Source organism: Staphylococcus sp. GDY8P54P (assembly GCF_017892645.1).
Taxonomy (GTDB): domain Bacteria; phylum Bacillota; class Bacilli; order Staphylococcales; family Staphylococcaceae; genus Staphylococcus; species Staphylococcus ureilyticus.
On the sequence record NZ_JAESLN010000008.1, the window covers coordinates 1 to 230686 of the forward strand.

The following is a 230686-nucleotide window of genomic DNA, read 5'->3' on the forward strand; positions in this document are numbered from 1 at the left end:
AACCAGGTACTGGAGAAGAACCAGGTACGGGAGAAGAACCAGGTACAGGAGAAGAACCAGTTACAGGTGAAGAACCAGGTACGGGAGAAAACCCAGGTACGGGAGAAAATCCAAGTACAGAAGGAAACTCAAATACTCAAGAACCGAAATCAGGAGAAAGTTCAGATATAAGCCAACCATCTAAACGCGATCATATTTCAGAGTTAGAACAAAATCAAACTTCAAAAATAGTAAATGATCGTTCCGATAACTCTAGAAAAATTAATGATAATAGATCTGAATTACCTGAAACAGGAAAAGATGAAATTAATAAAGGTACTTTATTTGGTTCATTATTTGCAGGTTTGGGTGCGTTATTACTAGTTTTCAAACGTCGTAGAAAAAATGAAGAAGATAAATAATTAATAAATTATAAAAATAGTATTAAATCAAGAAACCTGAGACATGTGCAGTCTCAGGTTTTTTTACTATCTAATTATTGTTTAAATAAAACTGATTATAAATTGAGTTTGATTTATTATGAATAGTTTATTAATTGTGCGTAATGTGTATATACTAATTATAGATATAAAAAATTAAAATGGGGTTTCTGTATGTATATCATCGTTCAATATAGCAGAGGTAACACACTATTTTACTTGCGTAATAGAAATCAAGAACCAATCAATTCAAAAGTAGTAGCAATTTCTAAAACCAAATATAATGAAGGATTGTTACAACACATCTATAGGATACTTTCTCAAACGAATCATAGTGTTAAAGAAATAGACTTTGTAGTAATAGAAATGAATGACATAGAATCAATAAAAATAAATGCAGTTTGTGAAGTGAGTAGGTATTTAGAAGCGCAGCTAAATAAAAATATCATTGTAACTAATAGTATAGAAACTTTTAATTACAATGAATATTTGAAAAAATATAAAACGACATGAGTAAGAATATAAATGCAATAAAGTGACACTTTATATAAACATATTTGATAAATTTATTGAATTTCACCTGCATTGAGCAAGTACATATAGTGTTTGATGAACGTAAGGCATTTCGCTCACAATGTCAGTTAGATTGTCATATATTACGATAAAATAAATTCATAATAATTTTCACCAAGGATATTTTTGGCTGTGTAAATTGAAGGACTCAAATTTTGTTCAACGAAATTTGGTACTTCGCCTTGCGCAATATCATACATAATTTCAATTTCTTTAGAAAATAAACGATGTTGTTTTTTTAAATATAATTCTAAATCTGGCAATGGTTTTGAAACGGTTTTTCCATTATTGTTAAGTTTTTTAAGTGTATCTATATAAACATTTAAATCTCTAGCACCTACAATTTTGGTACCTTGGTTATCATGATTTACTATGACAACTGTAGGGAAACCTCTGACACCTAATTCTCGTACTAAGTTAAAATCGTTTGAAAGTAGTTGCTGGCCTTGCGTACTATTTGCTAAATCAAAAATAGTTTCAATATTTATTGTTTTATTGTTTTTATATAAAGTTTGTACAATTGATTTAAGTATTTTGTTATCAGAAATATTTTGGTTAAAGACGAAAACAGCTTCCCTCACTAATCTAATAAATTCAATAGCAGAAGTCGGGGAATCTAATTGCTGAATCGCTTTATACAATCGAGATGCTGGGTATGAAGATTGCACAGGATCTAATTCCATAACTGTACCATCGATAGGCATGCGTGAATATTGACCTACTTCTTGCCAATGTGGTGTCACATCAGCTGGTTTATAAATGCCATTAGCAGGATCAATAGGACCATCCCCCCAAGCTTCTAAAAGACCACCCATAATCATTTGAAAATTAAACAAATGACCGTACTGAACTAACAGTTTATTTAAAATTGGTTCGAAAGCCCAACAATGTGAACACATAGGATCAGTTATATAATATAAAGTTAAATTAGGACTTTGGTTGTTCAAGTTTATGTTTTCTACTTCATTTTCTTCACTCGGTTTGCAAACACCCGAATACATATCACATACCATATTTTTTTCCATAATTGTACCTCCGTAGTTTAATTAAATTGATATACTCTTATGATAAGTAGTAATATGAATAATAAGTACCAACAAATTGTAGAAAATGTTGAATATTCAACATCCAGAATTAAATGTTGGGAGAAAATGAGGGAGTCGAATGGTACAATCAAAATCAGACTTGCGCGTCATTAAAACGAGAAAATCTATCATGCAAGCTTTTATCAAATTGTCTGGTGTTAAAGATTTTAAAAGTATAACTGTAAAAGATATTACACAAGAGGCACTTATCAATAGAGCTACGTTTTATTATCATTTCAGTGATATCTATGATTTGTTAGAAAAAGCGCTTGCTGAGGAACTATTAATTAATTTAAATTATGAATATTTTGAATATAAACCAATGAGTGAAAATACAATTGTCGACATTTTTAAAGTAGTGGCAGAGTTTCAATTGTCTTTAAATAGAAGATGTCATAGGAGTTATCCTGAGACAATAGACCATATTGTTCAAGAACATATTGCAAATGTATTGTATAAATTGTTGAATGATATTGACTTTGAAGAAGATAGTACACGACAATTGGCTGCAAACATGATAAGTGCAAGTATCTATAAAGCAGCTGAAACATGGTACCAAAAGGATAGTGAGATGTTACCTGAAAATTATATTAAACGCATTACGCCTTATATGATTTCTGGTTTGCTAGCGTATGACTAAGATAAAAATGAAAAGGGGTCGTTAAAATGAGTATTATTATCATTATATTGCAAATAATTTTGGGGATATTTTTTATCATGACAGGATCAAAAATTCTATCTGGTGCAATGAAACAAGATTTTGCGCGTCTTGGTTACCCACCTATTTTTAATCAAATTACAGGAATTTTTGAATTTGTAGGTGGTCTGGGGATGTTGATAGGTGTGTTGTATAATGTAATTGCTTTATTATCAAGTATATTACTAGGTGCAACGATGTTTGTTGGTGCAATTTCATTGATTTTCTTAGGCAAGGATCCAGTTAAAAAAGCGATTCCAGCTATTGTACTTTTTTTATTGAACTTTATAGTATTCATTTATTATATTTAAAGTATTTTCTGACTTTAATTGTCCCCGTACAAACGATAGATTGAATTGTTTGTACGGGGATAATTATGTGTAGATTATGCTAAACCTTGAATGCTTAAAACAATTTCTGCTACAAGGGCAGAACCTACGTATGTACTGAGCAATATTACAGTTCCTACGACAATTGTTTTCCAACCTAACTTAGCAAAATCGGCCCACGAATTTCCTATAGAAACACCTGCATATGCAACCACTGGTGTAGCTAATGACAACAGATCTACTTTTTCAGTCCATTCAACAATGTGTGATGATCCAGGGATGCCTGGTATTGTAATGATGAGTCCGATTATCCCAATATAAGCAATACTAGGTATATTTAAAGGAACAATATCACGTAAGATTAAACCGCTTAATGCAATGCCCATTAATGTAAGAATGCCCGGTAAAGCTTCTATTGGCATAACACTGTAACCAATCCAATTACTAAAAAGTGAAATAATGCCTACCACACATAATGTGAGTATCCAGTTTGTAACTTTTGAATTCATACTCATTGCTCCTTATCTTTTGTGAATTTTGATTTAATATGCATAATAAAGCTGTAATATTTTCGAGTTAATGGCAAAGCAATTAATATACCCACATAAAGCCCTGTGACAGATGTAAGTAAATTACTCACACCAGAGAATGCTGTAATTGTACTAGATTGGTCAGGATACATTTCAACTAAGGGACCTAGTGCAGCAGCAGTCATCACACCACTTCCTACACCTGTTGCCATTGCAAATGCTAATGGGCTAAAAGGTAAAATAGAGATTAGTATGCCGGAGAAAATGCTAAAAAATATTGCCCCAAATATCGTTCCAAATATATACATGGACATGACTCCTCGCCATTCAGGAGAGGGAATACCATATTTTTCAGTAATAAGTGCTAAATTTGGTTCTCTACCTATTGAATGTGTCATGCCTATAGATTCTCTACGTAAACCTAAAAGTATAGCTAGCGGTAATGAAATAATAATAGTAGCTAAATTTCCGGCTTCTTGAAGTATTAAAGCGGGCCCAGCTGCAATAATTTTAGGAAGGGCAGGTCCAGCCTCTACCCCGAATTTTGCTATGAGTAATGCTACAGAAATAAAGACCATTGGTTCAGAGTGCTTAGCTTGTCTTTTACCTATAATAGGTGTGAAATATACTCCCAAACCAAGTAATACTGCGTAAACTACTGGTAACAATAGGATTGAAGTTATACCTAATGGAATTTTATGTGCGCCAATCACTTCAGAAATGATCATAATGATTAGGACAATGCCATGTAATCTCCAATCTTTCCAAAGTATATTTTGTTGTTGCATAACAATCCCCCTAATAAAAATCTGAAAATTCAAAATAATAATAATGCCTATTCTATACTTACTATTTCAAAATTAAAAGGGGTTGAAGATAATATTATTGATTCCTAATGAAAAAGTATTTGTAAATATCATGAAAAGTGTATAATGTAATTAATTTGTTGAAAGGTGTGTAAAGTATGAAAGAAGCGTATAAGCAACTTGTTTTAGGTATGTTGTGTTTGTTTATTGTTATGGCAATTGGACGTTTTGCATATACGCCCATCATGCCTTTTATGCAGCTTAATACCAGTATGGACAATCCGAGTGCTGGTATGTTGGCTACATATAATTATTTAGGGTATCTTATTGGCGCAATAATTCCAATTTGGATTATTGTATTTAATAAGGTAGTCGATCTTAAAATATATTTAATGATTAATATTATTTCAACACTATTCATGGGTATTTTTGATAGTTATATCTTATGGGCTATTTTTAGATTTGTTTCTGGTGTGTCTAGTGGTACTGTTTTTGTATTAGCATCAAATGTTGCGTTAGAAGCATTAAAAATGGTTCGAAAAGAACGTATATCAGGTCTGCTTTATAGTGGTGTAGGTTTAGGTATTTTTTCAAGTAGTATCTTTATTTTTTTATTTACTTCAGTGAATACATGGAAAACGACTTGGGTTTTGCTCGGTGTTTTTTCATTAATCATGGCTATTTTTATTATATTTGGTATGCGTGAAAATGATCGTACTGATCACGAAAGCCATAAAACAAACGAAAGTCAATCTAATGTATCAAGTAAGTTGAAGAAAAAATTTATTTGGGGATTTTCCATTGCATATTTTTGCGAAGGTGCTGGATATATTATTACGGGCACATTTTTGGTTGCCATTGTTAAATCGATACCCTCGTTATCAGACTATGCAGCATTAAGTTGGATGTTTGTTGGGTTAGGCGCGATACCATCGACCATTCTTTGGTCTATGTTGGCTGATATGTTAGGCCATGGTAAGGCGACCTATTTAGCTTTTATTTTACAAATAATAAGTGTTACTTTGCCAATACTATCAGAAAGTATGTTGAGTTTGATTCTAAGTTCATTATTATTTGGTTCAACGTTTTTAGGGCTTACTACATTATTTATGTCCAAAGCACAAGCTTTAATGTATCAAAATAATAGTAAGCTGAACTTAGTTGCGATATTGACTGTTATATACAGTTTGGGGCAAATGATTGCACCTGCATTGTCAGGATTATTAATTGGAAGCGCAGGGAACTTCAATGCAGCCTTGATTTTTGCTGCTGCTATTTTATGTGTAGGGTTATTTAGTAGTATGTATAGTTACCGGACTAGGTATTAAATGAATATTTTCTTATAACTTTGATAATTTTGTTAAAAAGTGAAGAAAAATCATGAGATAGATCGCCTTCTGCATGTATAACTTGAACTGCTTTCGAAAATATTTAAGGTGACAATAGATGTATTTCGAATGCGTAACTATTCGATTATTTAGGTAATAAGTTTTTAGATAAGCTGTTTTCGAGTTGCTTTTGGAAGTTTATAATCTTTTTGTATAAGTCCAATTTTTGTGGTAATATCGTCATGGATAAAAATTCGAGATAATAATAGATAAGAAGGTTAAAATATATATGAAAGAAAATTTTTGGCGTGAATTACCGCGTCCATTTTTTGTTTTGGCGCCTATGGAAGATGTAACAGATGTAGTCTTTCGTCATGTAGTCAGCGAAGCGGGAAGACCTGATGTCTTTTTCACTGAGTTTACAAATACGGAAAGTTTTTGCCATCCTGAAGGCGTACATAGCGTACGTGGCCGTTTAACTTTTACAGAAGATGAACAACCCATCGTTGCACATATTTGGGGTGATAAACCTGAACATTTTCGTGAAATGAGTATTGGCATGGCAGAGATGGGATTTAAAGGCATTGATTTGAATATGGGTTGTCCAGTTGCGAATGTTGCAACAAAAGGTAAGGGTTCAGGACTAATATTACGTCCTGAAACTGCAGCTGAAATTATTCAAGCATCTAAAGCAGGAGGGTTACCTGTAAGTGTTAAAACACGTTTGGGTTATTCTGAAATTGATGAATGGAGAAAGTGGTTGAAACATGTTTTTCAACAAGATATTGCGAATTTATCAATTCACCTGCGTACACGTAGAGAGATGAGTAAAGTAGACGCCCATTGGGAATTAATCGGTGAAATTAAAAAACTACGTGATGAAATTGCACCAAATACATTATTGACGATAAATGGTGATATTCCAGATAGAAAAACTGGGCTTGAACTGGCAGAAAAGTATGGTATCGATGGTATCATGATTGGACGTGGGATTTTCCATAATCCTTATGCTTTTGAAAAAGAACCAAGAGAACATACGAGTGCAGAACTTTTAGACTTGTTGAGACTTCATCTTGATTTGTTCGACAAATATTCACAAGAAGAAACACGCTTATTTAAACCGTTGCGCAGATTCTTTAAAATATATGTGCGTGGCATCAGAGGTGCAAGTGAGTTAAGACATCAACTGATGAGTACAAATACGACTGATGAAGCACGTGAACTACTAGATGAATTTGAAGCGAATATGGAAACAACAATACAATAGTAAAAATTTGACTATATAAATAGGCTTGGAAATCTTAATATTTTAGATTTTCAAGCCTATTTTTGCTTAATGGTAAGAGCAATAACGAATGCTATGACCATAAAACTAGTAATCATTAAAACTACGCCAGGCCATTGAATATAGTTATAAAACACACCGGCTAAAGTACCACCTACAGAAGAACCCATATAATAAAATAATAAGTATAGGCTAGAGGCCTGTGCTTTATGGTCTTCTGCACGACTGGTAACGACTGCACTTGCAATTGCATGCCCACTAAAAAAAGCATAAACACTAAAGGCTAAGCCAATAATTTTGAATGTTAGCGGTGGCAATAAAGTGATGTTAATACCGAAAATTAACAATAAAACACTGAATTTCAAGGCATTTAAAGTACCTAATTTCATACGTAATTTTGCGTTTAGTATTGAGGAAATCATACCTATTAAAAATAATAAGTAAATAAAACTAATGATGCTATCATGTAAATTATATGGTTTTTCTGATAACACGAAACCAATATAGTTAAATGCTGCGATGTTACACCCAAGTAGCAGAAAGCCAATCATAAATGGTTTGAGCAATCTGATATTTGTTAGATGCTTATAATAACTCATTAATAATGTTTTTACAGAAAAACGCTGTTTTTCAAAATGTTTAGATGACGGTAATAAAAATGTAAATAAAATGGCTGCAATAAGACTGATTATACCTATAGAAATTAGGCCAGTTTGATATCCATATATACTTGAAATAAAACCGGTGAATATTCTTCCAAAGGCACCGCCAAAAGCATTTCCACTAATATAAATGCCCATCGCCTCAGGTAAATTTTGTGATGAAATTTCTTCACCAATATAAGCCATTGCGATTGATGGTAAACCAGCTAGACATATGCCTTGGATTAATCGCACAATTAAAAAAGTATTGAAATCTGTTAAAAATGGTTGTATTAAGGAGAGTAAGGATACAGAAAGAACAGAAAAAATCATTATAGGTTTACGGCCTAACACTTCGGATAGTGCCCCGAAAAATAGCATAGCAATCGCTAAGGTAATGGTTGCTGCTGATAAAGCTAAACTTGAAACAGTTTCACTAATATTAAATGACTTTGTGAAATGTGGAATCAAAGGTTGAACACTATATAAGATAGAAAAGATAGTAAAACCGGAAATGAAAAGTGCAATAATGATTTTTAAATAGTCTTTCGAACCTTTTGTCACATAATGTTTTTTTAAATTATTCAATGTCATGCCCCGCTTATTAGTTGATATTTTTATGGTAGCATGTAATTAATAATATAAAAAATATATTATTTATACTTGAATTTTTTGTTAAAAACATAAAGTACATTTTTATGACATATCACTTAATAGAACACTTACAGCTTTGTAACAATTTGAACAGAGATTTGAATAAATCATATAAAAAGAAAAATTTTAATATGACTGTAGGACTAATTATTTATGAAATTTCGTTTCTAAGATAATTATTTCTACAGTCATTTTTGTAACAAAAATAGGTTTTCCTAAGATAGCACATTAATAAAATTTTAAATTAACATAAATTTCAAAAAAATGATTGATTTTAACTAAATATGTTATAAGATTATGTAGTATGGTTTAAAATAATTTTAAAGTTGAACAAAATTCAAATTAACTGTAAATGTAAAATGAGGAAGTGGTAAAATGAAAAAACTATTGTTTTTGGCTGTTTTAATCATATGTATCTTAGCTGGTTGTAATACGGAAGGTAAGGAAACAAAATCTGACAGAAAAGAAGATAATAAGTCAAAAGCTACGAATACTATGAAGAATTTTAAAATTGGACAAGTAGTGGACGCTGATGGTGTAGATGTGAAATTAGCAAAAGTAGAATATGTAAATAATTATGATGAATATAGTGAACCTGAAAATGGCAGAGTTATAAAAGTATATTTGAAATTTAAAAATAATAATGAAGATCAAGTATTAGTTGATTCGACTGATTTTAGCATGAAAGTGAACGGTGAAAATTATCAAGAATGGTACGGGGAGAGTGAAGGAGACTCAGGGTTTTCACATCAATTGAACAAAGGAAATACTGGATCAGGTATGATTACTTATGACGTTCCTGAAAATGATACATATACTTTAGAAATGGATGCTACGCCAAATTTTGAAAATATTAAAGCAAAATGGAACATAAAGAAAGAAGATATTAAAGAAGCGAGTAATCAACAAACTAGTAATTCTGTATCAGCAAGTAATGATAATGAAAGTACAAGTGAAACAGCGGATGCTGAAAAAACTGATACCGAAAAAGAAGATGATGAAAGCGATGAAATAACATATCCAGCAGAAATGTATAACACATTAGTTGATGAATATAATGAACTCACGGATGGTGAAAAAATGGACCATGTTGATCATGAGGTATTAGAGATAGAATATGATCAATTAGAAGCACGTGTTGATGAATTATACAATAAAAAGATGGAAGAAGAAGATCAAGCATTTGAAGAAGAAATGAAAAAGCAAGATGAAGCATACGAAAAGGAAATGGATGAGATAGATAAAGAATATGAAGAAGAAATGGATGAAATAGATAAAGAGTATGAAGAAGATATGAAACAAAGCGAAGAAGATGAAACTGCTGAAGATGAAGCAGCGTAGTAAAAAGAAAAGGAGTAATTTATATGAATGAGTATATTGGAAAAAAACAAACAAATAGAGTAGCAGAAATGATTTTAGGAATATTAGGAAGTATATTTGGTATTATAGGTGGCTTATTCGCTATAATGGTCGACGGTATTGGCAAAGAATTTGGAGCAACAGATAGTGGCAGTATAACTGGATTAGGCGTAGCGGTTATAATAACTTGTATAATAACACTGGTTCTTAGTTGTATTATAAACAAAAAAAGAGTCTTAATAGGAATATTATTAATCATAGGTGGTATTTTAAATATAATTTTTATAAGCTTTTTTGGTATTTTATCAGGTATATTAATATTAGTAGCCGGTATATTAGCATTAATAAGAAAGTAATACAGTAGACAAAAAATAGTATTAAACCATCCGAGACATAGATAATGATGTCTCGGTTTTTTGTATCAAGCTAATGTTAATTAGATAATTATTAGCCTTTTATATAAATGTACTTAAAAATGTATTTATTCGATTATTAACTATGTAATAGAATAAGGAAAGCTTTTTAGAAAATGAAATACCATAACACGCTATTTTTTTGAAATTTTGAAGGTGCAATCGTAATACATATTAGGAATTTTCAAAAAATTTACGTTACATCACAAATAAATTACTAACAAATTAAAAAACAGTTTCTGCTATTCTTTTTATACAGTTTCTCTGATACTATTATGTATGTAAAAATTTTGGGAGGACTTATTAATTATGAAAAAAATGGTTACAGCAACAATTGCTACATTATCTTTAGGTGCAATTGGTATCGCACAAGGTGAAGCACACGCTTCAGAAAATAATCAATCTAATACACAGTACACAAGCAATCAGTCTTATAGTGATATTTTTAATTATGGATATATTGATCAAGATGATAATGGGAACTATCATCACACATTAGATGGAAATTGGGATCAATCTATGTTTGATCAACAACAATATTATTTCTATTTAATAGACGATGAGGGGAATTATCATTACTATTATTTCCCAATGAATAATCAAAGTGCTAATAACACTTCAAACAACGCTTCAAACGTAGATAATGTAAATGTCTCAGATGATAATAACTACACTGATGACCAAAGTCATGAAGAAGTACAATCAGAAGGTTATGACATCAACCAAACATCAGAAAACGATGATGTTGATAATAGTGCAACAACGAACCATGGCACTGAATCTGGACAAACAGCACAAAGTAATTCTAATAATGTAAATCATACACAAAATAACGCATCAACAAATAACAATTATGAAACAAGTTACACACAAAATAATGGTACGAATAATGTGCAACAAAACACTACATCAAGTAATGATTCAACACCACAACAACAAGCTGCACCACAACAAAAAGCTACACAATCAGAAGTAGCATCAAATAGTAGTAATAATAGTACACATTCATCAAATTGGTTAACTAAAAATCGTCAATTACAACCTTATGGTAGTTACCATGGCGGTGGTGCACACTATGGCGTTGACTACGCAATGGATGAAAACACACCAGTTTATTCATTAGCAGATGGTACAGTAATTCAAAGTGGTTGGAGTAACTATGGTGGTGGTAACCAAGTTACAATCCAAGAGAAAAACAGTGATAACTATCAATGGTATATGCATATGAATTCTTTAAATGTTAAATCTGGCCAAGAAGTTAAAGAAGGACAACAAATTGGTTTATCAGGAAGTACAGGAAATTCTACTGCACCTCATTTACATTTCCAACGTATGTCAGGTGGCGTGGGGAACGGATATTCTGTTGATCCAACTTCATATGTAAATTCAAAATCATAATATATGACACCTATTGGTCGCCTTTGAACTCCTATTAAGGATACAGAAGGCGACTTTTTTGTTTGATTTTCGACTATAAAATGTTTTTTCTGATAATAGCTTAGATAATTTGAATTATGGTTCATGACATATCATAATTACACTAAAATCACATTGAAGGGGAAGATGATATGTTTACAGTTTATGCTCATAGAGGATTATCAAGTAAAGCACCTGAAAATACAATGGCAGCATTTGAAGCAGCTGCGCATGTGCCTGGATTAAAATGGATTGAGCTTGATGTTGCAATAACAAAAGATGAACAACTCGTCATTATTCATGATGATTTTTTAGATAGAACAACAGATATGATTGGCGAAATTACACAATTGAATTATGATGAAATCAAACAAGCATCTGCTGGCAATTGGTTTAATGCTAAATATGCAGAGGAAAAACTGCCGACTTTTGATGAGGTGGTTGCATTAGCTAATAAATATAAAATGAATTTAAATATTGAATTAAAAGGTGTAACAGGTAAAGATGGTAGTGTGTTATCAGAAAGTATGATTAAACAAGTTGCTGAAAAATTAAACACATTAAATTCAAATTTAGATATTTTATTATCTAGTTTTAATATTGTTTTATTGAAATTAGCACAGCAGCTAATGCCACAATATAAGCGAGCAGTTCTTTTTAAAGCAGCAGCATTTACAGGTGATTGGAGAACACTTTTAGACTATTGTGAATCAACGATTGTCAATATTGAAGATGCAAAACTGTCTCAAGCACGCGTGCGTTCAATTAAAAATGCTGGTTACGAATTAAATGTATGGACGGTGAATAGTAAAGTGAGGGCAAATCAATTGTCCAATTGGGGCGTAGACGGCGTGTTTACAGATAAAGCTGATGAGTTAGTCCATTTAAATAGTGGGTTTAATGCTGATTAAATTAATATAATTATCATATATAAAACGGTGCTGCAAAACTTTTTGAAGTTGATTAGCTCCGTTTTTAATTTAGATGTAACAGAAGTTTCGTTTAAGCAAGCGCTATGTCGTACATTATTTTTATAATCAACAATTGTTAAAAAAATAATATAAATATAAAACCTCCTTTGCTTTAATTATACGATGCGAGTGTCAGATATTATAGTCTATATTTTCCAATAGATATTGCATATAATAATTGAACAGCTTACTGATTATGAGGGGGACTTAAGCGATGAACAGTGAAACAGCTCAATTTGGACAAAACTTATATTTACATGGTACAAAAGCTAAATTAGAGATAGGTGATTTACTGCATCCATTATATAAATCGAATTATCAAGATCGAATTATGAACCATATATATTTCACAGGTACATTAGAAGCCGCAAAATGGGGAGCTGAACTTGCAGTTGCTTTATCTAAGGATAGGGCAGAAGAGCATATTTATGTTGTTGAACCATTGGGAGAATTTGAAGACGATCCGAACGTCACAGATAAAAAATTACCTGGCAATCCAACGCTTTCTTATCGCTCTACTGAACTACTAAAAATTGTCGCGGAATTAAGCGTATGGGAAAGACATTCGGATGACGATATTAACCAAATGCTCAAGGGTTTAAAGCAGTTGAGGGACAAAGGATTAGATATTATTGAAGATTAATATATCGATATGAATGTCACATTCAAATATGTGCATATATTGAATTAATACAAAAATAAAGGCACAGAAGATTAGGCAAGATGATAAAAAGGTAACGAAATAATAATCTTATTTTACACATAAATAGTTTAAGCATAGTATAGTAATGATATAACTAAATATTGTAAAAGGATTAAAATTATGTTTTATAAATTGATTAAAGTATTACCAACGGCTATTTGTGGATTAGCATTAGGTATCGCTTCGCTTAGTAATTTACTGTTTAATATGTCTTGGTATGGTTTAGCAGTGTTATTTTTTATATTGAGTTGCATCATTTTAGTGTTATTTATTAAAAAGTGTATATTGTATCCTCATACAGTATATAATGAATTGAGTGATCGTCATATCTGCGCTACCTTCCCAACGTTTCCAATGGCTTTAATGACAATCATTTACATCATAAAGCATCACTTGAATGTCAATATTGGTTTACTATTATGGTTATGGTGGTTAACGATTATCATCCAATTTATCATTATTGCAGGTTTTATTTACTATCATCTAATATTACATAACAAAGGTACTGTTTTGCCGAATACGAGTTGGTTTGTAACATTTGTAGGGATAGGTGTAATAGCTGAAACTGCAAAAGAATTTAATCCAGTCCTAGGTGAATTCACGGTATATATAGCAACCTTTTGTTTTATAATACTAATAGCGATTATTTTAATCAAAAAAACTTGGCGCTTATATAATGAAAATCAATTTCCAATGTCAATCATTATAGCGGCTCCTGCAGCACTTTGTCTTAATGGGTTTTTAATCAGTGCAAAATCGAATGACATCATTATAATGGTAAGTGGTTTTATAATATCCCAACTACTTTTTATGGTCTCATTAATGTTTATTCCTAAGTTAATGGCTATAAATTTTAAATTTTCATTTGCTGCTTTAACATTTCCGTGGGTAACAACAGCGACTGCTTATTTTAATTTTATGATTCATGTGCGTTTTCCGAGCGTATTACAAAATTTATTACAATTCATGTTGATATGTGAAATTATATTTGCGTTATTAGCTGTTGTGTATGTCATTTTGGGTTATATTGTTTTTTTGAGAAAAAGAATCAACAATAATGTGTTTTAAGGTAAAGGAGTGGTTGTAATGATTTATCATTTTAATGAAGTTGTTAATAGAAAGCAGACGCGATCAGTTAAATGGGATACGATGGAGGATGTGTATCATATTGATGATGCTTCAGATGTACTGCCAATGTGGATTGCGGATATGGATTTTAAAGCGCCACAACCAGTGATTGAAGCGTTACAGAAATGTGTCGATCACGGTGTGTTTGGCTATTCTTATTTAGATGAAGACTGCAAAAAAGCGATTCAATCTTGGTTTCATAAACGTCATGATTGGCATATTGAGAAAGATTGGATTCTTGCGCATTCAGGTGTAGTTCCTGCGATAGCATCAATTATTGAAACATTTACGACTCCAAAAGATAGTGTTTTAATCACGCCTCCGGTTTATCCACCTTTTTCCAATTTGCCTTCAGGTATGAATCGACAATTAATAACGTGTGCTTTGATAGAAGATGAGAGAAATTACTCAATCGACTTTGAAGACTTTGAAGAAAAGTTAAAGCAAGGCGTAAAAATGTTTATCTTATGTAACCCACATAATCCAGGCGGCATTGTTTGGTCTAAAGACACTTTGGAAAAAGTGATTGAATTATGTGTGAAATATGATGTGTTAATACTATCAGATGAAATTCATGCTGATTTGGTATTTACTGATTATCAACATATCCCGCTTGATAAATTAGCATCTGAAAAAGAAGCACAAAAAATCATTACGTGCACTGCACCTACAAAAACATTTAATCTAGCAGGTATTCATGCTGCTTTGATTATTTCACCCAATAAAGATATTAGACAAGCATTAGAGTCAAATTTTGCGGCACATGGTTTAGGCGTTAACCGTATTAGTCCATTTGGTGCAGCTGCACTAGAATCTGCCTATACTCACGGGGAAGATTGGCTTGATGAACTCATAGATATTGTGTCTTCAAATATGGATTATGCTATTTCAGAAATTACTAAAGCCATCCCACAAATAAAAATTAAAAAGCCTCAAGCAACCTATTTGTTATGGATTGACTATAGAGAAACGGGTTTAACTGAAGAAGAAATGATGAGAAAGTTACTAGAACAAGGCAAAGTTGCGCTTGAACCTGGTACAAAGTATGGTGAAGAAGGCAGAGGCTTTTTAAGAATGAATGTAGCTTGTGCGCCTCAAACTGCCAAAGATGGTGTTCAACGTTTTATTAAAGCTTTGAGTTAAAGGTTCCCCAAAAATTTTAAAAGGACAGTGACTTATGGAAATAAAAAATAATGACTATGAAAATTTGCTATTTTACTTCGCATATAAAACATTTATTACGACAGCGGATGAAATCATTAAAGATTATGGTTTGAATCGTCAACACCATAGATTTTTATTTTTTATTGAAAAAGTCCCTGGCATCTCGATTAAAGATTTATTGAAAAAGTTAGAAATTTCTAAGCAAGGTAGCCATGCAACTTTAAAAAAACTAAGAGATGAAGCATTCATTGTAGAAAAACAGGCACCAGAAGATAAACGTATTAAAACGTTATATCCAACAGAAAAAGGCCGCAACTTAGTGCGTAAATTAAATAAAGCACAAAATGATATGTTTAAAGAAATTCAAGAAAAAGTTGGCAATGATTGGTATGCGATTATGGAAGAATTTGCTTCATATAGAGAAGGATTCCAATCAGTAAAATATTTGAAAGATGAGAAGAATCATTTTTAAAGTATGTGTATGTCAATAGAATAGCAAAATTGTACCTACTTAATACAATCGTTTATATCAGAGGCTTGTTTTCTAGATGTTAGAAAAAGCCTCTTTGTTTGGTTATGTAAATAAGTCAATAAACTTGACCTAATTTATTTAACAAGTTATATTTAATGTGTAATGAAAACGAAACACATTAAAGGAGAAATGATGTATGCAAAAAAGAGTAGGACAATATTTAATGGATGCAATTCGCTCAGTTGGTGTTGATAAAGTATTTGGTGTACCTGGTGACTTTAATCTTACATTCTTAGACGATATTATTAATCGAGAAGATATGGAATGGATTGGTAACACAAATGAACTTAACGCAAGTTACGCAACAGATGGTTATGCAAGAATCAAAGGCATTAGTGCAATGGTAACAACATTTGGTGTGGGAGAGCTAAGTGCGGTTAACGGTATTGCAGGTGCATATGCAGAACGTGTACCAGTCATAGCAATCACAGGCGCACCAACACGTGAAGTTGAACGTGCTGGTAAATATGTACATCATTCATTAGGTGAAAGCACATTTGATGATTATCGTAAAATGTACAAACATATCACAACAGCACAAGGATATATCACTCCAGAAAATGCACAGACTGAAATTCCTCGATTAATCAATGCAGCAATTAATGAAAAACGTCCCGTTCATATACATTTACCTATAGATGTAGCTGCTGTAGATATTGAAGTAGAAACACCATACCAATATACTGCACCAGCCAAACAAGATGTTGACAGTTATATAGAAATAATAGAAAACAAATTAAAAAATGCAAAGCAACCTTTAATTATAGCTGGACATGAAATCAATAGTTTTGCGTTGCATGATAAACTAGAACAATTTGTTAACCAAACACATATACCAGTTGCTCAATTGTCCTTAGGTAAAGGGGCTTTCAATGAAGAGAATCTATATTATATGGGTATTTATGATGGAAAGATTGCAGATGAACAAATTAAAGCTTATGTAGATCAAAGTGATGTCATTTTAAATATCGGAGCAAAACTTACAGATTCTGCTACTGCTGGATTTTCTTATGGATTTAATTTAGAAAATGTAATCATGATGAATCATCATTATTTTAAAGTTGACGAATTACGTGATGAAGAAGTAAAACTCGTAGATTTACTAGACAGTTTGTTGAATATTGATTATACAGCTGACGTGAATTATCCACGTTATCAAGTAACTAACGAAACGGTTGAATTAAGTGATGAACCATTAAAACAGTCAACATATTTCAAATTAATGCAGCAATTTATTCAGCCTCAAGACGTTATACTTGCTGAACAAGGCACGTCATTCTTTGGTGCTTATGATTTACTTTTCTCTAAAGATAATACATTTATAGGACAACCATTATGGGGATCAATCGGTTATACTTTACCTGCGACTTTAGGAACACAAATTGCGGACAAACAACGTAGAAACGTGCTGTTGATTGGTGATGGTTCACTTCAACTAACTGTTCAAGCATTATCAACAATCATACGTGAGGCATTAAAACCTGTTATTTTTGTCATCAATAACGATGGATATACAGTGGAACGTAAAATTCACGGTGAAACTGCACTGTACAACGATATTAAAATGTGGAACTACAAGCAGTTACCGTTCGTGTTTGGTATGAAGGAAACAGACGTTCAAATACATGATGTTACAACAAGTAATACGTTGGCAACGGCATTAGACGAAATTAATCAAAACCCTAACATCATGCATTTTGTAGAAGTTCACATGGATGTACATGATGCACCAGAAAAATTAGATGCTATAGGTAAGGCTTTTGCCCAACAAAATGGGTGATGATTGGAATTTTTTAAAAAACAGCGATATTCGTTTACAATGAAATTGAGAAGTTAGGTTAACTATTGACTCAAATAAAGTTATTATCAATAACGTCAAAGCAAAGGAGAGATTGTCATGACAGTAAATATAAAAGATTATGTTGATGAGAATTACGGATTGTTAATTGATGGTGAATTTGTAAAAAGTAATAGTGGAGAAACATTAGAAGTTGTTAACCCAGCCACAGGGGAGATACTCTCAAATATTTCCAAAGCTGACGAAACGGATATCGACAAAGCTGCATCATCAGCTCAAAGCGCCTTCGAATCATGGAGTTTAACTTCTAAAACGGAGCGTGCGGATTTATTAAGAAAAATTAGTGAAAAATTGATGGCAAATAAAGATAAGCTTGCAACAGTGGAAACGTTGAATAATGGTAAACCGATTCGTGAAACCTCAACAATTGATATACCGTACGCTGCAAGACATTTTAACTATTTTGCAAGTGTTATTGAAACACATGAAGGTTCAGTGAATGATATTGATAAAGATACTATGAGTATCGTACGGCATGAACCTATTGGCGTTGTAGGTGCTGTAGTAGCTTGGAATTTCCCGATGCTCTTAGCAGCATGGAAAATTGCACCAGCCATTGCGGCAGGGAATACAATTGTTATTCAACCATCATCTTCAACGCCGTTAAGCTTATTAGAAGCAGGTAAGATTTTTCAAGAAGTATTGCCACAAGGTGTGGTTAATATCGTAACTGGTAAAGGTTCAGAATCAGGTAATGCTATTTTTAATCATGAAGGTGTAGATAAATTATCATTTACAGGTTCAACAGATGTCGGCTATCAAGTTGCTGATGCAGGTGCAAAACGTATTGTCCCTGCTACTTTAGAACTTGGTGGTAAAAGTGCAAATATTATTCTAGATGATGCAAATTTAGACTTAGCTGTTGAAGGTATCCAACTCGGTATATTATTTAATCAAGGTGAAGTATGTAGTGCAGGCTCACGTTTATTAGTCCAAGAAGGTATATACGACGCGTTAATTTCTAGATTAAAAGAGGCATTTTCAAATATTAAGGTTGGAGATCCATTAGATGCGCACACGCAAATGGGTAGCCAAACGAGCGATGAGCAGATGAATAAAATATTGTCTTATATTGATTATGCTGAACAATCTAATGCTGAGGTACTAACTGGAGGTAAACGTATTGTCGCAAATGGATTAGATAAAGGTTACTTTATAGAACCAACACTTATTGCGGTTAGCGATAATAATAATAAGTTGGCCCAAGAAGAAATCTTTGGTCCTGTTTTAACAGTAATCAAAGTAAAAGATGATCAAGAAGCGATTAAAATTGCTAATGATTCTGACTATGGCTTAGCGGGTGGCGTATTCTCACAAGATATTACACGCGCACTGAATATTGCTAAAGCAGTCAGAACAGGAAGAATTTGGATAAATACGTATAACCAAGTGCCGGAAGGTGCACCATTTGGTGGTTATAAAAAATCTGGTATTGGTCGTGAAACGTATAAAGAAGCATTGAGTAATTATCAACAAGTTAAAAATATATTTATCGATACAAGTAATGAATTAAAAGGCTTATATTAAGTGTTTTTCTATAAATTTTGTGAAAATGATGATAAAAAGCAGCCGCAAAAATTAGAACTCTAATTTTCGCGGCTGCTTTTTAAAACGGTACATATGCTTTAAGAATCATGGTTCTTATATCGTGGAAGTCTTAAGTCTCATTTTCATGATCTACTTCCTTATAATTTACTGCATCATAATTTGTTTCAAGTTTACGCAATTCATCTCGAGTTTCTTTCTTTAATCCTTCACCGTAATCCATCATTTTTACAATATCTTTAAAAGCAGCATAAGGAATTGCCAATTCATCTATATCTTCCAAGGTTATATGCAAATCAATGTCTTCTGGTCTTTGTTCTTTTAATTTGGTAACAAAGTCTGGTTCAGTTACAAATGGTGATGACATGCCCACCATATCTGCATTTTGTAAGGCGTCTAAAGCGCTATCCGGAGAATTAATCCCACCACTAGCAATGAGCGGAATGCGTCCGTTAAGATATTGATAAACGACTGCATTGACATATTCTCCGTTATATTTTCCTTCAGAACGTACTTTGTTTTGATAGATTTGACGTCCCCAACTTGCAATCGCTAAATATTGAATATTGGCAGTTTCTAGCACCCAGTCTAAGTGACGGTTAAACTCATCAACAGTGTAACCTACATCACTACCTCGTGTTTCTTCAGGCGTGGCACGGTAACCTAAAATAAATTGTGGGGGTGCTTCTTGATCAATAACATTCTGAACAGCTTTTAATATTTCTAATTCAAAGCGTGATCTATTCTCTAAATTTTGACTTCCGTATGCATCAGTCCTTAAATTTGAGAAAGTTGAGAAAAATGTTTGAATTAATAGGCGTTGTGCAGCTGAAATTTCAACACCGTCAAATCCAGCTTTAATTGCGCGTGAGGTTGCATCTGCGTATTGTTGTATTACGGATTTGATTTTGTCTGTAGTCATAGATAAAACTTCATGCTTAATTGGTGAATTTAAGGTCATTGCACTTGGTCCGTACACCTGACCAAAGTTTAAAATTGCTTGATTTGAAAAACGGCCAGCATGCGTAAGTTGTAGTATTGCTTTGTTTCCGTCTTGTTTCATGGCTTTGGCTAAAGTAGTTAAGCCAGGAATACAACTATCATCAGTAATGCTAAAACCATATTCAAATAATTGTCCATAAGGTTCAATATAAGCGGCGCCAGTAACTTGAAGTGGTGCTGAATGTGCACGACGTCGTGCATAGTTAATATCTGCCTCTGTGATATGTCCGTCCTGTGTAGAAGAATTAGTTGTCATTGGAGATAAAACAAAACGGTTGTTTAAGACAATACCATTTGGCAAAGTGAGTGGCTTTAATAAAGTATTGTAATTCATATTCATAATTATAACCTCTATCTTCGTTGTTATTATTAATTTTAAAGTAACACTTAAATATAAAAGGGTCAAAACTAGGAAAAGTAAAAAAATTTTTAAGCAAAATCTAACAAAAATTCTCTATATCCGTTATCCTATAAGGTGTAGACAATTTAAAGTGGACGTATCGTATGTTGAATGATGCAAAGTGTATTGTAGTACTGCGTTGCATTTATCTTAACTGAAAGTTATAAGATACTCAAATATACTCGCTTTAAGTGCAATCGTTAACAAAGCATATTGTATGATGTATGATTGGTGGAGGTGGTAGTTCACGTGGTTCAATTTAATGTGTTAGATTACGCTGTGATTGATGAAGGCAAATCTGCCGAAGAAGCTTTACAAGATACTGTTCATTTAGCACAATTAGCTGACAAACTCGGCTATAAACGATTTTGGCTAACAGAACATCATAATGTACCAGCATTTGCATGTAGTAGTCCTGAATTATTAATGATGCAAATACTGAATAAAACACAGAACATTGCTCTGGGGTCTGGTGGGGTGATGTTACCTCATTACAGCCCGTATAAAGTTGCCGAAAACTTTCGTATGTTAGCAGCACTTCATCCTGAACGTGTCGATTTAGGTATAGGCAATAATGCAGGTACTGCTCAAGTGAAAGCAGCGATGAATGAAACAAAATCACATTTTTTAGACTACGGGCAGTCTATTGAAGATGTGAGACATTATTTAACAGAGCAACAGACGCAGCAACGTCATCATCGCGTTGTAGCACAACCAAGTACGACATTTATTCCAAGTATGTGGTTGCTCAGTACCAGTGTAGCATCAGCTAAAAAGGCAGGTGCTCAAGGTATGGGGTACACATTAGGTACTTTTCTATTACCTAATGCGAAAGCAATAGATAAAGCAAAAGATAGTGTGAAAATGTATAGAGACGCATTTCAACCATCGTCATTAAATATGGTGCCATCTGTGATGATTACTGTCTTTATTGCATTGGCTGATTCAGCAGAAGAAGCGGAAACTTTAGCCCAAAGTTTAGATATATGGTTATTAGGCAAGGAACAATTTGCTGAGTTTGAGCGTATGCCCTCTCCTGAAACAGCACGATCTTATCATTGTACAGAGAAAGATGAGCGACAAATCGCTCAAAGTCGTGCACGTATCATTGTAGGCACAAAAGAAAGTGCGAAGCCACAAATCGATCGTATGATTCAAGATTTTAATGCAGATGAAGTCATGGTGGTACCTTTGATACCGAGTATTGAAGCACGTTGTCGAGCTGTTGAATTGCTTGCAGAAATATATTTATAAAATATTAATGAAGGGAAGTATTTATGATGAAAAAATTAGCGAATTATTTATGGGTAGAAAAAGTAGGAGCACAATATGTTTATAGTATGACACCAGAGTTACAAGACGATATAGGTACCGTTGGTTACGTGGAATTTATAGGGGACGATGAAGTAAAAGTAGATGATGAAATCGTAAGTATTGAAGCTTCTAAAACAGTCTTAGATGTTCAATCTCCATTAGCTGGTACAATTGTAGAACGAAATACAAAAGCAGAAGATGAACCAACAATTTTGAATTCAGAAAAACCTGAAGAGAACTGGTTAGTTAAATTAGAAAATGTTGATGAAGCAGCATTTAACGCTCTACCAGAGGCATAATATATGCAACAACAAGAACGCTTAGCTTATTTAATTGAATATTTATGGCGTGAAGCACACGGTGAAGCAACTTTAAATTTGCCAGAAGATGAAGCAACGCGTTGGGAAATGTATAGAGAGCTAACAAATGTAAGAGCACCTCAACCCATTGCTGACACTTATTTAGACGTGCAAGATGCATATTTACAAGCGATGAATCGTCAACATGTTACGCATATTGATACATTGTCGCCAATGATTGGTGGCGATGTATTTTTATGGCAAGGAGATATCACTCAACTCAAAGTAGATGGGATTGTGAATGCAGCAAACAGTCAATTACTAGGTTGTTTTGAAGCCAATCATAATTGTATTGATAACATCATTCATACTAAAGCCGGGGTACAGCTACGTTTGGCATGTCATGAAATCATGGAAGCACAAGGGAAAAAAGAAGGTATAGGAAAAGCTAAAATAACATCAGGATATAATTTGCCAGCCCAATATGTAATTCATACAGTAGGGCCGCAAGTTCGCAAATTGCCAGTATCTGAGATGAATAAAGATTTGTTGGCGCGCGCATATCGAAGTTGTTTAGAAATTGCAAAACAACATTCACTAAAAAGTATAGCGTTTTGCTGTATTTCTACAGGTGTGTTTGGCTTCCCACAAGCAGAAGCTGCAAAAATAGCCATTAACACCGTATTAAATTATAAAAAAGAGTATCATTTGGATGATATAAAGATAGTTTTTAATGTGTTCACTGATACCGATGCACAATTATACAAGGAGGAGCTAAAACGTTATGACTGAACCAACATGGCGTGTCATGTCAGCAAATCAAAGTTGCCAATCTGACGTATTAGCACAAGCTATAGATGAAGCGGATGCAATAGTTGTTGGCATAGGGGCAGGTATGTCTGCATCAGATGGGTTTACGTATATAGGAAAAAGATTTACTCAAAATTTTCCGGATTTCATAGAAAAATACGGATTTTTTGATATGTTACAAGCAAGTCTGCATACATTTGAAAGTTGGCAAGAATACTGGGCATTTCAAAGTAGATTTGTTGCATTGAATTATTTAGATCAACCAGTAGGTGCATCTTATGTTGCGCTAAAAGAAATACTAAAAAACAAAGCGCATCATATTATTACTACTAATGCAGATAATGCGTTTGCAGTAGCAGGATATGATTTGAACAAAGTGTTTCATATTCAAGGTGAATATATCCTATGGCAGTGTAGTCAACATTGTCATCCCCAAACCTACCGAGACGATGAGGCAATCCGTCAAATGATTCAAGCGCAATCAAATATGGAAGTACCGCGTGAACTCGTGCCACACTGCCCTAAGTGTGATGCACCTATGGAAATTAATAAGCGAAAAGCACAAGTCGGTATGGTAGAAGATGCAGATTTTGAGGCACAATTATCTCGTTACAATCAGTTTCTTGAAAATCATAAGACAGGCAAAGTCTTATATTTAGAAATTGGTATTGGCTATACTACACCGCAATTTGTGAAGCATCCTTTTCAACGTATGACAAGGCAAAATCCTGATGCATTATTTATGACATTAAATAAAAAAGCATATAGAATTCCTCAAAACATACGCGAAAGAACGATACATTTAACGGATGATATTTCGACATTAATTTTAGAAGCAAATAATAAATTAACAAAGTAGGAGAAAACTATGTATTTAATTGAACCGATTCGTAACGGTGAATATATAACAGATGGTGCAGTTAATACTGCAATGCAAGTCTATGTTAGTCAAAATATATTTTTAGATGATGATATTTTATTACCTTATTATTGTGATCCAAAAGTGGAAATAGGTCGTTTTCAAAACACAGCAGTAGAGATTAACCAAGATTATGTAGATGAAAACGGTATACAAGTGATGCGTCGTGAAACAGGAGGTGGCGCAGTTTATGTGGATCGTGGTGCTGTGAATATGTGCTGTCTTTTACAGAATGATCATTCGATATATGGTGATTTTCAAAAGTTTTATGAGCCAGCAATTAAGGCGTTACATAATTTAGGTGCTACCGAAGTCATTCAAAGTGGACGTAATGATTTAGAGATTAATGGAAAGAAAATTTCTGGCGCTGCTATGACTTTAATCAATGGACGTATCTATGGAGGTTACTCACTTTTATTAGATGTTGATTACGAAGCAATGATTAAAGTTTTAAAGCCGAATCGTAAAAAAATTGAATCTAAAGGAATTAAATCTGTTAGATCGAGAGTTGGAGCTATTCGCGAACATTTAGCAAATGAATATCAAAATATTACAATACATGAGTTTAAAGACTTAATGATTAAACAATTATTGGGCTTAGACGATATCAATGACGTTAAACGTTATGAATTAAGTGAAGCGGACTGGCGTGCGATAGATGAAATGGTGACAAATAAATATAAGAATTGGGAATGGAACTATGGACGTTCCCCGCGCTATGAATATAATAGAGATGCGAAATTAGCGGCAGGTACCATTGATATTACACTAGCTGTTGAACATGGTCGTATCAAGGCATGTCGTATTTATGGTGATTTTTTTGGTCAAGGTGATATTAGAGAAGTTGAAAAGCAACTTATCGGTGTTCGAGTTGTTAAAGCAGATTTGTTTGAAGCTTTAAGTAAAATGGATATTCCTTACTATTTCGGTAAAACGTCAGCAGAAGAACTTGTTGATTTAATTTTAAGTTAATACTAAAAGGACACATTAGCTGTAAGCAATGTAGCAGTACATGACTTATATACGAGCAGTTATTTCTTGGGAAATAGCACAAAAAAAGGATTAAAGAGTTGTTAGCTAAACATATAAAATTGTCGTGATAATGATAGAAAAGATGATGAAATGAACAAATAAACTGTGACGTATTATGTTTTATAAGGTTGGATAGGTAAATGTCACAGCCATTAATATCGTTATAGATGATTTAATTTTATGATTCAAAAATTGTAGATATTTCATTATAGACAATAAATTTTTATGATAAAAAAGGGGAAATTTATGAATATAGGTATAGTTGGAGCCGGAAAAATTGTAAAAGAAGCATTGCCAGTGATGTCAGAGATACCAGAAATTCATATACAAAGCATAGTGACTACTGGACGTAATCCTGAGAATGTAGCTCAATTGCAAAAGCAATTTGATATTAAACAAGTCTTTGAAGATTTTCAAGCGTTTATAGAAGATGAAAAGATAGACACTGTTTATTTGGCTGTTCCCAATCATCTTCATTTTGATTACGCACGTAAAGCTATAGCAAAAAATAAGCATGTGATTTGTGAAAAACCTTTTACATTAACCACAGAGGAGCTTACCATACTTAAAGATTTAGCAGAGCAACAAAAGGTGATTATTATTGAAGCGATTACCAATTTGTATTTAAGTAATTATGATGTACTTAAGCAAAGTATACCAGAAATTGGAAATTGCAAAATTGCTCAGTTCAACTATTCACAGTATTCCTCAAGATTTGATGATTTTAAAAATGACATTATTCAACCCGCATTTGATCCGAGTAAGGGTGGCGGTGCATTAATGGATATTAATGTTTACAATGTTCATTTAGCAGTAGGCTTATTTGGTAAACCTAATAAAGTGACATACTTTGCAAATATTGAAAAAAATATCGATACTTCTGGTATCTTACAATTAGAATATGAAGAGATGAAAGTAGTTTGTATTGGGGCTAAAGATTCTAGTTCTGATAATCAATCTTATATTCAAGGAGATAAAGCAACAATCAATCTTAAAGGTCCTACAAATGAGTTGAATGCATTCGAATTAAAATATCACACTGGTGGTACACAGTATTATCAGGTGAACGCACACAAGCATCGAATGTACGAAGAATTTGTGAAAATTGAAAAAGTAATTCGGGAACAAAACATTATATTTGCAACAAGACAATTAGAGCATAGTATTCATGTACTAGATGTGTTAGAGCAAGCATTAGCGAGTGCCAATTTAAGTATTGGGCCTTCAATTAAGTAAAAGTTGAGCACAACTGAATTGATAATATTAAAAATAATAGCTTAAAAGACAGAAATAAGTCGTCAATCCTGTAATTGATAACTATTTCTGTCTTTTTTTATAAATAAAAGTTCGGAATTTACGTTGTTTAAAATATTAAAATGATATAATATGTGTAGTGTAATACTTATTTGTGATTTAAATGTTTTTGTCTTTGAATTGATTAAGGGAGAGGGAGATAATTCAATGAAGGTATGGAAATTTATAGTGATATTATTTGTGACCGTATTAATGATGTCAGCTTGTAACAGTGGTTCTAACAATGAGAAAGAAACAAATGAAGGTAAAGAAAGTTCAAACAAATCAAAAAAGCATACATATAGTGATGTTGATTATCCAAAAGATGGTGTGAAAGGTATCTATGTAACACCGGATTCAGCAAAAGGGGAAAATTTTGAAGAACTTATACAATTTATAAATGAAACTGAATTAAATGCCATGGTAATTGACGTTAAAGATGATGAAGGAAATATAACGATGGACTTTAAAAGTGACAATAAATTGATTAGCAGCAATACAGTGAATCGTGTTGACGTAAAAAAAGTCATAAAAGCAATGGAAAAAAACAATATTTATCCAATTGCACGTATTGTTACATTTAAAGATTCTAGATTGTCTGAAGAAAAACCTGATTGGTCATTTAAAACGTCTGATGGTAATGTTTGGGAAAGTGAAGGCGGGGATAGTTTTTTAAATCCTTTTAATGATAAAGTATGGAAATATAATATTGCAGTTGCAAAAGAAGCGGCTAAAGCAGGATTTAAAGAAGTTCAATTTGACTATGTTCGATTTCCTGAAGGATTTGAAAACAAAGATAAATCACTACAATATTCAAATGGAAAGTATAAAAATAGTGATTTAAACCATGTTGAGCAACGTGTAGATACGATTACTAATTTTTTGAAAACTGCACGTAAAGATTTAAAATCATATGATGTTCAAACATCTGCGGATGTTTTTGGTTACGCAGCTACGGTTAAAGAAACACCAGGTATTGGGCAAAGCTTCCCTAAAATCGCCAAAAATGTAGATGTCATTTCATCGATGATTTATCCTTCTCATTGGAGCCCAGGAGATTTTGGATTAGAAGCGCCAGATACAGAACCATATAAAACAGTGGATCGTTATCTTGATAAAGAAAAAGAAGCACTGCAAGGTATCGACCCTAAAAAGGTTAAATCTCGTCCATGGCTTCAAGATTTTACAGCCTCTTATTTAGGAGAAGGGCAGTATAAATCCTATGACAAAGCGGAAGTAACTGCACAAGTACAAGCGTTAAAAGATCATAATATTCATGAATTTTTATTATGGGATGCTTCTGCTGACTATACGAAAGGCGCCGATTACAATCCATCAAAATACACCAATCCGGATGCTCAAAAGCCAGAAAACGCTAAAAGTAATTAAACATATTAACTACTAAGATGAAGTAAGCCTATAACTGAAATTTATAGAATTTCAGTTATAGGCTTATTCTATTAGTACTTATGTGGCATAAGGTTTAAGAAATTCAGTCAAATTGTATATGTTTTTGAATCTCTTGATTAATATGATTGTATACATGTAAGAATGGTTTATTTGCTTGAATTGCAGCGTTTCTCACATCTTCAAATTCTGGTTTTGCCTTAATTATTTTTCCATTTAACATGGCTGTTTTTACTAAAATCGCTCCATAATTTGTATGAATTGTTTCGAATTGTCTATGGAGTACTTTACGATTAACCGTGTAACTTCTAATTCCTAATGTAGATGTATTTTTTAAAACATAGTCTTCGAAAAATTGTGCATTTTCTAATTTACAAATGACTGTGATTTGAGTGGCTGGTCTGCTTTTTTTCATGGTGATAGGTGTGAAGTATGCATCTAATGCACCATCTTCTAAAACTTGTTCAAGAAAGTAACTTAACATCTCAGCAGACATGTCATCTATCTGACTTTCTATTACTTGGACTTGTGTTGGTGTATTGTCTTTAGTTTTAAATTGAATTGCTCTTAAAATGTTTGGAAAATCAAAGTCTTTGGTGCCACTTCCATAACCAATTTCTTCTATTGTGACAGAAGGTAAAGGACCAATTTTAGATGCTAATGCTTTAATAAAAGCTGCTCCGGTTGGCGTCGTTAATTCGCTATTAATATCAAAAGAAGCAAGCGGTATACCTTTTAAAATTTCTGCCGTTGCTGGTGCAGGCACAGGATATAATCCATGAGCGATATTTATTTTACCTCCACCTGTTGGAATTGGGGAAGCGTGTAACTCATCAATTTTCAAATTTTCTAAAGCAAGGCAACCGCCGATAATATCGATAATGGAATCCATAGCGCCTACTTCATGAAAATGTACTTCTTCAACGGACATCCCATGAATTTTAGCTTCTGCGTGAGCAATCGTATCAAAGACTTTTTGGCTTCGTACTTTAACTCTTGCGGGTAAATCACTATCCTGTATCATTTTTGTAATATCAGAAGCTGTTCTATGGTGTGTTGTTTCACTAAAATCAATATCTAGTTGTTTGGCTTGAATACCTTGCTTGGTTTGATTAGAAAAGTGCAATTTAAAATCATTAAGTGGCAACTTTTGTAAATGAGATTCAATGTAAGCTATATTTGCACCTAAGTCTACTAGAGAAGATAGCAACATGTCACCTGCAATACCCGCATGGCAATCTAAATATATTGTATTCGTCATATCATTCACTCCATCCCTTAATGTTGTTCCAACATATTGACAATCATAGCAGCGTTATAACCACCGCCAAAGCCATTATCAATATTAAGTACACTAGAACCAGGTGCACATGAATTGATCATTGATAATAATGTAGTGATACCATCTAGATTTGCACCATAACCAATACTTGTTGGTACGGCATAGACAGGATGGTCAACCAAGCCAGCAACTACACTTGCTAACGCGCCTTCCATGCCAGCTATTACTACAGATACATTGCAATTGCGAATATCATCAATATGAGCGAAAAGACGGTGGATACCAGAAACTCCAACATCGTAAAATCTTTTTACTGAGATTCCCATTACTTCTGCTGTTATAGCAGCTTCTTCCGCTACAGGAAGGTCAGACGTACCTGCACAAATAATAGCAGCTTGACGTTGTGTCTTGGTAATATGCTCTAAAGATGTACAAACGATTTGTGCTGTTGCATGATGTACCAATTGAGGATATGTTTCACAAATAAAATGGGCTTTTTCATTATTAACACGAGTAATTAAAATTGTTTCTTCGTGTAATATTAATGAGTGAATGATTTTCACTAGTTGTTGCTCAGTTTTACCTTCGCCAAATATTACTTCTGGAAATCCTTGTCGCTTTCTACGATGTAGGTCGATTTTTGCAAAACCTAATTCATCATATTGACTTAATTCTGATTTAGCCTCAGATATTGATAATTGATCTGATTTTACTGCTTGCAATAATGATTCGATGGAATCATATTTATCTGTCATAGTTAAACCACCTTTATACTATAGCGTTAAAATTAAGATTGTATGACCTCATTCATACTACCAGTGCGATAGCCTTCTAAATCAATTGTGACATAGTCAAAGCCAAGCTCTTTAAGTCGTAGTGAAATTTGGTCTTTATGTTGAATTATCGTAACAATATCTGTTTCATCAACTTCGATACGTGCTATGTTGTCGTGATAACGTACTCTCACGTTATTAATATCTAAATCTAAAATGAATTTTTCAGCTTCATTAACTTTATTAACTTTGTTGAAACTAAGTGGTTCACCATAAGGGATACGAGAAGCTAAGCTACAAAGTGCAGGCTTATCCCAAACCGGTAAGCCATTTGATTTGCTTAGTTCTCGTACTTCATCTTTATAAAGTTCAACTTCTTGTAAAACGCTTCTCACCCCGTATTCAGATCTCGCTTTAAGACCTGGTCGGAAATCTGAAATATCGTCCATAATCATGCCGTCTAACACATAATTGAATCCAAATGTTTTTCTTAATGCTTCTAGTTTTGCGTATAATAAACATTTGCTGTAATACCAACTGTCGGGTGTGTTTTTTATGATGTGTGGGTCTTTTAATTCTGCTATTTCCGTCTCTACGATATCTGCATTTAACGTGTTTCCAAGTTCTATAGCCTGATTAAATTCTTCGTTTCTAAATAATTCTGATTTAACTATCACTGCTTTTACATTATTGGTACCTAATACATCAATTGCTTTTTTCAGAACTAAGCTACTATCGACACCGCCTGAAAAAGCAATAACTACTGTCTCCATTTCTTTTAAAAGCATTTCAAGTTTAAATTCTTTATTCTGTAATTTAGTCATCATTTAAATTTCCTCCTTAAATATTTTTGGACGTATTGAAAATTATGATTCTACATACGGTATGGTAAGTGGGCCGAGTGGCATAACGCCAATAGTCATGTCTTTCCCATATTGTCGTTCTAAAGTTTTTAATGTTGCTTCAATATTTGAAACAGGATGTAACATAGCATCTTTTGCTTGTTGATCAGTTAATTTGGAATATAAATACACATTGGCAAAAGTTTGAATCACAGCTTGTTTTTGAACTTGCCACTGATCTAGCATGGCGAAGTTTGGATCATTAATCATTTTGACAAGTGCTTCTGGGGTGTCTGCCATTTTCAGTATTTCTGCATAATTACCATGATTTGGAAAACCATCGCTGCATTCAGATAACATGATAATACTGCCGCCTTCTTTAACCACTTTATGAGCAGCACTCATTCCTTTAACTGTTTGATATAAATTTTGGTCAAGTGGATAACCAGAATTAGATGCGATAACGACGTCAAAGCGATGGTCACATTTGAACATAGCGTGTTTTTTAGCATAAGCACATCCCAAATCATGTGCTTTATACAGTTCTCCAGCAAAGACTTCTGTAATTTCTTTTTCTTTGTTCAATGTTACATTGAGCATAAAGTCAGGTTTGCACATGGCATTAATTTCTCGAGTCATATCTTGTACTGGATTGTCTGTCATATTCCCCCAAGTAGAACGAATATCACCGATCATTTTGGCATTGTGAAATGTCATAATCGTTTCTATACCTGCAATACCAGGCATGATTCCTTTTGGTCCTCCTGAAAATCCAGCAAAGAAATGTGGTTCTATAAAGCCAGTTACAATTTTGAAATCAGAATCTACATAATCTTTGTTTAAATAAACATCACAGCCGTATTTACTATGGCCAACTTTTTTTAAAGTTTGCTTATCATTACAATGATTATGTACAATTCTAATATTGTTTACGATATCTTCACCTAACATTTGTATCAATTCATCTTTAGTTTGATCTCGATGTGTACCAGTACCATTAATGATAACAATATTTTCTAAAGGTACATGTGCAAGGCATTCTATAATAAGAGGTACAAGTATATGATTGGGTGTAGGGCGCGTGATATCACTAATAACGATTGAAACAGTCTGATTGGATTTTACTAAATCTTCCAGCGGATCCGAATTTATAGGATTCTTTAATGCATCACGTATGGCTTGTTTATCATTTTCGAGTGCAGGTATAGGTGTTGGCTCTATTAAGACGCAGTTTTCAGGTAATTCTATATTAAGGTTTGACTTTCCATATAATATTTCTGTATTCAAGGTCGATCTTCCTCCTTATATGAAGCGCTTTCATAAAAATGTGATTTTATTTCCGCATTAGGATGTATTTGGGTCGATTGAGTAACATATTCCTTTGTTCCATATATTCCTTTACTTTTTTGATACCTATCAATCAATATGACTGCTATTGGACATAATATTGCTGTAGTAATAGCCGAAATTGAAATTTGTGCTGTGGCGATAGGTGCTACTTTCTCAATCATAGCATACTCACTTTGACTCAGATTACCATTTGCGAGCGCCGTAGAAGCAGCAGCAACTACTGCAGCAGGTGTAGATACTGCGTTACCTGCTGTAGATGATTCAGAAATTGGTGCAATTACACTCTTTTCTTTAAATATTTTAAAGGCAATGATACCAGTAAATGCGGTACAAATAAAGGTTAATTCTCATAACTAACATCCCCTTAATATGTTATTGGTTATGGAAAAATGTTTTTACAATATTCTTGGTTGTTTGTTTTATCAATTTTTCCGACTTTGAAAATGTTTCTTCTAATGACATAGGTCCATTACTTAAACTAAATGCGCTGAGTATACCACTGTCTTTTAAGTCTTTTTCATCTACTTCTACTGATCCTCCTATAAAAATAACTGGTACATTATACTTTTTAGCACATTTTGCAATGCCAATTGGTGCTTTACCATAAAAAGATTGCTGATCGATTTTTCCTTCTCCAGTAAGGATTAAGTCTGCTTGCTTTAAGTATTTCTCAAATTGTATATATTCCATAACTACCTGGATACCTTCTTTAAAGTAACTTGGGAAAAATGCTTTGAAAGCACCTCCTAAACCACCTGCTGCGCCAGCACCAGGTAAATCGTGTAGCCTTATGCCTGTAGTGTGTTCAACTAGATTAGCCCAATGAGTGAGGTTATCATCGAGTTGATGCATATTTTGTGCAGATGCACCTTTTTGTTTCCCAAAAATAAATGATGCGCCATTAGGTCCTACTAATGGATTTTGAACATCAGTCGCTATAATAAAATTACAATAAGCGATTCGAGGATCAAAATTCGATAAGTCAATTTGAGCTAAATTTTGTAGTTCTCCACCTCCAAAATGTATTGAATGATTTTGGTTATTCTTTAAATCTGCTCCTAAAGCTTGCAACATACCTGCGCCAGCGTCATTTGTAGCTGAACCACCAATCGCCAGGATGAAATTTTGATATCCGTGATTCAAAGCATGTAAAATTAATTCGCCTGTACCATACGTTGTCGTATATAAAGGGTTTAATTCGTCTTGATCTAAATGCTTTAATCCTGAAGCTTCTGCCATTTCAATGACACAAGTATGATTATCTAAAATACCGTATTGAGCTGTTACTTTGTCACCAAGTGGTCCGGTTACACTGACTGTAGTAAACGAACCATTTGTTGCATTTATTAATGCTTCCATTGTTCCTTCGCCACCATCACCGATGGGTAAATCATGAATGGTAGATTCAGGGAAAACTTCTAATATAGAATCTTTCATATACTTGGTTACTTCGCTTGCCTTCATACTTCCTTTAAATGAATCAGGTGCTAATATGATTTCCATTGTGAATTTCTCCTTTATAAGAAAGCGTTTTCTAAAATGTATTGTTCTAAGTTTAACGATTTTACTATTTTGGAAAAAGGGTTAAACTATACAAAAATAATATTTTAAATTTGTATATAAATAACAAGTGGTGAGATAAATGGATATATTGACTGAAGAAATGGCAACGTTAATCGTTAATGAAACAGCTAAAAGAACCAAAACTAACATTAATATTATGAATTTTAATGGAGTAATTATTGCGTCTTTCGATAAAAGACGTATCGGTACGCTACACGAAGGTGCTATAGAAGTGTTGAAACAAGAAAAAACCGTGGTAATTAACCAGAAAGACAGTTTACATCTTAAAGGTACGCAGGCAGGTATTAACTTACCTATTATTTTTCAAGATAATATAGTAGGTGTTATCGGTATTACAGGTAATCCTAGTCAAATTACACATGTAGCAGATTTAGTTAAAATGTCTACAGAATTGTTAATTTATCAGAATTATTTTACATATGAATTGGAAGGGCAAATACGGAGTCAAGAATTATTTATAGAGGAGTTGTTAAAAAGTGAATCATCAAAATCCTTTATTCAATATTTAATGAAACAACTCAATATCGATTTATTAACCTATAGAAAATGTATTATTATCGATATTGAAAAGCAGATTTTTTCTAGAAATAGCATTGTACGTTCATTAACGAGTAGGATAGACGCCCGTTCATTTACAATTGCATTTACGAATTATAACCGTATTGTTATTCTTGCTACTGCTCAGTCAGTGCAAGCTTTAGATAATAAAATCAATCATATATATCAAATATTTCAAAACTTAGAGCTTAACGTTCAAATGGCTTCAAGTCTTATGTTTAAAAGATTAAAAGATTTTAAAAATGCATATGAAGAGTGTGAGTTAGTGTTTATGTTGGCTGAAAATGAAAAGGTTGTAACCTCATTTGAAGATATAGAAGAAAAAACACTTTTATATCAAATTGATAAGAACATAAGAGAACGATTTAAAAAAAGAATATTAAGTGATGTGGGTCAACAGAGTATCGATACACTAAAAAGTTTCTTTGAAAATGATTTAAATATAACGCAAACTGCTAAAAAATTGTATATCCATAGAAATACTTTATTGTATAGGTTAGAAAAATGTGAAAAAGAAACAGGATTAAACCCAAAAAAATACTCTGATGCTGTTAAATTACAGATTGCAATATGGTGTTAGCGACGAAAGCAATAAAATCACTTCATTAGAAAGTTTAGTAAGAATAATAAAAAGGTTAGACACATAAAAAAACACTTTGAAGCAATCAAAGATCAATCATACATGTAATAGATGAGCTGCTAGCATGCAACGACATACAAATTTTAAAAATAATAGCAGTCTAAACGGATAATCATTTTAATATTTTAATTATGTCATACGATAAAAAATAAAAAGTCTTAAGCAATACGATGAACTCGTGTTGCTTAAGGCTTTTTATATGCTTTTTTTAGCTCAGTAGGTTACGAAAGTGAATGATAAAGAGCAACCGTTAAAATTTTGGTTGTTTTTTATAAAGTAATATGACATACTCTATAATAATTAGTATGACATATTAAAAATTTGAGGTGAATCAGTATGACAAAATATATTTATGCATTTGATGAAGGCAATAAAGCCATGAAAGATTTATTAGGAGGTAAGGGAGCTAATTTAGCTGAAATGAAACGGTTAGGGTTACCTGTGCCGGACGGTTTTACGCTTACTACAAAGGCGTGTATTGAGTATTTAAAGCAAGGCGCTCACCTTTCAGATGAATTAGTTGGACAATTACATGAACAATTAGAAGCATTTTCACAACGCACTCAAAAATCATTTTCTTCTAAAGAATCCTTATTATTAGTTTCTGTAAGAAGTGGCGCAAAAATTTCCATGCCAGGCATGATGGATACCATTTTAAACTTGGGGTTGAATGATTTTAATGTTAAAACATTAGCAGAAAAAACAGATGATGCACGTTTTGCATATGACTGTTACCGTAGATTATTACAAATGTTTGGCGAAGTCGTATACGGCATACCGATGACTTCATTCGATACATATTTTAATCAATATAAAGCACAACACAATTACCAAAATGATGCAGATATTCCAGCTGAAGGATTAGAAGAAATATGTGATCATTTTAAAAGTGTTTATTTGGAAGAAGTTTATAAACCATTCCCACAGGAGCCAATTGTACAATTAACAGAAGCAATTGAAGCAGTTTTTAAATCATGGGACAATGATCGCGCACGTGTATATCGTCAATTAAATGAAATACCACACGATATTGGCACTGCAGTTAATATTCAGGAGATGGTTTTTGGTAATAGTGGTGCACAAAGTGGGACAGGTGTTGCATTTACGCGTAATCCAGTAACTGGTGAAGCAAAATTGTTTGGTGAATATTTGTTGAATGCTCAAGGAGAAGATGTTGTCGCTGGTATTAGAACGCCAAAAGATATCAGCACATTAAAAGCACAAATGCCTCATGTTCATCAACAGTTTTTAGAAGTTTCTCAACAATTAGAAAAACACTATAAAGATATGCAAGATATTGAATTTACTATTGAAAATGAGCAACTATATGTCTTACAAACACGCAGTGGTAAACGAACTGCTAATGCAGCCATTCATATTGCAGTAGATTTAGTCGAAGAAGGTATTATTTCTAAAAATGAAGCAGTTATGAATGTAGAAGTAAAATCAATTGAGCAATTATTACATCCTAATTTTGATGATAAAGCACTTGAGAGAGCTACAGCTGTTTCGAAAATGGGACTTCCTGCTAGTCCGGGTGCAGCGAGTGGTGAAATCGTGTTTTCTGCTGAAACTGCAAAATTCAAAGCTGAACAGGGATATAAAGTAATATTGATGAGACCTGAAACCTCACCTGAAGATATTGAAGGTATGGTTGCAAGTGAAGCGATAGTTACCACACATGGTGGTATGACTTCCCATGCTGCAGTTGTAGCTAGAGGAATGGGTAAATGTTGTGTGACAGGATGTTCAGACGTTGAAATTAATGTTAAGGATAAAAAAGTAACATATCCTAACGGAACATTAAACGAAGGGGACATTATCTCAGTTGATGGCGCTAAAGGTGATATTTATTTAGGAGAAGTTGAAACGATTAAAGCTGAGAGAAGTAAGGCTTTTGAACAATTTATGCAATGGTCAGAAGAAATTGCAAGATTAGATGTTCGCATGAATGCAGAAACATCACAAGATATTCAAGCTGGCTACCAATTTGGTGCGAAAGGTATTGGTTTAGTTCGTACTGAGCATATGTTTTTTGGCCCTGAACGTTTGATTGAAATGAGACGTTTCATTTTATCTGATACACAAGATAAAAGAGTGAATGCTTTAAATAAAATTAAACAATATCAAAAAGAAGATTTTGAAACGATATTAAAGTTATCTGGAGAACGTCCGACGATTATCCGTTTATTAGATCCACCTTTACATGAATTTTCACCTAACTCAACAGAGGAAAAAAATAGTGTGGCAAGCCAACTCAACGTGTCTGTTGCAGAGTTAGACCATTATATAGAAAGTTTAAATGAAGTTAATCCAATGTTAGGGCATCGTGGGTGTCGCTTGGCGATTACTTACCCTGAACTTTATATTATGCAAGCAGAAGCTATTATGGAAAGTGCATTGAAACTTAAAAAGCAGGGCATTGATTGTCAACCTGAGATTATGATTCCGCTCGTATCAACTGTTTCAGAATTCACAACATTAAAGACACAAGTTGTTGAATGCATTGAAGCCTTACAATCTGAAATGGGAGTAAGTGTTCACTATATGATTGGAACGATGATTGAAACACCAAGAGCATGTCTAATCGCTGGAGATTTAGCACGAGAATGTGATTTCTTTAGTTTTGGCACAAATGATTTAACACAATTAACGTTTGGTTTCTCACGTGATGATGCTGGTAAATTTATTAGCGCTTATTCAGAGCAAGGCATATTAACAATAGACCCATTCCAAACACTTGATATAGATGGCGTTGGACAATTAATTAAGCAAGCGACAGAGCAAGCAAAAGCCACAAATCCAACGATAAAAATTGGCGTATGTGGAGAATTAGGCGGTGACCACAAATCAATTCAATACTTTAATCAACTAGATTTGGATTATGTATCATGTTCTCCATTTAGAGTGCCAGGAGCCTTATTATCAACAGCTCAAAGTGAAGTCGAAGGCGGTAGATTACGTGTTAAATGATAATGATAGAACACAGTTAACGCTATTCGTTGTATCTGATTCTATAGGTGAGACAGCACAGCGAATGATTCATGCGACCTTAACACAATTTCCAGATGTCACGCGTATAGAAATTAAAAAATTTCCTTTTATCAAAAATCAAGATGAATTACTCAATGTGCTTTCTTTGGCTAAGGCGCGTGGTGCAGTCGTTATAACGACTTTAGTTAATCCAGAATTTAACATAAAAGGTCAGGCATATGCTCAAGCGCAACAAATTCCATATGTTGATTATATGTCTGATTTAATTAGCATTATTCAAGAACATACGAATTGTTCACCCATCTTAGAAAGTGGTGCTTTGCGCAAGTTAGATGACAACTATTTTAAAAGAATTGAGGCAATGGAATATTCTGTGAAATATGATGACGGTAAACATTTTACGGATATAGGAGAAGCTGATGCTTTGATTTTAGGTGTTTCTCGAACGTCAAAGACGCCTTTAAGTATGTATTTAGCAAACAAAGGTTATAAAATCGCTAATATCCCTTTAGTTCCAGAAGTGGATATTCCAGATGAGGTCTTTAGAAATAAAAATTTAAAGGTATTTGGTTTGACTGCGAGTCCTACCTATATCTTAAATATTCGTACTGAACGCGTGAAAGTATTAGGTTTACATGGACCTACAGATTATAATAGTGTCGATAGAATTAAAGAAGAACTAATGTATGCCGAAGAAATATTTGCTAAATTAAATGCTACAGTTATTAATACGGAATTCAAATCGATTGAAGAATCAGCATTTTATATTGAAAAGTTTTTATAAAGATGAAAAATTGTAATTACCTATGTGTGTTTCAAATCTAGATATCAAACTTGAATTGTCTAAATTTATGTTAAAAGGGTATGTTTGATAATAGAAAACGATATTTAAAAAGAGGGGATACTATGTTGAAATCGACAGTGCCGTATTTGTTTTTTAACGGTCAATGTAAAGACGCTTTGGCATTTTATAGTCAGGTGTTGAACGGAGAGATTAAAGATACAATGACGTACGGTGAAGCGAATGAAAGTGTTGCAGATGATCCTAATCGTATCATTCATGCCCAATTAGAAGTTGATGGTAACTTATTCATGCTGTCAGATATACCTAAAGATGATGATACAATGCTACAAGATAGAAATGTATATATTGTTTTAGAATTTGATAGTGAAGCGGCAGTCGAAGAAGCTTATGAACAATTGAAAGATGAAGGCAATGTTCAAATGGAGCTAGATACTATGTTTTGGGGAGCGAAATATGCCAAGTTGATTGATAAATATGATATCGGTTGGGATTTAAGTTACACATATCCACAATAACTTAAACTGCAATTGGAATAGAAATATTCACGCACATGTATCTTAATCTGTTCAAACATAAAAAGATGTTTATTAAGGTATAACAGTATATAATTAAAATAAATGCATTTTCATTTTTGAAGATAGCACCTCAAGTTGCATTGCTATTTACTGCGATAACTTGAGGGCTGTACTTTCGAATGGATTTGCATTTTTTATTTTAAATGGCACGTCGTACTTTATCTATTAAAATAACTAAGAATTGAAAGCAGCGTTTTTCACGCTGCTTTCAACATAAAATTAGGCCTTCATTTTTTATAAGTACGAATGATTTTGGATTTGGCTATCATATATATGATCAATCCTGTAATCATGGCAATGGTTGCAGTCGTTGGGATTTGAGAACTTAAAGCTGTGATTTTAGGAAGTTCTTGGTGTGTCACAAAGGGAATAAGGTAATTATTGATGTTGAAAATTATAAACATAATAAATGCAAATAGGATACTGCCGTTACGTGCTTTTTTGATATGTTTTTGGTATTCATCTTTAGAATCGACATCAAATAGGTCTACTTTTTTATTGTGAAGTGCGCGTGTGAGTAAGATTGAAGCCACCATCAATCCAATCAATGCAATGATACTAACAAATGGTATTTGTTGAAAATACATAGAGATAAAACAATCTAGTGCGGAAATCATCAATGTTCCCCAAAATATCCAGACATATAGTTTGGCATAGAGATTTAATAATACTTGCCGTTCATATTCATCAGTAAATCTATAGTTTGGAATTAAGCGAAGTGTTTTTTCATTATTCAAGATGATTGGCCTCCTATTCTATTAATTTTATGCGCGAATCTTTGTTAACTGTAAAGATGACAATGAATATAAAGGGTATATAGGTACTTATATTTAATAAATAACTAAAATTCATTGGATTTCCTGCAAGTAGTGGTGCGGTGATTGTTGCAGTCCCTAACATATAAATTAGGGCTATAACCAAGAAAATAATCCTTTTATTTCGTGTTTCTTTTAGTAGTTTATAATATGTATGTCGCTGATGTACTTCAATTTCAATAGCATCTGCACCGAGACGATTCATGCTCATTCTACAGAATAGAATAATAATTAACAGGGCACCACCAACGGTAAATGGTGATAAAAATTCTCGCTCTATATCAAGGAAAATAGATAAATAAACAAGGGCAAGTAACGTATATAAAGCAATAATTGAAATTTTTGCTAATGTTTTATCAATTTCATGTCGTTGATATTCATCAGGTGTATCAATTAAACCGGCGAAGTTTTGATATAACCATTTATCTCTTTTCTTCATCGTTATGATCCTCCCAAAATAAATCGTTTAATGTAACATTTAATGATTGTGCAATATTGATACATAAATTTAATGATGGATTGTATTTATCATTTTCAATCATATTAATCGTTTGTCGTGAAACGCCTACGGAACGTGCAAGCGCAAGTTGAGATATTTGTTGTTGACTGCGAAAGTATTTAACTTTATTCAATTTAAATCATCACTTCTTTCTGATGTGTCAAATATATATGACATAACTTTTTTCGTCAAGATAATATAAAAAGTAATAAATCTTTATATATTAAATAAAGCGCGATATATAAAATGTTTCTAAAAACAAGCGGGGTAGAAATCATTTGATAAAATTTGATTTCTACCCCGTTTGGGATTGTATGTGATAGTTCAGCGTTGAATGTGTCATACCTTGGCAACAACATCACACCGTATTCATTTGGCGTTATTTTTAAGAAGGTTAATGACCATTTTGATGATGGCTTTTATTTATCTTTTGTTTGTCGCAGTGAGATTATTAAATAATGTTGAGTGCAAATTTACTACGATTGCTATTGTACATGATAATGTATTGTGGCGGTAAGTATAACAACTTCATTATTTGGGTTATAGTAACCATGAGCTACATCACTATTAAAACGAAAAGCTTGGTTACTGCTAATTGTATAAGACGTTTGTTCGACTTCAATATTTAAAGTGCCTGAATTAACAATGATAAACTCTTCAGATTGTAAATGATGAGGATCAGAAATCATTTTACCACCTGGTTGAATTTCCATTTTAAACATTTCAAAATGCTTTCTATCATCGTAAGGAAAATACGGAAAGATCTTAACTTTATCTTCAACAATAGGAATAATGTCAGATTCATCTACGAAGTTTATATGTTCTTGTCTTGTTGATGTCAGTTGTGACAGAGGTAAATGAAGTCCATTGGCAATCTTCCATAATGTTGTAATTGTTGGATTAGATGCGCCTTTTTCAATTTGACTTAGCATGTTTTTACTAACGCCAGTTAGGTTAGCCATTTTATCTAAACTAAGCTGATGTTTACTACGATAAGTTGCTAAATTTTTTGCAATAATATTTTGAATATGATACACGTGAATCGCTCCTATTTACATTATAACGTACATATTGTACCATATGTAATGTTGTTTAGAAAATTTATGATGTAAGGTGAGCAAAATGGAAAATTATAGAAAAGTAAAACCGTTTAATTGGCTTTTATTTATCGGTGTCTTATTAGTGGGTGCAAATCTAAGGGCGCCAATTACTTCAATCGGAGTTGCGTTGCCTGATATAAAAAATGATTTGGCGATGTCTAACAGTGCAGTTAGTGTAATTACAGTCGTCCCGTTGATTGCATTCGCAATTATTTCGCTATTTGCAGCAAAAACCAGTTATCGCTTTGGATTAGAGCGTACAATTTTTGTGGCTTTATGGCTAATACTGATTGGTGTAATCGTACGTTCTATCACAGGTGTTTCGTGGTTATATATAGGTACCATTCTTATCGGTGTCGGTATAGGTTTTGGTAATGTACTTGCGCCAGCAGTGATCAAAGCGAAATTCCCATTACATATAGGTGTGATGACAGGCTATTATACTGTCGTTATGAACGTGTTTGGAGGATTATCATCATATGGAACGGCGCCAGTCGTCAAAGCATTTAATTATAATATTGCTATTAGTGCGATTGGTGTCATTACATTGATTACCATTATAATATGGGCGTTTCAATTAAAGCATAAGGAAGAAACAACGGCCTCATTACCAAAAGAGAGTGTCAATGTTTGGAAGTCGCCATTATCATGGCAAATAACGATATTGATGGGCGGACAGTCACTTATTTTTTATTCTCTAATCAATTGGCTGCCAGCATATTTATCTCAAAGTGGTATGTCTATCAGTGAAGCCGGGATGTATTTATCAATTATGCAAATCTCCATCATCCCATTAACATTTATTACACCTATATTTGCTACCAAAATGAAATCACAGTTTTTATTAACTTTTATCACTGGTTTATGTTTTGTGGTGGGTGTTTCAATAATGTTATTTTCACCACAATTTGCTTTAATTGCTACGATTTTAATTGGTGTTGCAAGTGGCTTAGCGTTTGGACTTGTTAATACATTCTTTAGTTTAAGAACAGAACATAGTCAAACGTCAGCAAAGTTATCTGGTATGGCTCAATCTGTGGGTTATCTTTTTGCAGCTATAGGTCCTTTATTATTTGGTATATTACACGATGTTACAGGTCAATGGATCGGTTCATTAAGTATTTTATTAATCACTGCACTATTAATCACATTATTCGGCTCACAAGCAGGGCGTAATCGAACAATAGAAAAAACAATAGAACAATAGACAGTATCATTCAAATATTGTACGATATTTTACAACATGCTTTGTTTTTCTATGAGTTTTAAAATTAATTGGATTTGATAAGTTGAGCTACATTAATAGTCACATAGATGACTTATGTAGTCTTCATTAAAATCTAAAAGAAACGATGAGGTGTCATTATGCAACTTATTTTTGATCCAAGTGTAAGCCCGATTTATCGAGGTATACTTGCGTTTTTCTTTGTTATTAATATAGCACTTGCCTTTATTATTGTATTCTTAGATAGAGATCGCAGAGATGCTACAGCAACTTGGGCATGGTTATTTCTACTATTTGTAGTACCTATTTTAGGCTTTATTATTTATATATTCTTTGGTCGAGCAGTACGGAAAAAACGGGAACAAGGCTTTCACCATAATCAGATAGATGACGTGAAAGAACGAATGAAAACACAGTTATCAGATGCTACCAACAAGATTAATCATTCAGATAACCGATTAGTTAAAAAACATGCAGATATTGTAAATACATTGCTAACGAAAGAACCAACATTTTTAAGTTACGATAATAATGTCGACATTTATACTGATGGTCATGCGCTATTTGACCAAATGAAAGAAGATTTACGCAATGCGAAATCGTATATTCATTTAGAGTATTATGTTTTGAAATTAGATAAGTTGGGATCTGAAATTGTCGATATTTTGCAACAAAAGGCTGAAGAAGGATTGGAAGTTAAAATACTTTATGATGCAGTAGGCTCTAAAACGGTACATAAATCAAAATTCAAAAACTTCCAAGAAGCTGGTGGACAAGTAGAGGCTTTCTTCCAAGCTAAAATTCCATTAATAAATTTCAGACTAAACAATAGAAATCACCGTAAAATTTTAGTGATTGATGGTATGACTGGTTATGTGGGTGGATTTAATATTGGTGACGAATATTTAGGTTTAGATGAAAAATTTGGCTATTGGCGTGATACACATTTAAGAGTTAAAGGTGATGGGGTTGACGCGTTACAGCTCAGTTTTATCCACGATTGGAATTCTCAATCACACCGTGAACAATTGGAATATAATGATAAGTATTTCCCAGACAATGCAAATCAAGGTGGAGATGTGCCGATGCAAATTGCACTCAGTGCCCCAAGTGATAACTGGCATCAGATAGAGTTTGGCTATATGAAAATGATTATGAACGCTAAAGAATCAATTTATATGCACAGTCCGTATTTTATACCAGATAAAGGTTATATCAATGCACTGCGTATAGCTGCAAAAGCTGGGGTAGACGTGCGGTTAATTATTCCTAATAAACCAGACCATATTTTTGTATACTGGGCCACAATTACAAGTGTCGCGCAGTTGATTAGAGATGGTGTCAAAGTTTATACGTATGAAAATGGATTTATTCATTCAAAAATGATGATTATTGATGATGAAGTAGCAAGTGTAGGCTCATCAAATATGGACATACGTAGTTTTGAATTAAATTTTGAAATTAATGCATTTATGTATGATGCAAATATTGTCAAAGAACTTAAAGCAGCATTTATAGAAGATATGAAAGTATCTAAGGAATTAACAGAAGAGCGCTATGAACAGCGATCAAATTGGATTAAGTTCAAACAATCGATTGCTAAATTAGCGTCACCAATTCTATAAAATATAAAGCATATTGAAGTGGCAGGTTCTAAGACTGTATGTATTTATCAATGCAACTATCGCTCGTGATGCCACTGGAGTTCCAATAACATATTGTAATTTTCCAACCATAAGATTGGTCTGATGAGGACGGTGACATGGAATCAAATTTACGTTTTGATTTCTATACCGTCCTCATTTTCATTATAATGAGTGATATGAGAAAACTGGAGAACAGATGATGTAAAAAGGGGGGATTGAATGCAACGGGAAAGCGGTCAATTCATTTATCGTCAATTATATAGCCAATTAAAAGAAGATATTCTCGCATTCAAATATGAAAGTCATGAAAAGTTACCTTCCAAAAGAGATATGTCACAACATTTAAATATTAGTGTGAATAGTGTAAAAGCAGCATATGAACAGCTACTGGCTGAGGGATATATTTATACTGAAGAGCGGAAGGGTTATTTTATTGAGCCATTAGAAAAATTGATCATTGATCCAAATGCGCAAATATCTTTGAATGTTCAAGAACAGCAAATTGAAGATGCATACGATTATTCATTTTCTCATATGAGTACCGATATTTCAGCGTTTCCAGTAGAGGTATGGACTAAACTCGTTAAACGTGTATTTGAAAATTATGATCATGAATTATCTTCAATACCTCAAATTAAAGGGCCAATAGAGTTAAGACAATCGATTGCCAAATTAGTGTCTTATCAAAGAGGTATCCAATGTCATCCGGAACAAATTGTCATTGGATCAGGCACTAATATACTGTTAACCAAATTGATTCAATTATTACCAGATGAAATCAAGATTGCAGTGGAAAATCCAGGGTACTCAAGGTTTAGAACACTAATCCGTCAAACAACTGCACAGTTAAAACCGATTGCTTTAGACCATAAGGGGATATCTATTGAAGCAATTAAACAAGCTCAACCTGATGCTACGATAGTGACACCATCGCATCAATTTCCAATGGGAATCATCATGCCTGTGTCGCGTCGTATTGATCTTTTGAACTGGGCAAGTCAAACACAAAGTTACATCATAGAAGATGACTATGATAGTGAGTTTAAATATGAAACTGATAATATCCCCTCACTGTTTAGTTTTGATAAAAATGAACGCGTGATATACTTAGGTACTTTTTCGAAAACGCTAATGCCGGGATTGCGCATGAGTTATATGATTTTGCCAATTAATTTAGTAAAACAATTTGATCACTATAATTTAAATATGATTCCTGACTTTTCAACGATTCACGCACTTACATTAAATTTAATGATCAAAGAAGGCTACTATGAAAAATACGTGAAAAAGATGCATCAAATATATGGAAAGAAACGAGAAACACTCATCACACATCTATCCGATACCTTTACAAGTAATATTCGAATCAAAGATACGCGAGCAGGTTTACATTTTATTGTAGAAGTTATCACACCCTTTTCCTACCAAGAAATTGAATCAAGAGCTAAAGAAATGAAACTTGAGCTTTATACACTAAATCGATTTTCTGTGAAAGCGCTTGAAAAAAATAGTTCATATAAAACACTGATTATAGGATTTTCAAAAATCAAGCAAGAGCAGATTCCTCAGGCAGTACAGAGATTAAAAGAAGTCATTTGGGAATAAACTGGTTCCATTAAATTGTCATAACTGGTACTTTACACTGTACCAATAATCCCTTAAATTTTAGAAAACTACAGGTCTTATGTAGAAGCAAAGAGGAGGGGTTATTGATGACAAATCAATTTGAAAGCTATAAGAGACAACGTGATAAGTATGTAGCACGTGGTGTTGGGAATGGTAATCTGCATGTTGCAGATCATGCACAAGGTGCTACGATCACAGATATAGAAGGTGAACGTTTCATAGATTTTGCGGGAGCAATTGGTACATTAAACGTTGGACACACACACCCTAAGATAACCAAACATTTAAAAGAACAACTAGACAACTTTATACATCCTGGCTTCAATGTCATTATGTATAAAAGCTATCTCAACTTAGCTCAAAAATTAACAGAGATTACACCTGGTGATTTTGATAAAAAAGTGATTTTACTTAATTCAGGTGCAGAAGCTGTAGAGAATGCAGTGAAAATTGCTAGGAAACACACTGGAAGGCAATCAGTTGTTTCCTTTGTAAGAGGTTTTCATGGACGTACAAATTTAACAATGTCTATGACAAGTAAAGTAAGGCCTTATAAACTTGGATTTGGCCCATTTGCACCAGAGGTTTACCAAGCGCCATACCCTAATATTTCAGAAAAATCCGAATACTTATCTGAAGCAGCCTATATTGATCAAATGATTGATAAGTTACATGATTTTTTCATAGAGACTGTAGATCCTAGTGAAGTAGCTTGTATCGTGATGGAACCAGTCCAAGGAGAAGGCGGATTTATTATTCCGGATAAAAAATTCGTGAAAGCAGTTAAAAAAATATGTGAAGCGCATGACATTATTTTTGTAGCAGATGAAATTCAAACAGGTTTTGCACGAACAGGTAAAACATTTGCGATTGAACATTTTGATATAGAACCCGATTTAATAACTGTGTCTAAATCATTGGCTGCAGGATTTCCATTAAGCGGTGTAGTTGGAAAAGCGGAAATTATAGACAGTGCATCTCCTGGAGAACTAGGTGGCACATATGCTGGAAATCCCTTAGCTTGTGAAGCTGCTTTAAAAGTCATTGAAATCATTGAAGAAGAAGACTTAAACAATAAAGCAGAACAAATTGGAAAACAACTTGAAAGTTTCTTATATCGCAGTGCAGAACAATATTCATTTATCACAAACATTCGTAGACTTGGTGCTATGGTTGCCTGTGAAATCATCGATGATCAAACCGGTCAGCCCAATAAAGCATTGACTGGAAAAATTATTCAAACAGCGAATGCAAATGGTTTGTTATTATTATCTGCTGGTATTAAAGGTAATGTTTTACGATTCTTAACACCGCTTGTTATTACAGACGATGAATTACAACAAGGATTAGAAATATTGTCTGAAACATTTGAAAAAGTGAGTATAGCGGAAGCACATCTGGACGCTTAAAATTTTATTTTTAAATAACGGGTATAGTTAAGTCATACCTCATAACAAAAATAAATGTAAAGGAGAGAACAATAATGAGTCAATTAGAAGTTTATAATCCTTCTACCAATGAAATTATAGAACGTTTAAACTACACAAGTCATGATGAAATCCATTCACAAATTGAACGTGCACGTACAGCATTTGAAGAATGGAAATTAGTTGATGCACACGAACGTTCAGCAAAGTTATATCAATGGGGGAAACTCATTGATGAACATCAGGATGAACTTGCGAAGCTTATTACACTTGAAGGTGGAAAACCTTTAGCAGAAGCTAAAGGGGAAGTCATATATGCGAATGCTTATGTAAAATGGTATGCGGAAGAGGCTAAGAGAGTATATGGACGTACGATACCTGCAAATACGTCATCTAAGAAAATAGTGATTGATAAATTTCCGGTAGGTGTAGTAGGGGCGATAACACCTTGGAATTTCCCGGCAGCGATGATAACGCGTAAAATGGCGCCTGCATTAGCTGCTGGATGCACAATCATTTGTAAACCTGCTGTCAAAACACCTTTAACAACCATTAAACTAGTTGCACTAGCACATGAAGCCGGCATACCCAAAGATGCGATATCCTATATTATTGCGTCTGGTAAAGATGCAGGTGATATCTTCACCACACATAAACTGATTAATAAAGTGACATTTACTGGATCGACTGCTGTTGGAAAATCACTGATTGAACAGTCAGCGCAAAGTGTGAAAAATGTAACGATGGAGCTAGGTGGTTTAGCCCCTTTAATTGTGCATAAAGATGCTGATATTGAAGCAGCTGTAGAAGGTACGATTGCTTCTAAGTTTAGAAATGCAGGGCAAACATGTATCTGCGCGAATCGTATTTTTGTACATCGAGATATAGCCGATCAATACACAAACCGTTTGATTGAGAAAGTCAACGAACTTTCTGTTGGTGATGGTCTGCAAAAGGATGTAAACATAGGACCACTCATTGATAAAGCTGCAGTTGAAAAAGTGATGACACATATTACAGATGCACAAGCTAAAGGTGGGAAATTATCACGGTCAGTAGATGAAATACAAGCGTTAAAAGGAAATTTCCTAAAACCAGTGGTTATCTCTAATGTGAATTTAGATATGAAAGTAATGCATGAAGAAACTTTCGGTCCAGTTGCACCGGTTATGGTTTATGAAGATTTAGATGAAGCAATAAAAAAGGCAAACGATACAGAATTTGGCTTAGCTTCTTACTTCTTCACAAATGATTATCGTACAGGATTAAAGCTTTATAATGAGTTAGAATATGGTGTTGTTGGGTGGAATGATGGTGGTCCTTCAGCTGCTCATGCACCATTTGGTGGTTTGAAAGAAAGTGGTTATGGCAGAGAAGGTGGCACTGAAGGTATAGAGCCATACTTAGAAACAAAATATTTATCCATAGGTATTTAAAGTGCCAGTTAGAAAGCACTAGTTGTAAATAAAGCAAAACGTATGAATCTAAACGAACAAGAAAGTGATGATTAGATTGAAACTAATATAGAAAATTTAAGCTCATTCACTTTTAATTCAATGAATGTTATGGGGTATGTAAAATGAAATCTCAATTTAATAAGACGATGAATATTGTTGATGTCTTATTTCTGGCAATCGGCGCAATGCTTGGATGGGGCTGGGTCGTATTATCAGGAGAATGGGTATCAACAGCTGGTTTTGTAGGAAGTGTTGTGGCATTTTTACTCGGTGGATTTTTAGTCATTGTCATCGGACTTACATATGCAGAATTAGCTGCAGCAATTCCAGAAACTGGCGGCGGTTTTGTATTTGTTAAAAAAGCTTTTTCACCAGGCGTTGCCTTTATATCAGGTTGGTCCGTATTATTTGGCTATGTTTCAGTTATTACATTTGAAGCGGTCGCATTGCCCACAGTGATCGACTATGTTATTCCATTTCAACATCAAGGATTGATGTGGAATATCGCGGGGTGGGATGTATACTTCACATGGGTTATCATTGGCTCAATTGGAAGTGTCATTTTAACTTCACTTAATTATTTTGGTGTAAAGCCTGCAGCAATCATGCAAACAGTTTTCACAATTTTTATTGTAGGCGTTGGCTTATTACTTGTATTTGGTGCAGGATTTAATGGTAATTTCAACAATTTACAGCCATTTGAAAATGGTATTGGTGGAACGATGTCTGTATTAATGATGATTCCATTTCTGTTTGTGGGCTTTGATGTCATCCCACAAATTGCAGAAGAAGTTAAAGCACCTGCGAAAAAAATTGGCGGTATTTTAATATTATCAATTATCGCTTCTGTGATTTTTTATTTGCTCATTGTATTTGGTGTAGCAACAGGTTTATCACCTAAAGCTCTAAGCAACAGTAATTTGGCGACAGCAGATGCAATGGCTAACTTATTTGGTCATAGTGGATTTGGCGTCTTGCTAGTATTAGGTGGTGTAGCTGGCATTATTACAAGTTGGAATGCTTTTATTATTGGTGGTAGTAGAATTCTGTATGCTATGGCGAAAAATCACATGATTCCTAAATGGTTTGCATTTATTCATCCTAAATATAAGACACCTACACATGGTATTTTGTTTCTTGGTATCTTAGCGTTTGTTGCACCACTTTTAGGTAGAGCAGCACTTGTATGGATTGTTAATGCTGGTGGTATTGGTGTGGTATTAGGGTATTTACTTGTAGCGATTTCTTTTATGAAGTTACGCAAAGTGCAACCTGATTTAGCTAGACCCTATCGTATAAAGAATGGAAAACTCGTTGGTAGTATTGCTATTGTTTTAAGCGTTTTGTTTATAGTCATTTATTTACCAGGTATGCCATCATCGTTAGCATGGCCTTCCGAATGGCTTATCGTATTGGCTTGGTATGCAATCGCAGCAATTTTATATGTAACACAAACAAGAAAAGCTACTGCAAATGTCCCTGTAAACGCACGTGTGGATAAAGAGTAGAGTGAGATTGAAAATATATTTATCATTACATTGATTTAGATGAACATAAATAAATCCTGGGACGTGTAAATTGTCTCAGGATTTGTTTTATATTGTATGTCGTTGCTATTTTGCAATGTGAATCAGTTGGTCACCAGGACGTATCCATTGTTTTTTAAAACAAATTCTATAAAGAAAGAAACTGATAATGGCTGGCAATAAAATGTGGAAAGTAAGAATTAAGGACCAACTCTGTATAGAGCCACCCATTGTATTGATAGTCATAATTTGACCGATGAAGCCGCTTGTGCCCATACCAGCACCTGCAGCATTATTTGTCATAGGGAAGCACGTTGTCATAATAGGTGCAACAATAGCGCTTGTAAGAGTAGGTGGTAGTAAAATCATTGGATGTTTAATGATATTTGGGACTTGCAACATACTTGTACCAATACCTACAGAAAGCACACCACCCCAACCATTATCTTTATAGCCAGTAACTGCAAAACCAACCATTTGTGATGCACAACCAATTGTTGCTGCGCCTGCAGCGAGGCCATTCAAATCTAACATCAACGCTAAAGCTGCACTTGAGATCGGTGCAGTTAAAGCTAAACCAAAGATAACAGAGACTAAGATACCCATGATGAACGGTTGTTGATCCGTGGATGCAATGATAATTTTGCCTAAGCCTGTCATAAATTGATTTAATGCTGGTCCAAAAGCCTTTGCAATAAAACCACCAATTAATATCGTTAGTAGTGGAGATAAAATGATGTCGATTTTTGTTTTGCCAGCATATAATCTACTCAGTTCAACAACGATGACTGTAGCGATATAAGCGCCCACTGGACCACCATCAAAAGTTGTATAACCTAATGTACCTACGATAACACTAGAAAATGTAACGAGTGGTTTTGCGCCTAAACCGTAAGCTATCGCCACACCAATAGCGGCACCAGTCATGGACATTGCTACTTTACCGATTGCTGATAAAAATGTCAGATTTAATTGTGGTAATAATGTTTGTTCTCCAAGCGTTTCTAAAATCAATCCGATAATCAAAGAGCCAAATAACCCTAAAGCCATATAACTTAACGCTTCAATGATCCATCTATGTAGATAATTTTTCATACTTCCTCCCCTTAAAACCATTGATAATTAGCAAATTAATATAATTATATAGTTTGTCGTGGTTTATAGCTAGTCTATTTAAGGATTTCTTAAAAACTTACATTAAACATGCTTGCTGAAAAATATTGAAAACATTAAGGAATAGTCTCAGTGAGCACATGTTATTTCAAATGCAGTATTCGATTTTTTATGATAAAAAAATGCGTTAGTTAGATTGAGTATAGCAAGATAAGTAATATTGACTGAGGTGTGTAAGACGTTATTACAAATCGCATTTAAACATTGTTATATATAAAAACACACCCTGACATTAAAGATCAGGGTGTGTGTTAAGCTTTATTTTTGCCATGTTTCCTGGGAAATATAAAGCTATTGCTGAATGGTTATTAAGCTTTGTTTACTGATGCATCATAGATAGAATCGATTGTATCTGCTAAAATTTTATCAAATTCTTCATCTGATTGATTGACATTTAAGTCATTGATTAATGCACGAGAGAAACTAGCAATTAAGTCTTTGTTTTGTTTTAAAACTTCGTTAGCATGTTCTCTACTATAACCACCGGATAAAGCAACGACACGAACCACATTAGGGTGTGCGATTAATTCTTGATATTGGTTAGCTTTAGTTGGGATTGTTAATTTTAACATTACGAGTTCATCGTCATTTAATTTATTTAGCTCAGCTAATATTGCACTTGATAAGTATGATTCAATCTCTGCTTTGTTATCAGCATTGATATTTACCTCTGGTTCGATAATTGGGACCAATCCAGCAGAGATGATTTGTTTTCCAATTTCGAATTGTTGTTGTACAACTTGGTCAATACCAGTTTTATTAAATTCTAAAATATTAGAACGCATTTTTGTACCGAAAATTTTATGATCATTTGCACGGTTTAATAATTTATCTAAATCTGGAATTGGCTTCATTAATTGCACGCCGTTTTGTTCTTCAGCTAAGCCTTTATCAACTTTTAAGAAAGGAACGACACCTTTATCAGCTAAATAGTCACCAGTATGTTTACCTTCTACCTCACGGTCCATCGTTTGTTCGAAAAGAATTGCACCAATGATTTTATCTGAACTGAATGCAGGTGATGAAACAATTCGTGTACGCATATCATGTACAAGTTTAAACATTTCATCTTCACTGTTATATTGATCTTCAGTTACACCATAGTCACTTAATGCTTTAGGTGTACTGCCACCACTTTGGTCTAATGCAGCAATGAATCCTTTGCCGTTTTTCACTTTATCAAATTGTTCTTTATTCATTCTTACCACTCCTTTTGCTTTTATTCATATATAGTATGATAAAAATTAGGTGTCAACGCAAGTTGTAGGCTCTATGTGAAACGAATTATTCATATTTTAATATGGTTAGCAATGTTGTATGTTTCATAATCATTTATTACTTCGTTAATGCTATTAAAAATATAGGTGTTGGATTATAAAATTCATCATGTGATTGATAAATGCGTTTATGAATGGTCGTATCTACATGGATGGGTTTCGTATTTATTTGCTTAAGGATATTTAAATCGTATTGAGGGCGGTCGTAGTGATTAATTGAAATACTTTGCTTTATATTTTCACTCTCTGCTAACATCGTGTCTCCTAAAGTATGATGCGCGTGGTGATTAGGTATATCACTATAATCTGTAAAAGCATCGTTGCCATAATCTCCATCGATATTAATGAGTGTAGCATTTGGTTTTAAAACGCGTAACCATTCTTGGTAGGCAGCTTTTGTATCTGGTAATAACCATGTAACATTTCTAGAAATGACTAGGTCAAAATACGCATCGTCAAAATGTAAATGTTCAGCATCCATGACTTGAAAGTTGACATTTATATTAAAACGTAATGTATTTTGCTTAGCAGATTGAATCATTTCAGAGGAAAGGTCAATACCAGTAACTTGTGCACCTTGTTGTTGACATAGAATTGCTAGAAAACCTGCGCCTGTGCCAATGTCTAAGATTTTCATACCGGGTTCGATTGTTATAATTTGGTTTATTTCAGATAGCCATCTTTCTGCGTGCACACTTTTAAGTTCTGCTTGCTTGTCTTTGCTAAAAGAAGTCGCACGCTTATTCCAATAATTAATGATTTTACTTTTGTTCATGTTAAATACCTCATTTATTATAAATACATTATATATGAATTATAAGCTATTTTAGTTGAAAAGTATGGGATTAATAGTTTTGCAAAAAGAAAAACGGGACAGGAATCGCTTGTAAAGCATGATTTCTGTCCCGTTCTTTATGTGCGTTTTTCTAATTACTTACGTGGTAATCCGTATTGATTAACTGCTTTGTCACTATCGGTAATCATGTAAAAGAAAGCGACAATATTTAAAATGAAGAAAATAATGCTACTAATGCCGAAAATAACTGCTAAAATATTGAAAAATAAGCCGTCACCAGATGGGATAAATGAGGCAATTAAAAATAACACGGAAAAGACGCCAAATATAATTGGAAAAGTCATCGTCCGACCAATATCATGCATGCGTCTTGTAGCCACTGAAAAATCAGGAATAAAGATAATAATTGTAAATAAAGCGCTAATTGCGTCACTTATCGACGTTGGTATTTTGAAAATATAGTCTAATAGTATAGCCAATAGAATAGTGATTAATATATTGACTAAAAATGGAAACCACAATTCTTTTCTTCTAGCACGCCCTTTAAAATCAAGCGCATTTTTCCAATACAATTTATAATAATGCCACATGATATAAACTCCCTTTGTTAAATATTGAGAATTACCAATATTATTTTTTAAAAAATAAAGTATATTGAAACTTAATTGTGTGTTGAATTTACTATAGAAAAAGGAAAATAGCAACTGTTCGAAAAAATATAAAAATAATATTAATACATAAATAACGCATAATAATACAAAAAGAAAGTTTGTTCCGTTCGTTAATTTCGTTAAATTTAAACTTAACACTGTGATTGTAACGATTTTAGAGACTGTGACTAATAGAAATATTATATATTTATTCATCTTTTGTGTTTGTGTTTTTTGAATGCAATTTGCATTATTATTAAAAGTTCGTTAGGCTCATGTTTGTAATTTAATAAATGGTTTTGCTAAAAAATTATAGTGATTAGCAAATTTTTTACATATTTTACTAACAATAAGGGGTGTCTATTGTGAAAAAAGAAAGAGTAAAAGTAATGGATTGGACGACCTTTATAGGGTCTTCATTGATATTACTGATTGCAGTTATTCCGATGATGGTTTTTCCTAAGGCCAGTCAGGACATAATTACGCATTTAAATGAGGTCGTGTCGAGTACACTCGGCTCAATATATTTATTGATTGGACTTGCAACGTTAATATTTGTACTTTATATTGCATTTGGTAAATATGGTAATGTGACGCTTGGTAAAGCGACAGACAAGCCTGAATTTAATAATTTTAGTTGGGCAGCTATGCTATTTTGTGCCGGAATTGCTTCAGATATTTTATATTGGGGCGTTATTGAATGGGCATTCTATTATCAAGATCCTCCACATGGCGGTAAAGGAATGACGGATAGTGCATTGAATTACGCTACTATGTATGGCATGTTCCATTGGGGACCAATTGCTTGGGCCACATTTGTATTGCCAGCACTAGCAATTGGTTATCTTGTTTTTATTAAGAAAAAACCAGTTTATAAAATTAGTCAAACAATGCGTCCGATTTTAAGAAGTCAGACAGATGGTATTATAGGAAAAATAGTTGATATTCTATTTATTTTTGGTCTGCTTGGTGGCGCAGCTACTTCATTAGCACTGGGTGTGCCAATGATTTCTGCAGGCATAGAAAAATTAACAGGTATTGGAGACAGTATGTTGATGCGTAGCATTATTCTCTTCACAATTACAGCTGTCTTCGCATATAGTTCTTATTCTGGTTTGAAAAAAGGAATTAAAGTTTTAAGTGATGCGAATGTTATTTTATCTTTTGTATTACTAGGATTTGTATTTATTGTTGGACCGACTGTATTTATTATGGAAACGTCCATCACTGGTATGGGTAACATGATTAAAAATTTCTTCCAAATGGCTACATGGATTGAACCATTTGGCGGTATAGGTGGTCGTAAAGAAACGAATTTCCCACAACAATGGACGATTTTCTATTGGTCATGGTGGATTGTATATGCGCCATTTATAGGATTGTTTATTGCGCGTATTTCTAAAGGACGTACACTTAAAGAAATTGTGCTTGGAACAATTGTTTATGGGACGTTAGGATGTGCACTGTTCTTTGGTATTTTTGGAAACTATGCAGTTTATTTACAAATCACTGGTTCATTCGATGTGATACATTTCTTAAATACGCATGGTACAGAGGCTACTATTATAGAAGTTATGCATCAATTACCATTCCCTAATTTAATCATTGTACTATTCTTGTTATCTGCATTCTTATTCTTAGCGACTACATTTGATTCAGGTTCATATATCTTGGCTGCAGCTTCTCAAAAGAAAGTTATCGGCGAGCCATTAAAAGCAAATAGATTGTACTGGGCTTTTGCATTATGTCTATTACCATTTGGATTGATGTTAGTAGGTGGTGAACGAGCGTTAGAAGTTTTGAAAACAGCTTCTTTATTAGCTAGTGTCCCGCTGTTGGCTATATTTGTCATGATGATGATTTCATTCTTAAGGACATTGTCTGAAGATAGATTGAAACTAGAAGATAGAGCCGAAAAATATAGGGAAGTAGAAAGACGTTCGTTACGTATAACACAAGTAAGAGAACGGAAAGAAAATGATAAGTAATATAAAACAAGCGCACCACTATCTTATTTTACGGTGAGATAGTGGTGCGCTTATTTTGTATAGAGACAGTGATTCGGATTACTTTGTAAAACGAGTAGCATGTATAGTATTCAATCACTATTAACACATACTTAAAGCTGAGACATTATAAACTGTCTCAGCTTTTTAACTAAAAATGTTAAAAGCAAGCTTCCAACATAACTATGACTCTTTTTTTTCTGGAATTGGGAAATATTTAAATATTTCACCAGATTCTAATGCATTGCTTAAATTATCTAACCATTCATAATAAGGTAAAGTATCTAATAATTGTTGTTTAACTTCCTCTGCTTCAGATTTTGTAGCTTCATCTGCTTTGCTGTTATCAATAATCTTATCAAGGATGGCTACTGCATCATGAACACCTTCTGAATTAATAACAATTTCACGACGCCATTTGCGTGAAAAGAAATTACTAAAGAAATTAAAGAAATCTTTTTCAGCGACAAAATGTTGTTTTCTACTTCCCCTTGTGAATTGTTGCTTAACAATATCAAATTCTTGCAATCTTTTAACACCAGCACTCATGCTGGGTTTGCTCATTTGTAATTGTTCTCTCATTTCATCAAGTGTCATACTGTCTTCAAAGAGCATTGTTCCAAATAAGTTTCCTACACTTCTATTGATGCCGTACAAATCCATGGTTTCGCCAATAGCATTAATAACGATATCCTTAGCTTCCTCTAATTGATAATCAGGGTTGGTCGAATGTACCAATTGTCCACCTCCGTTCAAGTCCTTATAGAGTTAAGTGAAAAATAAATAGTGAGTTTCTATAGTTTACCTTCCATATAAAAAAGATGCATGCATAAACCCCTATCATATTTAAACACATTTGACACTTTTTCAACTACTATGATAACATAAAGTTCATAAAATTCGTTAAATAAAAATTTAACAAACTTAACGGAGGTAATTTTAATGGAACTTGTAGATCATTTATCTCGTCTTCAATATATAGATGGAGCATGGGTGGAAAGCTCAAATAAGCAAACGAGAGAGATTATTAATCCATATAATCAAGCAGTTATTCTTGAAGTAGCAGAAGGAACTGCAGAAGATAGTGAACGTGCAATTTTAGCAGCAAGACGCGCTTTTGAAGCAGGAACATGGGCTAATGAAACAAGTGAAAATAGAGGTAAGAAAGTTAGAGCAATAGCTAATATGATCGAAAAACATCGTGAAGAATTAGCGAAACTTGAAACGTTAGATACAGGTAAGACATTAGAAGAGTCTTATGCTGATATGGACGATATTGCAAATGTATTTAACTTTTTCGCTGGGTTAGCAGATAAAGATGGGGGAGAAATTATTGATTCTCCTATTCCGAATACAGAAAGTAAAGTCGTTAAAGAACCAGTTGGTGTAGTAACACAAATCACACCTTGGAATTATCCTTTACTTCAAGCATCTTGGAAAATTGCGCCAGCATTAGCGACTGGTTGTTCTTTAGTAATGAAACCAAGTGAAATTACACCATTAACAACAATCCGTGTGTTTGAATTGATGGAAGAAGTTGGCTTCCCTAAAGGTGTCATTAACCTAGTATTAGGTAAAGGTTCTGAAGTTGGAGAACCACTATCAGCACATAAAGATGTCGATTTAGTTTCATTTACAGGCGGCATTCAAACAGGTAAACATATCATGAAACAAGCGGCAGATCATGTAACAAATGTTGCTTTAGAACTCGGTGGTAAAAACCCTAATATTATATTCGAAGATGCAGACTTTGAACTTGCAGTTGATCAAGCGCTAAATGGTGGCTTTTTCCATGCAGGTCAAGTATGTTCAGCTGGTGCAAGAATCATAGTAGATAACAAAATAAAAAAACAATTTGAACAAGCGTTAATTGAAAGAATTAAAAATATTAAATTGGGTGACGGCTTTAACCCAGAAACTGAAATGGGTCCAGTAATCTCTGCAGAACATAGAGAAAAAATAGAGAAATATATAGAAATAGCTAAATCAGAAAATGCCACTATTGCTATCGGCGGTAAACGCCCAGAACGTGAGGACTTACAAGACGGCTTATTCTTTGAACCAACAGTGATTACTGATTGTGATACTTCAATGCGTATCGTTCAAGAAGAAGTGTTTGGACCTGTAGTAACAATCGAAGGTTTTGATACAGAAGCGCAAGCAATCACACTAGCTAACGATTCTATTTATGGACTAGCTGGCGGTGTATTTACTAACGATGTTGGTAAAGCAGAACGTGTCGTTAATCAATTAAGAATGGGCACAGTTTGGATTAACGATTTCCATCCATATTTTGCGCAAGCACCATGGGGCGGTTACAAACAGTCAGGTATTGGTAGAGAACTTGGAAAAGAAGGTCTAGCAGAGTACCAAGTTGAGAAACATATCCTTCGTAACACAAATCCAGAGCCTGTAAATTGGTTCGGTAAAGCGTAACGTTAATCACAAAATTTACGATGAAGCTTATAAATATGTATATCAGGAGGCTATATAAAAATGAGAGAAGCATATGATTATATTATTATCGGAGGCGGTAGTGCCGGATCAGTATTAGGTGCGAGAATTAGTGAAGATGTATCTAATAACGTACTTGTACTTGAGGCAGGACGTAGTGACTATCCTTGGGATTTATTAATCCAAATGCCAGCTGCTTTAATGTATCCAGCAGGTAATAAACTGTATGATTGGATTTATGAAACTAACGAAGAGCCACATATGGACGGTAGAAAAGTAGGTCATGCCCGTGGTAAAGTGCTTGGTGGTTCAAGTTCTATTAACGGCATGATTTATCAAAGAGGTAACCCAATGGACTATGAAAAATGGGCAAAACCTGAAGGCATGGATAATTGGGATTTTGCACATTGTTTACCATACTTTAAACGTTTAGAAACAACATTTGGTTCAAGTAAAGATGATCCATACCGTGGCCATCATGGTCCGATTAAATTAAGAAGAGGCCCTGCATCGAATCCATTATTCCAAGCGTTTTTTAATGCAGGTGTAGAAGCGGGCTATAACAAGACACCAGATGTTAATGGTTTCCGACAAGAAGGATTTGGTCCTTTTGATAGCCAAGTTCATAATGGTCGTCGTGTTTCAGCTTCAAGAGCATATTTACATCCAGCAATGAAACGTAAAAATTTAGACGTACAAACACGTGCTTTTGTTACTAAACTAAATTTTGAAGGAAATAAAGTAACTGGTGTTACATTTAAGAAAAATGGTAAAGAACATACAGTTCATGCTAAAGAAGTCATTTTATCAGGTGGTGCGATAAATTCACCACAATTATTACAATTATCTGGTATTGGTGATTCAGAACATTTACGTTCTGTAGGAATCGAGCCACGTTTACACTTACCAGGTGTAGGCGAAAACTTTGAAGACCATTTAGAGGTATATGTGCAACATGCATGTAAACAACCTGTATCAATGCAACCAAGTTTGAATAAATTGAAAATGCCATTTATTGGTTTGCAATGGATATTAGGTCGTAAAGGTGCTGCAGCATCCAATCATTTTGAAGGTGGCGGCTTTGTTCGTTCTAACAATGAAGTAGATTATCCAAACCTAATGTTCCACTTCTTACCGATTGCAGTAAGATACGATGGTACTAAAGCGCCAACTGCACATGGTTATCAAGTTCACGTTGGTCCAATGTACTCTAATTCACGTGGCCACTTGAAGATTAAATCTAAGGATCCATTTGAAAAACCGGATTTCGTCTTCAATTATTTGTCTACTGAAGAAGATAAACGTGAGTGGGTAGAAGCAATTAAAGTAGCTAGAAATATCTTGTCTCAAAAAGCTTTAGATCCATTCAATGGTGGAGAGATTTCACCAGGACCTGAGGTTCAAACAGATGAAGAAATTATCGAATGGGTAAAACGTGATGGAGAAACAGCATTACATCCATCTTGTAGTTGTAGAATGGGACCAAAATCTGATGAAATGTCAGTAGTAGATCCTGAGACATTTAAAGTACATGGTATGGAAAATTTACGTGTCGTAGATGCTTCAGTTATGCCACGTACGACAAATGGTAATATCCATTCTCCAGTATTGATGATAGCTGAAAGAGCTGCTGATGTAATTAGAGGTAAAAAACCATTAGAACCTGAATATATTGATTTTTATCGTCATGGTGTACATGATAAAGACGCAGGTACAGTAAAATAAAGTACAGGCTATTAATATATAAGAACCTCCTATTTTCATTCGTAATAAATGAAAACGGGAGGTTTATTTTAATGGATTGAAACCATTGGTTATGAAATAACAACCTCTTTAATTTATGAAGCTGAATACGCTAAGTTGAAGGTGTGTTTTCTTTAAACTATAGTACCTCAGTGACAGTGATTTAAGAACGTATTTTTCTCCAAGTATAGTCTGCGTGCAAGACTACTAGTTTAAACTACTTACACATATTGTACTTCAGTGGATCAAAGATGTAAGATTTTAAAAATAATAGCGCGCTAATCCATCATGGATTAGCGCGCTTGTTTGTACATAGCCATATATAAGCTATGCGCATGATATCTTTTAATATTTATTGATTTTTGGTAATTAAATCAGCGATTGCTTTAGCAGCATTACCATTTTCAATTGAGCAAAAATCATTATAAAATTTATCAATTTTAGGTTTATAATCAGTTTCAATTTGATTTAAATGTTGTAAATCTTCAGCTAGTTGATATGCATCTTGATAAATAGGTCCTGGTAAATCTTTGTGATAGTCTAAATAGAAGCCTCTTAAATCTTTAGCATATTTATCTAGATCATAAGCAAAGAAAATTTGAGGTCTTTTTAATACGCCATAGTCAAACATTACAGAAGAATAATCTGTGATTAAGCAATCAGAAATGAGATATAATTCTGAGATGTCACTATAGTTTGATACATCGATTGCAAAATCTTCATAACCTCTTAAGTCTAATGCGTTAGCAATAAGATAATGCATTCTTAATAGAATAACATAGTCATCACCAATTTTTTGCTGTAAATTATTTAAATCGATTTTTAAGTCGAATAAATATTTTCCTTTTTTGACAAATTCATCATCACGCCAAGTTGGTGCATACATAATTACTTTTTTGTCTTTAGGTAAATTTAAGTTTTCTTTAATTTCTTGAATGTAAGCTTGATCATTTGCACGATTAACTAAGACATCATTTCTAGGATAACCAATTTCAAGTATTTTCTCTGGTGGCATCCAAAAAGCTGTTTCAAATATCTTAGATGAATAAGCATTTGGAGAGACAAGGTAATCCCATCTGCTTGTTTCTTCTTTGAAATTACGCTTATAGTTATCAGTTGTTGTTCCAGGCATACGGATGACTTTCATATCATTTGCTAAGCGTTTTAAAGGCGTGCCGTGCCAAGTTTGAATATAAACTTGGTTAGCTTTTTTATTTAGGTATAATGGGAGTCTTGCATTTGTTACCCAGTATTTTGCACTAGCATAAGCTTCATAGTATGCGTTAGAACCCTTTTTAACTTTTTTGGCAGGTCCTGGTAAATAGACTTGATCAGGTTTTCTGAATACCCAAATAAATTCATAGTTTGGATGGTATTTCATCATATACTCATAGATATACTTTGGACTGTCACTATAATTTTTACCACCAAAAGCTTCGAAAACGATTGTATTCGGCTTAACTTTGTTTTCGCTATCTGTAAGTTGATATAATGAACGGTTTTTATTTTTTCGACGTAAAACAACATTTTTAGCTAAGCGTGCACGCTTTCTAAATCGATTTACTTTAAATGCCGGCTTTTTCTTATTAAACATAAGCATTAATGATTCTAAAATAAATAATGGTTTCTCGCTTTTGAATATTGTAGTCATTAACTGTCTTGTGACTTTTGGTAAAAGCTCACTATTTGATTTATATCTTTCAGGTGTTTTTCTTAATGATGGCTCAAACGAATCTCTATATAAATTTTTCATCTTAGTTTTAATGAATTTTTTGTTTTCTTTTAAAGGCGCACGTTTTACAGCGTCTGAAAAACTATAAACGTAGTCATTAAAAATAATATTGAAATCTTGAGTTGACAACGTCGGTTTTTCAAACGGATCATAAATTTCTCCTTTAATATAGAAAGGGAATCTACTGATTCTTACAAAACCGTTTGAATATTTAATGAATTCTAAGACGAAAGACCAGTCGATAAAGATATCTAAATCTTCATTGAATTTAATATTATGTCCACGCATAATTGCTGTTTTAAAAACGATATTACAAACAGAATGTTTACGTAGAAATTGATTTGATTTTGTTTTAGTGTTTAAATATTGCACTTTCACTAAATTTTGATCGACGTATTGTGGCACATCTAAAGTGAAAGAATGAATAGGTGCAATTAAAGCATCGTATTGATTTAAATGTTTCATATAGAAAGCTAACGCATAAGACGCAAGATAATCATCAGAATCTATAAATATAAAATAAGGTGATGTTACTGAATCTAGCGCAATATTTCTTGCATAAGCATGTCCGAAATTTTGAGTTAAATCAATTTCTTTAATTGAGATGTTCCAATCTTTGATTGTTTCAGTTGCAATAGCTTTTGAACTATCAGTTGAACCATCGTTCACTAATATTAATTCAAAATCTTGGAACCTTTGATTTTTTAAACTGTTTAAGCAATTTTCAATATAGTCTTCGGAGTTGTAATAAGTTACAATTACTGATACAGATTTCATTATTTTACCTCTTTTTCCATTAACTCTATTTATTATTTGAATAGCATACTTGTGCTGATAATATTCAAAATAATAGGGTGTTTTTTTAAAATAACTTCACCGTTTAGGAGTTAAAACGGATTTATTTATTTTACTACAATATAAATATATATTCAAAACATCAACTATTGTTTATTTTCAATTACACTTTTATAAAAATTATTGAAATAAACGTTTTACTTAAATCTTAATTATTTTGATAAATTAATAACTTCATTATAGGGAATTCTAGAGGCAAAATAAAATATTTCCAAACTAGAAATCATTAAATATTTAAACAGATGATTTGTAAAATATAACAAATTGCGTATAATTTGATTTTGTAAAAAAAGATTAAGGAGAATTTTGGAATGAAGAATAATGATTTTGAAGATGTTGTGTTAAATAGGAAATCTGTAAAAGTGTTTGATGAACAAGTTAAAATTCCTAGAACTGAAATGGATGAGATGATACAAAAAGCAACAAAAGCGCCATCGTCTGTGAATATGCAACCGTGGAGATTTTTAGTGGTTGAAAGTGAAGCAGGAAAAGAAAAATTGAAGCCACTTGTTCGTTTTAATACCCGTCAAAATGATACATCCGCAGCTATGGTTATTATATTTGGCGATATGCAAAATTATGAATATGGAGAAGACATCTATCATAATGCAGTTTTAAATGGTTATATGCCTTAAGAAGTAAAGGTTGAAATGTTAGGCAAAATATTGCCTTTATATAAAAGTTTAAATCGTGCAGAAATGAATGATATTATTAAAATTGATAGTAGCTTAGCAGCAATGCAATTTATGCTCGTTGCTAGGTCTTATGGTTATGATACAAATCCTATTGGTGGTTTTGAAAAAGATCAAATTGCTGAAGCATTTGATTTAGATTCAGAACGCTTTGAACCAGTAATGATTGTTGCTATAGGAAAAGCTAAAAATCCGGGTCATGACTCTTATAGATTGTCAGCGGAGACTGTTACAAAATATGTTTAAAATTTATAATTTTAAGGAAGCTAAGTTAAATAGTATTAACGACTTGAATAAAAAATGGCTGAAGAATGTTAATAATTTACCGTTAGCTAGCTATGAATGTCATTTCTAAGATGACTAAAATGATAAATTAGCAAAAAGCAATAAATGCTTGAGCATAAAAAGTTGATACTCAAAAATAAGCAGGTGAATCTAAATAAGGTTTGCGTGCTTATTTTTATAGTATTTATTACATAACCAAAAAGTACATTTCTATAAATATGTGTAATAAAAGCTTAACTTTTTGAACTTTATTATGTTATAAATAGTTTATAAATGTAGGAAACGGTAGGATTCGTAATTAAAAAAACAAGCTAACAATTTATATTGTATAGTAGAGGTGTTTGTGTGTTGAAATATAAAATTTTACTTCCTTTATTGTTTTTGTGTTTTATCATAGTTGGTGCATGTTGCTTATTAAATATTAAGCATTTGAGTCAGAACGTTTCATTTTATGCGGTGGGGGATAATTTAATTCATCCAGCAGTTTATCATGATGCTTCAGTGAATAACGGAAGTTTTGATTTTAAACCAATGTATAGTCATTTGAAAAAAGATATTGAAGCTTCGGATATAGCTTATATAAATCAAGAATCTCCCATTGGTGGAGATAGCAAAGGATTGTCTGGGTTTAAGCGCTTTAATACGCCAGAAGCTATAGCAAAAGATTTATCTGACTCAGGGTTCAATTTAGTGAACGGTGCTAATAATCATGCATTAGATCAAGGGACGAGTGGACTTATGAATGAAATTGCACTTTGGAAGCAATTTGATGATATTGAATATTTTGGAACATATAATTCACAAAACAATAGAGATACAGTTCAAATTATGAATAAAAACGATATTAATATAGCTTTATTGAGTTATACATATGGCACGAATGGTATTCGATCGGATAAACCATATTACATAAATTACTTTGATGAAAAGCAAATAAAAAGAGACGTGGCTAAGGCAAAAAAACAAAGTGATGTTGTTATCGTTTCAGCACATTGGGGTAATGAAGGTAAACATAAACCAAATAAAACACAACAGAAATATGCGAAAGTGTTTGCTGATGCTGGGGTAGATGTAGTGATTGGAACGCATCCCCATGTCATTCAACCTGTGAAGTGGATTAAGGGTAAAGATAATCATAAAACATTAGTGGCTTATTCCCTGGGAAATTTTTTGAATGGTCAAGCAACAGGTGATGAAAACAATGTACTGGGAGGTAATTTAGCGTTCGATATTGAAAAAACACCGAAGCAAACTAAAATCAAGCAAGTCAGATGGAAATCACTAGTAACACATTATGAGCTGGAACCGACTTTATATAGCAATAAGGAACAAAATTTTAAAATGTATCCTTTAAATCAATATAATAATGAGTTAGCACGTAAGCATGGTTTAAATCAAAAAAATCAAGGTAATGTTAACGTGGAACGTTTAGAGGAAATCACTAAAGCAAACATTGATTCTGAATTTGTGACTAACGAAAGTTTCTGATTATTATTTATTTATAAAATGAATATGCTTATTTAATAGCATAAAAAGAAGAAGCGTAATCAATTCACATGTTTTGATTGTGCTTCTTCTTTGAGTTATGTGTATTTATTTTACTTGCTTAGCTAAACTTGTAATGTAATTAAAAAAATATCATGTTCAACATGATGTACCACAGAAACTAACCGGCCATTTGCTTCATCGATATATGTACATCCTTGACTAGGACCATTAACATGAACAGAAGTTTTTACATCGTGTTGTTTTACTAAGTCTGGTTTACCGACATAAGCAGTTGTTAAAACATCCCATAAGAAATATGTAGAATTTGTTTGGAAATGTGTGAGCGGTGGCACAGCAGCATAACTTACACCTAAAAAATCAACACCAGTATAAGCGCGTTCGTTGGCCCACATTTGTCTAATGTCCCAAGTCATAGGTACTTGATTCGTACTTTCTAAAGCGACCATATCAATCTTTAGTTCTGTATCAAAAATGGTTTTAACAGCTTCAGGGTCCCAAAATGCATTCCATTCAGCTGTGCCGTCATGTTCGGGTTCTTCTACATTCCCTTTTTCTAAAAATGTGCCTCCCATCCATACTAACCGTTCAATATTATTTACGAGTTTTGGTTCAACGGAGATAGCTTTAGCTAAATCCGTAAGCGGCCCAGTAAATAATAATGTAACTTTTTCATCGCTCGCGTTTACTTTTTCGATAATATCTTCATATGCCTCATGTGTTAATATTTTAGAATGTTGCGAAGTAGGCTCATTCAGTATAGGTAATGCATCCATAAAGAAAGCATGCATACGCCAATCTTTTGGGAAAGGATTTTTGCCGCGTGCTTTTGATGCTGCTACATGGACAGGCGTTAATGAAAAACGATTTATTATTTTTTGTGATGCACTCACAGCTGGTTCTATGTAACTGTCAGCACCGATTGCACTGACACCAATCAAATCGACTTCTTCCATTTGAAGTAATAAGAAAAGTGAGATTAAATCATCTACACCACCGTCATGATTAAAATAAACTTTTTTCATAAATATAATCCTCCGAATTCAATGATTTTAAATCATTATACCAAACTCAGTTATTAGTATAAGCAATTTAAACAAAAGTTCATAAATCTTTAGCACGTGATATTAAAAGCCACAGGGTGGGAAAATTCTGAAAATAAAAAATGTAAGTGTTTATATATATGCGTAAAGGTTATGTTATATCTATGGAAGTAAATAAGGGGTGTTTTTATTTGTGAAGTTTAAAAAAGAAAAAGTGAATCATGTAGATTCAAATCAAGCTAAAAAAGGTGTAGTAGCAACGGGGATAGGTAATGCAATCGAATGGTTTGATTTTGGATTGTATGCACAATTAGCAGTGGTGATCAGTGCGAATTTTTTCGGTAATTTGCCACAAGAAATGCAAATTGTGTCAACCTTTGCAGTTTTTGCTTTTGCATTTATTGTAAGACCAATTGGAGGAATATTTTTCAGTCATTTGGGAGATAAATATGGTAGAAAAATAGTTTTATCTACTACCATTTTATTGATGGCTGCCTCTACATTAATGCTCGGTTTGTTACCAACTCAGGAACAAATTGGTATTTGGGCACCGATACTATTATTAGTAGTTCGAATGATTCAATCATTCTCCACTGGTGGGGAGTATGCAGGAGCGATGACTTATATTGCTGAGACATCTCCAGATAAAACACGAGGTAAATTAGGCAGTGGACTAGAAATAGGAACACTTGCAGGAAATATATTAGCTGCAATACTTGCTGGTACAATGTATAGTTTGTTGAATGACCAGCAAATGGCTGAATGGGGTTGGAGAATTCCATTTATTATAGCAGCGCCATTAGGTATTGTTGGTATTATACTTCGTTCGAGTCTTGATGAAAGTCCAGCTTATGAGTCCACATTAGAAGAACAAAAAGAATTAGAATATTCATATTTAGATATTTTTAAATATTATTGGAAAGACGTTGTAGTTTGTTTTACAGGCGTAGCTTTCTTGAATGTAGCCAATTACATGGTATTGTCATATATGCCTTCGTTCTTGAATACGACGATTAATTTAGGTGGGACAATGGGTTCAATATTAAGTACAATCACTATGTTGCTCATGATTCCAGCTGTATTTTTCTTTGGGTGGTATAGTGATAAAATTGGAAATAAACGTACGATTATATTTGGTTTAGCAGGTTTCAGCTTATTCTCAGTGTTAGCATTTTGGTTAATGAGCATACCGATGTTGCCTTTAGTTATCTTAGGTTTATTTATCATTGCATTATTTATGTCAACATTTGAAGGTGTTATGCCTTCAGTGTTACCAAGTATGTTCCACACTAAAGTCAGATTGCGTACGCTATCGCTTGTATATAATATAGGTGCTGCTATTTTTGGTGGTTTAACACCATTTATCCTTTCTACACTTGTAGAAACAACTGGCCAACAAATTGCACCTTCCTATTATTTGATGTTTATAAATATTGTTGGCTTAATAATCTTTGTAACAATGTTCAAATCAACATCTAATAAATCTTTAAGAGGATCATATCCAAATGTAGAATCCCAAGAAGATTACGAAGATGTGATTCAAAATCCAAAAGATGCATTGTGGTGGGAAAAAGAAGTTAAACACGAAAAACGTAGCACAACATAGCATGATTGAAATCACAGTTTTTTAACAAAATATTTTAGAATTTTGGTTTTAAGATTGAGCCTCAAAAGGTTGCTAATAAAAGTAATCTTTTGGGGCTCATTTTATATTCGTATTGAATTTCATTGATAATAATTATTTTACAAATTAAGAGGAAATATAAAGTTGACTACATATGTATTGAGTGCACAATTGATTGGATGTAATGATATATTACAAATATTAAAAATGTTTGATAATTAATTTAAATAACAAGTGAAAAATAAAAGAAAAATCAAATAAATAAATTAATATTAAGTCTTTTATGGTATTATTAAAACAATCAAACTTAATGGGAGGTTGAGGGGTATGTCTAAAACAGTAAAAATAATTGTCGCAGTTGTGATTGGTGTGCTTTTAATTGCCGGTATTGGGGGAGCTGCTTATTACTTTTTTATCAAAAACACACCTAAAAACACATATTTATTGAGCGAAAAGGAAACAGCTAATCAATTTCAAGAATATGCTAAAGATCGATTTGAAAATGAATTTAAATTTCAAGATAAGATGAAAGATGAATCATATCTGATCAATTTAAAAGGAGACGCCGATGTGCCTAAAAATTTATTAGAATCATCAGGTGTTCCTAAATCTGTCGCAGATGCTTCTGAAGTGGGATTGACAGTGGGACACGATCCTAAAAAAGAAAAATCAATTTTGGCTTTAAACCCAACGATAGCAGATAATGAAATCGGTAAGTTTCAATGGGCTGCAGACAAAGACAATCAATATTATGCATCACCATTATTTAACGATGTTTATAAAGCTAAAAATGATGAACTAGTAGATGCTTTTGAAAAAATAACTGGAGATACATCAAGTACTACAGGTAAAGAGAATGTAGTGACAAATGATACATTAAACTTAAATTCATTATTATCGGGGTCACAAATTTCACAAAAAGATATAGAAAAAATAAGTAGTAAATATACAGATGTAATCATTGATAAATTAGACAAAGATAATTTTGAAAAAGAAAATGCTACGATTGATGTAGATGGCGATGAACAAGATGTTAAGAAAGTAACATTGAAACTTAGCAAAGGCGAAACAAAAGCGATTGTGAAATCAGTTTTGGAAAAAGCTAAGAAGGATAAAGATATTAAAAAAATAGCCGAAGATCAATTCAAAGCAGAGGATTATGAAGATAAAATTGATGAAGCGATACAAGAAGTGAAAGATAAAGATAAAAATGATTTTCCAAGTATTAAATCTGTAATTTGGAAAGAAGATAATTTAATTTTAAAACGTGAATTAACTGCTAAAGATAAAAATGATTCAGAAGTAAAATTAACAGGAACGAATCAAATTGATGATGATAAACTAGCAGTGAATTATAAAATTGCTGCAGATGATACTGAGTTATCATTAAAAGGTAAATCTACAAAAGACGATGATAAGTATAAAGACAATTATACAATTGGGGCTAATGAGCGTTACAAAAAATCTACGATTAAGTTATCAAACAATGAGACTCAAGATGGTGACAAACGTACAGACAAAGGTAAAGTGAGCGTTGATGCAAATTATCGCAAAACTGAATTTGAATATAATAATCATTTAGAAACCGATGTGAAGAATAATACGCAAAAGCAAGATTTTAAATTGACTACAGATATTCGATATCAACCAGTAACATTTAATATCAAAGGTGAAACAAAACTTAAAGAAGATATTAAATTCGAAAAATCAGGTGCCAAAGATTTAAATGGATTGTCCGATGATGATTTGAAAAAATTACAAAAAGAAATTTCTAAAAAAACAGAAGGTATCATTAAAGATTTAGCAAAAGATTTTAAAAAATAACTAAAAGGAGAGTGGTAAAATGAAAACATTACAATTGTTTCGCATTTACCACTCTTTTTTATTAAAAAAATGGTATTTACTACTATATTTATTGATTATAGTTATAGGGTTGTTTACTACTTTAATAGTGATTCAACAATTAAATCAAGATAATGAGAAATTTAGAATTGGTGTTGTGGATAAAGATCGATCTCCAGAGACGCAAATCATATTGAAATCACTAGGTGATGGTGCGAATTTGGGGAAAGATATTAGCATAAAAAAATATGACCAAAAAGTAGCTGAAAAAAAGTTAGAGAATAAAGCATTAGAGGGTTATTACGTGTTTGAAAAAGGTATGACACAGGATTTTTATAAAAATGGGAGTTTGCCTATTTCAGTACATACATATGATCAACAGTCTACCAAAAGTTTAGTCATTAATCAGTTAACAGACTCAGTATATCAAAGGCTTATGTTATCGATGGGTGGAGGTCTAGCCTATACAACGTTGTCCTCACATAATGATAAAGATCATACATTAATGCTGCTAACGGATTTATTGTTTACAGGACTAAATCGTGCTGGCGCATTTGAATATGAACCTATACATATATATGACAGTGCAAGTTATTATGTGATTACAACTTATTTAACATCTATTTATATTTTTGCTTTGTCAATATTTACTATTTTGAAAATGAATCAAACGACTGCATTGTGGTCAAGATTAAGCATGCACCATTTTTCTTTTGAAAAATTAACACTGATAAGAAGTTTATTTACACTTTTTTATACAGGATTATGGACGATTTTTGGTGTGCTTTGGTTGATTAAATCCTTGCCAAATCAGTTTGAAAGCTATAATTGGTTAACGATTGTAATTCAACTGAGCTATTATGTCTTGATGATTATCATTTGGTTAACCATTATTGATTTAATTGCTTTTAAATGGATGAACTATGTACTGAAAAGTATATTGAGTATATTGATTGTTCTATTGTCAGGGATGACGATACCAACCATTTATTTTAAACATTCTATATTAGGGATGGTTGATTACTTACCATTTAGTTTTGTAACAAATCAAATGCTGGAAATTGTATTGAATAATTATATTTTAGATGTACCAATAACTTTTTATAGCAGTTTAGTTATATCAATTTTCATCTTAGTCTTGATATTGATTGGGAGGTATCGCTTATGATTCAACCCTATTTCTTCATAATTATAAAAAAACAGTGGAAACAACATTTAGTCTTTATGTGTATCTTATTATTCTCTTTAATTGCTATTTGGGGGATATATAAAACACTAAATAAATCATTTCAAATTCCTGTAGCAATACAAGATTTAGATCAATCTGCAGCGTCTAAAAATTTAATCAAAAACATCACAAGTAACGAATTCATTACTCAAATAAAAGTGCCAACTGTAGAAACGTATTTGGATGAATATATAGAAAGAAAAGAAGCGGTAGTAAGTTTACAAATACCTAAAAATTACAGTCAAAAGTTGCATGATAATCGTTTAAAAGAAACAATTTTATTATATGGAAGAGATGATTTTATTGGTGATATTACCTTAGAAATCATAAGCATGTCATTATATGAACAACAGATACCTAATATCGTTAAAAGTCATTTAGATGATAATGGTGATCGTACATCTTTGAACACAGTAAATAAAATATTGAATGATAAGACACCTCAATCTCAAATTGTACATTATTTTGTAAAGTCACATTCAGATACTTCAATTTCATTGAGTGTTGTTTTTGCGATATTGTTGAGTATGAGCAGTGTGCAAATTATTTTGCACCAAAGATTAAAACAGAATGGGCCTTTGAGAAGAATTTTTTTAGTTCAATATAGTCAGGTGAAATTGTATCTTACTTACATACTGATACATACGATGCTATTGTTAATGATATTAATCATAAGTGCATTATTGTTTCATCAATCATTAACATGGATATTTTATTTGAAATCACTGTTTATCATTGTATTATTTGAAGCCGGTGTTGCTTTTTTATTATTTAAAATTAATACACTTAGTCATAGGTTATTTATGACGTTTATATATGCGCTTGTCATGAGCGTGATTTATATCCTTATACAAATTTAGGAGGGATGGGATGATAACTTTAAAGCATGTGCAGAAACGATATCATAATAAAACAATTTTTCAATCTCTGAATATGACTTTTGAAAACCAACAATTAACTGTGCTATTAGGTGAAAATGGTGCTGGCAAGTCGACACTATTAAGAATGCTTGCGGGGTTAGAACAACCTAATCAAGGGGAAATTACGTACTTTGGAAAAAAATTGTCTAAAAAACAATTACAAGCAATGATTGGATATGTACCACAAGATATTGCATTATTTGAGCATATGACTGTTGCTGAAAACGTTAATTGTTTTAAAGCATTATGTAAACATCCAATATCTGATGCGTTAATTACAAAATACATGGAACAATTAAACATCAAAGATTTAGATGTTACTGTTTCTCGTCTATCTGGGGGGACGAAGCGTAAAGTGAATGTATTAATAGGTTTACTGAATCATCCACGAGTTCTGATACTAGATGAACCAACGGTAGGCATAGATTTAAAATCAAGGTTTGATATCCATCACTTACTCAATCAAATGAAGCGAAATTGTTTGATCATATTGACGACACATCATTTAGATGAGGTAGAGGCATTGGCTGATTGTATTAAAGTCATAGGCGTCGATCCGTTTTATAAAAAAGTATTATCAGACAAACAATGGCAATTTGAGCGTTATCATAATTAATTTTAAATTTCTAAATCATTTGTTTACTTATATTTAAAAAGTACTTACAAAGTGAATGTCAATCATTTATTTTGTATGTGCTTTTTTATTTTTAAGAAATCTTAAAACCACAAAATAACAACGTTGTTATTAAAGACGAAAAGGTGTATAATGTTAGTTTATGAATTCGCTTTCATAAAATCGATTTTGACTGGGGGACTTAAATTGTCATTTGTGAGTGAAAATTTACCGATAATATCACTTATTATTGGCGTAGCATTGCTATTATTTTTAAATATTAAATTAAAGATTAACAGTATTTTTTCTTTGATTTTTGCAGCTATTGCTGTTGGCTTACTGAACGGTATGAAGCCAATGGTAATCTTAGATACAATTAAAGATGGATTAGGTTCAACGTTAGGTAGTCTTGCACTAATTATAGGATTTGGTGCAATTTTAGGTAAGTTAATGGTTGATTTTGGAGCAGCTCAACGAATAGCTACCACGCTAATTGATAAATTCGGTGCAAAGCATGTGCATTGGGCATTGATTATTATTGGTGCTGTCTTTGGTATTTCTGTATTTTACGAAGTGGCTTTTATGATTTTAGCTCCTTTAGTGATTAGTATTGCTATAGAAGCTAAAACACCATTTATGAAATTGGCTATTACTATGGTAGCTGCAACGACACTATCTCATAGTTTATTTCCACCTCAGGCAGGTCCGACTGCATTGGTAGACGCCTATCATGCTGATATGGGGATGGTATATATCTTGGGAATCATCGTCTTTATACCTGGTGTAATGATTGCTGGTATCCTTTTACCGAAGGTTATGAAAAATTTGAATTACCCTGTGCCACCGTTGTTGCAGAAAAATAAAACGTTTAGTGAAAGAGAAATGCCTAATTTTGGGATGAGTTTATTAATACCACTCATTCCTGCGATTTTAATTTCACTTTCAACAATATTAAGTATGTTTCTAACGAAAGACACTTTATGGCATGAAATTGTATCATTTTTTGGGAGTGCAGAAATTAGTCTTATAATCGCAATTCTTACATCAATTATTGTCTTTGGATTGAGAAAAGGTAAAAAGATGGATGAGTTGATGAAATCTTTCGAAAGTGGCTTGAAAGGTGTGGCAACGATTATATTTATCGTTGGTGCTGGTGGTGCATTTAAAGAAATTATTTTAAAAGCAAATGTAGGCGATTATATTGCGGGAATTATGCAAAATACAAATATTTCACCCCTAATCATGGCGTGGTTAATTACAGCACTTATACGTATTGCTACAGGACAAGGGGTGGTGTCAGCAATAACTGCAGCTGGAATTGTAGGGCCTTTAATTCCTACATTTAATGTTAATCCAGTATTGATGGTTCTAGCAACTGCTGCTGGTAGTAATACAATTACACATGTGAATGACGCATCATTTTGGTTATTTAAAGAATATTTTAATATAACGATTAAAGATACATTTAAAACCTGGGGTCTTTTGTTATTTACATCTTCTATTGTTGGTTTGGTTATTGTATTAATCATGGATCTGTTTATGTAAAGTAACGATGGTATGAGCGGAATGAAAAATCATAAAAAATCTGATTTTTGTTCCGCTCTATACATATGGATTATTGGCTATTTGATGTAAGAATGCTCCCATTCTTAAAAAGGTGGTATCAATTAAGGTGGGATTGAAGGAACGAAGACGTGAGTACATACTTAAATAAATTGCGAAATCATCAAAGGATTTTGATTTTATTATTATAAAGGCTAGCTGTCTTTGATTCTAAATATTTATCACTTATTAAGAAATCTAAACTAGAGATATCACAAATTTTTACAGTAACTACTTTATCTATTTTTGTACTATCTGCTGTTAAATAAGTATATTTAGAAATGTCTAAAATTTTTCTGCGTGTTTCAACTTCTTCTAAATTAAAGTCAGTAACGCCTTTGTCTAACGAGATACCACTGCAACAAATAAATGCTTTGTCGATGTTTAATTGATCAAAGTTAAATAAAAAATCAAAGCTAGTGATAGAATGTTCAGACTGACGTACCTTCCGACCAATACTTATAATTGTGTGACCTTGATTTAAAGCTTGTAACATAACTGGTATAGAGTTGGTAATAATCGTTAAATTTTTTACCTCATTTAAGTGTTTGGCGATTTGTAATGTAGTAGATCCGCTATCCAAAAATATGCAATCACCATCAGAAATTTCTGCAATTGCTTTTAAAGCAATTGCATTTTTTTTATCAATATTTAAATCTAAGCGTTGTTCAATAATAGATTCTCCATTTGAAACATGTTTCAGACGAATACCACCATATTCTTTAGTGATTAAATCATCTTTGACTAATTGTTGAACATCTCTGCGTAATGTTTCCATAGAAATTTGTAATGCATCTTTAAGTGATTTTAATTTTAAAAACTCTCTTTTTTCAAGTAAATCAAGGATTTTTCTTCTTCTTTCTGTAGGTAACAATGAACTTTTCCTCCTGTATATTCATAATATGGTAAAAAGTTTGTAATAACATTGTCAAAAGTTAATCATATTTTACGATTAATTAACGATGAATTAATAAATATGTCCTATACTTTTAGTATAACAAATAGGAGGTGTCAGTAGTGCTGAAATTGTTAAATGTTAGTAAGAGCTATGATAATCATAGCGTTCTTAAAGATATTAATTTATCTATTGAAAAGGGAGAAATCGTTAGTTTATTAGGCCCAAGTGGGTGTGGTAAAACGACGCTATTAAATATGATTTTGGGATTAACGGAAGTAACTGAAGGAAAAGTGTTGTATAACGATACGGAAATACAAAACAAACCCATGAATAAAAGGAATTTTAATATTGTTTTCCAAGATTTTTGCTTATTTCCTCATTTAAATGCCTATGAAAATATCATTTATGGGTTAAAAAATATAAAAAAGAATGTCCACGATAAAAAAGTAACTGATTTAATTGAATTATTGGATTTAAGGCCACATTTGAACAAAAAAGTACATGAATTATCGGGTGGTCAAAAACAGCGTGTCTCTATCGCACGTACGATTGTTATGGAACCAGAAATTTTATTAATGGATGAACCTTTAAGTGCATTAGATAGTGTAATAAAAGAATCTATTAAAGATATGATTCAAAGAATTGCTAAAACACTTTCGCTTACTACAATTATTGTTACACATGATCCTGAAGAAGCATTAACAATAGCAGATAAAGTGGTAGTAATTGAAAATGGTGAAGTTGCTCAATTTGGTACACCTAACGAGATCATTAACCATCCCAAAAGTGCATTTGTTGAAAAATTTATTTTAAAACAATTAAAAGTTAAAAGAGACCATATTTACCGATTATTTGGTGATCGTCATGGTGCATAAGTTATGGTCACAACGTATGATTTTTATTTTAATTTTGCTATTTTTTATTGCTTTTTTAATATTACCAATTGTTTTCTTATTAGGCCGTTCGTTTTTTTTAGATGGTGCATTGACGCTATATCATTATAAAGATATTTTAACGAATCCAGAAATAACAAACGCACTATTTAACAGCTTAAAGGTATCATCGACTGCAGCGATGGTGACGACGATTCTTGCATTTTTTATGTCTTACACGTTACATATGACACGTGCTTCAACATGGACGCATTCATATATAAAAAATATGACTTTATTGCCAATGTTTGTACCTACCATTACATATGGTTTTATTTTGATGTATCTATTTGGGAACGAAGGAATATTATCCAATATATTAAGCGAGTTACCATTTACAATTTATGGTAAAAATGGATTGTTTATTGGTTATATTATTTATACATTGCCCGCCGCTTATCTTATTATTTCTAATGCGTTTAATTATATTGATCATCGATTTTATTATATTTCATCACTAATGAAAGATGGTAAAATGAGAAGATTTTATCACACTTTGTTAAGACCATTATTTATACCAATCGGCAACGCATTTATTTTATCGTTCATTTTAAGTTTTACTGATTTTGGGATACCCGCTTCAATTGGTGCAGATTATAATGTGATTTCTATAACTTTGTATCAAATGATATTAGGTTCTATTCCTAAGTTTGCAGAAGGTGCAGTGATAGCTATGCTCATGCTTATCCCTGCAATCATTGGTTTTATATTTCTGACTATTATTGAAAAATGGAATGTGCAACAACGAGCGATAAGTCATAAAAATTTACCTTTAAGAAAGTGGCATGACCGATTTGTTAATGTATGTGCCATAACCATAGCAACAGTTATTTTGTTGATATTTTTAGTGATGTTTATTGTACCTTTTACGCAAGACTATCCTTATCAACTAGATTTTACATTGACACATATCATCAGTGTCATTAATGATGAAATATTATTAGATGTCTATATACAATCATTGTTTGTAGCTATTGCGACTGCTTTTTTTGGCACCCTCATCAGTTTTGCTTCTGCGTTGATAACAGTTAGAACTAAAGTGAAGGGTAAGCAATCTTTAAACATCATATCGCTAATAACGAACACCGTACCAGGTATGATATTAGGACTTTCTTACTTATTATTATTTCAAAACAGTTCTATTAAGGGGACGTTTTTGATTGTGATTATTAGTATTATCGTGCACTACTTTACGACACCTTATGTGATGGCAAAAGGGGCATTGGAAAAGTTGGACCAATCTTGGGATGTTACGAGTTCGCTTTTGCAAGACCAATGGTATGAGACGATATTTAAAATCATATTACCTAATATGAAAACCACAATTATTGAAATGATGAATTATTATTTTATTAATGCGATGGTAACGATTAGTGGTGTTATATTTTTAGTTTCGACTTCAACGCAACTGGTATCTACCGAAATAAATCAATTACAACACTTTAACCGATTTACTGACATATTTATTTTATCCATTTTAATACTTATCACAAATGTTTGTATACGAAGTATCAGTAGTTGTTGGTTGAAATATAGAGAAAGGAGAGGATGAACGAATGAAAATTAAGTGGCAAATAAGCGTCCTTATATTCGTTGCAATCGTTCTTTTATATTTTTCTATTGTTGGGTTTGGTTCGTCTACTAAGAAAGTCGTTATTTCAACGAATGCAGATGAGGAAGCGATTGCTGTTATGAAAAAAGCATTAGATGATCATGGTTTTAAAGGAGAATATATTGTTCAGCCCCAATCAACTTCTGAATTAGGCGGGAAAATGATGGCAGAAGGTAAAAATATTGAAGCTGATGTTATTACACAAGCAACCTATTATTTAGAAAGTGCACAAAAAGAAAATAATATGTTTGCTAATATCGAAAATACTAATAAAAGTACCAAAGATGCTTATCCTGATTATATAACGCCGCTATTAGGTAATATGGGGTCATTGTTTGTTAATAAAAAAGCATTAAAAGAACAAGGATTGGAAATGCCAAAATCTATTGAATCTCTAACGAAAAATCAATATAAAGACCAAGTGGCAATGCCCAATGTTATTGATTCTTCTACAGGATGGTTAGTGATTCAAAGCATACTTAATGAGTATGGAGAGAAGGAAGGTCAAAAAATATTAACTCAATTATTAAAAAATATTGGTCCTCATTTAGAAAGTTCCGGGTCTGGACCGCTTAAAAAAGTTGAGTCTGGTGAAGCAGCTATTGGTATCGGTTTACGTTCACAAGCCATTGATGCAGAAATGAAAGGGAAGCCAATTCATTATATTGATCCAAAAGAAGGCAACTTTTCATTAGTAGAAGCTGCCGCTGTTGTCAAAAAGGGTGGAGCAAAACAACAGAAAGCTGAAAAAATGGTGCAAGTGATTCAAAAATATGGGCGCAAAGATTTATTACAACAGTATCCAGTGCCACTTTATAAGGGAGAAAAAGCGGACAAACAACAACGACCGACTTATCCCAAAAAATGGAAAGGTAGGCTAAATGTAGATTTATTAGAATCGCATCAAAAAATATTCCAAGAAGCAAAAAAGCAAGCGCAACAGAGTAAAAATAAGGAGTGATTAAATGGAACAACTAAAATTATTAACACCAGGACCACTGACTACTACACATACAGTAAAAGAAACAATGATACTAGACCGATGTACATGGGATGATGATTATAAAAAACTTACTCAAAGTATCCGACAACGTTTGCTTGAAATTGCTAAAGTGAATGCTGAAAATTATACAACTATTTTGCAACAAGGAAGTGGGAGTTTTGTTGTAGAAAGTGTCATCCAAACGGCTATATTATCAACAGATCATGTGCTGATTATTAGTAATGGTGCTTATGGCAAACGGATGATTGATATGGCTTATGTCGCAGGTAAAAAATTAACAGAATTAAACATTTCGTTTGACGTCATACCATCGTTAGCGAAAATACAGCAAGTGTTAGAAGAAAATCCGACAATAACTCATATTGCTTTTGTGCATTGCGAAACGACTACCGGTATTTTAAATCCTATAGAATCCATTTGCACATTGGCAAAAAAATTTAACAAAAAGATTATTGTAGATGCCATGAGTAGCTTCGGTGGTGTACCGATTGAGGTTGAAAAGTTGCAAATAGACTTTTTAGTTAGTAGTGCCAACAAATGTATACAAGGTGTACCTGGTTTTGGATTTGTCATTGCCAAAAAAGAAAGTTTTGAAAAAACAAAGGGGAATGCAAGAAGTGTGTCACTTGATTTGTATGATCAATGGATTGTAATGAAAGATAGTGGAAAATGGCGTTTTACATCTCCAACTCATGTAGTTGCCGCTTTTCATCAAGCGATTTTAGAGCTAGAAAATGAAGGTGGCGTTGAAGCACGCTATGAGAGGTATTTAACGAATAATCAATATATTATTCAATCTATGCAACAGTTAGGCTTTAAGCCTTATATCGATGACGAATACCAGTCACCGATTATTACTACTTTTTTATATCCAGATACGAATTTTGAATTTGATGATTTTTATCAATATATGAAAAAAAATAACTTTGTTTTATATCCTGGGAAATTGATGGATGTACCATCATTTAGGGTTGGTAATATAGGTGATTTATATCGACAAGATTTTGAGGTAATGATTCAACATATTAAAAATTTTAATGCGCAAAGGAGTATCAAATAAATGACTAAAATAAAAGGTATAATTATGGATTGGGCAGGTACTACGATAGATTTTGGCTGTTTTGCACCAGTTAATGTCTTTGTGGATATATTCAAAGATGAAGGTATTAAAGTTACAATTGAAGAAGCTAGAGAACCTATGGGGATGTTAAAACGTGATCACATCAAAGCAATGGCTGAAATGCCACGAATCAAAAAGGAGTGGCAAAATCAATTTGGAAAAGTACCAACAGAAGAAGATATTGATCGTTTATATGCTCAATTTGAAAAAATGCTAATGAAGAATCTGAAATCATTTACAGATCCATTGCCCAATGTTGTCACTACGATTCAAAATTTACAAGATGATGGATACCTTATTGGTTCTACTACAGGTTACACTAAAGCAATGATGGAAATTGTTATACCTGAAGCGGCACAAAAGGACTATAAACCCAATAGCATCGTTACTGCAGAACAAGTGAGTGGTTACGGAAGACCTTATCCATACATGATTTTTGAGAATATGAAACACCTCAAACTAACCTCTGTTAAAGAGGTAGTGAAAGTCGGCGATACAATAGCTGATATTCGAGAAGCCAATAACGCTGGTGTGATAGCTGTGGGGATTGTTAAAGGAAGTTCTATAGTTGGATTGAATGAACAACAATGGGATGCATTAACAAATAATGAACGAGAGGTTTATATTGAAAAAGCGACAAACATATTTAAGCAAAATAACGCTGATTATATCCTTGAAGATATAACACAATTACCACAATTGTTAAAACGACTGAATGTATAATTTGAATGGTAAGTACGGATATTATCTTAAATATTAAATGATGATATGCAAATTGTATACAATGATTTATGTGCATCTATTGAAATTTTTATAATTTTGATAGATGCTTTTTGATTGTTTTAAAGCCTTTTTAAATATTTTTATAAAAAATTATTTAAATAAACCTTTGACTTATTATATTTAAAAGTGTAATATTCATGAATATTAATACAAATATTAGAATAATAATGAGGTTGGTGTATTTAATGAATGCGTTATTCGAATTAACAGATCAATATAGTTCAAATAATTATAGCCCCTTGAAATTAGCATTAAAAAAAGGTAAAGGTGCTCATGTATGGGATGTTGAAGGTAAGCGTTATATTGATTGTATAGCTGGCTTTTCAGTGGTCAATCAAGGACATTGTCATCCGAAAATTATTGAAGCATTTCAAGCGCAAAGTGAGCAAATAACTATGGTATCACGTGCCTTATATAGTGATAACTTGGGACAATGGGAAGAAAAAATTTGTAAATTAGCAAATAAAGACAAAGTGCTACCCATGAATACTGGTACTGAAGCTGTGGAAACAGCAATTAAAATTGCACGTAAATGGGGCGCTGATGTCAAAGGTATTAAAGAAAATGAAAGTGAAATCATTGCTATGAATGGTAACTTTCACGGTCGTACGTTAGGGTCTTTATCTTTATCTGCACAAGATAGTTACAAAAAAGGATTTGGTCCATTGTTAGAAAATATTAATTATATAGAATTTGGAGATATTGAACATTTAAAAGTATTGATTAATGATAATACATCGGCCATTATTTTAGAGCCAATACAAGGTGAAGGTGGCGTGAATATCCCCCCAGACTATTTTATTCAAGAAGTACGTCATTTATGTAATCAACATAATATTTTATTCATTGCTGATGAAATCCAGGTTGGACTAGGTAGGACAGGTAAGATGTTTGCCATGGAATGGGAGGGCGTAGAGCCTGATATTTATTTACTAGGCAAATCATTGGGGGGTGGACTTTACCCTATTTCAGCTATATTAGCAAATGAAACAATCATGAATGTTTTAACACCAGGCACGCATGGTTCTACATTTGGTGGTAATCCACTTGCTTGTGCAGTATCGATAGCAGCCATAGATGTTTTATTAGATGAAAATTTAATTGAACATTCAGCTGAGTTAGGCCAAACACTGTTGAATCAATTACAACTTATCGATAGTCCAATTATTGATGATGTCAGAGGGAGAGGGTTATTTATTGGTATTGAATTAACAGAACAAGCACAGCCATATTGTTTAGAAATGATAGAAAAAGGCGTGTTGTGTAAGGAAACACAGGGCAATGTTATTAGAATTGCACCACCGTTAGTCATTAATGAAAATGAGATTAATCAAATTGCTGATGTGATTAAAGAAGTACTTGAAAAAAATAAAAAAGCATATTAAAAATTCCGAATATTCAGAAAGGAATGAGGAAGATGATTACAGTTGGAATAGTAGGTGGAAGTGGTTATGGTGCTGTAGAACTTATACGTTTATTACAACATCATCCTAACGTCATAATTAAATATGTATTTTCGCATTCTAAGATTGATGAACCAATCAGTAAAACATTTCCACATTTAAACCATATCGCACTTAATTATACTGAATTAAATGAACAAGCGACGTCTTGTGATGTTATATTTTTTGCAACACCTTCAAATGTCAGCAAACATTTAGTGCCAAATTTAATTAATAATGGTGTTAAAGTGATTGATTTATCAGGAGATTTTAGACTGACAGATAGAAACCTATATCAAACATATTATGGTGAAGCAGCAGCAGAACAAGATTTTTTAGATTCGGCCCTTTATAGTATTGCGGAGTGGAGTGAAATAGATTCACAACGCACAAAGTTGATAGCGAATCCTGGTTGTTTTCCCACTTCTATTTTATTGGCGTTACATCCTCTGATTTCTCAAAATGCAATCGATGTTCATTCAATTATTATTGATTCAAAAACAGGTGTTTCAGGAGCAGGACGTGCATTAGCACAACACCTCCATTACGCTGAAATGAATGAAAATTTTAGTGCCTATGCAATTGGAAACCATAAACATAAACCAGAGATAGAACAATATGTATCTAATATTGCTGGGACAAAGTGCGATGTGATGTTCACACCACATTTAATACCGATGACAAGAGGTATTTTATCTACAATTTATGTGAAGTTAAACGAGTATATGACAGCAGAGCATTTACATGGTATTTATAAAAATAATTATGAACAGAAACCATTTATAAGAATTAGAGACTTGGGAGAATACCCCAAAACAAAAGAAGTGTATGGTAGTAATTTTTGCGATATAGGTCTGTATGTAGATGAAAAAAATCAAAGGGCTATTATCGTATCAGTTATAGATAACTTAGTTAAAGGTGCGAGTGGTCAAGCAATCCAAAATTTAAATTTACTTTATGACTTAGACGAGACAACTGGTCTGAATCAGCTACCAATTTATCCTTAATGAAATGCGAAAGGAGAGATGAGATGAAAGATATTGAAACGATAGATACATTCAATCAAATCACTGTAGATATCAATGGTGACGTTGGATCGCCATTGGGGTATATGGCTGGTGGATTTCATGCTGGCCTAAGAAGAAAGAAAAAAGACTTTGGATGGATTTACTCTACGACAAAAGCGACTGCAGCAGGTGTATATACGCTTAATCGTTTTAAAGCAGCACCACTTAAAGTAACTGAAGATAGTATCAACATCGATCAAACATTGCAGGCAATTGTAGTTAATTCAGCAAATGCGAATTCATGTACTGGAGATAGAGGTATACAAGATGCGAAAGATACACAAAGTTGGGTGGCTGAACGATTAAACATAGAACCACATCATGTTGGTATTGCTTCGACAGGTGTCATTGGCTCATTTTTGCCTATGGATAAAATGAAACGTGGCGTCGATCATGTTTTACACGATGCGTTTAACCAGAGTGACTATTTTAATCAATCGATTTTAACGACAGATACGACAACGAAACATGTGTCTGTAAAAGTAAATATAGACAACCAAATAGTGACAATAGGTGGTACAGCAAAAGGCTCTGGGATGATACATCCCAATATGGCAACCATGCTTGGTTTTATAACGACAGATGCAAAAGTTGGTAGTGAGCCATTGAATGAATGTTTAAAACAAATTACAGATCACTCATTTAATATGATAACCGTAGATGGTGACTCTAGCACGAATGACATGGTTCTATGTATGGCAAATGGTCAAGTTAATCATCATTGGCTAGATGAAAATCATCCTGAATGGCAAAAATTTGTTTACGCCATCAATTATGTTGCACGTTATTTGGCTCAGTCGATTGCAAAAGACGGCGAAGGTGCGACTAAATTGGTGACAGCTAGAGTTAAAGGGGCAATAGATATCCATGAGGCAAGAAAAATGGCGAAAAGTATTGTTTCATCCAATTTAGTTAAAACAGCAATTCATGGTGAAGATGCAAATTTTGGAAGAATTGTAACAGCGATGGGTTACGCATCAAAACATATAAATCCTCATGCGACAAACGTATCATTATGCCAAGTTGATGTGGTTAAAGCAGGCATGTCAGTGGCATTTGATGAAGCTTATTTAAAAAAACAATTGGAAGCAGACAATATCATTATAGAAGCTACTGTAGGTGATGGAGATGGGGAAGCTACCGCTTATGGCTGCGACTTATCATATGAATACGTGCGCATAAATGCGTCGTATAGAACTTAAGAGGTGTTTGATATGGATTACATTGTAATTAAAATAGGCGGGAGCACTTTAACGAATATGCATGATTCGATAATTGAAGATATTGTTGCATTAAAAAAGCAAGGTTATAAACCATTAATCGTCCACGGAGGTGGGCCTTTTATAAATCAATCTTTGGAATTACAAGAAGTAGCAACAGAATTTAAAGATGGTTTGAGAGTTACTACCCATGAAGTACTTTCTGTTACGACTCAAACATTAATTGGACAAGTGAATCCTAGTTTAGTCAATAAAATCAATCAATTTGGTATTCAAAGTATTGGCATGAATGGCATAGATGCGCAATTATTTGATATTAAACCATTAGATTTAAAATATGGTTTTGTTGGCGAACCTATTCATATAGATACAAGCGTTATCGCGACTTTAACACAATCTTTTCTACCAGTCATCGCATCTATAGGTGTAAATCAAATGACGCACCAGGTATATAATATTAATGCCGATACGCTAGCGTATAAAATTGCGCAAGCTTTACATGCACCAATTTATTTATTAAGCGACATTCCGGGTGTTTTAATCAATGAAAAAGTACAACCGTCATTAAATGCGAAAAACATCGAAACATATATTGAACAAAAATTAATATATGGTGGTATGATACCTAAAGTCCAAGATGCTGTTAAAGCAATAGAAAAGGGATGTCAAAAAGTAGTTATTGCAGCAGGAAATGAAGCGCACATTATTCAAAAATTGCAACATGGTCACAATGTAGGTACTACAATTTGCAAGTAGCAATGTACAAAAGCGTAAATAACAAATTTTTAAATGTGTTGTTTTGTTCCACTATTGTCAGGACAAGGTTTTAACAGTATGTACACACGTTTACCTTATCACGATGTTATAAAAAAAAGCTCAGAACATAGTGTGTCTGAGCTTTTTTAAATGGCTGAAGTTAATTTAATTAAAACTAAAGCTTTTTAGAATAAGTTGTTAAAAGTTCACTGTAAAAATCAATGAATTTTAAATACATGTCTTTTTCTACACATTCATCAATTTGATGTGGTTTAATACCTGGACCAAATACTAAGAATGGGAAAGTTTCATCTTTATTTTTTAATAAGTTTGAAGCATCAGTAACGCCACCGATTGGAGAAGCGATAAAGTCCTTGTCAAATAGAGATTGAGCTATGTTCTGAGCAGTATTAATTAAGCTGTTATCACCAGTAGTGAGTACTGGATCTAGGTCTAAGTATAGGTCGCTTGATAAATTTGCACCTTTATCATTATGGTTTTGAATTGTGTTTGAGAATAACGTTTTTACTTGTTCATTATCATATTCTGGAATTGTACGAATATTAAAATCTGCATCTGCCTCTTCAGGAACAGAGTTCACCTGTACCCCACCGTTAATTAATGTATTGCTAATAACTAAACCTTGAAGTGCAGATTCTACGTCTTCAAGTGCTGTTGTTGCAGGCAATGATGGCTTAATTCTTTCAATGAATTTTGTGAAATCTAGCGCTTTTCCCTGAACTTCTTTTGAAATTCTAGCATAGGCGTCATCAATATCTTGTATAAATGAGATTAATGGTTTTATGGCATTAGTGCCCATTACTGGCATAGAGCTATGTGCTGATTTACCGTAGGAAGTAATACGATAATCCATTGAACCTTTATGTGCATACACCATGATATCTTGGCAAGGTTCTGCTATAAGTAATGCATCAACGTCATCCATATAACCCTGTTCGTACAAAGTTTGAGAACCAAGTTGCTCCATTTCCTCACCACTAGTTGCTAAAAATCTAATACGACCATGTTGCAGTGCTTGAGAAGATTTAATATCAATAAGTGCAATTGCTAACGCAGCAAGTCCTGACTTCATATCTGCTGCGCCACGACCATATAAAAATCCATCATCCTCAGTAAGCGAAAATGGATCGTATGTCCATTGAGATTTATTACCAGCAGAAACAACGTCCATATGACCTGAAATACCGATTACCGGCTTGCCTTCACCGATTTCAGCAATGAGGTTAGCACGTCTTTCATCAATTTTTTGAATTTTTGATTCAATTCCGTAGTTAGAAAATAGTTTCTGTAAATAATTACAAACTTCAAGCTCATTATCATTTACTGTTTCAATCGCTACAATATCTGATAAGATTTGTACTTTTTCTTTATTAGAAAATGTACTCATTGTGTATCACTCCTTTGTATGTCTAAATTAAGTATACATCTAGAAAAAAAGGTTTTTAAAGCGAAACGATTTTTAAAAAAAGAATATAATAAAATTATTTATATTGTAAAGTTTTTTAGAGTTGAAACAAAAAACTGATTTTGTACTATTACACTCAACCGTGTATGATGTTTAGAATTAATAATGTGTTAAGAAATTAAAAAAATGCATCAACAGGAGAATTAAAGGTCATAGCTTTTGAAGCAATAACATAAGTGATAAGTTATCAATGGGTTTAGATAATAATCAATATAAAGTGCTAAATGACAATATAATTATTTCCAAGGAAATGCCTAATCAATGTCATAAATTTAATATATAAACTTATTGATACAATAATAATTGCGATAATTCAAATCATTTCCTATGATTTTACCTATATTTGATGATACGCTAAAGAAGTGGAATTTGTTTCCAATGGATTCTATTTTTTCATATATTTATTAATAGATAAGCGTGTAAATGTCGAAGGTATATATGAAAAATTTTATATAGAAAGGGGATTATCATTTTGGCAAAAGTAGCAATTATTGCTGGAGGCAATAAACTAAAATCAAGACTCACAGGTATTATAGATTACGCGGAATCGTATTTGAATGCTGAGGGCATCGAGACAAATGTCATCCACGTACATCAATTAGATGCTGAGGCTTTAATTACTGCAGATTTTTCTAATGAATCGATAAATGCTACGCACAAAACGATTGAAGATGCGGATGGTGTTATTATAGTATCTCCAGTATTTAAAGCTGCCTACTCAGGTATCGTGAAAACGTATTTAGACTTGTTACCACGAGGGGCATTTACAGGTAAAACGGTACTACCATTAGCCTTAGGAGGCACGTTTGCACATGTGCTAGCAATCCAATATAGTCTTGATCCAGTTATTAAAGAACTAGGTGCAGATACTATTCATAAAGGCAGATTTATATTAGATAAGCACATCACACAAAATGAAGATGGTAGTTATGGTTATGACCAAGAAGCGAAAGATGGTTTAAATAAAACTTTAAAGAAATTTGTCAGTGACAAGTCACAAGTTAAAGAGTAAATTTGATTGTAAAACTGTTAAAATCAAAATATACGATAAACTTAGAATATGACGTTATAAGACGGTATTAATAAAAAATGAGCACACAGTATCAAAACTTGCTAAATTGATATTGTGTGCTCATTATTTTTAGATTTAAAGTTTATTTAAGTGCCATTGAGATTGGTTATCCATGCTTAACTTAAATTCATTTGTTTGAATGCACATGGGATGGGATTCGGAAAACTGGTCAGAGAACAGCCATTTATTATCTTCCGGTGTCAGTAAAATAAAACTGTCATCATAATGATCGCCGATAAAGTTTAAATCATGTGGTGCAAAGGGTTGCTTTTCATATGTATTTAAATGAAATTTCGACAATGCTTCAAAGACTTCCTTCGTTTCATTACATACGAATCCAATCTCACTAATTCTTGAAAATTCAGGTTCATCAGTTATATTAGAAATGCGTGCAATGAGTTCCACGACGTTTCCTGAAGGATCTTGAAAGTAAAATGAATGTGCAACAAAAGATTCGAAATACGTCGTATGCTGACCATCCTCCATCAATAGAAATAAAATATTTTGATAATGTTGTTTCATGTCGTTGAAATGGTTGTATGGAATGTCAATCGCAAAATGATAAAATGGTTGGACATCGTCGTTTGCTTGTTGAAAACACAGATGCGTCTCTCCAATTTTAACTGTAAAAGCCTCTTGGCCAATCATCCAAACTGGACATTCTAAAATTTCTTCATAAAATTGGAATGTCTTTTCAAATTCTGAAGTGAATAATTTAATGTTTTCAATTTTCATAAACAAACCCCACCTAATCCTCATGTTTATCATATAAATATAAGAAATAATTTACTTGTACTTTATCAAAATAATAATCAATATGATAATAATAAGAATTTTATATGAAATAATACGCATTAAGTAACAATATGTTCTATTTAAAATAGTTATATAGCGTTGGTGATTTATAAAACTTCATAAAAAGGCTGAGACAATTCAATTTGTCTCAGCTTTTTTTCTTATCGCCGTGCGATGAAGAAGTAATTTTAAATCAATTAAATATGAATATCTCACTTCATTTTTAAGTTCAAGATATTTGTATCTCAGACTTGCATAGACTAAGCGAAAAATAATGAGATAATATACGCGCTAATCCCAACTAGAATACAATACAGAAGTGCAGGGCCTAATGTTTTTCTTATGACACTACCTTCTTTACCAGGCATATTAACTACCGCACAAACTGCGACCACATTATGCACACAGATCATGTTACCGGCAGCTGCACCAATGATTTGTGCAGCTAATACAATAAATGGATCTGCACCAATAGAGTTAGCAATGTTTAATTGAATAGGTGAGAAAGTCAATGTTGATACAGTAGCACTACCTGTAATAAACGAACCTAAAGCACCTAAGAATGGTGCAACGAATAGCCATACAGGACCTAAAGTATTAGCCATATTTTTGGCGATATATTCTGGCATACTTATTAAATCATGCGCATTGATACCTGAGTTGATAAAAACATGCACCATTGCGAGTGTGGCAATTAGTGTAATACCAGTAATTTTTATTGTTGATAAGGATGTGATACTTGCATTACCTAAATCCTTAATAGATTTTCTTTGAATTATAATGGCGAAAATTGCTGATAATAATAAAATTGTCCCAGGTGAATAAAGAAATTGCCATTCAGATGATATTTCAGAGAAATTTAAAATATTATTCCAAGAAAAATCAAGAACATGTGTGGTGAAATATTCAACACTTGGAACCGTTCTCGTTAATAAAAGTAAGATAACAACCATTACATAAGGTGCCCAAGCAGTTAGTAAACTCATAGAATGTTCTGTACTATCTGCCTCGTATGTTTTATCTAAGCCATCTGTCCACACTGTTTTAGGTAACAACCAACCCTTACTTGCAGTTAAGACGGCAACTACTAAACCAGTTAATGAGCCTAATATAGCAACAAATTCTGCGCCGAAAACATGTGCATATACAAAGGCAGATACTGCATATACAATTCCTATTAATGCTAGCCATGGTAGCATTTCAATAATAGATTTTAACTTTTTATTTTTCCCAAAGAAAATAATCATCGTAGAGATAACGATGATAGGTATGAAAATACCACTCAATAAATCTAATATAGTTATTTGCTCAGCTGTCGAATGGAAAAAGGATTGATTTGCTTCTTTTAAAGTACTTAATCCAACAATAACTGGCGTGCCCACTGCTCCGAAAGACACTGCAATACTATCGGCAATTAAAGCTGTAACAACAGCTATCATAGGTCTAAAACCTAAAGCAACTAGTAAAGGTGCTGTAACCATTGCTGGTGTACCAAATCCTGAAGCGCCTTCAATAAGTGAACCAAATAAGAAAGCGACAATGATGACTTGGACACGCATATCTGGTGTAATTTTCTTAAATCCTGCATTGATACGGTTTACTGCACCCGTTTGGCGTAATGTATTAAGTAACACGAGCGCACCGAATAAAATATAAAGTATCGTTAATGTTTTGTGCGTACCTTGAAGTATTGAAGCTATAACGACATTACCTTGCATCCCCCATACAAAAATCCCTAAAACTGTTACAACGATAGCGCTAATAATCATCCCTTTTAAAGCTGACATACGTAAGAGTACAAGAAATAAAAAAGGTACGATTACTGCACTGAAAGCGACTAATAACATCATTTTATATAAAACTCCCTCATAAAAATTTAATAATCATCTAGTCATATGATGTTTAAATAACTCTCATTGTAAACGTTTACAAATAAATTTTCAATCATGTATAAAAAATGAATTTTTCATATAAACAATTTAAATCGTATACAAATATTTTTCGTTGATTTTAATAAGCTGTATTTTCGGTTTTACTTATTTATATCTTAAAACGAAAATAAATGAAAATAAATTTGCGTTATTAGAAAAAATATAATAATATAATGATAATATTTGAAAGCGTTTACAAAAGTGATTGCAAAAATTGCAAGAAAATATTTAAATTAATCTTAATATCAACGATTGATTTATAAGGGGTGCGTAATATGAGTGATAAATTAACTAAAATGGGAATGCCTTCAACGTTATTTTGGGGATATGTTGGTGTATTAATATTTATGATGGGAGACGGTTTAGAGCTAGCATGGATTAGTCCTTATTTACATGATCATGGTCTATCCGTGCAACAAACTGCGATTTTGACCACTTGCTATGGTGTAACGATAGCTATTGGTTCTTGGTTATCAGGTGTCTTGGTAGAAATTATCGGTCCAAGAAAAGTGATGCTGTTAGGAACAGGGTTATATATCATCGGTCATGCAATATTTGTTGGTTTGGCAATCCCAACGATGAACTATAATATCATGATTCCGTCATATGCAATAAGAGGGTTTGGCTACCCTTTGTTTGCTTATTCTTTTTTGGTTTGGGTTGCTTATCGTTCTCCGCAAAAGCGTTTAGGTGCTGCAGTAGGATGGTTTTGGTTTGTGTTTACAGGAGGGCTTAGTGTCCTAGGATCATTTTATTCTTCTTTTGCGATTCAACTATTTGGACACTTCTTTACATTGTGGACAGCGATTATTTGGGTGTTAATAGGAACATTTTTAGCAGTATTTGTAAATAGAGACCAGTTTATGATTGAAGAAAAAGGGCACGGATTTAAAGAACACTTTAGTGAGGTACTTGCAGGTATAACGATACTAAAAAGGGAACCGCGTGTGGCAGTGGCCTGTGTTGTTAGAATCATAAACCAGGCGGCACAATATGCTTTTCCATTATTTCTGCCGATTTATTTAGCTTCCAAAGGTATTGCTACTACAACTTGGTTAAATATTTGGGGAACAATTTTTATTGCTAATATTATATTCAATCTAATATTTGGTGCGTTGAGCGATAAAATTGGCTGGAAAAATACGATTTCTTATATTGGTGGTGTTGGATGTGCGATATTTACGTTAGGACTATATTTTGTGCCAGAGTTATTTACAGGTAATGTTTTTATTGTGGGTACGGTAGGATTTCTATGGGGGATGTGTTTAGCAGGCTTTGTCCCTATTTCTGCACTTGTCCCTTCTTTAGTTCATGATGGTGATAAAGGACCAGCAATGGCAATATTAAATTTAGGAGCTGGTCTTTGTGTATTTGCAGGACCAGGGTTAGTGGCATTGTTTTATGATAGTATTGGTGTTAAAGGCATGATGTACTTAATATTTGGATTATATGTTGCTAGTGCAATTATGACACGTTTCTTAAAGACACCTGAGGAAAGGGAACGTAGAAAGTCTAAAAATTTTGCATCATACAGTAAATAATCTATTATAGTAGCTATAAAAAAGTTAGGATATGGCTTAATGGATGATTTTTTAATAGCTTCAGCTAACGATTAATAAATAATAGTAAACGGGCGAACAGTTTCAAAATGAGGGGTTTTGATATTGTTTGCCCGTTTTTGTATTCATTTTAAGGGATGATTATGCAATGATTTTGAGATGACGTGGGATAAATATAATTATTTTTCTTGGAAACCACCTGAAACAAAATGAGCAGCAATTTGCTTAATAGTGGCAAATAGTAAATCTAACATGTATGTTCACCTCCATGAGCTAGTGGTTACATGTTCAATTTACTATATATTATTAAAATATTGTGTAGGAAAGCACAACTTAGTTAAATCATTGCCACGGTGTTTATTGTCAGACATCTTACTTGCTTGACTGTTGCAAATAAGATCGTGATTGTATGGAAATATACATTTAGCGTAGGTTATACTTCAAAACTAGTAAAATAATTAAATGATTTAAAAATATACAATAAATAGTATATTTATACTTGAAAATAACTCTATTTAAGTTTAATATGTATATAAATCTTATAAATATATTGGAGTGATGAAATTGGGGCGTACACAACAGATTTAAAAAAACTAGCATTGTTAAAAGGTAAGAGCTTTTTGAAAACGAGTGACTTTACTGCAGATGAACTAGTCACTTTGATTGACTTTACCGGAGAATTAAAAGAAAAGAAAAAGCGAGGCATTCCTCACCCTTATCTTAAAGGTAAGAATATTGCTTTATTATTTGAAAAACCATCTACAAGAACACGTTCAGCATTCAGTGTAGCAGCAAACGATTTAGGTGCCTTTCCAGATTATTTTGGTCAAGGTGAAATTCATCTAGGTGTCAAAGAATCGACAGAAGATACAGCAAAAGTATTAGGGAGTATGTATGATGGTATTGAATTTAGAGGTTTTTATCAAAAAGATGTGGAAAGTATAGCGCAACATGCCGAAGTTCCAGTATGGAATGGTTTAACAAACGAATGGCATCCTACTCAAATGATTGCAGATTTTTATACTTTAAAAGAACACCTAGGCACATTACAAGGCAAAACATTGACTTATGTTGGTGATGCAAGAAATAACGTAGCACATGATTTATTGGTTACCGGCGCAATATTAGGTATGAATATTCATATTGCAGCCCCTCAATCGCTACAGCCTGATCAAGATATTCAGCAACTTGCTAAAAATTATGCAACACAATCGCACAGTAATATTTTAATCACAGATAATATTCAACAAGCAGTTTATAAAGCAGATGCAATATATACAGATGTCTGGTTTTCAATGGGAGAAGATGAATCAGTTCAAACACAACGTATTGAAAAATTACTTCCATATCAAATTAATGAAGCTATGCTTGTCAATACAATGAATCCAGATGTTATTGTATTACATTGTTTGCCCGCCTTCCATGATGTGCATACAAAGGTGGGACAACAAATCTATAAGACTCATGGTTTAACTGAAATGGAGATAACAGATGATGTATTTAAAGGTGAACATGCTGTTATATTTGAGCAAGCGGAAAATAGATTACATTCAATTAAAGCAATTATGGCAGGAACATTAGGGGATATTTTTTAACACATATCTTAATTGAATAAATAAAGAAACTCACAAAGTAACGTGCTTTGTGAGTTTTTTTCATTAAAAAAGAAGACATATATCACCATTATGAAAAAGTTTTTCATAATGGTATTTTATATTGATTAATATTTTCTTTGATTGTATATTTATGATAATTAGGAGGTTAATGACTATGAGTAAATTGTTTGAAAAGGCACAACAATTTGGTAAATCATTTATGTTACCTATCGCTATATTACCGGCAGCTGGATTGTTGTTGGGAATCGGTGGCGCATTAAGTAATCCGAATACAATCAAAGCATATCCTGTGTTGGATATTAACTTATTGCAAAATATATTTGTTCTTATGTCATCAGCTGGTAATATTGTATTTCAAAATTTACCAGTAATTTTTGCCATAGGTGTTGCAATTGGATTAGCTAGAAGTGATAAAGGTACTGCAGGATTAGCAGCATTGCTAGGATTCCTTATTATTAATGCTTCGATGAATGGATTGCTAATCATTACAGATACGTTAGCAAAAGGCAATTTAGCAGAAAAAGGACAAAGTATGGTTCTAGGAATTCAAACAGTAGAAACGGGCGTGTTTGGTGGGATTATCACAGGAGTTATGACGGCGCTTTTACATAATAAATATCACAAGATTTCTCTTCCATCATATTTAGGATTTTTTGGAGGATCTCGTTTTGTTCCAATTATTACAGCAATCTCTGGAATCATACTCGGGGTTATCATGTTCTTTATTTGGCCAACAGTACAGGGGTGGATATTTGGTGTAGGAGGTATCGTAGATAAAACTGGTGTCATTGGTACTTTTTTCTTTGGATTTATATTAAGGCTATTGGGGCCATTTGGTTTACATCACATTTTCTATTTACCGTTTTGGCAAACTGCATTAGGTGGCTCGTTAGAAGTTAAGGGTCATCTTGTTCAAGGCACTCAAAATATTTTCTTTGCTCAACTTGGTGATCCAGACGTAACGAAATACTATTCAGGTGTTTCGCGTTATATGTCAGGTCGTTTTATTACTATGATGTTTGGACTATGTGGTGCAGCTTTAGCAATTTATCATACTGCGAAACCACAACATAAAAAAGTTGTTGGTGGGCTAATGTTATCTGCAGCATTAACTTCATTTTTAACAGGTATTACAGAACCGTTAGAGTTCAGTTTTTTATTTGTTGCACCAATTTTATATGTGATACATGCATTTTTAGATGGTTTAGCGTTTATGATGGCAGACGTATTTAATATTACGATAGGTCAAACATTCAGTGGTGGCTTTATAGACTTTTTATTATTCGGCGTTTTGCAAGGTAATGCTAAGACGAACTTTTTATGGGTAATACCGATTGGCATCGTTTGGTTTATTTTATATTATATTATTTTCAGATTTTTAATTAACAAATTCAACTTTAAAACACCTGGTAGAGAAGCGGAAACAACTACAGAAACTGTTGAAACGACAGAACGTGCTAAAACAATTATCGAGGGTTTAGGTGGTAAAGAAAATATAGAAATTGTCGATTGTTGTGCTACAAGGCTAAGAGTGACATTAAAGTCAGACGCCCCAGTCAATAAGCAACTGCTGAATTCTACCGAAGCTAGAGGTATCATACAAAAAGGTAATGGTGTACAAATTGTTTATGGACCACATGTCACAACGATAAAAAATGAAGTAGAAGAGTTACTAGACAGTGAACAAGCGTAATAAAAAAATTTTCAATTTATCATTAAACAAAGGTAATATACAGAAATTAGAAAGTGATTGGTGAGTATATGTATATTTTAAATTTAGAGAATAGACAGCTTGCAAGTCAATATGTTGCGACTGAACTGTTAAAACAAATAAAAATGAAACCGGATTCAGTATTAGGTCTTGCTACAGGAAATACTATGACAGATGTTTACAAGTATTTAAAAACATTGATTAATCATAATCATTTGCAACTAGATCAAATAGTGACATTTAATTTGGATGAATATGTGGGTTTAAGCGCAGACAATGAACAAAGTTATCACGCATATATGTATCGACAGTTATTTAAACATCATCAAACGTGGCATAAAGAAAATATATTTATACCACAAGGAGATACCAATAATTTAGAACAAGAATGCTTAATGTATGAACAATATTTAAAAGATAAAGGACCTACAGATATACAAATTTTAGGTATAGGTGAAAACGGGCATATAGGATTTAATGAGCCTGGTTCGTCGTTTGAAAGTATTACAAGAGTTGTAGATTTATCTTCTTCAACGATTAATGCAAATAGTCGTTATTTTGATTCAATAGACGATGTTCCTAAGCAAGCAATTTCTATGGGACTGGCATCTATTATGCGTGCGAAACGTATTATTTTGTTAGCGATGGGCAGAAATAAAAAAGAAGCCGTCTCACAATTAATAGAGGGAGAAATTTCCGAAACGTTACCTGCATCTTTATTACATCAACATCCTCATGTTGAAGTAATTGTAGATAATGAAATATTCGACACATTAGATCAAGATAAAGTTCAGCGATTAGAAAGGCATTTGTCATAAAGATATTTGAATACGTTGTGTTTTGGCGAAACGCTTGAGGTAACAGGACAAGCTGAAGACTATAGGATGAAGTCGTCCCTTAAGAAAGCGAACCAACAATACGAAGTATTGAATAAAAAGGAAGCACTCAGATGAATTGAATTAAATCATCTGAGTGCTATTTTTTTAGGATTTATGTCCCAGATGCATTATTTCTGTCATTATAAAAATAATATAAAACTTTATCACTGAATGACAACTAGGAAACATTAATTGTAAAAATTAAGTATTGTAATAACACTTAGGCACAAAAACATACAAATTAGGAAATATTTACAACAATATTAATATTTATTATTATAATTTAGTTAAAGGTAATCAACCTTTAACAAATCATATATTGAGAAATGAGGTGTGTTAAATGTCTGATTTCGTAAACGCAATCAGTGAAGCTGTAAAAGCAGGTTTAAGTGCTGACTGGGTAACAATGGGAACTAGCATTGCTGACGCATTAGCTAAAGGCGCGGACTTCATCTTAGGTTTCTTTAACTAATAAATAATGTAAAAGGCTGAGACAAATTGAATTGTCTCAGCCTTTTATTATTCAATGCTAGCTATAGATTACAATATCATTTAAAGTTATTTGGATTTATGTAGTCATTTTTTAAAGACTATAATACTAAACCAACGATTGATGCTGAAATAATTGAAGCAAGTGTTGAACCTAGTAGCAAGCGTAGGGCAAACGAAGCCACCTTATTGCCTTGTACATCACTAAATCCTTTGATAGCACCAACGATAATGCCTACAGTACCAAAATTAGCAAAACTAACGAGATATACAGAAATGATACCTTGTGTACGTAGTGTTAAATCTCCAGCTAATTTTTGATAGTCTAACATAGCAACAAATTCGTTAGTGATTAATTTAGTTGCCATGAGTGATCCAGCTTGAACTGCTTCGTTCCAAGGTACACCTATGATGAAAGCAATCGGTGCAAAAATAAAACCGATTAATTGTTTGAAATCTAAACCGACAAAATTAAATAATACTGTGACTGCTTCCATCAAAGAGATGAATGCAAGGAGCATAATGGCGACACTTACGGCAATTTTAAAGCCGTCCGTAGCACTATCGCCAATCATTTGGAAAAATGGAACATTTTTCGACTTTGTTTCATCACTATTTGAATTGCTTTTAGCTGTGGATGAGTTGGAAATTTCCACGTCACTATCATCTGATTGATATGGATTGATGACACTTGCGATAATTAAAGCACTGAAAATATTGAGCATAACGGCAGTAACTACATATTTAGGTTCGATCATTTGCATATAAGAACCTAACATAGCCATACTAACAGCACTCATACCAGAAGTAGTAATCGTATATAATTTCTCTTTAGATAATTTAGGAATCATTTCTTTAATAGTTAAATAAACTTCTGGCTGTCCTAACATTGACGTTGAGATTGCAAAGTAACTTTCGAGACGGCCCATACGTGTGATTTTATTGATAATAATACCAACATATTTAATGATAAACGGAAGAATTTTAAAATAGTTTAACACACCGATTAATACAGAGATAAATACTAAAGGTAGTAAAACGGTAATAAAAAACGTTGAAGCACCTTTGTTTTGTAAACCACCAAAAACAAACTCGATACCAGCTTTACTAATATTGATTAATTCTTCAAAAAATGAACCTAATGTGGTTAATATCGTTAAACCAATAGTCGTATTCATCATGAATACTACAATGATGATTTGAACGATTAACATAATGACTGGTTTTTTGAAATCAATCGCCTTTCTGTTATAGCTAAATAAAAAAGCGATGAATAATGCAAAAAATATACCAGTAACGGCAAATATGATTGACATAAGTATCACCTACAATGTATTGAAAGCAACTGCAATTTTTGCGCCAAGTACCGCATTGTTCTCAACTAGTTTGATATTTGTATTTAAACTCTTGCCTTCAGATTTTTCGACAATTTTACCAAGTAAAAATGGCGTAGAATCTTTTCCATTAATACCTTGCGTTTCTGCTTCTTTAACTGCTTCTTCAATAATACCGTCAATATATGATTTAGGTAATTCATGTTCTTTAGGAACTGGGTTAGCGATAACAACGCCACCTTCAATATTCAAATCATTTTTAACTTTACAAATATGTGCGATATCATCTGGAGTTTCAGAAAAACTGTTTAGTTTAATACCGCTTTGTCGTGTGAAAAATGCTGGTAATTCATCTGTTTGGTAACCTATTACGGGTACGCCTTTTGTTTCAAGATATTCCATTGTTTTTGGTAAGTCTAGTATAGATTTAGCGCCAGCACATATTACTGTTACATTTGTTTTACCTAACTCTTCTAAGTCCGCTGAGATATCCATTGTGTTTTCGGCACCTTTATGTACACCACCAATACCACCAGTTACAAAGAATTGAATTTCTGCTAATTCTGCACTCATCATTGTTGATGCAACTGTAGTTGCACCAATCTGTTTAGTAGCGATTACTTCTGCAAAATCACGACGTGAAACTTTTGCGACATTATCACTTTTAGCGAGTAATTCTAGTTCATCATTTTCCAGTCCAATTTTGATTTTTCCATCAATTAATGCAATGGTTGCTGGAATTGCACCATAATCACGTATGATATTTTCAACAGCCGTAGCCATTTGCACATTTTGTGGGTAAGGCATACCATGTGAAATGATTGTTGATTCTAGTGCTACGATGGGTTTTTTATCTGCTTTAGCTTGTGCTACTTCTTTAGAAAATTCAATATATTGCTTCATTTTTATAGTCCTCCAAATCTCTAAATAATTGTTTCTTATCTAAGTTTTGCCTCACGGTGTATTCAGTTTCAATTGTTTTTCGAGCATTCATCATGCCTGTTGTCAGTATGCTTTCAGTGTCTAGTTCATTTAACCAACTAAAAATGACTGCACTAGAGAAAGCATCACCAGCTCCTGTTACGTCTACGACATGTTGTGAAGGTATCACAGGTTTAATTACTTCTTCGTTACTATTTCTAAAAATAAGTTCTTTTACACCATTTGTAATCACAACATTTGAAACGCCTAACTTATTCCATTTTTGTGCAGCTATACGCAAATCATCAGTGTTTTGTATAGTCATATTTAAATAAGTTTCGGTTTCATCTCTATTAATAATAAGCCAATCGATAGCATGTAATGAATCAGGCATGTTTTTCATTTTTGGAGATGAAACGGGAATAACTATTAATTTAATGCTATGCTTTTCTGAATAAGCACATAAAAAATCCATTGCACTTTTTGAAATGTTGAGGTCTGCGATGATACATTTTGCTTTTATTAATAAATGTGTACGTTTAATTAAAAATTCTGGAGTAATATAATCATAGACCTCCATATCTGCTAAACCGTATTCCATATTACCGTCGTTATTGATTAATGCTGTATAGGAACCAGTGTTTGCGTTTTCTATTTGTTGAACGTGGTCTAAGTTCATGAATGGGGTTGATAATTTATAAATCATATCCCATTCGCTGTCATTACCACTCACAGATAAAAATGCAACTGTTTCGCCCATACGCCCTAAATTCTCTGCTATATTGCGTGCAACCCCACCTATAGATCTCGTTGAAGTAACAGGATTAGACGTTTCTAATTGTAAATCGTTATGAACATAAAATTTTCTGTCTAAGTTCGCAGCACCAATGCAGACAATTGGATAATCTTCATTTAAAACATACGCTTTCCCTAAAACATATTCTTTGCGGATAAGTCCAGATATAATATTTGCAACTGCTGGCCGAGATAATCCAATAGACTGTGCTAATTCTTGTTGTGAAATGAATGGATTTTCTTGAATACGCTTTAAAACTTCCTGTTCATTTTTATTCATATGGCAACCTCCTTTATGCAAAATTAAACTTAAGTTTACAAATTAAACATTTGTTTAAGTTGATAAGATAATAGCACGAATATTCTGAAATGTATACGCTTACATAAAATAGTTCGTAAAATTGTAAAATCTATATATTCACGAAACAGAAATTTATATATGCTATATGTCGCTAAAAATCAAGGGTTTTATGGCGTTTGATCATTTGTGGAATTTATTAAAATGCTTTGTATGAAAAAATTTTAAATTAATATTTGAAGTTCAATAAGTTAATGTTTAAATTTTTGAAAATATAATTCAAAATATTAATGAAATAGAAAAGAAGTGTAGTTGTTTTTCAAGTAGGCATATATCCAATAATTTTGTAACAACGAAACAGCTAGGAAAATAAACGAGTACTCACTTATATAAACATATCAGACAGTAGGTAAGCTTAAATAAAAAAACTGCCGACAAGGTGCGTCCTTAGTCGACAGTTATTATTTAGCGAATACAATCTATATCTCGTATTTTTAAAAGCATATATTTATTTTTTTGCGTTAACTTTCAACATCTTCATTATTTGTTTGTTCATCTTTACTAAACAACGAAGAAAATTTCGATTTTATATCATCTAGTTTGCTATTTACTTTATCTAATTCTTCTTGCATTTTATCAGTATTACCATTATCTTTTTCGTTTTTTGCCTGTTTTAAATCATCTACTGTAGTTTGGTATTTATCAGCTAACTTATTTGTTTTATTAGAATCAGCTTCTTGTTTTAGGCTATTAATTTTATCTTGTAATGCTTGTAATTTAGAATCTGTTGCTTCATTAGAATTTGAAATATCTGACTTTAACGATTGAATATCATCTTTGACTTGATTGTTCTGACGTTCGAAATTGACATTATCACCTTGCGTATCATTCGATTGATTTTGATTGGCAGTGGATTGTTCACTTGTTTCATTACCAGTTTGTTGATTATCATTGTTATTATTCATAAAAGTACTAACTGCAAAAATGACAATGATGACTAATAAAGCCACCAGACCTAAACCAAGCCAAAATTGTTTGCGCTTTGATTTTTTATTTTCTTCTAATAACTGCAACTCTCGTTCACGATCTCGCTGATTGTAGCTTGTTTCAGACTTGTAATCATTGTACTTATGGTCATTATAAGATTCACTGTTTTTCACAGTACGACGATAAGGATTGTATAAGATCTTTCCGTAGATATCTTGTTGTTGTTGGTCATTCACAGTGTGAATATTTAAATCAGTATTAACGTTTCCATATTTGTCTAGCGCAATAATTTTTCCATCATCTTCAATTTTTAAAATTTTAGGATAATCATTGAAAGAGTTGTTGTTAGTCATTTTTTCACCTTCAATTGTATTTAGATATTAAGTGCTTACTTTTAAATTACCCAACTCTGGTAGTATAAACATTGCTTGTTTTAATAATCTTAAGTATATATTACTAACTTCTCATTAATAAAACATCATCATTTAGACTGAACTAATGTATTTGGTGTAATGTTAGTTTGCTTTAACAAAGATAAAAATAAAAGGGGCGGGACAGAAATCTTTTTTAAAATATCAGATTTCTATCTCACTCCCTTGTATAGTGTGTTTAAGTATTAATGCAATGTTATGGACTTTTACAAGTAGCATGTTGTATTTACTACTTGTAGTTTATTAGTATCCTGAATCTACTTCTTCACCGTCTTCGTCATATTCAGTTACGTAACCATCCTCATCAATTTTATAAGAACCTGCTAGGTCTCCGTCTTTATCTGTGAAAGAGAATCCCCAACCGTCTCCAGTTTTTTCTGGTTCTTTATAAGTATAATTATCTGTATCCAAAGTCCTACCTTCATAAGATTCGACTTTATCAATAACATTATCACGCGTTACTTTTTCGTCAGAACTGGCGTTACTACTATCGTCGTCATCAGAATCTGCTTCTTTTTCGATCATTTTGTCTTCATAATCGCTTATTGCATCATCGTCAAATGATAAAGATACGTCTATTTCATCTTCATCATCTTTAGGACTAGAAACATTTTCTACACTTGATTTGAATTGTTTGCCTTCAACTTCAGTTGTAGCATAGACTTCGATTTTTTCATCTGGTGCATAAGGACCGTAAGTGACAGATTCATATTCGTCAAAATCTGATTGTTCATCCCCATTAATATAAAGTTTAAGAGAATCAGAATCTGCATAAGTTGAATCAATACTAACTGTAAAACGTTTTTGTTTGAATTGTAAATCTGCACTGTTACTTTCAGACATATCGATATGAATAACGCCGTCGAATTTTTTATTATCAACCTTTTGTGTTGCTTTTAAATCATATATGCCAACTGGAAAATCATCGAGTGTCTTCGTCTTACCTTGTTTTAATTTAACTTGGGTTGTTTTGTCATTAAGTTTGTAAGATAGCGTTGTGTCTTCTTCTGAGGTAATCGAAACAGGCTCCTTACTAACATTAAAAATGTAATTTTTGAATATGCCCCATTTTTTTCCATCTTCGGTAATATTAATTAAAGCAGTGTCACCAACAGTGACAGCATGTTCATTTGATTTATTTTCTTTAATATTTTTTGCACTACTTTGAAGTTCATCAGCAACACGATCTATGCTATCAGTTTCGTCAATATATTTATAAATAGCTTTAGCTTCATCTTTAGAAATAGCTTCACCATTTGCTTTTAAATGGTTGGCTAGGCGATCTGTATCTTTGTTTTTTAAATCTTTAGAAATGGTTTCTGCCTGTTTTGTAGGTGATAGTTGCGCGTCAATTATTTTATAAGTAACAAACAAAGCAATAATAATGACTAATATCACTGCAATAATGATAAATATAGGTAATTTTGATTTACGATTAGGTGGTTGATGCGTTGTTCGTTGTTGAACAGGCGTACCACATTGAGTACAAACGCGTTGACCAGGCTTGATTTCAGCACCACAATTACTACAATACTTCATTTGAAATATCCTCCTTAATAACCTGTATTAAAAAATGAACTTAAATCACTTAATGTATTAGAAACAGTACTTTCCACTATAATACGTAAAATGATTCCTAAAATGATGATATAGATAAATATAGAATAAATGACAGGCATACGTATAAGTTGATTGTGGCTGTATTTCGTAATTAAATATATTGGTGCAATGAGTGTAAATAATATAGCAATAATGATAAGGAATACTGCAAAACTTGGAACATGAATTGCTAAAAATAATAAACCAAACAAAAGTGTAATAACAGAAAGGGTGTTGACTAAAACGAAATCTGAAAATACTTTATGTAACGTCGAATTAATATTTAATATTTTTATTAGTGCAAAAGTGATACCAAATAGTACTGTAATTGCTATTAATAAGAAAAGTGAAATGTTAAACACAACGCTTGCTTTACTTGTCATGAAATATGCAACTTCTGCAGGTATCAATATCGTTAGTAATATAATGGATAAAAGTAATCCTGCTACGATTAAACTGAAAAGTGTTTTGTAAGAAAAAAAGTGAGGACTCACAAGTTCTTTATCAGGATGTCTGAAAGCAGTTGAAAAGAACGTTTTAGCTTCATTGAAAATATCTGAAGTATGCTTTGAAAACTGCTCATTTTTATGATTAGACTGTGTTGAATCTTGTGTTGATATTTGTGTTGCATTAGATTCCGTTGAATTATGTTCGGATGCATGGTTCGGTTTGTTTTTAGTTTCGTTTGTTGTATTTGTTTGATGAGATAATTTTGTACCACACTCTCCACAAAATAAATCTGATGCTTCAATAGGATTTCCGCATTTTGGACACTGCATAAAGCTTCCCCCTTGTAATATGTATATTAAAATATAATATTATCACATTTATATTTGTGTTACACTACTATTTTGAAAATTAACTAAATTTAAATTCAAAAAAATGTAAATGCATATAGTAGTAGATTTTATTTAAAAAATAATAATAATAAGTAGAGGCTGTGTATAATGAAATATAGGGGGATTCAGTGACGTCGTTACGGAAGAAAGAACATCATTACTATATCATGTAGTTATAATAAATAGATGACAGCTAAAGTATATATTAAGGAGTGGAATACAAATGGTTAAGCGAATACTGAGTAACAATGCTTCAGAACTACTAGCAATGTCAGGTGAAGAATTAAAACAGAGCATTAAGGCGAGTGCTGGGCGTGTAGTTTTATCTGAAAATATAGTTACAGAAACGCCTGTCGTGCCAGATATTACCAATGCTGAAATAGCGCGTGCGTTTGGTGCTGATTTGATTTTATTAAATGGCTTTGATGCGTTTCATCCAAAAGTAAAAAATATAGATGAACACGAACAGGTTATAGAAACATTAAAACGACTCGTGGGTAGACCCATTGGTGTGAACTTAGAACCTGTTGATGACGGAACAAATATGTATGAGCAACACTTAGAAATTGCAGAAGGACGTCAAGCAAGTCCTGAAACGGTTCAAGTACTTGAAGCATTAGGGGTGGATTTTATATGTATGACTGGAAATCCTGCAACTGGTGTATCTAATAAGAAAATAGTTGAAGCAATCCAAAATACAAGAAATCATTTTTCAGGTTTGATTATCGCTGGGAAAATGCATAGTTCAGGTGTAGATGAGCCTGTGATTACCAGGGCATATGTAAAGCAATTTATTGAAGCGGGTGCTGATATTATACTAGTACCTGCTGTGGGTACAGTGCCAGGTTTCGATGAAGCGCAACTTAAAGACATTGTCAAAGAAGTTCATCGTGAAGGGGGACTTGTCATGTCAGCAATTGGTACGAGTCAAGAGAGCGCTGATCCGAGCACTATTAGAGATTTTGCCATTCGAAATAAAATATGTGGTGTGGATATTCAACACATTGGTGATGGGAGTTATTGTGGTTTAGCTCCTGTGGAAAATATATTTGAATTGAGTAAGGCGTTGCGTGGAGAGAGACACACGATATCGATGATTGCACGTTCCATAAATCGCTAATAAAAACGCCATGCATAAATCCATGGTTACAAATATTCATTGGCTTATTTTAGTTTGATTAAATACATTAAAAATTATAGGTATGGAGAAGAGGATGCAACACATTAATGTTGGATTCTCTTTTTAATATTTTATTGAAGTATTTATATAAAATTATAATTAAATAAATTATAATTTTAAAAAGTGATCGTTTATGATAGATGTGCAACTTTTCGGATTATGAGACGAAAGAGATTACACATCTAAAAATGAAAGTAAGCGGTTACAATATAAATATAAGGAGGTTGCTCATGTGTTAAGCAAGAGACAGCATCATATCTTAACATTCTTACTTGAACGTGAATCCTTTATAACTATTCATCACTTAGCTAACCAATTCAATGTTTCAGAAAGGACGATACAGTACGATTTAGAATATATAGAAAGTATGGCAAAACAATTGGATTTAACGATTTTTAGAAATAAAAATGCAGGTATAAAGATTGAATCTAAAAAACCTTTGGATGATATTGTTCCTCAATATATAGCGACTTCAATACATTATTCTAAAGAAGAAAGAATTCGATATATCATATTAAAGCTATTTGAATCTAATACACCAACATCTTCTAACACGTTGGCCGATATGGTTTCTGTGACACGTAGAACGATCGTTGAAGATCTGAAAAATGTACAGACTTGGTTATCTTCTTATAATTTGAATTTAAAATATATTAAAAACAAGGGATTTATCATACAAGGTGAAGAAACAGATTATCGAAAAGCATATGCGACACGTGTCCATGAATATTTTCAAAACCATACACATCAAATAGGGCATAAGCTATTTTCGAATAAAGCATTGGAAACGATTCGATTAACTGTAGTGTCAGTATTATTTGAAGCGGATTATCAGTTAGTCCAAAGTGCAATTGATGGTCTGATTTATCATATTTTAATTGCAATACACCGAACGAAAGAAAAGTTTGTTTTTGAAATACCAGATATGGAATATAACAAATTAGCGGAAACAGACCAATTTCGCGTGGCATTACTTATAAAGGCATCTTTGGAAGAAAAACTCGATATACAATTCCCTAAAAGCGAAGCAGGCTTTATTACATTACATTTGCTAGGGGCTAAAACTTCAGAGATGAATCAAAAAAACGAAACAATAGATGATTTAGAAATTCTAACCGAACAATTGATAGAACGCATGAGTGGTGACTTAGGCATAGATTTAATTAACGATACTAAATTATTAAATGGCTTAATTGTTCATTTAAGACCAGCAATTCACCGGTTGAAGTTCGATATGACGCATAATAATCCTCTGACAGATGAAATATTTCAACAGTACCATCACATCGTAGAAAGATTACGCAATCATATTTGGGGCGTGGAAGAGAATTATCGTATTTGCTTTGACAAAGATGAACTTGCATACATTACGTTACATTTTGCTTCAGCAATTGAACGTATTTCAGCAATTACTACAAATGCTCTAAAAGTAGTTTTACTGTGCGGCTCAGGCATCGGTACTTCACAATTATTGAGAAGTAGAATTCGACATATTTATCCTGAACTTGAAATTGTAGATGCTTATTCAATCTACGAAATTGATGAGACGTTATTAAAGCATGAAGGCGTTGACTATATCATATCAACGGTACCGTTTGAACATGCTTCAATACCTATACTCAATGTTTCTCCATTTTTAGATAAAAATGACCGTCAACAAATTAACACAATTATTAATAAATCAAGAGAACAATATGTGTATGATATCAAAGGACTAGGGCCTACTCTAAAAGAAGTCTTACCAAAAAATAGAATTTTAACACAACAACCTTCGCTTTGTAGAAATGATGCAATTAGGCAAAGTATTGAAACTTTGATTGATACTCAAATTGTTGATTGTATTTATGCCGATGAAATCATTGAACAATTAAATGCATTTGGACCATATATGGTTATCAGTCCGCACATTGCTTTAATTCATGCTAAACCAACACATGTTAAAGGGACAGTAGGTTTTAGTTTGACACACTATCAAAAAGGTGTTCGCTTTGGACATGAACAATATGATCCTGTATATATCATTGTGACGTTAGCAACCGCTCAGCCGCAAATTCATTTAAATGCATTGAGACAACTTAGTGAACTGATTATGAATGATAAAACTAGAAATATATTACTTTCAGGAAATATTGAAGCAATTATGCACTGCATAAATGAAGTGAGTCAACATTAAGGAGGGGAAAATGACTTTGGAAATTTTATCATCAGATAAAGTGCAAGTACTTGAACAGGTTAAAAGTTGGCGTGAAGCAATTAGTATAGCTGCAAATCCTTTGAAAGAACAAGGCTATTTTCAGCAAGATTACATTGATGACATGATTCATAGTGTAGAAAAATTAGGCCCTTATATAGTTATTGCTCCAGAAATAGCGATTGCACATGCTCGACCGAATAATAATGTAAAAAAGATAGGTCTAAGTTTGTTAAAACTAAATCAGCACATTAACTTTTCAGAAGAAGGGCACTATGCTTCATTGGTTTTTGTATTAAGTGCTATAGATAATGAAGGACACTTAGAAGTATTGAGAAATTTAGCTATAACTTTAGGCAATCAACAGACAGTAGAACATTTATTAAATGCACAAACATCAAGTGAAATTATAAATATATTTAAAGGAGAATGAGGACAATGAAAATTTTAGTAGTATGTGGTCACGGATTAGGAAGTAGTTTTATGGTTGAAATGAATGCACAAGAAGCACTTAAAAATTTAAATGCACCATCAGACATAAAGGTTGAACATAGTGATGTTATGAGCGCGAGCCCTGATATGGCAGATTTATTTATTTGTGGGAGAGATTTAGAAGAAAACACAAAAAATTTAGGTGATGTCATTGTGTTAGATAATATATTAGATAAAGAAGAATTACAGCAAAAACTAGATGAAAAATTAAAAGATTTAAACGTACTTTAATCATTAATAAGGAGGTGGGACGATGAAGCCAATTCTTGATTTTATCGTCGATATTTTGAGTCAACCTGCGATATTAGTTGCCCTAATCGCATTGATTGGATTAATTGTTCAGAAAAAGTCAGCAACTGATATTACTTCAGGTACGATAAAAACAATTTTAGGATTTTTAGTCTTAAGTGCGGGTGCTAATGTAGTAACGCAATCATTAGAACCATTTGGTAAAATTTTCCAACATGCATTTGGTGTGCAGGGGGTTGTGCCTAATAATGAAGCGATCATATCAATTGCACTGGAACAATATGGTACGACTGCAGCGTTAATCATGGTGTTTGGCATGCTAGTGAATATCATTATTGCACGTATAACTAATTTGAAATATATTTTCTTAACTGGCCACCATACATTTTATATGGCCGCATTTTTAGCGATATTATTGTCAGTTGGTCATGTGACAGGTACGTTAACAGTGATTATTGGGGCGATTATTTTAGGTTTGATTATGGCAATATTACCAGCTTTAGCACAGCCTACAATGAAAAAGATCACTGGAAACGATCAAGTTGCTTTGGGTCATTTTGGTACATTGAGTTATTGGGCTGCTGGAGAAATTGGGAAATTATTTAAAAGTAAATCAAAATCGACTGAAGATATCAATTTTCCTAAAGGGTTAAGTTTTTTAAGAGAAAGTACGATCAGTATTTCTTTAACAATGACATTGCTTTATTTTGTAGCATCATTGTTTGCTACACCTACTTTCGTACATTCAGAAATCAGCGATGGGCAAAACTTTATTGTATTTTCACTTATTCAGGGCGTTACATTTGCAGCAGGTGTATTTATTATTTTAACTGGGGTTCGCTTAATTCTTGCAGAAATAGTGCCTGCATTTAAAGGTATATCTGAAAAATTGGTTCCCAATACGAAACCTGCGTTAGACTGTCCGATAGTCTTCCCTTATGCACAAAATGCAGTGTTAATCGGTTTCTTTGTCAGCTTTATTGTAGGTGTGATTGGGATGTTCATTTTATTCTTATTCGGTGGTGTCGTGATACTTCCAGGTGTGGTTGCACACTTCTTCTTGGGCGCTACGGCAGGTGTCTTTGGTAATGCACGCGGAGGTATTAGAGGTGCGGTAGCTGGCTCAGCTTTAAATGGCTTATTAATCACGTTCCTACCATTATTATTCTTGCCATTTTTAGGGGATTTAGGTGGTGCTGCTACTACGTTCTCAGATACAGATTTCTTAGTAGTGGGTGTCGTGCTTGGTAATGTAGCAAAATATTTGGGCATCATTGGTATTGTTGGCTTAATTGTTGTTGTCGCTGTAGTGTCAATTTTATTACAAAAACGTTCGAACCAAAAAGCGATGAAAGAACAGTAATCATAAAAATCCTAGGCTATGTAAAATCATAAACCTAGGATTTTGTGTTGTTTTATTCTTTATAGTAAACAAGTTGTGTTGTCGTAGCTAATAACGATCCATCAGCACTCCAAATTTCGCCGGTTTGGTCATAAAAACCGTTATTAAAATTTTGTGCCCGTGTATGTCCTAATACATGATGATTATTGTGTTTTTCTAATGTTTCCGTGTCAGAATGAAAGTAAACAGTAAGAGAAACTGTACCTATTGGAACAACTTTTTCACGACGGACATATATTCTTGGGAAAAAGGCGTCACACATTGAAGCAAGTGATAAATAATCTAGTGGTCTATTTGGCTTGTCTTTCATCCATTGTAATGTAACTGAATCTGCATGATTTGATTTTGTGTAAGCTCTAGGTGCACCTTTTACTATTTTAATATCATAATGATTTACCCAGGGTGGGACTTCAGTTAATGATAAACTGTCTACACGTTCTGCATCTGGCACTTCTGGCTTGATTAATTCGGTTGAAGACCATGTATCTCTTTTCTTTGCGGTAACTGCAGTCGCTGTGATAACTATTTCATGATGTTGGCACAGTTCAACATACCAATGTTGTGTAGAACGATTGGTTCTTGTAGGATTTGCCTTAATAATAAATGAGCCGTCTTTGACAGGTGCTGCGTAATTAACAGTAAATGAAACTGGGCTACCAAGAAAGTCAGGATGTTCTATAATTGCTCGTAATAATGTTGATGCAATCACACCACCAAAAGGGCCAACCATATTGGCATAATCGTCAGAAGTATGTCCATGATAAACGCCAATTTCTTGTTGTTTTAGGCTTGTTGCGATATCAAAAGGGTGTGCGTACGTATTTAAGCTCATTGATCTGCCTCCTTATAATTTTTAGCTAAGTTTTAAGAAGATTTTATTGAAGCATTTCTTTATAAACTTTGTGATTTTGATATGAAGCATAAAGCAATGGTGCGTTTAGTTGATGTTCTTCGGCTAAATTCAGTAAATAGCCTTGTAAGTGATCGGCTTCGATATTTAAGCCTTTTTCCATATCACGTTGCATTGATGTTTTGAAATGATATGAGAGCTTAGTAAGTCCTTTCATATACTGATCAACTATTGTATCGTCAATGGGCACTTGGTGACTTCTCATAATGGATGAAACTTCTTCATATAATGATTTGATAAAATCAGTGCCACCTTCACTATCACGTATTGGCCCGATTGGTGCATGCATCATCGTAGTTACACTTGATAATACTGTAATCATTAGATATTTTTGCCACATACCACGCATGATATCTGAAGTTAATATAAATTCAGATTTTGTATTAGCGAAAGTATCTTCTATTAATTTAGCTCTATCACTATTCGTACCATTTAATTCTCCAAAGAAAAGTTTATCGAAATCACTAGTTTGTACGACTTCACCAGTGGCATTCAATGAGGTTTCAATGATGCAATATCCACCCATGACTTTATTTTCACCAAAAACAGCTTGTAATTTTTGAATATGTGCAACACCGTTCAACAATGGGATAATCACTGTGTGGTCCCCAACAAATGGTTTCAAGTCATCGATTGCTTGCTCAAGGTGATAGGATTTTGAAGATAGTAAAATTACATCAAATGGTTCTGCTTTGTCTTCTTTAGTAATCAATTGAGGGGTAAAACTATAATCACCGTTCTCACTATGGATGACTAAGCCGTTCCTTTCCAAATAAGATTTCCTTTTCGGTCTTACTAAAAAAGTGACATTTTTATGATTTTCTACTAAACGACCACCAAAATAGCCTCCAATTCCACCTGCTCCTAAGACTAAAATACGCATCTTAAACACTCCTTAATCTATGTAATGATTCATATTGTTATATATATATACCACTAAAAGTTCAAAGTTACGCATTGGAAATGAACAGAAAATTTAAAGGCATGCTCATTGCATAATATACAATAAATTTTAAATATCAAAGAACATCCTTCATATTTGAGAAATGAGACTTAATAATCTAAGCCAAAATATAAAAACATTAAATTTTTGATGATTATGTAATGGATTGGCCGAGTAGTTGCAAAAGCAAGTGATATATAACGTAATTCATTGTTTATTGTTAAATTACGCTGTGGGTATATTTAATAAATGAAGCATGGAGTGAAAGTGGTGATTACTATATAGCAATTATTTGAAATGTAGAACCATGCTCATATCATTATTTTGATATTTATAATGAACATGACCTTTAAGATGTTACATAAGCTTTTGAAGGTCACGTGTATTATCATCTTTGAAAGTAGTATAAAATTTAGACAAGAAAAATAAAAATGATTATAAAATGTGAATCATGAAGGAGGATGATTATGACGAAAGTATTTGTAACTGGTGCTACAGGTCTTATTGGCACGAAACTGACAAAGCGTTTACTTGAAGAAGGCTATGAAGTAGCTGGATTAACAACATCTAAAAAGGGTGAGGAGAAACTAGTTAATGCAGGTATTCAAGCATATATCGGTAATATTTTAGAATACGAAACGATAGAACGCAGTATTGGTGATTTCAAACCAGACATTATCATGAATGAAATTACTGATTTAAAGCAGGTTGATATGTCAGCTAACACAAAAGTTAGAATTGAAGGTACAAAAAATCTTGTTGATGCAGCAATTCAGTACGGCGTGGAACATATCCAATCACAAAGCATTGCTTTCGCATATGAAGGCGGTAATGGGTTGGCAACTGAGGATACGGCTTTAGATTACGAATCTAGTGGAGATCGTAAAATTACAGTAGATGGCGTTGATGGATTAGAAAAAGAAACAGCTCGAATAAAAAATTATGTCATTTTGCGTTATGGGTTATTATATGGTCCAGGTACTTGGTATGGTAAAGACGGCATGATTTATAATCAATTTATGAATAATGAAATTTCAATCACAGATGGTGTTCAATCATTTATTCATATAGATGATGCAATTGAAACAGCAATTCAGGCTTTAAACTTTGACTCGGGTATTTATAATGTAGCAGATGATGATCCTGTAAAAGGCAATGTTTGGGCTGACTGGTATGCAAACTTATTAAATGTAACACCCTACATTAATATAAAAGCTGCAGCACCCTATGAACGCGGTGTAAGTAATGAAAAGTTTAAAAGGCAAGGTGGTAAATTAACTTATAAAACATGGAAAGTTGGAATGAATCCAATAAACTAGATTTAGAAATTTATTAGAAAGTGGCATAAACATTGATGCGAGATATTATTAATGTATGTTTTTTATGTAAAAAAGCCTTAACAGCATTATCGTTAAGGCTTTCTTAGATTTTTAATTAATTACATAATATTCAATAAAGCATAGTATTATGGTGTATATTAGTGGAGATAAAAATGTCTTTGAAATCAAAATAATAATGTTATTTACAATTTATACATCTGAATGATAAAGCGAAACCGCCTATATTACCAATGGTGGACAATATGCCGTTATTGAGGATAGCTTTACATTGTGCATTATTTACGAATGTCAACACAGCACATCTAAAAGAACCCGAAGCTTACTCTAGTAAGTTTCGGGTTTAGTGTTTCAATGGCCCTACTTATGAAAATCTATAACAATCTTACCAAATGCACCTTTCATCTGATGCTCATATGCTTCTTTTGCTTGATCAAATGAATACACATTGTCAATTATTGGGTCAATATTTATTTTATCTAAAGCTTTAGTAAAATCTTCAAAAGCTCTATGATGTCCTACATTAATACCTTGAATTTTGGCTTGTTTAGCAAGTAATGAAAATAAATTTACCTCTGCTTCCATATTTTCTAGAAAACCAATAACATAAATATTTCCTTGGAATGCTAAAGCTTCTATAGATTTTGCAATACTTGAGCCACCGACTACCTCGACAATATGTTCGACGCCTTTACCGTTTGTTAATTTTTGTACTTCTTTTTCCCAATCAGGGTGGGTTTTGTAGTTGATTACCTTAGAGGCACCCAGTTCTTTTGCTTTTTCTAGTTTCTCGTCACTACTACTTGTTGCAATAACCTCTGCACCTAATGCTGATGCAATTTGAATTGCAAATATAGACACGCCACCAGTACCTTGTACTAATACGCGATCGCCCGCTTTAATATTGCCATATTCAACTAAAGAGAACCAGACAACAAATGCTGCTACGGGTAATGTAGATGCCTGATTATCTGTATAAGTTTCAGGAGATAAAACAGTAGCACTTTCATTTAATACCATATATTCTGAAAGTCCGCCATTAACTGTAGCACCCAATGCATATAGTTGCTCATCACCTTTTGGCTTACCTTCTAACCAAGTTGTGAACATGTGAGATGTAACTCGATCCCCAATTTTAAACTTAGTAACATTAGAACCTATTTCTACAACTTCACCTGAAGCATCTGAGACAGGGACGAAGGGGAACTTGAGTAACTCTGGTGTATATACACCTTCGACAATAGCAGTGTCTCGATAATTAAGTGACACAGAATTTACTTTCACTAAAATTTGATTCTCATTAATTTTAGGTTTATCTACCTCGACTTGCTTTAAATTATCTAAACCGAAATTTTCTAAATGCCATGCTTTCACTATTAAAACTCCTTTTTAAAGTTATGATGGAAAATGAATCGTTATATCGCTAAATGACGATGTGTAAGAATAAAAAAGAACTAACTTATAGTTCTTTTTCAATCACTTTCCCTATATTTTTTATGGCTTTTTCATCCCTTTTATAATACGTCCATTTACCTAAACGTTTATAATTTACAAGGCCTGCTTTACTTAATATAGACAAGTGTTGTGATGCAGTAGATTGTGTCATGTCTAACTTTTCTTTAATTTGACTCACACAAACGCCTACATCTACTAAATCAATACCCTCTTGATAACCGAAATTACTTTTAGGATCTTTTAACCAATGCAAAATTTGTAATCTAGTAGGGCTTGCCAATGCTTTAAAAACTTCTAAATTTTCCATATCATTATATTACATCGTTATATTTCGATATGTCAATATATTATTACAATTTTCAACCCAATAATCGTTTTGATTGTATGAATGGTGAAACAGCTGAAACGCCGCATGCTATAGTTATATTTTACATTTCAGTATCTCTTGTATTTGAGAAAAGAATGATAAATTGGACCGATGATAGATTTTGATATTATGTAATGAAACAAGTGTAGTGTTTTAAGTTAATTTTAGATATAGTTTTCAGGTATAAGTATTAGTAATTCAACAATTTGGAAATGGTTTTTATTCGGTCGACTATTGTTGTTCAAATATAATACTAAGATGCTGAGGCAAATGATGAATTGCCTAGCATCTTGTAATCTTTTGAGTTCAAATATTATCTTAAATAACTAACTATTTTTATAATTAATATCATCATTTATAACTAATTTTAAAAAACGAGTAAACTGATAATACAATTATAAAGATACATTATTCTTTAAGATTAGCTAAAGTTTTTGCAATATCTTCAGAGGCAAATAAGCCACGCAGTTTTGACCATTCATCTCTATTTACGAAATGAACATTATTATTTTTTACAGCATCAAGTTGGTCCCATTGATTACTGTTTTGTAATTTGTTTAAATCTTCATCATTATTTTCATCAATCATTATAATTAATCTTTCTGGATTAACCTCAACAAGCTGTTCATATGACATTTCTAAATAATTTGATTCTCTGTATGCAGGTAGTTTATCCGCAATGTTTTCACTAAGTGCATTATTGAAACCTAATTTACTTAGAAGTTCACCTACATACGTTTTGTTAGAATGTGCAGTTATACCTTGTTCAGAAACTACAGCCGCCAATGTTTCTTTGTTTTTATCTATATCAATTTGCTTGTTGAAATCATTGATTAATTCATTGTGTTTGTCTAAGCGCTCTTTAGCCTCTTTAGATTTATTAACTGCTGTACCAATACGTTGGAATATTTCTAAAGTTTCTTGATAGCCAGCATCAAAACTTCTAAATAAAATAGTAGGTGCAATCTCACTTAATTCATTATATATATCTTGATGACGATCAACATCTCCAATGATAAGTTGCGGAGAGGCAGAACGAATTGATTCAAAATCTGGATCAATACGAGTGCCAACAGATCTATATTTACCAACTGCTTCTTTAATTGGTGATATTAAATTTGTGCTATCATTATCATCAGCAATGCCTTTAACATCTATATTTAAAGCAACGAATGCATCAACAAAAGAAAATTCTAAAGCTACTGCTGAATGAATATCTTCTGGTAAATCAGTCGTTCCTAAATCATGTTTAAATTCAAAAGTCATTGTATTACCTCCTAATAGATAGTACAGTATTAATATTCCACTTAACTGTTATACAAAACGTAATAGAAATCTATATTTTCAAATGCCAACAATGATTATAAACGAATGTTTTATATTTTAGAAAACCCACACAATATTGGTGGTTTCATATACGGACATCATTATGTTTATTTGAAAATAGAAGTAAAACCATTATGTAAACTAACAAATTAAATAATTAAGATGTGAGTGCATTGCCGGTTCATAGTGTAAATATATTCGTTTCACATGGAACAATTTTATTAACATTAGATTAATCAATAATTAATTAGAATTTTCTAAAATTTATTGACTATACATGAGTGGAATGCTAGGATTAATACAACTCAAATACATAGGATTGACTCTTATTTAGAGAGGTGGAGGGATGTGCCCGATGAAACCCGGCAACCATCGTTAAACGAAATGGTGCTAATTCACAGAAAGTAATCTTGATTACTTTCAAAGATAAGAGAAGGTGGATACTTTCTCTTTATTACAATAAGAGAAAGTATTTTTTTACATAATGAGTGAATTTTATTTTCAGACAAGGTTAAGGAGAGATGTTATGAAAAAGTTGATTAGTTTAACAATTTTAGTATTTTTTGCTGCAATACTCGTAGCTTGTGGTTCGTCCAAAGATAAAGAAAATAAAAAAATCACGATTGCTACATCACCAGCACCTCATGGCGAAGTTTTAAAACATGCGAAAGATGAAATGAAGAAAAAGGGGTATGATTTAGAAATCAAAGTTGTTAATGACTACAAAGTACCTAATAAACTTTTAGACAAAGGTGATGTTGATGCAAACTTCTTTCAACATGTACCTTATTTAAAGGCTGAAAGAGATGACCATAATTATAATATTGAGGAAGTAGGAAAAGTATTTACGACACCAATGGGCGTATACAGTAAAAAATATAAAGACATCAAAGACATTCCTAAAGGCTCTACAATCTACGTTTCCAATAATCCAGCTGAAGAAGGGCGTTTCTTATCATTTTTCGTAGATAAAGGATTAATAAAAATTAAAAAAGGTGTCAAAATTGAAGATGCCAAATTTGAAGATATCGTGGAAAATAAAAAGAATCTCAAATTTAACAATAAGCAGGGTGCAGAATTTTTACCTAAAACATATAAAAGTAAAGAAGGCGCAGCTGTCATCATGAATTCTAATTATGCGATAGATAATGGTTTGACGCCACACAAAGATGCTATTGCAATAGAAGGTAAATCATCACCATTTGCTAACATTATTGCAGTTCAAAAAGGCCATAAAGATGATGAAAAGTATCAAACTCTATTAAAAGTTTTACAATCTGAAGATATGAAAAAGTTCATAAAAAAAGAATATAATGAAGATGTTATACCGTATGAAAAATAAAAACATTAATTTATGATATAGGTTTTAACAAACAGAGGAGGTATGGTTACACATGTCTAAGTTAGGAATTGTCGGACTTGGTAGAGTGGGCAGCCAAGTATTGACAGACGTTCAATATTTGAATTTATTTTCAGAAATTGTATTAATTGATAGCAAAGAAGAAATTGCAAGCGGTGAGGCGCTTGATCATAATCATTCGCAAGGATTGTTTAATACAAGTCATGTGCGAATTAAAGCTGGCGCATATCAAGATTTAGCTGATGCAGATTTTATAGTAATTGCCGCAAGTATACAAACGGATAAAAACGATGGTGATCGTACACTATTGGCACAAGATAATCATGATATTATAAAAAATGTTATGAAACAAATTGCTGAAGTAACGCAAGAAGCTATTATTATTTTAATTTCTAACCCAGTGGATTCGATGGTATATTTTGCTAATCAAGTCAATTATCCAACTCATAAAATCATCGGAACGGGTACAGCATTGGAAAGCTCAAGGTTCAAAACCATTATCGCTCAGCATTACCAAATTGATCCTAAAAATGTTGAAGCTTTTGTTATTGGTGAACATGGTCAGTATGCAGTGCCTGTATGGAGCAAAGTGCGCATTCATGGTATGGAACTATCAGAGTATGAAGCTTTAAGTCAATCACCAGTAATTGATAAAGCACATATTACATCAATTATCAATGAAGTATCAATGGATGTTTTTTATCAAAAAGGGTGGACCAATGCAGCGATTTCCAGGGTGACTACTACATTGATACAAGCGATTGCTTTGAATCAACGCACAATTATGCCACTAACATCAATCAGTCAGGAATACGGGCTAGATGACGGGGCGTATAGTTTGCCGACATTAATTGATCAGCATGGTATTGTACAAAGATATCCTATCACATTGGATGAACAAGAAGAACAGCAGCTCGTTGAAGCATATCAATATATCAGACAAACAATTCATATAGCACAAAAATAAGTTCATTTAATATAGAGTGAGAAACATAAGTATCACATAGCATAAAAAATGGCGATTTCTAGATTTTATATAGAAATTGCCATTTTTTTATTTTGTACTCATATTTTTGTTTCATCATTATGTCAGAAGTATCATAGTGTGACTGCTTGCTTTAATATGAAGGTATGGCTACAATGTATTTAAATATTAATATTGAATTTAATAAAAAATTAAACGATTAGAAAGCGCGGTGCAATCATGTTGATAAGACATGCTAAACTCATTAGGTTATTGTTGAACAACAGTAATCATTACCTAAGCGCAGATGAAATAGCTAATTATTTGAGTGTTTCCAATAGAACAGTGAGAAATGATATACAATACATTAATGGTGAAATTATAAATCGCTTGATTACAAGTGTTAAAGGGAAAGGATATAAACTCAATCATGACCATTATGATGAGACAGAATTAGAGACATTGATACATTCGTATTTAACAAAAGAAAATGAAAAGTTAATGAAAATTGGATATGAATTATTAATGTATCAGAAACCCACTACCATTGATCAAATAGAATCAGCATTTATGGTAACGAAAGCAGAAGCTAATGATTATATAAATAGAATAAAGGCTTGGTGTGCATCATTTGATATTAACGTTGAGGTCATTAAGAAAAAAGGTGTTACCATAACTGGTAATGAAATGAATATAAGGAATGCGATATTACATTTAAATCAATTGTCTAATAATGAAAAGACAGTAGAGGGTTTGATACTTAATGAAATACCTCAAGCGCACATCAAAACCATATGTCATATTATTAAAAACAGATTAGCACAACATTATATTTTTACTTCTGATATGCGTATTCAACAATTACTCATTCATTTAGTCATTATTATAAAAAGGGAAAAGATAAGTGAAGATTCATGGGTGATAAATGAAGAGGCTGAAGAAATAGCGATGCAGTGTATAGAAGATATCAACCATAAATTAGCTTATGGATTATCGAAAGATACAGCTAAGTTATTTTCATTTTTCATTAGTTATTACTTTAATAAATATGATTTGGGTATAGAAACCTTTTTTGTTGAAAGCTATGTAGCGCGCATGATTCATCAAATGGAAAAAATAGTTGGTATCAATTTTACCCAAGACAATATTTTACGTGAAAACATTCAAGTACATTTTAGCAGAGCGTATTTGCGTATCGCTAAAAATGTATATATCAATAATCCATTAACGGATGAGATCAAAAAATACTATCCTTTTGTTTTTAATGCATTGTATGAAACTGTAAAATACTTGGCTAAAGATTCAAATTTAAGCTTAGTAGAAGATGAAATTGCTTTTTTAGCATTACATTTTCAATCATCTATTGATCGTAATAAAAAAGACGAAGTTAACATTGTGATAACCTGTTATTATGGTTTAGGAATATCTAGTTTGTTGGAAGTGAAAATTGCGAATCTAGATAGTCATATAAATATTGTTGATACTTTAAAATTAGAGAGACTGTCTCATTACAATTTTTCAAATGTTGATATGTTGATTACCACGCATCCCATTGACACTGCTGATTTACCAAATACATTACACGTGATAGAGGTATCCCCTTTGCTTTCGGATAATGATATAAATCAAATTAAATCATTTATTAATAATAAAAGAAACCCTGTGTTGAAACAGGATGAAATATCTGCAATTCAATTTGATGTTCAAACGATGACAGATGAGGAAACTGCAACCCATGTTTTTGAAAACGCACAGTCAATGCTGATGAAACAACATGCTATTACGGAAAGTTATATGAAGAGTGCATTGGAACGTGAAAAATTTGCTTCAACATATATAGGGAATGGTATTAGTATGCCACATGGTGATCCTGCGAAAGTGTTGCGTTCACATGTTATTATATTTAAATGCCCTCATGGCTTACTATGGAAACAAAATAAAGTTAAATTAGTGTTCTTTTTAGCCATCGCAAATTCTGATACCTCAGCAATGAAGAAAATCATACATGTGATAGCTGGATTAAACGAGTATGATGTCGATCAACTTATGACTATGGATGCACAACATCTAAAACAGTATATGATTAAACTCATCAAAACATAATTGCCGTTGATAACGGCAATTATGTTTTTTTATCAATATTAGAAAGCGTTTACAATTGAATGTGAGGAGGATGAAATGATGAAAATATTAGCGATTACATCGTGCCCAAATGGTATAGCGCATACATATATGGCACAAGAAAAGTTAGAACAAGCTGCTCAAGAAATGGGCGTCAATATAAAAGTAGAAACTCAAGGTGGTGTAGGGGCAGAAAATGTTTTAACATCAAAAGAAATTAAAGAAGCGGATGGCATTATCATTGCAGCCGATAGACAAGTAGATTTGTCACGTTTTGATGGGAAATTAATTATAAATGAAAGTGTTCGTGAAGGCATTCATAAACCAAAAGAATTAATTCAACGTATCATTGATAAAGACGGACATATTCATCATGATCGTAATGGGGATACGAATCAAAAAGATGATGATCAAGAGCAAAAAAGTGGGATGCAAATGGTCTATCAACATTTAATGAATGGTGTATCATTTATGGTACCTTTCATTGTAGTTGGTGGATTATTGATGGCTATTGCTCTAACTTTAGGTGGTGAGGCTTCATCAAAAGGTTTAGTTATACCAGATGATTCTTTTTGGAAATCAATTGAAAATATTGGTTCTCTAGCATTTAGTTTTATGGTTCCAATATTGGCTGGGTATATTGCAGTGAGTATTGCAGATAAACCTGGTTTGGTACCTGGTATGATTGGAGGCGCAATCGCAGCTGACGGTAGCTTTTATGGTAGTGATGCAGGCGCTGGGTTTTTAGGTGGTATTGTTGCAGGATTTATCGCAGGTTATATTGCAAAATGGATAAAAAATATTAAAGTACCTAAAGCGATGGCACCTATTATGCCAATCATTATTATTCCAATCATCTCTTCATTGATTGTAGGATTAATTTTTATCTTCTTGATTGGCGCACCAATTGCGAGTATTTTTGAAGGTTTAACAACTTGGTTAAAGAGTATGCAAGGGACAAATATTATTATTTTAGCATTAATAGTTGGTGCTATGATTGCTTTTGATATGGGTGGACCAGTAAACAAAGTAGCATTTTTATTTGGTTCAGCATTAATCGCGGAGGGTAACTATGCTGTTATGGGAATGGTTGCAGTTGCAGTATGTACACCTCCTATTGGTTTAGGATTGGCTACATTTATCAATAAACGTAAGTTTAATAAAGGTGAAATTGAAATGGGCAAAGCATCATTTACCATGGGATTGTTCGGTATTACGGAAGGTGCTATACCATTTGCTGCACAAGATCCGTTTAGAATTATACCATCTAATATGATTGGTGCGATGGTAGCTGCCGTTATTGCTGCAATTGGTGGTGTAGGTGACAGAGTTGCACACGGAGGCCCAATAGTTGCAGTGCTAGGCGGAATTGATCAAATATTGTGGTTTTTTATTGCAGTAATCATTGGTAGTATCGTTACAATGAGTGTGGTTTTAATTTTAAGAAGACAAACGCCATCACTTGCAGTTGATACGAATAATATTGAAATGGGTATGGATCAATCAGAAAATGAGATAGAAACAGAAAAAAATAGTGTTTCAACGGTTTCAACGATGGATAATCAAGCATTAGAAGAACAAAGTGTATTTAGTGAACAAGTTATTCATATTTCAAAACAAACTTTATCTAGAGATGAAGCAATAGACCAGTTAATAGAAAATTTAAATGAACAAGGGTATATTACAGATCAATCACAATTAAAATCCGATGTCTTAAAGAGAGAGATGGAATCAACGACAGCGATTGGAATGAACGTAGCCATTCCTCATGCAAAATCGGATGCGGTTAAAGCACCTATCGTAGCAGTCATGAATAATAAGCACGGCGTGAAATGGGAAAGTTTAGATGGAACGTTACCTCAATTGATATTCTTAATTACTGTACCAAGTGATAGCAGTGACACACATCTCAAATTATTACAAAGATTATCAAGAACATTGATGGATGATGAAACTAGGCAAAATTTAATAAATGCAACAAATAGTAAGCAGATTTATAATATATTAAAAGATATTTAAATGGAGGTATCATGCAATGCCATTATTTTTAAAACCTGTATTTCAAGAACGGATATGGGGTGGAACAGCTCTAAAAACATTTAATTATGATATTCCAAGTGATTATACAGGAGAATGTTGGGCGATTTCGGCGCATCCAAATGGTACAAATACAATAGAAAATGGAAGGCATCAAGGTAAAACTTTAGAAGAAGTGTGGAATGAGGATAAAGCACTTTTTGGTGTTTCAGGTGATGTTAAATTTCCATTGCTAACTAAAATTTTAGATGCAAAAGATAAATTATCAGTACAAGTCCATCCAGATAATGACTATGCCCAAAAGTATGAGGGTGAATACGGTAAAACAGAGTGTTGGTATATATTAGACGCACAAGAAGATGCTGAAATTATTTACGGTGTAAACGCTGAAAATCAAGATGAACTGAATGATATGATAGATCAACAACAATTTGATAAGTTATTTCATAAAGTTAAAGTGAAGGCGGGAGATTTTTTCTATGTGCCTGCTGGTACAGTACATGCTATCGGAGAAGGTATTTTAATATTAGAAACACAACAATCTTCCGATACAACATACAGAATCTATGATTATGAGCGCACTGACAACAAAGGTAACCAACGTGAACTACATTTAGCGCAGAGTAAAGCTGTGATTAATCTTGCTGCGACTTCGCCCAATACAACACCCAAACACGAGGTGAGACAAGGGCAAACATATACGCAATTTGTTTCAAATGATTTCTTCACGGTCGAACGCTGGATGATCAATGGTGCATTAAATTATGAAAAACCAAGCGCATATTGTCTTGTATCCATAGTTGAGGGTAATGGTAATGTAGAAACGAATGATGAAGTTTATAAAATAGAAAAAGGAATACATTTTATATTAACGACAGAAGATAAAAACATAGCATTTAACGGTGATATGACAATGATTATAAGTTATGTATAATGTTTAAGAGGTGAGGGCATGGATTTGCGTTAAGGCAGATTCATTTAACCTACACCTCTTTTTATCCAAAATTGAAGTAATAATATGAGTGATGAGGTGTATGGATATGCTTAAAATTTGCGCAGATATAGGTGGCACGAAAACCATTGTAGGGGTTATAGACCAAGACTTATCAGTGATTGACAGTCAAAAATTCGAGACGGATGTAGATCACCCGGAAGCAGAATTTACAAAAATTATTAATATAGCAAATGAATTCAGCAAAAAATATAATAATGTAGCGCAAAGTACATTGAATACCGCGATGCCAGGACCTTGTGATTATACTGAAGGATTGTTTTTGAATCCTCCTAATTTACAGAAATATGTAGGCTTTAATGCTGGTGATTTTATAAAGGCGCAAAGTGCATTTCAACCACATTTTGTAAATGATACTGATGCAGCGATATTAGCGGAATATCAATATTTAAATTCAGATGTAGAAGATGTCATATATTTAACAATTAGCACAGGTATTGGTATGGCATATATAAGAAATGGTCAACTCGTTACTGGCATTGATGGTAATTTTGGAGAAATAGGTCATACTATCATAAAAAATAATAGCGATTATCAATGTCCGGTGTGTCACCAGTTTGGATGTGTTGAAAATGAACTGTCAGGCTTAGCAGTCAGTCGTAAAGCGAGTGATATTTTACAAAGAGCGGTGAGTACTAGAGAAGCAATCGACATCTACATGAATAATGAAAATGAAAATATCAGTTGTATGATGAATGAAGTAGTGTTACTAACACAACAACTATGTACGAATTTGTTTAATATCTTTAATGTATATCATATTATTCTTGGTGGTGGTGTTACACAAAGTGCATTACCATATAAAGCAAACATTGAAGCGTATGCGCAAAAGCACCATTTGATTCAAAACAAACCATTTCATATTAAAGTAAGTAATTTGCCAGAAAATGTGCTTACTGGTCTTTATTATGTAAATGAACAATAAAAACAGTTTGCACATTCATAAAGATAGCGAGAACCTGAAATGATTTAATGGAAATTTCAGATGCTCGCTATTTTTTGATGTCTAAAATGCTTAAGTTGATTTATAGTCTGTTGCGCTTAATTAAAATATATTTTCGTATGTTTAATGTTTTAGATAGTTGATCAGAAAGTAGTAATCCTAATGCAATTGAACCTGCAATTAAAATCGCTCGTATAAAGGTATTGGTTGCATCTGTGAAATTTAAAGTCACCAATTGCTGTGTCGCTCTAAAAGCAATACTTCCTGGGACAAGTGGAATGATGCCAGGAATCATAAAAAGTACAACGGGCGCTTTAAAAATACGACTCATAATATGGGCAAGCAAACCTAATGTTAAACTGCCGAGCAAGCTAGAATATATACTATCCATTTCGAAGGATTGTTCTAAAATGTAGCTGACAAAATAGCCCATTGAGCCAGCAAATCCAGCTGGAAAAAATAATTTTTTAGGGGCATCGTATATCACATTAAAAAAGTATGATGCGCTAAAGCTACATAAAAAAGTAAATAAAATTGTCATTATGTGACCTCCTAAAAAATTAAGTAAGCAATCGCAATACCTGAACCAATTGCGAAGGCAATGACGAGTGCTTCTAAAAATTTTGCTGTAAACATTAACATGTGTCTACTAAATAAATCTTGTATCGCAGTCGTTATTAGTACACCAGGTACAATTGGCATAACGGAGGCAATCATAGCTGGTCCGAAAGATTGATTGACTTGAAACAGTTCTGAACCAAATATAACAGTCGTACCCAAGATAAATGAACCTACAAATTCAGGTATAAACATGGTGAGTGATTTACTTTGCATATACTCAACGATTAAAAATCCTATAGCACCAGCAATAATTGTAGTAATTGCATCAGACCAAGTACCGCCTTGTAAGTATAAAAAACTTAACGATATAATACCTGCCGCAATCACTTTTTTCCATAGTGGAATACTTAAATTGGATCTATCAATATTTTTCAGCGCTTCAAAAGCTTCTTCTATAGCAAGTTGATTGCCTGTAAGTTTACGGGAAATATTATTGACTTGAAATATTTTAAGTAAATTAGTGCTGTTTTTATCAATACGCAAAATTCGAGTATCGTGTTCTTCACTTAATGAAAAATTGATAAATACATTAATGACATATCCTTGGCTATTATAATAACCCATACAAATGGCGATTCGTCTCATTGTATCTTCAACACGAGAAACCTCAGCGCCAGATGACAATAAAATTTTACCAGCAAGTAATATCACATTCATCGTAACTTTATCTTTGTAGTTATCCAAAAGCGTACCTCCGACTTGATAAATAATTATCATTATTATCCCAATATTATTATGTAATTTCAAAAAGAATTTACTAAAGTAAAAAGCATAAACAATATGCATTGCTGACGTTAGCCTTCGGGTTGTCTGCGGTTACGTTGCGAGGTGTCTTGAGTAATGATTAGACGTTATCGTTTCAGCAAAATGAAATTTAAAGGTTTTAAAAAGTTAAATCAATAAAATTCAAGTATAAAAACATGTCTTATTTTTATCGATGCGACGTCTACATAGACAATTAGATATTATATTGCTGATAAAAGTTAATTGTTTCAGCCTTTAACATTTAATTAGCAATTAAAGTCCCACTTCTCAAATGATTTGAGTCAGTGGGACTTAATGTAAGCTTGTTCGCTCAAGTTTTAGCCATTCTATTGCAGACCGTCATAATCATTTTGAATGAATTAGATTTTTATCAAATGATTTAAAGACATGCAGACGTTTTTATAATATTTGTAAGCCTTGTTCAAGATCTGAAATAATATCGTCAATATTTTCAGTACCAATTGATAATCTTACTAATTCTGGTAAGACACCAGATGATTGTTGTTCTTCAGGTGAAAGTTGTAAATGAGTCGTACTAGCTGGATGAATAACTAATGATTTTGAATCGCCTACATTTGCTAAATGTGAGAATAAATTTAAAGATTCAACAAATTTGGCAATATCTTCAACTGAGCCATCCACACCAAAGGTTAAAATTGCGCCCTGGCCATTAGGTAAATATTTTTTAGCAAGATTATGATAGTCATTACTTTCTAAGCCAGGGTAATTCACCCAAGAAACTTTAGGGTGTTCTTCAAGAAACTGTGCGACTTTAAGTGCATTTTCTGAATGACGTTCTAAACGAAGATGTAATGTTTCTAGGCCAATTAGAAATTCATGTACATTAAACGGTGAAACAGCAGAACCAAGATCACGTAATAATTGTACGCGTGCTTTTGTAATATAAGCAGCTTCGCCTACATCATTTGCATATGAAACACCATGATAACTTGGATCCGGTTCGACTAAACCAGGGAACTTTCCATTATCCCAATTAAATTTACCACTATCGACGATGATGCCACCAATGGAAGTCCCATGGCCTCCTATAAATTTTGTGGCTGAGTGTATCACAATATCAGCGCCATACTCAAATGGGCGTAATAAATACGGAGTTGGGAAAGTGTTATCAACAATTAAAGGTATCTCGTGGTCATGCGCAATATGAGCAACTTTTTCAATATCTAAGACGTCTATTCTAGGATTACCAATTGTTTCGGCATAAACTGCTTTGGTTTTATCCGTTAAGGCTGCTTTGAAATTTTCGGGATTACTTGGATCCACAAAGTGTACTTTAATACCTAGTTTTTTGAAAGTGACATTAAATAAGTTGTAGGTACCACCATAAAGATTTGAAGATGCTACAATTTCATCACCGCTTTCAACAATATTTAATAAAGCTAAGTGAATTGCAGCTTGTCCAGAAGATGTGGCTAGGGCACCGACACCACCTTCAAGTGCAGCAATGCGTTCTTCAAAAACGTTTTGTGTAGGATTCATAATTCTGGTGTAAATGTTTCCGGGTTCTTCTAGTGAAAAAAGTTTTCTTGCGTGTTCTGTATCATCGAACACGTAACTTGAGGTCTGATAAATCGGTACTGCTCGTGATTTTGAGAATGCGTCTACCTCTTGACCCGCATGAATCGATAAAGTATCTAAATGCCAATGATTTTGAGACATACATTGTCCCTCCTATATATTTGAATTTTCTGATAATTATTACTATACAAGAGCACTTTTTTATTTTCAAGTATCCTTACTAAGAAAGTAAGGATTAATTTTATGTTTATAACAATAATATGTCCCCACGAATATTAATATGTAACAATATTCATGGGGAACTTTATAGGCAAAATCTGTTCATTCGATTAGGATCATTATTTCCTAGGCAATTTTATATATTAGTAATGTTGATCATGCGCATATTGATCGTGTGTATCATCCATATTTTCATGATTTAAAACTTCAGCGTTTTGCTGTTGTAGCTGACTGTAATCTCCTTCTGGTAATTTGCTCTCGAGAGCTTCAACTTTAGGATAAATAAATAGGGGAATAAAACCAATTAAACCGTATATCATAAATGTAAACATAAAATTAAACGTATCTATAAATAATCCTGCAAAAGTAGATCCAATCACTTGTCCAATAGCCAACATTAAGAAGGGTATGCCTATACCTAAAGAGGCATTTTTAACAAATATTTTAATTCCCCAAACTAAAAGTACGCCAGTTAAGAATATATAACTCATACCAAATAGTGCAGCAGATACAAAGGGAATAATCCAAATTTTGGGTGTGAAAGCAAGGGCGATTGTTGCGATGGCAAGTGCTATAACACCTAAATTAAATGCATAACGAAGTCCGCGTTTATCAATAATTGCACCTGATATGCCACCTATCATGCCGAATAATCCTATCAAAATCCAAAAGAGTGAAAGTGCAATATCAGAATAATTACCAGTATTTTGAACAAATGATTTGGAAAATGTCCAAAAGGTTGCAGTAGATACACCTAATAATATAGAAGCAGTCGTGATACGTGTACTAGCTGAAATATCACGAATGTTAAATGAACCTGTATGAATTTTAATATTTTGCTTTAATGATGGAATGATGAGATAGTTCCAAAGTAAAACGATAAGTGCCAATATCGCATAGATAAAATAAGTTTGTCGCCAATCTATAAAAGTGAACATGGCTGTTATACCCGTAAACATAAGGCCAATACTTGTGCCAGAATTAATCCAAGTATTTGCTTTTCCTTGTTCATGCACTTTAATCCATAAAGAAATGGTGTAGCCATATGGAGGTGAAATGAGTCCAGTACTCGCACCGGCAAAGATGACACCGATAGATAAAACGATTGCGCTTGTTGAAATGCCTATCCCTAATAAACCTATTAGTACAGAGATTCCTGCTAATATAATCATACGTTTAGGGCCAATTTTATCAGTTTGTAATGTTGAAAAGATAATTGTAAAACAATAGGATAAATAAAATAATGAGGAAATAATCCCTGATTGTGATGCAGATAAATGTAAATCAGTGGTTACTTCAGGTAAAAACAAACCAAAACTAAAACGTCCTAAACCATAGGTTGTTGCTATCATAGCTATACCAGGAAATACAAGTTTAGAAAATTTCACTATAAATTTCTCCTTTAGTAGATAGAATGTTCATTCTATTTTAATTTTAAAAAAATACGAGATGAGTATATAAAGTAAGATGCTCATGCTCGTTTAAGAATTAAAATTCTTTGTGTGCTTCGTTAAGTAGTAAATCAGCCATAGTTATGGCGTGCGATGTAGCTTTTTTTGAACCTAGTAATGCTGTCATTGAGGTTGTTCCTTCAAGTAATAGTGTGAATTGAATTGCCAAATCCAATCCATTGACGATACCAGCATTATTTGCCAATTGCTCTAAGTAATTTAACAACTTTTGTTTATGTCCTCTAGCAATATTTTCAATTTCGTTATCTGTATTCGCATAATCTTCGATAGCCCTCATAAACATATCACCCTTATAAGAATGATCATTAAGCCACTGACAATGTGCTTTGACTGCAGAAATAAAAGGTTGGTGTGGTTGTTTTTCAACATAAGTGTCTAAATAATGCCAATATCTAGATTCACGTTGTTTTAACACCGCCTCAACTAAATTGTCTTTAGATTCAAAATGATTATATAAAGTCATCGTAGCTACATTGGCTTCTTGTATAATTTGCTTTAAGCCGATACCACGAAACCCATATTCATAAAATAACCTTTCAGCAGTTGATAATATATCTTGTCGCTTTTGTGACAATCGTCTCACACTTTCTTCTTAGTAGAATGACCGTTCTATTTAAAGTTAACAGCTAAATAGCAAAATGTCAAAGTAATATCAACATATTATGATTTTGACATTTTATATTTAGAAGTGTAATATAACAATAAAGTGAGTGTATACTCACTATTTGTGAAGTGGGGTGTAGAAATGATTGAAGTGTATAATTTAAGTAAATCTTTTAGTAATAAACAAGTATTAGAAGATATAAATGTTGCTTTTGAAAAAGGTGAAATCGTTGGATTAATTGGTCCGTCTGGAACTGGAAAAACAACGCTAATCCAATGCATGTTAGGAATGGAACGTATTGATGTAGGTTGGGTAACGATAAATGGAGTTGAAATGCCCAATAGAAAAATTTTAGGTGACATTGGATATATGGCTCAAAGTGATGCACTTTACACAGATTTGACGGGGAGAGAAAACCTAGAATTTTTTGGAAGTATATATATAAAAAAAAGAAAAGACATCAAAAAACGCGTGGAAATTTGTAGTGATATGGTAAAACTTCAAGAAGCATTAGATAAAAAGGTATCTACCTATTCTGGCGGCATGAAACGTAGGTTGTCTTTGGCAATTAGTTTTCTACAAGATCCACAAATATTGATACTAGATGAACCAACTGTTGGAATTGATCCTAAACTTAGACAAGCGGTATGGAGGGATTTGGATGCAGCCAAAAAAGAAGGGAAAAGTATTCTAGTCACAACTCACGTATTAGATGAAGCAACACGTTGTGACAGACTATTACTTATGAATCATGGTGAAATTATTGCAATAGGATCACCGCAAGATATTAAAACGCAATATCAAGCTGAATCAATTGAAGATGTGTTTTTGAAAATGGAGGACTAAATATGAATGCATTTTATATTACTAAACGAATTTTCAAACAAACAATCAGAGACATACGTACGTTAATGTTATTACTAGTAGCACCTTTGCTAATATTAACATTACTGTATTATATATTTACAGTTTCAGATAACTCGAATGGTGTGAAAGTAGGCGTTCATGATATTCCTGCATCACTGAAGGATGAATTACAGTCACAAGATATTACGATAGAAAATTTTAAGGACCATAAAAATATAGATGATAAAATAAAAGAAGATCAATTGACTGGTTTTATGTATATGCAAAATAATGAGTTAGAAGTCACTTTTGCTAATGATAATCCAACTGATAAGGGCATCATGGCTTCTACAAACCAAAAATGGTTAACCAATCATAATATGACTCAAATGAAAGAAAATACAGAATCATTAAAAAAGGCACTTGAGGAAGTTCAATCGCAAATGCCTGATAATGCTAATTCAGGTCAAAGTATGACAGATAATCAGCAAAATATCAGCAAGCCAACAAAAGTTAATACACATTATTTATATGGGGATAAAGATGCTACATATTTTGATACAATTAATCCCATTTTAATAGGATTTTTCGTATTCTTCTTCACTTTTTTAATTTCTGGCATCGGTTTATTAAAAGAGAGAACTTCAGGGACGTTGGAACGGTTGTTGTCTTCACCAATTAAGCGCAGTCATATTATTTATGGTTATATAATGGGTTATGGTATTTTTAGCGTGATACAAACCTTTGTAGTAGTTATATATGCCATATATGTGTTAAATATAGCTGTTGCAGGTTCGATTTGGCTTGTCTTAGCTACAACGGTATTAACGGCCCTCGTAGCTTTAACTTTCGGTATACTGCTGTCTACTTTTGCATCATCAGAATTTCAAATGATCCAATTTATACCACTTGTAATTGTACCGCAAGTGCTATTTGCAGGATTAATACCAATATCGTCGATGAATATGGGGTTGCAATACTTTGCACATTTGATGCCACTATTCTATACGGGACAAGCTATGCAAGATGTCATGATTAAAGGATTTGGTATACAAGATATTTATATCAATTTATGTATATTATTTGGTATTTTTGTAGTGCTCTTGATATTGAATATTTTAGGAATGAAGCGTTATAGAAAAGTTTAAATATAGGTGGTATCAAAAATGAATCGAAATATTAAAGATATTGTGGAAGAAATTGTACCTAAGTTAGAACATTTAACTGAAAAGCAACGTTCAGTGATTGAAAGTGCCCTCGTACTCTTTAGTGAAAAAGGCTATAATCAAACAAGTACAAGTGATATTGCGAAGCGGGCAGGTGTTGCTGAAGGTACAGTATACAAACAGTTTAAAAATAAAGAAGCATTGCTATATGCAGGTTTAGTGCCTATCATAAAAGATAATATAGCGCCAACTGTAGCAGAAGAATTCTTAAGTGAATTGAATCGTGCAAGCAACTTGGAAATATTTATAAATACATTTGTGGACAATCGTTCTCAATTTATTTATGAAAATAGAATGCTGATAAAGATATTCTTTAATGAGGCTATGACAAGTAAAACATTTCAATCAGTTTTATTAGAAATATTTAATAAGCGTTTAGTTGCTCATTTAAAGCCGATAATCAATAAGATGATACGTTGTGGTGAAATGCGAGATGTCGAAGCGGAGTTTTTTGTACGTAGTTTAATTGCTCAAACAATCAATTTAAATATAAGTTGTTTAATTGATTTGAATTATCAATGTGACGAAGCGTATGAAAAACATTTACTTTATACAAAAGAAAGTCTTTACTACATGTTTAAAGCCTAACAATATAATAGCTTATTTAAAATAAAGAAAGTAGAACAGAAATGGAAGTTAGCATCTCCGTTCTACTTTTCTTTTTTTATTTTCTAGGTATACCAATAACGTGTCCTAGTTGTGATGGCGGATTAAACGGCGTTTGCATATTAAAAGCTGCTTGTATTTTCTCTAGTATAGGTTGAGGGAACGCCATGCTCCGACGTGTAACTTTACTAACACCTATCATGATAACTTCATATGTAGCAATACGCTCATCATTGTCATTATACATTGTCAGGAATAAATGTACTCTTTTCGCATCATAATCATAAATATGTACTTTAACATAAAAGGCATCATCTAACACAAGTTCTTTTAAAAATGAAATATGTGCCTCCAAACTAAAAATGGTAATTTCATGTGTTTGTCGATAAGAAACATATAAGTCGACTGATTCAAAAAAGCCAACGACAACATCACTGAAAATGGAATAATATTGTGCATCATGCATATGGTTATTATTATCTATCCAAGATGGTTGCACGGTGTTTTTATAAATGTATTCCTCTGCCACAAAATCACTCCTCGAGTAAAAATTAATAGTAACCTATATTATTGTAACAACATTAAACAGTTTAAGTTAGTATTTTGATTGAATCTAAGCATAATTCAGCATTAATTATTAAAAATGCGAGCATTGATAAACAAATGTAAGTAAGTTATTATAAAAATGTAAACGCTTGCATTTTGAATGTTTTAAGTTTATATCAGTATTTATAAATTTAAAATAAAAGATATAAAAATTTTGAATTTAAACAGAATTCGGTAGGTAACAAAGGTTTGGGTGACTAGGGAAAAGGGGTACAGACTTAAGGTTCTGTGAAAACCACAAACATATTTTAAGCTCGTTCATCCTATATCAAGATCAAAGATGCAAGCGAGCAAAGTATTGTTATAGACATTTGTAAATGTTTATAAATGAAATTTAATGTAACTTTAGCGAAGGGGATTTATATGAAAAGGATATTTTTAATAGGTAGTGCATTCATTGGTATCATCGTGGGTGCAGGGTTTGCCTCAGGTCAAGAAATACTACAGTATTTTACTAGCTTTGGAACGTTAGGTATACTCGCAGGAATTGTTTCTACCGTGTTATTCGCTTACGTAGGTATGATGTTAGTTTGGCTAGGTAGTATATTTAAAGCTGAAGGACATAACGACGTGATACATAAATTGACTGGTGGTACAATGTTTGGCAAAGTGATTGCATGGTTAGTAGACATTGTGCTCATTATTGCCTTATTTGGATTTGGTGTCGTTATGCTTGCAGGTGGAGGTTCGAATTTTGAACAACAATTTGGCATACCAGCTGTGTACGGTACCGCTCTTATGGTTATCTTAGTACTTGTATTTGGAATGTTACGTGTGGATAACGTTGTAAAAGTGATTGGTAACATTACGCCGCTATTGATTATCTGTATTGTTATCGTTGCGATATATTGTTTATTTACGATGTCAGGTTCATTTAGTGAATTGGATACATTGGCTAAAAGTCATACCTCAGCTGTCCCACATTGGTTTATCGCAGGTGTGAATTATGTCTCACTTAATGTAGGATTAGGTGCATCAATGTCAATTGTCATGGGAGGCAATGAGAAAAATAGTAAAATAGCGGCATGGGGCGGTTTAGTTGGCGGTATAGTATTAGGTTTAATGATTATGATTAGCCATTTGGCAATTTTTTCTAAGATTGAAACAGTTGGGCACTTGCCGTTACCAATGTTAGGATTAGTCAATGATATTTCACCTATATTAGGCGTATTCATGTCAATCGTTATTTATTTAATGATTTTTAACACATGCCTAGGTATGTTTTACTCATTAGCTACACGTTTCACTGAAATTGAAACGAAACAATTTAAAATATTTTATACGATATTCACTTTAATCGGTTTTGCAATTAGTTTTGCAGGTTTTACAGATTTAATGACATTTTTCTATCCAGTAATTGGTTATATGGGAATCATTATTATAATCGTATTAATTTATGCACCATTTAAGGTGAGACGAATAAAAAAACAAGGTAAATCATTGCAAGATTTGTAAAATATCATATGAAAATAGGTATATATTTTTATAGTGTAAATGTTAAGCTAGCAGGTACGTATAAGAAATGATAACTATTGAAATCCGAAAGGAGCCAATCGCAAATGGTTTATGTGGCATTGTTGTTACTGATAATAGCGATTATATTATTGATTTATTCTATTGCACTGCTGATGGGGAAAGATGGATCATTATTTAGCTTGTTTACACATGAAGAAAAATCATTAAAAAAAGGACAAAAGCTAGCGATTTACATTGCGACAATTATATTGTTAGTAATTAGTATTGTATGGTTGCTAAATATAGTTTAAATGAATGGTAAAAAAGCTATTTAAGCATTACGTGTTGATAAGCTATCACAAATAGCTGACTCAAACACAAAATTTTAGATGTGCAATAGAGGAGGCTGGAACGGAGCACTTTGTCTCAGCCTCTGATTGTTAAATTAGCAGAAACTGACTGGCTCTGATGATATAAATGATAGCCTCAGTCAGGCACGGTCAAAATCAATATGTTGTATAAAAAGAGAACTAATCCATCTTTTGTATGGATTAGTTCTCTTTTGTATAAGTTAATTTGTAAGTCTTATTATTTTTGACGTGAAGGTGGTTGTTTGATATTTGGCACAATGAAAATTAATATTTTCTTAAGAAATTGACTTCTCTATCAAAGATTTGATGTACAACATACGTTTGAACTGCATTTAAAATGCGCTCAATAATTTGTGTTTTATTTGATAGAATTCGAATACTGAAACCATGTGTTGGCAGTTGCGTAATGCCAAAACGGCAATTATATACTTTTTGATAATGCTTGATGTGATCATATACATCATCAATAAAGGATTGATTTACTTCAGGATGTATGAAATAACATGAGCCTAAATGTGTATAGTCTTCCATATATCCTAGGCCATCAACCTTATTTTTAGTTGGATCAAGTAACAAATTATCAAAAGTTACGAGTTCATTATCAACATAAATTTCATTAAGCAGATGCATATATGTGTATGTGAAGGCTTTGTCTTCTTTTGAATAACCAGGTGTCAGTATATCTGTATAGAACAGTGAACCGCTAGCACTTAAATTAAACGTATTTTGTTGGAAAAATTTGGCGTTTTCAAATGCAATTATAGGATCGCCGACATATTCAATATAACCATTATCTTTAATGGTAAAATTTTGATATTGTTCGACATGATCATTTAATGTTTTATAAATTTTTGTCGCACCTTGTGAAGTTAGCGTCACATGTGCATTTTCTTCTGCTGTAAAATCCATCTTGTAACGGTCACCATCTAAATAACCACCGCCTACATTTACAATATAAAATGTAGGTATATCTGAGCCGTTTAAGTAGACTGGGCGTATGACTTTTAATGCTTTTTCAAAAAAGATATTACGCGCTACAGATTTTCTACCATTATTAAAAATGGTTAAATCTAATATGCCAGTCCATTTTTGTTGTGCATCGGCCATTAAGCTAAACCTTTAAGAAAGACGTCTTGATCAATCCATTCGATAACCTTATCTAAGCCTTCATCTGTTTTAAGATTAGTAAATGCAAATGGTCTTTTGCCTCGGAATGTTTCTGTATCTTCGGCCATACGTTCTAATGAAGCACCAACATATGGAGCTAAATCGGTTTTGTTAATTACAAAGAAATCAGATTTAATCATGCCTTGTCCGCCTTTACGAGGAATTTTTTCCCCTTGGGCAACGTCGATAATATAAATAGAAAAATCGACTAATTCTGGGCTGAAGGTCGCAGCAAGGTTGTCACCGCCAGATTCGATAAAGATTAAATCGATATCGTCATTGCGCTCTTTTAATTCATCGATTGCAGCAAAGTTCATTGAAGCATCTTCACGAATTGCTGTATGTGGGCAGCCGCCTGTTTCGACACCGATAATGCGGTCTGCAGGTAACACACCGGAATTAACTAAAATCTTTTCGTCTTCTTTTGTATAAATATCGTTAGTAATGACTCCGATACTAAATTCTTTAGATAATTGTTTTACTAATTTTTCGATAAGTTGTGTTTTCCCTGCACCTACAGGGCCACCGACACCTATCTTAACTGTCTCTGTCATTTTAAATGCCCTCCTAAGATATAAATATTCTTACGTTTACGTTTTCATGTTCCATCTGGTTGATTTCTAATCCGGGTGCAGTGATACCTAGTTGTGATTCATCTAATGTCATAATATGATTTCTCGTATTTTTCATAAAGGGAATCATATCATGCACGATTCTTTGACCAGCAGTTTGTCCTAAAGGAATTGCACGAACGGCGTTTTGTGTTAAACTCGAAACATTTTGGTATAAATAGTAATCGATAATCATTTCAATATCGACACCCAAATGGTGACCGAGCATCGTAAAACAAATCGCAGGATGCAATTTTGCATTTTTATTTTTGTTTTGCGTTTGATACCACTTTAACCATTCACTATCGTAAAGTTCTGCTGCTAATTTGACCATGCGGTTACCCATTTGTTTTGAACCTTGTCTGGTTTCTTTAGGTAGGTTTTGTACAAAAAGTATTTTATCTAAATACAAGATTTTTTCTGTGTTCTGATGATTGAGTGCATCATAGACGAGACGCATCGTTAAACCATCAGCAAACGAAAGTTGTTCATTTAAGAATAATTCAAGCCATTGTTTAAATGATGCTTCGTCATGAACAATATCTCTTTGGATATATGTCTCAAGTCCGAATGAGTGACTGAAAGCACCTGTTGGAAATTGAGAATCACAAAATTGAAAAAGGCGCAAATGTGCATGATCAATCATGTGAATGACCTATATGTCTGAATGCTTGATTTACTTTTCTATCTTCGTGGCTATAGGGTATGCCTAATTCTTTCAGTAAATCCTCTACAAGATAGTCATATTGTACAAGCATCTCTGTTTCTGTGAATTGTGCTGGCAAATGTCGATTACCTAATTGATGTGCGATGTCACCCATTTCTTGTAATGTGCGTGGCTTGATAACTAATAAATCTTCCGAATTAACGTCTACAATAATCATATTTGTATCGTCTTGATATAAAATATCACCATATTGTAAATCGATTGGCTGTTTTAAACGAATACCAATTTCATTACCATGATCTGTTGTAACGCGTTGAATACGTTTCACTAAGTCAGAATTTTCAAGGTAAACTTTTTCAACATGTTTGTTTTTTTCATTTTGCGTAAGATTTGCAATATTACCTTTAATTTCTTCGATGATCATACTTTATCCTCCTAAAATAAGAAATAACGTTGTGTTAGTGGCAATTCAGTAGCTGGTTCACTTGTTATTTTCTCGCCATCGACAAATACTTCATAAGTTTGTGGATCCACATCTAGTTTAGGTGTAGCGTTATTATTTTTCATATCTGCTTTAGATAAATTACGAATGTTTTTAACTGGTCTTAATTTACGTTTTAAGCCTAAACTTTTACCAATATCATTTTCGTAAGCTGTAGACGAAACGAAAGTGATGGCAGTACTTTGCATATTACCACCTAATTGGCCGTACATATTACGGTATTTGAGCGGTTCAGAAATTGGAATAGAACCATTAGCATCACCGTTGATTGCTGTACTAATCATACCACCCTTAAGTACTACTTCAGGTTTAACACCGAAGAACGCTGGGTCCCACATCACAATATCTGCGAGTTTACCTTCATCAATAGACCCAACATATTCTGAAATACCATGCGTGATTGCAGGATTAATTGTGTACTTCGCAATATAACGTTTGATTCGATTATTATCGTTATATTCACCGTCTCCTTCAAGTGCGCCACGCTGTGCTTTCATGCGATGAGCCACTTGCCATGTACGTGTAATTACTTCACCCACACGTCCCATAGCTTGAGAGTCTGAACTAACCATACTAAATACCCCTAAGTCTTGTAATACGTCTTCTGCAGCAATCGTTTCTTTACGAATACGTGAGTCAGCAAAAGCGACATCTTCAGGGATGGAAGCGTTAAGATGGTGTGTGATCATAACCATGACTAAATGTTCATCAATGGTATTGTGTGTGTAAGGCAAGGTAGGGTTAGTGGATGATGGTAAAATATTTGAGTATGAAGCTGACTTAATCAAGTCAGGTGCGTGCCCGCCACCAGCGCCTTCTGTATGGTACATGTGTAACACACGGTCTTTAACTGCAGCCATTGTTTCTTCCATAAAGCCGGCTTCATTTAAAGTATCTGCGTGTAAGGCTACTTGAATGTCATAGTCGTCTGCGACTTGTAGAGCATGATCTAAGGCAGATGGTGTTGCACCCCAGTCTTCATGGACTTTAAGGCCAATGGCACCCGCATGTATTTGTTCTACGAGAGCCGTATGATTAACAGCTTGTCCTTTTCCAGTAAAGCCAACGTTTAATGGAATTTGTTCTGCCGCTTCTAACATGCGATGTATATACCAAGGACCTGGTGTAACGGTTGTTGCTTTTGAGCCTTCAGAAGCACCTGTACCTCCGCCAATCAATGTCGTTGTACCACTTTCTAGTGCAACGAGTGATTGTTCTGGGTTAATGAAGTGAACGTGTGTATCAAGGGCACCCGCAGTTATGATTTTACCTTCTGCAGCAATAACATCAGTTGTTGCTCCAATAACAATATCAACATTATCCATAATATCCGGATTGCCTGCTTTACCAATTTTCATAATATAACCATTTTTCACACCGATATCTGCTTTGATTACTTTGTCATAATCTAAGATTAACGCATTAGTAATCACTAAATCTGCAACTTTTTTATCGTCTCTTGTTACGTTAGGGTTTTGAGCCATACCGTCTCGGATGGACTTACCGCCACCGAAAGTAGCTTCGTCACCATAAGTAGCAAAATCTTTTTCGACTTTGGCGAATAAGTTTGTATCACCGAGTCTAACTGAATCACCAATCGTTGGGCCATAAAGACTTGTATATTGAGATTGCGTCATTTTAAAGCTCATTTTTTATACCCACTTTCTTTATTAGCATTATCTTCAGATAAATTAGCTTCATCGATAATTTCTGAGTCTTTAGTATAATCATCAGGTTTAACTACACGGGTTTCGTCTATTGGACCATTTACTTTGCCATGGAAACCATAAATATTACGTTTCCCTTTATATTCTACTAATTGAATTTCTTTTTCATCACCTGGCTCAAAACGAACTGCAGCACCTGCGGGTATATCTAAACGTTTGCCATATGCGTGATCACGATTGAAATCTAAAGCAGGATTCACTTCGTAAAAGTGAAAGTGAGAACCAACTTGTATAGGCCGATCACCTGTATTTTTTACTGTGATGACTGTGGCATGAAGCCCTTTGTTAACATCGATTTCTGTACGCTTAACAATAATTTCACCTGGTTTCATCTAGTATCCTCCTTTAGACTATCGGATGATGGACAGTAATTAATTTTGTACCATCAGGGAATGTTGCTTCAATTTCTAAATCAGTTAACATATCTGCAACACCTTCCATGACATCATCTTCACTTAATATTTGTTTTCCATAACTCATGAGCTCTGCTACTGATTTCCCATCGCGTGCGCCTTCTAATAATTCAAAACTAATGATAGCAGCTGCTTCAGGATAGTTTAATTTTAATCCTCTTTGTTGACGTCTACGTGCTAAATCGGATGCAATGACTAACATTAATTTATCTTGCTCACGTTGTGTAAAATGCACGTTTTTCACTCCCTTTCCAAAACTGTTAAAAACAACACTCATGTATAAGTGTCTACATTTTTATAATAAAGGGTTGCTAGGCTAACTACAAAAATTACACATTAGTGAAAAATGCAAAAATAACAAATTCAGTAAAATTTGAAAGACTTTTAATTATAGGTTGTATGATATAAGATAAATAACGTAAATTTTATAGAAATCAGGTGACATTGTGAATGCGATTCAAATATTATTAAAAAATATCGCGCAGGTTTTGTTGTTGAACAATGCATGGACAGGTTTATTTATCTTAATAGGCCTATTTGTAGGTAGTTGGAAAGTCGGTTTAATGGCACTTATTGCTAGTTTAATATCGTTATTATTAGCTAAACATACGAATTATTCAGAGGAAGAGATTAATAGTGGTTTAGCAGGGTTCAATCCAGTATTGACAGCAATTGCATTAACGTTATTTTTAGTACCTGAATGGTACAGCCTATTGATCGTCTTAGTTGCAATAGTCATAACAATGCCATTAGGATCTGCATTCAGGGAATTTTTCAAACCTTTTGGTGTACCAATGTTAACGATGCCATATGTGTTTGTAAGCTGGGTCGTTTTATTGATGTCTTTCCAATTCAAATTTGTAAATGCAGATGTAAAGATATTGCCTAACACAGTCAAAGAAATTACATTTTCGGGACATCAAATCGATTTTATCAGTGCCTTTTTATCAGGTTTTAGTGAAGTTTTTTTATTGAAAAGTGTTTTGGCAGGTACATTCATTTTAATTGGAATTTTTATTGCTTCCATAAAAGCAGGATGCTACGCAATGATTGCTAATGTTATTGGCTTTGCAGCAGTTACAATACTCGGTGCAAATCATGATCAGATTAATGACGGTTTATTTGGTTATAATGTCATTCTTACAGTTTTAGCGTTAGGCGTGGCATTTAAAACTAGAATTCCAAGGTATATGAGTATTGTACTGGGTGTTTTACTAACAGTGGTTATACATGCAGGCATGATTACATTGCTAACACCATTTGGATTACCTGTCTTTACCTTACCGTTTATTATTGCTACATGGATTATGTTATTCGCAGGCAATAGTATGCGTGTACAAAAATAAGTAACCACTGAGGCATGCGGTTTAATTAAATGTACAAACTAAGTATAATGAAAGAGGATGAACTTTGATTATGCGTTTATTATTTAATGAAAATTGTTGAAAAGAGGTATATTTATGAAAAAAATCATCACAGTATTAGCTTCTGCAGCAGTGATTTTGGCTGGTTGTAGTGGCTCTAACAGCGAGTCTAAAGGCAAAACTTTAGATGTAGAGTTACCTTTGAAAACGACATCTATCGCACCATATGAAACGGATGTGCCTGTGAAAATAGGTGCTGCAGAATCATTGTTTAAAGCGACATCTGATGGCAAAGTTCAAAAGTTGTTAGTTAAATCTTATGATCAAACATCACCGACTCAATTAGATTTAACATTAAAAGATAATATTAAATTCCAAAACGGCAAAAAGGTGACAGGCGAAGCGGTTAAAGCTAGTTTGGAAGAAAGTATTCAAAAAAGTGATTTAGTCAAAGGTTCACTACCAATCAAAGATATCAAAGTGAATGGACAAAAGTTGCAAATCACAACTAAATCCGCATATCCTGAGCTCATTTCAGAATTAGCTAGCCCATTCTCAGCTATTTATGATACTAAAGCTAAAGGAGATATCAATAAAACCCCTGTAGGCACTGGTCCATATCAAATCAAAGATTATAAACAATCACAGAAAATTCAATTGGACCGAAATAAAGATTATTGGCAAGGCAAACCTAAACTAGACCACGTCAATGTTACATATCAAGAAGACGGCAATGCCCGCACGAGTGATTTAGATTCTGGAAAAGCAGATGTTATTACAGATGTACCAGTTGAAAAAGTTAAATCATTAAAAGAGAGTGACAAGACAAAAATTTCATCTGTCTCTGGTTTTAGAACTGGATTATTATTATATAATCACACGAGTGACAAAATGACAAAGCAGGTTCGTGAAGCCTTAGATAAAGTCATTGATCGCAAGCGTATTACAGATAATGTTTCAAAAGGTTATGCAACACCAGCAACTGGACCATTCAACAATAAACTCGACTTTATAGAAAATAAAGATGTGCAAAAACAAGATATTGCGCAAGCTAAGAAAATAATGAAAGATGCTGGATATAGTGAAGCACACCCATTAAAGCTGACGATATCTACGTATAATGGTCGTCCCGAATTACCTAAAATTGCACAAGTGATTCAGTCAGATGCTAAAAAGGCAAATATTGATATCAAATTACGCAATGTGGATGACATACAGGGGTATTTAAAAGATAAAGAACAATGGGATGCCTCACTTTACAGCTTCGGTACAATCCCTAGAGGAGATACAGGTTATTTCTTTAACCAAGCTTATAAACCAAAAGGTGCAATTAATGCAGGGGGTTATGATAATCATAAGGTCACAGCATTAATAGATGAGTTAAATAAAACAGTGGATAAAGAAGAACGAAATCGCATTACCAATCAAATCATTGATATTACAAGTGATGACATCGCAAACAGTTATATTTCTTACAATGACAATATCGTTGGAATGAATAAGGATGTAGAAAATTTAACTTCAACACCAGAAGGTATTTACCTTATTGATTATAAGGTTGATAAAAAAGAATGATATTAAAGCAGATACTTTCTAGAATTGGACAAATGATCATTGTATTGTTTGTCCTTTCTACTATTACTTTTATATTAATGAAACTTACACCCGGAGACCCAGTTGACAAGGTTTTGCACTTAGATGTAGCGAATGTTTCGAGTGATCAAATTGAAGCTACGAAAGAGCGATTAGGGCTTAATCAATCCCCGGTAATGCAATATTTTCAATGGTTAGGTCAAATAATACAATTGAACTTTGGTACCAGTTATCAAACTGGTGAACCTGTGATTAAGGAATTGATATTCTATACACCTCCAACCTTAACGATTGCAATATTAACGATAGTTATCGTATTTCTAGTTGCCATTCCTTTGGGTATGTTAGCAGCTAAGCGTTATCATACTTGGGTAGATACATGGATAAGAATACTGACTTCATTTACAGTAAGTGTGCCTTCCTTCTTTTTAGGAACGATATTAATTTATATATTTGCACAACGATTAAATATACTTCCTTCATCAGGTTTAGATTCCATTGCTGGTTATATATTACCTGTCATTGCATTGAGTGTTGGAATGAGTGCATATTATGTAAGATTGATGCGTTCGACTTTAGTTGAATTGTATCAATCTAAAGAAGTTGAAGCGGCTAGATTAAGAGGGATGTCAGAACAATATATATTATGGAAAGATTTATTTAAGCCAGCTATTATTCCCGTGATTACTGTATTAGGAATGTCTGTTGGGAGTTTAATTGGTGGTACGGTAGTGATTGAAAATTTATTTGGTATACCGGGCCTAGGTCACTTTCTTGTGGATAGTATTAGAGCGAGGGACTATCCGGTAGTACAAGGTGCCGTTATCATGATTGGATGCTTTGTGGTGTTAGCCAATACGATTAGTGATTTGTTACTTTTATGGATCGATCCTAAACGTCGTTTTAATAAAATCAATGATACATTAAAACGCCACGGTCAGGATGGTGATATGGAATGAAAGACATGAATAAAAGCAGTTTTATCTTTTACGTGTTTGGTATATACGTATTGTTGCTCATCATTGCTCAATTTTTTATTTCAACAGATAGTGCTTTGGAGGTACATTTGAATCATACACTAGAGCTTCCTAGTAGTTCACATTGGCTAGGTACAGATGATTATGGTCGCGATTTACTAGCAAGAGTAATCATAGGTGCTAGATATACATTAATCATCAGTTTAATCACATTGTTAATTACTGTAATAATCGGTGTACCATTGGGGCTTTTAGCAGGTTATAAAAAAGGCTTTGTTGATACTGTAATTATGCGTGTTATTGACATAGGATTAAGTATTCCAGAGTTTGTGTTAATGATTGCTATGGCAAGTTTCTTTAAACCTAGTATTTGGAATTTAGTGATAGCAATTACGATTATAAAATGGATGACATACACGCGACTGACACGTTCGATTGTAAGTAGTGAAATAGGGAAACCATATATTCAAATGGCTAAACTATTTAATGTACCAACACATCGTATTATTATTAAACATTTTTTCCCACAAGTGATGCCATCTGTGATTGTTTTAATGACCGTAGACTTTGGGAAGATTATACTTTATATTTCTTCACTCTCATTTCTAGGTTTAGGTGCACAACCACCTTCACCAGAGTGGGGGGCAATGTTAAATGCAGGTAGAGATTATATCAGTTCATATCCTTTACTATTGATTGTACCAGCATTTCTAATCACATTAACTATTTTATTGTTTAATTTAACTGGTGATGCATTGAGAGATAAACTTTTAAAAAGAAAGCGTGATGTAGATGGCTAATAGTAACCTTTTAGCAATAGCGAACTTAACCATCACAGATAACAGCGGACAAAGACTTGTAGATCAACTTGATTTAGCATTACGAAAAAGTAAAGTGAATGTTTTGGTGGGTGAAAGCGGTTCTGGAAAAAGTTTAACTGCAAAAGCACTTGTGCAACAAGTTCCTAATATGCTAACCACACATTTTGATTCACTAGTTTACAAAGGGCAATCCATCACAGGTGTGCGCAATTTACTAGGAAAAGAAATTGGATTTATATCTCAGGATTATACACATAGTTTTAATGATCATACAAAATTAGGTAAGCAATTACTTGCGATTTATAAAATGCATAATAAGGTAGACAAGACAACGGCTAATAAGTTTGTAAAACAAGCACTTAAATGGGTGGACTTAGATCCAGAAACAGTGATGACGCGTTATAGATTTAACTTGTCAGGAGGTCAACTTGCAAGGGTGCAAATCGCCAGTGTTTTAATGTTAAAGCCCAGTGTTATTATCGCTGATGAACCTACAGCATCATTAGATGCAATCACTGGCTATAATGTGATGCATTTAATCAAGAACTTAGCGGAAGTCCATAAGGTGACTTTATTGATGATTACACATAATTTATCTCATGTGCTCGATTTTAGTGACTGGATTAGTGTTATTCAACATGGTAAGGTCATAGACTTTAACCATGTACAAGCATTTAAAGATGGGAATGTAAAACCATATAGTCTTAAATTATTTGATGCGCGTAGTCAGTTAAGGAAGGATGGCATAAATGATTAAGTTGAAACAGGTTAACTTTGCTTATAAAAATGCGCCTATTTTAAAAAATATTAACTTAACTATATCTCCAAATGAAAAACTAGGTATTGTTGGTGAAAGCGGTTCTGGTAAGACGACTTTGGCCCATATCATGCTAGGATTATTAACTGATTACCAAGGTTATTATTCAACACAAGGATTAAGTATGCTTCCAATATTCCAACATGCATATGACAGCTTTAATCCCAAATTCAAAATACAAACCGCGCTTGAAGAGCCATTACGATATTACAAAGGTTCACAATCAACATCAGATATTCGCTCAAACCTAAAATATTTAATGTCATACATGCAGTTAGAAGAAGCATTATTACAAAAATTTCCAGACGAGTTAAGTGGTGGTCAGTTACAACGATTTAACACCATACGCACGTTAATGCTAGAACCTGATATGTTAATCTGTGATGAAATAACAGCGAGCTTAGATGTCATCGCTGAACAAAGAATGATAAAAGTTTTGAAAGATTACTGTGATCAAACAAACAACGGCATCATTATGATTTCTCATGATATCGCATTTTTAAATCAATTTGTTGAGCGTATTGTTGTTATGAAAGATGGAGAAATTGTCGATGATTTTATGATTACTAATTTATTTTCTGAAGATCGCCATCATTATACGAAAGCGCTACTTTCTCTATATTAAGTTGGGCAATAATTAAAGTACAATCAACAAATTTTTGTGGTTTGCTCAATATAAATGAAGTATAATATATAATTAAGCTCAGTTTAAATTGTAATTATATGAAAAGGGGATATTTAGAAATGAAAAAATTATTATTACCATTACTTGCACTTATTTTGGTATTAGCAGCATGTGGTAATCAATCAAATAATGAATCATCCAAAAGTAAGAAAGAAACAAAGACGTATGTTCAAGATTCAGGGGATAAAGTGAAAATTCCTAAAAAACCTAAACGCATTGTCGTACTGGGGGCTACTTATGCAGGTGGCTTAAAACAACTTGATGGGAACATAGTAGGTGTAGCTAACATCGTGAATGATAGCAAAGTGTTAAAAGATAAATTTAAAGATGTCAAAAAAGTAGATGCAGAGAATGTGGAAAGTGTCGCAAAATTAAAACCAGATTTAATTATTACTTACAATACAGATAAAAATTTAAAAAAATTAAATAAAGTTGCTCCTACAATTGCTTTTGATTATTTGAAACATGATTACAAAGAGCAACATCAAGAATTAGGGAAAATTATAGGTAAGGAAAAACAAGCGAATGCATGGATTGATAAGTGGGATAAAAAAACAAAAAATGATGGTAAAACAATAAAAGAAGCTATTGGTGAAAACACAACAGTTTCAATTATTAAAGATTTTGATAAAAAAGTGTATGCACTCGGTAAGACATACGGTCATGGTAGTGAAGTGTTGTATGATGCATTTGGCTTAAAAATGCCAGAGAATGTTGAAAAAGCTACTAAGAAAAATGATTTAGCTGATATCTCTGAAGAGGAAATTCCAGATATGGCGGGTGATTACGTGGTTACACCTGTCGCTAAAGGAACTAAATTATCTTTTGAAAATAAAGATCTATGGAAAAGTACCGAGGCTGTCAAAAATGGACATACAATTAAAGTAGACGAGGGTATTTATTGGCTAAATGATCCTTACTCTTTAGAATATGAACGTAAAGATTTGAAAGATCAATTATTGAAAAAGCAATAAATATAAACCGGATTAATTTTATAAATTAAAACCATTTTAGTTACTATTAACAGTTTAAACACTAATAGAATTGAACTTATTTTATTAGTAGTTGTTGTTAGTACACTAAAATGGTTTTTGTATTATGCTCAATGATAAATAATGTCCTAATTATATAGGGTTGATGAAAGCATATATAATTTTTAAAATGTTTTAAAATGAATGTAGGCAAATGGTTTAGAAAATAACAAAATGATTAGCTGTATATAGTAAGGGATGTGAGTATCTAGTCTTTAACTCGATATTTTTATCCTTTAAACTAGAAAGAAAATGATAAAATGTTGAGTATATTGAATGATATAGATTGCCAAATTTATTGTTGAAGCCAAGTATTTATATAGGTAGTGTTAGACAAAACCCAGAAGCTAGAATTAATATTTTTTGTACAACATCATTTAAAAATTAATTAATGAACTAAAGAAACTTTCAAATGTATGGTTAGTGGGGAGATATATCATGAAAAAAGAACAAAAAGTGGATAACTGGATTAAAATGACGAAATATATACATTATATTGAAGCGATGATCGAGAGGAAATTGAAAGAACAATACCATCTAAGTATTAAAGAGTTTTATGTATTATATGAAATTTATAAGTCAAAAAATAAAAAATACAAGATCAATGATTTGATAAAAGTGGTTGATTTAAGTCAAAGTGCGATGTCTAGACTTATTGTAAGGATGGAATATACAGAGACTGCGCTTGTATATAGACAAGAGTGTGTAGAAGATCAACGAGCCATGTATATTTACTTAACTAGTAATGGAGAAAAAGTAACCCAAAAAGCACTTCATACTTACGACCAATTATTAAAGCAAGTGAATTTAAAGAGTATTAGAACACTAGCAAAAATGGATGATAGTGATTAATGTTTGTCGTATGAAATAAAAATTTTAAAACTTTACGCTATTGAAATGTAAAAATGATTAAGTCATGCGTTCTAATGTATTTTATGTTTTACTATAAGTGTGTAATACATTGAAAAATTTGAAAAGGGAGAGAATGCTGATGGAAATTAACGCTGCATGGCTCAATTTACCAGTACAAGATTTAGAAGCAAGTGAAAAATTTTATGATACGATTGGGTTTACAATCAAAAAACATAAAGACATGATGAATAAAATGCGAGGTATTCAAACGAAAAATGGCCAAATCATTATGCTGATAGAAAAAGAACAATTTGAAAATGTTTCTAGACTTTCATCTATAGGTAGTAATGAAGCATTAGTATCACTTTCAGTTTCAACAAAACCTGAAGTTGATACGTTGATTTCATTGGTTGAACAGGCAGGTGGAAAAGTACTCGAAACAGGCACAGAACATGAAGGGTATTATGGGGCGTTATTTAGTGATATAGATGGCCATTTGTTCAATGTTATTGTAATGTAATGACTTACAAGACAATCTCATCTTTGAATGATTTGTACAGGAATGGAAGGTGTAACATTTGATAAAAGCAATAGCGGTAGATAAAGATGGTACTTTTTTTAAATCTGATAATACCTTTGATGAAGCTTATTTCAATAAAATTTTTAAAAGCATGATGGACAGGGATATGAAATTTATCATTGCTAGTGGAAACCAATATGCGCAATTGCGTTCGTTTTTTCCTGACAAAGATCAGCAGATAGCATATATAGCAGAAAATGGTGCAGTGACGTATCAAAATAACAAGTTAGAAGCGGCTGAATATTTTGATCAACAATTGGTTTTTGACGTTTTGAATTTGATCATTAATCATTATCATATTGAAGATATTGTGTTAAGTGGAGTTAAAACGGCTTATGTATTAGAAAGTGTGAGTAACGACTTTTTATCATTTTTATATAAATATTATTTTAATATAACAAAAGTTACAGACTTTAACACAATTAATCAAGATAAATTTGTTAAAATTGCGCTTAGAATTAAAGACCCACAATTTTTAGATGAAGTGATGAGAGGCTTGACTGAACAATACGGAGAAGAAATAAAGCCAGTGACGAGTGGAAATGATAGTCTGGATTTAATATTACCTAAAGTGAATAAAGGTGTGGCGATTAAAACACTTTTAGATAAATGGAAGATTCAATCTCATGAATTGATGGCTTTTGGAGATGCAAATAATGATATAGAAATGTTAGCTATGACGCCAAATAGTTATGCAATGGCTGAATGTAGTCCAGAAGTAGCTGAAGTCGCAAATTACAGAGCGCCATCTAATGATGAATCAGGTGTGTTGCAAGTCATTGAACGATATTTAAAACAAGCTAACAATATGACAAACTAACACAATGACAAAAAACTCATTATTCCATTACGACATATCCTTACGAGAGATTTGTTAACAGAATAATGAGTTTTATTAATGGTGTAACATTATTTTATAATAAGTACAGGAATATTTGCGCTATTAGCGATTTTATGAGTGACATTACCTAGTACATTTTTTATGTCTGGTTTGGCACGTTTATTACTCATAACGACGATATCATAGTTGTTTTCTTCGATTTCATTTAATATTTCTTGTTTAATGTAGCCAGAACGAAACTTCACTTGGATTTTTAAGCCGAGTGATTCTAGTTTTTCTACAAAAGGTGATAACTCTTTGCCTTTTTCTTCAGCTAATTCTTCAAAATGTTTGCCATCATAGCGAACTGAGGTTTGTAAATCACCTTCAGGTATCACGTTGAAAATAGTGATTTTTGCATTATCAACACCAGTAGTTAAATTTTGTAATTCTTGAGGAACATTATTAAAAGAATTATCAAAGTCATATGCTAATAATATATTTTTATACATTTTAGCGCCTCCTTCAGTAATTATTTACCCTATATAATAAAAAATTATCATAATTTCACTATTAATATTTTACAATAAATAATTCGATTAGAAAAACTAAAATATTTTACACATCTAATCCTATGATATCACTGACATGATTGTATCCATTGTTTTGCAAATATTGTACGAGTTGTTTGTTCATCTTTTTAGTTAATCCGGGGCCTTCAAATACGAGAGAACTATAAATTTGCACCAATGATGCACCATGACGTAACATTTTGATGACATCATTCACTGTGAAAATACCGCCCGTACCAATGATTAAAAACTGCCCCTGCGTTTCCCTATATGCTTGTGCAATAAGTTTTAAATTACGTTCGAATAAAGGTTTACCACTTAACCCACCAGTTTCTTTTTGATTAATGGAGTGTAAATGTTCGCGTTTTTGCGTAGTGTTAGCTAAAATGATGCCATCAAACGTTTGTGTGATGGGTTTAAGCATTTGTGATAAACCTTCTGGACTAAGATCAGATGTTAATTTAATAAAAATAGGTACATCTAGTTCATGCTGGATTTTGTAATTTTGTATAGCAGAGCATAATTGAGAAAATTCATTTTTATCATGAAAACTTTGCAAGTTTTCCGTGTTAGGCGAACTGATATTAACAGTGAAAAATGTAACGTCATTTTTAAATGTGTCGATGACTTTTATATAATCTTGATAACGTGATTCATATGGTGTTGTTTTATTTACACCTACATTTATACCAATAGGTGTATGGTAACTAAATTTTCTTAAGTTGCTCAATGCTTTGTTCATACCTAAATTGTTGAATCCCATACGATTGATCAGAGCATGGTCCTCTACTAAACGATACATGCGTGGTTTAGCATTGCCAGGTTGTGGTTTAGGTGTTATTCCACCTAATTCTAAAGCACCAAAACCTACTTTATCTAATGCTTTAGGAACTTCACAAGATTTATCAAATCCTGCAGCTAATCCAATTGGATTTTCAAAATGAATCCCTTTCATATTTTGCGATAATATCGGATGTTGATAATGAAATAATTTTTCAAGTATCGGCAACAATTTAGTATGCTTTTGTGGGATTTTAAGAGCATTTATCGTCATGCCATGTGCCTTTTCAGGGTCTAATTGAAATAATATAGGTTTAATTAACTTGTACATGTTGTCATCGCTCCATTTGTTTAAATTAGTAGTAGATGAAATGATTTGTCTTTAATAGACTAGCATTTTAGCATTCATATGCCTAGTGTAAATAAGTAATGTTAATACAACCTTCAAATTATCGGGGAAGACATTGATTTTGATTAAATTTTATATTAAACGGTAATAGTATAATTGTGTGATGGAATGATGGAGGGATAATATTATGAAAACACAATGGCAATCACAATTACCATTAGACAACATACGGTCTATCGTACCAGTAAGTGGTGGAGACGTTAACGAAGCATATAGAGTAGAAACATCTCAATCACCATATTTTTTATTAGTACAGCGTCAGAGAAGTAAAGATTTTTTTGCTGCAGAAGTCGCTGGGCTCAATTTGTTTGAGAAATCTGGCATCACTGCGCCAATCGTTATTGATAGTGGTGAAATCGATGGTGATGCCTATCTGTTGCTAAGCTTTTTAAATGAAGGAACACAAGGAAGCCAAGCCGAGCTTGGATCCTTGGTGGCTAAAATGCATCAACAACAGCAGCCAGATGGTAAGTTTGGCTTTGATTTACCATATGAAGGTGGTGATGTATCGTTTAATAATAATTGGTCAGACAGTTGGATGACTATATTTGTTGAACGACGTTTAGATCATTTAAAAGATAGATTGGTAAATCAAGGTCTATGGATAGAGGATGATGTACAAACTTATCATAAAGTGAGAGAAAAAATTGTAAGTTCATTAAGGAATCATACGAGTAAACCATCATTATTGCACGGTGATTTATGGGGTGGTAACTATATGTTCTTAGAAAATGGACAGCCTGCATTGTTTGATCCGGCGCCACTATATGGTGATAGAGAGTTTGATTTAGGTATAACCACTGTGTTCGGTGGTTTTACTCAAGCTTTTTATGATGCTTATAATAAGCATTATCCTTTAAGTAAAGGTGCGAATCAGCGATTAGAATTTTATCGTTTATATTTATTAATGGTACATTTATTAAAATTTGGAAGTATGTATGCAGGCAGTGTAGATCGCTCCATGGAAAACATATTAAATGGTTAAACATGATAAAGATGATTTTCTATTGTTATAAAGTGATGTGGCACACTGTATTCACGATGAATATACAATTTTTAAAAATGAAATAGACGGTAATAGCCATTTAGAATGATGAGATTAGTATAAAATTAAATATGATGAACTGAATCATTAGTATATTTCAATCTAATTGATACAAAGAAAACCCGTTAAGCATTTGCTGCTTGACGGGTTTCTTATTAATCTAAATTTAGCGTGCCCATTTCTTCACGCAATTTATAAACTTTATCAGGCGTAACATCTTCACCTAAAGGATCCACAACTTTTAAAGTAGAAAATGTGTTAACGACTTGGCCACGAATCATTTGAAGATATTCTTGTCTTAATACTTGCTGTTCTTGTTTTTCTTCTACAGTCAAAGGCTGTACTTTTTCTTTATTTGCTAATTGGTTAATTCTATCTAGTAGTTTCATAAATTTTGTCCTCCTGTAAATGTCGAGGTGGAAAGTGTGGGATTATTTCATTGCCGACCTCTGTTAATATATCTTTATAAGTTCTGTCGTTGGTTATAAACTGCAACATGATATGATTGGTTCCGATGCGTTCGTACGCTTTTAGGATGTTTAACAAAGTGTTTCTTCCTAAGCGATAACCACCTTTAACTGGTTTTACAAGTTCATTTGGATTCGCTGATAAATCAATGACTAAAGGATGCATAAATGGTTTGAATGTTTCATTTTGATGCCATTGCTGTAATAATGCCTTTTGTTGTTGGAATGGTTGAGGATAAAATAGCCACCCATCCAAATGCGTTTTTAACCAATCTATATGCTGTTTGGCGTATCCTGTTGCGAAAATTGGAATATGCTTATGTTTTGGTAATACTTGTAGGCCAGAATCTTCATACAGTTCAAATAAATGATTTGACGTTTGTGGTGATGATGATTGCCATAGTTCTTTTAAAGATGATACAGCTGATTGAAAATGTTGACTTAGCTCATTCGGATTGATTTTAAAAGTTGGAAATTCAAATTGCCGATCTCCAGTAGCAATCCCTAATAATAATCGCTCGTTTGATATTAAATCAAGAGAAGCAGATGCTTTAGCTATATGCACAGGATGACGTAATGTTGCAACAATACTAGATGTTCCGAGAGCGATTTTGGATGTGTTGGCAGCGATGAAAGTTAAAAATACAAACGGATCGTAGTTTGTCGTTACATTACCAAGATGCGGACTATATAAAGGACTATCTCGCACAAATAAGCTTGTGAATCCAAGTCTTTCAGCATATTGAACTAATGCTATTTGTTGATCAAACGGCAATGCGATATTTTCAGAATCGTCAAAGGGTAACATTAATCCTAAGGTTAAATGTTCCTGTTGAAAAGTTCGTTTGAAACCATTGTGTGTTTGAATTGTTGTCACGTCTATCCCTCCTCTTCAATCATATTAAACAACGATTGTAAACTAAGAAACATCTGTTGTTTAGATTGATTATATGTCACGACTTATTATAATGCAAACAACATGTTTATAGATTCATTGTATAAACAACAACGTGAGCAATATGTTGTTTAAGTTATTTAGTTAATGTCCCAATGATTGTTGAATTTGTGAATGAATATTAACGATTTATAAAATCATAATGAAACATTAATGATTATTGATTAAAATCTTAAAATTCTGTAAATTTAAAAAGTAATATCTTTTAAATAGGAGGTACTTTTGTTGAAAAATATTTTAGTTAGCATCGTTATAGGTGTTCTATTATTTTTATCAAGCGCTATCAATGATGAGACGCAAGCACAAACGCAAAATGGAACTTTGCCAGATTCACAACAGAGTAATGAACACAACCAAATAGGTACTGCCACGCCAAGGGTAATGCTACCAGGTGAAAATAGACATCAAATTAAAAATACTCGAACGAGTCATTACCAATCAATTGGCTACATAGAAAAAGGAGAAATGATTGCTACCGGTGTGGTTATTGGTAAAAATACAGTGCTGACGAATAAACATGTAGCGGATAACAATAATGCAAATCTGTCGTTTGCGCCCGCTGCTGAAAATGAAAATAGTTTTCCGTACGGTACTTTTAAGGCAAAAGAAGTGATAGCATATCCTGGTGATGCTGACTTAGTAGTTATTCATTTTAATAAAAACAGTGAAGGACAATCGGTTGGTGATGTTGTGACACCTGCCACTATTGGAGAATCTACCACTGTGTCGAGCAATGAGCCAATAACAGTTACTGGTTATCCAGGTGACAAACCTTTAGCAACGATGTGGGAAAGTTCCGGTAAAGTCAAAAGTAATAATGATAACATATTGACGTATAGTGCTAGCACATTTGGTGGGAATTCAGGCTCACCTGTCTTTAATGATAATAATGAACTAATCGGCCTACATTACGGAGGAGTGGAAGGAGAAAGCAATAATGCAGTGGCGATAACAGGTGAAGTATTAGAATTTATCAAGAAACACAATGTTTAAACAATTGTTGTACTCAAATATATTATCCCCCTCGTGATAATAAAGTTATGATAACTGATGGTTTAACGAGGGGGTGAATGTTTACAGAACAACTATTTTCATTGTCTAAACTCATTGTATGTGAATTATTTTTGTTTTGAAAGTTGTGATGTAATGAAGGGTAATGATTTGTTGATATACGTTTCAGCAGGCAATTTACTTGAATGAAACCAATGTTTGGCAATGCCGTATAACCCCCATGAAAGAAAACGTGCACTTGTAGCAAGCGTTTCTCTATCTATATCTTTGTGTTCATCAGACATTAATTTTAAAAAAATATCTTCTAATTCTTCTTTAATTCTTTTTTCGACAATTTCACCATATGCTTCACTGTTTAGACGGCACTCTTCGTGCGTATCTTGAATATAGCTAGTGATTGTAATAAAACATTGACACAATGCATTTTCATTTAATTCTGCAACCATACTGAGTGATTGATTTAAATTTTTTAAGATTGTTTCAGACAATGTATAATCCATAATGTCATATTTATCGTAAAAATGAGCATAAAAAGTAGCGCGATTGACAGTAGCACGTTCGGTGATATCTTTAACTGTAATCGATACTAACTTTTTTTCTTTTGCAATTTCACGAAAAGCATCCATTAATAATTTCTTTGTTCTTATAATACGGGGATCTATATGAGTATGATTCAATTGATTACACCTCTATATTTGTTATTAGCATCAGACAAATTATCTTGCTTTACGCACAAGTTGTCAATAAACATAACTGACTATAACATTATTTTATTTCTATTTTACGATTATTTATTTTACTATTTAAAAAACAATAGATAATGATACCAAATGTGATGATCATAATACCAACGATACTCAATATATTTGGTAACGCTAAACCTAAAAGTAACATTTCACCAATTAATGTAAAAACGATTTCCATCGCTTGTGTTGCTTCAACTGCAGCTAACTTAGTTTGATTGTGTTTTACCATATTTGTAGCATAGAAGAATAATGTTGTTGCGATAATACCAGAGAAAATTGCAACTAAGAAAGTTTGCATGATTTGATTTGAAGATGGCGGTCCTTGCCTAGCCAATCCAATGAGAAAGATGAGCAACCATAATGGTAAGGTGACTAAGGTCATACCATAAATCCGTTCAATCGTATTTAAGTCATTGCCAACAAGCACCATCATTTTACGATTGCCTAATGGATAACAAAATGCCGCAACGATTAACGGTAAAACCGATAATAAAAATATATGCAAGTCTATATTTGAAATGTGTGGTATTTGTACAATAATAACACCTAGAATCATAATGCTCGATGTAATTAACGGGCGCCATGCGATTCGTTCTCGCACTTTAATTGTAGCTGTATCTTGTTGTATGTATGTGTAGAAAAAAGGAGCAGTGAGAAGGCCGCAAATAATAGTTAATTGCCATGTTGCAGAAATAAGCCAGCCCGGGCTATAATTTGATACAAAAGTTATAGGCACATAGAAAAAGACAAAGGCAAGAGAACTCCACAATAGCCACGCGAAAAAATGTTGTTTAATATGCAACAGAACAACATGATGGCGGGTTTTATGCTTCCCAATAACCATTATTAATAAAAACGGAAACATAAAAATAAAACGTAGTGACGCACTAAAAAGCCAACTTCCGCCGTCGTTAGACATTGCATGGTTTAATATGAATGTAATAGAAAAAAAGAAAGCAGCTAATATACCAATTAAAATTGCTCGCATTTAAGACCACCTCAAGTTGTTTAATGATACTAACTTACCAGTTTTTTTAATTACAGCAAACATAATTCGTACAAATAAGATGATATTTTATAAAAAAATAAGTGAATTTTCGGAAAAATAAAAAGCGGATGCAATGGAAAAGTAGTATGATAGATTTAACAGTAGTATAAAAAGACAGAGCAATATAATTGAAAGCATGTTGTTGCGATTTAGGTAGTTGTGTTTAATAATAAAATATTAACTTCAAAATGATACTTAGATAAAGTTAGTACAATTTATATTTATATAAGAAGATTGGAGTGTGTTAAATGACTAAAAAAATAATCATGGATTGTGACCCAGGTCATGATGATGCGATAGCATTGATTCTTGCAGGTGCGAAACATAGCACGCTTGATATACTAGCAGTGACCACTGTAGCTGGAAATCAAGCAGTTGAAAAAAACACCAAAAATGCACTTAATGTATTAGAAGTTATGGGAAGACGAGATATCGAAGTATCAGTAGGTGCTTCACGTCCGCTCATAAAACCTGCTTCGTTTGCTTCTGAAATTCACGGAGATTCTGGATTAGATGGACCTAAATTACCAGAAGTACCATCGTTGAAACCAACACAATATCACGCTGCAGATGTAATCATTAAAACATTGAAACAAAGCTCTGACCCTGTAACAATTGTAGCAACGGGGCCGCTTACTAACGTTGCTACCGCATTAATTAAAGATCCTAGTATTGCTCAATACATTGATTCTATTACTATCATGGGGGGCGGTACTTTCGGAAATTGGACACCTACTGCTGAATTTAATATCTGGGTAGATGCAGAAGCTGCTACACGTGTATTTGAAAGTGGTATTAACATTAATGTTTTTGGGCTAGACGTGACACATCAAGTTTTAGCAACAGATGAAGTTATTCAAAGATTTAGTGCTATTGATAATAAAATATCCAAATTTGTTGTTGAACTACTAAAATTTTTCAAATCTACGTATAAAACGCATTTTAATATGGATGGCGGTCCTATTCATGATGCGTGTACAATTTTATACTTATTGCAGCCAGACTTATTTACCATGCAACAGACACATATCGACATAGAACATCAAAGTTCACTCACTTACGGTACAATGTCAGTCGACTTAAATAATGTTACAAACAAAGAAAAAAATGCATATTTTGCTACATCAGTAGATGTTGAACGCGTTTGGACTTTGATGGAACATATGTTAGAAAGTTATAACGTGTAATTTAAATGAATAGGTATTGCTTCATAAATTTTGAAGATATTAATATACATCACTTGTAAGAATGTGCGCATTAGCATTTCTTAAATTTTATTAAAATAATAGAAAAGCATAGAGCTTAAATATTTGTCACTGAAAATAAACGTCGGTTTCTAGTAAAATAAATTAGAAATTGACGTTTATTTTACATTAATGGTATCAAGAGATTTTCATATCTGAATTCAATGGATATATGTTTACTAAAAGTGTTTTGATATTTTTGTGCCATTCATTTAGTACGAAAGTATGAGAAGATTTTAAGTTGAATAATTAGCAAAATATAGATGAAAGCATTTATTATGATATTAATATCATAATTTAAAAGGTGAATCAGATAGTGAAAAATACATTTAAAATGATACTATTATTAATTATTGTGTTAGTGCCGTTAATACTATTATTAACAAATATAGATACGGTACAACGATATATAAGAGAAAATTTAGTGCAACAAAATGATGGAAATAAAGATGAAAAAGAAACAGATAGAAGTATTTTTAATATTAGTAGAGAGACAGAATCTTTTGGTGATTATGAATATAATGACTTTGATGGTAAACACTATGGCATCGACTATGGTATAGCTAAAAACACACCAGTAACTGCCGCAACAGATGGTAAGGTAACTAGAACTTTTGAAAATGAGTTAGGTGGTAAGGTAGTGCAAATTAGGGAAGAAAATGGTGTATACCATCAATGGTATATGCATTTAAATGAATTTAAAGTGGAACCTGGAGACAAAGTTGAAGCTGGAAAAATCATCGCACTTTCTGGTAATACTGGTTCTCAAACTTCAGGACCGCATCTACATTTCCAAAGAATGAAAGGTGGCGTTGGCAACGATTATGCGGAAAACCCAAGAAAATTTATAGAATCATTGCCAAAAGGTGAAAAAAGTTTGTATAAGCAATAAATGTCTAGAAAATATTTTAGCCTATCACGGCACAATTTACCAAATAATGTAATGATAACAATGTGGTAGAACAAAATTATTTTATATAATTTTGTTCTACCATATTGAAGGCATAGTTAGGAACTATAAAATTAACTTATTAAGAAGTTGATTTATCTATAACTGAGTCAATAGAATCGTAATTTAATAAATTTCGATGAATTGCTTCCCACAAGTAAAATGCTCCATATGAAGCATATGGATGCCATTGTTTTGCACAGAGAGTGAGCTGTTTTTTTCTTTCTGCGGTTGAGGTTTGATATAGCCATTGTGCAGCTCTCTGTAAACCTACATCAAAAATGGGCAATATATTTTCGCGTTTTAATGTAAAAATTAAAAATATTTCTGATGTCCAACGACCAATCCCTTTGACCTGTGTTAAAACTTGTTTTACAGTTTTATCATCTAATTCATGTAAATTAGCAAAATCCAATTTATTTTGTTCTATATATGCAAGCAAATTTTGAATATAGTTGATTTTAGTTTTTGAAAGACCAATATGTTTCATTTGTGTTTCCTTCAAACTTAAAATCGATTCAAGGGTCCATTGATTGTGTATAGCATCTGAAAATTTTTGGAAAATTGCTGAAGCGGCAGTATTGGTAATTTGCTGTCCAATGATAGAACGAATTAACGATTTTAGCGGATTGGTACGTAGTGTTATTTCTATGTTGCCAATTTGCTTTATAAGTTTTGCAAGTGTCTCATCTTGATTCATAAGTGTTTGTACAGCCGGATCATTTATATCAATTTGCCACTGAGTCATCGTACTCACACCTTATTGTAATAATTGTTGCAACACAATTGCTTGGTTATGTTGCTCATCTTTTGCACCATATAGCAAAATGACATCTTGCTTACTGTTAGCAATAATATCTTGCAATTCATTAAAAGCTTCTTGTTGTTCCTCATTTTCACGTAATTCTTTCTCGTATTTTTCTTTAAATGCAGCATAAAGTTGAGGATCGTGATTAAACCATTTTCTTAACTCGGATGTAGGTGCAATATTTTTTAGCCAATGGTCTAAATTGGCCTGATCTTTTGATATACCTCTTGGCCAAACACGGTCTACAAGTACACGAACGCCTTCTTTAAGTGGTTTTTCATAAATGCGTTGTATTTGAATAGTCATAAAATACTCCTTTAATTTGAATTATTTCAATTATTTTTCTATAGCCTAAAATTTAATATTAAAAACATCAGAGGTCTCAGAGGTCATATATTCTACCTTAAAGGGTATAGATAAATATAATGCTGAAAAGGAGATTTTAACTATGACGAATTTTGATCAAGTACAACCACCCGAACAATTTAAATACCGTAGTAATGCAGTGCTTATTAAAAATTATTATGAATTCACTTGTGATAATCGAATATATTTCAGTCAAACAGCACACAAAGATTTAGCAAATCAACATTATAAGTTCGATATTGAAATTTTATCTGAAATAGACGATACCGGATTGGCATTAGATTTTAATGAAGTAGATAAAATATATAATCAAAAAATCGCAACTTATTTGGATGGTCAACTCGTTAATGAAACATTGCCATCAATGAATACAACTGCTGAAAATATTGCCTTTTGGATATGGGAACAATTTGAGCAACACTTGCCAGAGCAAAATACACTACAAAAGCTAGAATTTTTTGAGAATGCAACACAAGGTTTAGTATTGACGCGTGAATTCATGGACGAAAAATAAGGTATGTTAATAACACGGTTTCATCAATAATACGCATGTACTAGAGTATGTTAAATTTTAGCGACAACAAGGTTTAATATCGTTTTGAATAGCAACCAAAGTATACGGATAGACAAGTTCATGCAATAGATATGAATGTCTGTCCGTATTTTGTGTGCAATTTTTGTGATTTGTAAGCATACTGTAGAGTTGGAAAATTTTGAGAATATACTTAACTACATTTTTAATTTGAAATGGAAAATTTTACACAAATAAATATTCTGAAAATTGCGATAATATGGTATATTTTATTTATCACAACATAGGAGGCACACAATGATCAAAGTAAGTCCGAAACAATTTATTAATAATGTATTATCTGGAGTAGCAATTGCAATTGTTGCTGGGCTCATACCTAATGCTATTTTAGGTGAGGTGTTTAAGCTTTTAGCGCCGAAACATGCCATTTTTGAATCTTTACTACAGGTTGTTTTAGGTATTCAATTTACAGTTCCACTATTGGTAGGTGCTTTGATTGCAATGCGCTTTAGTTTAACGCCTTTAGCGACCGCTGTAGTTGCTAGTTCAGCTTTTGTTGGCAGTGGTGTTGCGCAATTTAAAGATGGCGTATGGGTACTTGCTGGAGTAGGAGACTTAATTAATACAATGATTACAGCAGCAATTGCAGTATTTTTTATATTGGTAATTGGTGAACGTTTTGGTAGTCTCACATTGATTATTTTACCAACCATCGTTGGTGTAATTTCAGGTTTGATTGGTTTGACGTTATTACCATACATACAATTAATTACGACTGGTATCGGTAACTTAGTTAATACATTTACAGAATTACAACCTATCATCATGTCAATGCTTATTGCACTTGTCTTTAGTTTCATCATCATTTCACCAATTTCTACAGTGGCTACAGCATTAGCTATTGATATTAGTGGTTTAGCAGCAGGTTCAGCCTCATTAGGTATCGTAGCATGTGAAGGAGTTCTCGTGGCAGGTACGATGAAAATAAATCGATCAGGTGTACCTATCACAATATTTTTAGGTGGTGTAAAAATGATGATTCCTAATATGGTTCGACATCCTATCATTTTATTACCTATCTTTACCAATGCGCTAATCACTGGTTTTTTTGGTGCATTGCTAGGTATTGCAGGTACCAAAGAATCTGCAGGTTTTGGTATCATTGGACTCGTTGGGCCAATCAGTGCATTTAGACATATGGAAGCGCCGTTACTACTTAATCTATTATATGTATTTATCGCTTTTTTTGTCGTTCCGTTTATGATAGGTTTCTTAATCCATATGTTCTATATGAAAGTTTTGAAATTATATAATAAGGAAGTATTTAAATTTTTAGCATAAAATAAGCAGATATATGCTTGATTAATGTAATATATTGAAAATACGTATAGTTAAAATGTAAGAGAAAACATTAAAAAAGGCCTCAAATCAAAGGTCTTTTTTAATTTTGTACAAAAAAATTTGCAAGTTTGACCCCAATATATAAAAAAGATATCGAAATATATTATTACAGTTATGTAACAAAACGGTTGTTTGTAATTTTTCAGACAATATAAAAAATGAAGTGGTTCAAGTGAAAATACTTTTTTTATGCCAGTATTCATAAATCGTATGAGCAATAATAATTATTTGAGAACGTTGTATAAAATGATTACAAAAGATTGCAATGTTACAAATCAGAATAATTTTTGTAAAGTTTTGTTATGTAAGTGTAATATGTTTGATAAAAATATGTGGTATATTAACTATGGTCAAAAAACAAAACATAAAATTTAAAGAATTTTAGCAAATACGACAAAAAAATTATCGAAAATATATTTTATTAGAAATTAAATTTGGAGGATTTATTTTATTATGAAAAAATCAATTTTAGCTTCATCATTAGCAGTAGCATTAGGCGTAACAGGATATGCAGCAGCATCTGACAACAATCAAGCTCACGCTTCAGAACAAAACATCGACAAAGCACATTTAGCAGAATTAGCATTAAATGATTCAGCTGAATTAAATCAAAAACCATTACACGCTGGTGCGTATAACTATAATTTTGTACTAGATGGTAACGAGTTTAATTTTACATCAGACGGTAATACATGGTCATGGGAATACCATGCAGTTGGTGCACAAGCTTCAACACCTAACACTACACAAGATGTAAGTTCAGAAGTTAGTGTTAATACAAATGAAAAATCTGCAAGTGAAGTACGTTCACAACAATCATATACTGCTCCAGCAGCAGTAGAAGCACCAAAAGCTTCAGCAACTACAAATGTTAGAACAGCACAAACAAGTGCAAAATCTACATCAGTGACTACAAATACGTCAAGTATTGATGCAATTGCTAATCAAATGGCATCGCGTACTGGTGTGTCAGCTGCGCAATGGAAAGGTGTTATTCAACGCGAAAGCGGTGGTAATGCAAATGCTGTTAATGCTTCATCTGGAGCATACGGATTATTCCAACTATTAGGCCATGGCGAACATTCGGGTATGTCTGTTCAAGACCAAATTGATACAGCAGTTGGAGTTTATAAATCACAAGGTTCTGGCGCTTGGGTTGGTTGGTAAGATTCAATCAAAAATTAATGTGATAACTATATAGAAAAAGAGTGACTCAAGCGAGTCACTCTTTTTTTATATTGACATGTTAGAATATTCTGATAAAATTAATATTAATTTAATTATAAAGTAACTTATCCAGAGAAGTGGAGGGACTTGACCCGTTGAAACTTCAGCAACAGACTTATCTATTATCATAAGTACTGTGCTACATTCAACAAGTAAAATACTTGATAGATAAGTGTCATGTGAGAGCTATATGTCACTTAAGGGGCATATAGTTTTTTATTTTAAGGAGGACTTTTAATGGTAATATCAGATCGATTATCACAAATTCCGGATAGTTACTTTGGCAAAACGATGGGGCGTAAAATAGAGCCTGGTCCTTTGCCATTGATTAATATGGCAGTAGGTATACCTGATGGTGCAACGCCTAAAGGTATTCTTGATTGTTACGCAGAAGCCATCTATAAACCAGAAAATCAAAAATATGTCGCTTTTCATGGGAAAGAAACATTTAAGCAAGCAATCGTGGATTTTTATAAAAGACAATATGAGGTTGAATTAGATAAGGATGAAGAAGTTTGTATCTTATATGGTACGAAAAACGGCTTAGTCGCTTTGCCTACATGCATCGTTAATCCAGGGGAAAATGTGCTGCTTCCTGATCCAGGTTATACAGATTATTTAGCAGGTGTATTATTGGCAGATGCTAAGCCACAACCACTTGTGTTAAAGCCACCTTATTATTTGCCACAATGGCATACGATAGATAAAGATGTCTTATTGAATACGCGCTTAGTTTATCTAACTTATCCAAATAATCCTACAGGTTCAGTTGCTACAAAAGATGTGTTTGATAAAGCAATTAAACAATTTCAAGGCACAAAAACTAAAATTGTTCATGATTTTGCCTACAATGCATTTGGTTTTGATTATAAAAATCCAAGTATTTTACAATCAAAGGGTGCTAAAAACTTAGCAATAGAAGTTTTCTCTTTATCAAAAGGATATAATATGTCAGGTTTTAGAGTTGGTTTTGCTGTAGGAAACAAAGATATGATACAAGCATTGAAAAAATATCAAACACATACGCACGCTGGTATGTTTGGTGCACTGCAAGATGCGGCTACCTTTGCTTTAAATCACTATGATGATTTTCTCTTGAGTCAAAATGAAATATTTAAAGTTCGTAGAGATAAGTTCACTGCTAAATTGAATGCAGTGGGAATCCCTTTTGAACCGATGAATGGTGGCATATTTTTATGGTTGAAAACCCCTAAACATTATGATGGTGAAACATTTGAAACGTATTTATTAAAAGAAAAATCCATTTTGGTTGCGCCAGGTGTTCCATTTGGTGAACATGGGCGGCACTATGTACGTATTTCATTAGCAGTGGATGATGATAGCTTAATGGAAGCCGCAGAACGCATTCAATCATTAAAACATTTATATGAAGCAGATTAGGAGTGAAACGATTAATGAAAAGCATTAAACTTTTTGGTGTCAGAGAAGAAGATATCCCTTTTATTAATGAATGGTCAGAAAAAAATCAGGTTTTAGTAGATTTAGATAGTGACATTTTATCTTTGGAAACGGTAGATCGTGTCAAAGGTTTTGATGGGGTATCATTGTCACAACAAATTGAATTAGATGAAACAGTATATAAAAAATTACATGATTATGGCATTAAGCAAATTGCTCAGAGAAGTGCTGGATTTGATAGTTACAATCTTGAGTTAGCTAAGCAATATGAACTAGTTATAACCAACGTACCTTCATATTCTCCAAATTCAATCGCTGAATATACCGTATCCCAAGCATTAAATTTAATTAGAAATTTTAATGATATACAAAATAAAACTGCAACATATGATTTTAGATGGCAACCAAGTATTTTGTCACGTTCTATAAAAGATTTAAAAGTTGCAGTTATTGGTACAGGTCGTATTGGTTCCATTGTTGGTAAAATTTTTGCAGAAGGTTTTGGTTCAGAAGTAGTAGCATATGATATTGAACCTCAAATTTCATGCGAAGCGTATTTGACATATCAGGAAAGCATGAGTGAAGCAATTAAAGACGCGGATATTGTCACTGTACATATCCCAGCGACAAAGGATAATACATATTTGTTTAATGAGACAGTATTTACAGAAATGAAAACTGGTGCCGTGTTTATTAATTGTGCGCGCGGTACGATTGTTGATACAAAAGCGCTTATAGATGCATTGAATAGTGGGAAATTAAAAGGAGCAGCATTAGACACTTATGAAGGTGAGAAAGGCTTATTCCCAAGTGATCAACGCAATACACAATTGGATGATGCAGTATTAGTTGAATTGATAGAGCGACAAGATGTCATTCTATCTCCACATATTGCTTTTTATACAGATGCAGCTGTGAAAAATCTTATTGTGGATGCGCTAGATGCAACATTAGAGGTAATATATACAGGGGATAGTAAACTTCGCGTTAATTAAATAGGTAATATAAAAACAGGGCTAAGACGTTTGATTTCGTCTCAGCCCTTATTTTATAAATGTACAGGTTATTTAGCATCATAGCCTTGATCTTCGATAGCATCTTTCATGCTTGTCATTGTAACTTTATTGTCGTCAAAATTGACTTCAACATTACCAGCCTCAAGGTTTACATCAGCTGTTGATACGCCATTTAGATTCGTCAGCGCAGATTCTACTGCATGCTTACAATGATCGCAGCTCATGCCATCAACTTTAATTGTTTCTGTTGCCATAAGAATCACCTCCTTAAATTAAGGATATTTATTATTAGTATTATTACAAAATTGAGTTATAATTTCATTCGTTTTAATCTAAGCGAATTGGTTACTACACTTACGGAGCTTAATGCCATAGCTGCGCCAGCTACCCATGGTGCAAGTAAACCTAAAGCGGCAATAGGGATACCGGCAACGTTATAGCCGAACGCCCAAAATAAGTTTTGTCTGATATTGCTTATCGTTGAATTACTAGCTTTGATTGCTTTAGGAATTAATAATAATTCTCCGCCTAAAATAGTGACATCCGCTGCTTCTATTGCTACTTCTGTACCTGTACCAATAGCAATGCCAATATCGGCTTGAACTAATGCTGGTGCGTCATTAACGCCATCTCCAACCATAGCAACAATTTTATTATTATCTTGTAGTTCAGCGATTTTTGAAGCTTTTTCTTCTGGTAATACTTCTGAAATTACAGCGTCTATACCTACTTGTTTAGCAATCGCTTGTGCTGTTCGTGCATTATCTCCTGTAAGCATTGTTACGGAAATACCTAATTCGTGTAGTTGTTGTATTGCTTCCTCGGCAGAGTCTTTGACTGTATCAGCGACTGCAATCACACCTTGCAGTGTTTGATTAATAGCAATGAGCATAGCCGTTTTACCTTCGTATTCATATTTAACTAAATTATCTTCATACATTGAAACATCTATATGCGCATCTTTCATAAATTTACGTGTGCCAACAAATACGTCTTGGTTATGAATCTTTGCTTGAATGCCGTGTCCAGGTACGGCTTCAAAAGCAGATGTTTCTAATAAGTCGATGTTTTTTTCATTTGCATAATTGACGATTGCTTCAGCTAATGGGTGTTCAGAATCTTTTTCTGCGCTAGCTAATAGTTGTAGGGTTTCATTATTACCCTCAAAATCAGTCACAATTGGTTTACCGTTTGTGATTGTTCCTGTTTTATCTAGAACAACTGTATCGACTTGGTGCGTACGTTCTATGTGCTCGCCGCCTTTAAATAAAATACCATTTTCAGCAGCCTTACCAGTACCCACCATAATTGAAGTGGGTGTTGCGAGGCCCAATGCACATGGGCAAGCGATCACTAATACAGCGATTGCTGCTACAAGCGCAGGTTCAAATTGGCCCGTTTGAACAAAAGCAATCCAAATGATAAATGTGAGTATAGCAATGCCTACGACAATAGGAACAAAGTAACCAGAAATCGTATCAGCTAAACGTTGTATAGGCGCTTTTGAACCTTGAGCGTCTTCAACTACTTTAATAATAGAAGATAAAGCAGTGTCTTTTCCTACTTTTGTTGCTTCTATTGTAATCGTACCGTTTTTATTCATTGTTGATCCTATCACATTATCGTTTAATGTTTTTTCAACAGGGATAGATTCACCGGTTAACATAGATTCATCTATCGCAGTCATACCTTTAATTATTTGACCATCAACTGGTATTTTTTCTCCTGGTTTTACTTGTATATAATCTCCCACAACAACTTCACTGAGTGGCACCATCTGTGTTTTACCATTTCTGATTATACGTGCTTCTTTGGCTTGTAAGCTTAACAATTCACTTAAAGCATTGGTAGTTTGTGTTTTGGCACGACTTTCTAAATATTTACCAAATAAGATAAGTGTTATTAATACGGCACTCGTTTCAAAATACAAATGAGGTGTATCATTTGTATTGTTCAACCATTTTATCATTTCATAAATACTGTAAAAGAATGCTGCGCTCGTACCTAAAGCAACTAATACGTCCATATTGGCTGAGCCATTTCGTAGATTTTTATAAGCGCCTACATAAAATTGCCAACCAATTATAAATTGAACAGGTGTAGCTAATATGAATTGAAACCAGGGATTCATTAAGAAACTCGGTAATGGTAGTCCGAATAAATGGACAAACATCGTCAATAATAAAGGTAAAGAAAGGATGGCTGAAATGATTAATTTGTTTCGTTTCCCTTTTAATTCTTGAGCTTTGCGTGAATTTTTTTCTGAAGGAGCTGCTTTGGTTTTTGCATCATAGCCGATGTTTTGTATTTTCTTTATCAATTCATCTATAGATGTCACTTCTGGATTATAATTTATCGTTGCATTTTCGGTTGTGAGATTGACGTTGGCTTGTTCAACACCGTCAGTGCGATTAAGAACTTTTTCAATACGATTTGAACATGCAGCGCAAGTCATACCGATGACATCTAAATCAGCTTTTTCAGTGACAACATCATAACCTGTATCTTTAATTTTTTGAGTTAAAGCATCGATTGAAGTATGATCTGAATTATATTCAATCGTTGCTTTCTCGGTTGTGACATTGACATTTGCTGTGACATCTTCCATTTTATTTAAATTCTTTTCGATACGGTTTGCACACGCGGCACAAGTCATGCCCGTAATGCCTAGTGTCGTTTTTTTGTTGTTACTCATCTCAGTGACTGCCTCCTTTTGTTTTATAGATTTATAACGAAACGCTATTTGTATGTCATCTGTTAAATTTAATATACCCCCTATAGGTATAAAAGTCAATGTGTTTGTTTGAAACAAAATAAGCTAACATCAGTATGTATGTAACAAGTGATGTTAGCTTATGATTTAAATCAAAGTTATATTAGATGTTGCTGCTGATTGACTTTGCTGAGTTCAGAAACAATTTTACGGCTGTCTTTATTAAGATGTTTTACATAAATCATATTATTTTTCTTTTTATAATTTTCTATTAAAGTATCTATTGCATTGACAGCTGAATCATCCCATAGATGTGCTTGGCTAAAATCGAGATAAATTGTTTGATCTCTTATTTCTAAATCTAATTGATTCATTAAAGAATCGATAGAGACAAAGAAAATTTGTCCTTTAACTTTATAATAGACGTGATGATTTTGTTCCTCATATTGGACAGAAACATTGGATATCTTTGTAGCAAAACATAATGCACTGATGATAACACCAACAATGACGCCAAGCGCTAGATTACTTGTGAACAAAACGATAACGACCGTTAATATCATCACAAATGCATCAGAACGTGGGGCTTTTTGAATAAATTTAAATGATCCCCAGTTAAATGTACCTACCGAAACCATCACCATGATGCCTGCTAAAATTGGCATTGGAATTTCAACAACCCAGTCACCAAAGACCATAATTAAGATAATTAAAAATACACCCGCTGTAAATGTGGAAAGTCGTGTGGTTGCACCTGAGCGCACATTAATAACCGACTGTCCAATCATAGCACAACCTCCCATTGCACCGAAAAAGCCTGTGATAAAGTTTGCGATACCTTGTCCACGAGCTTCTTGATTCTTGTTGCTATAACTATCGGTTGCCTGATCGACGATGCGTGAGGTTAATAAGCTTTCTACAAGACCTACGATTGCCATTGATATGGCATAGGGAAATATAATTTTAAAAGTCTCCATATTAAATGGTACATTTGGGATTATTAATTGCGGTAAGCTTTTTTTAATTTCGCCTAAATCTCCAACCGTTTTAACGTCTGCCCCGGTAACTAAATATGCGATTGTTAATACGACGATAGCAATTAATGGTGCAGGTATACGATTGAACACACGAGGTAATAAATAAATGATTAATAGTGTGATAATGACAAATAAGTATGTAGGCATGGAGATACCAAAGATATGTTTAAGTTGTGTCATAAATATCATTATAGCTAATGCGTTCACAAACCCAATCATTACAGAATTTGGAATAAATTTCATAAGTCTACCTATTTTCAACAACCCAAAGATGATTTGAATGATTCCCATTAAAATGGTGGCAGCAAGTAAATATTGAATACCATGATCTCGAACTAATGGCACAATAACTAAAGCAACAGCACCAGTAGCAGCTGATATCATTGCGGGTCTACCCCCAACTAATGAAATGACAACAGCGATGATAAACGAGGCATATAATCCAACCATTGGATCTACACCTGCAATGATAGAGAATGAGATTGCTTCAGGAATTAACGCAAGTGCTACAACAATACCTGCTAATATATTTGTACCTGGTGCAGTGAGCCATTCTTTCTTTAATTTATTTAGCATAAACTGTGCTCCTTTATTAAAAGTCAATTTTAATAGTATAGCACATAGCATAAAAAAAGTTTATAGTACTTTATGACAAAAAAATTTAAAAAAATATAATTTATTACGAAATAAACATGTGACAGTTTTGTAATTTGAAAATATGTATTTGTTAGTAAAATCAAACGAGAAAATAAAGTGAATTCGCTATGATACAAATATAAATAAAAGTAAAGTGATTGAAGGAGTGTAACACATGTCTATTCTTAAAGTAGAAGGATTAACTAAAAATTATGGTAATAAACATAGAAAACAAGAAGTACTCAAAGGCATAGATTTTGCAATAGAAAAAGGTGAATTTGTGACGATTATGGGGCCATCAGGCTCTGGAAAAACGACATTGCTTAATGTGATTAGTTCCATAGATTATATAACGAGTGGTACTGTTGAAATTAATGGTCATCAAATTAATAAAATGAGTAATAAAGCATTAGCAGACTTTCGTAAAAAAGAAATAGGTTTTATTTTCCAAAATTATAGTGTGCTTAATACATTAACTGTTAAAGAAAATATAATGTTACCACTATCTATTCAAAAATTATCTAAACAAGAAAAAGAGCAAAATTATAACGAAGTCACGCAAGCATTAGGTATTAGTCAACTGGGCCATAAATATCCAAATGAGATATCTGGAGGACAACAACAACGTACTGCTGCGGCAAGGGCTTCAGTACACAAACCTGCTATTATTTTTGCAGATGAACCAACAGGTGCCTTAGATTCAAAAAGTGCACAAGACTTACTAAACCGTTTGGAAGAGTTAAATCAAAAGACGAATGCTACCATCGTAATGGTCACTCACGACCCCGTTGCAGCTAGTTATTCAAATCGTGTCATTATGCTAAAAGATGGTGATATACATTCAGAAATATATCAAGGTGAGGATAGTAATCAAGCATTTTATAAAAACATCATTCACATGCAAACTGCCTTAGGTGGTGTGGCAAATGAATTTTAATCAAATCGTTATCAAGAATTTAAGGAAAAACGTTAGACATTATGCCATGTATTTATTTTCCTTAATTGTCAGTATCGTTTTATATTTTAGTTTTGTAACTTTAAAATATACAAATAGTATTAATAATGAGCAATCATTAAAGACAATTCAAAAAGGTTCAGAAATTGGCGCAGTATTTTTATTCTTTATAATTGTTATATTTTTAATGTATGCAAACCAACTATTTATTAAGCGTAGAACGCGTGAATTTGCGCTGTATCAATTGATTGGTTTAACAAGAAACAACATCATGAGAATGTTAGTCATTGAGCAAGCGATGATGCTTTTATTAACTGGCGTTATCGGCATGATTATCGGCATATTTGGTTCGAAATTGCTGCTGATGATCGTGCTCAAAATATTAGACATCAATATGAGCGTATCCTTATCGTTCCAATTGCCAGCAGTCATACAAACATTGATGCTTATTGTGGTGTCATTTGTACTCATACTCATACAAAGTTTTATCTTTTTACGTAAGCGTAGTATTTTAATGATGATGAATGACAATGCACGCACAGAAGCAACCAAATCTCAAATCACTGTGATCGAAGTGATCTTCGGTGTGTTAGGTATTGTGATGATTGGTGTAGGATATTATATCTCAACAGAAATGTTTGGTAAGTTTCTCAATATGGTTATCTATTCACCATTTATCATTTTATTTTTAACGGTGTTAGGGGCATATTTATTTTTCCGTAGTTCCGTTTCGCTTATATTTAAAACGTTAAAACGTTCAAAAAAAGGCAATGTGTCAATCACTGACGTTGTGTTTACATCATCTATCATGCACAGAATGAAGAAAAATGCATTATCATTAACAATCATTGCAACTATTTCAGCAGTAACCGTAACGGTATTATGTTTTGGTGCAATTAGTAAATCAACGATGGATGAAAATACAAAGTTAATGGCACCTCATGACTTAAATTTTAAAGATAGTAAACAAGCAAAACAATTTGAAAGTAAATTACAAAAAGCACACATTGAAGTAAAGAAAGACTATAAAGAAGTGACACGTGGCGATATATTAAATGATCAAGTATTTCAAAAATCAAATATGGGTAATATGAAAACCTTGTTTGTTACGAGCAATCAATACTTTAATGATAAAGCAGTTTCTGGAAATAAAGCTAAATTGATTAACTTAGCAGCTGGTTCTGGAATAGTAAAATATGATTTAAATAAAGAGATTCAGTTAAAAAATAGTCATACGGAAACATTCAAGGTGATTGGCGACAGTAATAAAGCGACATTTATGAGCGAAGTAAGTTATGGTGGTCCAGTATTATTAGTAAGCTCGGATAAATATGAGCAAATCAAGCAAGAAGGTAAAGAAACGAATAAACAATACGGTTATGATTTGAAACATCATACAGATTTGACAAAAGCAACGAAAATTGCAAAATCTATTGAACCGAGTATCCAATCACAAGGTATGATAAAACAAGAAATGAATGAAAGTGTCGGCATTTTATTATTTGTCACTTCATTTTTAGGTTTGGCATTTTTAGTGGCAGCAGGGTGTATTATTTATATTAAACAAATGGATGAGACTGAAGATGAAATCCCGAACTTTCGCATTTTAAGAAAAATTGGTTATACTCATCAGGATATGTTGAAAGGACTAGGGTTAAAAGTAACTTTCAACTTTGGCTTACCTTTAGTTGTGTCACTGATGCATGCTTACTTTGCAGCAAAAGCTTTTATGGGTATTTATAATGCGACAAGTATGACACCAGTTTATGTTGTCATGATAGTATATTCAATTGTGTATTGTATATTTGCAATTATGTCTTTTATACATTCAAGCCGAATTGTAAAACATTCAATTTAAAAAATAAAACATTCTATTAATAAGCTTAAATAAAATGCTGTGAATGAAGTTATAAACATATAACATGATTCACAGCATTTTTAATTTATGTATCGGGTTTTTTTAAATATGTTTGTCGTTGTCTATTCGTGGTATGTAGTACACGACACAATGATTACACATGGGGGTATAATGATGAATTTATTAGAATTTCATAAGCAAATTAAAGGTTATACACAAAACAAACAACCAGGTATTCAAAAAGAGATGAATCCACAGCCTATAACAGAGATGGAAGGTTATAAAAGCGGTGGCAAATTAACGGGCAAGGTTGCTCTGATTACTGGCGGTGATTCTGGCATTGGGTGTTCTGTAGCGATGCTATTTGCAAGAGAAGGTGCAAATGTTGCTATTGGCTATTATGATGAACATGAAGATGCTCAAAAAGTAGTGGATGATTTGAAAGGAATAGGTGTAAAAGCTAAAGCCTATGCACATGATTTAAAGGTAGTGTCAGACGCTCAAGCATTAATTGATAAAGTGGTTAAAGACTTTGGAGGTTTAAACATTTTAGTAAATAATGGTGGCGTTCAATTTCCACAGGATAGTTTTCAAGAAATTACGCCAGAGCAAGTGAAAGAAACGTTTGAAACTAATATTTTTGGCATGATGTTTTTATCTCAAGCAGCAGCGCCACATTTAGCAGACGGTGATGCCATTATCAATACTACAAGTGTAACAGCATATAGAGGATCAGCGCATCTTATTGATTATTCAGCAACCAAAGGGGCAATTGTAGCTTTTACAAGATCTTTAGCTACAAGTTTGATAGAACGGGGCGTACGTGTAAATGCTGTTGCACCTGGTCCGATATATACACCTTTAATACCTGCTACATTTTCAGAAGAAAAAGTAGCACATCAAGGTGGAGAAACGCCAATGGGTCGCCGAGGACAACCCGCAGAACTAGCACCGTCGTATGTATTTTTAGCGTCTTATGCAGATAGTTCTTACATTACAGGACAAGTCATTCATGTAAATGGCGGTGATTATATTACTTCTTAAGTATAGTGTGTAGCTTGATTATTATGGACTAACGAAATAACAACTTACTGCAACTTTGATAGTAAAGCTTACTCTATAAAATTAGTAATGAATGTAGGGTGTGTCTTGTTTTAAAGTTAATTGAAATATTTGATTTAGCATTATCATTTTGTAGCCCTTAAGGGGATAGACTTTGATAATACCTTCTATATTAAGTAGTAGTAAAAAACACTTTCATATCAATTCATGCAAAAGCATGAATTGAACGAAAGTGTTTTGTTATATTTTATAGCAAATGTAAAATCCTTTGAAAGATGAAAGTACTTTTGCAATGTTTGTAAAGTTTTCTAAAGTTGAGCGTGTATTGTTAATATGATATTTAACATAGATATGTTATTGATCTAGTTTTGAATTGAGAGATGCTAGGTTGCATGTACATCTATATCTAAAAAGTATGTTAATCATTTATAACTAAGGCATCAAGTTTGATGCATACGTTTTAAAATATTAAAAGAAATCTGAAGGAATGAAATCATCGACATTGATATTTTTAAAAGAGTCAAAGTTAACATTTTCAATATTTTGTAGTATTTCTCCTTCTTTAAATTGTTGATAATAATTTGTAGTTTCTGCTACGATATCGTGATCTTGAAATGTTTTTACGACACCTAAGATTAAGAGGACTGCTATTGCACCTTTGATGATTGTTTTCATAAGTAATGACTCCTTTTAATGATAATACATATATTATAAATGAAAATTTAGTCTGTGACATGCGTCCAGAGTATTTACATACTATCGTACCTTAGTTGTATACGACGTGCTTATGAAAATATATGGTCATCAATTCTAATTAAAGTTTCAATTAGAGACCAAAAGCAATTGGTAACCAGAAATAAGCAAATAGTGATATGACAATAATGGTGAATATATTTAATATAAAACCAGCTTTTACCATATCTTTCATTTCTAATTCATCAGAACTAAATACCGCTGCATTTGGTGGTGTTGAAATGGGCAACATGAAAGCACATGTTGATGATACTGCTACAATACCCATAATAATGAAAGGGTCTTGGCTGATAGCTGCAGCAAATCCAATACTGATTGGCATTAACATATTTGATACGGCTGTATTAGACATCACTTCGGTAAGGAATAAAATGCCAGTCGTAAGCACGATAACAATTAAAATGAGTGGCAACGGTTTTACAACGCCTAGCATACCCCCAAACCACTTTGTTAAACCAGAGTCTTCAAAAGCAGCAGCTAACGAAAGACCGCCACCAAACAATAGTAATATACCCCAAGGGAGTTTACTCATATCATCCCAAACAAGTAAACCACCTTTGTGGGATTTAGCTGGAATTAAAAATAAAAGCACTGCACCTATCATTGCAATAACTGTGTCTGATAAGTGGAGAGAAGATGGAAGCAGGCTACCACAAATCCATAATATACTAACAAATAGAAATACAATACCTGTTAATTTTTCTTCTAGACTCATAGGTCCTAAATCACGTAATGATTTTTTAGCAAAATCAGAAGATATTTGATCTGCATCTTCAATTTTAAAGAGCCATTTTGTCATTAACAAATATAATATGATAAGTAATATAATTGTTAATGGTAATGCAAAAATCATCCATTGTGCAAAAGAAACTGTTCTATTTAAGCTTGAAGAAGCGATTGCAGCAAAAACTGCATTTGGCACTGAGCCAATTAATGTTGCGAGACCACCTATAGAAGCGGAATAAGCGACCGTAAGTAATAAAGCTTTACTGAACTTATGTGCTGACTCAGGCTTTAAAAATTGTGCGTTTTGGATTTCATGTATTAAAGCCAATGCAATCGGTAACATCATTAAGGCTGTTGCAGCATTTGAAATCCACATCGATATAAATGCCGTTGCAATCATGGTACCTAAAATAATCCTATTGCTATTAGAACCCATCATAGCGATAATCGTCATAGCGATACGTTTATGTAAGTTCCATTTTTCAATTGCCAAGGCAATAATGAAGCCCCCCATATACATAAAGACGATCGGATCAGCATAAGCACTTGCAGCTACTTGTTCGTCTGTGCCTCCACTTAAAGGTAGTAGAATAAGTGGTATGAGTGAAGTAGCCGGAATAGGAATCGCTTCTGTAATCCACCACGTGGCGACAAAAAGTGTTACAGCAAGTACGGCCCTAGGAGCGTCATCTAGCCCAGTAATCTCAGGAATAAAATAAAAAGTAAGAAAAAGCAACGGTCCTAGTATCAAACCAATTTTTTGTTTCATAAAAATCCCCCTTGTTTGTACCCTTGCATTAGTAAGAATATCAAGTTGGAAAAGTAATGACAATTTATTTTTCAGAAAATTGTAAAAAAACAACTGTTTTATTGTTAGAATAAATTTAATCTTATGCATGCAAAATAAAGGGGAGTGATTTTATGGTTTTGGGTACACTAGTAGGAAAAGATGATACATGGGTATTATGGGCGATTATTATAGTTTGGGCCACAATAAGTATCTTTTTAGAACAACGATATCAATGGGCAAGTACGATTTCAGGAGCGATTATTGCATTGGTAGGAGCGATGTTACTTTCTAACTTTAAAGTTATCCCAACGAGTGCACCAGTTTATGATACCGTGTGGGATTATATTGTTCCTCTATCTATACCGTTGCTACTTTTTAGTTCAAATATATTAAAAATTTGGAAAGAAAGTCGGCGATTATTATTTATTTTTTTAATCGCGTCAATAGGGACCATGATAGGGACAACTGTAGCTTTTATTATATTAAATCATTCAGTACCTTATTTATCAAAAATAGGGGCAATGATGACTGGAAGTTACATTGGTGGGGGAGTGAATTTTGCGGCCTTAAGTTCCAAATTAAAAACGCCTGGAGAAATGGTTTCATCCACAGTTGTTGCAGATAATAGTGTCATGGCATTATATTTTCTGTTATTAATTGCTATACCATCCATTCCGTTTATAAAAAAACATTTTAAAACACATTATCATAGTGATCATACACCGGCAGCACAACAATCATTTTGGCAACCCAAAAAAATTCAATTATTAGATATCGCATTTTCAATCGCTGCAGCGATAGCAATCGTTGCAATCAGCTTTAAACTTTCTGAATTAATACAACATGTTGTACCTCAAAGTAATTTGCTCTTAACTATACTTGTGTCATTTTTTGGGGATTTCTATCTCTTACTTACAACTTTAACACTTGTCATCGTTGCAATTTGGGGAGACTTCTTTGAAAAATTAGCAGGTGCCTCTGAAATTGGAACATTCTTAATTTATATTTTCTTTGTTGTCATAGGTACACCAGCCTCGTTTGTTACGATTATAAAAACGGCACCGTTGTTATTTATTTTTGTTATGATAATTTTAATCTTTAACTTGGGTTTGAGCTTGTTGTTAGGAAAATTATTGAAATTCAACATTGAAGAGATATTACTTGCAAGTAATGCAACTGCTGGAGGTCCTACTACTGCAGCTGCATTAGCTATTGGTAAAGGTTGGACTGATTTAGTCGGACCTATATTAATTGTAGGTACATTAGGTTATGTGATTGGCAATTATGCAGGTACATTAATGTATCAATGGTTATCTTATATTGCATAGTGATAAGACAATTATTTAGAAATATCATGACGCGATGATATAGTTAATCTGGTGAATTATTATAGATGAGTGAGGGATGTAATATGAGGGAAAAAGAAAAAATGTTAGCTGGACAATGGTATGACGCAAATTACGATGAAAATTTGGATAAAGAAAGAAATATAGCTAAAGACTTATGCTTTGAATTAAATCAAACGAAACCTAGCAATAAAGCAAAGCGTCAAACTATTTTGAAGGCATTGTTACATGCTGAACCAAATAATTTGGAATTATTAAGTCCATTTTATGTCGATTATGGTTATAACCTTTTTTTAGGTGAACAGGTGTTTATCAATCATGATTGTTATTTTATGGATGGTGGTAAAATTTTTGTGGGCAATCATGTGTTTATTGGACCAAAATGTGGATTTTACACTGCGATACATCCATTAGCATATCAAGATAGAAATCAAGGATTGGAACAAGCGTTACCGATACATATAGGAGATAACGTATGGATTGGCGCAAATGTCATAGTCTTACCTGGAGTAACAATAGGTAATGGCTCTGTAATTGGTGCGGGAAGTGTTGTATCTAAGGATATTCCTGAGAATGTAGTTGCAGTTGGTTCTCCGGCAAAACCAATAAAAACGATTGAAAACAACGCATCGACATGATGATATTAAATATTGAACTTTTTCGATAGGAGTTAGTGACATGATTCAACGTTTGCAACGGATCATGTTACGACTCTTTTTTATTTTTCAACAGGATAAATAAAATATTATTGCGTGAAATTTTAAAATAAATTAAATTTGTTTTAAAAAATGTTCCGCGGAGCTTAATTAGAAATTAATAAAATTGTTCAGAATATAATAAAAAATTATGTTAGAATATATAAATATGGAAATTGAAAAGTTTATATTTTGTGATTTTCAAATATTTTAATATTTATTTTTTGCAAGTAGCTTTGCCATCCATATTTAGAAAGGATTGAACGATTTATTGCACAAATTTATTGTGTGAGCAGTTCAAAGAAAGAGGAGAATGATTCATGGATATTTTAATAGGGACCTTGTTTTTAATCGTTGTACTAGTGTTATTTACATTATTTACATATCGTGCTCCTAATGGCATGCGTGCAATGGGAGCATTAGCTAATGCAGCGATAGCAACATTTTTAGTGGAAGCTTTTCATAAGTATGTTGGTGGAGATCTGTTTGGTATTAAATTTTTAGGAGATCTTGGTGATGCTGCTGGTGGACTTGGCGGTGTGGCAGCTGCAGGTTTGGTAGCTTTAGCAATCGGGGTTTCGCCTGTGTATGCTTTAGTGATTGCAGCAGCTTGTGGCGGTTTAGATTTAATACCAGGATTTGTTGCTGGTTATGCAATTGGTTATTTAATGAAGTTTGCAGAACATAAAGTGCCGGACGGCGTAGATTTAATAGTGGGTATTTTGATTATAGCGCCACTAGCAAGATTAGTAGCTACTGTAATTACGCCATTAGTAAATAATTCATTATTGAAAATTGGGGATATTATTCAAAGTTCCACAGAAATTAACCCGATTATTATGGGTCTTATACTTGGTGGCGTCATTACAGTTGTTGGAACGGCACCATTAAGTTCCATGGCATTGACTGCGTTATTAGGTTTAACTGGGATGCCAATGGCAATTGCAGCCATGGTTTCATTTGCATCATCTTTCATTAACGGTACGATGTTTAATAAACTTAAACTAGGAGATCGTAAATCTAGAATTGCAGTTTGTATTGAACCATTATCACAAGCAGATGTTGTGTCAGCCAATCCAGTACCCGTCTATACCGCTAACTTTATTGGTGGTGCTTTAGCAGGTGCGGTGATAGCATCATCAGGTATGATTAATGATGCGACAGGTACAGCTACCCCGCTCGCAGGTTTTCTTGTTATGTTCGGTTTCAATAACCCGATAAAAATAATTATTTATGGCGCCATTGTAGGTGTTATAGGTTTAATCGTAGGATATGTATGTTCAGTTTGGTTTAAAAATTATCCAGTCGTTTCGAAAGAAGAGTTAGAAGCACGATAATGCTACGTTATAAGTAAATGATGTAAATGTTAATCTTAAAATAGTCAACCTTGTTTCATACTGATCATAAAAACCATTATAAAAATGAAAAGCAGCATATAGCAGCCACTTAGTATTTGTGGATGCTATCATGCTGCTTTTTAAATTTCCATCATTAAAATTAGTGTGTAAAAATGTGTATCAAGTGAAATTAATCGCTTAACTGACTATCTGGGACGTCAGTGATAAACATATGTCCTGGTGCATGTGTAATCATCAATTCTGGTTTAGCATCTAACGCAACAGATTGAGGCGTAACACCACAGCCCCAAAATACTGGTACTTCATTTTCTTTAATCGTGACAGGTTCGCCAAAATCAGGATTTGTTATGTTTTCGATGCCAATTGCTGATGGATTTCCTATATGTATTGGCGTACCATGAACATTTTTAAAGTGTGTCGTAATTTCTGTTGCTTTTATAGCTTGTTGCATAGTCATCGGTCTCATACTAACAGTGATATTTCCTGAGAAATGGCCACTTGGTGAGGCTGGAATATTTGTTATGTACATTGGAACATTATGTTCTTCTTCAATGTGACGTATTGGTAGACCCGCCTCTAACAAAGCATGCTCAAAAGTGAAGCTGCAGCCAATCAAAAAACTGACCATGTCATCATTAAATAAATGAGATATGTCAGTAGGAGATTCTACTAATTCGCCATAACGGTATACTTTATATTGTGCTACTTCATTTGTGATGTTAGCTTCTTTACCATAAGTAGGAAAAGAGGTTGAACCAATTTCTGAAACATCTAAAAGTGGGCATGTTTTTGGATTTCTGAAACAGAATTTTAAAAAATCATATGCATAAATAGAGGGTAATATGACTACATTAGCTTGGACATAACCTTTAGCCATTCCGCTTGTATGACCTGTAAGTTCATTTTTACTAATCATTTTTCTTAATATACTTGGGTGTTGGTTTTGTAAATTCATTAAGTGTTCATCCCCTTAAATTTAACGTCTTAGCTACATTTTAGCAAAAAGTAGCATATAAGTTGTATAAAATGTTCAGAATCTTTTGGAAAATATAAATAGACATCGTATTGAAATTAAAGTACATTTGGATTTCAATACGATGTCCGTTTGTGATATTTAATACTCAATTAAACAATGGTAATTTATTGGGTCAGCTGGATGAGTTTAAACAGTATGATAGATTAATTATCTTTGTTTTTGGTATCTTTATCATGGTTTTTGCCATTATCGTTATGATTACTTGGTTCATTTTCTTCTATCGGGGAATCCTCATCGGTTTCTAAATGATTTGTTTCGCGTTCTTCTAGTGGTATAGAATAATCTTTATCATCATTGATGTAGGTCATTTTAAAGTGTTCCGTTGGTTCTCTTCTCAATGCACGCATTAGAGAAAAAATCATGAGTAATAAAATAATTGAAAATGGTAGACCTGTTACAACTGAGGCAGTTTGTAAACTCGTTAAACCACCTGCAATTGTCATAGAAACAGATATAGCACCAATTAATATGCCCCAAATAATTTTATGTTTGATTTTAGGATTAGCAATACCACCAGTTGCCATACCCGCAACAATATGTGTAGTAGAATCAGCACTTGTAATGATAAATATAAAGATAAGTGCGATTGCTAATGCACTTGTGATGTCAGCGATAGGAAATTTGGATAATAATTCAAAAAGAGCAACAGTATAATCCTTGTCGACAATATTAGCGATATTGTCGTTACCATTCAATGCTATTTTAACAGCTGTACCACCAAATCCAGCTATCCAAGTAAATGAAATTAAAGGTGGGATAATTAATACACCAATAACAAATTCTCTAATCGTTCTACCGCGAGAGACACGAGCTACGAAACCACCAATAAATGGTGACCAAGATATAACCCATGCCCAATAGAAAACAGTCCATTGTTGTATCCAACTGTTATCGCCTGTATATGGGCTGATGCGTAAACTATATTCAATGAAATGACGTAGATAATCACCGATTGCTAATGTATAAGATTCTAAAATAAATTTAAAATCACCAAAAATAAACATGAAGATAAGTAATATTGCGCCTAAGCCAATATTGATATTACTTAACCATTTTACACCTCTATTTAAACCAGTAATCGCTGATGTTAAAAAAATACCTACCATTAAAATAGTGATTGATATTTTGGTAACATTATTGTTAGGAACGTTAAAGACATGTTGTAGCCCACCACTAATTTGCATAATACCTAAACCAATAGATGTGGCAATCCCCATTACTGTAGCTATAATGGCTAATACATCTATCACATTTCGATATGGTCGTTTATAAGATTCACCAAATACAGGTTCCATCGCCGTTGAAATGAGACCATCACGTTTTTTTCTAAATTGGAAGTACGCCACTGTTAAACCGGCAATTGCGAAGATAGACCATTGAGAAATACCCCAATGAAAAAAAGTATAGCCCATAGCAACACGCGCTGATTCTGATGAAGCGTCTGGCGTTTTTCCAGGAAATGGAGAATGTAAATAATGCGTTAATGGTTCTGCTACACCCCAAAATACAATGCCGACACCCAAACCTGCAGAAAAGAGCATCCCAATCCAAGACATCATAGAAAATTCAGGAGCTTCATTATCATCACCCAATTTAAAGCGACCATAACGTGAAATGGCTAACGCAATTAAAAATATATCTAAAATAAAAATAATTACTAAAAACAGCCATCCAAAACTATTTGCTATATAATCGTAGACTTGTTGTGCGTGATTACCAAAACTTTTAGGGAAAATACCTGCAATTAATGTTATAAGTACAATAATTGCAACAGATATCATATAAACAAGATTTCTATGTTTCTTCTTTCTGTCGTGTGCATTTTTGTCACTCATAATAGTGTTAAATCATCCCTTTGTTTTCATTTATATTAAGAAATTACCCTAATACAATGACACTATTCATTGAAAATGCTAGCGAATATTATAATATGGATGACGTTGCATGATTCATATTTTTGTGGGTATAGAACATATGAAAAATTATAAATTGCAAAGGAGGTTGCATATGAAACGTACTTTGGAAAAAGTACTAATTTGGCTAGGAATTTTCATACAATTTGTACTGATTTTTTTAATGGCTATTGCTGCACCATTTTTAAACGATCGGAGTTTTAAACGTTCGTTAATGGGTTCTTTTAAAAATCAAGATGCTATTAGCGATAATTTAACTCAAACAGAAACATCACAATTATTAGATAGTATTAGTCAATTATTTATCGTTGCTTTAGGCTTAGTTATTGTAACGACAATCTTAGCATTAATATTTGTTTTATTAATCAAGAAGATACCAAAAACTGCAGGTGTTGTATTTATATTACTTGCAATTGTCTGTGTGTTTACATTAAATATATTTACAGCATTGTTATGGCTAATTGCAGGCATCATACTGTTAGTTAAAAAACCACATAAACATAATAAAAGTCAAAAAGTACATAAAAATTAAATATTGTTTGTTGACTTGATAAATGTCATTATTCAACGATGGTTGAATTGAATGGACGTTGTAACAATTTTAATGTGACATTATACGAATTAAACACTTTCTTTAAGTTCATAAATGTAAAAAATTTAAAGAAAGTGTTTTTTGAAGTCACTTGAACGATATAAATCAAGCGCAATACAGTTTTTAAAAGTAAAAGTTAGACATAAAATACGATTTATTTTTATAAAAGTTATTGTAAGCGATTGCATTTGTTGTGTGATACCTATACAATGAAAATAAGAATGGAATTTTTCCATTTTAGTTTTCTATTTACAAACTTACATGGGGGTAGAAAAAATGGTTGTCAACTATACAAATGAACCAGGCATTGACTTTACTGATAATAGCAATGTCGAATCATTCAAAGAAGCATTAAAGAAAGTTAAAGGTGAATTAAATCAAAAACTTCCGTTAGTGATTAATGGGGAGAAAATTTTTACTAAGGATACATTTCAGTCTATCAATCCTGCGAACACTTCTGAAGTTATTGCTGAAGTATCAAAAGCTACAACAAAAGAAGTAGATAAAGCTTTTGATGCAGCTAATGAAGCTTATAAATCTTGGAAACGTTGGACGCACAGAGATCGTGCTGAATTTTTAATTAGAGTTGCAGCTATTATTAGACGACGCAAAGAAGAAATATCAGCAGTGATGGTGTATGAAGCTGGTAAACCATGGGATGAAGCAGTTGGTGACGCAGCTGAAGGTATTGATTTTATCGAATATTATGCTAGATCAATGATGGAATTAGCAGACGGTAAACCAGTATTAGATAGAGAAGGCGAACACAATAAATATTTTTATAAACCAATTGGTACTGGGGTAACAATCCCACCATGGAACTTCCCATTTGCAATTATGGCGGGTACTACTTTAGCGCCAGTTGTTGCTGGTAATACAGTTCTTTTAAAACCTGCAGAAGATACCCCGTTAACAGCGTATAAATTAATGGAAGTATTAGAAGAAGCAGGTTTACCAAAAGGTGTTGTGAATTTTGTACCAGGTGATCCAAAAGAAATTGGCGATTATCTTGTTGATAGTGTTCATACGCACTTTGTTACGTTTACAGGTTCACGCGCAACAGGTACACGAATCTTTGAAAGAGCTGCAAAAGTTCAAGAAGGACAACAATTTTTAAAACGTGTTATCGCTGAGATGGGCGGTAAAGATGCGATTGTTGTTGATAAAGAGATCGATACAGACTTGGCAGCAGAATCTATTGTTTCATCAGCGTTTGGCTTCTCAGGTCAAAAATGTTCTGCTTGTTCACGTGCGATCGTTCATCAAGATGTATATGATGAAGTATTAGAAAAAGCAGTTAAACTTACACAAGATTTAACTTTAGGAAATACAGAAAATAACACTTCAATGGGACCAGTTATTAACCAAAAACAATTTGATAAAATTAAAAATTATATCGAAATTGGTAAAAAAGAAGGTAAGTTAGAACAAGGTGGCGGTACAGATGGTGCTACTGGTTACTTTGTTGAACCTACGATTTTCTCTGGACTTAAATCAAGCGATCAAATCATGCAAGAAGAAATCTTTGGGCCTGTTGTTGGTTTTGTAAAAGGAAAAGATTTTAATGAGTTATTAGAAATCGCTAATGACACAGATTATGGATTAACAGGTGCAGTTATTACTAATAATCGCGAAAACTGGATTGAAGCTGTTAAAGAATATGACGTTGGTAACTTATACCTAAACCGTGGTTGTACTGCAGCGGTTGTTGGTTATCATCCTTTTGGTGGTTTCAAAATGTCTGGTACAGATGCAAAAACAGGTAGCCCAGATTATCTATTACATTTCTTAGAACAAAAAGTTGTTTCAGAAATGTTTTAATTGTTAACAATCGGCTAGGATAACATTTCTAGTAAAATAAAGATTCTGGGATAAATCCCAGAAAAATAGCACTCAGATGATTTATTCAATTCATCTGAGTGCTTCTTTTTATTCATCATTAACTTGAATATTAATCATTTTATGAAAAAGTGCATCAATGGCTTCATACGACATATTACTATTATGTTCACGCATCCATTCCATAAAACCGTATAAAGTCGCACCGTAAACATAAAATACTAAATCTATTGGAACGCTTTGGTCAACCGTTATCCGATGTTCGTTTGCTTTAATATCATTTTGCAGTATACGGATAAAATGATTTTCAACTGTACGTTCAAATTCTTTATCGTCTTCTTGTTTATGCTTTATTTTACTAAAATCGTCAATGTGTGTGACGGATTGTTCCATGCTCGTAAAAGGGTTATTGATACGATCTTTAATATCTGTGGAAAAGTAATCTTGAGTTAAGTAAGTCATTAAATAAATAAGTAAATCGTATTTATCATAGAAATGCTTATAGAAGGTTGTACGATGAACTAACGCTTCATTGCAAATTTGATTAACAGAAATAGTTGAAAACGTATATTTTTCTAATAGTACATATAAGCTTTGAGATAATGCCCGTTTTGTTTTGATTACACGCAAATCTTTTTCATTCATTCTACAATTCTCCTAATCTGTAGTTTAAATATACGGAATTGGATATTTAGTTCTTTTTTAAATAGGGTAAATCATTATAAGATGTCAATAGAAATAATCTACAGTATATGTATAAACTATAACGTTGATTAATTAAGGAGGCAATAGTTTGGCGAAATTTTTATACAAATTAGGTTCATTTGTTGCAAAGCACAAATGGTGGAGTGTTGTTGCTTGGGTGATTATTCTTGCAGCAATTATTATACCGCTTACAATAAGTTCACCTAAGTTTGATAATGATATAACTATGAATGGCTTACAGTCATTAGATACGAATGACAAAATAGAAGACGAATTTGGGCAAGACAGTGAGAAAGCTCAAATTAGAGCAGTCTTTAAAAGTGATTCAGATAATGGCATAGTGAAGCAAGATATGACTAAAGATATCAAAGATACATTGAAAGATATTAAAGATGATGATGGAGATATTAAAAATATCTCAGACCCTTATGACAATAAACAAATCAGTGAGGATAAATCGACAGCCATCGCTGATATTAATTATGATGTGTCTGCAACGTCATTAAAAGAAGATTCAAAAGATAAAGTGAAAGACCAAGTTGAAAAATTAGAAGATGAGCATAATGTACAAGTAGAACTGATGGGTACAGGTATGGAATCGACTGAAATTGGCGGTTCTTCTGAATTAATCGGAGTGATTGTCGCATTTGTTGTACTTCTAATTACGTTTGGATCGTTTATTGCAGCAGGTATGCCAATCATTAGTGCTTTACTTGGTTTAGGCACGGGTGTAGGTATCATATCGTTATTGACGTATGCATTTGATATTCCAAATGTTACTTTAACATTAGCGGTTATGATTGGTTTAGCAGTAGGTATCGATTATGCATTATTTATTTTATTTAGATATCGTCAAATTGTTAAAAGCGAACCAAATCACATTAAAGCAATAGGTTTAGCTGTAGGAACTGCAGGCAGTGCAGTCATCTTTGCAGGTGTTACAGTTATTATTGCTGTTTGTGGATTATCACTTGTTGGTATAGATTTCCTAGCCGTAATGGGCTTCGCTTCTGCAATTAGTGTATTTGTCGCAGTGATTAGTGCATTAACTTTATTACCAGCATTGATTAGCATTTTCCATAAGCAAATTCATCCTAAACAAACGAAAACTGAGTTTGAGGGAGATGTAGATACGAAATGGTCCAAATTTGTAGTTGGAAAACCACTTGCAGCAGTGCTTATTGGACTTATTATCTTAGTTGTAGCTGCTATACCGATTAATGATATGCGTTTAGGTATACCTGATGATGGTATGAAACCAGCGGATACAACTCAGAAAAAAGCATATGATATTGTATCTGATAAGTTTGGAGAAGGATATAATGGTCAAATTGCAATGCTTGTCAATGTGAAAGATCAAAATGATGATCCTGAAGCGTTGCAAAAAGACTTACAAAGCTTGAGCAAAGATATTAAAGATATGGATAATGTGAAAATGGTTGCACCGCCCCAATTAAGCAAAAATAAAGATTATGCATTAGTAGCGGTAATTCCTGATAAAGGTCCAAATGCTAAATCTACCAATGATTTAGTTCATGATTTGAGAGATTATAATGATGATGCGAGAGACAAATATAATTTCAAAACTGAAGTATCTGGACAAAGTGTAATTAATATAGATATGTCGCAAAAACTAAATGAAGCTATCCCATTATTTGCTGGCGTAATCGTAGCATTAGCGTTCGTACTATTAATGGTTGTCTTCCGTTCTATCATTATTCCACTAAAAGCAGTTCTAGGTTTCGTCCTTTCTTTAGTGGCAACATTAGGCTTTACGACTTTAATAATGCAAGAAGGATTTATGTCTGAACTGTTTGGCGTAGATACAACGGGACCATTACTAGCTTTCTTACCGGTTATTACAATTGGCTTGCTCTTTGGTCTGGCGATGGATTACGAAGTATTTCTTATGTCTCGTATTCATGAAGAGTACAGTAAAACAGGTAATAATGAGCACGCGATTAAAGTAGGTATTAAAGAAAGTGGTCCAGTCGTTGTTGCGGCAGCACTTATTATGTTCAGTGTGTTTATTGCATTCGTCTTCCAAGATGATGTAATGATTAAATCTATGGGATTATCACTTGCATTTGGTATATTGTTTGATGCATTTATCGTACGTTTATTATTGATTCCTGCGTTGACACAATTATTTGGCAAAGCATCTTGGTATATGCCTGCATGGTTAAATAGAATATTACCTCACGTAGATATTGAAGGGCATGCTTTACAAGGCGAGATGCCTGCATCTAATTATTCACGTATCAATCAGTCTTCTGGTAATGATAGTTATGATCGTACATTTAGCATTCGCAAACAACAAAACGCGTACAATGGAGAAACTAATACGATATCTGTAGATCAAAAAACAAAAAGACTATATAACGAAATTGCACAACAAACAACACAACAAGCATTCTTATATGAAGCTTTAAAATCATATAAAGAAGATTTAACACAGTTGCAAAATGATAGTGAACAATCAACATCCTTCGCTACACACGTAGAGAATAAAAACGAAAGTACGCGTGGCCGTGAAGATGATGAAATTGTTAAGCTATTAGCACAACAAAGTGAAAACATTCGACATTTAAATGAACTAATTGAAAAAACAATTAATAAAAAGTAAAAATTCCGGGAATTAACACTGTTCTCAGAAAAATACTAATCCGTTGTGTACGGATTAGTATTTTTTTTATTTATAATATTCCTAGAGCTAAAGTTTTTTTAAAAGTCTGTTGGAGTATCGTTCGATTCTGTATCTACTTCACTTGAAGTGTTAAAGCATACCAGTTTAACACACTTTAACATCGTTTTAGCATATCCATAAATTAGCAAGATATATTAAGCACATAAATGACCGTCAACAAAATCAGAGACTTTATTTGAAGATAGGTAGATTTTTGTCCAATTAACGACAAATTAAAATCAAAATAGCAAATACGCACTTATTTTATTAAAATATATTTTAATAAAGAGGTGTGTTATGGAAAAATTTTATGATATCGAATTTAATCCAAGCAATAATTCAGTATTTAATTTTAATGATGGTGTACGTATCGTTCTCGTATTAAAAAATAAATTAAAATTTGTCAGTGGGACTAGTATTCATAAATTTCAAGCAGGTGATGTTTTTATTATCAATCATCGAGAGCGTTATCGACTGATTGAGGAGGATGACACTTTATATACCGCTATTCATTTGAAAGCATCGTATTTAAAACAATATATCAGTGATTATAATGATAAAGTATATATTTTAAATTCCCAGACATTGCAAAACGTCATTTATCAACAAATTCTGAATGTTGTGGCTAAGATAGGTGTCGTCTATATTCGAAAAGGTAAATTTTATAGATTATATATGGAACAACTGTTAATTGACTTAATGTTTATGATTGTAAGATATTTACCAGCTTATGAAAATATAAATCATGAACATCATGTCAATGATCATCGTTTAGCATTTGTATGTAAATATATTGAAAGAAATTTCACCAAACCAATCACATTAAGTGAAGTAGCTGAAAAGGTGCATTTAAGTCACACATATTTGTCTAAATTATTTACAAAACATATGGGTATCGGTTTCAATCACTATGTCAACCATATTAGAATTGAACATTGTAAAAATGACTTAATACAAACAGATGATGCTATCACTCAAATTGCTTTTAAAAATGGCTTTAGTAACTCTAATATGCTGTTGAAATATTTTAAATTAGACACAGCATTAACGCCTTCGCAATATAGAAAAAAATATCAGGTAGAAGATATAGTGAGCACCGCCAATAAACCCACTGAGTCAGAAAACTATCAAATGTATCTATACTATTTAAATTCTTATATACAACAAACGCTAGGTACTATGATCCAATCCCCCTATAATCAAAAAGTTATTGATATTACATTGAATTACGATCAAACACACGATTTATCAGATTATAACCATGTGATTCAAATTGGTAGTTTTGATACATTGCGCCTTCAAAGATACAGAAAACAACTGTTAGAAGTTCAACAATTTTTAGGCTTGGATCATGTTTTGATCAAAGATCCTATTTTAAAAGGCTACATTGATCATAAAGTTATTGAAAGTGATGAACTTATTCCTACTATGCATCCTTATATGAAAGTAGATGAATGCTTAAGTTTTTTATTTGAACATCACATAGGTTTAGGAATTGAAATTGATCCTCCAACATTACCATCCCAATTTGCGGAATATACAAAAGAATTAAGATTTTTATTAGAGCATATTTATAATACTGTGCCGAATAGACAACAATTCAAATTAGTCATTTACTTGAAGGGCAAAAAAGCCAATATGCTATTAAAAATAATAATGTTATTTAAGCAATACTTTGAACATACTCAGATTATACTTAATACGGATATCACTGATATTAATGAAGTGACAACTGCCCAACAAATCTTGGATAGTTCCAGTGAAGATGTTGATAGTATAGCGTTTAGCGCAAACCAAAATGATATTATTAATTTCAAATCAATTGAAAGTCAACAGTATGATTTAGCTAAAAGACATATCATAGAACAGTATAATAAGATCACTGAACGATTTAATATAAAAGGAAAAGATGTTTCAATTGTCCTACTTAATTGGAACACTTTAACAGGTAATACAAGCCTTACAAATGGTGAATATTTTAGAGCAGGTATCATATTTGAGCAATTGATTGATATGAATCATCAAATTAACGCAATTGGCTATTGGCTCAATCACGAATTACACCATCAATATAATTCAAATGAGGTTACTTCTGAATTAAATGGTATTGATTTATATCATCAGTTTGATGGAAAAAGACCTGCATTTTTTACAAGTATGTTTTTTAAAAAATTATTTAATCAAGTACTTTTTAAAAATGAAGACTGTATGGTTGTAGGACAGAGTGATCATTTTCAAATCGTAATATGGGATGCAGAACATTACAATCCATATTATATGACGAATGAACAAACAGATTATTTAAGTCATAAAGAGTATCAGCTCAATATATTAAATGCTACTACTGGATCATATAAAATAAAGCATTTAACACTAGATAAAAATAATGGTGCGCTTTATCAAGTTTGGCAACAGTACAATACACAACATGGTATGGATATAGAAACAATTAATTATGTGAATAGAATCTCTTATCCTAAATTAGATGTCAGTGAAGTTGATGTCGTAGATACGATATCTTATCATTTGAAATTACAAACCAACGCCATACAGATAATTGAATTTAAAAAATACTTTTAATTATATTTATAGAGAAAAAATACAATATGATTCGCTGAGTAGTATGTCTGACGATAAAATGGTCATCAAATTTGTTTAATGTTAAATGCAAAATGACAAAAATAGCATAGTCCATTTTTGTCATTTAAAACCACAAATGCTATTTAGAAAATAATCGATACTAAAACCACAATTATTATATATTTTAGCAAAATATATCCGACTACTATATTTTATAGAGAGGATAGCAAGTATCATTTATTGATTTATTGAAAATGTCGAGAGATAAGTACATTTTCCAACTAAGCTAATCTTCCCTATTTGTCATTTTAAAAATATTTTAGGAGGATGAACAAATGACGCAACAGGGAAATACGAAGAGTTATCAAGGTGACAACAAATTAATATTAGGTATTGTATTAGGGGTTGTCACTTTTTGGTTATTTGCGCAATCTTTATTAAACGTAGTTCCTACGTTACAACAATCATTTGATAGTAATATTGGAACAATCAGTATTGCTGTTAGTATTACAGCATTATTCTCAGGGATGTTTGTTGTTGGTGCAGGAAGTCTAGCGGATAAAGTAGGACGTGTGAGAATAACATATTTTGGTTTATGGTTAAGTATCATTGGTTCTTTATTGATTATAATTAGTAATCTACCAATACTACTTATCATAGGAAGGGTAATTCAAGGTTTATCGGCAGCAGCAATCATGCCTTCAACTTTAGCAATTATGAAGACATATTTTGAAGGTAAAGATAGACAGCGTGCACTGAGTTATTGGTCGATTGGTTCATGGGGTGGCTCAGGTTTAGCATCCTTATTCGGTGGTATGGTTTCAACTTTTATTGGTTGGAGATGGATTTTTATTTTATCTATCATTGTTGCACTAATTGCAATGTTATTAATAAAAGGGACACCGGAAACGAAATCTGATAGTACAACAAACTTGAAATTTGACTTTACTGGGCTAATTCTTTTTGTAGTTATGATGTTAAGTATTAATGTCGTGATTACGCAAAGTGGTACATTTGGCATGCTTTCACCTATAATAATAGGATTGCTTATTGTATTTATTATCACAACTATAGCTTTTGTCATAGTTGAAAACAAAAAGCATAATCCATTAATTGATTTTAAATTATTTAAAAATAAAGCTTATACAGGCGCGACATTATCCAATTTCTTACTTAATGGTGTTGCAGGTGCCTTGCTGGTAGCCAATACATTCGTTCAAAAAGGTATAGGTTTCAACGCATTCCAAACAGGACTTTTATCGATTACATATTTGGTTACTGTATTGTTGATGATTAGAGTCGGTGAAAAAGTTTTACAAAAAGTGGGTGCTAAAAAACCGATGTTGTTAGGTACAACATTTAATATGGTTGGTATTATTTTAATATCATTTACATTTTTGCCAAGCGCACTATATGTCGTAGTATGTATCATAGGTTATTTACTATATGGATTAGGTTTAGGTTTTTATGCGACACCTTCTACAGATATGGCGATATCTAATTCTCCTGAAGATAAAGTTGGTGTAGCTTCGGGTATTTATAAAATGGCTTCCTCATTAGGTGGTGCGTTTGGTATAGCTTTATCAGGAGCATTATATGGCGTTGTTACAGAAGCTACAAATGTGAAATTTGGAGCGATGGCTGGTTTATGGCTAAATGTATTAATGGCATTGCTTTCCTTCGTTATTATTCTTTTAGCTGTACCATCATTTAAGAAACAAAATAAAGCATAATTCAATATTACAACGTTGTCATTTGAAAAGTATATAATGACATTAAGGTATCGTATATTTCATTGGAGGAATGATTATCATGAAACAACTGATTGAAAAATTGAAAGAAAAAGAAGCACGTATGATTGAGATACGTCGATACTTACATCAACACCCAGAACTATCATTTTGTGAAAAAGAAACACCTAAGTATATAGAGTCGTTTTATGAAGGTAAAGATTGTAAGGTTGAAACGAATGTAGGACCAAATGGTTTGAAAGTTATTATAGATAGCGGTAAACCAGGTAAGACAATCGCAATTCGTGCTGACTTCGATGCTTTACCAATTCAAGAAGATACGGGTCTAGCATTTTCTTCTAAAAATGATGGTGTGATGCACGCATGTGGGCATGATGCACATACTGCATATATGTTGATTCTTGCAGAGACACTTATTGAAATGAAAGACCAATTTAATGGTAAAGTGGTTGTTATACATCAACCTGCCGAAGAAGTACCTCCTGGTGGTGCTCAGTCAATGATTAAAGATGGTATTTTAGATGGTGTTGATCACGTACTAGGTGTTCACGTCATGAGTCATATGCCTGCAGGTAATATCTATTATCGAGAAGGAAATGTACAAACTGGGCGTGACTTCTTTAAGCTTAAAGTCAATGGTCAAGGCGGACATGGCTCTTCGCCACATACAGCAAATGATAGTATTGTAGCAGGTGCATATTTTGTAAATGCTTTACAGACCGTTGTTTCCAGACGCTTAAATCCATTTGAAACAGGTGTTGTTACCATAGGTTCATTTGATGGTAAAGGACAATTCAATGTGATTAAAGATAGTGTTGAAATAGAAGGTGACGTACGTGCGTTAACAGATGATACTAAAAACACAATTAAAAAAGAAGTGACGCGTTTGTCAGATGGATTGGAAGCGATGTTTGGTGTCAAATGTGAATTAGACTACCATGATGATTACCCAGCATTGTACAATGATCCTGAGTTTACAAAATTTGTTGTAGACACAATAAAAGAAGCGGATACTGATGCCATTAAAAATGTTGAAAGATGTGAACCACAACCGCCTTCAGAAGATTTTGCTTACTATGCAAAAACAATTCCAGGCACATTTATTTATGCTGGTGCTGCACCAGAAAATGGTGAAATCCATCCCCACCATCATCCTAAATTTAATATCAGTGAAAGTTCAATGCGAGTTTCTGCAGAAGCAGTAGGATTAACAGTATTAAATTATCTTAAATAATACAATTACTTATGAAAGCTACCATACATTTCTATTGCCGTAGAATGCATGATTTACGATAGTAGAATATTGATTAGTATGATAAACCTAATTAATATTTATGATTAAAAAACGGGCGCATACGAGGTTTATTACTTGATAAACCATACGTATACACCTGTTTTTTTGTTGTATAAATCACACGTTGATATAGGACAAAAATAAAATTACATTAAATAACTAATGAGGTTTTTCGCTAATTAAAAATTGATCATGATAACAAAAGGTTTAATATTAGGTCATTTAGTGTATATGTAAATTGAAAAAAAGAAAGGAATGATTACATTGAATGGCGAGAAAAAAATAAACGCCCTGTTAGAAGATTATCAAAAGCAATTAAAGAAATTATTTAAGTATGATAAAGCAAACGCACTGAGTTTTGATAATGAAAGTAGAAGTAAAGTCGCAGAACAAAAAGGTGTTTTTGTAATTTTTGAAAATAAAAAACCAATATTTGTTGGGCAAGCTGGTGGATTTATGACTGGCTTTAAATTTACACAAAAAGATTTATCTGACAAATTAGGCCAATTTAATTCAGCTTCAGACGCTGGTACTGCAAAATTTAGAAAAGCGTATTTAGCGCATCATGGTTTAGATGAAGCAGAAATGAAAAATATTAAGGCAAGTGAAAAAAATTTAAAGTTTCAATACATTAAGGTTAAAGATAATTTAGCTTTTATCAATATTTTAGAAATTTTAGCATTAGAATATGCTAAGAAAAATAAAATAAACTTATTTAATTTTTCTTAGTTAAAATCTATGTGTATTTGAACTGCTGAGAAAGTGGTGATTAAAATGAATATTGGAACATTTAAAATTCATTTTCAACAACATGATATTTTTGTGAAATTGCCCAAAGCATACGATGAAGCAAAAGAAAGTGGTTATTCACTTATATTAGTGCAAGATGGAGACGAGTTATTTAAAGATATTGAGCGAGATATGATATTGGTTGGAGTACTGTCCAACAATAGAAATCAGGATTATAGCCCATGGGAAACGGTTGTAGATGGGGTTCATTATAAAGGGGAAGCGGATGCTTATATTTTATGGATGACTAAGCATTTGCTTCCTTATTTAAGAAAATGTTTTAATATATCACAAAGAAACGAAGATATCTGTATAGCTGGCGCTTCACTAGGTGGATTACTTGCTTTGTATACATTATTTAAAAGTCCAGAAAATTTTGGCAGCTACATATTAATATCACCTTCTGTATGGTACCCAGGATTTGTACAGTTTATGAAACAACAAACCGTTATTAAAGATGACAAACAAATTTATTGGTATGTCGGAGCGCTCGAAGGACAACAACAATTTAGCATGAAACAAGAGATGTTTGTTCGAACAGAATTCGCTGTAGATATATTAAGTGAATTACTGTTTTCTGACAAAGCAATGTTTTATTATACTACTAATAGGAACGGTAAACACAATGTATTGTATTTTAAAAGCTATTTTGCTAAAGCAATTAAGAAATTATTTTGATATTGTCAATTTTAAGAAAAAATTAAGTATTTAGTTTAAATTATCAGAAAATTCATAATAATCTGCGGTCAATATCCCCCTTTTCAATAAAACAATGGTAATATTTTAGTTATATGTATTTTTATAAATTGTATTATCACTGATTGCAATTTTCAGATTTGTAAAATACATGAATGAATATATCGTTATTAACATTGAAATAGGGGATGTTTTTATGACAGTGAAAATAGAAAAAGTTTCAGGTAGTAAGTTATTAACTGGCATTGTTTTATCTATATTAACATACTGGTTATTTGCCCAAGCATTTTTAAATATTGGACCTAAAATACAAACTACTTTTGATGCGAGTCCGGATATCGTAAATATTTCAGTGAGTCTAACCTCATTTGTAACAGGTGTATTTATGGTAGTAGCTGGGAATATATCAGATAAATTTGGTAAAGTGAAATTGACGAGAATTGCTTTAGTGTTAAGTATTGTTGGTTCTTTGATGTTGATTGCTTCAGGAAATGTTGTAATGCTACTACTTGGTCGTATTGTACAGGGACTTTCTGCAGCGATTATCATGCCAGCCACAATTTCTATAGTGAACGATTTTTTTGATGGTGATGATAGACAAAAGGCACTCAGTTTTTGGTCAATCGGTGCATTTGGTGGTACTGGGTTATCTTCCTTTTTTGCAGGAGCACTGGCTACATTTATTTTTTGGCAGTCTATTTTTATATTATCGATCATATTATCAATTGTAGCTTTAGTTTTACTGCGCAAATTACCAGAAAGTCGTATTAATAAAGCAGAAACGAGCCCGTTTGATTATATCGGTTTAATCATTTTTATTATTATGATTGGTAGCATTAGTTTTGTCATCACGCAAGGCTATAAAATAGGTTGGTTAAATGCTGTAACAGTAATCTTATTTGTCATATTTTTAATTTGTATATACATATTTTTCAAAGTAGAACGTGTCAAAAAGGTGCCGTTTATCGATTTAGATTTATTTAAAAATAGGCCTTATATTGGTGCCGTTTTAGCTAACTTTTTATTGAATACCGGTGTAGGTGTGATTGCTTTATTAAATATGTACGTACAATCCGGCTTGAAATTAACAGCTTTCCAAGCAGGATTGTTAACTTTACCTTATTTAATTTCATTATTGCTAGTCATTCGCTTAGGTGAGAAGAGTATTAAAAGATTTGGTGCAAAACGCGCAATGATTATTGGCCCAATATTTACTGGCTTAGGTGTATTAATGTTCAGTTTGACATTTTTTGATACTACGCTTTATGTTGTTGTAGCGCTAATTGGTGCTATATGTTTTGGTGGCGGTACAGGATTATTTGCGACACCAGCTTTAAGTACGGCGGTTTCTACGACTCCACCGGAAAAAGTAGGTGTTGCTTCAGGGATTTTTAAAATGGGATCTACATTAGGCGGTGCATTCGGTATAGCAATTATGACTTCTATTTTTACTGGTATAATTCAAAGTGGTCATAGCATACACATTGCAGCGGGTGTAGGTTTTATCATGGGGACTTGTTTAGTATTATGTGGTGTATTAGCAAGTGCACTTGTTATACCAACACGGAAAGTGAGTCAGTGAAGGGTATTTCGTTTATTAATCGCTAGGTTGAGTCTGATATTATGATTCGTTCCACGCCTTTTTTTACTAAACATGTGAAATGGAGTGATGATGAGGAATATATATCATGACAAAATGTTGTTAATAAGTATACCTAATCTTGTTGCTACACAATGACTTAAAGCGCGATTACCGTGTTTTTCTATCATGACTTGTATCAACTGTATCTATTTTACATTAAAATATAAAAGGATTATGATAATCACAAAATATACTAGAAAGAAGTGGTATGATGCACTATAAAACATATTATGAGTCACCGATTGGTCGGATTGCACTTACGTCAGATGGTGAAGCAATTACAGGCTTGTGGTTACCGAAACACGATGATTTCGAATCAAATTATGACGAGGCATTAACAGAAGCGGAATTACCAGTTTTTGAAAAAGTTATTAGTTGGCTCGATAAATATTTTTCAGGAAATAACCCGAAAATTGATTTTGCACTGAAACCTATAGGAACCGAATTTAGAGAGCAAGTTTGGGATGTTTTATTGAAAATACCATATGGAGAGACTGTTACTTATGGTGAAATTGCTAAAGAAATAGGTATTAAAAGAAATAAGCCAAATATGTCTTCACAAGCAGTTGGTGGTGCGGTTGGTACAAATCCGATTTCTATTATAATTCCATGTCATAGAGTCGTTGGAAAAAACGGCAGTCTTACTGGATAAGGTGGTGGCATTGATACAAAAATAGAGTTGTTGAAATTGGAAAAAGTAGATATGCAACCGCTTTACAGACCAAAATATAGTACGAAACCTTAAGCGTAAATTTGCTCCTGACTGAAAGTTATTGTAAGTAAATATTATTATTTTATACATTTTGTATTTTTTATCAATAAAATTTTCTGAAAATATAAAGTTGTTTCTCTTGCTCAGTGTGTTATCCTATAAAACGTCTTTTTTATTATTATTAGAGGGGTGGAAAATTTGGATAATACAAAAAAGTCGTTTTCTAGTGTGTTTATTTATTCAGCACTAGTCGTAGGCTTATTAGTAGTTATTGGAGCTATTTTTCCAGCTAAATTTGGAGAAATTACTGGTGTTATTTCTTCTTGGGTGACGAAAACGTTTGGTTGGTATTATATGTTACTGTATACAGTAATTTTAGGTTTTTGTGTATTTTTAGTATTCAGTCCTATTGGAAAATTGAAATTAGGCAAACCGACAGATAAACCGGAATTTCATACAGTATCTTGGTTAGCGATGTTATTCAGTGCAGGTATGGGCATAGGTTTAGTGTTTTATGGTTCTTCAGAACCGATATCACATTATTTAGCACCGCCAACAGCAGATCCTGAAACGAAAGAAGCGATGGCACAAGCCTTTAGGTCTTCATTTATTGATTATGGATTTCATCCTTGGGCAGTTTATGGCGTAGTGGCATTAGGTTTGGCATATTCTCAATTTCGTAAAGGAGAAAATGGCTTAATTTCTAGAACGCTAAGACCAGTGTTGGGCGATAGAGTAGATGGCCCAATTGGTGTCATTGTTGATGTTTTAGCGGTATTTGCAACTATTATTGGTGTTGCGGTTTCTTTAGGTGTAGGGGCAATACAGATAAACGGTGGTTTAAATTATTTATTTGGTGTGCCGAATAACTCTGTTGTTCAAGGAATTATTATTGCTGTAGTTACCGTATTATTTTTATATAGTGCATGGAGTGGCTTGAGTAAAGGTATCCAATATTTAAGTAATTTAAATATGTTTTTAGCAGCATTGTTGCTTATTGTTATCTTTATTGTAGGACCAACCGTATTGATATTAAATATGATGACAAGCGGTACTGGTGATTACCTTAATTCACTGATTTTTAATAGTTTAGATGTAGCACCATTAAATGAACAAAAAGCTGAGTGGTTGAAAAGTTGGACGATTTATTATTGGGGCTGGTGGATGAGTTGGAGTCCATTCGTGGGTATATTTATTGCGAGAATCTCAAAAGGTCGTAGTATTCGCGAATTTGTAATTGCCGTATTAGGCGTACCCGTTGTGATTAGTATTATTTGGTTTAGTGCTTTTGGTGTAACTGGCATAGATGTTGGACAAGCTCATAGCGAGATATTTAAAATGCCACCAGAAACGCAATTGTTCGGTATTTTTAATGAGTTACCATTTGGTTTTGTATTATCAATTATTGCGTTAGCATTAATTGCTTCATTCTTTATCACTTCTGCAGACTCTGCAACCTTTGTTCTAGGTATGCAAACTGCATATGGTACTTTGAATCCTTCAGGATTTATCAAAATTGTATGGGGACTTGCATTAGCAGCTATCGCTTACGTATTATTATTAGCTGGTGGTGATACTGGACTAGATGCATTACAATCAGCGGCAATTATTTCTGCTTTACCGTTTAGTTTTGTCGTTATATTAATGATGATTTCCTTATATAAAGATGGAAATGAAGAGCGTAAATATTTAGGGTTATCGTTACAACCCAAAAGAGAGATTGAAACACAAGATTTAAACGAAACAAATCGTGATTAATTCTTATAGGAAATTTCAACATAGTGACTTTAATATGATAAAAGAGGATGCCTTTATGTAAGTGAAGTAAAAGGTATCCTCTTTCTTTTATATAAAAAGACCCGTAAGTGAATATTAAAAATTCATTTACGGGTTTATAAATAATCTTTGATGTTAGATAAAGTTATTCAGATATAGACATTTTTATGTCATTAATCATTCTGAATAAAGTGAGATAAGATTAAGTGAATTGAAACTTAATTTAATGTATTATAATTACGAATATGATCATTGATACTTTCGAGATAGAAAATACCTTTTGTTTCATTTGCTAGCTCAACATCATGGTCAAATTCAAGGTTGTCGAAACGTTTGAAAAATGTTTCATATGTGTCAACAGAGATTTCTGTACGATGATTTAATAGATTTTTATGTTTTTCTATATCAAGCGCATCTTGATAACCTTCCACTAATTTACCGCTAAAGAATTCACCAACAGAGCCTGAACCATAGCTGAATAGACCAATTGTATCACCAGCGTTTAATTCGGTATGTGTTTCTAATAATGAAATCAAGCTTAAGTACAATGACCCAGTATAAATATTACCTACATAACGGTTGTAATAAGTTGCCGCGTCATATCCAGAAGTTAATCGTTCTTTAGTTTCTGTGTTGATATCTTCAGTTAAGATAGAATCAAGTGCTTTTTTACCCATTTTAGTAAATGGCACGTGGAAACATAATGATTTAAATGTATCTAGTGTAGTATTATATCTACGTGCATATTCATTCCAACTTTCTTGAAATGAGTGGATATATGCATCTTTTGATAATGCACCATCCACAAGTGGATACGGTTGTCCACTTGGACGCCAAAAATCGTATACATCTTCTGTAAATGCAACTGCGTCATCATTTAGTTCAAGAATACGTGGGTTTTGTGTTATCATCATAGCAACTGCACCTGCACCTTGCGTTGGCTCACCGCCAGATTCTAGGCCGTAGCGCGCAGTGTCACTAGCAATAACTAAAACTTTTTCATTGGGACGGCTAGCGATATAATCTTTCGCTAATTGAATTGCAGGCGTGGCAGCGTAGCAAGCTTCTTTCATTTCAATACAACGTGCGAATGGTTGAATACCTAAAAGATTATGTATTTGAACTGCAGATGCTTTAGCAGAATCTATAGCAGATTCAGTTGCAACAATAACCATGCTAATTTGTTTTTTATCATCTTCAGAGATGATTTCTTTGGCAGCATTGGCACCCATAGATACAATATCTTGACTCATTGGGCTGACTGCCATTTCATTTTGCCCAATACCAATAAGAAATTTATTTGGGTCAACTTGACGAGATTCGGCAAGTTTAGCCATGTCTACATAAAAATTTGGAACATAAAAATTGATTTGATCAATACCAACTGTCATAAAGTGTATCGACACCTTTCTTTAATAAATAAGCAATTGTATCATATCAAATCACATGTATAAAATACAATGATTTACCACATGTTCAGAAGGAGAATAATAATGAAAAAAATAGCAATCGTAAGTGCCAAGCGGACACCTATAGGAAAATTCAGAGGAAAATTAAGTAATTATACTGCAGTAGAATTAGGTACAAAATCGTTAGAAGCTGCAATGTCAGCAATTAATCTCAAACCTGAAATGATAGAGCAGGTCATTTATGGCAATGTACTTCAAGCTGGAAATGGTCAAAATCCTGCGCGACAAGTTAGTATCAACGCAGGTGTACCTAATACTACACCTGCGATGACTATTAATGAAGTCTGTGGTTCAGGATTGAAATCGATTATATTAGGCAAACAACAAATTCAATTAGGTGAAGCAAAAGTAGTAGCAGTAGGCGGCATTGAAAGTATGACCAATGCTCCCCAAATATTACTTAATGAAGATGTAGCGCCAGTAGAAAGTTTTATGCATGACGGTTTAACTGATGCATTTCTAAATGTACCAATGGGCATTACTGCAGAGAAAATAGCAGAAAAATATAATGTTACACGAGCACAACAAGATGAATTTGCGAATGACTCGCAACATAAAGCGGCACAAGCTTCCAGCTCAGGTAAATTTGATAATGAAATTGTTCCCTTAACAGATAGTGAAGGCCAATTAATGACAGCAGATGAAGGTATTCGTGGAAATAGCAGTGTTGAAAAATTAAGCACATTAAAAACAATATTTAAAGAAGATGGTACTGTCACAGGAGGGAATGCTTCAAGTATCAACGATGGCGCATCAACAATTATTTTGATGGATGTAGATTATGCAAAACAAGAAGGATTTGAAATTATTGCAACATTAGGTGAACACGCGGAAATTGGCTGTGATCCTGCCTATATGGGGTACGCACCGTACCATGCAGTGACGGAATTATTAGCAAAAGCTAAGAAAGATATAAATGATATTGAAGTTGTAGAAATGACAGAAGCATTTGCTGCTCAAAGTATACCGGTTAAAAATAATTTGGGGATACATCCTGATAAGCTTAACTTATACGGTGGTGCTATTGCTATAGGTCATCCTATAGGTGCGAGTGGAACGCGGTTGGTGACAACTTTAGTGAATATCTTATCGCAAGAAAATAAACAAAATGGTATTGCAACTGCATGTATTGGTGGCGGTTTAGGTATTGCATTATATGTAGAAAAGGGGGATGCATGATGTTACCATTAGGCAAAGATTTTCGTCATTTATCACGTGAAGAAAAGTTAAACTGTCTAGTCGAATATGGTTGGTTGAATAAAGAAAATCAGGATATGTTATTAACACATCCTTTAATTCCAGAAGAAATAGCTAACAGTTTAATTGAAAATGTGATCGGTCAAGGTGCATTACCTGTCGGATTACTACCTGAAATTATTGTAGATGACAAATCATATGTTGTTCCAATGATGGTTGAAGAACCTTCTGTTGTTGCAGCTGCAAGCTATGGTGCAAAATTAGTTAATGAAACAGGAGGTTTTCATGTCATCGCTAGTGAGCGGTTAATGATTGGACAAATTGTTTTTGATAACGTAAAGGATACCCAACGCTTATCTCAAAATATTAAAAATCTTGAACCAAAAATTAAGCAAATTGCAGATGAGTCTTATCCCAGTATTATTAAAAGAGGTGGCGGTTATCGTCGAGTTGAAATAGATACTTTTCCTGAAGCACAGTTCGTATCACTCAAAGTATTTGTAGATACGAAAGATGCAATGGGCGCTAACATGTTAAATACAATATTAGAGGGGATTTCTGCATATTTAAAAACAGAAATTGAAGATGTAGATATATTGATGAGTATTCTTTCTAACCATGCCACTGCTTCTGTGGTTAAAGTACAAGGCGAGATAGATGTCCAATCACTATCGAAAGATGGACGTGACGGGGCCAAAGTAGCACATAGAATGGAAAGGGCATCTGTGTTAGCGCAAGTAGATATTCATCGTGCAGCAACACATAACAAAGGTGTTATGAATGGTATTCACGCAGTTGTCTTAGCTACAGGTAATGATACACGCGGCGCCGAAGCCAGTGCTCATGCTTATGCGAGTAAAGATGGACAGTATCGAGGCATAGCTACTTGGCAATATGATGCATCACGTCAAAAATTAGTTGGTACGATTGAGGTTCCAATGACATTGGCAACAGTTGGTGGAGGGACACGTGTATTACCTATTGCACGTGCTGCCTTAGATTTAATGAAAGTTGACTCGGCACAAGAACTTGGTCATGTTGTAGCTGCAGTTGGTTTAGCTCAGAACTTCGCTGCATGTCGTGCACTTGTTTCAGAAGGTATTCAAAAAGGTCATATGAGTTTACAATATAAATCATTAGCAATTGTCGTAGGTGCTCAAGGTGACGAAATTACGAAAGTCGCTGAATTGTTAAAAGAAAAGCCGAGCGCAAATGCGGCTATGGCAGAACAAATTCTCAATCAAATGAGAGAAGCACATTAGTAATTAAATGATGTTTTTATAATAGGTGTAATCGTGTCTTTAAAACATTTTATATGAAAGGCGGAGTGATGATACATTGTTTTCATTACTCCGTCTTTTTGTACAATCAATCATTGTGAATTAAACTATAAATATTTTATTTTGGGATTTGAGTTCAATATAATATAAATGAAAAGATTAAAAGAAATGAGGGAATATGATGGGCAATAATATACCGGCATTATCATATGATCACACGAATCATTCTGTGGTGCCACTTTTAGCATCGGAACAAAGCCTACAAACAATTACTGCAGAACCGTGGCTGGAAATTTCAGATGAAGGATTACAATTAGAAGGGTTATGCTTTAATAGAAATGGAGATTTAACACTTTGTGAAGTATTTGGTGGAACTATCTTTCACGTGACTTTACCAGACAAAAAAGTCACTCAGCTTTTTAAATCACATAAAGAAAATCCTGCAGCTGTTAAAATCCATAAAGATGGAAGACTATTTATTTGTTATTTGGGTGATTTCGAACGTTCGGGTGGCGTGTTTGCGGTTAATGCTGAAGGAAAAGCAGAAGAAACGATTGTGTCAGACATTGATACAGAATACTGTGTGGACGATTTAGTGTTTGATAGTAAAGGTGGATTTTATTTCACTGATTTTAGAGGATACTCTACAAATCCTAAAGGTGGTGTATATTATGTTGCGCCAGATTATAAATCCATAACGCCTGTGATTCAAAATTTAGCAGTTGCTAATGGCATAGCTTTAAGTACTGACGAAAAAACACTATGGGTAACTGAAACAAATGCGAATCGATTACATCGCATTGATTTACTAGAAGATGGCGTGACCATTGCACCATTTGGCGCTTCTATACCTTATCATTTTACTGGCCATGAAGGGCCAGATTCATGTTGTATAGACAGTGATGATAATTTATATGTTGCAATGTACGGACAAGGCAGTGTGTTAGTGTTTAATAAAAAAGGTTATCCTATTGGACAAATTTTAATACCAGGACGCGATCAAGGGCATATGCTTCGTTCAACACATCCTGCATTTATTCCAGGTACGGATCAATTAGTGATTTGTGCCAATGATATTGAACAAGGTGGCGGTTCTTGGATTTATACAGCAAAGGGATTTGCAAAAGGTCATCATAGCTACCAGTTTCATTAAAGTAGGATAAAAAAAGCGTTTTAAGTCATTGAGTGGGACAGGAATCTCAATTTCTTAAAAAGGTTTTGTCATCTCATCGCGACAAGAACAACAAGCATGACAAGCATTAAACAAAGCATAAAGTGATTAACTGAGCTAAAGTACATGTTTAACTCCTACTAACTTAATGACTGACAATATGAAAGTCTGGGACGAATCAACGTCGTCCCAGGCTTTTTCAGTATACACTACCTTTGTTAGTAGTATTTATATATTAATTATGTAGAAATCATAGCATTTAAATTGTTAATTGAAGTTTATAAACACGATCGTACGGCGAGGTGTTTTGTTAATTTTAAGTATAACAATAAATTAATTGAGATAAAATTCATTAAAAATTTATAAATACACTATTGAAAGCGCATACATTTTTAAGTATGATATAAATTAACAAAGGTAGGTGTTTGCTATTTTAAAGTCAAAAGATAAGCATAACGATGAAAAACAGGATTTAAAGAAGCCATTAGGAGTTACGTCGGCAGTTGTTACATTGTCAATTATGATTATTACTATGTTAATAACTGTGGCGGTATTAGAAAAAGAACCTCATATACCATTAATGATAGGTACTGCGGTAGCGATTATTGTGACAATGCTACATGGTTATGAATTTAGTGAAGTAGAAGAAATGATGTACAAGGGTATACGGCATGCATTGCCAGCGATTGTTATTATTATACTTGTAGGTTTAGTTATTGGTTCATGGATTGGTAGTGGTGTTGTAGCAACGATGATATATTATGGACTACAATTAATAGATCCGCGGTATTTTTTAGCAGTTGTAGTTATATTATGTGGTGTCGTAGCGTTAGCGATTGGAAGTAGTTGGTCTACAATGGCGACTGTTGGTGTAGCTTCAATGGGGATTGGAGTTAGTATGGGGATTTCTCCTGGTATGGTTGCTGGTGCAGTCATTTGTGGTGCTTATTTTGGGGATAAGATGAGCCCATTATCGGATACAACAAATCTTGCTTCAGGCTTATCTGGCGTTGAATTATTTGAACATATTAAGCATATGTTCTATACAACTATTCCGGCAGTAATTATTGCATTAATTGCATTTTTCTTTATTGGTATGCAGTATGGCAATAAAAATTTTGATACGAAACGCATCGATGCAATTCTTAGCACTATGCAAGATAATTTTGTAATTTCACCATGGTTGTTGTTAGTACCTTTAGTAGTTATTGTATTGGTCACGTTCAAAGTCCCAGCGATACCAGCCATTTGCGTCGGTATTATATTTGGTTTTTTTGCTCAAATTTTTGTGCAAGGTGGAACAATAACAGAAGCGCTGACAGCTTTGCAAACAGGATATACGATTGAATCAGGTAATAAACTTGTAGATGAATTATTTAATCGAGGCGGATTAGAATCAATGTTTTATACGATTTCATTGACGTTAGTAGCGATGACTTTTGGTGGTGTGTTGGAATACTCAGGCATGTTATCTGCATTGATTTCAGTGATTTTAAAAGTAGCGAGAACAACTGGTTCATTGATTGCATCAGTTATTGTTTCTTGTATTGGTACTAATTTTACATGTTCAGAACAATACATATCTATCATTGTACCTTCTAGAATGTATGCGAGTGCTTTTAAAGACAAGGGTTTACATCCTAAAAACTTATCTAGGGCATTAGAAGATGGTGGAACGTTGACGTCAGTATTCGTTCCTTGGAACACGTGTGGCGTATTTATTGCATCAACGCTAGGCGTATCGGTAATGGAATATGCACCATTTGCTATTGTGAATTACACTGTGCCTATAATTTCAGTCATTTTTGGCTACATTGGTTTTAAAATAATTAAATTAAAAGATTCAGATAAGGTGCATACAGATAATACTAACTTAGCTTAATTTTTTGAATTTTATAAAAATTAACCATTTAATCTAAACAGAGGAGAAAACAAGTGACACTCACTTGTTTTCTCCTTTTATAGTGAAATTTAGCACAAAAATTTGATCACTCGAGTCACTTTAGCTTGTCAACGTGTTAATCATGCTAATGTTCCAAATGATGAATTGATTTAAAAGATTGAAAAAAAGATATTTAACCGTATACTAGGATATACAAATTGAAGTTTAATATAGAGGAGCATATATATGGATATTAAACATATGAAGTATTTTGTGGAAGTCGTAAATCAACATGGTATGACAAATGCATCTAAATCATTATATATCGCCCAACCAACAATAAGTAAAGCGATTAAAGACATTGAAAAAGAATTGGATATGCCACTGTTTGATCGAAGCAAACGCCAACTTGTACTAACAGATGCTGGCTCAGTTTTTTATCATAAAAGTAAAGAAATCCTATCTTTATACAAAGATTTACCTAAAGAAATTAATAGTCTACTAGGTTTAGAAACAGGTCATATTAGTATTGGTTTGTCTGCAGTCATGAATATGAATAAATTTATACATATTTTAGGTGAATTCCATCAACAATATCCTAATGTAACTTATAATTTAGTGGAAAATGGTGGCAAAATGATTGAACATCAATTAATTAATGATGAAATTGACATCGGTATTACAACTTTACCAGTAGACCAGTCTATTTTCCATTCGTTGCCGTTATATCAAGAAGAGTTGAAATTAGTTTTGAATAAAGAACATCGTCTTGCGCAATATCAACAAGTGAAAATGAGCATGTTAAAAGACGAAGACTTTATCCTTTTTAATGAAGATTTTTACTTGAATGATAAAATTATTGAAGCAGCAAAGAATGCCGGTTATATACCTAATACAATATCTAAGATTTCACAATGGAACTTTATTGAAAATCTGTTAAATGCTCATCTAGGTGTCAGTATTTTACCGGAAAATATCGTAGGTTTATTAGACAGTGACTTTAAAAATATAACACTTGAAGATCCAGGCATGAGTTGGGAATTAGGTGTGATATGGAAACGAGATAAATATTTAAGTTATGCAACCAGGCAGTGGATAGATTTTATGAAACAACGTTTATAAAAGAAGTAGATAGGCGCTACGTACTATTTGTGGGAGTAGTTTGGGAATCAAAAGAATGTTTTGTTTTCAAACCTATTCCCGCTATTTTTTAGCTGTAAAAACCGATACTTAAAAAGTCATTTGAAAAGATACATCGAAAAATAGTCGATCAAATTAATAGGTTATAGCTATTTGGAATATGTAAAATCGCTTTCATAGAAAATAGTAATAGGTATTATGAAAAAACAATATTTTTATTATATTTAATGGCGCGTTATACTTAGTCATGTAATCAACAAAGTAGTTAAAAGTCAGCAGTTCAAAAGTATTAAAAAGGGTGATGAGTATTGCAGGTAGCGCTAAAGATTGTCAAAATTATGTTTCAAGCATTAATTATTATGGGTATTACTTTTATTGGTAATAAAATTCAAATGATTTTTGATATTCCGATTGCAGGCAGTATTGTTGGATTAATTTTATTTTTCTTATTACTGCAATTTAAAATTATTCCGACAAAATGGGTAGAAGAAGGCTCTAAATTTTTCTTAGCTACCATGGTATTTTTCTTTGTTCCATCTGTCGTAGGTATTATGGATGTCGCTAGTATGATTAATATTAATTTTGTTTTATTCTTTATCATGATTGTTCTAGGCACATGTTGTGTTGCTTTAATTTCAGGTTTTATTGCTGAAAAAATGGTTAAAGCTGAACAATACGGGAATGGTCAAGATTAGATGGTACTTCTAAAAGCATTGTTAATGATACTATTGACAGTTTGTATGTACGTTGGAGCAAAAAAATTACAATTTCAATACCGGAGCCCATTTTTAAACCCTGCCCTTATATCATCGATTGGAATTATCGTTGTATTATTATTATTTAACTTAGATTATCAACAGTACATGGTCGGTGGTAAGTGGATACACCAACTATTAAATTGTACAGTTGTAACATTAGCATATCCACTATATCAAAATCGTCATAAAATATTAGCTAATGGTAAAATTATATTTAGCAGTGTAATTACAGCAGTAATTTTGAACTTTGCATTTGTTTATGTCATATTAAAAATGTTTGGTTATTCAAAAGAAGTTATTGTTACGATGTTGCCAAGATCAATTACAGCTGCAGTAGGTATTCAGGTATCTCACCAAATGGGTGGTGTTGATGCCATAGCAGTGTTATTTATCGTTGCAACTGGTTTAATCGGAAGCATTTTAGGTGCATATTTGATTAAGTTCGGAAGATTTAAAACTTCTATTGCAAAAGGCCTAACTTTTGGTAATGCATCACATGCTTTTGGTACAGCTCAAGCACTTGATATTGATTTAGAAGCAGGCGCGTTTAGTTCAATTGGAATGATTTTGACTGCATTATTAAGTTCAATCGTTCTCCCGATACTCATAATCTTTTTATATTAAGCAATCGTGTTAAAGCACAGTATTAACTATTTTAAGGGATAATAAATAAATCGTTAAAATTTGGAAGGAGCAATTTTTACAATGGCAAAAATTAAAGCAAATGAAGCATTAGTAAAAGCATTACAAGCATGGGAAATAGATCATTTATATGGTATTCCAGGAGATTCTATAGATGCAGTAGTAGATAGTTTAAGAACTGAAAGAGATAATATTGAATTTGTTCATGTGCGTCATGAAGAAGTAGCAAGTTTAGCAGCTGCCAGTCATACAAAATTAACTGGTAAAATTGGTGTTGCATTAAGTATCGGTGGACCAGGTGTCGTTCATTTACTTAATGGTATGTATGATGCCAAAATGGACAATGTGCCTCAACTTATTTTAGCAGGACAAACAGATAGTACAGCACTAGGAACAAAAGCATTCCAAGAAACAGATATCAGTAAAATGGTAGACGATGTGGCAGTCTATAATCGTCAAATCTCTGAAAATGATAAAGATATATTTGGTATTGTTAATGAAGCTATTCGTACAGCTTATGAGAAAAAAGGTGTTGCAGTTTTAATTCTGCCAAATAACCTATTGACAAACAAAGTGAAAGATACAACAAATACACCAGTGGACACTGCGCCACCAGCACGTATTGCACCAAAACCACGTAGCATCAAAAAAGCTACTAAGTTGATCAACAAAAGTAAACGTCCAGTTATGATTATTGGTACTGGTGCTAAACATGCTAAAGATGAAGTGAAAGAATTTATTGAAGCGGTTAAAATTCCTTCAATCATTACTTTACCAGCAAAAGGTATCTTAGCTGATGCACACCCATATAATTTAGGTAACTTAGGTAAAATTGGTACTAAAGTATCTTATCAAACGATTCAAGATGCTGATTTACTAATAATGGTAGGTACAAACTATCCTTATGTTGACTATTTACCTAAGAAAAATATCAAAGCAATTCAAATCGATACAAATCCAGAAAATATTGGACATCGTTTTGACGTAAATGCTGGTATTATTGGTGATAGTAAATTAGCATTGCAACAATTAACGGATAGTGCTAAACATGTGAAAAATCGTGACTTCTTAAATAAAACATTAGAAAGAAAAGCGACTTGGGATTCTTGGATGGATAAAGATAAAGCAGATGAAAGTTCACCAATTCGTCCAGAACGTCTAATGGATGCAATCAACCAAGTAAAAACAGATGACGCGATTTTCTCAATCGATGTCGGTACATCTACTGTTTGGTCAACACGTTATTTAGATCTAACAGTGAATAATAAGTTTATCGTTTCTAGTTGGTTAGGTACGATGGGCTGTGCGCTACCAGGTGCATTGGCAGCAAAACGTGCTTATCCTAATCGTCAAGTAGTTGGTATAGCAGGCGACGGTGCATTTGAAATGGTAATGCAAGACTTTGCAACAGCAGTTCAATATGATTTACCAATGACTATATTTGTTTTAAACAACCAAGAATTATCATTTATTAAATATGAACAACAAGCTGCTGGAGAGTTAGAATATGCAATTAACTTCACTGACATAGACTTAGCGCAATTTGCTGAAAGTTGTGGTGGTGTTGGTTATACACTTAAAGATCCAAATAGAATTGATGAAGTCGTAGAAGAAGCAATGGCTCAAGATAGACCAACAATTGTCAATGTTTATGTTGATCCAAATGCTGCACCATTACCTGGTAAAATTGTAAAAGATGAAGCTATTAACTATGGTAAATGGGCATACAGATCTATTACAGAAGATAAAAAATTAGATTTAGATGAAATTCCACCAATGTCAACAGCTGTCAAACGTTTCTTCTAAATCATTATAAATAAAAGATTCAGAGACTTTAATTTCTCAGACTAAGATTAAACGCCAATTCCTATTGAAATATGATAGGAATTGGCGTTTTTTGCTTTGTAAAGTTTTGTATCAAGTTGCAGCCGGATTCTAATAAATACAAAGTGATTTTGTAGCGTGCTGACGCCTAGGGAAAAGATATGAGTGAGAGACTACAGGCTCGAATCATATTCCCAGGCAAGCATGCACGGACAAAATCACAATATTTTAAGAATAAAAGTAGTATATAACGTTCGTTACAAGTTAAGTTTATCATTTAGTAAAAATGAAAAAATTAATATTTTTATAGATTACATTACGTTTTAAATAATTTTAAACCAGCTCATATTAAATTTATTTGTGAATATTGTTTTAAGTAAAAGTACTCTTTTGTACTTATAAATACAAAGTGATTTTGTAGCGTGCTGACGCCTAGGGAAAAGATATAAGTGAGAGACTACAGGCTCGAATCATATTCCCAGGCAAGCATGCACGGACAAAATCACAATATTTTAATTATCAAGAGATTAATCATACACTTTTTAAAACTTTTTCAAAAAGATGATTTGATGATTTAATTTAAGATATTTAAAAATAGATTGAAAATTCAGCATAATATCTATAAAGTGTATTATTATAATAGTTATTTATTAAATTGATTTATCAGGTCAGTTTTAAGTCACAGTATTTTTCAATTAAAAACAATTTAATGGGGGATATTTAAAATGTTCAAATCAATTTTCAAAAGGATAACATTTAAAACGCCGCATACATATGCATTGTTGTTATTTATCATTGTTGTAGCAAGTCTCCTCACATATTTAATACCAGCAGGGGAATATGCACGTGAAAAAAAAGACGGACAAACATTGGTTATATCAGGTTCATATCAAGAAGTATCACAACATGGCGTTTCGTTTTTTGATATATTTCGGGCGATTCCGGAAGGGTTATTGAGTGGAGGAGAAATTGTATTTTACATTTTCTTAGTAGGTGGCGCATTCGGTATTGTCCATAAAACAGGAGCCTTTGAAAATGGTGTGAATAAAGCTATGAGCACACTAGGTTCTTATAAAGTATTGATGATTCCTTTGACTATGACGATATTTTCTATATTAGGATTTTCAATTGGATTAGCAGAAGAAACAATTATCTTTGTTCCTATTGGGATTATTATAGCGAGAACATTAGGATATGATGCGTTGACAGGAGCGGCAATGGTTATACTTGGAGCAGCAAGTGGTTTTATTGGTGGTATGTTAAATCCATTTACTGTTGGTGTCGCGCAATCTGTAGCGGAGTTGCCACTATTTTCAGGATGGGGACTGCGTTCGATTATTTATATTTTTATTTTATTGGCAGCTATAACAACAGTAATGATATATGCGCGTAAAGTGAAACAAGATATGTCGAAAAGTATTGTTTACGAACTGGAACAAGCTGAAGGACAGTCAACGGCAACGATGGATACACCACGCTTTACAAAGCGACAAAAAGTAGGTTTATTACTCATTGTTGCAGCGATTATATTAAATGTGTTTGGTATTTTTAATTATGGTTGGTCCTTTAACGAAATGAGTGCTAATTTCTTATTAGCAGGTTTACTTGCAGGTGTCATTGGTGGATTGGGCATCAATGGGACTTTTGAAGCTATGATAGAAGGTATGAAAGATATTTTATTTGGCGCAATGATTGTTGGTTTTGCTAAAGGTATTATTGTTATTTTAGAAGATGGGCAGGTAATAGATACTATCGTCCATGGTATGACTACCTTGCTTACAGATGTCCCTTCGTCGGCAGTAATTATCGCGATGTTTATCTTACAATTCTTTTTAAATTTCTTTATACCATCAGGTTCTGGACAAGCATTAACTACTATGCCACTCATGGTGCCAATTTCCGACTTGTTACATATCAATAGACAAATTACTGTACTTGCATTCCAATATGGTGATTCAATCAGTAACGTCTTATTTCCAACTTCTGCAATTTTAATGGGTGCTTTAGCTGTCGGAAAGATATCCTATACACAGTGGCTTAAATTTGCTTGGAAATTAATTTTAGTGTGGGTCATTATATGTTGCATTGGTATGTCAATAGCCCTGATGATAGGTTATTAATCAATATGGATTAAGTTATACAATTAAGTTGAAATTTATGTTGTTAGGCGTAGTATCTGATATTAAAGTATGAATTGAATATTGGATATACGCCTATTTTTATATTATTAATTATTAAAATGTTGAAATATTCAGAAATTACAAATAAGATATGAGATAAGACACTAGTAAAGAAGGTGAGGCAATGCAATATAGACCATTTATAGAAATACAGCCAAAAGTTACATTGAGACCGCCAGATCTTAAAATGGCCGAGGCATTATTTGAAACCATTCAAGAAAATTTCGCGCATTTATCTCGATTTTTAGATTTTATTACAGAGGATCTCACTGTAGATGCAGAAAAATCATATTTAAAAATGATGATACAACATCAAGCTGAAAGTAAAGGTCAATTATTTCTAATCTATTACGAAGATAAATTGATTGGCACAATAGATTTACATAAAATAGATTTAAAAAACAGCAAAGCAGAAATAGGTTACTGGCTGGCGAAAGGCTATACAGGTAAACGAATTGCGACAGAAAGTGTTGCATTTATATGTGGCTATGCATTTAAAATTTTAGGACTGAATAAACTCACGATTATTGCTGATGTGCGAAATATTGCTAGCAATAAAGTTGCTGAAAATGCAGGTTTTCATTTTGTCGCAACTGACGTTCAAGACATGAATGATGGTGAAAATTTTCAAGATATGAATCGCTATATTTTATTAAGAGATCATTATGATTTGGCAGAAAATAATTAAACGTAAGATTGATTGTCTATATCAAGCATGCTTAATTGTATCTGGTGTATCCAATACTCAAGCAATTGTTAAATTATTGAAATGACCCATATTTACTTTGGCAATACGCTGACAAAAAGATGATAAAAAGGGGGTTACGGACTTGATGGCTAGAGGCATTAATCATATTGGTTTAACTGTACCTGATATTGAAATAGCAACAGCTTTCTTCAAGGAAGGTTTAGGTGGTCGTATTGCTTATGATAGCCAAACTAAAATGGATGAACCTAGAGGAGGTCAATTTGTTGAACATGTATTAGGATTGGAGAATGGCGCTGAAATTGTAAAAAAAAGAATGATGGTGTTTAATGATGGCCCTAATATAGAGATGTTTGAATTTGTACAAGCCAACCAAAAAAGCGCCGTAAATTTACAAGATATTGGTTATACACATATTTCGTTTTACGTGGATGACTTTGAAACATCGCTTAATAAAATTAAACAAGCTGGGGGACGACCTATCTCTGAACCTCATAGTAATACAAAATATGAAGATACAGATGGTAATCGTACTGTATATGTGAAAACACCCTGGGGAAGTTTGATTGAATTACAAACAATACCAAATGGTTATTACTATCCTAAAGATAGCGAGGCAAGCGTATTTATTCCAGACGTGTAAGAAATATTGACACAGGAGGTCAAAAGTAATGATAAGCAAAAAATTAGATGTCGCCAACTTACCCACACCTATTCATAAGTTAGAGCACTTAAGTCAACGTTTAGGCAAAGAAATTTATATTAAAAGAGATGATTATACTGGCACAGAAATATCAGGGAATAAAGTAAGAAAGTTAGAGTATACGATACAATATGTAATTGATCATGGATACGATACGATTATTACAACCGGTGCAATCACATCTAATCATGCTAGAGCAACAGCAGCACTATGTGCAAAGTATCAAATTGAATGTCATCTCGTACTAAAAGGCACCATGAAAGCTTTTGAAGGTAATTTATTTTTAGACGCTATGTTTGGCGCACATATACATGTGATCGACGACAATCAGTCTAGAGAAATAGCGATGACTCAATTGAGACATACACTAGAAGGCAAAAATAAAACACCTTTTATGATACCAACGGGTGCATCAGATTGGATAGGCACGCATGGTTATATCAATGCCTTTGAAGAAATTTTAAGACAAGAAGCCGAATTAGGTTGTCATTTTGACTCTATTAATGTCGCCGTAGGTTCAGGTGGCACATATGCAGGTTTATGGTTTGGTAAGCACAGTAATAAAATTGATACTAAGATAATTGGCTATGCAGTCAATGAAAGTGCGGCGACCTTTAAAAATAAAGTGCAAACAATCATTAATCATTTAGATGAAAGCATAGACAAATTCGATACAATCACCATTAACGACTGTTATATTGGATTAGGTTATGCGCAAGCAACAGATGAAGAATTAGCATTTTATATTGACATTGCACAACTAGAAGGTATTGTATTAGACCCAACTTATACAGGGAAAGCTTTTAGAGGTATGGTTAAAGAAATTCAAGCAGGAAAATATGATGATCAACAAGCAATTTTGTTTATTCATACGGGTGGTTTACAAGGTTATACAGAAGAAACAAGAACACGTATTCAACAATTGCTGCCACATTTCGATAATAATTTATAATAAATTGAGATTGAGGATTATGATAACTTTTTGTAGTCTAAAGCAAATAAATTGCTAAAAAGACTGTATATAGTGCATAATATTAAACACTTTATAATTAAGGAGGGTGTTCTAAATGACGCAAACATTAACTTCTATGGATGAATATCATTCATTTATTAACAAATATCCGCTCGTAGTCGTTCACGTAATGAGAGAAAATTGTAGTGTTTGTCACGCGGTATTGCCACAAATTGAAGACTTGATGCGCGAATTTCCAGACATACCGTTAGGCGTGATTAATCAAAGTAATGTAGAATCAATTGCTGGTGAATTATCAATATTTACGGTACCAGTTGATTTAATCTTTCTCAACGGTAAAGAAATGCATCGCCAAGGCAGATTTATTGATATGCAACAGTTAGAACACCAATTATCCATGATGCATGAAAGTTTAAAATCATAAGTGAAAGTGAAATAGATAAAAATTGTATATTATAAGTGCTTAGACATCCTGTTGTTAGTGTATTAACATAAAAGTAATACTAATAATAGGATGTTTCAATTTAAAAGGATTATATTTAAAAATAAATTGCCTAAAATAAAAAAAGAGGTAAATTAAAACACAAGTATCATATATAATAAAAATAATGTATGATAAGATTAATCTATTGAATTGAGGAGGAGTATTTATGCGCATAGAAAGAATATGTCCGAATGAAGCTGAAGCGCTGTATACTTGCATGAAAAAGATTGATCAAGAGACACAATACATGCTTTATTTACCTGATGAAAGAAGTTTTAATAAAGATAGCCTGGTTGATGATATTAAACATAATTTTTATATTGGTGTTAAAACAGATGAAAATGATATCTTAGGATATTTATCTGTACATATTAGTAGGTTAGCTAAAATTAAACATATCGGTTACATCGTGACAGGCGTGTTAAATGAACAACATCATCAAGGATTAGCTACAAAGATGTTTCAAGAAACAATAAAGTGGGCAGAGCGGAAAGGGTTAAGAAGACTTGAATTAACGGTCATTACAACCAATACTCCGGCAGTTAAATTTTATGAAAAATTAGGCTTTAAAATTGAAGGTATTAAACATGAATCTATTTATATGGATCATCATTTTTATGATGAACTATATATGTCAATGATGATAAATCAATCATTTTCAATAGATTCAGCTATACTCGAACGTTAACTTAATATAAGTTATCAATACATATTAATATTTTGAGTGACCTATCTAATAATTGAGCTTAACCTTCTAGTCATAAATCAATCGTTTATTGGAGGTAGTATAAGATGCTAAAAAAAATATTAACCTTTGCAAGTGTTAGCGTGATAGCTTCATACTTATTTGCCAAGCTTATAGAAAAACGTAGTTATCAAAGCTTTTTGTATGAAATAATGATTAGAGCGACAAAGATGAAACAGCCATTTGAAAAGAAAATAAACGCACAAAAGGCGCTTGCGTCTGTAAAAGCACAAACGCAAGGCGAGTATGCAGGCACGGATTATAACTTTGACAATGCCGTTTATACTAAAAAATTGCACGATATAACCAATTATGTTGTGAATGATAGAGAAGATCATCAACAAAAAGTAGTGATATACATTCATGGTGGTGCATGGTTCCAAGATCCGCTGCCATATCATTTCGAATATATAGATATGTTGGCAACAGCATTTGACGCAAAAGTAATCATGCCAATATATCCAAAAATTCCACACGCAACTTATAAGGAAACTTTCGAATTACTAGAAGAAATTTATAGATATGAATTAGATCAAAAGATGAGTTCTGAGCGTATTGTTATTATGGGCGATTCGGCTGGAGGTCAAATAGCATTATCTTTCGCACAATATTTGAGAACGTTGGACTTACCACAGCCAAGTGATATTGTGATGATTTCACCTGTGCTGGATTGTACATTTAGTCATCCAGAAATTCATAGCTATGAAAAAATTGATCCTATGTTAGGTGTTGCAGGAAGCAAATATTTAATTAGCTTATGGGCTGACAAACTGTCATTAACGGATTGGAGAGTATCGCCAATATATGGAACATTCAATGGATTAGGAAGAATGACTATTTCAATAGGTACCAAAGAAACACTTTATCCAGATGCTGTTAAGCTATCGCGAATGTTAAATGCTCAAGGTATTCACCATAACTTTATCCCAGGATACCAACTATTTCATATTCATCCTATTTTCCCAATCCCTGAAAGAGCACAATTTATCAAAAAGTTAAAAAAGATTATAGACTAACATAATCACATATTAACACGGTAAACATTTTGGGTTGATATGATAAAACACCACGATGAGGTTTGAATTCATTGAATATATATTTAGAGGTTTTTCAACAATTTCATTCACATGTCTTTGATATATTATTTGTAGGAATAAGTACTGAAGTTTCCATTGGTAGTGTATGTTGAGCCATATTATAACCATTATACATAAGTTACCTTGGTAATTTAGTATAGTTAGTGTTAATTAAATTATCAAAGTGACTTGTTTTTAAGTGTTTTAATGTAAAATTACATATGGATGCGTTGTATTTTGGCGAGATGCTTGAGGGAACAGGATAAGTTGAAGACGACAGGCTGAAGCTGTCCCCATAAAAGAGCGAGCCAACAATCCGAAGTATTGAGTAACAAAAAAGCACGCAGATGAATTGATTTAAATCATTTGCGTGTTTTTTTCTAGGATTTATGTACCAAATTCTATTATGTTTTTATAAGATTATATCAAAAGCGTAATGATGGCCGATTTATAATCATGCTTATTTTGAGTTATTTAAATAAGTAGAGAAGAAATCTGTAAATAAATCAACAAATGTTAGATATACATCTTTTTCCACATGCTCATCTACTTGGTGTGCTTGGTTAACAGCACCGGGACCAAACATAATAAATGAAAAGTTTTCATCTTTGTCTACCAGTAAATCAGACGCGTCGGTAACACCAGGTGAAGCTTCAGTTGGTAATGTAGTATTTAAATATTTTTCTCCCATTTCAACAGCAAGTTCAGTCAATTTATTTTCTCCTGTAGTATAAACAGGTGGTCTAGACATGTATGTGTCAATATCAATATCCGTTTGTTCAGTTTCGACTTGCTTTAAGATTTCATTGAAATATGAGATGAATTGTTCGTTATCATGTTCAGGGATTGTACGAATATTAAATTCAGATTCAGCATGTTCTGGAATTGAATTTACTTGGTTACCACCGTTGAAAATTGTGGCATTCATAATTGCATTGCCTAACAAATCATTGCTTTTAGTGAATTTTTCAAAGCCCTCATCAGCTTTATAAACAAATTTTACTAATGGTGAAATTGCATTGAAACCTAGCTGTGGCATAGAACTATGTGAAGCTTTACCACGGGAAGTGACACGAATGTCCATAGAGCCTTTGTGTGCATAGATAATTCGATCTTGAGAAGGCTCAGCAATCACAAGTGCATCGACATCATTCATGTATCCTTTATCTTGAAAAGTTTTTGCACCTTCACCTACAATTTCTTCACCAGCAGTTGCCAATAAACGAATTTTCCCATGTTGTAATAAGTTTTGATCATGAATATCTATCATACTGATGACTAATGCTGCTAAACCTGATTTCATATCAGCTGAACCACGACCATACAGTTTGCCATCAACTTCAGTAAGTTTGAATGGATCATATGTCCATTTACTTTCATCACCAGCAGAAACAACATCCATATGACCAGAAATGCCCAATATTGGGCCATCTTTACCGATTTCAGCCACTAAGTTTGCACGACTGTCGTTAATTTTAATGATGTCGGAATTTATGTCATGTTCTGCTAATAACTTTTGCAGATATTCACAAACTTCGATTTCATTGTTATTAACGGATTTAATGCTAATCAAGTCTTCTAAGATTTGAATTTTCTCTTGATCAGTAAACTTACTCATAATAAAAACCCCATTTCAGATATAATAAGAAAACTAACACCATAATTATATCTGAAAATTCAGACTGTTTGAAATTAAACCCCTCCGTAAAAAGGCATAATAATGAGAATTTGAACAAATTGTCAAAAATAAGTTACAAAAATTAAACATGGTTTTTAGATGCGTCATTATCTAAAGACCATGTTTTTATCGTTTTATATTGGTTGATTGTTGGTTGACCTATGTGTTTAGATTGCAAATGTTTAGGGGTAGAACGATTTTCTTGTGTAGATGAAGTAGATGGTTCGGAAGATTTTGTGGTGTTGTTAGTCTCATCTACATTTTCAATATGTCTCGTATTATCTGTATCAAGTACTGCACCACGCATATCATTGCCTTGGAAACTGCCTACTAAAATCATGATTAAATAACCACAAGTTATAAGCGCAACAATAATGAGATAGAGTGAAACAGTTAACTTTACAGGTTTGCTCATGTCCATCCTCCTAGAATATCTTTAATTCCTTTCACCCTTAAGATAACATTCGAATTTTAATAATGTGTAAATTTCAAGTAAATATTATATTTCGTATTTTTAACTTTAATTAGTAATTGATGAAAAATTTTTATATTATTTTTTGCTTAAAATTTTTAACTGAAGAAAAAGCATTATCGTTGATATGAAAGTATTTAATATAATCTTTAATATAATTTTACATTAAATGTAAATGTGTATTTACATTCAATTAACAGTTAATTTATAGACTTTATATAAAATCAACAACTACGTGGTAGCATGTCATTATTGAAAGGTATAATGATTAGATTATAAATTTAAGGTCATTTTTGTAATGGTTTTTGGCTAAATTAATGATTTTAGCATGTAATTAATAAATACGCTGATGAAAAGAGGGACAGAGTTTGCTACTAATCATAATTTGTGTAGGCGTTATTCTATGGTTAGGAATTGTCGAGAAACGAAGACATTCTGACAGATTAGAAAAGATTCCTATACGTATTAATATAAATGGTATTAGAGGTAAATCAACGATTACACGCTTGATTTACAGTATTTTGCGGGAAGATAAATACCGCGTGATTGGTAAAACAACTGGTACAGATGCACGTATGATGTACTGGTTTACACCAAGAGAATATCCAGTATATAGGAAACCTCAGGGTGCAAATATCGGCGAACAACGAGATATCGTCAGAAAAGTTGTGAAACAAAGAGCTAACGCATTAGTCAATGAGTGTATGGCAGTTAATCCAGACTATCAAATTACATTCCAAAAAGATTTAGTGAAAGCGAACATTGGTGTCATTGTTAATGTGATGGAAGACCATATGGATGTGTTAGGGCCAACTTTAGACGAAGTTGCTCAAGCATTTACAGCAACGATTCCATATAAAGGACATCTCGTGGTAATGAAGGACGACTATACTAAATTTTTTGCTAAAGTAGCTAAACGGCGTAAAACAAAATTAATTGTAGTCGATAAAGAAGAAGTACCAGAATCATATTTACGAGAATTTGGATATATTGTCTTTCCGGATAATGTAGCAATTGCAATGGGAGTTGCTGAAGCATTAGGCATCGACAGAGACACTGCCTTAAGAGGTATGTTAAACGCACCACCAGATGTAGGTGCTGTTGAAGTTAAATACTTTAATGCAAACAATACAACGAATGTCTATGTGAATGCCTTTGCAGCAAATGAGCCACAATCTACTAAAGCAATTTTAAATAAAGTAGAATCATATAATTACCCATATCAAAGAATTGTTATAATTTTAAATTGTCGCTCAGATAGGGTAGATAGAACCCGACAATTTGTAGAAAATTTCATAAAAGATGTACCGTTCGATACATTAATTTGTACTGGAAAAAGTACCCAAATGGTATCGGAAGTGATGAGAGAATTACCCGATAAAAAATATTTGAATTTTGAAGGTAAAAATATAAGTGAAGTTGAACGTGCGCTTTATGCAGAATCACATAATGCTTTGATATTCTGTGTTGGTAATATTCATGGACCAGGAAAAGAAATCGCACAATATATAGAAGGGATACATTAATATGATAGGTTCAGAGTTATATTTTTCATTATTCGTGGGGATTGTTTTAAGCCTCATATTTGCCGAAAAATTCGGCATTAGTCCTGCTGGATTAGTTGTTCCAGGATATCTAGCGCTGATTTTCGATCAACCAATCATGCTGCTATCTGTACTAATCATTAGTTGCATTACATATTTTATTGTGAACCATGGTATTAGCCGCTTTGTTATTCTTTATGGGCGTAGGAAATTTGCTGCAATGATATTAACTGGAATGGTTTTAAAATTTATATTTGATTTAATTTATCCATTAACGCCATTTGAGATGGTAGAAATGTCCGGTATTGGTGTTGTAATACCAGGTATCATCGCAAATACTATACAAAAACAAGGTGTCGTAATAACTTTATCTACGTGTATGTTATTAACATGTATTACATACATTGTCTTATTCTTTTATAGCTTTATTAATTAGTAAGGAGCAGATATATGAAGCAATCTAAACGATTTTCTATCGATGAGCGTGTTTTGAAGTGGACAAAGCGCCATAAAAGAAGGAATTCCATATATACCGGCTTGATATTAATTATAGCGATCATTTTGTTAGTATTTGTATTAAAGCAACAGGATTTTGAACCTGTTAAAGCTATGAATAAAGGAAAAGATGAAATTAAGCTAACATATCTAGGTAATGTGGAATTAAACAATCATACAAGAAAAAACAATATTAATGATACTTTTAGTGCTGTCGAAAACATGTTGAAAGATAGTGATTATTCTACAGCAAGCTTGAATTTAACCAAGTTTTCAGATGATAGAAAAACAAATATTAATAAAAATTTAGAAAATGTAATGTTTTTAAAAAGCTTAAATATTAAAAGTTTAAATATTATAAATCAAGTTACTGATAACATTACAGCAAGAGATTTTAGTAAAGCTGTTGAGGCACAAAATGGATATAATTTTTTAACTGGTAATGGTTCTAATCCTATCAACAGTAAAACAGTACAACAAACAGTAAAAGGTAAAAAAGTAGCTAATGTTTCCTTTACAGACGTTGAGTCTGATTACACAGATCCTTTAAAAAACACTACATCCATTAGCTTGGAACCTAATATTTATGTTCCATTAATAAAAAAATTGAAAGAAAAAAATGATTATGTAGTCGTTAATGTGGACTGGGGTATAACCGATGAAAGGTCAGTAACAACAAGGCAAAAACAGTATGCACACTCACTCGTAGATGCAGGTGCTGATGTCATCGTCGGACATAACACAGTTGTTCAGGAAATTGAAAATTATAAAGATGCCAGCATTTTTTATAGTTTAGGTAATGTAACTTCAGAAGGTTTTTTATCAAAAAATAAACAAGGTTTAGCTGTCCAACAGAATTGGAACGGTAAAAATTCTAAATTCATGATTACACCTATCAAATCAGTGGGCGGTAAATTGACTAAATCTACACCTAACAAAATTGAAGAAACAAAATTATTAAATAATATTAAAGGTGACAATATAAATCTTAAAAAAGAGAATGGAGGTTATACGTATGAACATTAAAGATCATTGGGTAAGTATTACAATAATTGCAGTTGTGTTGATAATATTCTTGCTAATTGTATTCGCTAGAGCGAACGAAGGTTTAGACCGTTATGAACAAAATGAACTTAAATCTTCACACCATCAATATTTATCTAAAGGAGCTTAGCTATGAGTATTTATAATAAAAAAACGCTCATCGTAATATTACTCCTTACTATTATCATATCCTTTGCATTTTATATGATTACAAAAAAGGATAATTATGATAAAGATGATTTATATGAAAATAAAATTGCGGATCATCAACAAGACATATCGGATAAAAATTACGGTGTAGCTTCAAATAATCCGATTGCTACACGTGTTGGAGAAAAAATATTGAAAGATGGTGGTAACGCAGTTGACGCGTCAATCGGAGTGTCATATGCCCTTGCTGTCACTGAACCACACTCTTCTGGCCTAGGCGGCGGAGGTGCGATGCTGGCTTACGATGGTCAAGAAAATGTTGCACCAAAACAATGGCAGTATAAAGATATTTCTTCTTTTAATTACAAGCAAAAAGATAAAATTGGTGTTCCAGGTTTCGTTCGAGGTCTTGAAGACGCTCATAAAGAGGCAGGAAAAATGGATAGAAAGAAAATCATGAACTATGTTATTCCTTTAGCTGAAGAAGGCTTTGAAGTTGATTCAGAATTAGAAAGAAGTTTGAAACTATATGGTTCAGATGTAGATAGAGATTCACCTTTCTTTGAAGGAGAGCAAACCAAAAGAGAAGGTGATGTCATTAAGCAACCAGCTTTAGCTAAAACATTAAAAGGGATTAGAGATAACGGGCCTAATTATTTCTACGATAAAGTTGGTAAAAGTATCACTAAGCAAACGGATGACAAACTGACCGAAAAAGATTTCCAAAGTTATAAAACAGAGAAAAAAGAGCCAGTAAGTACAGACTATTTAAATAATAAAGTTTATGCTGCATCTAATCCTTTAGGAGGGTCACTGATGCTACAAGGTTTAGAAATTGATGAAGCTACTAATAATCAAGCAGCTCAAGGTGATCGTTTGGATTATATCACGGGTATTTTAAAATCTAGAGACTTGATGTATCGAAATAGGGATATTGTAAATGGGCAAGATGAAGACTATGATGAATATCTTTCCCAAGATTACCTGTTAGGTAGATTAAATGAAATTAATTTTGAAAGTAATTTCAATACAAATAACATCGATAATACGAGCACAACACACTTTGTGGTTGTTGATAAAGATGGACAGTTGACAAGTACAACGAATACGTTAGCAAGCTTCTTTGGTTCAGGGGAGTATGTAAAAGAAGGATTCTATATGAATAATTCATTAAGTAACTTCTCTTCTAATCCATCTAGTCCAAATTATGGTGCTAAGCATAAGCAACCACGCTCATTTACTTCACCGAGCATCGTAGTTGGACCTGATTATTACATGGGTATAGGAACGCCAGGTGGTAACAAAATTCCGACTACGCTCAATGAGGTTATTATTGATTACTTACGTAGCGATGGCACACTACAAGATTCTATTGATAAACCACGTTTTTATAACGATGGAGGAAAAATCTTTTACGAAAATGCCACAGATCAGCAAGATATAGACATTTTCAAAAGTTTAGGATTTGAAATTGAAGAAAAACGTAATGACCCTAACTTTGGTAGTGTACAAGCTGCACTATATAATAAAAATGATAAAACAGTAGAAATCGGTCATGATGTGGGTAACAGGTAGATTTTTTTAAAAAATGTATAAAAAAAGTCCAAGGCATCAAATGATGTCTTGGACTTTTTTATTGAGTTTTAATTTCTATCATTCATGTACTGTGCTTATTTGAGAAATTATTATATAACGTACGCGCAAAGATAATAACTACAACAATTGCACCTATGTAACCTACAAATGGGTATATAATGGAAACTAATTCTCCAAAAGGTAAAGTACCACAAATAATAAAAATAACACCTAACACAACTGTAACAGGCACGCTAAGTTTTGCTGGAAAAATTTTCATAAATTCATTTTTAACTAACCAATACATTGGGGCAGTTGTAGAATAAATACCCAATAAAATACATACTGAAAATATAAATGCTATCAATGGCGCAATCGTATTACCTAAATAAAGTACAGGAACCTCTAATTCAAATACATGATCAGAATGCACTAATAGTGCAATAATCATTACAACCACAGTTAGCATCAACACAGAGCCACCAACAATACCTGTAATGCCTGCTTCTTTTCTACTATTAGATTGTTGACCAAGCTGTGAAAAGAAAATACTTCCTGCTAAGATGTTATAACAGAAAAATAAACCGCCAGCTTGCCACCAATGTGTTGTTGGTTGTAAATTTTTAGCGCTTTCTGGTAAATAGAGCATATTAGATAAATTACCGATATTTGAGAAAAAGACAATTAGACAAATACCTATTGTCAAGATGACGATAATCGGACCTACAGTACCAATAATATCAACCAATTTTTTTAAACCTAAAATCACTGTAATCATTGCAATAATGCCCATACCTAGTACACCAACTAGATTGGGAAGATGGAATTGCTCTGCAACTACAGCTCCTGTACCAGCAATCATGATGACAACAATGCTAAAAATAAAAATAATTGTAAAGTATTCAATCATTGTTCCCAGGATATTGCCACAATAATACTTAAATATTCTGCCAGGTTGTTTTAATTGAAGATCAAATCCCTTCATCATTAAAGTTGAACCAAGTAAACAGAACAATAATGCGCTAACTAAAGCTCCGAATATACCATATATGCCAAAGGAAGCAAAAAATTGCATCACTTCTTGTCCTGTTGCAAAACCAGATCCTATGAGATAAGCGATGTAAGCACCGCTAAGTTTTATAATATTTGTGAGTTTAATTTGTTGTTGCATCATTGATTCCCCCAATTTTACCAACCTTGACCAGCAATGTCGTAATTATCTAATTTTCCAGATGCTAAATCTTCAATTGCAGATTCTAAGACATTTAATGCCGTATCAAGTTGGTTATACGTTATGACTAATGGAGGTTGGAAACGCAGTACGTTTCCAGCTACTGCAATAATCACAACGCCATTATCAAAACAGCGATTACAAACTTTTAATGCCGCTTCCGCATCACGTGTTTTACTATCTTTATCAGCAACGATATCAATACCTATCGACAATCCTTTGCCTCTGACGTCCCCAACTGCTTCGAATCGTTCGATCCACGTATCCATGCGTTTGCGTACATATTCACCTTTTTCTGTACTCGCTTGAAGTAAATGCTCATCCTCAATCATACCAATTGTAGCCAAGGCCGCTTCACAGCTTACTGGGTTAGCTCCTGTTGTAAACAAATGTGCTGGCGCTTCTAATGTGTCCATGATTTCAGCACGTCCTATAATTGCAGACATAGGTAGTCCACCTGCTAATGATTTTCCAAAGGTAATCAAATCCGGTTCAATATGATAATGTGAAACTGAACTCCATTCGCCAGTTCGACCAAGACCTTGTTGGATATCATCCACTGCTAATAAAATGCCATATGTCTTGCATAAATCTTGTAAAGCTTCAAAGTAGCCATCTATTGGCTCTAATAATCCCCCGTCACCTTGTATTGTTTCAATAACGATACAAGCTACTTCATCAGCAGGTACATACTTTTCAAACATTTCTTTAAGTGGCGCGAGGTATTCATCAACGGTGTTAGCGTTTGGACTACCAAACATGCCTCTGTAGCTATCAGGGAATGGAATATGATAAAAGCCTGGCAACATTGGACCATATTTTTTTCTCATGTTTAGGCTTATTGCGGACATCGATAATGACCCATAAGTTGATCCGTGGTAAGCATTCACGAAACTGATGATATAAGGTCTTCCTGTATATGCTCTTGCAAGTTTTACGATACCGTCATTTGCATCTGAACCAGAAAGTCCGAAAAGAACACGTTTTTCGTAGTTTCCTGGTGCGATTTCACAGAGTTTCTTAGCAAGTTTAACTAAAGGCTCATGATACATATAAGCAGGCGTATAGTGTATGAATTTATCTACTTGTGATTTAATAGCATCTGACACTGGTTGGGGTGCATGCCCTACATTTTGTGAGCTAGCACTAGCAAGTAAATCGATATATGTATTGCCGTCCATATCAACAAGTGTTGCACCATAACCATGAGAAATAGCTAATGGATAATATTTTATTCGTCCTGGTTTAGCAAAATACTGACTATCTTCATTGATTAATTGAGTGGCTTTTTCCATTCTGTCCATAAATATCATTCCTCCCATGTATTACTCAATATAAATTGGTTTAAAAGTTATACAAATTCAATTCGCACCTTTAACTTCATATCCCGTTTTTTAAAGAGTGAGGTGTTATTAAATATGTTTTATATAATTTCATTAATATTCTTAAATATAATGAAATGGTGATACGTATGAATATACTAAGAAAATTCGGAATTGTAAATATATTCTGAAAATTTAAAGTTGAATAACACTTAAAATTTGTAATATGACACATATAATCTTGCGTAATGCATTGTATGAAGACAAAATATACATTTATTAAAATTTTAGAGAAATGATGTATTGATAATTGGGCAAAACATAGGGAAGATGAAATATATAAAACTATGAAATGGATAGTTAGGTTTTGAGAAGTTTTTCGTTTATAATATAAATGATATGAGCGATACAATTCGATGTAATTGATAATTGTTTTCAATTATAGTATCTTGAGTCTACACTAATGTTATAGCATAGTCATGTTTACTTGTATTAATAATATTTATCGTTATATGTAAAGAGGGAGTTTTAGATGAACAATAGTAAGATAGAAGTTAAAGATTTAATAAATATAGGACTCTTTACGGCTATATATTTTATTTTTATAGCACCTCCTGGCATTTTAGGTATTATACCTATATTCATGTTATTGCTTCCTGCAATGGTTGGTTTAGTAGGTGGCATACCTATTATATTACTAATATCAAAAGTTCAAAAATTTGGTGCATTGACAATATGCGGAACGATTGTAAGTCTTATTTTAGCTATTATGGGACATCCATGGATTGCGTTGGTATTTAGTATTCCTGTGATATTATTAGCTGATGGCTTAATGGCTATGAAACGTTATAAAAGTTGGAAACACAATTGTTTAGGGTACATTCTCTTTTCCTTTTGGCCCATTGGTACATTTATACCATTTTACTTTATGAGAAATTCATATTTATCCTTTATTCAAGATAAATACGGTATTGAATATGAGCAAACGGTCGCCACTTTATTTTCTGTAGAAATGATACCAGTTATTATTATTACTACAATCATTGGTGCATGGATCGGCGTTTATATAGCAAAATTAATTTTAAAAAAACATTTCAAACGTACAGGTATGATTTAACATGTATAGTCAAACGATCCCACAAAGCCACTTACTAAATTTAGATCCTAGAATTAAAATTGCGCTTATCTTGATGATATCACTCGTTGCATTAACAGGCGGCGTTACAGGTGTTGAAGTGTATTTAAGGGCAGTAATCATACTTGTGCCAGCATTATTATTATTATGTATTAAAAAATATACTATAGGGCTAGTCATCTTGATATTAACTGTGATGGCGTGGTATGGAGAAGCGTTTGTAACGATTGATGGTAACCAAGTTGCTACATTGTTAATTTTTGTACCGGCAGGCATCATAACACGTTTTTTACCATCCCTCGCAATGGGCTATTATATATTTAAAACCACACAAATTGAAGTGCTAATAACAGGTTTAGAACGAATGAAATTGTCTAGAAAAATCACGATTCCAATTGCCGTTATGTTTAGGTTTTTACCGACAATTAGAGAAGAATCGGCTGCTATAAAGGATGCTATGAAGATGAGAGGTATATCTTTGAAAATTGCTTTTATACATCCAATACAATATGTTGAATATCGAGTTGTTCCATTACTAAACAGTGTTGTGAAAATTGGTAACGAATTAACTATTGCTTCAATTACACGTGGGTTGAATTTAACGCATAGACGTACATCAATCATTTCGCTTAAAATACGTTGGTTAGATTGGTTGTTGTTAGTGTTAATACTGTTCCTTTGTATCATTTATTATGTAATGTGAGGGTAGGATATGATTCAATTTAAAGACGTATCTTTTAAATACGATGAAAGCAAAAGTAAAATATTAAATAATATTAACCTTACTATTGATGATGGTGAGGTTATTTGTTTAACAGGAACTTCAGGTTGTGGAAAAACAACTTTAACAAGGTTGCTAAATGGTATTATTCCTAATTTTTATAAAGGACAGATAGAAGGTCAAATTTTAATAAATCATAAAGATGCACAGCAACAAGATGTTTATGAGTTAACACAGCAAAGTGGTTCAGTTTTCCAAAATCCAAGATCACAATTTTTTTGTTTGAATACGACAAGTGAACTGGCATTTGAACTTGAAAATTATGGTGTATCAGCTAGTCGGATTATGACACGAATCAAAGAAACCGCTGAACAGTTTAATTTTAAACACCTTTTAGATAGGGATATATTTAATTTGTCTGGCGGTGAAAAGCAATTGCTAGCTTGCAGTGCTATTCAAGTATATGGTCACGAATTGATTATTTTGGACGAGCCATCGTCAAATTTAGATTTTAATACAATGTTAAAGTTACAACAAATGATCGAAACTTGGAAAGCGGAAGGTAAAACAATTATTATTGCTGAACATCGATTACACTATTTAACTAAAATAGCTGACCGTTTTATGATAATGGATGACGGAAAAATAAGTGCAATTTATGAAAATGAACAATTTAATAAGTTATCAAATAAACAATTAGCAAAGCTAGGATTAAGAGCTATTCATTTAGAACAATTGCAAGTAAAAACTAAAGTGAATAATAAAGTGGGTTACTTAAGTTTACAAAATTACTATTTTAGATATAAGAGAAGGCAAAAATTAGCTTTAGATATAGATGATATCAGTATCAGTAAGGGAAAAGTGACAGCGATTATTGGCCATAATGGTTCAGGTAAATCAACATTTGCGCGCTGTCTAACTGGAGTCGAGAAAAAATTTAAAGGGACTATTAATACTGGAGAAAAGTGGGTAACACCACAACAAAGTCTTGCAGAAGCTTATTTGGTATTTCAAGATGTTAACAATCAATTATTTGCTGAAAGTGTGGAAGAAGAACTGAGGTTAAGTAATCCAACTTTAAATGATGAGACAATTAAGCGGTGTTTGCAAAACTATAGTATTTCTGAACATCTAGACAGACATCCTTTGTCACTGTCTGGAGGTGAGAAGCAGCGTTTAGCTATTGCTAGTGCAGTAGAAACGAAAAGGGATATATTGATTTTTGATGAACCTTCTAGCGGTTTAGATGGTCACCATATGCGGGAAATGAGTACAATTATTAACCAATTGGCAAATGAAGGACACACAGTATTAGTTATAACTCATGATTATGAAATGTTACTCGCTTGTGCAGATGAAGTGCTTCATTTAGAAAAAGGAAAAGTAAAAAAGCAATATGAAATTAACAACGATACAATTGAATATTTACAATCATTTTTTAATATCATTTGAAAAATACAAGATGTAAATAATTAAACGAGATAGATATTATTGATATCTATCTCGTTTGTTATGTTTTTAATGTATTTTTGATAAATCAAGAATTAATCGGAAACATGATATATTTTATTTCTGATTTTGTAACTGTAATAGTTAGTAAATTATGATAACTATGCATCGTTAACTTAGAAAGTGGAGTATTAGCCTTGTTGATTTG

Annotated in this window: 204 protein-coding genes, 4 pseudogenes and 2 riboswitches (1 of these 210 cut by a window edge); of the genes and pseudogenes, 135 read left to right on the plus strand and 73 right to left on the minus strand. The window is 33.0% G+C overall.

Translation table 11 applies throughout. The features are described from left to right. Both KA883_RS02300 and KA883_RS02305 read left to right on the plus strand, forming a co-directional pair. Positions 1 to 401 (plus strand): LPXTG cell wall anchor domain-containing protein (locus tag KA883_RS02300; protein ID WP_210139841.1); only part of this gene is annotated, 401 nt, incomplete at its 5' end. 192 nt (positions 402 to 593) lie between these two features. Beyond that, complete coding sequence (locus tag KA883_RS02305; RefSeq protein WP_046206576.1) at positions 594 to 932, plus strand: hypothetical protein; 339 nt, start codon at positions 594 to 596, stop codon at positions 930 to 932. A 143-nt stretch (positions 933 to 1075) separates the two neighbouring features. Here the strand turns inward: KA883_RS02305 and KA883_RS02310 are convergent, their stop codons facing one another. Then, a complete protein-coding gene (locus KA883_RS02310; protein WP_046206577.1) occupies positions 1076 to 2017 on the minus strand; it encodes a DsbA family protein in 942 nt (313 codons plus the stop codon). A 139-nt stretch (positions 2018 to 2156) separates the two neighbouring features. Here KA883_RS02310 and KA883_RS02315 point away from each other — a divergent pair, with 139 nt between their 5' ends. Both KA883_RS02315 and KA883_RS02320 read left to right on the plus strand, forming a co-directional pair. Then, complete coding sequence (locus tag KA883_RS02315; RefSeq protein ID WP_046206578.1) at positions 2157 to 2717, plus strand: TetR family transcriptional regulator; 561 nt, start codon at positions 2157 to 2159, stop codon at positions 2715 to 2717. 26 nt (positions 2718 to 2743) lie between these two features. After that, the gene (locus KA883_RS02320; RefSeq protein ID WP_046206579.1) at positions 2744 to 3085 is read left to right on the plus strand and encodes a DoxX family protein; all 342 of its coding nucleotides are present in this window, start codon (positions 2744 to 2746) and stop codon (positions 3083 to 3085) included. A 74-nt stretch (positions 3086 to 3159) separates the two neighbouring features. On the opposite strand, the gene KA883_RS02325 is transcribed toward KA883_RS02320, so the two are convergent. Continuing rightward, positions 3160 to 3612 carry a hypothetical protein gene (locus tag KA883_RS02325; protein WP_046206580.1) on the minus strand — a complete coding sequence of 151 codons (453 nt, stop codon included), beginning with the start codon at positions 3610 to 3612 and terminating at the stop codon, positions 3160 to 3162. Positions 3613 to 3614: 2 nt separating this feature from the next. Continuing rightward, entirely contained in the window at positions 3615 to 4421 is an 807-nt protein-coding gene (locus KA883_RS02330; RefSeq protein WP_046206581.1) for a DUF3100 domain-containing protein, read from the minus strand. A 176-nt stretch (positions 4422 to 4597) separates the two neighbouring features. Here KA883_RS02330 and KA883_RS02335 point away from each other — a divergent pair, with 176 nt between their 5' ends. Further along, positions 4598 to 5767 carry a YbfB/YjiJ family MFS transporter gene (locus KA883_RS02335; protein WP_046206582.1) on the plus strand — a complete coding sequence of 390 codons (1170 nt, stop codon included), beginning with the start codon at positions 4598 to 4600 and terminating at the stop codon, positions 5765 to 5767. 289 nt (positions 5768 to 6056) lie between these two features. Continuing rightward, the gene (locus KA883_RS02340; protein ID WP_046206583.1) at positions 6057 to 7034 is read left to right on the plus strand and encodes a tRNA dihydrouridine synthase; all 978 of its coding nucleotides are present in this window, start codon (positions 6057 to 6059) and stop codon (positions 7032 to 7034) included. 56 nt (positions 7035 to 7090) lie between these two features. On the opposite strand, the gene KA883_RS02345 is transcribed toward KA883_RS02340, so the two are convergent. Then, positions 7091 to 8281 carry an MFS transporter gene (locus KA883_RS02345; protein WP_046206584.1) on the minus strand — a complete coding sequence of 397 codons (1191 nt, stop codon included), beginning with the start codon at positions 8279 to 8281 and terminating at the stop codon, positions 7091 to 7093. Positions 8282 to 8722: 441 nt separating this feature from the next. On the opposite strand from KA883_RS02345, the gene KA883_RS02350 reads away from it, so the two are divergent. The 10 genes from KA883_RS02350 (at position 8723) to KA883_RS02395 (ending at position 19418) form a co-directional block, all read left to right on the plus strand. Then, positions 8723 to 9688, plus strand: coding sequence for a DUF4352 domain-containing protein (locus KA883_RS02350; protein WP_052722077.1), 966 nt, complete (start codon positions 8723 to 8725; stop codon positions 9686 to 9688). Between the two features lie 23 nt (positions 9689 to 9711). After that, positions 9712 to 10062: a DUF4064 domain-containing protein gene (locus KA883_RS02355; protein WP_046206585.1), complete on the plus strand. Its 351-nt coding sequence runs from the start codon at positions 9712 to 9714 to the stop codon at positions 10060 to 10062. 366 nt (positions 10063 to 10428) lie between these two features. Beyond that, positions 10429 to 11517 carry a M23 family metallopeptidase gene (locus KA883_RS02360; RefSeq protein WP_046206586.1) on the plus strand — a complete coding sequence of 363 codons (1089 nt, stop codon included), beginning with the start codon at positions 10429 to 10431 and terminating at the stop codon, positions 11515 to 11517. 170 nt (positions 11518 to 11687) lie between these two features. Then, the gene (locus tag KA883_RS02365; RefSeq protein ID WP_046206587.1) at positions 11688 to 12446 is read left to right on the plus strand and encodes a glycerophosphoryl diester phosphodiesterase; all 759 of its coding nucleotides are present in this window, start codon (positions 11688 to 11690) and stop codon (positions 12444 to 12446) included. A gap of 274 nt (positions 12447 to 12720) precedes the next feature. Continuing rightward, complete coding sequence (gene arr, locus KA883_RS02370; RefSeq protein ID WP_046206588.1) at positions 12721 to 13149, plus strand: NAD(+)--rifampin ADP-ribosyltransferase; 429 nt, start codon at positions 12721 to 12723, stop codon at positions 13147 to 13149. A 180-nt stretch (positions 13150 to 13329) separates the two neighbouring features. Further along, entirely contained in the window at positions 13330 to 14277 is a 948-nt protein-coding gene (locus KA883_RS02375) for an SLAC1 family transporter (protein ID WP_046206589.1), read from the plus strand. An 18-nt stretch (positions 14278 to 14295) separates the two neighbouring features. Beyond that, positions 14296 to 15480, plus strand: coding sequence for a MalY/PatB family protein (locus KA883_RS02380; protein ID WP_046206590.1), 1185 nt, complete (start codon positions 14296 to 14298; stop codon positions 15478 to 15480). Between the two features lie 34 nt (positions 15481 to 15514). Continuing rightward, on the plus strand, positions 15515 to 15973 hold the full coding sequence (locus tag KA883_RS02385) for a MarR family winged helix-turn-helix transcriptional regulator (RefSeq protein ID WP_046206591.1): 459 nt from the start codon (positions 15515 to 15517) through the stop codon (positions 15971 to 15973). 196 nt (positions 15974 to 16169) lie between these two features. Beyond that, a complete protein-coding gene (locus KA883_RS02390) occupies positions 16170 to 17813 on the plus strand; it encodes an alpha-keto acid decarboxylase family protein (protein WP_210139842.1) in 1644 nt (547 codons plus the stop codon). A 117-nt stretch (positions 17814 to 17930) separates the two neighbouring features. Then, positions 17931 to 19418: an aldehyde dehydrogenase family protein gene (locus KA883_RS02395; protein WP_210139843.1), complete on the plus strand. Its 1488-nt coding sequence runs from the start codon at positions 17931 to 17933 to the stop codon at positions 19416 to 19418. A gap of 130 nt (positions 19419 to 19548) precedes the next feature. On the opposite strand, the gene KA883_RS02400 is transcribed toward KA883_RS02395, so the two are convergent. Beyond that, the gene (locus KA883_RS02400) at positions 19549 to 20778 is read right to left on the minus strand and encodes an NADH-dependent flavin oxidoreductase (protein ID WP_046206594.1); all 1230 of its coding nucleotides are present in this window, start codon (positions 20776 to 20778) and stop codon (positions 19549 to 19551) included. Positions 20779 to 21087: 309 nt separating this feature from the next. Here KA883_RS02400 and KA883_RS02405 point away from each other — a divergent pair, with 309 nt between their 5' ends. From KA883_RS02405 to KA883_RS02435, 7 genes are all read left to right on the plus strand, one after another. Next, positions 21088 to 22092 (plus strand): LLM class flavin-dependent oxidoreductase, encoded by a 1005-nt coding sequence (locus KA883_RS02405; RefSeq protein ID WP_046206595.1) that lies wholly within the window; start codon positions 21088 to 21090, stop codon positions 22090 to 22092. Between the two features lie 26 nt (positions 22093 to 22118). Next, the gene (locus KA883_RS02410) at positions 22119 to 22451 is read left to right on the plus strand and encodes a glycine cleavage system H family protein (protein ID WP_046206596.1); all 333 of its coding nucleotides are present in this window, start codon (positions 22119 to 22121) and stop codon (positions 22449 to 22451) included. Between the two features lie 3 nt (positions 22452 to 22454). Then, positions 22455 to 23243, plus strand: a complete 789-nt coding sequence (locus tag KA883_RS02415; RefSeq protein WP_210139844.1) for a protein-ADP-ribose hydrolase — start codon at positions 22455 to 22457, stop codon at positions 23241 to 23243. After that, positions 23236 to 24120, plus strand: a complete 885-nt coding sequence (locus KA883_RS02420; protein WP_046206598.1) for an SIR2 family NAD-dependent protein deacylase — start codon at positions 23236 to 23238, stop codon at positions 24118 to 24120. The genes KA883_RS02415 and KA883_RS02420 overlap by 8 nt, the downstream gene beginning before the upstream one ends. Positions 24121 to 24129: 9 nt before the next feature. Continuing rightward, a complete protein-coding gene (lplA, locus tag KA883_RS02425; RefSeq protein ID WP_046206599.1) occupies positions 24130 to 25152 on the plus strand; it encodes a lipoate--protein ligase in 1023 nt (340 codons plus the stop codon). A 306-nt stretch (positions 25153 to 25458) separates the two neighbouring features. Beyond that, a complete protein-coding gene (locus tag KA883_RS02430; RefSeq protein ID WP_046206600.1) occupies positions 25459 to 26448 on the plus strand; it encodes a Gfo/Idh/MocA family protein in 990 nt (329 codons plus the stop codon). A 225-nt stretch (positions 26449 to 26673) separates the two neighbouring features. Beyond that, positions 26674 to 27894: a putative glycoside hydrolase gene (locus KA883_RS02435; RefSeq protein ID WP_046206601.1), complete on the plus strand. Its 1221-nt coding sequence runs from the start codon at positions 26674 to 26676 to the stop codon at positions 27892 to 27894. Between the two features lie 103 nt (positions 27895 to 27997). On the opposite strand, the gene larC is transcribed toward KA883_RS02435, so the two are convergent. The 6 genes from larC to KA883_RS02465 are packed head-to-tail and all read right to left on the minus strand — an operon-like array spanning position 27998 to position 33662. Continuing rightward, positions 27998 to 29173 carry a nickel pincer cofactor biosynthesis protein LarC gene (gene larC / locus KA883_RS02440; RefSeq protein WP_046206602.1) on the minus strand — a complete coding sequence of 392 codons (1176 nt, stop codon included), beginning with the start codon at positions 29171 to 29173 and terminating at the stop codon, positions 27998 to 28000. Positions 29174 to 29190: 17 nt separating this feature from the next. After that, positions 29191 to 29949 (minus strand): nickel pincer cofactor biosynthesis protein LarB, encoded by a 759-nt coding sequence (gene larB, locus KA883_RS02445; protein WP_046206603.1) that lies wholly within the window; start codon positions 29947 to 29949, stop codon positions 29191 to 29193. A 32-nt stretch (positions 29950 to 29981) separates the two neighbouring features. After that, complete coding sequence (gene larE, locus KA883_RS02450; RefSeq protein WP_046206963.1) at positions 29982 to 30791, minus strand: ATP-dependent sacrificial sulfur transferase LarE; 810 nt, start codon at positions 30789 to 30791, stop codon at positions 29982 to 29984. A gap of 42 nt (positions 30792 to 30833) precedes the next feature. Continuing rightward, positions 30834 to 32096 carry a nickel-dependent lactate racemase gene (gene larA, locus KA883_RS02455; protein WP_046206604.1) on the minus strand — a complete coding sequence of 421 codons (1263 nt, stop codon included), beginning with the start codon at positions 32094 to 32096 and terminating at the stop codon, positions 30834 to 30836. After that, entirely contained in the window at positions 32093 to 32494 is a 402-nt protein-coding gene (locus KA883_RS02460; RefSeq protein WP_268989452.1) for a 2-keto-3-deoxygluconate permease, read from the minus strand. The genes larA and KA883_RS02460 overlap by 4 nt, the downstream gene beginning before the upstream one ends. 37 nt (positions 32495 to 32531) lie before the next feature. After that, positions 32532 to 33662, minus strand: a complete 1131-nt coding sequence (locus KA883_RS02465; RefSeq protein ID WP_046206605.1) for a glycerate kinase — start codon at positions 33660 to 33662, stop codon at positions 32532 to 32534. A 139-nt stretch (positions 33663 to 33801) separates the two neighbouring features. Between KA883_RS02465 and KA883_RS02470 the strand changes: the two genes are divergently transcribed. The 4 genes from KA883_RS02470 (at position 33802) to KA883_RS02485 (ending at position 39255) form a co-directional block, all read left to right on the plus strand. Further along, positions 33802 to 34881, plus strand: a complete 1080-nt coding sequence (locus tag KA883_RS02470; protein ID WP_046206606.1) for a CdaR family transcriptional regulator — start codon at positions 33802 to 33804, stop codon at positions 34879 to 34881. Positions 34882 to 35277: 396 nt separating this feature from the next. Beyond that, positions 35278 to 37914, plus strand: coding sequence for a pyruvate, phosphate dikinase (gene ppdK, locus KA883_RS02475; RefSeq protein ID WP_046206607.1), 2637 nt, complete (start codon positions 35278 to 35280; stop codon positions 37912 to 37914). Beyond that, positions 37904 to 38719: a pyruvate, water dikinase regulatory protein gene (locus KA883_RS02480; protein WP_046206608.1), complete on the plus strand. Its 816-nt coding sequence runs from the start codon at positions 37904 to 37906 to the stop codon at positions 38717 to 38719. The genes ppdK and KA883_RS02480 overlap by 11 nt, the downstream gene beginning before the upstream one ends. 122 nt (positions 38720 to 38841) lie before the next feature. After that, positions 38842 to 39255 carry a VOC family protein gene (locus KA883_RS02485; RefSeq protein ID WP_046206609.1) on the plus strand — a complete coding sequence of 138 codons (414 nt, stop codon included), beginning with the start codon at positions 38842 to 38844 and terminating at the stop codon, positions 39253 to 39255. Positions 39256 to 39542: 287 nt separating this feature from the next. Here KA883_RS02485 and KA883_RS02490 read toward each other — a convergent pair whose 3' ends face one another. The 4 genes from KA883_RS02490 to KA883_RS02505 form a co-directional block, all read right to left on the minus strand. Next, positions 39543 to 40052, minus strand: coding sequence for a DUF3278 domain-containing protein (locus tag KA883_RS02490; protein WP_046206610.1), 510 nt, complete (start codon positions 40050 to 40052; stop codon positions 39543 to 39545). A 13-nt stretch (positions 40053 to 40065) separates the two neighbouring features. Continuing rightward, positions 40066 to 40569 carry a hypothetical protein gene (locus KA883_RS02495; protein WP_046206611.1) on the minus strand — a complete coding sequence of 168 codons (504 nt, stop codon included), beginning with the start codon at positions 40567 to 40569 and terminating at the stop codon, positions 40066 to 40068. Beyond that, positions 40553 to 40762, minus strand: coding sequence for a helix-turn-helix transcriptional regulator (locus KA883_RS02500; RefSeq protein ID WP_046206612.1), 210 nt, complete (start codon positions 40760 to 40762; stop codon positions 40553 to 40555). Before KA883_RS02500 ends, KA883_RS02495 begins: the two co-directional genes overlap by 17 nt. A gap of 352 nt (positions 40763 to 41114) precedes the next feature. Then, the gene (locus tag KA883_RS02505; RefSeq protein ID WP_046206613.1) at positions 41115 to 41666 is read right to left on the minus strand and encodes a helix-turn-helix domain-containing protein; all 552 of its coding nucleotides are present in this window, start codon (positions 41664 to 41666) and stop codon (positions 41115 to 41117) included. Positions 41667 to 41751: 85 nt separating this feature from the next. On the opposite strand from KA883_RS02505, the gene KA883_RS02510 reads away from it, so the two are divergent. From KA883_RS02510 to KA883_RS02535, 6 genes are all read left to right on the plus strand, one after another. Further along, positions 41752 to 42936, plus strand: coding sequence for a CynX/NimT family MFS transporter (locus KA883_RS02510; RefSeq protein ID WP_046206614.1), 1185 nt, complete (start codon positions 41752 to 41754; stop codon positions 42934 to 42936). Positions 42937 to 43094: 158 nt separating this feature from the next. Beyond that, positions 43095 to 44579, plus strand: a complete 1485-nt coding sequence (cls, locus tag KA883_RS02515; RefSeq protein ID WP_046206615.1) for a cardiolipin synthase — start codon at positions 43095 to 43097, stop codon at positions 44577 to 44579. A gap of 240 nt (positions 44580 to 44819) precedes the next feature. Further along, positions 44820 to 46205, plus strand: a complete 1386-nt coding sequence (gabR, locus tag KA883_RS02520; protein ID WP_105873979.1) for a MocR-like transcriptional regulator GabR — start codon at positions 44820 to 44822, stop codon at positions 46203 to 46205. Positions 46206 to 46312: 107 nt separating this feature from the next. Beyond that, on the plus strand, positions 46313 to 47635 hold the full coding sequence (gabT, locus tag KA883_RS02525) for a 4-aminobutyrate--2-oxoglutarate transaminase (protein WP_046206617.1): 1323 nt from the start codon (positions 46313 to 46315) through the stop codon (positions 47633 to 47635). A 74-nt stretch (positions 47636 to 47709) separates the two neighbouring features. Further along, the gene (locus KA883_RS02530) at positions 47710 to 49089 is read left to right on the plus strand and encodes an NAD-dependent succinate-semialdehyde dehydrogenase (RefSeq protein WP_046206618.1); all 1380 of its coding nucleotides are present in this window, start codon (positions 47710 to 47712) and stop codon (positions 49087 to 49089) included. A gap of 143 nt (positions 49090 to 49232) precedes the next feature. Then, positions 49233 to 50618, plus strand: a complete 1386-nt coding sequence (locus tag KA883_RS02535) for an APC family permease (protein WP_046206619.1) — start codon at positions 49233 to 49235, stop codon at positions 50616 to 50618. A gap of 105 nt (positions 50619 to 50723) precedes the next feature. On the opposite strand, the gene KA883_RS02540 is transcribed toward KA883_RS02535, so the two are convergent. From KA883_RS02540 to KA883_RS02555, 4 genes are all read right to left on the minus strand, one after another. Then, a complete protein-coding gene (locus KA883_RS02540; RefSeq protein ID WP_046206620.1) occupies positions 50724 to 51731 on the minus strand; it encodes a PTS sugar transporter subunit IIC in 1008 nt (335 codons plus the stop codon). 386 nt (positions 51732 to 52117) lie between these two features. After that, complete coding sequence (locus KA883_RS02545) at positions 52118 to 53008, minus strand: fructose bisphosphate aldolase (RefSeq protein ID WP_046206621.1); 891 nt, start codon at positions 53006 to 53008, stop codon at positions 52118 to 52120. A 136-nt stretch (positions 53009 to 53144) separates the two neighbouring features. Further along, the gene (locus KA883_RS02550; protein WP_046206622.1) at positions 53145 to 53861 is read right to left on the minus strand and encodes a class I SAM-dependent methyltransferase; all 717 of its coding nucleotides are present in this window, start codon (positions 53859 to 53861) and stop codon (positions 53145 to 53147) included. A 155-nt stretch (positions 53862 to 54016) separates the two neighbouring features. After that, positions 54017 to 54472, minus strand: coding sequence for a DUF805 domain-containing protein (locus tag KA883_RS02555; protein WP_046206623.1), 456 nt, complete (start codon positions 54470 to 54472; stop codon positions 54017 to 54019). Positions 54473 to 54897: 425 nt separating this feature from the next. Between KA883_RS02555 and KA883_RS02560 the strand changes: the two genes are divergently transcribed. Beyond that, positions 54898 to 56520: a BCCT family transporter gene (locus KA883_RS02560; protein WP_103161376.1), complete on the plus strand. Its 1623-nt coding sequence runs from the start codon at positions 54898 to 54900 to the stop codon at positions 56518 to 56520. 201 nt (positions 56521 to 56721) lie between these two features. On the opposite strand, the gene cudC is transcribed toward KA883_RS02560, so the two are convergent. Next, on the minus strand, positions 56722 to 57276 hold the full coding sequence (cudC, locus tag KA883_RS02565) for a choline uptake/conversion transcriptional regulator CudC (protein ID WP_046206624.1): 555 nt from the start codon (positions 57274 to 57276) through the stop codon (positions 56722 to 56724). Between the two features lie 204 nt (positions 57277 to 57480). Here cudC and betB point away from each other — a divergent pair, with 204 nt between their 5' ends. Together betB and betA are read left to right on the plus strand one after the other, a co-directional pair. Next, positions 57481 to 58974, plus strand: coding sequence for a betaine-aldehyde dehydrogenase (gene betB, locus KA883_RS02570; RefSeq protein WP_046206625.1), 1494 nt, complete (start codon positions 57481 to 57483; stop codon positions 58972 to 58974). 60 nt (positions 58975 to 59034) lie between these two features. Continuing rightward, on the plus strand, positions 59035 to 60717 hold the full coding sequence (gene betA / locus KA883_RS02575) for a choline dehydrogenase (RefSeq protein ID WP_046206626.1): 1683 nt from the start codon (positions 59035 to 59037) through the stop codon (positions 60715 to 60717). A gap of 370 nt (positions 60718 to 61087) precedes the next feature. On the opposite strand, the gene KA883_RS02580 is transcribed toward betA, so the two are convergent. Continuing rightward, complete coding sequence (locus tag KA883_RS02580) at positions 61088 to 63244, minus strand: bifunctional glycosyltransferase family 2 protein/CDP-glycerol:glycerophosphate glycerophosphotransferase (RefSeq protein WP_046206627.1); 2157 nt, start codon at positions 63242 to 63244, stop codon at positions 61088 to 61090. 389 nt (positions 63245 to 63633) lie between these two features. On the opposite strand from KA883_RS02580, the pseudogene KA883_RS02585 reads away from it, so the two are divergent. Together KA883_RS02585 and KA883_RS02590 are read left to right on the plus strand one after the other, a co-directional pair. Then, positions 63634 to 64260 (plus strand): annotated as a pseudogene (locus tag KA883_RS02585) (nitroreductase family protein). A gap of 384 nt (positions 64261 to 64644) precedes the next feature. Next, positions 64645 to 65787 (plus strand): CapA family protein, encoded by a 1143-nt coding sequence (locus tag KA883_RS02590; RefSeq protein ID WP_046206628.1) that lies wholly within the window; start codon positions 64645 to 64647, stop codon positions 65785 to 65787. Positions 65788 to 65892: 105 nt separating this feature from the next. On the opposite strand, the pseudogene KA883_RS02595 reads toward KA883_RS02590, so the two are convergent. After that, positions 65893 to 66830: pseudogene (locus KA883_RS02595) on the minus strand (nucleoside hydrolase). Positions 66831 to 67041: 211 nt separating this feature from the next. On the opposite strand from KA883_RS02595, the gene KA883_RS02600 reads away from it, so the two are divergent. The 6 genes from KA883_RS02600 to KA883_RS02625 all read left to right on the plus strand — a co-directional run bounded on the left by KA883_RS02600 (position 67042) and on the right by KA883_RS02625 (position 74620). Continuing rightward, complete coding sequence (locus KA883_RS02600; RefSeq protein ID WP_046206630.1) at positions 67042 to 68454, plus strand: MFS transporter; 1413 nt, start codon at positions 67042 to 67044, stop codon at positions 68452 to 68454. A gap of 345 nt (positions 68455 to 68799) precedes the next feature. After that, positions 68800 to 70296, plus strand: a complete 1497-nt coding sequence (locus tag KA883_RS02605; protein ID WP_210139845.1) for a DUF6583 family protein — start codon at positions 68800 to 68802, stop codon at positions 70294 to 70296. Between the two features lie 19 nt (positions 70297 to 70315). Further along, positions 70316 to 71482 carry an ABC transporter permease gene (locus KA883_RS02610; RefSeq protein ID WP_046206632.1) on the plus strand — a complete coding sequence of 389 codons (1167 nt, stop codon included), beginning with the start codon at positions 70316 to 70318 and terminating at the stop codon, positions 71480 to 71482. Then, on the plus strand, positions 71479 to 72402 hold the full coding sequence (locus tag KA883_RS02615) for an ABC transporter permease (RefSeq protein WP_046206633.1): 924 nt from the start codon (positions 71479 to 71481) through the stop codon (positions 72400 to 72402). The genes KA883_RS02610 and KA883_RS02615 overlap by 4 nt, the downstream gene beginning before the upstream one ends. Before the next feature lie 10 nt (positions 72403 to 72412). Further along, on the plus strand, positions 72413 to 73078 hold the full coding sequence (locus tag KA883_RS02620) for an ABC transporter ATP-binding protein (protein WP_046206634.1): 666 nt from the start codon (positions 72413 to 72415) through the stop codon (positions 73076 to 73078). A gap of 204 nt (positions 73079 to 73282) precedes the next feature. Beyond that, positions 73283 to 74620 carry a gluconate:H+ symporter gene (locus tag KA883_RS02625; protein ID WP_046206635.1) on the plus strand — a complete coding sequence of 446 codons (1338 nt, stop codon included), beginning with the start codon at positions 73283 to 73285 and terminating at the stop codon, positions 74618 to 74620. Between the two features lie 181 nt (positions 74621 to 74801). Here KA883_RS02625 and KA883_RS02630 read toward each other — a convergent pair whose 3' ends face one another. Beyond that, the gene (locus KA883_RS02630) at positions 74802 to 75551 is read right to left on the minus strand and encodes a DeoR/GlpR family DNA-binding transcription regulator (protein WP_210139846.1); all 750 of its coding nucleotides are present in this window, start codon (positions 75549 to 75551) and stop codon (positions 74802 to 74804) included. Positions 75552 to 75694: 143 nt separating this feature from the next. On the opposite strand from KA883_RS02630, the gene KA883_RS02635 reads away from it, so the two are divergent. From KA883_RS02635 to argB, 9 genes are all read left to right on the plus strand, one after another. Next, positions 75695 to 76450 (plus strand): ABC transporter ATP-binding protein, encoded by a 756-nt coding sequence (locus tag KA883_RS02635; protein ID WP_046206637.1) that lies wholly within the window; start codon positions 75695 to 75697, stop codon positions 76448 to 76450. Beyond that, positions 76440 to 78059, plus strand: a complete 1620-nt coding sequence (locus tag KA883_RS02640) for an ABC transporter permease subunit (RefSeq protein WP_107360194.1) — start codon at positions 76440 to 76442, stop codon at positions 78057 to 78059. Before KA883_RS02635 ends, KA883_RS02640 begins: the two co-directional genes overlap by 11 nt. Before the next feature lie 4 nt (positions 78060 to 78063). After that, positions 78064 to 79080 (plus strand): extracellular solute-binding protein, encoded by a 1017-nt coding sequence (locus tag KA883_RS02645; protein WP_052722075.1) that lies wholly within the window; start codon positions 78064 to 78066, stop codon positions 79078 to 79080. Positions 79081 to 79084: 4 nt separating this feature from the next. After that, the gene (gene phnW / locus KA883_RS02650) at positions 79085 to 80182 is read left to right on the plus strand and encodes a 2-aminoethylphosphonate--pyruvate transaminase (RefSeq protein ID WP_210139847.1); all 1098 of its coding nucleotides are present in this window, start codon (positions 79085 to 79087) and stop codon (positions 80180 to 80182) included. Beyond that, positions 80183 to 80965: a phosphonoacetaldehyde hydrolase gene (gene phnX / locus KA883_RS02655; protein ID WP_046206640.1), complete on the plus strand. Its 783-nt coding sequence runs from the start codon at positions 80183 to 80185 to the stop codon at positions 80963 to 80965. It abuts the gene before it with no gap. Between the two features lie 245 nt (positions 80966 to 81210). After that, positions 81211 to 82410, plus strand: a complete 1200-nt coding sequence (rocD, locus tag KA883_RS02660) for an ornithine--oxo-acid transaminase (protein WP_210139848.1) — start codon at positions 81211 to 81213, stop codon at positions 82408 to 82410. 32 nt (positions 82411 to 82442) lie between these two features. After that, on the plus strand, positions 82443 to 83474 hold the full coding sequence (gene argC / locus KA883_RS02665; protein WP_210139849.1) for an N-acetyl-gamma-glutamyl-phosphate reductase: 1032 nt from the start codon (positions 82443 to 82445) through the stop codon (positions 83472 to 83474). A gap of 23 nt (positions 83475 to 83497) precedes the next feature. Continuing rightward, positions 83498 to 84736 (plus strand): bifunctional glutamate N-acetyltransferase/amino-acid acetyltransferase ArgJ, encoded by a 1239-nt coding sequence (argJ, locus tag KA883_RS02670; RefSeq protein ID WP_046206643.1) that lies wholly within the window; start codon positions 83498 to 83500, stop codon positions 84734 to 84736. A 12-nt stretch (positions 84737 to 84748) separates the two neighbouring features. Continuing rightward, complete coding sequence (gene argB / locus KA883_RS02675; protein ID WP_046206644.1) at positions 84749 to 85510, plus strand: acetylglutamate kinase; 762 nt, start codon at positions 84749 to 84751, stop codon at positions 85508 to 85510. 175 nt (positions 85511 to 85685) lie between these two features. Here argB and KA883_RS02680 read toward each other — a convergent pair whose 3' ends face one another. Continuing rightward, a complete protein-coding gene (locus KA883_RS02680) occupies positions 85686 to 86918 on the minus strand; it encodes an ArgE/DapE family deacylase (RefSeq protein ID WP_046206645.1) in 1233 nt (410 codons plus the stop codon). Positions 86919 to 87468: 550 nt separating this feature from the next. On the opposite strand from KA883_RS02680, the gene ssuE reads away from it, so the two are divergent. Then, positions 87469 to 88008 carry an NADPH-dependent FMN reductase gene (ssuE, locus tag KA883_RS02685; protein ID WP_046206646.1) on the plus strand — a complete coding sequence of 180 codons (540 nt, stop codon included), beginning with the start codon at positions 87469 to 87471 and terminating at the stop codon, positions 88006 to 88008. Between the two features lie 135 nt (positions 88009 to 88143). Here the strand turns inward: ssuE and KA883_RS02690 are convergent, their stop codons facing one another. Then, on the minus strand, positions 88144 to 88803 hold the full coding sequence (locus KA883_RS02690) for a glyoxalase/bleomycin resistance/dioxygenase family protein (RefSeq protein ID WP_046206647.1): 660 nt from the start codon (positions 88801 to 88803) through the stop codon (positions 88144 to 88146). 320 nt (positions 88804 to 89123) lie between these two features. Then, positions 89124 to 90713: an L-lactate permease gene (locus KA883_RS02695; RefSeq protein WP_210139850.1), complete on the minus strand. Its 1590-nt coding sequence runs from the start codon at positions 90711 to 90713 to the stop codon at positions 89124 to 89126. A 356-nt stretch (positions 90714 to 91069) separates the two neighbouring features. On the opposite strand from KA883_RS02695, the gene KA883_RS02700 reads away from it, so the two are divergent. From KA883_RS02700 to KA883_RS02720, 5 genes are all read left to right on the plus strand, one after another. Continuing rightward, entirely contained in the window at positions 91070 to 92335 is a 1266-nt protein-coding gene (locus tag KA883_RS02700) for an MFS transporter (protein ID WP_046206649.1), read from the plus strand. A 581-nt stretch (positions 92336 to 92916) separates the two neighbouring features. Further along, the gene (gene argF / locus KA883_RS02705; protein ID WP_164987244.1) at positions 92917 to 93948 is read left to right on the plus strand and encodes an ornithine carbamoyltransferase; all 1032 of its coding nucleotides are present in this window, start codon (positions 92917 to 92919) and stop codon (positions 93946 to 93948) included. Positions 93949 to 94123: 175 nt separating this feature from the next. Then, positions 94124 to 95662: a PTS transporter subunit EIIC gene (locus KA883_RS02710; protein ID WP_046206651.1), complete on the plus strand. Its 1539-nt coding sequence runs from the start codon at positions 94124 to 94126 to the stop codon at positions 95660 to 95662. Between the two features lie 68 nt (positions 95663 to 95730). Continuing rightward, on the plus strand, positions 95731 to 96498 hold the full coding sequence (nagB, locus tag KA883_RS02715; protein ID WP_046206652.1) for a glucosamine-6-phosphate deaminase: 768 nt from the start codon (positions 95731 to 95733) through the stop codon (positions 96496 to 96498). A gap of 400 nt (positions 96499 to 96898) precedes the next feature. Beyond that, complete coding sequence (locus KA883_RS02720; protein WP_019469020.1) at positions 96899 to 97030, plus strand: beta-class phenol-soluble modulin; 132 nt, start codon at positions 96899 to 96901, stop codon at positions 97028 to 97030. A gap of 118 nt (positions 97031 to 97148) precedes the next feature. Here KA883_RS02720 and KA883_RS02725 read toward each other — a convergent pair whose 3' ends face one another. From KA883_RS02725 to KA883_RS02750, 6 genes are all read right to left on the minus strand, one after another. Then, positions 97149 to 98363 (minus strand): NupC/NupG family nucleoside CNT transporter, encoded by a 1215-nt coding sequence (locus tag KA883_RS02725; protein WP_046206653.1) that lies wholly within the window; start codon positions 98361 to 98363, stop codon positions 97149 to 97151. Between the two features lie 9 nt (positions 98364 to 98372). Further along, entirely contained in the window at positions 98373 to 99284 is a 912-nt protein-coding gene (locus KA883_RS02730; protein ID WP_046206654.1) for a pseudouridine-5'-phosphate glycosidase, read from the minus strand. Beyond that, positions 99268 to 100377 (minus strand): carbohydrate kinase, encoded by a 1110-nt coding sequence (locus tag KA883_RS02735; protein WP_046206655.1) that lies wholly within the window; start codon positions 100375 to 100377, stop codon positions 99268 to 99270. The genes KA883_RS02730 and KA883_RS02735 overlap by 17 nt, the downstream gene beginning before the upstream one ends. 539 nt (positions 100378 to 100916) lie before the next feature. Then, positions 100917 to 101735, minus strand: coding sequence for a hypothetical protein (locus KA883_RS02740; protein ID WP_064209189.1), 819 nt, complete (start codon positions 101733 to 101735; stop codon positions 100917 to 100919). 321 nt (positions 101736 to 102056) lie between these two features. Further along, a complete protein-coding gene (locus tag KA883_RS02745) occupies positions 102057 to 103352 on the minus strand; it encodes a TcaA second domain-containing protein (protein ID WP_046206657.1) in 1296 nt (431 codons plus the stop codon). 14 nt (positions 103353 to 103366) lie between these two features. Continuing rightward, positions 103367 to 104191 carry a zinc ribbon domain-containing protein gene (locus KA883_RS02750; protein WP_046206658.1) on the minus strand — a complete coding sequence of 275 codons (825 nt, stop codon included), beginning with the start codon at positions 104189 to 104191 and terminating at the stop codon, positions 103367 to 103369. A 283-nt stretch (positions 104192 to 104474) separates the two neighbouring features. Between KA883_RS02750 and KA883_RS02755 the strand changes: the two genes are divergently transcribed. The 5 genes from KA883_RS02755 (at position 104475) to KA883_RS02775 (ending at position 109726) form a co-directional block, all read left to right on the plus strand. Beyond that, positions 104475 to 105371: a DUF7916 family protein gene (locus KA883_RS02755; protein WP_046206659.1), complete on the plus strand. Its 897-nt coding sequence runs from the start codon at positions 104475 to 104477 to the stop codon at positions 105369 to 105371. Positions 105372 to 105663: 292 nt separating this feature from the next. Continuing rightward, positions 105664 to 107604: a BglG family transcription antiterminator gene (locus KA883_RS02760; protein ID WP_046206660.1), complete on the plus strand. Its 1941-nt coding sequence runs from the start codon at positions 105664 to 105666 to the stop codon at positions 107602 to 107604. Positions 107605 to 107614: 10 nt separating this feature from the next. Continuing rightward, a complete protein-coding gene (locus KA883_RS02765; protein ID WP_046206661.1) occupies positions 107615 to 108055 on the plus strand; it encodes a PTS sugar transporter subunit IIA in 441 nt (146 codons plus the stop codon). A gap of 5 nt (positions 108056 to 108060) precedes the next feature. Continuing rightward, on the plus strand, positions 108061 to 108345 hold the full coding sequence (locus KA883_RS02770; RefSeq protein ID WP_046206662.1) for a PTS sugar transporter subunit IIB: 285 nt from the start codon (positions 108061 to 108063) through the stop codon (positions 108343 to 108345). 22 nt (positions 108346 to 108367) lie between these two features. Next, positions 108368 to 109726, plus strand: coding sequence for a PTS ascorbate transporter subunit IIC (locus KA883_RS02775; protein ID WP_046206663.1), 1359 nt, complete (start codon positions 108368 to 108370; stop codon positions 109724 to 109726). Positions 109727 to 109778: 52 nt separating this feature from the next. Here the strand turns inward: KA883_RS02775 and KA883_RS02780 are convergent, their stop codons facing one another. Next, positions 109779 to 110597, minus strand: a complete 819-nt coding sequence (locus KA883_RS02780) for an acyl-CoA thioesterase (RefSeq protein WP_046206664.1) — start codon at positions 110595 to 110597, stop codon at positions 109779 to 109781. A gap of 43 nt (positions 110598 to 110640) precedes the next feature. Next, positions 110641 to 111558 (minus strand): 2-dehydropantoate 2-reductase, encoded by a 918-nt coding sequence (panE, locus tag KA883_RS02785; RefSeq protein ID WP_046206665.1) that lies wholly within the window; start codon positions 111556 to 111558, stop codon positions 110641 to 110643. 527 nt (positions 111559 to 112085) lie between these two features. Here panE and KA883_RS02790 point away from each other — a divergent pair. Further along, positions 112086 to 112937 carry an NAD-dependent epimerase/dehydratase family protein gene (locus KA883_RS02790; RefSeq protein ID WP_210139851.1) on the plus strand — a complete coding sequence of 284 codons (852 nt, stop codon included), beginning with the start codon at positions 112086 to 112088 and terminating at the stop codon, positions 112935 to 112937. A 378-nt stretch (positions 112938 to 113315) separates the two neighbouring features. Here the strand turns inward: KA883_RS02790 and KA883_RS02795 are convergent, their stop codons facing one another. The 3 genes from KA883_RS02795 to KA883_RS02805 form a co-directional block, all read right to left on the minus strand. Further along, positions 113316 to 114329: a zinc-dependent alcohol dehydrogenase family protein gene (locus tag KA883_RS02795; protein ID WP_210139852.1), complete on the minus strand. Its 1014-nt coding sequence runs from the start codon at positions 114327 to 114329 to the stop codon at positions 113316 to 113318. 85 nt (positions 114330 to 114414) lie between these two features. After that, a complete protein-coding gene (locus tag KA883_RS02800) occupies positions 114415 to 114717 on the minus strand; it encodes an ArsR/SmtB family transcription factor (RefSeq protein WP_046206668.1) in 303 nt (100 codons plus the stop codon). 468 nt (positions 114718 to 115185) lie between these two features. Further along, a complete protein-coding gene (locus tag KA883_RS02805) occupies positions 115186 to 116043 on the minus strand; it encodes an ABC transporter substrate-binding protein (protein ID WP_046206669.1) in 858 nt (285 codons plus the stop codon). 383 nt (positions 116044 to 116426) lie between these two features. Beyond that, positions 116427 to 116536, plus strand: a riboswitch (SAM riboswitch). 93 nt (positions 116537 to 116629) lie between these two features. Between KA883_RS02805 and KA883_RS02810 the strand changes: the two genes are divergently transcribed. From KA883_RS02810 to KA883_RS02835, 6 genes are all read left to right on the plus strand, one after another. Further along, on the plus strand, positions 116630 to 117445 hold the full coding sequence (locus KA883_RS02810; protein ID WP_046206670.1) for a MetQ/NlpA family ABC transporter substrate-binding protein: 816 nt from the start codon (positions 116630 to 116632) through the stop codon (positions 117443 to 117445). A gap of 52 nt (positions 117446 to 117497) precedes the next feature. Then, positions 117498 to 118430, plus strand: coding sequence for a lactate/malate family dehydrogenase (locus tag KA883_RS02815; protein ID WP_046206671.1), 933 nt, complete (start codon positions 117498 to 117500; stop codon positions 118428 to 118430). Between the two features lie 237 nt (positions 118431 to 118667). Then, positions 118668 to 120530, plus strand: a complete 1863-nt coding sequence (locus KA883_RS02820) for a BglG family transcription antiterminator (protein ID WP_210139853.1) — start codon at positions 118668 to 118670, stop codon at positions 120528 to 120530. 78 nt (positions 120531 to 120608) lie between these two features. Beyond that, the gene (locus tag KA883_RS02825) at positions 120609 to 122567 is read left to right on the plus strand and encodes a PTS fructose transporter subunit IIABC (protein WP_210139869.1); all 1959 of its coding nucleotides are present in this window, start codon (positions 120609 to 120611) and stop codon (positions 122565 to 122567) included. A gap of 16 nt (positions 122568 to 122583) precedes the next feature. Continuing rightward, the gene (gene manA, locus KA883_RS02830) at positions 122584 to 123519 is read left to right on the plus strand and encodes a mannose-6-phosphate isomerase, class I (protein ID WP_046206674.1); all 936 of its coding nucleotides are present in this window, start codon (positions 122584 to 122586) and stop codon (positions 123517 to 123519) included. 106 nt (positions 123520 to 123625) lie between these two features. Continuing rightward, complete coding sequence (locus tag KA883_RS02835; RefSeq protein WP_046206675.1) at positions 123626 to 124522, plus strand: ROK family protein; 897 nt, start codon at positions 123626 to 123628, stop codon at positions 124520 to 124522. 100 nt (positions 124523 to 124622) lie between these two features. Here KA883_RS02835 and KA883_RS02840 read toward each other — a convergent pair whose 3' ends face one another. From KA883_RS02840 to KA883_RS02860, 5 genes are all read right to left on the minus strand, one after another. Continuing rightward, positions 124623 to 125081: a threonine/serine exporter family protein gene (locus KA883_RS02840; RefSeq protein ID WP_046206676.1), complete on the minus strand. Its 459-nt coding sequence runs from the start codon at positions 125079 to 125081 to the stop codon at positions 124623 to 124625. Positions 125082 to 125092: 11 nt separating this feature from the next. After that, positions 125093 to 125845, minus strand: coding sequence for a threonine/serine exporter family protein (locus KA883_RS02845; protein ID WP_046206677.1), 753 nt, complete (start codon positions 125843 to 125845; stop codon positions 125093 to 125095). A gap of 480 nt (positions 125846 to 126325) precedes the next feature. Continuing rightward, on the minus strand, positions 126326 to 127606 hold the full coding sequence (locus tag KA883_RS02850; RefSeq protein ID WP_046206678.1) for a homocysteine synthase: 1281 nt from the start codon (positions 127604 to 127606) through the stop codon (positions 126326 to 126328). Between the two features lie 221 nt (positions 127607 to 127827). Continuing rightward, positions 127828 to 129072: an MFS transporter gene (locus KA883_RS02855; RefSeq protein WP_046206679.1), complete on the minus strand. Its 1245-nt coding sequence runs from the start codon at positions 129070 to 129072 to the stop codon at positions 127828 to 127830. Between the two features lie 100 nt (positions 129073 to 129172). Beyond that, the gene (locus KA883_RS02860; protein WP_046206680.1) at positions 129173 to 129730 is read right to left on the minus strand and encodes a TetR/AcrR family transcriptional regulator; all 558 of its coding nucleotides are present in this window, start codon (positions 129728 to 129730) and stop codon (positions 129173 to 129175) included. A 171-nt stretch (positions 129731 to 129901) separates the two neighbouring features. Between KA883_RS02860 and KA883_RS02865 the strand changes: the two genes are divergently transcribed. The 3 genes from KA883_RS02865 to KA883_RS02875 are packed head-to-tail and all read left to right on the plus strand — an operon-like array spanning position 129902 to position 132420. Next, positions 129902 to 130606, plus strand: a complete 705-nt coding sequence (locus KA883_RS02865) for an ABC transporter ATP-binding protein (protein WP_210139854.1) — start codon at positions 129902 to 129904, stop codon at positions 130604 to 130606. Positions 130607 to 130608: 2 nt separating this feature from the next. Next, a complete protein-coding gene (locus KA883_RS02870; RefSeq protein WP_046206682.1) occupies positions 130609 to 131754 on the plus strand; it encodes an ABC transporter permease in 1146 nt (381 codons plus the stop codon). 18 nt (positions 131755 to 131772) lie between these two features. Beyond that, positions 131773 to 132420 (plus strand): TetR/AcrR family transcriptional regulator, encoded by a 648-nt coding sequence (locus KA883_RS02875; RefSeq protein WP_046206683.1) that lies wholly within the window; start codon positions 131773 to 131775, stop codon positions 132418 to 132420. A gap of 76 nt (positions 132421 to 132496) precedes the next feature. Here KA883_RS02875 and KA883_RS02880 read toward each other — a convergent pair whose 3' ends face one another. Beyond that, positions 132497 to 132967: a thioesterase family protein gene (locus tag KA883_RS02880; protein WP_046206684.1), complete on the minus strand. Its 471-nt coding sequence runs from the start codon at positions 132965 to 132967 to the stop codon at positions 132497 to 132499. Between the two features lie 440 nt (positions 132968 to 133407). Here KA883_RS02880 and KA883_RS02885 point away from each other — a divergent pair, with 440 nt between their 5' ends. Together KA883_RS02885 and KA883_RS02890 are read left to right on the plus strand one after the other, a co-directional pair. Then, positions 133408 to 134499 carry a YkvI family membrane protein gene (locus KA883_RS02885; RefSeq protein ID WP_046206685.1) on the plus strand — a complete coding sequence of 364 codons (1092 nt, stop codon included), beginning with the start codon at positions 133408 to 133410 and terminating at the stop codon, positions 134497 to 134499. Positions 134500 to 134603: 104 nt separating this feature from the next. Next, complete coding sequence (locus tag KA883_RS02890) at positions 134604 to 134810, plus strand: hypothetical protein (RefSeq protein ID WP_046206686.1); 207 nt, start codon at positions 134604 to 134606, stop codon at positions 134808 to 134810. 324 nt (positions 134811 to 135134) lie between these two features. Here the strand turns inward: KA883_RS02890 and KA883_RS02895 are convergent, their stop codons facing one another. From KA883_RS02895 to KA883_RS02925, 7 genes are read right to left on the minus strand one after another with little or no spacing between them, the layout of a single operon-like run. Further along, complete coding sequence (locus KA883_RS02895; RefSeq protein WP_046206687.1) at positions 135135 to 135977, minus strand: urease accessory protein UreD; 843 nt, start codon at positions 135975 to 135977, stop codon at positions 135135 to 135137. Continuing rightward, entirely contained in the window at positions 135977 to 136591 is a 615-nt protein-coding gene (ureG, locus tag KA883_RS02900; protein WP_046206688.1) for an urease accessory protein UreG, read from the minus strand. Before ureG ends, KA883_RS02895 begins: the two co-directional genes overlap by 1 nt. A gap of 13 nt (positions 136592 to 136604) precedes the next feature. Further along, entirely contained in the window at positions 136605 to 137294 is a 690-nt protein-coding gene (locus KA883_RS02905) for an urease accessory protein UreF (RefSeq protein ID WP_046206689.1), read from the minus strand. Beyond that, a complete protein-coding gene (gene ureE, locus KA883_RS02910; protein WP_046206690.1) occupies positions 137287 to 137739 on the minus strand; it encodes an urease accessory protein UreE in 453 nt (150 codons plus the stop codon). The genes KA883_RS02905 and ureE overlap by 8 nt, the downstream gene beginning before the upstream one ends. Positions 137740 to 137750: 11 nt before the next feature. Beyond that, positions 137751 to 139466, minus strand: coding sequence for an urease subunit alpha (ureC, locus tag KA883_RS02915; RefSeq protein WP_210139855.1), 1716 nt, complete (start codon positions 139464 to 139466; stop codon positions 137751 to 137753). Continuing rightward, a complete protein-coding gene (locus KA883_RS02920) occupies positions 139463 to 139876 on the minus strand; it encodes an urease subunit beta (protein WP_046206692.1) in 414 nt (137 codons plus the stop codon). Before KA883_RS02920 ends, ureC begins: the two co-directional genes overlap by 4 nt. Before the next feature lie 13 nt (positions 139877 to 139889). Further along, positions 139890 to 140192: an urease subunit gamma gene (locus tag KA883_RS02925; RefSeq protein ID WP_046206693.1), complete on the minus strand. Its 303-nt coding sequence runs from the start codon at positions 140190 to 140192 to the stop codon at positions 139890 to 139892. Positions 140193 to 140403: 211 nt separating this feature from the next. On the opposite strand from KA883_RS02925, the gene yut reads away from it, so the two are divergent. The 10 genes from yut to KA883_RS02975 all read left to right on the plus strand — a co-directional run bounded on the left by yut (position 140404) and on the right by KA883_RS02975 (position 149497). Continuing rightward, the gene (gene yut, locus KA883_RS02930) at positions 140404 to 141303 is read left to right on the plus strand and encodes an urea transporter (protein ID WP_046206694.1); all 900 of its coding nucleotides are present in this window, start codon (positions 140404 to 140406) and stop codon (positions 141301 to 141303) included. Positions 141304 to 141417: 114 nt separating this feature from the next. Further along, complete coding sequence (nikA, locus tag KA883_RS02935; RefSeq protein WP_046206695.1) at positions 141418 to 142896, plus strand: nickel ABC transporter substrate-binding protein; 1479 nt, start codon at positions 141418 to 141420, stop codon at positions 142894 to 142896. Continuing rightward, a complete protein-coding gene (gene nikB / locus KA883_RS02940; protein WP_046206696.1) occupies positions 142893 to 143873 on the plus strand; it encodes a nickel ABC transporter permease in 981 nt (326 codons plus the stop codon). The genes nikA and nikB overlap by 4 nt, the downstream gene beginning before the upstream one ends. Then, a complete protein-coding gene (gene nikC, locus KA883_RS02945; RefSeq protein ID WP_046206697.1) occupies positions 143870 to 144691 on the plus strand; it encodes a nickel transporter permease in 822 nt (273 codons plus the stop codon). Before nikB ends, nikC begins: the two co-directional genes overlap by 4 nt. Continuing rightward, entirely contained in the window at positions 144684 to 145469 is a 786-nt protein-coding gene (locus KA883_RS02950) for an ATP-binding cassette domain-containing protein (RefSeq protein ID WP_046206698.1), read from the plus strand. The genes nikC and KA883_RS02950 overlap by 8 nt, the downstream gene beginning before the upstream one ends. After that, a complete protein-coding gene (locus KA883_RS02955) occupies positions 145462 to 146154 on the plus strand; it encodes an ABC transporter ATP-binding protein (protein ID WP_046206699.1) in 693 nt (230 codons plus the stop codon). The genes KA883_RS02950 and KA883_RS02955 overlap by 8 nt, the downstream gene beginning before the upstream one ends. 119 nt (positions 146155 to 146273) lie before the next feature. Next, the gene (locus tag KA883_RS02960; protein WP_046206700.1) at positions 146274 to 147188 is read left to right on the plus strand and encodes an ABC transporter substrate-binding protein; all 915 of its coding nucleotides are present in this window, start codon (positions 146274 to 146276) and stop codon (positions 147186 to 147188) included. A 495-nt stretch (positions 147189 to 147683) separates the two neighbouring features. Beyond that, positions 147684 to 148097, plus strand: a complete 414-nt coding sequence (locus KA883_RS02965; RefSeq protein WP_046206701.1) for a MarR family winged helix-turn-helix transcriptional regulator — start codon at positions 147684 to 147686, stop codon at positions 148095 to 148097. 139 nt (positions 148098 to 148236) lie between these two features. Further along, the gene (locus tag KA883_RS02970) at positions 148237 to 148617 is read left to right on the plus strand and encodes a VOC family protein (protein WP_210139856.1); all 381 of its coding nucleotides are present in this window, start codon (positions 148237 to 148239) and stop codon (positions 148615 to 148617) included. A 58-nt stretch (positions 148618 to 148675) separates the two neighbouring features. Then, entirely contained in the window at positions 148676 to 149497 is an 822-nt protein-coding gene (locus tag KA883_RS02975; RefSeq protein WP_210139857.1) for a Cof-type HAD-IIB family hydrolase, read from the plus strand. A gap of 89 nt (positions 149498 to 149586) precedes the next feature. On the opposite strand, the gene KA883_RS02980 is transcribed toward KA883_RS02975, so the two are convergent. Together KA883_RS02980 and KA883_RS02985 are read right to left on the minus strand one after the other, a co-directional pair. Continuing rightward, positions 149587 to 150009 carry a universal stress protein gene (locus KA883_RS02980; protein ID WP_046206704.1) on the minus strand — a complete coding sequence of 141 codons (423 nt, stop codon included), beginning with the start codon at positions 150007 to 150009 and terminating at the stop codon, positions 149587 to 149589. 106 nt (positions 150010 to 150115) lie between these two features. Then, positions 150116 to 151180, minus strand: a complete 1065-nt coding sequence (locus KA883_RS02985; RefSeq protein ID WP_046206705.1) for a quinone-dependent dihydroorotate dehydrogenase — start codon at positions 151178 to 151180, stop codon at positions 150116 to 150118. Between the two features lie 205 nt (positions 151181 to 151385). Between KA883_RS02985 and KA883_RS02990 the strand changes: the two genes are divergently transcribed. Next, positions 151386 to 152243, plus strand: coding sequence for a fructosamine kinase family protein (locus tag KA883_RS02990; protein ID WP_046206706.1), 858 nt, complete (start codon positions 151386 to 151388; stop codon positions 152241 to 152243). 215 nt (positions 152244 to 152458) lie between these two features. Here KA883_RS02990 and KA883_RS02995 read toward each other — a convergent pair whose 3' ends face one another. Both KA883_RS02995 and KA883_RS03000 read right to left on the minus strand, forming a co-directional pair. Further along, complete coding sequence (locus KA883_RS02995) at positions 152459 to 152692, minus strand: DUF896 domain-containing protein (RefSeq protein ID WP_046206707.1); 234 nt, start codon at positions 152690 to 152692, stop codon at positions 152459 to 152461. Beyond that, entirely contained in the window at positions 152676 to 153647 is a 972-nt protein-coding gene (locus KA883_RS03000) for an LLM class oxidoreductase (RefSeq protein WP_046206708.1), read from the minus strand. The genes KA883_RS02995 and KA883_RS03000 overlap by 17 nt, the downstream gene beginning before the upstream one ends. Before the next feature lie 303 nt (positions 153648 to 153950). Here KA883_RS03000 and KA883_RS03005 point away from each other — a divergent pair, with 303 nt between their 5' ends. Continuing rightward, complete coding sequence (locus tag KA883_RS03005) at positions 153951 to 154718, plus strand: trypsin-like serine peptidase (protein WP_080937841.1); 768 nt, start codon at positions 153951 to 153953, stop codon at positions 154716 to 154718. 125 nt (positions 154719 to 154843) lie between these two features. On the opposite strand, the gene KA883_RS03010 is transcribed toward KA883_RS03005, so the two are convergent. Together KA883_RS03010 and KA883_RS03015 are read right to left on the minus strand one after the other, a co-directional pair. Further along, a complete protein-coding gene (locus KA883_RS03010) occupies positions 154844 to 155413 on the minus strand; it encodes a TetR/AcrR family transcriptional regulator (RefSeq protein WP_103161494.1) in 570 nt (189 codons plus the stop codon). Between the two features lie 88 nt (positions 155414 to 155501). Beyond that, complete coding sequence (locus tag KA883_RS03015; protein WP_046206710.1) at positions 155502 to 156470, minus strand: DMT family transporter; 969 nt, start codon at positions 156468 to 156470, stop codon at positions 155502 to 155504. Positions 156471 to 156778: 308 nt separating this feature from the next. Here KA883_RS03015 and KA883_RS03020 point away from each other — a divergent pair, with 308 nt between their 5' ends. Together KA883_RS03020 and KA883_RS03025 are read left to right on the plus strand one after the other, a co-directional pair. Next, positions 156779 to 157717: a nucleoside hydrolase gene (locus tag KA883_RS03020; RefSeq protein WP_064209225.1), complete on the plus strand. Its 939-nt coding sequence runs from the start codon at positions 156779 to 156781 to the stop codon at positions 157715 to 157717. Positions 157718 to 158108: 391 nt separating this feature from the next. Beyond that, complete coding sequence (locus KA883_RS03025) at positions 158109 to 158666, plus strand: M23 family metallopeptidase (protein WP_226857789.1); 558 nt, start codon at positions 158109 to 158111, stop codon at positions 158664 to 158666. 139 nt (positions 158667 to 158805) lie between these two features. On the opposite strand, the gene KA883_RS03030 is transcribed toward KA883_RS03025, so the two are convergent. Beyond that, positions 158806 to 159471 (minus strand): DNA-3-methyladenine glycosylase family protein, encoded by a 666-nt coding sequence (locus tag KA883_RS03030; RefSeq protein WP_046206712.1) that lies wholly within the window; start codon positions 159469 to 159471, stop codon positions 158806 to 158808. Between the two features lie 12 nt (positions 159472 to 159483). Next, positions 159484 to 159837 (minus strand): DUF488 domain-containing protein, encoded by a 354-nt coding sequence (locus KA883_RS03035; protein ID WP_046206713.1) that lies wholly within the window; start codon positions 159835 to 159837, stop codon positions 159484 to 159486. A 142-nt stretch (positions 159838 to 159979) separates the two neighbouring features. Here KA883_RS03035 and KA883_RS03040 point away from each other — a divergent pair, with 142 nt between their 5' ends. The 5 genes from KA883_RS03040 to KA883_RS03060 all read left to right on the plus strand — a co-directional run bounded on the left by KA883_RS03040 (position 159980) and on the right by KA883_RS03060 (position 165471). Next, complete coding sequence (locus tag KA883_RS03040) at positions 159980 to 160411, plus strand: 6-pyruvoyl trahydropterin synthase family protein (protein WP_046206714.1); 432 nt, start codon at positions 159980 to 159982, stop codon at positions 160409 to 160411. A 315-nt stretch (positions 160412 to 160726) separates the two neighbouring features. Then, positions 160727 to 161770 carry a PTS sugar transporter subunit IIC gene (locus tag KA883_RS03045; RefSeq protein WP_210139858.1) on the plus strand — a complete coding sequence of 348 codons (1044 nt, stop codon included), beginning with the start codon at positions 160727 to 160729 and terminating at the stop codon, positions 161768 to 161770. 513 nt (positions 161771 to 162283) lie between these two features. Next, on the plus strand, positions 162284 to 162997 hold the full coding sequence (locus tag KA883_RS03050) for a transglycosylase family protein (RefSeq protein ID WP_046206716.1): 714 nt from the start codon (positions 162284 to 162286) through the stop codon (positions 162995 to 162997). A 122-nt stretch (positions 162998 to 163119) separates the two neighbouring features. Then, a riboswitch (SAM riboswitch) is annotated at positions 163120 to 163232 on the plus strand. Between the two features lie 62 nt (positions 163233 to 163294). After that, entirely contained in the window at positions 163295 to 164458 is a 1164-nt protein-coding gene (locus KA883_RS03055) for an aminotransferase class I/II-fold pyridoxal phosphate-dependent enzyme (RefSeq protein ID WP_210139859.1), read from the plus strand. A 14-nt stretch (positions 164459 to 164472) separates the two neighbouring features. Continuing rightward, positions 164473 to 165471: a D-lactate dehydrogenase gene (locus tag KA883_RS03060; RefSeq protein ID WP_046206718.1), complete on the plus strand. Its 999-nt coding sequence runs from the start codon at positions 164473 to 164475 to the stop codon at positions 165469 to 165471. 68 nt (positions 165472 to 165539) lie between these two features. Here KA883_RS03060 and copZ read toward each other — a convergent pair whose 3' ends face one another. From copZ to KA883_RS03075, 3 genes are all read right to left on the minus strand, one after another. Continuing rightward, positions 165540 to 165746, minus strand: a complete 207-nt coding sequence (gene copZ, locus KA883_RS03065; RefSeq protein WP_046206719.1) for a copper chaperone CopZ — start codon at positions 165744 to 165746, stop codon at positions 165540 to 165542. A gap of 56 nt (positions 165747 to 165802) precedes the next feature. Further along, positions 165803 to 168187 (minus strand): heavy metal translocating P-type ATPase, encoded by a 2385-nt coding sequence (locus tag KA883_RS03070; protein WP_046206720.1) that lies wholly within the window; start codon positions 168185 to 168187, stop codon positions 165803 to 165805. A 176-nt stretch (positions 168188 to 168363) separates the two neighbouring features. Then, a complete protein-coding gene (locus KA883_RS03075; protein WP_064209231.1) occupies positions 168364 to 169818 on the minus strand; it encodes a SulP family inorganic anion transporter in 1455 nt (484 codons plus the stop codon). Positions 169819 to 170053: 235 nt separating this feature from the next. Between KA883_RS03075 and KA883_RS03080 the strand changes: the two genes are divergently transcribed. The 3 genes from KA883_RS03080 to KA883_RS03090 all read left to right on the plus strand — a co-directional run bounded on the left by KA883_RS03080 (position 170054) and on the right by KA883_RS03090 (position 173735). After that, the gene (locus KA883_RS03080) at positions 170054 to 170815 is read left to right on the plus strand and encodes an ABC transporter ATP-binding protein (protein WP_046206722.1); all 762 of its coding nucleotides are present in this window, start codon (positions 170054 to 170056) and stop codon (positions 170813 to 170815) included. After that, a complete protein-coding gene (locus KA883_RS03085) occupies positions 170805 to 172691 on the plus strand; it encodes an FtsX-like permease family protein (RefSeq protein ID WP_210139860.1) in 1887 nt (628 codons plus the stop codon). Before KA883_RS03080 ends, KA883_RS03085 begins: the two co-directional genes overlap by 11 nt. 174 nt (positions 172692 to 172865) lie before the next feature. Then, positions 172866 to 173735, plus strand: a complete 870-nt coding sequence (locus KA883_RS03090) for an SDR family oxidoreductase (protein ID WP_046206724.1) — start codon at positions 172866 to 172868, stop codon at positions 173733 to 173735. A 486-nt stretch (positions 173736 to 174221) separates the two neighbouring features. Here the strand turns inward: KA883_RS03090 and KA883_RS03095 are convergent, their stop codons facing one another. Together KA883_RS03095 and KA883_RS03100 are read right to left on the minus strand one after the other, a co-directional pair. Next, on the minus strand, positions 174222 to 174428 hold the full coding sequence (locus tag KA883_RS03095; protein ID WP_046206725.1) for a hypothetical protein: 207 nt from the start codon (positions 174426 to 174428) through the stop codon (positions 174222 to 174224). Positions 174429 to 174579: 151 nt separating this feature from the next. After that, positions 174580 to 176001 carry an SLC13 family permease gene (locus tag KA883_RS03100; protein ID WP_064209234.1) on the minus strand — a complete coding sequence of 474 codons (1422 nt, stop codon included), beginning with the start codon at positions 175999 to 176001 and terminating at the stop codon, positions 174580 to 174582. A gap of 152 nt (positions 176002 to 176153) precedes the next feature. Here KA883_RS03100 and KA883_RS03105 point away from each other — a divergent pair, with 152 nt between their 5' ends. The 3 genes from KA883_RS03105 (at position 176154) to KA883_RS03115 (ending at position 179400) form a co-directional block, all read left to right on the plus strand. Beyond that, the gene (locus KA883_RS03105) at positions 176154 to 177350 is read left to right on the plus strand and encodes a DUF819 family protein (RefSeq protein ID WP_046208802.1); all 1197 of its coding nucleotides are present in this window, start codon (positions 176154 to 176156) and stop codon (positions 177348 to 177350) included. An 83-nt stretch (positions 177351 to 177433) separates the two neighbouring features. Then, on the plus strand, positions 177434 to 178006 hold the full coding sequence (locus KA883_RS03110; RefSeq protein ID WP_046206728.1) for a sugar O-acetyltransferase: 573 nt from the start codon (positions 177434 to 177436) through the stop codon (positions 178004 to 178006). 377 nt (positions 178007 to 178383) lie between these two features. Continuing rightward, on the plus strand, positions 178384 to 179400 hold the full coding sequence (locus KA883_RS03115) for a PTS sugar transporter subunit IIC (RefSeq protein ID WP_046206729.1): 1017 nt from the start codon (positions 178384 to 178386) through the stop codon (positions 179398 to 179400). Between the two features lie 190 nt (positions 179401 to 179590). Here the strand turns inward: KA883_RS03115 and KA883_RS03120 are convergent, their stop codons facing one another. Together KA883_RS03120 and KA883_RS03125 are read right to left on the minus strand one after the other, a co-directional pair. Continuing rightward, the gene (locus KA883_RS03120) at positions 179591 to 180376 is read right to left on the minus strand and encodes a putative hydro-lyase (RefSeq protein WP_046206730.1); all 786 of its coding nucleotides are present in this window, start codon (positions 180374 to 180376) and stop codon (positions 179591 to 179593) included. A gap of 224 nt (positions 180377 to 180600) precedes the next feature. After that, a complete protein-coding gene (locus KA883_RS03125; RefSeq protein WP_046206731.1) occupies positions 180601 to 182292 on the minus strand; it encodes a BCCT family transporter in 1692 nt (563 codons plus the stop codon). Between the two features lie 172 nt (positions 182293 to 182464). Between KA883_RS03125 and KA883_RS03130 the strand changes: the two genes are divergently transcribed. Continuing rightward, positions 182465 to 182902 (plus strand): DUF4064 domain-containing protein, encoded by a 438-nt coding sequence (locus KA883_RS03130; RefSeq protein ID WP_046206732.1) that lies wholly within the window; start codon positions 182465 to 182467, stop codon positions 182900 to 182902. A gap of 336 nt (positions 182903 to 183238) precedes the next feature. Next, the gene (gene pruA / locus KA883_RS03135) at positions 183239 to 184783 is read left to right on the plus strand and encodes an L-glutamate gamma-semialdehyde dehydrogenase (RefSeq protein ID WP_046206733.1); all 1545 of its coding nucleotides are present in this window, start codon (positions 183239 to 183241) and stop codon (positions 184781 to 184783) included. 108 nt (positions 184784 to 184891) lie between these two features. Here pruA and KA883_RS03140 read toward each other — a convergent pair whose 3' ends face one another. Continuing rightward, on the minus strand, positions 184892 to 185446 hold the full coding sequence (locus KA883_RS03140) for a TetR/AcrR family transcriptional regulator (protein WP_210139861.1): 555 nt from the start codon (positions 185444 to 185446) through the stop codon (positions 184892 to 184894). Positions 185447 to 185594: 148 nt separating this feature from the next. Here KA883_RS03140 and KA883_RS03145 point away from each other — a divergent pair, with 148 nt between their 5' ends. From KA883_RS03145 to KA883_RS03185, 9 genes and pseudogenes are all read left to right on the plus strand, one after another. Continuing rightward, a complete protein-coding gene (locus KA883_RS03145) occupies positions 185595 to 188132 on the plus strand; it encodes an MMPL family transporter (protein WP_046206735.1) in 2538 nt (845 codons plus the stop codon). A gap of 357 nt (positions 188133 to 188489) precedes the next feature. Continuing rightward, on the plus strand, positions 188490 to 190772 hold the full coding sequence (aryK, locus tag KA883_RS03150) for a transcriptional regulator AryK (RefSeq protein WP_046206736.1): 2283 nt from the start codon (positions 188490 to 188492) through the stop codon (positions 190770 to 190772). Positions 190773 to 191107: 335 nt separating this feature from the next. Then, positions 191108 to 192505 (plus strand): MFS transporter, encoded by a 1398-nt coding sequence (locus KA883_RS03155; protein ID WP_046206737.1) that lies wholly within the window; start codon positions 191108 to 191110, stop codon positions 192503 to 192505. 76 nt (positions 192506 to 192581) lie between these two features. Continuing rightward, entirely contained in the window at positions 192582 to 193757 is a 1176-nt protein-coding gene (locus KA883_RS03160) for a M20 family metallopeptidase (protein ID WP_046206967.1), read from the plus strand. A 324-nt stretch (positions 193758 to 194081) separates the two neighbouring features. Further along, on the plus strand, positions 194082 to 194546 hold the full coding sequence (locus tag KA883_RS03165; protein WP_046206738.1) for a hypothetical protein: 465 nt from the start codon (positions 194082 to 194084) through the stop codon (positions 194544 to 194546). 45 nt (positions 194547 to 194591) lie between these two features. Continuing rightward, a complete protein-coding gene (locus tag KA883_RS03170) occupies positions 194592 to 195284 on the plus strand; it encodes an alpha/beta hydrolase (RefSeq protein ID WP_046206739.1) in 693 nt (230 codons plus the stop codon). A 214-nt stretch (positions 195285 to 195498) separates the two neighbouring features. Continuing rightward, complete coding sequence (locus tag KA883_RS03175) at positions 195499 to 196884, plus strand: MFS transporter (RefSeq protein ID WP_046206740.1); 1386 nt, start codon at positions 195499 to 195501, stop codon at positions 196882 to 196884. Between the two features lie 271 nt (positions 196885 to 197155). Beyond that, positions 197156 to 197689, plus strand: a pseudogene (locus KA883_RS03180) (methylated-DNA--[protein]-cysteine S-methyltransferase). Between the two features lie 165 nt (positions 197690 to 197854). After that, positions 197855 to 199414, plus strand: a complete 1560-nt coding sequence (locus tag KA883_RS03185; RefSeq protein WP_046206742.1) for a BCCT family transporter — start codon at positions 197855 to 197857, stop codon at positions 199412 to 199414. A gap of 236 nt (positions 199415 to 199650) precedes the next feature. On the opposite strand, the gene KA883_RS03190 is transcribed toward KA883_RS03185, so the two are convergent. After that, on the minus strand, positions 199651 to 200823 hold the full coding sequence (locus KA883_RS03190) for a hydroxymethylglutaryl-CoA synthase (protein WP_046206743.1): 1173 nt from the start codon (positions 200821 to 200823) through the stop codon (positions 199651 to 199653). 102 nt (positions 200824 to 200925) lie between these two features. On the opposite strand from KA883_RS03190, the gene KA883_RS03195 reads away from it, so the two are divergent. The 15 genes from KA883_RS03195 (at position 200926) to KA883_RS03265 (ending at position 217602) form a co-directional block, all read left to right on the plus strand. After that, positions 200926 to 202080 (plus strand): thiolase family protein, encoded by a 1155-nt coding sequence (locus tag KA883_RS03195; RefSeq protein ID WP_046206744.1) that lies wholly within the window; start codon positions 200926 to 200928, stop codon positions 202078 to 202080. Then, on the plus strand, positions 202080 to 203360 hold the full coding sequence (locus tag KA883_RS03200) for a hydroxymethylglutaryl-CoA reductase, degradative (protein WP_046206745.1): 1281 nt from the start codon (positions 202080 to 202082) through the stop codon (positions 203358 to 203360). Before KA883_RS03195 ends, KA883_RS03200 begins: the two co-directional genes overlap by 1 nt. A 196-nt stretch (positions 203361 to 203556) precedes the next feature. Then, positions 203557 to 204531 carry an SMP-30/gluconolactonase/LRE family protein gene (locus KA883_RS03205; protein ID WP_210139862.1) on the plus strand — a complete coding sequence of 325 codons (975 nt, stop codon included), beginning with the start codon at positions 203557 to 203559 and terminating at the stop codon, positions 204529 to 204531. Between the two features lie 439 nt (positions 204532 to 204970). After that, on the plus strand, positions 204971 to 206431 hold the full coding sequence (nhaC, locus tag KA883_RS03210) for a Na+/H+ antiporter NhaC (protein ID WP_080937840.1): 1461 nt from the start codon (positions 204971 to 204973) through the stop codon (positions 206429 to 206431). A gap of 246 nt (positions 206432 to 206677) precedes the next feature. Then, positions 206678 to 207553 carry a cidABC operon transcriptional activator CidR gene (gene cidR, locus KA883_RS03215; RefSeq protein ID WP_046206747.1) on the plus strand — a complete coding sequence of 292 codons (876 nt, stop codon included), beginning with the start codon at positions 206678 to 206680 and terminating at the stop codon, positions 207551 to 207553. Positions 207554 to 207879: 326 nt separating this feature from the next. Continuing rightward, entirely contained in the window at positions 207880 to 208266 is a 387-nt protein-coding gene (locus KA883_RS03220) for a CidA/LrgA family protein (protein ID WP_046206748.1), read from the plus strand. Beyond that, positions 208267 to 208953, plus strand: a complete 687-nt coding sequence (locus tag KA883_RS03225) for an LrgB family protein (RefSeq protein ID WP_046206749.1) — start codon at positions 208267 to 208269, stop codon at positions 208951 to 208953. Positions 208954 to 209034: 81 nt separating this feature from the next. Continuing rightward, the gene (locus KA883_RS03230; RefSeq protein WP_046206750.1) at positions 209035 to 210777 is read left to right on the plus strand and encodes a pyruvate oxidase; all 1743 of its coding nucleotides are present in this window, start codon (positions 209035 to 209037) and stop codon (positions 210775 to 210777) included. A gap of 743 nt (positions 210778 to 211520) precedes the next feature. Continuing rightward, positions 211521 to 212915 (plus strand): YfcC family protein, encoded by a 1395-nt coding sequence (locus KA883_RS03235; protein ID WP_046206751.1) that lies wholly within the window; start codon positions 211521 to 211523, stop codon positions 212913 to 212915. A gap of 184 nt (positions 212916 to 213099) precedes the next feature. Next, the gene (locus tag KA883_RS03240) at positions 213100 to 213663 is read left to right on the plus strand and encodes a GNAT family N-acetyltransferase (protein WP_046206752.1); all 564 of its coding nucleotides are present in this window, start codon (positions 213100 to 213102) and stop codon (positions 213661 to 213663) included. A gap of 145 nt (positions 213664 to 213808) precedes the next feature. Next, positions 213809 to 214324, plus strand: coding sequence for a VOC family protein (locus KA883_RS03245; protein ID WP_046206753.1), 516 nt, complete (start codon positions 213809 to 213811; stop codon positions 214322 to 214324). Positions 214325 to 214352: 28 nt separating this feature from the next. Further along, positions 214353 to 215336 (plus strand): D-cysteine desulfhydrase family protein, encoded by a 984-nt coding sequence (locus tag KA883_RS03250; RefSeq protein ID WP_046206754.1) that lies wholly within the window; start codon positions 214353 to 214355, stop codon positions 215334 to 215336. A gap of 115 nt (positions 215337 to 215451) precedes the next feature. Further along, positions 215452 to 215781 carry a thioredoxin family protein gene (locus KA883_RS03255; protein WP_046206755.1) on the plus strand — a complete coding sequence of 110 codons (330 nt, stop codon included), beginning with the start codon at positions 215452 to 215454 and terminating at the stop codon, positions 215779 to 215781. Between the two features lie 226 nt (positions 215782 to 216007). Then, positions 216008 to 216529: a GNAT family N-acetyltransferase gene (locus tag KA883_RS03260; protein ID WP_046206756.1), complete on the plus strand. Its 522-nt coding sequence runs from the start codon at positions 216008 to 216010 to the stop codon at positions 216527 to 216529. 104 nt (positions 216530 to 216633) lie between these two features. Then, positions 216634 to 217602 carry an alpha/beta hydrolase fold domain-containing protein gene (locus KA883_RS03265; protein WP_046206757.1) on the plus strand — a complete coding sequence of 323 codons (969 nt, stop codon included), beginning with the start codon at positions 216634 to 216636 and terminating at the stop codon, positions 217600 to 217602. Positions 217603 to 217612: 10 nt separating this feature from the next. Here KA883_RS03265 and KA883_RS13720 read toward each other — a convergent pair. The 3 genes and pseudogenes from KA883_RS13720 to KA883_RS03275 form a co-directional block, all read right to left on the minus strand. Beyond that, positions 217613 to 217798 (minus strand): annotated as a pseudogene (locus tag KA883_RS13720) (IS5/IS1182 family transposase); the annotation flags it as partial. Positions 217799 to 218122: 324 nt separating this feature from the next. Next, complete coding sequence (locus KA883_RS03270; protein WP_046206758.1) at positions 218123 to 219280, minus strand: ArgE/DapE family deacylase; 1158 nt, start codon at positions 219278 to 219280, stop codon at positions 218123 to 218125. Between the two features lie 142 nt (positions 219281 to 219422). Beyond that, a complete protein-coding gene (locus KA883_RS03275; RefSeq protein WP_046206759.1) occupies positions 219423 to 219755 on the minus strand; it encodes a hypothetical protein in 333 nt (110 codons plus the stop codon). A gap of 425 nt (positions 219756 to 220180) precedes the next feature. Between KA883_RS03275 and pgsB the strand changes: the two genes are divergently transcribed. The 5 genes from pgsB to KA883_RS03300 are packed head-to-tail and all read left to right on the plus strand — an operon-like array spanning position 220181 to position 224620. Further along, positions 220181 to 221338: a poly-gamma-glutamate synthase PgsB gene (pgsB, locus tag KA883_RS03280; RefSeq protein ID WP_046206760.1), complete on the plus strand. Its 1158-nt coding sequence runs from the start codon at positions 220181 to 220183 to the stop codon at positions 221336 to 221338. 1 nt (position 221339) lies between these two features. Beyond that, positions 221340 to 221792 (plus strand): poly-gamma-glutamate biosynthesis protein PgsC, encoded by a 453-nt coding sequence (gene pgsC, locus KA883_RS03285; protein ID WP_046206761.1) that lies wholly within the window; start codon positions 221340 to 221342, stop codon positions 221790 to 221792. 14 nt (positions 221793 to 221806) lie between these two features. Further along, a complete protein-coding gene (locus KA883_RS03290) occupies positions 221807 to 222877 on the plus strand; it encodes a CapA family protein (RefSeq protein WP_064209259.1) in 1071 nt (356 codons plus the stop codon). Then, complete coding sequence (locus KA883_RS03295; protein WP_019470031.1) at positions 222867 to 223025, plus strand: hypothetical protein; 159 nt, start codon at positions 222867 to 222869, stop codon at positions 223023 to 223025. The genes KA883_RS03290 and KA883_RS03295 overlap by 11 nt, the downstream gene beginning before the upstream one ends. 2 nt (positions 223026 to 223027) lie before the next feature. Continuing rightward, positions 223028 to 224620: a gamma-glutamyltransferase gene (locus tag KA883_RS03300; RefSeq protein WP_046206763.1), complete on the plus strand. Its 1593-nt coding sequence runs from the start codon at positions 223028 to 223030 to the stop codon at positions 224618 to 224620. Positions 224621 to 224702: 82 nt separating this feature from the next. Here KA883_RS03300 and KA883_RS03305 read toward each other — a convergent pair whose 3' ends face one another. Both KA883_RS03305 and KA883_RS03310 read right to left on the minus strand, forming a co-directional pair. Continuing rightward, the gene (locus KA883_RS03305; RefSeq protein ID WP_225309904.1) at positions 224703 to 225794 is read right to left on the minus strand and encodes a YkvI family membrane protein; all 1092 of its coding nucleotides are present in this window, start codon (positions 225792 to 225794) and stop codon (positions 224703 to 224705) included. Positions 225795 to 225808: 14 nt separating this feature from the next. After that, positions 225809 to 227146, minus strand: a complete 1338-nt coding sequence (locus tag KA883_RS03310) for an aspartate aminotransferase family protein (RefSeq protein ID WP_210139870.1) — start codon at positions 227144 to 227146, stop codon at positions 225809 to 225811. Positions 227147 to 227705: 559 nt separating this feature from the next. On the opposite strand from KA883_RS03310, the gene KA883_RS03315 reads away from it, so the two are divergent. The 3 genes from KA883_RS03315 to KA883_RS03325 are packed head-to-tail and all read left to right on the plus strand — an operon-like array spanning position 227706 to position 230481. Beyond that, entirely contained in the window at positions 227706 to 228290 is a 585-nt protein-coding gene (locus KA883_RS03315) for an MptD family putative ECF transporter S component (RefSeq protein WP_046206765.1), read from the plus strand. 1 nt (position 228291) lies between these two features. Beyond that, complete coding sequence (locus KA883_RS03320; protein ID WP_046206766.1) at positions 228292 to 229011, plus strand: energy-coupling factor transporter transmembrane component T; 720 nt, start codon at positions 228292 to 228294, stop codon at positions 229009 to 229011. Positions 229012 to 229020: 9 nt separating this feature from the next. After that, a complete protein-coding gene (locus KA883_RS03325; RefSeq protein ID WP_046206767.1) occupies positions 229021 to 230481 on the plus strand; it encodes an ABC transporter ATP-binding protein in 1461 nt (486 codons plus the stop codon). An 85-nt stretch (positions 230482 to 230566) separates the two neighbouring features. Here KA883_RS03325 and KA883_RS03330 read toward each other — a convergent pair whose 3' ends face one another. Further along, on the minus strand, positions 230567 to 230686 hold the end of the coding sequence (locus KA883_RS03330) for a helix-turn-helix transcriptional regulator (protein WP_196296350.1). Its footprint extends 1860 nt past the window's final position; only the last 120 of its 1980 coding nucleotides appear in the window; its start codon lies off the right edge, out of view; the stop codon is at positions 230567 to 230569.

Coding starts and splice junctions, on each gene's coding strand:
- KA883_RS02305 (WP_046206576.1), top strand. CDS start 594: ATGTATATCATCGTTCAATATAGCAGAGGTAACACACTATTTTACTTG.
- KA883_RS02310 (WP_046206577.1), bottom strand. CDS start 2,017: ATGGAAAAAAATATGGTATGTGATATGTATTCGGGTGTTTGCAAACCG.
- KA883_RS02315 (WP_046206578.1), top strand. CDS start 2,157: ATGGTACAATCAAAATCAGACTTGCGCGTCATTAAAACGAGAAAATCT.
- KA883_RS02320 (WP_046206579.1), top strand. CDS start 2,744: ATGAGTATTATTATCATTATATTGCAAATAATTTTGGGGATATTTTTT.
- KA883_RS02325 (WP_046206580.1), bottom strand. CDS start 3,612: ATGAATTCAAAAGTTACAAACTGGATACTCACATTATGTGTGGTAGGC.
- KA883_RS02330 (WP_046206581.1), bottom strand. CDS start 4,421: ATGCAACAACAAAATATACTTTGGAAAGATTGGAGATTACATGGCATT.
- KA883_RS02335 (WP_046206582.1), top strand. CDS start 4,598: ATGAAAGAAGCGTATAAGCAACTTGTTTTAGGTATGTTGTGTTTGTTT.
- KA883_RS02340 (WP_046206583.1), top strand. CDS start 6,057: ATGAAAGAAAATTTTTGGCGTGAATTACCGCGTCCATTTTTTGTTTTG.
- KA883_RS02350 (WP_052722077.1), top strand. CDS start 8,723: ATGAAAAAACTATTGTTTTTGGCTGTTTTAATCATATGTATCTTAGCT.
- KA883_RS02355 (WP_046206585.1), top strand. CDS start 9,712: ATGAATGAGTATATTGGAAAAAAACAAACAAATAGAGTAGCAGAAATG.
- KA883_RS02360 (WP_046206586.1), top strand. CDS start 10,429: ATGAAAAAAATGGTTACAGCAACAATTGCTACATTATCTTTAGGTGCA.
- KA883_RS02365 (WP_046206587.1), top strand. CDS start 11,688: ATGTTTACAGTTTATGCTCATAGAGGATTATCAAGTAAAGCACCTGAA.
- arr (WP_046206588.1), top strand. CDS start 12,721: ATGAACAGTGAAACAGCTCAATTTGGACAAAACTTATATTTACATGGT.
- KA883_RS02375 (WP_046206589.1), top strand. CDS start 13,330: ATGTTTTATAAATTGATTAAAGTATTACCAACGGCTATTTGTGGATTA.
- KA883_RS02380 (WP_046206590.1), top strand. CDS start 14,296: ATGATTTATCATTTTAATGAAGTTGTTAATAGAAAGCAGACGCGATCA.
- KA883_RS02385 (WP_046206591.1), top strand. CDS start 15,515: ATGGAAATAAAAAATAATGACTATGAAAATTTGCTATTTTACTTCGCA.
- KA883_RS02390 (WP_210139842.1), top strand. CDS start 16,170: ATGCAAAAAAGAGTAGGACAATATTTAATGGATGCAATTCGCTCAGTT.
- KA883_RS02395 (WP_210139843.1), top strand. CDS start 17,931: ATGACAGTAAATATAAAAGATTATGTTGATGAGAATTACGGATTGTTA.
- KA883_RS02400 (WP_046206594.1), bottom strand. CDS start 20,778: ATGAATATGAATTACAATACTTTATTAAAGCCACTCACTTTGCCAAAT.
- KA883_RS02410 (WP_046206596.1), top strand. CDS start 22,119: ATGAAAAAATTAGCGAATTATTTATGGGTAGAAAAAGTAGGAGCACAA.
- KA883_RS02415 (WP_210139844.1), top strand. CDS start 22,455: ATGCAACAACAAGAACGCTTAGCTTATTTAATTGAATATTTATGGCGT.
- KA883_RS02420 (WP_046206598.1), top strand. CDS start 23,236: ATGACTGAACCAACATGGCGTGTCATGTCAGCAAATCAAAGTTGCCAA.
- lplA (WP_046206599.1), top strand. CDS start 24,130: ATGTATTTAATTGAACCGATTCGTAACGGTGAATATATAACAGATGGT.
- KA883_RS02430 (WP_046206600.1), top strand. CDS start 25,459: ATGAATATAGGTATAGTTGGAGCCGGAAAAATTGTAAAAGAAGCATTG.
- KA883_RS02435 (WP_046206601.1), top strand. CDS start 26,674: ATGAAGGTATGGAAATTTATAGTGATATTATTTGTGACCGTATTAATG.
- larC (WP_046206602.1), bottom strand. CDS start 29,173: ATGACGAATACAATATATTTAGATTGCCATGCGGGTATTGCAGGTGAC.
- larB (WP_046206603.1), bottom strand. CDS start 29,949: ATGACAGATAAATATGATTCCATCGAATCATTATTGCAAGCAGTAAAA.
- larE (WP_046206963.1), bottom strand. CDS start 30,791: ATGACTAAATTACAGAATAAAGAATTTAAACTTGAAATGCTTTTAAAA.
- KA883_RS02465 (WP_046206605.1), bottom strand. CDS start 33,662: ATGGAAATCATATTAGCACCTGATTCATTTAAAGGAAGTATGAAGGCA.
- KA883_RS02470 (WP_046206606.1), top strand. CDS start 33,802: ATGGATATATTGACTGAAGAAATGGCAACGTTAATCGTTAATGAAACA.
- ppdK (WP_046206607.1), top strand. CDS start 35,278: ATGACAAAATATATTTATGCATTTGATGAAGGCAATAAAGCCATGAAA.
- KA883_RS02485 (WP_046206609.1), top strand. CDS start 38,842: ATGTTGAAATCGACAGTGCCGTATTTGTTTTTTAACGGTCAATGTAAA.
- KA883_RS02495 (WP_046206611.1), bottom strand. CDS start 40,569: ATGAAGAAAAGAGATAAATGGTTATATCAAAACTTCGCCGGTTTAATT.
- KA883_RS02510 (WP_046206614.1), top strand. CDS start 41,752: ATGGAAAATTATAGAAAAGTAAAACCGTTTAATTGGCTTTTATTTATC.
- cls (WP_046206615.1), top strand. CDS start 43,095: ATGCAACTTATTTTTGATCCAAGTGTAAGCCCGATTTATCGAGGTATA.
- gabR (WP_105873979.1), top strand. CDS start 44,820: ATGCAACGGGAAAGCGGTCAATTCATTTATCGTCAATTATATAGCCAA.
- gabT (WP_046206617.1), top strand. CDS start 46,313: ATGACAAATCAATTTGAAAGCTATAAGAGACAACGTGATAAGTATGTA.
- KA883_RS02530 (WP_046206618.1), top strand. CDS start 47,710: ATGAGTCAATTAGAAGTTTATAATCCTTCTACCAATGAAATTATAGAA.
- KA883_RS02535 (WP_046206619.1), top strand. CDS start 49,233: ATGAAATCTCAATTTAATAAGACGATGAATATTGTTGATGTCTTATTT.
- KA883_RS02540 (WP_046206620.1), bottom strand. CDS start 51,731: ATGAAAAATTATCTACATAGATGGATCATTGAAGCGTTAAGTTATATG.
- KA883_RS02545 (WP_046206621.1), bottom strand. CDS start 53,008: ATGAATAAAGAACAATTTGATAAAGTGAAAAACGGCAAAGGATTCATT.
- KA883_RS02550 (WP_046206622.1), bottom strand. CDS start 53,861: ATGAACAAAAGTAAAATCATTAATTATTGGAATAAGCGTGCGACTTCT.
- KA883_RS02555 (WP_046206623.1), bottom strand. CDS start 54,472: ATGTGGCATTATTATAAATTGTATTGGAAAAATGCGCTTGATTTTAAA.
- betB (WP_046206625.1), top strand. CDS start 57,481: ATGGAACTTGTAGATCATTTATCTCGTCTTCAATATATAGATGGAGCA.
- betA (WP_046206626.1), top strand. CDS start 59,035: ATGAGAGAAGCATATGATTATATTATTATCGGAGGCGGTAGTGCCGGA.
- KA883_RS02580 (WP_046206627.1), bottom strand. CDS start 63,244: ATGAAATCTGTATCAGTAATTGTAACTTATTACAACTCCGAAGACTAT.
- KA883_RS02605 (WP_210139845.1), top strand. CDS start 68,800: ATGTCTAAAACAGTAAAAATAATTGTCGCAGTTGTGATTGGTGTGCTT.
- KA883_RS02610 (WP_046206632.1), top strand. CDS start 70,316: ATGAAAACATTACAATTGTTTCGCATTTACCACTCTTTTTTATTAAAA.
- KA883_RS02615 (WP_046206633.1), top strand. CDS start 71,479: ATGATTCAACCCTATTTCTTCATAATTATAAAAAAACAGTGGAAACAA.
- KA883_RS02620 (WP_046206634.1), top strand. CDS start 72,413: ATGATAACTTTAAAGCATGTGCAGAAACGATATCATAATAAAACAATT.
- KA883_RS02640 (WP_107360194.1), top strand. CDS start 76,440: ATGGTGCATAAGTTATGGTCACAACGTATGATTTTTATTTTAATTTTG.
- KA883_RS02645 (WP_052722075.1), top strand. CDS start 78,064: ATGAAAATTAAGTGGCAAATAAGCGTCCTTATATTCGTTGCAATCGTT.
- phnW (WP_210139847.1), top strand. CDS start 79,085: ATGGAACAACTAAAATTATTAACACCAGGACCACTGACTACTACACAT.
- phnX (WP_046206640.1), top strand. CDS start 80,183: ATGACTAAAATAAAAGGTATAATTATGGATTGGGCAGGTACTACGATA.
- rocD (WP_210139848.1), top strand. CDS start 81,211: ATGAATGCGTTATTCGAATTAACAGATCAATATAGTTCAAATAATTAT.
- argC (WP_210139849.1), top strand. CDS start 82,443: ATGATTACAGTTGGAATAGTAGGTGGAAGTGGTTATGGTGCTGTAGAA.
- argJ (WP_046206643.1), top strand. CDS start 83,498: ATGAAAGATATTGAAACGATAGATACATTCAATCAAATCACTGTAGAT.
- argB (WP_046206644.1), top strand. CDS start 84,749: ATGGATTACATTGTAATTAAAATAGGCGGGAGCACTTTAACGAATATG.
- KA883_RS02680 (WP_046206645.1), bottom strand. CDS start 86,918: ATGAGTACATTTTCTAATAAAGAAAAAGTACAAATCTTATCAGATATT.
- KA883_RS02690 (WP_046206647.1), bottom strand. CDS start 88,803: ATGAAAATTGAAAACATTAAATTATTCACTTCAGAATTTGAAAAGACA.
- KA883_RS02695 (WP_210139850.1), bottom strand. CDS start 90,713: ATGATGTTATTAGTCGCTTTCAGTGCAGTAATCGTACCTTTTTTATTT.
- KA883_RS02700 (WP_046206649.1), top strand. CDS start 91,070: ATGAGTGATAAATTAACTAAAATGGGAATGCCTTCAACGTTATTTTGG.
- KA883_RS02710 (WP_046206651.1), top strand. CDS start 94,124: ATGAGTAAATTGTTTGAAAAGGCACAACAATTTGGTAAATCATTTATG.
- nagB (WP_046206652.1), top strand. CDS start 95,731: ATGTATATTTTAAATTTAGAGAATAGACAGCTTGCAAGTCAATATGTT.
- KA883_RS02720 (WP_019469020.1), top strand. CDS start 96,899: ATGTCTGATTTCGTAAACGCAATCAGTGAAGCTGTAAAAGCAGGTTTA.
- KA883_RS02725 (WP_046206653.1), bottom strand. CDS start 98,363: ATGTCAATCATATTTGCCGTTACTGGTATATTTTTTGCATTATTCATC.
- KA883_RS02730 (WP_046206654.1), bottom strand. CDS start 99,284: ATGAAGCAATATATTGAATTTTCTAAAGAAGTAGCACAAGCTAAAGCA.
- KA883_RS02735 (WP_046206655.1), bottom strand. CDS start 100,377: ATGAATAAAAATGAACAGGAAGTTTTAAAGCGTATTCAAGAAAATCCA.
- KA883_RS02740 (WP_064209189.1), bottom strand. CDS start 101,735: ATGACTAACAACAACTCTTTCAATGATTATCCTAAAATTTTAAAAATT.
- KA883_RS02745 (WP_046206657.1), bottom strand. CDS start 103,352: ATGAAGTATTGTAGTAATTGTGGTGCTGAAATCAAGCCTGGTCAACGC.
- KA883_RS02750 (WP_046206658.1), bottom strand. CDS start 104,191: ATGCAGTGTCCAAAATGCGGAAATCCTATTGAAGCATCAGATTTATTT.
- KA883_RS02755 (WP_046206659.1), top strand. CDS start 104,475: ATGGTTAAGCGAATACTGAGTAACAATGCTTCAGAACTACTAGCAATG.
- KA883_RS02765 (WP_046206661.1), top strand. CDS start 107,615: ATGACTTTGGAAATTTTATCATCAGATAAAGTGCAAGTACTTGAACAG.
- KA883_RS02770 (WP_046206662.1), top strand. CDS start 108,061: ATGAAAATTTTAGTAGTATGTGGTCACGGATTAGGAAGTAGTTTTATG.
- KA883_RS02775 (WP_046206663.1), top strand. CDS start 108,368: ATGAAGCCAATTCTTGATTTTATCGTCGATATTTTGAGTCAACCTGCG.
- KA883_RS02780 (WP_046206664.1), bottom strand. CDS start 110,597: ATGAGCTTAAATACGTACGCACACCCTTTTGATATCGCAACAAGCCTA.
- panE (WP_046206665.1), bottom strand. CDS start 111,558: ATGCGTATTTTAGTCTTAGGAGCAGGTGGAATTGGAGGCTATTTTGGT.
- KA883_RS02790 (WP_210139851.1), top strand. CDS start 112,086: ATGACGAAAGTATTTGTAACTGGTGCTACAGGTCTTATTGGCACGAAA.
- KA883_RS02800 (WP_046206668.1), bottom strand. CDS start 114,717: ATGGAAAATTTAGAAGTTTTTAAAGCATTGGCAAGCCCTACTAGATTA.
- KA883_RS02805 (WP_046206669.1), bottom strand. CDS start 116,043: ATGACTTTTGAATTTAAACATGATTTAGGAACGACTGATTTACCAGAA.
- KA883_RS02810 (WP_046206670.1), top strand. CDS start 116,630: ATGAAAAAGTTGATTAGTTTAACAATTTTAGTATTTTTTGCTGCAATA.
- KA883_RS02815 (WP_046206671.1), top strand. CDS start 117,498: ATGTCTAAGTTAGGAATTGTCGGACTTGGTAGAGTGGGCAGCCAAGTA.
- KA883_RS02820 (WP_210139853.1), top strand. CDS start 118,668: ATGTTGATAAGACATGCTAAACTCATTAGGTTATTGTTGAACAACAGT.
- KA883_RS02825 (WP_210139869.1), top strand. CDS start 120,609: ATGAAAATATTAGCGATTACATCGTGCCCAAATGGTATAGCGCATACA.
- manA (WP_046206674.1), top strand. CDS start 122,584: ATGCCATTATTTTTAAAACCTGTATTTCAAGAACGGATATGGGGTGGA.
- KA883_RS02835 (WP_046206675.1), top strand. CDS start 123,626: ATGCTTAAAATTTGCGCAGATATAGGTGGCACGAAAACCATTGTAGGG.
- KA883_RS02840 (WP_046206676.1), bottom strand. CDS start 125,081: ATGACAATTTTATTTACTTTTTTATGTAGCTTTAGCGCATCATACTTT.
- KA883_RS02850 (WP_046206678.1), bottom strand. CDS start 127,606: ATGTCTCAAAATCATTGGCATTTAGATACTTTATCGATTCATGCGGGT.
- KA883_RS02865 (WP_210139854.1), top strand. CDS start 129,902: ATGATTGAAGTGTATAATTTAAGTAAATCTTTTAGTAATAAACAAGTA.
- KA883_RS02870 (WP_046206682.1), top strand. CDS start 130,609: ATGAATGCATTTTATATTACTAAACGAATTTTCAAACAAACAATCAGA.
- KA883_RS02875 (WP_046206683.1), top strand. CDS start 131,773: ATGAATCGAAATATTAAAGATATTGTGGAAGAAATTGTACCTAAGTTA.
- KA883_RS02885 (WP_046206685.1), top strand. CDS start 133,408: ATGAAAAGGATATTTTTAATAGGTAGTGCATTCATTGGTATCATCGTG.
- KA883_RS02890 (WP_046206686.1), top strand. CDS start 134,604: ATGGTTTATGTGGCATTGTTGTTACTGATAATAGCGATTATATTATTG.
- KA883_RS02895 (WP_046206687.1), bottom strand. CDS start 135,977: ATGGCCGATGCACAACAAAAATGGACTGGCATATTAGATTTAACCATT.
- ureG (WP_046206688.1), bottom strand. CDS start 136,591: ATGACAGAGACAGTTAAGATAGGTGTCGGTGGCCCTGTAGGTGCAGGG.
- KA883_RS02905 (WP_046206689.1), bottom strand. CDS start 137,294: ATGATTGATCATGCACATTTGCGCCTTTTTCAATTTTGTGATTCTCAA.
- ureE (WP_046206690.1), bottom strand. CDS start 137,739: ATGATCATCGAAGAAATTAAAGGTAATATTGCAAATCTTACGCAAAAT.
- ureC (WP_210139855.1), bottom strand. CDS start 139,466: ATGAGCTTTAAAATGACGCAATCTCAATATACAAGTCTTTATGGCCCA.
- KA883_RS02920 (WP_046206692.1), bottom strand. CDS start 139,876: ATGAAACCAGGTGAAATTATTGTTAAGCGTACAGAAATCGATGTTAAC.
- nikA (WP_046206695.1), top strand. CDS start 141,418: ATGAAAAAAATCATCACAGTATTAGCTTCTGCAGCAGTGATTTTGGCT.
- nikB (WP_046206696.1), top strand. CDS start 142,893: ATGATATTAAAGCAGATACTTTCTAGAATTGGACAAATGATCATTGTA.
- nikC (WP_046206697.1), top strand. CDS start 143,870: ATGAAAGACATGAATAAAAGCAGTTTTATCTTTTACGTGTTTGGTATA.
- KA883_RS02950 (WP_046206698.1), top strand. CDS start 144,684: ATGGCTAATAGTAACCTTTTAGCAATAGCGAACTTAACCATCACAGAT.
- KA883_RS02955 (WP_046206699.1), top strand. CDS start 145,462: ATGATTAAGTTGAAACAGGTTAACTTTGCTTATAAAAATGCGCCTATT.
- KA883_RS02960 (WP_046206700.1), top strand. CDS start 146,274: ATGAAAAAATTATTATTACCATTACTTGCACTTATTTTGGTATTAGCA.
- KA883_RS02965 (WP_046206701.1), top strand. CDS start 147,684: ATGAAAAAAGAACAAAAAGTGGATAACTGGATTAAAATGACGAAATAT.
- KA883_RS02970 (WP_210139856.1), top strand. CDS start 148,237: ATGGAAATTAACGCTGCATGGCTCAATTTACCAGTACAAGATTTAGAA.
- KA883_RS02980 (WP_046206704.1), bottom strand. CDS start 150,009: ATGTATAAAAATATATTATTAGCATATGACTTTGATAATTCTTTTAAT.
- KA883_RS02985 (WP_046206705.1), bottom strand. CDS start 151,180: ATGTACAAGTTAATTAAACCTATATTATTTCAATTAGACCCTGAAAAG.
- KA883_RS02990 (WP_046206706.1), top strand. CDS start 151,386: ATGAAAACACAATGGCAATCACAATTACCATTAGACAACATACGGTCT.
- KA883_RS02995 (WP_046206707.1), bottom strand. CDS start 152,692: ATGAAACTACTAGATAGAATTAACCAATTAGCAAATAAAGAAAAAGTA.
- KA883_RS03015 (WP_046206710.1), bottom strand. CDS start 156,470: ATGCGAGCAATTTTAATTGGTATATTAGCTGCTTTCTTTTTTTCTATT.
- KA883_RS03020 (WP_064209225.1), top strand. CDS start 156,779: ATGACTAAAAAAATAATCATGGATTGTGACCCAGGTCATGATGATGCG.
- KA883_RS03025 (WP_226857789.1), top strand. CDS start 158,109: ATGATACTATTATTAATTATTGTGTTAGTGCCGTTAATACTATTATTA.
- KA883_RS03030 (WP_046206712.1), bottom strand. CDS start 159,471: ATGACTCAGTGGCAAATTGATATAAATGATCCGGCTGTACAAACACTT.
- KA883_RS03035 (WP_046206713.1), bottom strand. CDS start 159,837: ATGACTATTCAAATACAACGCATTTATGAAAAACCACTTAAAGAAGGC.
- KA883_RS03040 (WP_046206714.1), top strand. CDS start 159,980: ATGACGAATTTTGATCAAGTACAACCACCCGAACAATTTAAATACCGT.
- KA883_RS03045 (WP_210139858.1), top strand. CDS start 160,727: ATGATCAAAGTAAGTCCGAAACAATTTATTAATAATGTATTATCTGGA.
- KA883_RS03050 (WP_046206716.1), top strand. CDS start 162,284: ATGAAAAAATCAATTTTAGCTTCATCATTAGCAGTAGCATTAGGCGTA.
- KA883_RS03055 (WP_210139859.1), top strand. CDS start 163,295: ATGGTAATATCAGATCGATTATCACAAATTCCGGATAGTTACTTTGGC.
- KA883_RS03060 (WP_046206718.1), top strand. CDS start 164,473: ATGAAAAGCATTAAACTTTTTGGTGTCAGAGAAGAAGATATCCCTTTT.
- copZ (WP_046206719.1), bottom strand. CDS start 165,746: ATGGCAACAGAAACAATTAAAGTTGATGGCATGAGCTGCGATCATTGT.
- KA883_RS03070 (WP_046206720.1), bottom strand. CDS start 168,187: ATGAGTAACAACAAAAAAACGACACTAGGCATTACGGGCATGACTTGT.
- KA883_RS03075 (WP_064209231.1), bottom strand. CDS start 169,818: ATGCTAAATAAATTAAAGAAAGAATGGCTCACTGCACCAGGTACAAAT.
- KA883_RS03080 (WP_046206722.1), top strand. CDS start 170,054: ATGTCTATTCTTAAAGTAGAAGGATTAACTAAAAATTATGGTAATAAA.
- KA883_RS03085 (WP_210139860.1), top strand. CDS start 170,805: ATGAATTTTAATCAAATCGTTATCAAGAATTTAAGGAAAAACGTTAGA.
- KA883_RS03090 (WP_046206724.1), top strand. CDS start 172,866: ATGAATTTATTAGAATTTCATAAGCAAATTAAAGGTTATACACAAAAC.
- KA883_RS03095 (WP_046206725.1), bottom strand. CDS start 174,428: ATGAAAACAATCATCAAAGGTGCAATAGCAGTCCTCTTAATCTTAGGT.
- KA883_RS03100 (WP_064209234.1), bottom strand. CDS start 176,001: ATGAAACAAAAAATTGGTTTGATACTAGGACCGTTGCTTTTTCTTACT.
- KA883_RS03105 (WP_046208802.1), top strand. CDS start 176,154: ATGGTTTTGGGTACACTAGTAGGAAAAGATGATACATGGGTATTATGG.
- KA883_RS03110 (WP_046206728.1), top strand. CDS start 177,434: ATGAGGGAAAAAGAAAAAATGTTAGCTGGACAATGGTATGACGCAAAT.
- KA883_RS03115 (WP_046206729.1), top strand. CDS start 178,384: ATGGATATTTTAATAGGGACCTTGTTTTTAATCGTTGTACTAGTGTTA.
- KA883_RS03120 (WP_046206730.1), bottom strand. CDS start 180,376: ATGAATTTACAAAACCAACACCCAAGTATATTAAGAAAAATGATTAGT.
- KA883_RS03125 (WP_046206731.1), bottom strand. CDS start 182,292: ATGAGTGACAAAAATGCACACGACAGAAAGAAGAAACATAGAAATCTT.
- KA883_RS03130 (WP_046206732.1), top strand. CDS start 182,465: ATGAAACGTACTTTGGAAAAAGTACTAATTTGGCTAGGAATTTTCATA.
- pruA (WP_046206733.1), top strand. CDS start 183,239: ATGGTTGTCAACTATACAAATGAACCAGGCATTGACTTTACTGATAAT.
- KA883_RS03140 (WP_210139861.1), bottom strand. CDS start 185,446: ATGAATGAAAAAGATTTGCGTGTAATCAAAACAAAACGGGCATTATCT.
- aryK (WP_046206736.1), top strand. CDS start 188,490: ATGGAAAAATTTTATGATATCGAATTTAATCCAAGCAATAATTCAGTA.
- KA883_RS03155 (WP_046206737.1), top strand. CDS start 191,108: ATGACGCAACAGGGAAATACGAAGAGTTATCAAGGTGACAACAAATTA.
- KA883_RS03170 (WP_046206739.1), top strand. CDS start 194,592: ATGAATATTGGAACATTTAAAATTCATTTTCAACAACATGATATTTTT.
- KA883_RS03175 (WP_046206740.1), top strand. CDS start 195,499: ATGACAGTGAAAATAGAAAAAGTTTCAGGTAGTAAGTTATTAACTGGC.
- KA883_RS03190 (WP_046206743.1), bottom strand. CDS start 200,823: ATGACAGTTGGTATTGATCAAATCAATTTTTATGTTCCAAATTTTTAT.
- KA883_RS03195 (WP_046206744.1), top strand. CDS start 200,926: ATGAAAAAAATAGCAATCGTAAGTGCCAAGCGGACACCTATAGGAAAA.
- KA883_RS03200 (WP_046206745.1), top strand. CDS start 202,080: ATGTTACCATTAGGCAAAGATTTTCGTCATTTATCACGTGAAGAAAAG.
- KA883_RS03205 (WP_210139862.1), top strand. CDS start 203,557: ATGATGGGCAATAATATACCGGCATTATCATATGATCACACGAATCAT.
- cidR (WP_046206747.1), top strand. CDS start 206,678: ATGGATATTAAACATATGAAGTATTTTGTGGAAGTCGTAAATCAACAT.
- KA883_RS03225 (WP_046206749.1), top strand. CDS start 208,267: ATGGTACTTCTAAAAGCATTGTTAATGATACTATTGACAGTTTGTATG.
- KA883_RS03230 (WP_046206750.1), top strand. CDS start 209,035: ATGGCAAAAATTAAAGCAAATGAAGCATTAGTAAAAGCATTACAAGCA.
- KA883_RS03235 (WP_046206751.1), top strand. CDS start 211,521: ATGTTCAAATCAATTTTCAAAAGGATAACATTTAAAACGCCGCATACA.
- KA883_RS03240 (WP_046206752.1), top strand. CDS start 213,100: ATGCAATATAGACCATTTATAGAAATACAGCCAAAAGTTACATTGAGA.
- KA883_RS03245 (WP_046206753.1), top strand. CDS start 213,809: ATGGCTAGAGGCATTAATCATATTGGTTTAACTGTACCTGATATTGAA.
- KA883_RS03250 (WP_046206754.1), top strand. CDS start 214,353: ATGATAAGCAAAAAATTAGATGTCGCCAACTTACCCACACCTATTCAT.
- KA883_RS03255 (WP_046206755.1), top strand. CDS start 215,452: ATGACGCAAACATTAACTTCTATGGATGAATATCATTCATTTATTAAC.
- KA883_RS03260 (WP_046206756.1), top strand. CDS start 216,008: ATGCGCATAGAAAGAATATGTCCGAATGAAGCTGAAGCGCTGTATACT.
- KA883_RS03265 (WP_046206757.1), top strand. CDS start 216,634: ATGCTAAAAAAAATATTAACCTTTGCAAGTGTTAGCGTGATAGCTTCA.
- KA883_RS03270 (WP_046206758.1), bottom strand. CDS start 219,280: ATGAGTAAGTTTACTGATCAAGAGAAAATTCAAATCTTAGAAGACTTG.
- KA883_RS03275 (WP_046206759.1), bottom strand. CDS start 219,755: ATGAGCAAACCTGTAAAGTTAACTGTTTCACTCTATCTCATTATTGTT.
- pgsC (WP_046206761.1), top strand. CDS start 221,340: ATGATAGGTTCAGAGTTATATTTTTCATTATTCGTGGGGATTGTTTTA.
- KA883_RS03290 (WP_064209259.1), top strand. CDS start 221,807: ATGAAGCAATCTAAACGATTTTCTATCGATGAGCGTGTTTTGAAGTGG.
- KA883_RS03295 (WP_019470031.1), top strand. CDS start 222,867: ATGAACATTAAAGATCATTGGGTAAGTATTACAATAATTGCAGTTGTG.
- KA883_RS03300 (WP_046206763.1), top strand. CDS start 223,028: ATGAGTATTTATAATAAAAAAACGCTCATCGTAATATTACTCCTTACT.
- KA883_RS03305 (WP_225309904.1), bottom strand. CDS start 225,794: ATGATGCAACAACAAATTAAACTCACAAATATTATAAAACTTAGCGGT.
- KA883_RS03310 (WP_210139870.1), bottom strand. CDS start 227,146: ATGGAAAAAGCCACTCAATTAATCAATGAAGATAGTCAGTATTTTGCT.
- KA883_RS03315 (WP_046206765.1), top strand. CDS start 227,706: ATGAACAATAGTAAGATAGAAGTTAAAGATTTAATAAATATAGGACTC.
- KA883_RS03320 (WP_046206766.1), top strand. CDS start 228,292: ATGTATAGTCAAACGATCCCACAAAGCCACTTACTAAATTTAGATCCT.
- KA883_RS03325 (WP_046206767.1), top strand. CDS start 229,021: ATGATTCAATTTAAAGACGTATCTTTTAAATACGATGAAAGCAAAAGT.